General features: G+C 64.9%; 197 protein-coding genes, 1 tRNA gene and 2 pseudogenes (2 of these 200 only partly in view). 95 read left to right on the top strand and 105 right to left on the bottom strand.

Annotated features, from left to right (window positions below; genetic code table 11):
• From ACVWYP_RS17810 to ACVWYP_RS17795, 4 genes are all read right to left on the bottom strand, one after another.
• Positions 1-662: the 5' portion of a zinc-binding dehydrogenase gene (locus ACVWYP_RS17810; protein WP_028338850.1), read on the bottom strand. The gene continues 421 nt to the left of window position 1, outside the view; 662 of the gene's 1,083 nt are visible here — the first part of the coding sequence; it begins with the start codon at positions 660-662; the stop codon falls past the left edge of the window.
• 117 nt (positions 663-779) lie between these two features.
• Entirely contained in the window at positions 780-4,667 is a 3,888-nt protein-coding gene (locus ACVWYP_RS17805; RefSeq protein ID WP_439711193.1) for an autotransporter domain-containing protein, read from the bottom strand.
• A 243-nt stretch (positions 4,668-4,910) separates the two neighbouring features.
• On the bottom strand, positions 4,911-5,888 hold the full coding sequence (locus tag ACVWYP_RS17800; RefSeq protein WP_439711192.1) for an EamA family transporter: 978 nt from the start codon (positions 5,886-5,888) through the stop codon (positions 4,911-4,913).
• A 209-nt stretch (positions 5,889-6,097) separates the two neighbouring features.
• Entirely contained in the window at positions 6,098-6,937 is an 840-nt protein-coding gene (locus ACVWYP_RS17795; RefSeq protein WP_304499230.1) for an aldo/keto reductase, read from the bottom strand.
• Positions 6,938-7,303: 366 nt separating this feature from the next.
• Here ACVWYP_RS17795 and ACVWYP_RS17790 point away from each other — a divergent pair, with 366 nt between their 5' ends.
• Positions 7,304-8,245 (top strand): transposase, encoded by a 942-nt coding sequence (locus tag ACVWYP_RS17790; protein WP_259245052.1) that lies wholly within the window; start codon positions 7,304-7,306, stop codon positions 8,243-8,245.
• Between the two features lie 67 nt (positions 8,246-8,312).
• On the opposite strand, the gene ACVWYP_RS17785 is transcribed toward ACVWYP_RS17790, so the two are convergent.
• Complete coding sequence (locus tag ACVWYP_RS17785; protein ID WP_304500243.1) at positions 8,313-9,797, bottom strand: aldehyde dehydrogenase family protein; 1,485 nt, start codon at positions 9,795-9,797, stop codon at positions 8,313-8,315.
• Between the two features lie 117 nt (positions 9,798-9,914).
• On the opposite strand from ACVWYP_RS17785, the gene ACVWYP_RS17780 reads away from it, so the two are divergent.
• The gene (locus ACVWYP_RS17780) at positions 9,915-11,096 is read left to right on the top strand and encodes a substrate-binding domain-containing protein (RefSeq protein WP_304499229.1); all 1,182 of its coding nucleotides are present in this window, start codon (positions 9,915-9,917) and stop codon (positions 11,094-11,096) included.
• On the opposite strand, the gene ACVWYP_RS17775 is transcribed toward ACVWYP_RS17780, so the two are convergent.
• The 6 genes from ACVWYP_RS17775 to ACVWYP_RS17750 all read right to left on the bottom strand — a co-directional run bounded on the left by ACVWYP_RS17775 (position 11,093) and on the right by ACVWYP_RS17750 (position 17,101).
• Complete coding sequence (locus ACVWYP_RS17775; RefSeq protein ID WP_304499228.1) at positions 11,093-11,992, bottom strand: SMP-30/gluconolactonase/LRE family protein; 900 nt, start codon at positions 11,990-11,992, stop codon at positions 11,093-11,095. The genes ACVWYP_RS17780 and ACVWYP_RS17775 overlap by 4 nt on opposite strands.
• Positions 11,993-12,221: 229 nt before the next feature.
• Positions 12,222-12,647, bottom strand: a complete 426-nt coding sequence (locus tag ACVWYP_RS17770; RefSeq protein WP_304499227.1) for a globin family protein — start codon at positions 12,645-12,647, stop codon at positions 12,222-12,224.
• 117 nt (positions 12,648-12,764) lie between these two features.
• Entirely contained in the window at positions 12,765-13,559 is a 795-nt protein-coding gene (locus ACVWYP_RS17765) for an ABC transporter ATP-binding protein (protein ID WP_304499226.1), read from the bottom strand.
• A gap of 10 nt (positions 13,560-13,569) precedes the next feature.
• Entirely contained in the window at positions 13,570-14,472 is a 903-nt protein-coding gene (ntrB, locus tag ACVWYP_RS17760) for a nitrate ABC transporter permease (protein WP_304499225.1), read from the bottom strand.
• Between the two features lie 58 nt (positions 14,473-14,530).
• Positions 14,531-15,841 carry a CmpA/NrtA family ABC transporter substrate-binding protein gene (locus tag ACVWYP_RS17755; RefSeq protein WP_304499224.1) on the bottom strand — a complete coding sequence of 437 codons (1,311 nt, stop codon included), beginning with the start codon at positions 15,839-15,841 and terminating at the stop codon, positions 14,531-14,533.
• Between the two features lie 345 nt (positions 15,842-16,186).
• Positions 16,187-17,101, bottom strand: a complete 915-nt coding sequence (locus ACVWYP_RS17750) for an intradiol ring-cleavage dioxygenase (protein ID WP_304499223.1) — start codon at positions 17,099-17,101, stop codon at positions 16,187-16,189.
• A 168-nt stretch (positions 17,102-17,269) separates the two neighbouring features.
• Here ACVWYP_RS17750 and ACVWYP_RS17745 point away from each other — a divergent pair, with 168 nt between their 5' ends.
• The 5 genes from ACVWYP_RS17745 to ACVWYP_RS17725 all read left to right on the top strand — a co-directional run bounded on the left by ACVWYP_RS17745 (position 17,270) and on the right by ACVWYP_RS17725 (position 23,555).
• On the top strand, positions 17,270-18,544 hold the full coding sequence (locus ACVWYP_RS17745) for a serine hydrolase domain-containing protein (RefSeq protein WP_304499222.1): 1,275 nt from the start codon (positions 17,270-17,272) through the stop codon (positions 18,542-18,544).
• Positions 18,545-18,727: 183 nt separating this feature from the next.
• Complete coding sequence (locus tag ACVWYP_RS17740; RefSeq protein ID WP_304499221.1) at positions 18,728-20,236, top strand: sensor histidine kinase; 1,509 nt, start codon at positions 18,728-18,730, stop codon at positions 20,234-20,236.
• Positions 20,237-20,323: 87 nt separating this feature from the next.
• On the top strand, positions 20,324-21,643 hold the full coding sequence (locus ACVWYP_RS17735) for a dicarboxylate/amino acid:cation symporter (RefSeq protein WP_304499220.1): 1,320 nt from the start codon (positions 20,324-20,326) through the stop codon (positions 21,641-21,643).
• 675 nt (positions 21,644-22,318) lie between these two features.
• Positions 22,319-22,714 carry a helix-turn-helix domain-containing protein gene (locus tag ACVWYP_RS17730; protein WP_016844123.1) on the top strand — a complete coding sequence of 132 codons (396 nt, stop codon included), beginning with the start codon at positions 22,319-22,321 and terminating at the stop codon, positions 22,712-22,714.
• A 520-nt stretch (positions 22,715-23,234) separates the two neighbouring features.
• Positions 23,235-23,555 (top strand): hypothetical protein, encoded by a 321-nt coding sequence (locus ACVWYP_RS17725; protein WP_304499219.1) that lies wholly within the window; start codon positions 23,235-23,237, stop codon positions 23,553-23,555.
• A 113-nt stretch (positions 23,556-23,668) separates the two neighbouring features.
• On the opposite strand, the gene ACVWYP_RS17720 is transcribed toward ACVWYP_RS17725, so the two are convergent.
• On the bottom strand, positions 23,669-25,435 hold the full coding sequence (locus ACVWYP_RS17720) for a carbamoyltransferase family protein (RefSeq protein ID WP_304499218.1): 1,767 nt from the start codon (positions 25,433-25,435) through the stop codon (positions 23,669-23,671).
• A 249-nt stretch (positions 25,436-25,684) separates the two neighbouring features.
• On the opposite strand from ACVWYP_RS17720, the gene ACVWYP_RS17715 reads away from it, so the two are divergent.
• The 4 genes from ACVWYP_RS17715 to ACVWYP_RS17700 are packed head-to-tail and all read left to right on the top strand — an operon-like array spanning position 25,685 to position 29,960.
• Positions 25,685-26,761, top strand: a complete 1,077-nt coding sequence (locus ACVWYP_RS17715; protein ID WP_304499217.1) for an LLM class flavin-dependent oxidoreductase — start codon at positions 25,685-25,687, stop codon at positions 26,759-26,761.
• 19 nt (positions 26,762-26,780) lie between these two features.
• Positions 26,781-28,388 carry an amino acid adenylation domain-containing protein gene (locus tag ACVWYP_RS17710; RefSeq protein WP_453946110.1) on the top strand — a complete coding sequence of 536 codons (1,608 nt, stop codon included), beginning with the start codon at positions 26,781-26,783 and terminating at the stop codon, positions 28,386-28,388.
• A complete protein-coding gene (locus tag ACVWYP_RS17705; protein ID WP_304499215.1) occupies positions 28,385-28,702 on the top strand; it encodes an acyl carrier protein in 318 nt (105 codons plus the stop codon). Before ACVWYP_RS17710 ends, ACVWYP_RS17705 begins: the two co-directional genes overlap by 4 nt.
• 10 nt (positions 28,703-28,712) lie before the next feature.
• Complete coding sequence (locus ACVWYP_RS17700; RefSeq protein ID WP_304499214.1) at positions 28,713-29,960, top strand: hypothetical protein; 1,248 nt, start codon at positions 28,713-28,715, stop codon at positions 29,958-29,960.
• Positions 29,961-30,012: 52 nt separating this feature from the next.
• On the opposite strand, the gene ACVWYP_RS17695 is transcribed toward ACVWYP_RS17700, so the two are convergent.
• The 8 genes from ACVWYP_RS17695 to ACVWYP_RS17660 all read right to left on the bottom strand — a co-directional run bounded on the left by ACVWYP_RS17695 (position 30,013) and on the right by ACVWYP_RS17660 (position 39,139).
• Positions 30,013-31,095 carry an isocitrate/isopropylmalate dehydrogenase family protein gene (locus ACVWYP_RS17695; RefSeq protein ID WP_304499213.1) on the bottom strand — a complete coding sequence of 361 codons (1,083 nt, stop codon included), beginning with the start codon at positions 31,093-31,095 and terminating at the stop codon, positions 30,013-30,015.
• A gap of 113 nt (positions 31,096-31,208) precedes the next feature.
• Entirely contained in the window at positions 31,209-32,279 is a 1,071-nt protein-coding gene (locus ACVWYP_RS17690; protein WP_028334327.1) for an alcohol dehydrogenase, read from the bottom strand.
• 84 nt (positions 32,280-32,363) lie between these two features.
• Positions 32,364-33,332: an ABC transporter ATP-binding protein gene (locus ACVWYP_RS17685; protein WP_304499212.1), complete on the bottom strand. Its 969-nt coding sequence runs from the start codon at positions 33,330-33,332 to the stop codon at positions 32,364-32,366.
• Positions 33,329-34,315, bottom strand: coding sequence for an ABC transporter ATP-binding protein (locus ACVWYP_RS17680; RefSeq protein ID WP_304499211.1), 987 nt, complete (start codon positions 34,313-34,315; stop codon positions 33,329-33,331). The genes ACVWYP_RS17685 and ACVWYP_RS17680 overlap by 4 nt, the downstream gene beginning before the upstream one ends.
• Positions 34,312-35,184 (bottom strand): ABC transporter permease, encoded by an 873-nt coding sequence (locus tag ACVWYP_RS17675; RefSeq protein WP_283063028.1) that lies wholly within the window; start codon positions 35,182-35,184, stop codon positions 34,312-34,314. Before ACVWYP_RS17675 ends, ACVWYP_RS17680 begins: the two co-directional genes overlap by 4 nt.
• On the bottom strand, positions 35,171-36,121 hold the full coding sequence (locus ACVWYP_RS17670) for an ABC transporter permease (RefSeq protein WP_016846520.1): 951 nt from the start codon (positions 36,119-36,121) through the stop codon (positions 35,171-35,173). The genes ACVWYP_RS17675 and ACVWYP_RS17670 overlap by 14 nt, the downstream gene beginning before the upstream one ends.
• 6 nt (positions 36,122-36,127) lie before the next feature.
• Positions 36,128-37,603: an ABC transporter substrate-binding protein gene (locus tag ACVWYP_RS17665; RefSeq protein WP_304499210.1), complete on the bottom strand. Its 1,476-nt coding sequence runs from the start codon at positions 37,601-37,603 to the stop codon at positions 36,128-36,130.
• Between the two features lie 306 nt (positions 37,604-37,909).
• Positions 37,910-39,139: a CaiB/BaiF CoA transferase family protein gene (locus ACVWYP_RS17660; protein WP_304499209.1), complete on the bottom strand. Its 1,230-nt coding sequence runs from the start codon at positions 39,137-39,139 to the stop codon at positions 37,910-37,912.
• 152 nt (positions 39,140-39,291) lie between these two features.
• On the opposite strand from ACVWYP_RS17660, the gene glgA reads away from it, so the two are divergent.
• Both glgA and ACVWYP_RS17650 read left to right on the top strand, forming a co-directional pair.
• Positions 39,292-40,719 (top strand): glycogen synthase GlgA, encoded by a 1,428-nt coding sequence (gene glgA, locus ACVWYP_RS17655; protein WP_304499208.1) that lies wholly within the window; start codon positions 39,292-39,294, stop codon positions 40,717-40,719.
• A 178-nt stretch (positions 40,720-40,897) separates the two neighbouring features.
• Positions 40,898-41,956, top strand: a complete 1,059-nt coding sequence (locus ACVWYP_RS17650; protein ID WP_304499207.1) for a class I SAM-dependent methyltransferase — start codon at positions 40,898-40,900, stop codon at positions 41,954-41,956.
• 85 nt (positions 41,957-42,041) lie between these two features.
• Here the strand turns inward: ACVWYP_RS17650 and ACVWYP_RS17645 are convergent, their stop codons facing one another.
• The 5 genes from ACVWYP_RS17645 to ACVWYP_RS17625 all read right to left on the bottom strand — a co-directional run bounded on the left by ACVWYP_RS17645 (position 42,042) and on the right by ACVWYP_RS17625 (position 49,926).
• Positions 42,042-43,658: a L,D-transpeptidase gene (locus ACVWYP_RS17645; protein WP_304499206.1), complete on the bottom strand. Its 1,617-nt coding sequence runs from the start codon at positions 43,656-43,658 to the stop codon at positions 42,042-42,044.
• 263 nt (positions 43,659-43,921) lie between these two features.
• On the bottom strand, positions 43,922-45,160 hold the full coding sequence (locus ACVWYP_RS17640) for an MFS transporter (protein ID WP_304499205.1): 1,239 nt from the start codon (positions 45,158-45,160) through the stop codon (positions 43,922-43,924).
• 87 nt (positions 45,161-45,247) lie between these two features.
• Entirely contained in the window at positions 45,248-45,817 is a 570-nt protein-coding gene (locus ACVWYP_RS17635) for a PRC-barrel domain-containing protein (RefSeq protein WP_439711191.1), read from the bottom strand.
• Positions 45,818-45,877: 60 nt separating this feature from the next.
• Positions 45,878-48,079: an amylo-alpha-1,6-glucosidase gene (locus ACVWYP_RS17630; protein ID WP_304499203.1), complete on the bottom strand. Its 2,202-nt coding sequence runs from the start codon at positions 48,077-48,079 to the stop codon at positions 45,878-45,880.
• A gap of 83 nt (positions 48,080-48,162) precedes the next feature.
• Positions 48,163-49,926, bottom strand: coding sequence for an ABC transporter ATP-binding protein (locus tag ACVWYP_RS17625; RefSeq protein ID WP_028338884.1), 1,764 nt, complete (start codon positions 49,924-49,926; stop codon positions 48,163-48,165).
• A gap of 312 nt (positions 49,927-50,238) precedes the next feature.
• Here ACVWYP_RS17625 and ACVWYP_RS17620 point away from each other — a divergent pair, with 312 nt between their 5' ends.
• The 6 genes from ACVWYP_RS17620 to ACVWYP_RS17595 all read left to right on the top strand — a co-directional run bounded on the left by ACVWYP_RS17620 (position 50,239) and on the right by ACVWYP_RS17595 (position 56,191).
• Positions 50,239-51,306 carry a glycosyltransferase family 4 protein gene (locus ACVWYP_RS17620; protein WP_028338885.1) on the top strand — a complete coding sequence of 356 codons (1,068 nt, stop codon included), beginning with the start codon at positions 50,239-50,241 and terminating at the stop codon, positions 51,304-51,306.
• Positions 51,307-51,608: 302 nt separating this feature from the next.
• The gene (locus tag ACVWYP_RS17615; protein WP_028338886.1) at positions 51,609-52,862 is read left to right on the top strand and encodes an ABC transporter substrate-binding protein; all 1,254 of its coding nucleotides are present in this window, start codon (positions 51,609-51,611) and stop codon (positions 52,860-52,862) included.
• Between the two features lie 16 nt (positions 52,863-52,878).
• The gene (locus ACVWYP_RS17610) at positions 52,879-53,748 is read left to right on the top strand and encodes a branched-chain amino acid ABC transporter permease (RefSeq protein ID WP_028334343.1); all 870 of its coding nucleotides are present in this window, start codon (positions 52,879-52,881) and stop codon (positions 53,746-53,748) included.
• A complete protein-coding gene (locus ACVWYP_RS17605; RefSeq protein WP_304499202.1) occupies positions 53,748-54,734 on the top strand; it encodes a branched-chain amino acid ABC transporter permease in 987 nt (328 codons plus the stop codon). Before ACVWYP_RS17610 ends, ACVWYP_RS17605 begins: the two co-directional genes overlap by 1 nt.
• A 10-nt stretch (positions 54,735-54,744) precedes the next feature.
• Positions 54,745-55,494, top strand: coding sequence for an ABC transporter ATP-binding protein (locus tag ACVWYP_RS17600; RefSeq protein ID WP_028338888.1), 750 nt, complete (start codon positions 54,745-54,747; stop codon positions 55,492-55,494).
• Entirely contained in the window at positions 55,487-56,191 is a 705-nt protein-coding gene (locus ACVWYP_RS17595) for an ABC transporter ATP-binding protein (protein WP_028338889.1), read from the top strand. The genes ACVWYP_RS17600 and ACVWYP_RS17595 overlap by 8 nt, the downstream gene beginning before the upstream one ends.
• Before the next feature lie 172 nt (positions 56,192-56,363).
• Here the strand turns inward: ACVWYP_RS17595 and ACVWYP_RS17590 are convergent, their stop codons facing one another.
• Together ACVWYP_RS17590 and ACVWYP_RS17585 are read right to left on the bottom strand one after the other, a co-directional pair.
• Positions 56,364-58,307 carry an alkyl/aryl-sulfatase gene (locus tag ACVWYP_RS17590; protein ID WP_304499201.1) on the bottom strand — a complete coding sequence of 648 codons (1,944 nt, stop codon included), beginning with the start codon at positions 58,305-58,307 and terminating at the stop codon, positions 56,364-56,366.
• Positions 58,308-58,356: 49 nt separating this feature from the next.
• Positions 58,357-60,177, bottom strand: coding sequence for a flavin-containing monooxygenase (locus ACVWYP_RS17585; protein WP_304499200.1), 1,821 nt, complete (start codon positions 60,175-60,177; stop codon positions 58,357-58,359).
• A gap of 125 nt (positions 60,178-60,302) precedes the next feature.
• Between ACVWYP_RS17585 and ACVWYP_RS17580 the strand changes: the two genes are divergently transcribed.
• Positions 60,303-61,091 carry an IclR family transcriptional regulator gene (locus ACVWYP_RS17580; protein WP_304499199.1) on the top strand — a complete coding sequence of 263 codons (789 nt, stop codon included), beginning with the start codon at positions 60,303-60,305 and terminating at the stop codon, positions 61,089-61,091.
• 236 nt (positions 61,092-61,327) lie between these two features.
• On the opposite strand, the gene ACVWYP_RS17575 is transcribed toward ACVWYP_RS17580, so the two are convergent.
• The 4 genes from ACVWYP_RS17575 to ACVWYP_RS17560 all read right to left on the bottom strand — a co-directional run bounded on the left by ACVWYP_RS17575 (position 61,328) and on the right by ACVWYP_RS17560 (position 66,162).
• Positions 61,328-62,431 carry an ABC transporter ATP-binding protein gene (locus ACVWYP_RS17575; protein ID WP_304499198.1) on the bottom strand — a complete coding sequence of 368 codons (1,104 nt, stop codon included), beginning with the start codon at positions 62,429-62,431 and terminating at the stop codon, positions 61,328-61,330.
• Between the two features lie 15 nt (positions 62,432-62,446).
• Positions 62,447-63,478, bottom strand: a complete 1,032-nt coding sequence (locus tag ACVWYP_RS17570; protein WP_304499197.1) for an ABC transporter substrate-binding protein — start codon at positions 63,476-63,478, stop codon at positions 62,447-62,449.
• A 23-nt stretch (positions 63,479-63,501) separates the two neighbouring features.
• Entirely contained in the window at positions 63,502-65,244 is a 1,743-nt protein-coding gene (locus ACVWYP_RS17565) for an ABC transporter permease (RefSeq protein WP_209911591.1), read from the bottom strand.
• A 555-nt stretch (positions 65,245-65,799) separates the two neighbouring features.
• On the bottom strand, positions 65,800-66,162 hold the full coding sequence (locus ACVWYP_RS17560; RefSeq protein ID WP_304499196.1) for a darcynin family protein: 363 nt from the start codon (positions 66,160-66,162) through the stop codon (positions 65,800-65,802).
• A gap of 140 nt (positions 66,163-66,302) precedes the next feature.
• Between ACVWYP_RS17560 and ACVWYP_RS17555 the strand changes: the two genes are divergently transcribed.
• The 9 genes from ACVWYP_RS17555 to soxA all read left to right on the top strand — a co-directional run bounded on the left by ACVWYP_RS17555 (position 66,303) and on the right by soxA (position 74,496).
• Positions 66,303-66,863: a TetR/AcrR family transcriptional regulator gene (locus ACVWYP_RS17555; protein WP_304499195.1), complete on the top strand. Its 561-nt coding sequence runs from the start codon at positions 66,303-66,305 to the stop codon at positions 66,861-66,863.
• A gap of 100 nt (positions 66,864-66,963) precedes the next feature.
• Positions 66,964-68,361, top strand: a complete 1,398-nt coding sequence (locus ACVWYP_RS17550; protein ID WP_028338898.1) for an MFS transporter — start codon at positions 66,964-66,966, stop codon at positions 68,359-68,361.
• 153 nt (positions 68,362-68,514) lie between these two features.
• On the top strand, positions 68,515-68,964 hold the full coding sequence (locus tag ACVWYP_RS17545) for a (2Fe-2S)-binding protein (RefSeq protein ID WP_304499194.1): 450 nt from the start codon (positions 68,515-68,517) through the stop codon (positions 68,962-68,964).
• A gap of 10 nt (positions 68,965-68,974) precedes the next feature.
• Positions 68,975-71,161, top strand: coding sequence for a xanthine dehydrogenase family protein molybdopterin-binding subunit (locus ACVWYP_RS17540; RefSeq protein ID WP_304499193.1), 2,187 nt, complete (start codon positions 68,975-68,977; stop codon positions 71,159-71,161).
• Positions 71,162-71,218: 57 nt separating this feature from the next.
• Positions 71,219-72,490, top strand: coding sequence for an NAD(P)/FAD-dependent oxidoreductase (locus ACVWYP_RS17535; RefSeq protein ID WP_304499192.1), 1,272 nt, complete (start codon positions 71,219-71,221; stop codon positions 72,488-72,490).
• 10 nt (positions 72,491-72,500) lie between these two features.
• Positions 72,501-72,932: a sulfur oxidation c-type cytochrome SoxX gene (gene soxX, locus ACVWYP_RS17530; protein ID WP_304500242.1), complete on the top strand. Its 432-nt coding sequence runs from the start codon at positions 72,501-72,503 to the stop codon at positions 72,930-72,932.
• 9 nt (positions 72,933-72,941) lie between these two features.
• The gene (locus ACVWYP_RS17525) at positions 72,942-73,406 is read left to right on the top strand and encodes a SoxY-related AACIE arm protein (protein ID WP_304499191.1); all 465 of its coding nucleotides are present in this window, start codon (positions 72,942-72,944) and stop codon (positions 73,404-73,406) included.
• Positions 73,406-73,726, top strand: coding sequence for a thiosulfate oxidation carrier complex protein SoxZ (gene soxZ / locus ACVWYP_RS17520; protein WP_304499190.1), 321 nt, complete (start codon positions 73,406-73,408; stop codon positions 73,724-73,726). The genes ACVWYP_RS17525 and soxZ overlap by 1 nt, the downstream gene beginning before the upstream one ends.
• Positions 73,723-74,496 carry a sulfur oxidation c-type cytochrome SoxA gene (gene soxA / locus ACVWYP_RS17515; RefSeq protein ID WP_439711164.1) on the top strand — a complete coding sequence of 258 codons (774 nt, stop codon included), beginning with the start codon at positions 73,723-73,725 and terminating at the stop codon, positions 74,494-74,496. The genes soxZ and soxA overlap by 4 nt, the downstream gene beginning before the upstream one ends.
• 132 nt (positions 74,497-74,628) lie before the next feature.
• Here soxA and ACVWYP_RS17510 read toward each other — a convergent pair whose 3' ends face one another.
• Positions 74,629-75,402, bottom strand: a complete 774-nt coding sequence (locus ACVWYP_RS17510; protein ID WP_304499189.1) for a ferredoxin--NADP reductase — start codon at positions 75,400-75,402, stop codon at positions 74,629-74,631.
• 146 nt (positions 75,403-75,548) lie between these two features.
• On the opposite strand from ACVWYP_RS17510, the gene ACVWYP_RS17505 reads away from it, so the two are divergent.
• From ACVWYP_RS17505 to ACVWYP_RS17495, 3 genes are all read left to right on the top strand, one after another.
• The gene (locus ACVWYP_RS17505; protein ID WP_304499188.1) at positions 75,549-76,745 is read left to right on the top strand and encodes an amidohydrolase family protein; all 1,197 of its coding nucleotides are present in this window, start codon (positions 75,549-75,551) and stop codon (positions 76,743-76,745) included.
• 464 nt (positions 76,746-77,209) lie between these two features.
• Complete coding sequence (locus ACVWYP_RS17500; RefSeq protein ID WP_168857886.1) at positions 77,210-78,610, top strand: selenium-binding protein SBP56-related protein; 1,401 nt, start codon at positions 77,210-77,212, stop codon at positions 78,608-78,610.
• A 102-nt stretch (positions 78,611-78,712) separates the two neighbouring features.
• Positions 78,713-79,381, top strand: coding sequence for a hypothetical protein (locus ACVWYP_RS17495; protein ID WP_304499187.1), 669 nt, complete (start codon positions 78,713-78,715; stop codon positions 79,379-79,381).
• A 225-nt stretch (positions 79,382-79,606) separates the two neighbouring features.
• Here the strand turns inward: ACVWYP_RS17495 and ACVWYP_RS17490 are convergent, their stop codons facing one another.
• The 8 genes from ACVWYP_RS17490 to ACVWYP_RS17455 all read right to left on the bottom strand — a co-directional run bounded on the left by ACVWYP_RS17490 (position 79,607) and on the right by ACVWYP_RS17455 (position 87,808).
• Positions 79,607-80,062: a MarR family winged helix-turn-helix transcriptional regulator gene (locus ACVWYP_RS17490; RefSeq protein WP_304499186.1), complete on the bottom strand. Its 456-nt coding sequence runs from the start codon at positions 80,060-80,062 to the stop codon at positions 79,607-79,609.
• A 15-nt stretch (positions 80,063-80,077) separates the two neighbouring features.
• Positions 80,078-80,782: an ABC transporter ATP-binding protein gene (locus tag ACVWYP_RS17485; RefSeq protein ID WP_038383941.1), complete on the bottom strand. Its 705-nt coding sequence runs from the start codon at positions 80,780-80,782 to the stop codon at positions 80,078-80,080.
• Positions 80,779-81,570 carry an ABC transporter ATP-binding protein gene (locus tag ACVWYP_RS17480; protein WP_304499185.1) on the bottom strand — a complete coding sequence of 264 codons (792 nt, stop codon included), beginning with the start codon at positions 81,568-81,570 and terminating at the stop codon, positions 80,779-80,781. The genes ACVWYP_RS17485 and ACVWYP_RS17480 overlap by 4 nt, the downstream gene beginning before the upstream one ends.
• Positions 81,567-83,459, bottom strand: coding sequence for an ABC transporter permease (locus ACVWYP_RS17475; RefSeq protein ID WP_456684122.1), 1,893 nt, complete (start codon positions 83,457-83,459; stop codon positions 81,567-81,569). The genes ACVWYP_RS17480 and ACVWYP_RS17475 overlap by 4 nt, the downstream gene beginning before the upstream one ends.
• A gap of 151 nt (positions 83,460-83,610) precedes the next feature.
• Positions 83,611-84,825 carry an ABC transporter substrate-binding protein gene (locus ACVWYP_RS17470; protein ID WP_304499183.1) on the bottom strand — a complete coding sequence of 405 codons (1,215 nt, stop codon included), beginning with the start codon at positions 84,823-84,825 and terminating at the stop codon, positions 83,611-83,613.
• 28 nt (positions 84,826-84,853) lie between these two features.
• Positions 84,854-85,438 carry an amino acid synthesis family protein gene (locus ACVWYP_RS17465; protein ID WP_016842455.1) on the bottom strand — a complete coding sequence of 195 codons (585 nt, stop codon included), beginning with the start codon at positions 85,436-85,438 and terminating at the stop codon, positions 84,854-84,856.
• A gap of 16 nt (positions 85,439-85,454) precedes the next feature.
• Entirely contained in the window at positions 85,455-86,363 is a 909-nt protein-coding gene (locus ACVWYP_RS17460; protein WP_304499182.1) for a UPF0280 family protein, read from the bottom strand.
• A complete protein-coding gene (locus ACVWYP_RS17455) occupies positions 86,360-87,808 on the bottom strand; it encodes a 6-hydroxynicotinate reductase (protein WP_304499181.1) in 1,449 nt (482 codons plus the stop codon). Before ACVWYP_RS17455 ends, ACVWYP_RS17460 begins: the two co-directional genes overlap by 4 nt.
• 275 nt (positions 87,809-88,083) lie before the next feature.
• Between ACVWYP_RS17455 and ACVWYP_RS17450 the strand changes: the two genes are divergently transcribed.
• The 5 genes from ACVWYP_RS17450 to ACVWYP_RS17430 all read left to right on the top strand — a co-directional run bounded on the left by ACVWYP_RS17450 (position 88,084) and on the right by ACVWYP_RS17430 (position 95,645).
• Positions 88,084-88,551: a (2Fe-2S)-binding protein gene (locus ACVWYP_RS17450; protein WP_212059428.1), complete on the top strand. Its 468-nt coding sequence runs from the start codon at positions 88,084-88,086 to the stop codon at positions 88,549-88,551.
• Positions 88,551-92,093 (top strand): molybdopterin cofactor-binding domain-containing protein, encoded by a 3,543-nt coding sequence (locus ACVWYP_RS17445; RefSeq protein ID WP_304499180.1) that lies wholly within the window; start codon positions 88,551-88,553, stop codon positions 92,091-92,093. The genes ACVWYP_RS17450 and ACVWYP_RS17445 overlap by 1 nt, the downstream gene beginning before the upstream one ends.
• A gap of 61 nt (positions 92,094-92,154) precedes the next feature.
• Positions 92,155-93,459 carry a nicotinate phosphoribosyltransferase gene (gene pncB, locus ACVWYP_RS17440; protein WP_304499179.1) on the top strand — a complete coding sequence of 435 codons (1,305 nt, stop codon included), beginning with the start codon at positions 92,155-92,157 and terminating at the stop codon, positions 93,457-93,459.
• A 108-nt stretch (positions 93,460-93,567) separates the two neighbouring features.
• On the top strand, positions 93,568-94,863 hold the full coding sequence (locus tag ACVWYP_RS17435; protein WP_304499178.1) for an O-acetylhomoserine aminocarboxypropyltransferase: 1,296 nt from the start codon (positions 93,568-93,570) through the stop codon (positions 94,861-94,863).
• 2 nt (positions 94,864-94,865) lie between these two features.
• Complete coding sequence (locus ACVWYP_RS17430; RefSeq protein ID WP_028343680.1) at positions 94,866-95,645, top strand: alpha/beta fold hydrolase; 780 nt, start codon at positions 94,866-94,868, stop codon at positions 95,643-95,645.
• 261 nt (positions 95,646-95,906) lie between these two features.
• Here ACVWYP_RS17430 and ACVWYP_RS17425 read toward each other — a convergent pair whose 3' ends face one another.
• The 7 genes from ACVWYP_RS17425 to ACVWYP_RS17395 form a co-directional block, all read right to left on the bottom strand.
• Positions 95,907-96,224 carry a DoxX family protein gene (locus tag ACVWYP_RS17425; RefSeq protein WP_304499177.1) on the bottom strand — a complete coding sequence of 106 codons (318 nt, stop codon included), beginning with the start codon at positions 96,222-96,224 and terminating at the stop codon, positions 95,907-95,909.
• Between the two features lie 3 nt (positions 96,225-96,227).
• Positions 96,228-97,118, bottom strand: coding sequence for an NAD-dependent epimerase/dehydratase family protein (locus ACVWYP_RS17420; protein ID WP_453946223.1), 891 nt, complete (start codon positions 97,116-97,118; stop codon positions 96,228-96,230).
• Between the two features lie 100 nt (positions 97,119-97,218).
• Positions 97,219-98,127: a LysR family transcriptional regulator gene (locus tag ACVWYP_RS17415; protein ID WP_028343677.1), complete on the bottom strand. Its 909-nt coding sequence runs from the start codon at positions 98,125-98,127 to the stop codon at positions 97,219-97,221.
• Between the two features lie 380 nt (positions 98,128-98,507).
• Positions 98,508-99,530, bottom strand: coding sequence for a S1C family serine protease (locus ACVWYP_RS17410; protein WP_304499175.1), 1,023 nt, complete (start codon positions 99,528-99,530; stop codon positions 98,508-98,510).
• A gap of 251 nt (positions 99,531-99,781) precedes the next feature.
• On the bottom strand, positions 99,782-100,231 hold the full coding sequence (locus ACVWYP_RS17405; RefSeq protein WP_304499174.1) for a gluconate 2-dehydrogenase subunit 3 family protein: 450 nt from the start codon (positions 100,229-100,231) through the stop codon (positions 99,782-99,784).
• A 17-nt stretch (positions 100,232-100,248) separates the two neighbouring features.
• The gene (locus ACVWYP_RS17400) at positions 100,249-101,847 is read right to left on the bottom strand and encodes a GMC family oxidoreductase (RefSeq protein WP_456684121.1); all 1,599 of its coding nucleotides are present in this window, start codon (positions 101,845-101,847) and stop codon (positions 100,249-100,251) included.
• A gap of 117 nt (positions 101,848-101,964) precedes the next feature.
• Positions 101,965-103,188, bottom strand: a complete 1,224-nt coding sequence (locus tag ACVWYP_RS17395; RefSeq protein WP_304499172.1) for a cytochrome P450 — start codon at positions 103,186-103,188, stop codon at positions 101,965-101,967.
• Between the two features lie 234 nt (positions 103,189-103,422).
• Here ACVWYP_RS17395 and ACVWYP_RS17390 point away from each other — a divergent pair, with 234 nt between their 5' ends.
• Complete coding sequence (locus ACVWYP_RS17390) at positions 103,423-105,057, top strand: flavin-containing monooxygenase (RefSeq protein WP_456684120.1); 1,635 nt, start codon at positions 103,423-103,425, stop codon at positions 105,055-105,057.
• A 199-nt stretch (positions 105,058-105,256) separates the two neighbouring features.
• On the opposite strand, the gene ACVWYP_RS17385 is transcribed toward ACVWYP_RS17390, so the two are convergent.
• From ACVWYP_RS17385 to ACVWYP_RS17335, 11 genes are all read right to left on the bottom strand, one after another.
• Complete coding sequence (locus ACVWYP_RS17385) at positions 105,257-108,559, bottom strand: carboxyl transferase domain-containing protein (protein ID WP_304499170.1); 3,303 nt, start codon at positions 108,557-108,559, stop codon at positions 105,257-105,259.
• An 82-nt stretch (positions 108,560-108,641) separates the two neighbouring features.
• The gene (locus tag ACVWYP_RS17380; RefSeq protein ID WP_304499169.1) at positions 108,642-109,526 is read right to left on the bottom strand and encodes an ABC transporter permease; all 885 of its coding nucleotides are present in this window, start codon (positions 109,524-109,526) and stop codon (positions 108,642-108,644) included.
• Positions 109,523-110,479 carry an ABC transporter permease gene (locus ACVWYP_RS17375; RefSeq protein WP_304499168.1) on the bottom strand — a complete coding sequence of 319 codons (957 nt, stop codon included), beginning with the start codon at positions 110,477-110,479 and terminating at the stop codon, positions 109,523-109,525. The genes ACVWYP_RS17380 and ACVWYP_RS17375 overlap by 4 nt, the downstream gene beginning before the upstream one ends.
• Before the next feature lie 3 nt (positions 110,480-110,482).
• Positions 110,483-112,030, bottom strand: coding sequence for an ABC transporter substrate-binding protein (locus ACVWYP_RS17370; RefSeq protein WP_304499167.1), 1,548 nt, complete (start codon positions 112,028-112,030; stop codon positions 110,483-110,485).
• A 130-nt stretch (positions 112,031-112,160) separates the two neighbouring features.
• On the bottom strand, positions 112,161-113,165 hold the full coding sequence (locus ACVWYP_RS17365) for an ABC transporter ATP-binding protein (RefSeq protein WP_304499166.1): 1,005 nt from the start codon (positions 113,163-113,165) through the stop codon (positions 112,161-112,163).
• The gene (locus tag ACVWYP_RS17360) at positions 113,162-114,238 is read right to left on the bottom strand and encodes an ABC transporter ATP-binding protein (protein WP_304499165.1); all 1,077 of its coding nucleotides are present in this window, start codon (positions 114,236-114,238) and stop codon (positions 113,162-113,164) included. The genes ACVWYP_RS17365 and ACVWYP_RS17360 overlap by 4 nt, the downstream gene beginning before the upstream one ends.
• Positions 114,238-116,670 carry a CaiB/BaiF CoA transferase family protein gene (locus tag ACVWYP_RS17355; RefSeq protein WP_304499164.1) on the bottom strand — a complete coding sequence of 811 codons (2,433 nt, stop codon included), beginning with the start codon at positions 116,668-116,670 and terminating at the stop codon, positions 114,238-114,240. The genes ACVWYP_RS17360 and ACVWYP_RS17355 overlap by 1 nt, the downstream gene beginning before the upstream one ends.
• 174 nt (positions 116,671-116,844) lie before the next feature.
• Complete coding sequence (locus ACVWYP_RS17350) at positions 116,845-118,287, bottom strand: amidohydrolase family protein (protein WP_304499163.1); 1,443 nt, start codon at positions 118,285-118,287, stop codon at positions 116,845-116,847.
• Between the two features lie 397 nt (positions 118,288-118,684).
• Complete coding sequence (locus tag ACVWYP_RS17345) at positions 118,685-119,710, bottom strand: ABC transporter substrate-binding protein (RefSeq protein ID WP_304499162.1); 1,026 nt, start codon at positions 119,708-119,710, stop codon at positions 118,685-118,687.
• 44 nt (positions 119,711-119,754) lie between these two features.
• Complete coding sequence (locus ACVWYP_RS17340) at positions 119,755-120,531, bottom strand: ABC transporter permease (RefSeq protein ID WP_304499161.1); 777 nt, start codon at positions 120,529-120,531, stop codon at positions 119,755-119,757.
• A gap of 2 nt (positions 120,532-120,533) precedes the next feature.
• Positions 120,534-121,388 carry an ABC transporter ATP-binding protein gene (locus ACVWYP_RS17335; RefSeq protein ID WP_304499160.1) on the bottom strand — a complete coding sequence of 285 codons (855 nt, stop codon included), beginning with the start codon at positions 121,386-121,388 and terminating at the stop codon, positions 120,534-120,536.
• 201 nt (positions 121,389-121,589) lie between these two features.
• Here ACVWYP_RS17335 and ACVWYP_RS17330 point away from each other — a divergent pair, with 201 nt between their 5' ends.
• Positions 121,590-122,348, top strand: coding sequence for a GntR family transcriptional regulator (locus tag ACVWYP_RS17330; RefSeq protein ID WP_028343660.1), 759 nt, complete (start codon positions 121,590-121,592; stop codon positions 122,346-122,348).
• A gap of 133 nt (positions 122,349-122,481) precedes the next feature.
• On the opposite strand, the gene ACVWYP_RS17325 is transcribed toward ACVWYP_RS17330, so the two are convergent.
• Positions 122,482-122,901 carry a nuclear transport factor 2-like protein gene (locus ACVWYP_RS17325; RefSeq protein ID WP_304499159.1) on the bottom strand — a complete coding sequence of 140 codons (420 nt, stop codon included), beginning with the start codon at positions 122,899-122,901 and terminating at the stop codon, positions 122,482-122,484.
• A gap of 154 nt (positions 122,902-123,055) precedes the next feature.
• On the opposite strand from ACVWYP_RS17325, the gene ACVWYP_RS17320 reads away from it, so the two are divergent.
• Both ACVWYP_RS17320 and ACVWYP_RS17315 read left to right on the top strand, forming a co-directional pair.
• The gene (locus ACVWYP_RS17320) at positions 123,056-124,291 is read left to right on the top strand and encodes an amidohydrolase family protein (RefSeq protein ID WP_304499158.1); all 1,236 of its coding nucleotides are present in this window, start codon (positions 123,056-123,058) and stop codon (positions 124,289-124,291) included.
• A gap of 283 nt (positions 124,292-124,574) precedes the next feature.
• A complete protein-coding gene (locus ACVWYP_RS17315; protein WP_304499157.1) occupies positions 124,575-125,789 on the top strand; it encodes a mandelate racemase/muconate lactonizing enzyme family protein in 1,215 nt (404 codons plus the stop codon).
• Between the two features lie 156 nt (positions 125,790-125,945).
• Here the strand turns inward: ACVWYP_RS17315 and ACVWYP_RS17310 are convergent, their stop codons facing one another.
• The 3 genes from ACVWYP_RS17310 to ACVWYP_RS17300 all read right to left on the bottom strand — a co-directional run bounded on the left by ACVWYP_RS17310 (position 125,946) and on the right by ACVWYP_RS17300 (position 131,368).
• Complete coding sequence (locus ACVWYP_RS17310) at positions 125,946-127,184, bottom strand: ABC transporter substrate-binding protein (protein WP_304499156.1); 1,239 nt, start codon at positions 127,182-127,184, stop codon at positions 125,946-125,948.
• A 485-nt stretch (positions 127,185-127,669) separates the two neighbouring features.
• A complete protein-coding gene (locus ACVWYP_RS17305; RefSeq protein WP_304499155.1) occupies positions 127,670-129,709 on the bottom strand; it encodes a hydantoinase/oxoprolinase family protein in 2,040 nt (679 codons plus the stop codon).
• A 6-nt stretch (positions 129,710-129,715) separates the two neighbouring features.
• Positions 129,716-131,368: a hydantoinase B/oxoprolinase family protein gene (locus ACVWYP_RS17300; RefSeq protein WP_304499154.1), complete on the bottom strand. Its 1,653-nt coding sequence runs from the start codon at positions 131,366-131,368 to the stop codon at positions 129,716-129,718.
• A gap of 269 nt (positions 131,369-131,637) precedes the next feature.
• Between ACVWYP_RS17300 and ACVWYP_RS17295 the strand changes: the two genes are divergently transcribed.
• Genes ACVWYP_RS17295 through ACVWYP_RS17280 form a run of 4 tightly spaced genes read left to right on the top strand, consistent with a single transcriptional unit; the run spans position 131,638 to position 134,875 of the window.
• Positions 131,638-132,117, top strand: a complete 480-nt coding sequence (locus ACVWYP_RS17295; protein WP_304499153.1) for a DUF305 domain-containing protein — start codon at positions 131,638-131,640, stop codon at positions 132,115-132,117.
• A 12-nt stretch (positions 132,118-132,129) separates the two neighbouring features.
• Positions 132,130-133,587 carry a YncE family protein gene (locus ACVWYP_RS17290; RefSeq protein WP_304499152.1) on the top strand — a complete coding sequence of 486 codons (1,458 nt, stop codon included), beginning with the start codon at positions 132,130-132,132 and terminating at the stop codon, positions 133,585-133,587.
• Positions 133,584-134,114, top strand: a complete 531-nt coding sequence (locus tag ACVWYP_RS17285) for an RNA polymerase sigma factor (RefSeq protein ID WP_304499151.1) — start codon at positions 133,584-133,586, stop codon at positions 134,112-134,114. Before ACVWYP_RS17290 ends, ACVWYP_RS17285 begins: the two co-directional genes overlap by 4 nt.
• The gene (locus ACVWYP_RS17280) at positions 134,111-134,875 is read left to right on the top strand and encodes an anti-sigma factor family protein (protein WP_304499150.1); all 765 of its coding nucleotides are present in this window, start codon (positions 134,111-134,113) and stop codon (positions 134,873-134,875) included. Before ACVWYP_RS17285 ends, ACVWYP_RS17280 begins: the two co-directional genes overlap by 4 nt.
• A gap of 13 nt (positions 134,876-134,888) precedes the next feature.
• On the opposite strand, the gene ACVWYP_RS17275 is transcribed toward ACVWYP_RS17280, so the two are convergent.
• From ACVWYP_RS17275 to ACVWYP_RS17240, 8 genes are all read right to left on the bottom strand, one after another.
• Complete coding sequence (locus tag ACVWYP_RS17275; RefSeq protein ID WP_253609751.1) at positions 134,889-136,124, bottom strand: MFS transporter; 1,236 nt, start codon at positions 136,122-136,124, stop codon at positions 134,889-134,891.
• A 216-nt stretch (positions 136,125-136,340) separates the two neighbouring features.
• Positions 136,341-137,186 carry a CmcJ/NvfI family oxidoreductase gene (locus ACVWYP_RS17270; protein WP_304499149.1) on the bottom strand — a complete coding sequence of 282 codons (846 nt, stop codon included), beginning with the start codon at positions 137,184-137,186 and terminating at the stop codon, positions 136,341-136,343.
• A gap of 511 nt (positions 137,187-137,697) precedes the next feature.
• Positions 137,698-138,639 (bottom strand): ABC transporter substrate-binding protein, encoded by a 942-nt coding sequence (locus ACVWYP_RS17265; protein ID WP_304499148.1) that lies wholly within the window; start codon positions 138,637-138,639, stop codon positions 137,698-137,700.
• Positions 138,636-139,730, bottom strand: coding sequence for an LLM class flavin-dependent oxidoreductase (locus tag ACVWYP_RS17260; protein ID WP_304499147.1), 1,095 nt, complete (start codon positions 139,728-139,730; stop codon positions 138,636-138,638). Before ACVWYP_RS17260 ends, ACVWYP_RS17265 begins: the two co-directional genes overlap by 4 nt.
• A 32-nt stretch (positions 139,731-139,762) precedes the next feature.
• Positions 139,763-140,935, bottom strand: a complete 1,173-nt coding sequence (locus ACVWYP_RS17255; protein ID WP_304499146.1) for an acyl-CoA dehydrogenase family protein — start codon at positions 140,933-140,935, stop codon at positions 139,763-139,765.
• A complete protein-coding gene (locus tag ACVWYP_RS17250; protein WP_304500240.1) occupies positions 140,929-141,720 on the bottom strand; it encodes an ABC transporter ATP-binding protein in 792 nt (263 codons plus the stop codon). Before ACVWYP_RS17250 ends, ACVWYP_RS17255 begins: the two co-directional genes overlap by 7 nt.
• Positions 141,720-142,736: an ABC transporter permease gene (locus ACVWYP_RS17245; RefSeq protein ID WP_304499145.1), complete on the bottom strand. Its 1,017-nt coding sequence runs from the start codon at positions 142,734-142,736 to the stop codon at positions 141,720-141,722. Before ACVWYP_RS17245 ends, ACVWYP_RS17250 begins: the two co-directional genes overlap by 1 nt.
• Positions 142,714-143,808, bottom strand: coding sequence for an ABC transporter substrate-binding protein (locus ACVWYP_RS17240; RefSeq protein WP_304500239.1), 1,095 nt, complete (start codon positions 143,806-143,808; stop codon positions 142,714-142,716). Before ACVWYP_RS17240 ends, ACVWYP_RS17245 begins: the two co-directional genes overlap by 23 nt.
• 129 nt (positions 143,809-143,937) lie before the next feature.
• Here ACVWYP_RS17240 and ACVWYP_RS17235 point away from each other — a divergent pair, with 129 nt between their 5' ends.
• The 3 genes from ACVWYP_RS17235 to ACVWYP_RS17225 all read left to right on the top strand — a co-directional run bounded on the left by ACVWYP_RS17235 (position 143,938) and on the right by ACVWYP_RS17225 (position 145,868).
• Positions 143,938-144,261 (top strand): hypothetical protein, encoded by a 324-nt coding sequence (locus ACVWYP_RS17235; protein ID WP_304499144.1) that lies wholly within the window; start codon positions 143,938-143,940, stop codon positions 144,259-144,261.
• Positions 144,262-144,279: 18 nt separating this feature from the next.
• On the top strand, positions 144,280-145,266 hold the full coding sequence (locus tag ACVWYP_RS17230) for an ABC transporter substrate-binding protein (RefSeq protein WP_304499143.1): 987 nt from the start codon (positions 144,280-144,282) through the stop codon (positions 145,264-145,266).
• A gap of 332 nt (positions 145,267-145,598) precedes the next feature.
• Positions 145,599-145,868: a hypothetical protein gene (locus ACVWYP_RS17225; protein WP_304499142.1), complete on the top strand. Its 270-nt coding sequence runs from the start codon at positions 145,599-145,601 to the stop codon at positions 145,866-145,868.
• Positions 145,869-145,924: 56 nt separating this feature from the next.
• Here the strand turns inward: ACVWYP_RS17225 and ACVWYP_RS17220 are convergent, their stop codons facing one another.
• Positions 145,925-146,878 (bottom strand): sulfonate ABC transporter substrate-binding protein, encoded by a 954-nt coding sequence (locus ACVWYP_RS17220; protein WP_304499141.1) that lies wholly within the window; start codon positions 146,876-146,878, stop codon positions 145,925-145,927.
• Between the two features lie 165 nt (positions 146,879-147,043).
• Between ACVWYP_RS17220 and ACVWYP_RS17215 the strand changes: the two genes are divergently transcribed.
• Positions 147,044-147,823 (top strand): SDR family oxidoreductase, encoded by a 780-nt coding sequence (locus ACVWYP_RS17215; protein WP_304499140.1) that lies wholly within the window; start codon positions 147,044-147,046, stop codon positions 147,821-147,823.
• Positions 147,824-148,160: 337 nt separating this feature from the next.
• On the opposite strand, the gene ACVWYP_RS17210 is transcribed toward ACVWYP_RS17215, so the two are convergent.
• The gene (locus ACVWYP_RS17210; protein ID WP_456684119.1) at positions 148,161-148,511 is read right to left on the bottom strand and encodes an HU family DNA-binding protein; all 351 of its coding nucleotides are present in this window, start codon (positions 148,509-148,511) and stop codon (positions 148,161-148,163) included.
• Between the two features lie 434 nt (positions 148,512-148,945).
• Between ACVWYP_RS17210 and ACVWYP_RS17205 the strand changes: the two genes are divergently transcribed.
• The 4 genes from ACVWYP_RS17205 (at position 148,946) to ACVWYP_RS17190 (ending at position 154,210) form a co-directional block, all read left to right on the top strand.
• Positions 148,946-150,559 (top strand): ABC transporter substrate-binding protein, encoded by a 1,614-nt coding sequence (locus tag ACVWYP_RS17205; RefSeq protein ID WP_304499139.1) that lies wholly within the window; start codon positions 148,946-148,948, stop codon positions 150,557-150,559.
• Between the two features lie 218 nt (positions 150,560-150,777).
• On the top strand, positions 150,778-151,755 hold the full coding sequence (locus ACVWYP_RS17200) for an ABC transporter permease (RefSeq protein ID WP_304499138.1): 978 nt from the start codon (positions 150,778-150,780) through the stop codon (positions 151,753-151,755).
• Between the two features lie 2 nt (positions 151,756-151,757).
• Positions 151,758-152,588, top strand: a complete 831-nt coding sequence (locus tag ACVWYP_RS17195) for an ABC transporter permease (RefSeq protein WP_016843116.1) — start codon at positions 151,758-151,760, stop codon at positions 152,586-152,588.
• Positions 152,585-154,210: an ABC transporter ATP-binding protein gene (locus ACVWYP_RS17190; RefSeq protein WP_304499137.1), complete on the top strand. Its 1,626-nt coding sequence runs from the start codon at positions 152,585-152,587 to the stop codon at positions 154,208-154,210. The genes ACVWYP_RS17195 and ACVWYP_RS17190 overlap by 4 nt, the downstream gene beginning before the upstream one ends.
• Before the next feature lie 16 nt (positions 154,211-154,226).
• Here ACVWYP_RS17190 and ACVWYP_RS17185 read toward each other — a convergent pair whose 3' ends face one another.
• The 3 genes from ACVWYP_RS17185 to ACVWYP_RS17175 form a co-directional block, all read right to left on the bottom strand.
• Positions 154,227-155,444, bottom strand: a complete 1,218-nt coding sequence (locus tag ACVWYP_RS17185; RefSeq protein WP_304499136.1) for a fructose-1,6-bisphosphatase — start codon at positions 155,442-155,444, stop codon at positions 154,227-154,229.
• 143 nt (positions 155,445-155,587) lie between these two features.
• Positions 155,588-156,775: a 6-phosphofructokinase gene (locus tag ACVWYP_RS17180; protein ID WP_304499135.1), complete on the bottom strand. Its 1,188-nt coding sequence runs from the start codon at positions 156,773-156,775 to the stop codon at positions 155,588-155,590.
• 230 nt (positions 156,776-157,005) lie between these two features.
• Positions 157,006-158,373, bottom strand: a complete 1,368-nt coding sequence (locus tag ACVWYP_RS17175; RefSeq protein WP_304500238.1) for an NAD(P)/FAD-dependent oxidoreductase — start codon at positions 158,371-158,373, stop codon at positions 157,006-157,008.
• Positions 158,374-158,450: 77 nt separating this feature from the next.
• On the opposite strand from ACVWYP_RS17175, the gene ACVWYP_RS17170 reads away from it, so the two are divergent.
• The 4 genes from ACVWYP_RS17170 to ACVWYP_RS17155 all read left to right on the top strand — a co-directional run bounded on the left by ACVWYP_RS17170 (position 158,451) and on the right by ACVWYP_RS17155 (position 162,499).
• The gene (locus ACVWYP_RS17170) at positions 158,451-159,305 is read left to right on the top strand and encodes a VOC family protein (RefSeq protein ID WP_304499134.1); all 855 of its coding nucleotides are present in this window, start codon (positions 158,451-158,453) and stop codon (positions 159,303-159,305) included.
• 115 nt (positions 159,306-159,420) lie between these two features.
• A complete protein-coding gene (locus tag ACVWYP_RS17165) occupies positions 159,421-160,743 on the top strand; it encodes an ABC transporter substrate-binding protein (protein ID WP_304499133.1) in 1,323 nt (440 codons plus the stop codon).
• The gene (locus tag ACVWYP_RS17160) at positions 160,740-161,678 is read left to right on the top strand and encodes an ABC transporter permease subunit (RefSeq protein ID WP_439711163.1); all 939 of its coding nucleotides are present in this window, start codon (positions 160,740-160,742) and stop codon (positions 161,676-161,678) included. Before ACVWYP_RS17165 ends, ACVWYP_RS17160 begins: the two co-directional genes overlap by 4 nt.
• Positions 161,675-162,499: a carbohydrate ABC transporter permease gene (locus ACVWYP_RS17155; protein ID WP_304499132.1), complete on the top strand. Its 825-nt coding sequence runs from the start codon at positions 161,675-161,677 to the stop codon at positions 162,497-162,499. Before ACVWYP_RS17160 ends, ACVWYP_RS17155 begins: the two co-directional genes overlap by 4 nt.
• A gap of 144 nt (positions 162,500-162,643) precedes the next feature.
• Here ACVWYP_RS17155 and ACVWYP_RS17150 read toward each other — a convergent pair whose 3' ends face one another.
• Together ACVWYP_RS17150 and ACVWYP_RS17145 are read right to left on the bottom strand one after the other, a co-directional pair.
• Complete coding sequence (locus tag ACVWYP_RS17150) at positions 162,644-163,255, bottom strand: LOG family protein (protein WP_304499131.1); 612 nt, start codon at positions 163,253-163,255, stop codon at positions 162,644-162,646.
• Positions 163,256-163,360: 105 nt separating this feature from the next.
• Positions 163,361-164,038 carry a cysteine hydrolase family protein gene (locus ACVWYP_RS17145; RefSeq protein ID WP_304499130.1) on the bottom strand — a complete coding sequence of 226 codons (678 nt, stop codon included), beginning with the start codon at positions 164,036-164,038 and terminating at the stop codon, positions 163,361-163,363.
• A gap of 226 nt (positions 164,039-164,264) precedes the next feature.
• Here ACVWYP_RS17145 and ACVWYP_RS17140 point away from each other — a divergent pair, with 226 nt between their 5' ends.
• Positions 164,265-165,278, top strand: coding sequence for a formamidase (locus ACVWYP_RS17140; protein ID WP_304499129.1), 1,014 nt, complete (start codon positions 164,265-164,267; stop codon positions 165,276-165,278).
• Positions 165,279-165,341: 63 nt separating this feature from the next.
• Here the strand turns inward: ACVWYP_RS17140 and ACVWYP_RS17135 are convergent, their stop codons facing one another.
• Complete coding sequence (locus tag ACVWYP_RS17135; protein ID WP_304499128.1) at positions 165,342-166,412, bottom strand: YeiH family protein; 1,071 nt, start codon at positions 166,410-166,412, stop codon at positions 165,342-165,344.
• Between the two features lie 86 nt (positions 166,413-166,498).
• Between ACVWYP_RS17135 and ACVWYP_RS17130 the strand changes: the two genes are divergently transcribed.
• Positions 166,499-167,470 carry a LysR family transcriptional regulator gene (locus tag ACVWYP_RS17130; protein ID WP_304499127.1) on the top strand — a complete coding sequence of 324 codons (972 nt, stop codon included), beginning with the start codon at positions 166,499-166,501 and terminating at the stop codon, positions 167,468-167,470.
• On the opposite strand, the gene ACVWYP_RS17125 is transcribed toward ACVWYP_RS17130, so the two are convergent.
• The 3 genes from ACVWYP_RS17125 to ACVWYP_RS17115 form a co-directional block, all read right to left on the bottom strand.
• A complete protein-coding gene (locus tag ACVWYP_RS17125; protein ID WP_038377517.1) occupies positions 167,418-167,639 on the bottom strand; it encodes a hypothetical protein in 222 nt (73 codons plus the stop codon). The genes ACVWYP_RS17130 and ACVWYP_RS17125 overlap by 53 nt on opposite strands.
• 148 nt (positions 167,640-167,787) lie before the next feature.
• Complete coding sequence (locus ACVWYP_RS17120; protein WP_304499126.1) at positions 167,788-169,026, bottom strand: ATP-binding protein; 1,239 nt, start codon at positions 169,024-169,026, stop codon at positions 167,788-167,790.
• 390 nt (positions 169,027-169,416) lie between these two features.
• Positions 169,417-170,688 carry an allantoate amidohydrolase gene (locus tag ACVWYP_RS17115; protein WP_304499125.1) on the bottom strand — a complete coding sequence of 424 codons (1,272 nt, stop codon included), beginning with the start codon at positions 170,686-170,688 and terminating at the stop codon, positions 169,417-169,419.
• Between the two features lie 373 nt (positions 170,689-171,061).
• Here ACVWYP_RS17115 and ACVWYP_RS17110 point away from each other — a divergent pair, with 373 nt between their 5' ends.
• The 5 genes from ACVWYP_RS17110 to ACVWYP_RS17090 are packed head-to-tail and all read left to right on the top strand — an operon-like array spanning position 171,062 to position 176,437.
• Positions 171,062-172,171, top strand: a complete 1,110-nt coding sequence (locus ACVWYP_RS17110; RefSeq protein WP_304499124.1) for a BMP family ABC transporter substrate-binding protein — start codon at positions 171,062-171,064, stop codon at positions 172,169-172,171.
• Entirely contained in the window at positions 172,168-173,277 is a 1,110-nt protein-coding gene (locus tag ACVWYP_RS17105) for an ABC transporter permease (RefSeq protein ID WP_456684118.1), read from the top strand. The genes ACVWYP_RS17110 and ACVWYP_RS17105 overlap by 4 nt, the downstream gene beginning before the upstream one ends.
• A gap of 1 nt (position 173,278) precedes the next feature.
• The gene (locus ACVWYP_RS17100) at positions 173,279-174,205 is read left to right on the top strand and encodes an ABC transporter permease (protein ID WP_018270387.1); all 927 of its coding nucleotides are present in this window, start codon (positions 173,279-173,281) and stop codon (positions 174,203-174,205) included.
• 19 nt (positions 174,206-174,224) lie between these two features.
• Positions 174,225-174,908, top strand: a complete 684-nt coding sequence (biuH, locus tag ACVWYP_RS17095) for a biuret amidohydrolase (RefSeq protein WP_028334439.1) — start codon at positions 174,225-174,227, stop codon at positions 174,906-174,908.
• A complete protein-coding gene (locus ACVWYP_RS17090) occupies positions 174,905-176,437 on the top strand; it encodes an ABC transporter ATP-binding protein (protein WP_304499122.1) in 1,533 nt (510 codons plus the stop codon). The genes biuH and ACVWYP_RS17090 overlap by 4 nt, the downstream gene beginning before the upstream one ends.
• Before the next feature lie 308 nt (positions 176,438-176,745).
• On the opposite strand, the gene puuE is transcribed toward ACVWYP_RS17090, so the two are convergent.
• Positions 176,746-177,684, bottom strand: coding sequence for an allantoinase PuuE (puuE, locus tag ACVWYP_RS17085; protein ID WP_304499121.1), 939 nt, complete (start codon positions 177,682-177,684; stop codon positions 176,746-176,748).
• Between the two features lies 1 nt (position 177,685).
• Complete coding sequence (locus ACVWYP_RS17080; protein WP_016843084.1) at positions 177,686-178,099, bottom strand: DUF3830 family protein; 414 nt, start codon at positions 178,097-178,099, stop codon at positions 177,686-177,688.
• A 195-nt stretch (positions 178,100-178,294) separates the two neighbouring features.
• Here ACVWYP_RS17080 and ACVWYP_RS17075 point away from each other — a divergent pair, with 195 nt between their 5' ends.
• Positions 178,295-179,029, top strand: coding sequence for an SDR family NAD(P)-dependent oxidoreductase (locus tag ACVWYP_RS17075; protein WP_304499120.1), 735 nt, complete (start codon positions 178,295-178,297; stop codon positions 179,027-179,029).
• On the opposite strand, the pseudogene ACVWYP_RS17070 reads toward ACVWYP_RS17075, so the two are convergent.
• Positions 179,026-179,118, bottom strand: a pseudogene (locus ACVWYP_RS17070) (IS5/IS1182 family transposase); the annotation flags it as partial. The gene ACVWYP_RS17075 and the pseudogene ACVWYP_RS17070 overlap by 4 nt on opposite strands.
• Positions 179,119-179,533: 415 nt before the next feature.
• Between ACVWYP_RS17070 and ACVWYP_RS17065 the strand changes: the two are divergent.
• Positions 179,534-180,139 (top strand): CarD family transcriptional regulator, encoded by a 606-nt coding sequence (locus ACVWYP_RS17065; protein ID WP_369525568.1) that lies wholly within the window; start codon positions 179,534-179,536, stop codon positions 180,137-180,139.
• Positions 180,140-180,217: 78 nt separating this feature from the next.
• Here ACVWYP_RS17065 and ACVWYP_RS17060 read toward each other — a convergent pair whose 3' ends face one another.
• From ACVWYP_RS17060 to ACVWYP_RS17050, 3 genes are all read right to left on the bottom strand, one after another.
• Complete coding sequence (locus ACVWYP_RS17060) at positions 180,218-180,904, bottom strand: hypothetical protein (RefSeq protein ID WP_304499119.1); 687 nt, start codon at positions 180,902-180,904, stop codon at positions 180,218-180,220.
• A gap of 543 nt (positions 180,905-181,447) precedes the next feature.
• On the bottom strand, positions 181,448-182,359 hold the full coding sequence (locus ACVWYP_RS17055; protein WP_304499118.1) for a complex I NDUFA9 subunit family protein: 912 nt from the start codon (positions 182,357-182,359) through the stop codon (positions 181,448-181,450).
• Between the two features lie 123 nt (positions 182,360-182,482).
• A complete protein-coding gene (locus ACVWYP_RS17050; RefSeq protein ID WP_304499117.1) occupies positions 182,483-182,851 on the bottom strand; it encodes a VOC family protein in 369 nt (122 codons plus the stop codon).
• Positions 182,852-183,115: 264 nt separating this feature from the next.
• Between ACVWYP_RS17050 and bfr the strand changes: the two genes are divergently transcribed.
• The 4 genes from bfr to ACVWYP_RS17030 all read left to right on the top strand — a co-directional run bounded on the left by bfr (position 183,116) and on the right by ACVWYP_RS17030 (position 186,697).
• A complete protein-coding gene (gene bfr, locus ACVWYP_RS17045; protein WP_028339454.1) occupies positions 183,116-183,598 on the top strand; it encodes a bacterioferritin in 483 nt (160 codons plus the stop codon).
• A 328-nt stretch (positions 183,599-183,926) separates the two neighbouring features.
• A complete protein-coding gene (gene ftsZ / locus ACVWYP_RS17040; protein WP_304499116.1) occupies positions 183,927-184,982 on the top strand; it encodes a cell division protein FtsZ in 1,056 nt (351 codons plus the stop codon).
• A gap of 429 nt (positions 184,983-185,411) precedes the next feature.
• Complete coding sequence (gene trpS, locus ACVWYP_RS17035; protein ID WP_304499115.1) at positions 185,412-186,413, top strand: tryptophan--tRNA ligase; 1,002 nt, start codon at positions 185,412-185,414, stop codon at positions 186,411-186,413.
• An 83-nt stretch (positions 186,414-186,496) separates the two neighbouring features.
• A complete protein-coding gene (locus ACVWYP_RS17030) occupies positions 186,497-186,697 on the top strand; it encodes a hypothetical protein (protein ID WP_016843073.1) in 201 nt (66 codons plus the stop codon).
• An 11-nt stretch (positions 186,698-186,708) separates the two neighbouring features.
• Here ACVWYP_RS17030 and ACVWYP_RS17025 read toward each other — a convergent pair whose 3' ends face one another.
• From ACVWYP_RS17025 to ACVWYP_RS17015, 3 genes are all read right to left on the bottom strand, one after another.
• Entirely contained in the window at positions 186,709-187,593 is an 885-nt protein-coding gene (locus tag ACVWYP_RS17025) for an aldose 1-epimerase family protein (RefSeq protein WP_304499114.1), read from the bottom strand.
• Positions 187,594-187,708: 115 nt separating this feature from the next.
• Complete coding sequence (locus ACVWYP_RS17020) at positions 187,709-188,476, bottom strand: enoyl-CoA hydratase-related protein (protein WP_028339458.1); 768 nt, start codon at positions 188,474-188,476, stop codon at positions 187,709-187,711.
• Positions 188,477-188,553: 77 nt separating this feature from the next.
• Positions 188,554-188,988, bottom strand: a complete 435-nt coding sequence (locus tag ACVWYP_RS17015; protein ID WP_304499113.1) for a MarR family winged helix-turn-helix transcriptional regulator — start codon at positions 188,986-188,988, stop codon at positions 188,554-188,556.
• 292 nt (positions 188,989-189,280) lie between these two features.
• Here ACVWYP_RS17015 and ACVWYP_RS17010 point away from each other — a divergent pair, with 292 nt between their 5' ends.
• The 8 genes and pseudogenes from ACVWYP_RS17010 (at position 189,281) to ACVWYP_RS16975 (ending at position 197,761) form a co-directional block, all read left to right on the top strand.
• A complete protein-coding gene (locus ACVWYP_RS17010) occupies positions 189,281-190,180 on the top strand; it encodes a CHAD domain-containing protein (RefSeq protein WP_304499112.1) in 900 nt (299 codons plus the stop codon).
• Between the two features lie 165 nt (positions 190,181-190,345).
• The gene (locus tag ACVWYP_RS17005) at positions 190,346-190,618 is read left to right on the top strand and encodes a helix-turn-helix domain-containing protein (protein ID WP_304499111.1); all 273 of its coding nucleotides are present in this window, start codon (positions 190,346-190,348) and stop codon (positions 190,616-190,618) included.
• A pseudogene (gene hyfB, locus ACVWYP_RS17000) lies at positions 190,615-192,631 on the top strand (hydrogenase 4 subunit B). Before ACVWYP_RS17005 ends, hyfB begins: the two are co-directional and overlap by 4 nt.
• Positions 192,622-193,578: a respiratory chain complex I subunit 1 family protein gene (locus ACVWYP_RS16995; protein ID WP_304499109.1), complete on the top strand. Its 957-nt coding sequence runs from the start codon at positions 192,622-192,624 to the stop codon at positions 193,576-193,578. The pseudogene hyfB and the gene ACVWYP_RS16995 overlap by 10 nt, the downstream one beginning before the upstream one ends.
• On the top strand, positions 193,578-194,240 hold the full coding sequence (locus tag ACVWYP_RS16990; RefSeq protein ID WP_016843065.1) for a hydrogenase-4 component E: 663 nt from the start codon (positions 193,578-193,580) through the stop codon (positions 194,238-194,240). Before ACVWYP_RS16995 ends, ACVWYP_RS16990 begins: the two co-directional genes overlap by 1 nt.
• Positions 194,237-195,685 carry a hydrogenase 4 subunit F gene (locus ACVWYP_RS16985; protein WP_304499108.1) on the top strand — a complete coding sequence of 483 codons (1,449 nt, stop codon included), beginning with the start codon at positions 194,237-194,239 and terminating at the stop codon, positions 195,683-195,685. Before ACVWYP_RS16990 ends, ACVWYP_RS16985 begins: the two co-directional genes overlap by 4 nt.
• Before the next feature lie 18 nt (positions 195,686-195,703).
• A complete protein-coding gene (locus tag ACVWYP_RS16980) occupies positions 195,704-197,215 on the top strand; it encodes a hydrogenase large subunit (RefSeq protein ID WP_304499107.1) in 1,512 nt (503 codons plus the stop codon).
• A 12-nt stretch (positions 197,216-197,227) separates the two neighbouring features.
• Positions 197,228-197,761, top strand: coding sequence for an NADH-quinone oxidoreductase subunit B family protein (locus ACVWYP_RS16975; RefSeq protein ID WP_304499106.1), 534 nt, complete (start codon positions 197,228-197,230; stop codon positions 197,759-197,761).
• Between the two features lie 210 nt (positions 197,762-197,971).
• On the opposite strand, the gene ACVWYP_RS16970 is transcribed toward ACVWYP_RS16975, so the two are convergent.
• A complete protein-coding gene (locus ACVWYP_RS16970) occupies positions 197,972-198,982 on the bottom strand; it encodes a LacI family DNA-binding transcriptional regulator (RefSeq protein ID WP_028339466.1) in 1,011 nt (336 codons plus the stop codon).
• A 98-nt stretch (positions 198,983-199,080) separates the two neighbouring features.
• Here ACVWYP_RS16970 and ACVWYP_RS16965 point away from each other — a divergent pair, with 98 nt between their 5' ends.
• The 4 genes from ACVWYP_RS16965 to ACVWYP_RS16950 all read left to right on the top strand — a co-directional run bounded on the left by ACVWYP_RS16965 (position 199,081) and on the right by ACVWYP_RS16950 (position 203,851).
• Entirely contained in the window at positions 199,081-199,953 is an 873-nt protein-coding gene (locus ACVWYP_RS16965; RefSeq protein ID WP_304499105.1) for a phytanoyl-CoA dioxygenase family protein, read from the top strand.
• 124 nt (positions 199,954-200,077) lie between these two features.
• Positions 200,078-201,424, top strand: coding sequence for an MFS transporter (locus tag ACVWYP_RS16960; protein WP_304499104.1), 1,347 nt, complete (start codon positions 200,078-200,080; stop codon positions 201,422-201,424).
• 3 nt (positions 201,425-201,427) lie between these two features.
• Positions 201,428-202,288 carry a sugar phosphate isomerase/epimerase family protein gene (locus ACVWYP_RS16955; protein ID WP_304499103.1) on the top strand — a complete coding sequence of 287 codons (861 nt, stop codon included), beginning with the start codon at positions 201,428-201,430 and terminating at the stop codon, positions 202,286-202,288.
• 57 nt (positions 202,289-202,345) lie between these two features.
• Complete coding sequence (locus ACVWYP_RS16950) at positions 202,346-203,851, top strand: glycosyl hydrolase family 79 N-terminal domain-containing protein (RefSeq protein WP_304499102.1); 1,506 nt, start codon at positions 202,346-202,348, stop codon at positions 203,849-203,851.
• A 15-nt stretch (positions 203,852-203,866) separates the two neighbouring features.
• Here ACVWYP_RS16950 and ACVWYP_RS16945 read toward each other — a convergent pair whose 3' ends face one another.
• On the bottom strand, positions 203,867-204,652 hold the full coding sequence (locus ACVWYP_RS16945) for a division plane positioning ATPase MipZ (RefSeq protein WP_304499101.1): 786 nt from the start codon (positions 204,650-204,652) through the stop codon (positions 203,867-203,869).
• On the opposite strand from ACVWYP_RS16945, the gene ACVWYP_RS16940 reads away from it, so the two are divergent.
• The gene (locus tag ACVWYP_RS16940) at positions 204,651-204,890 is read left to right on the top strand and encodes a hypothetical protein (RefSeq protein ID WP_304499100.1); all 240 of its coding nucleotides are present in this window, start codon (positions 204,651-204,653) and stop codon (positions 204,888-204,890) included. The genes ACVWYP_RS16945 and ACVWYP_RS16940 overlap by 2 nt on opposite strands.
• A 52-nt stretch (positions 204,891-204,942) precedes the next feature.
• Here the strand turns inward: ACVWYP_RS16940 and ACVWYP_RS16935 are convergent, their stop codons facing one another.
• Positions 204,943-205,731, bottom strand: coding sequence for a crotonase/enoyl-CoA hydratase family protein (locus ACVWYP_RS16935; RefSeq protein ID WP_076824401.1), 789 nt, complete (start codon positions 205,729-205,731; stop codon positions 204,943-204,945).
• A gap of 104 nt (positions 205,732-205,835) precedes the next feature.
• Between ACVWYP_RS16935 and ACVWYP_RS16930 the strand changes: the two genes are divergently transcribed.
• The 4 genes from ACVWYP_RS16930 to ACVWYP_RS16915 all read left to right on the top strand — a co-directional run bounded on the left by ACVWYP_RS16930 (position 205,836) and on the right by ACVWYP_RS16915 (position 209,483).
• The gene (locus ACVWYP_RS16930; RefSeq protein WP_304499099.1) at positions 205,836-206,405 is read left to right on the top strand and encodes a TetR/AcrR family transcriptional regulator; all 570 of its coding nucleotides are present in this window, start codon (positions 205,836-205,838) and stop codon (positions 206,403-206,405) included.
• Positions 206,406-206,442: 37 nt separating this feature from the next.
• Positions 206,443-207,201, top strand: a complete 759-nt coding sequence (locus ACVWYP_RS16925) for an SDR family NAD(P)-dependent oxidoreductase (RefSeq protein WP_304499098.1) — start codon at positions 206,443-206,445, stop codon at positions 207,199-207,201.
• A 110-nt stretch (positions 207,202-207,311) separates the two neighbouring features.
• Positions 207,312-208,235 (top strand): glutathione S-transferase family protein, encoded by a 924-nt coding sequence (locus ACVWYP_RS16920; RefSeq protein WP_304499097.1) that lies wholly within the window; start codon positions 207,312-207,314, stop codon positions 208,233-208,235.
• Between the two features lie 213 nt (positions 208,236-208,448).
• Positions 208,449-209,483: an LLM class flavin-dependent oxidoreductase gene (locus tag ACVWYP_RS16915; RefSeq protein WP_304499096.1), complete on the top strand. Its 1,035-nt coding sequence runs from the start codon at positions 208,449-208,451 to the stop codon at positions 209,481-209,483.
• Positions 209,484-209,567: 84 nt separating this feature from the next.
• On the opposite strand, the gene ACVWYP_RS16910 is transcribed toward ACVWYP_RS16915, so the two are convergent.
• The 3 genes from ACVWYP_RS16910 to ACVWYP_RS16900 form a co-directional block, all read right to left on the bottom strand.
• The gene (locus ACVWYP_RS16910) at positions 209,568-211,139 is read right to left on the bottom strand and encodes a porin (RefSeq protein WP_304499095.1); all 1,572 of its coding nucleotides are present in this window, start codon (positions 211,137-211,139) and stop codon (positions 209,568-209,570) included.
• Positions 211,140-211,877: 738 nt separating this feature from the next.
• The gene (locus tag ACVWYP_RS16905) at positions 211,878-214,982 is read right to left on the bottom strand and encodes a helicase-related protein (protein ID WP_304500236.1); all 3,105 of its coding nucleotides are present in this window, start codon (positions 214,980-214,982) and stop codon (positions 211,878-211,880) included.
• A 421-nt stretch (positions 214,983-215,403) separates the two neighbouring features.
• Positions 215,404-216,582: an NnrS family protein gene (locus tag ACVWYP_RS16900; RefSeq protein ID WP_304499094.1), complete on the bottom strand. Its 1,179-nt coding sequence runs from the start codon at positions 216,580-216,582 to the stop codon at positions 215,404-215,406.
• A gap of 482 nt (positions 216,583-217,064) precedes the next feature.
• Between ACVWYP_RS16900 and ACVWYP_RS16895 the strand changes: the two genes are divergently transcribed.
• A complete protein-coding gene (locus tag ACVWYP_RS16895; protein ID WP_035631113.1) occupies positions 217,065-217,910 on the top strand; it encodes a LysR family transcriptional regulator in 846 nt (281 codons plus the stop codon).
• Between the two features lie 251 nt (positions 217,911-218,161).
• Here ACVWYP_RS16895 and ACVWYP_RS16890 read toward each other — a convergent pair whose 3' ends face one another.
• Positions 218,162-218,710, bottom strand: coding sequence for a hypothetical protein (locus tag ACVWYP_RS16890; RefSeq protein ID WP_028339481.1), 549 nt, complete (start codon positions 218,708-218,710; stop codon positions 218,162-218,164).
• A gap of 325 nt (positions 218,711-219,035) precedes the next feature.
• Here ACVWYP_RS16890 and ACVWYP_RS16885 point away from each other — a divergent pair, with 325 nt between their 5' ends.
• The 4 genes from ACVWYP_RS16885 to ctaD all read left to right on the top strand — a co-directional run bounded on the left by ACVWYP_RS16885 (position 219,036) and on the right by ctaD (position 223,028).
• Positions 219,036-219,530: a universal stress protein gene (locus ACVWYP_RS16885; RefSeq protein ID WP_063607062.1), complete on the top strand. Its 495-nt coding sequence runs from the start codon at positions 219,036-219,038 to the stop codon at positions 219,528-219,530.
• Positions 219,531-219,787: 257 nt separating this feature from the next.
• On the top strand, positions 219,788-220,264 hold the full coding sequence (locus ACVWYP_RS16880; RefSeq protein ID WP_304499093.1) for a hypothetical protein: 477 nt from the start codon (positions 219,788-219,790) through the stop codon (positions 220,262-220,264).
• A 246-nt stretch (positions 220,265-220,510) separates the two neighbouring features.
• Positions 220,511-221,122, top strand: coding sequence for a TIM44-like domain-containing protein (locus ACVWYP_RS16875; protein ID WP_080686664.1), 612 nt, complete (start codon positions 220,511-220,513; stop codon positions 221,120-221,122).
• Positions 221,123-221,420: 298 nt separating this feature from the next.
• Positions 221,421-223,028, top strand: coding sequence for a cytochrome c oxidase subunit I (gene ctaD, locus ACVWYP_RS16870; RefSeq protein ID WP_028339484.1), 1,608 nt, complete (start codon positions 221,421-221,423; stop codon positions 223,026-223,028).
• Positions 223,029-223,491: 463 nt separating this feature from the next.
• On the opposite strand, the gene ACVWYP_RS16865 is transcribed toward ctaD, so the two are convergent.
• Positions 223,492-223,566, bottom strand: a tRNA-Gln gene (locus ACVWYP_RS16865).
• 219 nt (positions 223,567-223,785) lie between these two features.
• Here ACVWYP_RS16865 and ACVWYP_RS16860 point away from each other — a divergent pair.
• On the top strand, positions 223,786-225,564 hold the full coding sequence (locus ACVWYP_RS16860; RefSeq protein WP_028339485.1) for an acyl-CoA dehydrogenase: 1,779 nt from the start codon (positions 223,786-223,788) through the stop codon (positions 225,562-225,564).
• Positions 225,565-225,758: 194 nt separating this feature from the next.
• On the opposite strand, the gene ACVWYP_RS16855 is transcribed toward ACVWYP_RS16860, so the two are convergent.
• Together ACVWYP_RS16855 and rpsU are read right to left on the bottom strand one after the other, a co-directional pair.
• The gene (locus tag ACVWYP_RS16855; protein ID WP_155258380.1) at positions 225,759-226,034 is read right to left on the bottom strand and encodes a hypothetical protein; all 276 of its coding nucleotides are present in this window, start codon (positions 226,032-226,034) and stop codon (positions 225,759-225,761) included.
• Positions 226,035-226,119: 85 nt separating this feature from the next.
• Complete coding sequence (gene rpsU / locus ACVWYP_RS16850) at positions 226,120-226,425, bottom strand: 30S ribosomal protein S21 (protein ID WP_304499092.1); 306 nt, start codon at positions 226,423-226,425, stop codon at positions 226,120-226,122.
• Between the two features lie 489 nt (positions 226,426-226,914).
• Between rpsU and ACVWYP_RS16845 the strand changes: the two genes are divergently transcribed.
• A complete protein-coding gene (locus tag ACVWYP_RS16845) occupies positions 226,915-227,148 on the top strand; it encodes a DUF6894 family protein (RefSeq protein WP_028339486.1) in 234 nt (77 codons plus the stop codon).
• Between the two features lie 21 nt (positions 227,149-227,169).
• Here ACVWYP_RS16845 and ACVWYP_RS16840 read toward each other — a convergent pair whose 3' ends face one another.
• From ACVWYP_RS16840 to ACVWYP_RS16825, 4 genes are all read right to left on the bottom strand, one after another.
• Positions 227,170-227,409: a DUF6894 family protein gene (locus ACVWYP_RS16840; protein WP_028339487.1), complete on the bottom strand. Its 240-nt coding sequence runs from the start codon at positions 227,407-227,409 to the stop codon at positions 227,170-227,172.
• A gap of 190 nt (positions 227,410-227,599) precedes the next feature.
• Positions 227,600-227,848, bottom strand: a complete 249-nt coding sequence (locus ACVWYP_RS16835) for a hypothetical protein (RefSeq protein ID WP_028339488.1) — start codon at positions 227,846-227,848, stop codon at positions 227,600-227,602.
• Between the two features lie 104 nt (positions 227,849-227,952).
• Positions 227,953-228,162, bottom strand: a complete 210-nt coding sequence (locus tag ACVWYP_RS16830) for a cold-shock protein (RefSeq protein ID WP_028339489.1) — start codon at positions 228,160-228,162, stop codon at positions 227,953-227,955.
• Between the two features lie 289 nt (positions 228,163-228,451).
• Positions 228,452-229,444, bottom strand: a complete 993-nt coding sequence (locus ACVWYP_RS16825; protein WP_304499091.1) for a LysR family transcriptional regulator — start codon at positions 229,442-229,444, stop codon at positions 228,452-228,454.
• Positions 229,445-229,564: 120 nt separating this feature from the next.
• Here ACVWYP_RS16825 and ACVWYP_RS16820 point away from each other — a divergent pair, with 120 nt between their 5' ends.
• On the top strand, positions 229,565-229,969 hold the full coding sequence (locus ACVWYP_RS16820; RefSeq protein WP_304499090.1) for a DUF1330 domain-containing protein: 405 nt from the start codon (positions 229,565-229,567) through the stop codon (positions 229,967-229,969).
• A gap of 43 nt (positions 229,970-230,012) precedes the next feature.
• Here the strand turns inward: ACVWYP_RS16820 and ACVWYP_RS16815 are convergent, their stop codons facing one another.
• A protein-coding gene (locus ACVWYP_RS16815; RefSeq protein ID WP_304499089.1) for a lytic transglycosylase domain-containing protein crosses the window boundary here: on the bottom strand, positions 230,013-230,686 show its 3' portion. The gene runs 394 nt beyond the window's last position; only the last 674 of its 1,068 coding nucleotides appear in the window; the start codon falls outside the window, past its right edge; it ends in the stop codon at positions 230,013-230,015.

Here is a 230,686-nt window from a genome sequence, read left to right as displayed (position 1 = left end):
TAGGGCTGCGTCTTGGCGGGATCGACCACCACATCGGCGCCCATCTTCTCGGCGAGCAGGCGCCGCGCCGGCGAATAATCGGCGGCAACGATCGGTCCGAGCCCCCTGATCTTCAGCGCCGCAATCACCGCCAGCCCGACCGGTCCGCAGCCGATCACCAGCGGCACCTCGCCGCCCCTGATGTTGGCCATCGCCACCGCATGCACGCCGACCGCAAGCGGCTCGGTGAGCGCGGCGTGCTCGGCCGCAAGCCCGTTCGGCACTTCGAGCAGCAGCGGCTCGCTGAGCAGCATCTGCTCGGCATAGCCGCCGAGATAGTCGTTGGAATAGCCGATGCCCTTCGGCCCCTCCGGCGTCAGCAGCGCCGGCAGCGAGCACACTTTCGTCCCGGGCTTCAGCTTGCGCGTGGTGCCCGGGCCGTAGTCGAGAACCTCGCAGCAGAATTCGTGACCGAACACGACGTCGCGCGACAGATCCATCGGCGTGCGGCCGGGCAGGAACTTGCTCAGCTCGACCATGCGGTGGGCATGCTTGCGTGCGTGCAGATCGGAACCGCAGATGCCGCAGGCGAGCGATTTGACCAGCACCTGGCCGGCGCCGGGCTTCGGCTCGGGCATCCGGTCGACGACAATCTCGCCGTTCCTGAAGATCGCTGCGCGCATATTCCCTCCCGCGTGGGTTTTGTCCCACTCATTTTGATGCGTATTTCGTCCCGCGAAATGCTGTCGCGGATCACGTCCGGGACAAGCTTTCGCCGCAGGAGGCTATAGCACGGAGGGTCACCACGTATAGCGCATAACGCCCTTGCCGGCGTAAGACTGTGTCACGTTGGAGAATTCACCTTCGAAGGTCGCGGCGGCCGACCAGCCGTTGCGCCACCTCAGCTCGGCGGAGGCTGTGGTCAGCGCCGAGTCGCTGGCCTGCGCCGCGCCGTTGACCACGAAGGCCGCGCCGGGCAGCGTCTGGAACACCGCACCAACGGCGCGGTCCGGATTGAAGTCATGCGCCCAGGCGACGCGGCCGCGCAGCGTCACGATGCCGCCGTCAATCGCGAACGACTTGTCGGAGCGCAGGCCGAGTTCGCTCCTGACGTCGGTGACGCTCTTCGCTGCATAGTTCAGCGCGAAGGCGCCGCCGCCGGAGACCACACTCTCCGCATAGGCCGGCAGCTCGAAGCTCGTGAACTGGGCCGCCGCGTAAGGCGTCAGCCCGATCCACGGCGTGGCATAGCGATAGCCGCCCTCGAGCCGGCCCGACCAGGCATTGGCATTGAAGTTGGCGCGCAGATGATCGGCGCCGGCCGCAGTGACGATGCGGTCGGTGGTGACATCCTGCCAGCCATAGGCGAGCGCACCACTTAAGTACGCGGCGCCCACGCTTTGACGAACGAACGCGCCGGCCTGGAACAGATCGGAGCGGCCCCAACCAAGACCGTTGACGCTGAAGCTGGTGGCGCCGCCGGCGAGCGCAAAGCCGGCAATGGTGTTCGGCGAGAAGCGGTAGTCGGCGCCGACCGCGCTGCCATAGAGGCTGCTGCTGGTGTTGTTCGAGCCGAGCACCGCATTGCCGCTGGTGCTCTGCGAGCCGCCATAGCCCGCCGCCCAAATGCTCCAGCGCTGCTCGAAGCTCGGCTGCGGTGGCGGCGCCTTGGTGTAGATCGCGGCCAGCGCATCGCGTGGTTCGGTCTTGCGCGCCGCATAGGCGAGCGGCGTGCTCTCCTCGGCGAACGGCGACGCCCCCGCGCCGGCACCAAAGCCACCATCGCGCCCGGCGACGAACGGATCGGTCAACAATCCCAGAAACAGGCCCATCGCGTTGAACGTCGCCTGCTGCGAGCCGGTCGCGCCTTCGCCCGAGGCCTGCGTCAGGCCGTTCGGCGACAGCCCGGCGAACACCGCATTGATACCGCCATTGGCGTTGAAGAAGTTCTGCAGCGTGGTGGCGACGCTCTGCTGATTGACGTTCAGCTTCGACTTCGCGCCGTAATCGAGCGCGAAGTTGAGATAGGCGTTGCTCGCGTCATAGCCGAGCGTCGCGACGAGGTTCGACGGCAGCCCGGTTGAATCGACACCCGCAAACGCGCCACTGCGGCCGCCGGCCGCCGACAGAATGGTGTATTGCTTGGCGATCCTACTGCCGGCGGCGACGCTGACGCCGACCGAACCGGCCAGCGTCGCGCTGCCGCTCACCTTGGCCAGGGTGGACGCCGTCGAATTGAGCCCGACGAGATAAAGTGCACCCGACTGGAAAGCGAGGTTGCCCGCCACGTTCAGGAATGTACCTGGCGTCGCATTGCCGGGCATCAGGATGCCGCCGCTTGCAATCATCGTGTTGCCGACGGTGCCGACGCCGGACAGCGCGCCGCCGGCATTCACCGTGGTGAGGCTCGACGAGGCGATCGAGCCGTCGACCTGAAGAATGCCGCCGTTCACCGTCGTGGTGCCGGTATAGCTGTTGACGCCGGACAGCGTCAGGGTGCCGCTGCCGGTCTTCTCGAAATTGGCAGGACCGGTGCGGCCACCGCCGAAGCAGCCACAGATATGGAATGGGTTCAACGGATCGAAGTCGGCAAGCACGCCGCTGAGCGCCGTCGAGAGATTATTGCTGCCAACGACGAGGGTGTTGCCTGAGCCGATATAGTAAAAGCCGGAGCCTGCGATCGAACCCGCGGTGATGCGCCCGTCGCCGTTCAGCCCCGTGCTGAGCGAGAAATCGACCAGTCCGGTGCCGTTGGTGATGAACTGTGCGTTGCCGCCGGTCGCGTTGTTGAAGAACTTGATGGTGCTGCCGGCTTCGGTGGTAATGGTGGCATCGCCCGCCGTAGCGAACGCCGTGAAGATGTGTTGGCTGCCGGCCTGGTTGTCGATGGTCGCATTGCCCGCGGTCGCATAGGCATCGAACTGGAGAACGCTGCCGTCCCGATTGACGATTGTCGCGTTGGCCGCGGTCGGCGCCTCCACTGGGTTGAAACCGCCAGATCCGAAATAGAGCACGCCGCTGTTGTCGAAGCTGGCGTTTGCCGCCGTGCTGTTCTGGAAAAAGGCGACCTGACCGCCCGCGAGCGTGACGATGGTTGCGGAAGCCGCAGATGAGGACTCGAAAAACTGTGTCGAGCCGCCATTGGTGCCGTTGGTGATGGTAGCCTGCCCCGCATTGGTGTGGCCCAGAAACACCGCGGCACCGCCGTTGGAATTGTCGATCACGGCCTTGGCGGCCGTGCTGGTGTCGGAGCCGCCGGGAGGACCAAACGCGTCGCCGAACACCACAGTGCCGCCGTTGGTGTTGGTGAATCTGGCGTTGCCGGCAGAACTGGTGTCGCGGAAGATCGTGAGCGCACCATTGGTGTTGCTCACGGTGGCATTGCCCGCGGTGCTGCTGTCGCGAAACTCCGTGATGCCGAAATTCTGGTTGACGATCGTCGCCGTCGACGCCGTGGTGGAATTGTAGAACGTCGTGGTGGCGATCCCGTTGAAGCCGTCGTTGACGATCTTGGTGATTCCGGCCGTGTTGGCATTGACGATGTCGAACTTGCCGTCGACCGCGACCTCGCCGACGATCGAGGCGGCGTGGCTGGCGTCGCCGAGTTGCAAGGTCGCGCAATCGCAGATCGTGGTGCCGCCGGTGTAGGTGTTGGTGCCTGTTAGCACCACGCGGCCGAGGCCGCCCGAATTGTCCAGCACCGTCAGCTTGCCGGGGCCGTTGCCGTCGGCGATGTTGCCGGCGATCGTGAGCGTGACGCCATTGGCGTCGATCGCGCTGCCGATGGCGGACGTATTGATCTTGAAGTTGTTGGCGAACGTCAGGTTGCCGAGGCCGTCGGCCTGAAACGAGGCATTGTCGAGCGTGACGGTGCCCGACCCGACCGAGCCGTTGTTGCCTACGACAACGGTCGTATCGACCACCAGCGTTCCGCCGGAATAGGTGTTGGCGCCGGAGAGCTGCACGTTGGAGAAACCGGACGCCGACGAATCGATCAGGCGCAGAACGCCGGCGCCGGCACCGTCGGCGATCACGCCCTGGAGATTGACCTGGGCGCCGTTCGCATCGACCGTTCCGCCGGCCGCATTGACCGCGATGTTGTTGGCGAAGGCGACGCTCGAGACCGTCGGCGACTGCATCTGGAACGTGCCGCCATTGAGCGTGATAGTGCCGGTGCCGACCGAATCCGCATTCGTCACTTGCACGGTGCCGGCGGAGATCAGCGTGCCGCCGGAATAGGCATTGGTGCCCGCGAGCACCAGCGTGCTGTTGCCGAGCTGCTGCACCATCACGCCGGGCGCAAGCCCGTCGTTGATGTTCGCACTGATGGTGATGGTCTGGCCGCTGTTGGCCCGGTTGATCAGGCCGCCGCTCGGCCCCGTCAAGGCGAAGTTAACCGGGTTGCCGCTGATCGTGTACGACTGCGAATTGGCGGTGAAGGTCCACGAGTCCAGCAGCATCGGGCCAGCGCCGATCGTGACCGTCGCCGATCCCGTCGAATCGAAAATGGCGGATTGGGTCGGGAGGATCGGCGGCGCGCCGGGCGACGTCGTCGACCAGTTGGTCGGGAGCTGGTAGTCGGCACTGCTCGTTGTGCTACCGCTGCCGCCCCAGGTGAAGCTCTGGGCTTGTGCCGAACTGGACGGCAACAGGCTTGCAGCCGCCGAGACGCAGACTGCCGAAGCCAGCACACCGCGAAACTGCCGAGCAAACGAAAAAAAGACCGAACCAAAATGCACGTGAACTGCCCCCAAACGCTCTACGGCGCTCTTGGGGCGAGATTAGCATGTTGCCAAACGCGCGATTGTTGATTGTGTCCGAAATCCTTCGATTCAGCTTCCGGAGGTCGAAGTTTTCGGCCCCACTGTTGTACACCCGCAACGCTAGCGGAGGCTGGCCTCGCAACCAGCGCACGATTCTTGGTACTCTGGTCAGGCGTTCGGCGACGGCTCGCTGGCCACGGTCAGCAGCTGCGACCGTCGGACGCGCTCGCGATGCGCGGTGTAGAGGCCCGAGGCGACGATGAAGCCGGCGCCGAGGATGGTCCAGCTGTCGGGCACTTCGCCGAAGATCAGGAAGCCGAGGATGCTGACCCACAGCAGCTGCGTGTAGGAGAACGGCGCCAGCACCGAGGCATCGCCATAGCGGAATGCCAGCACCACGATCCACTGTCCGACGGTGGACGCAACACCGATCAGGATGCCGAACATGATGTCGTGCCAGCTCGGCGTGACCCAGACGAACGGCACCAGCGCGCTGACGATGGCGACGCCGACAATGGACGAATAGGTCATCACCGTGATCGGGCGCTCGCTGCCGCTCATCATGCGCGTCAGGATCAGCGTGCCGGCCCAGGCCAGCGCCGAGACGAGCGGGAAAATCGCGGCGGGATGGAACGCGCTGGTGCCCGGCCGCAGGATGATGAACACGCCGGCGAGGCCGACCGCGGTCGCGATCCAGCGTCGCATGCCGACCCTCTCACCGAGGAACGCGATCGACAGCGCGGTGACGAACAGCGGCGAGACGAAGCTGGTGGCCGAGGCTTCGGCGATCGGCAGGAAGCCGAGCCCCGTGATGAAGATCAGCGAGGAACCGAGCAGCGCGGCGCCGCGCAGCACATGCAGCCCGGGACGGCTGCTGCGCAGCGCGAACAGCGGCGAGCCCGGCAGCATCGCCGGCGTCATGATCATCGCGAACACCAGGAAGCGGATCCAGGCGATCTCGATCGAGGGCAGCGTGGAGGAGAGATATTTTGCCGTGACGTCGGAGGTGCCCAGGAACACGGTCGACAGCAGGATCAGCGCGATACCCTTGAACGGCCGGTCGGTGCGGGCGGGCGCCTTGCTTGTCGCTGCGGGCGCGGTCTTGGCAGGCAATGAAAGGAGAACGCTGTCCAGCCTGGCGGCCACGGCTGCGGGGGGCGGTGTCACGGCAATCTCGAAGGCAAAATAAAGGGAATCTGCTGATCGTACAAAACGCCAATTCCGCCGCGAGAACAATGCCCGAAAACGGGACTCCGATATGCACCAGCGCGCGCGACCGCCCGCCGCAGGCTGTGTGCCGCCGCAACTGCAACAGTTTGTTAAGAACTGTCTGGAGCGAAGTGAACCGCTCTCGCTCAGAGCATCGGCAGCGAGCGTGGTTTCGGCCCGCGCGGGAACGCGGCATCGAGCGCGGCGAGTTCCTCGGCGCTGAGCTTGAGCGTGCCGGCGGCAGCGTTCTCCGCCGCGTGTTCCGCGTTCGACGCCTTCGGAATCGCGAGCACCGACGGCAGCCGCGTGAGGAAGCTCAGCGTGACCTGGCGCGGTGTCGCCTTGTGCGCCTGCGCGATCGATTGCAGCACCGCGCCGGCCCTGCTCGACGGCGAGGGAAAATCATTGTGACCGAACGGCGAGTAGGCGACGACGGCGACGCCGTGCTGCTCGCACCACGGAATCACGGCGTGCTCGATGGCGCGCTCCTGCAGATGGTAGAGCACCTGGTTGCAGGCGATCGTACCCTCACCCGCGACATCGAGCACTTCGTCGAGATCCTCGGTGTCGAAATTGCTGACGCCCCAGGCGCGGATCTTGCCCGCCGCGATCAATTCGTCGAACGCCGCGACCGTCTCGGCGAGCGGAGTGGTTCCGCGCCAGTGCAGCAGATAGCAATCGAGGCGATCGGTCTTCAGCCGCTTCAGCGAGCGCTCGCAGGCCGTGATGGTGCCGCGCCGCGAGGCGTTGCTCGGCAGGACTTTCGAGACCAGGAACGTTTCGTCGCGCCGGCCTGATATCGCATCCGCGATCACAAGCTCGGCGTCGCCATACATCTCGGCGGTGTCGATATGCGTCATGCCGGCATCGATGCCGCGCTTCAGCGCAGCGACGGCCGCCTTGCGGTCACCGCGATCGAGATACCAGGTGCCCTGCCCGATCACCGAGACCTGCGGGCCGTTGTCGCCGAATTTTCTTGTCTGCACGATCGCCTCGTTCCGCGTATTCGCTTGTGGCCCCCGCGCAGGACGATAAAGCAAACGGACGACCATGTCTCCACATCGTCGTCCCGGCAATATCTCCACATCGTCGTCCCGGCGAAGGCCGGGACCCATACTCCGCAGCAGTCGTTGTTGGCGGGACTCGTCATTCCACCCGTGTGCAACAACAGATATTCGTGGTTATGGGTCCCTGTGTCTTGGAAGTCTGTCAGGATGAGGGTGGGCGGGAAGCCGTTGGGTCCTTGGCGCTTGACGCCGTGAGCCGGCTCGGTCTCCCGCCCGTTCCATCTATCAACCTGAACAGTTGCACGAGGCTGCGCCAACAGACCTCGCATCACAGGGACAGGCACCGTGATCATAGCTCTTCGTTACGTCGGAATCGACATCTCCAAAAACCACCTCGATATCTTTGATGAGGCTGACGGCGTGCCGCGGCGCATTGCCAACGCGACACAGGCCATCACACAGCAGGTGGCGCGTTGGCAATGCGATGCGCTGGTCGTCTTCGAGGCGACGGGTATCTATGACCTCGCGCTTCGCGAGGCGCTGCGTCAGGCCGGGATCCAGTTCGCACGGATCAACCCGGCCCGTGCCCGCGACTTTGCACGGGCCAGCGGCCTACTCGCCAAGACCGATCCGATCGATGCGCGGATGCTGGCGGCCTTTGCGCGGGCCATGCAACCCGCCCCCGAGCAGGTCGCCGATCCTGCACGGGGCGCCTTGGCGAGGCTTGCAAAACGGCGGGATCAGCTGGTCCTCATGCGCGCCCAGGAGAAGAACCGGCGCAGCGAGGCCGACGATCGCGCCATGGCCGAACGCATCGGCCGCCTCATCGAGGTCCTCGACAGCGAGATCGCCGAGATCGAGGCCGACATCAGCGCATTGATTAAAGCCGAAGCGGAGATCGCGGACGATGCGAAGTTAATGCGTTCGCTGCCCGGCGTGGGTCCCGTGGCCTGCATGCAGCTCATCGCGCAGATGCCGGAACTCGGGCGGGTCGGACCGAAACAACTCGCAGCGCTCGCTGGCCTTGCTCCCTTCAACGTCGACAGCGGCGCCTTCCGCGGCAAGCGCAAGATTGCGGGCGGCCGAAAGCGCGTTCGTGACGCCCTCTATATGGCGGCCCTCAACGCAGTTCGCAGAGCAGATCCGTTCAAGGCCTTCTATGCACGACTGCGACAGGCGGGAAAACCAGCCAAACTCGCCCTCATCGCCGTCGCCAGGAAGCTGCTCACGGTCCTCAATGCCATGATGCGAGACCGAAAGCCGTACCTGCAGACCAAACCAACATAACAGTTGCCGGCCTTCGCCGGGACGACAGCTGTTTTGTGACGCGCGCTCTCGCGTCTCTCGACGCGCGTCAGACGTTGAGATTCATCCACACCGCCTTCGGCTCGGTAAAGTTATCGAGCGCGGCGGTGCCGTGCTCGCGGCCGAGACCGGAGTCACGCTCGCCGCCCCACGGCAATCGCACATCGGTGTAGCCATAGGTATTGATCCACACCGTGCCGGCGCGGGCCTTCTTGGCGAAGCGCTGCACGCGGCCCATATCGGCGCTCCAGACGCCGGCGGCGAGGCTGTACGCCGTGCCGTTGGCGATGCGCAGCGCATCGGCCTCGTCCTTGAACTTGATCACGCTGACGACGGGGCCAAAAATCTCCTCCTGCGAGATGCGCATCTCGTGCGCGACATTGGCGAACACCGCGGGGCTGATGAAATAGCCGCGGTCACCGACCCGCGCGCCGCCGGTGGCCAGCAGCGCGCCCTCATGCTTGCCGATCTCGACATAATCGAGGATCGAGCGCATCTGCTTCTCGGAGATGACCGGCCCGAGCGCGGTGGCGCGATCGGCGGGATCGCCGATCCGCAACGCCTCGGCGCGGGCGACCAGACGCTCGAGCACCTCGTCATAGGCGTTCTCCTGCACGAGCACGCGCGAGCCGGCCGAGCAGACCTGCCCGGCGTTGAAGAAGATGCCGGCAGCCGCGGCCTTGGCAGCGGCTTCGAGATTGGCATCGTCGAAGATCACATTGGCGGACTTGCCGCCGAGCTCGAGCGAGACCCGTTTGAAGTTGCCGGCGGCGCCCTTCATGATGCCGCGGCCGACGCCGGGCGAGCCGGTGAACGTCACCTTGTCGACGTCGGGATGATTGACCAGCGCATCGCCAACGATGCGGCCGGGACCGGTCACGATGTTGAGCACGCCCTTCGGCAACGCGGCCTCGAGCGCGAGCTCGCCGATCCTGAGCGCCGACAACGAGGTCAGCTCGGCCGGCTTCATCACCACCGTGCAGCCGCAGGCGAGCGCCGGCGCGAGCTTCCACATGCCGATCATCAGCGGGAAATTCCACGGCACGATCGCGGCGACCACGCCGACCGGCTCGCGCACCGTATAGGTCAGCGCGTCGTCGCGCGCCGAGACCACATCGCCGCTGATCTTGTCGGCCCAGCCGGCGTAATAGGTCAGCGTGTCGATGGCGGCCGGAAAATCCTGGCGCAGCACCGCCGAGATCGGCTTGCCGGCATCGAGGCTCTCCAGCGCTGCGATTTCATCGGCGTGCTGCTTCAGCAGCTCAGCCCATCGGAGCAGAATGTGGCCACGTTCGGCCGCGCGCATGGTGCGCCACGGCCCCTCGAAGGCGCGGCGGGCGGCCGCCACGGCGCGGTCGACATCCGCCTCGTTGCCTTCGGCAATCGTCGCGATCACCTGCTCGGTGGCGGGATTGAGCGACTTGAAGGTGTTTCCGGACAGCGAGCGAACGCGGGCGCCGTCGATCAGCAGCAATTCGTCCCTGATGGTCGGGGCGCGGCGGGCGTCACGCTCATAGTCATATGCAACTAACATCATATTTCCTCCTGGTGTTGTCACTCAACGTAGGAGGCTTTTATCAGCAGTAAATATGATATCTTGTGCCTATTGGCATGCCAGGATATGAATTCAATTTCATAATTGGTGGCCACCATGCTGCAGATCGAGATCGAGACCGTCTGGCGATTCCGGAAAGAGGACAGCCCGCAGACCGCGGTCGTGATGCTCGGCATCCTCAACGAGATCAGGAAGACCGGAAAGATCACCAGCGCCGCCAACGACGCGCAGCTGTCCTATCGCCATGTCTGGAACCTGATCGAGCAATGGACCGCCTTCTTCGGCGTGCCGCTGGTGGAGACCCAGCGCGGCAAGGGCTCGAAGCTGACGCCATTCGGCGAGAAGCTGGTGTGGGCCGGTGAGCGCATGCAGGCGCGGCTCGGGCTGCAGCTCGAGAACCTCGCGCAGGAACTGGTCACCGAGATCAAGCCGTTTCTCGAGCAGCGCCCGTCAGTGATCCGGGTCCACGCCAGCCACGGCTTTGCGGTCTCCAAGCTGCGCGAGTTCCTCGACCGCGCGGGCGGCGTCGGTGTCGATCTGCGCTATGTCAGCAACCAGAACTCGCTGGTCTCGCTGGCGCAGGGCGCCTGCGATCTCTCCGGCGTGCACCTGCCGCGCGGCGAATTGCGCGCGCAGGGCATCAAGGCCTGCCGCGAATGGCTCGATCCGCGCGAGGACCGCGTCATCAATTTCGTGACGCGCGAGATGGGCCTGATGGTCAAGCGCGGCAACCCGCTCAAGATCACGTCGCTGAAGGACCTGGTCGAGCGCAAGGCCCGTTTCGTCAACCGCGACCATGATTCCGGCACGCGGCTGCTGTTCGATCAATTGCTGGCGCTGCACAAGATCCCGGAAGGGCGGATCAACGGCGCCCAGCACATGGAGTTCACCCATGCCGCGGTCGCCGCCTATGTCGCCAGCGGCATGGCGGATGCGAGCTTTGGCGTCGAGGCCGCGGCGCGGCAGTTCGGGCTCGATTTCATCCGCCTGCTCACGGAAGATTATTTCTTCGTCTGCAAGCGCGCCTTCCTCGAGACCGAGCCGATGCAGCGCGTGCTCGACATCATGAAGAGCAGCGAGTTTCACAAGGCGGTGGGGGCCCTTCCCGGCTATGTCGCCTCCAACACCGGCGCCGTCAGCGGCGTGAAGGAGTTTCTCGAGAAACTGCATTCGACCGCTGATCAGCCGCACCCGGCGGCGGCCGACCTGGTGGCCGTCGATCCTTCGGGACTCGCGCCAGGTGCGATGACGCGGATCGACAGACAGGAAGATATCTAGCCGAGGCCGCCGATGTCGGCGACCAGCACCGAGCCCGTCACCGATTCCGTAATGTAAAGACGGTCGCGGTTGGCGCCGCCGATCGCGACGTTGGTGCAGCTCGGCCCGGCGCAGGACTTGATCCGCGCGATGCACTCGCCGTTCGGCGCAAACGCGAAGACATGACCGAGCGAGGCGTGCGCGACGAACAGCCGACCGGCGGCGTCCATCGTCATGCCGTCGGGTCCGCTCGGGCCGAACAGCGAGCAGAAGCGGCCAACCTTGGAGACGCTGCCGTCCTTCATGAACGGCGCGCGCCAGACCGCATTGTCGCGCGTCATGGCGACGAACAGCACCGCCTCGTGCGGATCGAGCACCAGGCCGTTCGGGCTGATGCCGGTGTCGATCAGGCAGTCGAGCGCGCCGCTCACCCGCAGCCGATAGACGCGGCCGGTCGGATCGTGCAGTCCAGTCTGGCCCTGATCGGTGAAATAGATGTCGCCGTTCGAGGCGATGTGCAGGTCGTTGCAGCCGCGGAACGATTCCGAATTGCGCGAGCGCAGCAGGGGCGTGACCTCGCCGGACCTGGCATCGAGCTCCATCAGGCCGTGCCGATAGTCGGCGATCAGGATGCGGCCCATCGCATCGATCTTCAGCCCGTTCGGCCAGCCGTCATATTCGGCAACCTGCGACCATGACTTGTCAGGCGCGATCCTGAAGATGCGGCCGAACGGGATGTCGACGATGTAGAGATTGCCATCGGCATCGAACGACGGTCCCTCGATGAAGCAATCGGTCACCGCGCCCGGGCGGTTGGCGTCGGCCCATTCGCTCGCCATGCTGCGGCGGAATTCGGCCGGCACGGCGGAGAAGATTTCGGTCGGGATCAGTTTCGGCGGCGTTTCCAGGAACATCATTGTTGGTTCACCCGTTGGCGGAGCGGGGCGGACCATAGAGAAGATTGCTGGCGCCGTCGAATACCCCAAAGCCCACCACGTCATTGCGAGCCAACGGGGCGCGCGAACGCGCGCCCGATGACAGGCTCCGCGAAGCAATCCATACCTCCACGCGTGGCAAGATGGATTGCTTCGTCACTTCGTTTCTCGCAATGACGGTTGGACAGCCGTCCCGTGCTTACGACGTTTCCTATTCGGCCGGCTGCGCCGAGCCATAGGCTTCCGAGATCATGTAGCCGGACAGCGTGCCGTAGGCCGCGGTCCATGCGGCGGCGACGTCAGGCGTCCAGGCTTCGCCGAGCCCCTTCTCCAGCGTCCACAACAACGCGCCGCCGACCACCGGATAATGCTCGGGCTTGGCGCCATAGCCGACATGCCGCTTGGCCAGCGCACTCGCGGCCGGCAGGATCGTATCGAGATTGCTCAGCCCGTTCACGACGACGGCAAGCGTCGTCATCAATTTCTTGCGCTGCTCCTTCATGTCGGCCGGAAACATCGCCTGCACGGCGGGCGCGACTTCGAACAAGCGATCGTAGAAAATCACCGCGGCCTGCTCCGAGATCGGCGCGACCTTGCCGAAGCTGTCCTGAACCAGCTTGATTTGGGCCGGATTCATCTCAATTCTCCTCGGTCATGAAATGAGTTCTGAAACGATTTTTCAGAATGCGAGCATTGGTAGCCGCATCCGGCGTTTCCGTTCAGAGCGGAAACGCGCTTGCCGTCGACGTGATCATCACGCCGCCTCGACGAAGCTGTGGCGCTCATAGAGGAATTCGAGCACGCGCTGCCGGCACTTCAGGTAGCCTTGGTTGGTCGCGAGCTCGAGCCGCTTGCGCGGGCGCGCCAACGGCACCTCGAGCACCTCGCCGATCCGCGCGCTCGGACCGTTGGTCATCATGACGATGCGGTCCGACAGCAGCACGGCCTCGTCGACGTCGTGAGTGATCATCAGGATGGTGTTGCCGAGCTTCTGGTGCAGCGCCATCACCGAATCCTGCAGATGCGCCCTCGTCAGCGCGTCGAGTGCCCCGAACGGCTCGTCGAGCAGCAGCACCTTCGGCTCCATCGCGAGCGCACGCGCGATGCCGACGCGCTGCTTCATGCCGCCGGAGATCTCGCTCGGCCGCTTGTCCTTGGCATGCGCCATCTGCACCAGGCTGAGATTGTGCATCACCCAGGCGTCGCGCTCGGCCCTGCTCTTGGTCCTTGCAAATACCTTGTCGACGCCGAGCTTGACGTTCTCGTAGACGGTGAGCCACGGCAGCAGACTGTGGTTCTGGAACACCACGGCCCGATCCGGTCCGGGCGAATTGACCTCGCGGTTCTCCAGCAGCACGCCGCCATTGGTGGCGCCGGTGAGGCCGGCGACGATGTTGAGCAGGGTCGACTTGCCGCAACCGGAGTGACCGATGATCGAGACGTATTCGCCCTTCTCGATCGTCAGGTTGATGTCCTTCAGCACCTCCGTGGTGGCGTTGCCGCGGGTGAAGGTCTTGTCGATGTGATCGAGCTTCAGATAGGCCTGCATGACTTTCTCCTCAGTTCGCCGCAGTGCCGCGGGTCACGATCTTGCCCAGCCCCGCGATCAGGCGGTCGAGCACGAAGCCGATGATGCCGACATAGAACAGCGCCAGGATGATTTCGCTGATGTGCGAGGAATTCCACGCATCCCAGATGAAGAAGCCGATGCCGACGCCGCCGATCAGCATTTCCGCGGCGACGATCGCGAGCCAGGACAGGCCGATGCCGATGCGCAGGCCGGTGAACATGTAGGGCGCGGCCGCCGGGATCATGATCTTGGTGAAGAACTCCAGCGGATTGAGCTGCACGACGGCCGCGACGTTGCGGTAGTCCTGCGGGATGTTGCGGATGCCGACCGCGGTGTTGATGATGATCGGCCACACCGAGGTGATGAAGATCACGAAGATCGCCGAGGGCTGGCCGTCGCGGAATGCGGCCAGCGACAGCGGCAGCCACGCCAGCGGCGGGATGGTGCGCAGCACCTGGAACAGCGGATCGAGCCCGCGCATCGCCCAGACCGACTGTCCGACCAGCGTGCCGAGCGCGATGCCCGCGATCGCCGCGAGCGAATAGCCGTAGGCGACGCGCTGCAGGCTGGCGGAGAGATGCCAGAACAGGCCCTTGTCGATGCCGCCATTGTCGAAGAACGGATCGAGGATCAACTCCTTGGTGTCCTTGAACACTTTCGACGGCGGCGGCAGGCTGGAGCCGGCGCGCCGGCAGATCAGCTCCCACACCACCAGCAGCAGCGCGACCACGATCAGCGGCGGCACCACACGCGCCGCGGTCTCCTTCGCCATCCTGGCGTAGGCCTCGGCGCGCGGCGCGCGCTTCGGCGTCATGGTCACGACCGGCGCCGCGGCAGCGGCCGGCGGGATCGCGACCGCCGACACTTCGGTCTTCATGGCAGGCATCGACATTGAACGAAAATCTCCGTGGTCAAAGGGAGAGCCGCGCTGCACGCGCGGCTCGCTCAAATCAGACGTCAACACGCTTGATGGACAACGACTTCAAATACGCGGCGGGGTCGGCAGGATCGAACACCTTGCCGTCGAAGAAGGTTTCCTTGCCGCGCGAGGTCGAAGCCGGAATGTCCGAGACGCCAAGCTCCTTGGCGGCCTCCTTCCAGAGATCCTCGCGGTTCACCTTGGCGATCAGCGCCTTGGTGTCGAAGCCCGCCTCGTACTTGCCCCAGCGGATGTCCTCGGTCAGGAACCAGAGGTCGTGGCTCTGATACGGATAGGAGGCTTTGTCGCTCCAGAACCGCATCTGCTGCGGCGAATTCTCGACCACGCGGCCGGTGCCGTAGTCGAACTTGCCCTTCATGCGGTCGGTGATGTCCTCGACCGGGCAGTTGATCCACTGCCGCTTGGCGCAGATCGCCGCGGTCTCCTCGCGGTTCTCCGCCTTCTCGCACCACTGCTGGGCTTCCATCACGGCCATCAGCAGCGCCTTCGCGGCCTTCGGATTCTTGTCGACCCAGGCAGCGCGCAGGCCGAACGATTTCTCCGGATGCTTGTCCCAGAGCTCGCCGGTGGTGATCGCGGTATAGCCGATGTCCTGATGGATCAACTGCAGATTCCACGGCTCGCAGACGCAGAAGCAGTCCATCGTGCCGACCTTCATGTTGGCCACCATCTGCGGCGGCGGCACCACGATGGTCTCGATGTCCTTGTCGGGATCAATGCCGCCGGCGGCGAGCCAGTAGCGGATCCAGAGGTCGTGCGTGCCGCCGGGGAAGGTCATCGCGGCCTTCACCGCCTTGCCGGAAGCCTTCTTCTTCTCCAGCGCCGCCTTGAACGGCGCGGTGTCGATGCCGATCTTGAGATCGGCATATTCCTTGGCGACCGAGATGCACTGGCCGTTCAGGTTGAGCCGCGCCATGATGTACATCGGCGTCGGCTGATTGTTCTGCGTCACCTTGCCGGCCGAGATCAGATACGGCATCGGGGTCAGGATATGCGCGCCGTCGATGCCGCTGCCCTCGGAGCCGAGCACGAGATTGTCGCGCGTGGTGCCCCACGAGGCCTGCTTCTGCACCTCGACATCGGGCATGCCATATTTGGCGAAGATGCCCTTCTCCTTGGCGACGAACAGCGGCGAGGCATCGGTCAGCGCGATGAAGCCGAGCTTGGCGCCCTTCACTTCCGGACCCGCGCCCTGCGCGAATGCACCAGCGGGAAAGTTCAGCTTGGCCGCGGCAAGCAGCGCGGCGGCGCCGCTGGTTGCCTTCAGAAGCTGACGGCGGCTGAGGCCGCGGCCTGAAGGCTGGTTGGTGGGCTTGGTCATCGGTCGTCCTTTGCTGCGTCGTTGCGTTGCGGTGTTGCGTCAGTGCGTCGAGCGCCGTCCTTCGAATGGCGACGCGCGCAGGGCGCAAAAAGGCGTGCACCGGGAAGCCCCGGTCTGGCGGCGTCAGAAATCCGATGGGGTAGCCTCGAGGGACGGCTTCAATGGCGTCGGCTAATGATTATTCAAGCCTTGTGCCAATCTACCGCAGTGCAAAATTGGATTTCGTTGCAAAGCCTTGCGCAACATGTCGCAGCGCGCGCGAATTTTCCGCGCGCTGCCAAAGTTTGCGATTCGCTCAATCTTTGGGCGGCGCACAAGAATTGGGCAGAAGCGTTCAGAAACCGATCAGGCGTCTTCGGAGACCTTGGTGCCGAGCGGCGCGGGCGCCATTCCGCCACCGGGCTTCACGTGGAATTCGTAGGTCATCAGGCTCCACGGCCCATCGGAGCGCTGGCCATCGGGCATCACAGGATCGGTGCGGCGCTCGACCTTGGCGATCAATTCATCCTTCACGCCGAACACGACGTCGGAGTCGATGTATTTGTCGCCCTCGACGAAGACATGCGTGATCAGCGGCTCGTAGCCCTTGGCGTTGACCAGGAAGTGGACATGCGCCGGCCGCATCGGGTGACGGTTGGTCTGCGTGATCATCTGCCCGACCGGGCCGTCGGTCGGGATCGGATAGCTGCACGGCACGATGGTGCGGAAGAAGAAGCGGCCGTCGGCATCGGTGATGAAGCGCGCCCGCGACGACGGACCTTCGGTGGCGTAGCTCGGCTTCTGCGAGTCGTAGAATCCGTCATCGTCCGCGTGCCAGATATCGACCGGCACATTGGCCAGCGGCTTGCCGTCGAGGTCGGTGACGCGGCTCTGCACGAACATGCGCTCGCCGGGCAGGCTTGCCGAGATGTCGGTGCCGTGCGGCGTCACCTTGTGCTCGCCGACATAGAACGGGCCGAGCACCGTGGTCTCAGTCGCGCCGTCGCGATCGCGATGGTTGACCGCATCGACCAGCATCGACACGCCGAGCACGTCGGACAGCAGGATGAACTCCTGGCGGATGTCGGTGCACTTCTGCCCGGTGCGGGTCAGGAAGCCGATCGCGTGGTCCCATTCCTCGAAGGTGAGATCGGTCCTGCGCACATAATCGTGCAGCGACTTCACCAATTCCTGCAGCAGGAACTTGGCCCGCGGATCGGGTGTCTGGTCGAAGCTGCGGATGACGGCGGCGGCGAGCTCGGTTTCGTTGAACTGGGTCATCTCAGCGTGTTCCTTGACGTGTTCCTTGGCGTCTACCTTGGCCCCTTCGGGGGCGCGATTGCAGGGGCGACCGTACACCACCAGCTCAATGCCGGTAAGCGGCAGCGGATTGGTGCAGCAGACACTTTTCGGCTATCAAGGCTGCCTTGCAAGCCGGAGAAACGCCTGATGCTAGCCCCCACGCCTGCCTCGCCCGAATCCGCGGGAATGTCGACCGCTGCCCTCAACCGCCTCGAAGCGCATCTGAAGAGCCGCTACATCGATGCCGGCCGTTTTCCCGGCACGCAGGTCCTGATCTATCGCCGCGGCAAGATCGTGCATTCCACGGTGCAGGGCTTTGCCGATCTCGAGCGCAAGGTGCCGGTCAAGGACGACACCATCTTCCGCATCTATTCGATGACCAAGCCGATCACGTCGGTCGCCTTCATGATGCTGGTCGAGGAAGGCAAGGTCGCGCTCGACGAGCCGGTCGCAAAGTACATTCCGGAATGGAAGAACCTCGGCGTGTTCGTCGCCGGCACCGCGCCCGCCTTCCTGACCCGCCCACCGACGCGGCCGATGCAGATCGTCGACCTCTTGCGCCACACCTCGGGTCTCACTTACGGCTTCCAGCAGCGCTCCAATGTCGACGCGGCCTATCGCGAGAAGAAGATCGGCGAGGTCATCAAGGCCGGCACGCTCGACGGCATGATCGAGGACCTGGCGAAGATCCCGCTGGAGTTCTCGCCGGGCGAAGCCTGGAACTACTCGGTCTCGACCGACGTGCTCGGCTATCTCGTCGGCAAGATCTCGGGGGTGCCGTTCGAGCAATTCCTGAAGGAGCGCATCTTCAAGCCGCTCGGCATGAACGACTCGGATTTCTTCGTGCCGGCCGACAAGGCGCATCGGTTTGCCGCCTGCTATTCCGCCGATCCGCAGGGCGGCTTCAACCCGCTCGCCGCCGAGCGCAAGGGCACGCTGACGCTGCAGGACGATCCGACCACCAGCTCGTTCCTGGCGCCGCCTTCGCTGATCTCGGGCGGCGGCGGACTGTGCTCGACCGCGGCCGACTACCTGACCTTCTGCCGGGCGCTGCTCAATGGCGGCGAGCTCGGCGGCGTCAGGCTGCTCGGCCCGAAGACGCTGAAGCTGATGACCTCGAACCATCTGCCTGGAGGCGTCGACCTGCCGGCGATGTCGCGCTCGATGTTCGCCGAAGCCGCCTATAACGGCATCGGCTTCGGCCTCGGCTTCGCCGTCACCATGCACCCGGCGCAGACGCTGATCGCCGGCAGCCCGGGCGAATTCAACTGGGGCGGCGCCGCGACGACGTCGTTCTTCATCGACCCGGCCGAGGAATTGATCACGATCTTCATGACCCAGGTGCTGCCGTCGAGCGCCTATCCGCTGCGGCGCGAGCTGCGCACCATGGTCTACGCCGCGATCACCGAGAGCAATCTCTGACATGACGTCATTCCGCGGCGCATACTCCTCGTTCGAGCATGATCCTTTCGGAAAACCGCTTCACACTTTTCCGGATCATGATTTGGGCGCCGCGGAACTTTTCCGATAACCAACTGTTTCCTTTGGCGGACTTTTCCCGCTTCCCCTAAGCTCACAGCCAATGGGCACCGACCTGGGGACATCGTGCCGAAACTGACATTGCCAGTCCGTCTCGCGCTTCTGGTCGCGGGAACGATGTTGCCGCTGATCATTTTCGCGGTCGGGATCGTCTTCCACAATTATCAGCGGGATCGCCAGGCGGCCACGCAGCGCGTGCTGGAGACGGCGCGCAGCATCCGCCTGCTGCTCGATGCGGAAATGCAGCGCATGACCGGCGGGCTGCAGGTGCTGGCGCTGACCAACTCGCTGCGCAACAGCGACTTCGACAACTTCCGCCGCGTCGCGGTCGGCTTCATCGACCAGTACGGCAAGGATGGCGTGGTGCTGGTGGCGGACCGCGCCGGACGCCAGGTGTTCTCCTCGCTGACGCCGGACACCGCGAGCCTGCCGCCACGCAACAATCTCGAGATCCTCGAGAAGGTGTTCATGACGCGGCAGCCGCAATACTCCAACCTGTTCTTCGGCGCGGTGAAGCAGCGGCTGATCATCACGGTCGAGGTGCCGGTGATGCGCGACGGCGAGGTACTTTACGACATCTCCTTCAGCCCGCCGATCGAGGTGTTCCAGGCCATCATCGAGAAGCAGCGCCTCAACCAGGACTGGACCATCTCGATCTTCGACAGCGACGGCGTCAACCTGGCGCGCGTGCCGAACCCGCAGGCGACCATCGGCCAGCGCGCCTCGCCGTCGCTGTTTGCCGAGATGTTCCGCCAGAGCGAGGCGACGCTGCCGACGGTCTCGCTGGAAGGCGTGGCGCTGATCACGGGTTTCACCCGGTCGCGCCTCACCGGCTGGACCGTTGCCGCCGGGATCGCCGAGAACTCGCTGGTGGCGCCGCTGTGGCGCTCGCTGGCGATCACCAGCGTGATCGGCGGCGTCCTGCTGCTGGTCGGGCTCGGCTTTGCGGTGCGGATGGCGACCACGATCGCGCGCGGCGAGATGCTGCACGACCTTCTGATCGAAGAGCTCAACCACCGCGTCAAGAACACGCTGGCGATCCTGCAATCGATCGCCACGCAGACCTTCCGCAGCGCAAGCCGCACCGAGCGCGACAAGTTCGAGGGGCGGCTCGGCGCGCTGGCCGAGGCGCATAATCTGCTCTCGACCGACAAATGGCAGGGCTCCGACTTCCAGGACGTGGTCAGCCGCGTGCTGCGGCCCTATCTCTTGAACACGTCCGAGCGGGTCAGGATGTTCGGACCCCGCGTGCCGCTGTCGCCCCGGCTTGCCTTGGTGCTGTCGATGATCCTGCACGAGATGGCGACCAACGCCGCCAAATATGGCGCGCTGTCCAACGACACTGGCACGGTGACGCTGGACTGGGAGATCCTCAACGAGAGCCCCGGACCGAAGCTGCGGATGATCTGGACCGAGACCGGCGGCCCACAGGTCACCGCGCCGGTCCAGCGCGGCTTCGGCTCCCGCCTGATCGAGCGCAGCGCCCGCGACCAGCTCGGCGGCGAGGCCACCGTGGATTTCCTGCCCCACGGCGTCGTCTACACCGTGACCAGCGCCCTCGAAATCGACGGCTGACTGGGCAGGAGTGGCCGATCCTGCGACATCTTGGCACGCAAGTTGCTACGATGGGCGGGTTCGGCCGGCCAGAACCAGGGGGAAGTCATGTCGACCATCGCAGCGGAAGCGACAGTTGCACGCAAGCCGCTTTACACATCACTGTTCGTGCAGGTGCTTGTCGCGCTGCTGCTCGGCATCGTCATCGGCATGGCCGCGCCCGATTTCGCGATCGGGTTGAAGATCTTCAGCGATGCCTTCCTGAAGCTGATCTCGATGATCGTGGCGCCGATCGTGTTCTGCGTCGTCGTGCACGGCATTGCGGGTGCCGGCGACCTCAAGAAGGTCGGCCGGGTCGGCGTCAAGGCGCTGGTCTATTTCGAGGCGATGACGACGGTCGCGCTCGTGGTCGGCCTGCTGCTCGCCTATCTGTTCGGCCCCGGCCACGGCATGAACATCGACACCTCGACGCTGGATGCCAAGGCGCTCGGCAACTATGCCAGCAACGCACAGAAGCTGAAGGGCGAAGGCATCGGCAGCTTCCTGCTCAACATCATCCCGACCACCTCGTTCGACGCGCTGTCGCGCAACGACGTGCTGCAGGTGTTGTTCTTCGCGATCATCTTCGGCGTCAGCCTGGCGCTGGTCGGCGGCGAGAAGGGCGAGAAGATCTCCTCCTTCATCGACGCGGTCTCGACCGTGCTGTTCCGCGCCATGGGCCTGATCGTGCGCTTCGCGCCGATCGGCGTGCTCGGCGCCGTCGCCTATACGGTCGGCAAATACGGCGTCGGTTCGCTGAAGCAGCTGCTATCGCTGGTCGCGCTGTTCTACGTGTCGGTCGCGATCTTCGTGCTCGGCGTGCTCGGCGCCGTGATGGCGCTCGCCGGCATCAACATCCTCAAGTTCCTCGGCTACCTGCGCGAGGAGCTGATGATCGTGGTCGCCACGGCATCGTCCGACGCGGTGCTGCCGCAGGTGATGCGCAAGCTGGAGCGTTTCGGCGTCAAGGATTCGGTGGTCGGCCTCGTGATTCCGACCGGCTATTCCTTCAACCTCGATGCCTTCTCGATCTACCTGACGCTTGCGGTCGTCTTCATCGCGCAGGCGACCAACACGCCGCTGTCGTTCGGCGACCTGATGCTGGTGCTCGGCGTGTCGCTGATCACCTCGAAGGGTGCGCATGGCGTGCCCGGCTCGGCGATCGTCATCCTGGCGGCGACGCTCAACGCCGTGCCGAGCATCCCGGCGATCGGCCTCGTGCTGGTGCTTTCGGTCGACTGGTTCATCGGCATGGCGCGCGCCGTCGGCAATCTGATCGGTAACTGCGTCGCTACCGTCGTGGTCGCGGCATGGGAAGGTGACCTCGACCGCGACAAGGCCCGTCGCGTGCTCGAAGGCGCCGAGGCGGTTGACGTGACTGCGGGCTGAGCCGCGCGTCCCAAAGCGAGCAGCGTCCCGCGCGTGGCGCGGGGCGCTGACTTACTTTCAACTCCCGAAGCCGCGAGGTAGAGTCGAGGCCTTCCCCTCTTTCGCTTCATTGGCCCCTCCCGCCAGAGTTCGCCGGCTTGTCGTAGGCACACATTTGTTCCAGATGATTGAGAACTTTTGGGCAATTGTCCAGCAACATTCCGAAAGCCTGACTTGGACTTACGTCAAACTCTTGCAAATCGGATGATTCAGTCAAGCACTCGCCGGCCACTTCTCGACCTCAGGCTGCACTAGCTGGGGTTGCATCCACCCAACGACGCCCGTACAATATGGTGGCCCGTAGAACTACGGGCGCTGTGCGTTGACGCCTATTATGCATGTGCGCAAAATCTGTGTCGATCAAACTCGCGCTAGTTGTGGTTTGGTCAATATTTTGCCAAATGTAGAGGGCGGGGTGTCGACAGACACCTTGGCGCGGTCGACTTCAGGTAGTCGACCGAGTTGGTACTAGGGTGTTTCCAATGCGCTTTTGCGGTTGGATACCATCCCGCGATCTTCCTGGATTTCGTGGTTCCGACGAACTGGCGATCCACTCGAGCTTAACGCGGTACATCATGAACGTGTCCCTGACCCAGCCGGGCCAGGGATTCTCGATTTGAAGGACGGGTCACAAGAATGAACAGATCAGCAGCAAAGAAGATGAAGCAGCGCAGTGCCGGCAAGCCGGACATTGAGTTGGGCAAGCGGATTCGCCTGCGCCGTGTCGAGCAAAAGATCTCGCAGGCCGAACTCGGCGACAAGCTTGGCGTCAGCTTCCAGCAGGTTCAAAAGTACGAGAAGGGCGTCAACCGTGTCGGCGCTGCCCGCCTTCAGCAGATCGCGACGGCGCTGGATGTGCCGGTCACCTTCTTCTACGACGGCGACAACAAGGCCCGCGAAGTCGAGAGCCTGCTGTTCCTCGACAGCGCGTTCAGCCTCCGGTTGCTGCGCGCCTACAGCAAGATCAAGGATCAGACGGTGCAGCGTCAGCTGGTGTCGCTGATGGAATCGATCGCCGCCAACGAAGACTGAGCGCGGATCGGGTCGCGGCGCCGCGAACGCGATCCCACCACACCGCAACGGCCGGTCCGCCGGCCGCTGCGGCCGCACATGCCGGTCGGGCCGAGAAGATGTCGAAGCGCTGCCATCGCCGATGGCAGCGCTTTTTCTTGAGGCGCTTCTGTCTTTCAAGATTTTGTGATCCAGGCGGATAGCTTCAGTCCCCGCGCCGGATGCGCGGTCATGAAGCAGCGACGAGTATCGCGTCATGATCTCATCGCTCCACGTGAGCATGCGCGCAGATCGCCGCACATGCGCGCCGCGCTTTTCCAACTCGCGCTCCGACTCCCATCTCGCGCAGCGCATGCGCGCGCAATGCGTCGCTATTCTGTCGCGCGGCCAATTGTCGCCCGCACATCGGGCGACCTCATAACTCCCGCATTTCCTCAGTTGAACCGGCGCCGCCAGAACCGAATGCAAGAGCCTGTCTTTTTTGTCGCAGCAACGAAGTGGCCCGCATGAACGTTTTCAGGCTTCAACCAAGGAGATCTCGATGAATATCAAGCTTGCCGTTATTGGACTCGCCGCGCTTGGAAGCGCAGCGTTGATGTCCGGCGCGGCATCCGCGATGCCCAACGGGCTTCCGCAAGCCAGTCACATCGCGGGCGAAACGTCCAATGTCGACAAGGTGCGCCAGGTCTGCGATCGCTGGGGCCGCTGCTATTGGCGGCCGGGCGCATACGGCTACTACGGACCGCGCCATCACGGATGGCATCATCGTCCGCACTTCCACCATCGCCCGCATCATTACGGGCACCGCCCTCATCACGGTGGCCATCACGGCGGTGGACATCACGGCGGACACCATCGCTAATCATCAGCGAGGGGGCTTCGGCCCCCTCACCTTTTTTGCGCTCAAAGTGCGAAGCGGCTTTCCCGCGCGACAAGCGCAAGGCGCCTTCGCCGTCGACGTGCGGTCAGCGCCGGCTACCCCTGTCCTGCCCGGCGGACGAGCGCGTTCTCGAGGAAGAGATACTCGATGCCGGTGCCGAGGAAGGTGTCAATGGCTTCGCGCGGGGTATTGACGATCGGCTGCCCCTTCACGTTGAAGCTCGTGTTCAGCACCATTTCGCGGCCGGTCGCCCGGCCGACGGCCCGCAGCAGCGCATGGAATTCCGGATTGTCCCTGACGTCGACCGTCTGCACGCGGGCCGAGCCGTTGACATGGGTGATCGCGGGCAGCACAGCGCGATGCTCGGGGCGCACGTCGGCGGTCATGATCATGTAGGGAAGCTCGAAACCCTTCGGCACTTCGAACCAGTGGTGGACCTGCTCGAGGCTGACCGCCGGCGCGAACGGGCGGAAGGCTTCGCGCATCTTGACCATCGCGTTGATGCGGTGACGCATCTCCGGATGACCGGGATCGGCCAGGATGCTGCGGTGTCCCAGTGCGCGGGGGCCGAATTCCATGCGTCCGCGGTACCAGCCGAGCACGCGTCCGGCCGCAATCAGCCTGGCCGCCACCGCGCAGGTCTCCTCCAGATCCGGAAAGCGCGTGATCTCTATGCGGCCGGCGGTGTCCGCGAGTGCCCTGTCGATCTCACTCTGCGAATGTGCGGGGCCGAGGAAGGGAACCGGCATCCGGACGTTCTCCACGCCGCGGTCGCGCGATGCCGACCAGAGCGCGGCGCCGAGCGCTGAGCCGTCGTCGCCGGCGGCCGGCTGAACGTAGATCTCGTCGAACAGGCCGGACTGCAGCAGGCGGCCGTTGGCGGTGCAGTTGAGCGCGACGCCGCCCGCCATCGCAAGCCTCCGCAGGCCGGTGCTGCGGCCGAAATGGCCGCAGATGTGGAGCATGACCCTGTCGAGGCATTCCTGCAGCGCCGCGGCGACGTCGCGATGGGCATCGGTGACGTCGCCGTCGGGCGCGCGGGCCGGGATCAGGTGTTCGCCGAGATGGCGTCGCGTCGCGCCGTAGGTTTCGCGATCGTGGCGCTCGGTATTGAGACGGAGCAGAGGAATCCTGATCAGGCCGTCGTCGCGCAGTTCCACGGTCCGCTCGAAGAAAGCACCGTGGCGGGCGGGATCGCCGTAGGGAGCGAGGCCCATGATCTTGTATTCGTCGGAATTGAAATCGAAGCCGAGATGCAGCGTCAGGGTGGAATAGAGAATGCCGATCGAATCCTGTGCGGTGATTTCCGCGAGCTTGTCGATCTCGTTGTCGTGCGCGTGATAAACGGTGACGGCGTGGACCTCGCCCATGCCGTCGAGGATCACCACCAGGCATTCGTCCCAGCCGGAGGTGTAGTATGCGCTGGCGGCGTGGGACAGATGATGGTTGACGTGGTGGACCTTGCTGGCGGGAAATCCGCTCAGGTGCTCGTCCACTTGCGAGAGCAGTTTTTCACGCGAGAAGACCTCCCTGTATTGCTGGGCGGAGATCGGATCCAGCATGAAAGCGGCTTTGTAGGGCGCATAGTCGAAGCCGTGGGAGATCGCGTCGATATCGGCTGGCTTCAGGCCGGCGGTCTCAAGGCAATAGCTGACAGCGCCGATCGGAAAGTCGCCGGTATGTTTCTTGCGGCTGAAGCGCTCTTCGGCGGCACCGGCGACGATCCTGCCGTCGACCACCAGCACTGCTGCCGAATCGTGACCTTGGGAAATCCGGTATTCGCGTTCCTCGAGGCCCGGCCAGTGCTTCTTCTTGAAGGGGATCGAGTTCTCGAATCCGCTGATGCCGATTACTTTCGCCATCTTCAACACCCCCTGGACGTATCACGCGCAGGGAAATTTCGAGCATGTTCCGCGGCATCGTTGCAGAGGGACCGGGGAAATCAAGTTCCGCAAAAGTGCCGCCCCGGAATAGTCGGCCGGCCATCCGTTCCGATCGTTTGACGGAGTACCTCCTTTGCGTCGGGGGACTTCGCGAACGCATCTGCTACAATATGACGCAGCTCTCTCCACCAAGCCACGGCGTTCCGACGCCTTTTTGGATGGAGGTCGATGATGGACGCGTTTTCCGATATTCGATTCGAAGTCTTCAGTACGTGCCCGCAATCCAGCGCGGTCGCGGCGGCGGACTATGTCGAACAGGTGCAGGCCGTCGCCCGCTGGAGCGAAGAGGCAGGCTGCAAGGGGATCCTCGTCTACACGGAGAATTCCTTGGTCGATCCCTGGCTCGTCTCGCAGATCATTCTGCAGAGCACCAAGGAGCTCTGTCCGCTGGTGGCGGTACAGCCGGTCTACATGCATCCCTACAGCGTCGCCAAGATGGTGAGTTCGCTCGCGCATATGTACGGACGGCGGCTCTATCTGAACATGGTCGCAGGTGGCTACACGACAGAGCTGACGGCGCTCGGCGACACGACGGCGCACGACAAGCGCTACGCCAGGCTCATCGAGTACACCGGCATCATCAAGCGGCTGCTGGAGAACGCCGAGCCGGTGACCCTCGAAGGGCAATTCAATGCCGTCCGGAATCTCAGGATGACGCCGCCACTGCCGCCGGAGCTGCTGCCCGGCGTGTTCGTGTCGGGCTCCTCGGAAGCGGGGCTCGCGGCCGCCAAGGCGCTGGGGGCGACGCCGGTGAGATATCCCAAGCCGGCCGCAGAGTACGGACCGGCTGATACCGCCGACTGCACGGGTTCGGGCGTGCGCGTCGGCGTCATCGCCCGCCCGAGCGCCGAGGAGGCCTGGCGGGTCGCGCACGAGCGCTTCCCGACCGACAAGAAGGGGCAACTGGCGCACAAGCTCGCCATGAAGGTCTCGGATTCGGCGTGGCACAAGCAGATGTCCGACCTTGCGGCCCAGACGGCCGTCACCCAGGACACGCCCTATTGGCTTGTGCCGTTCGAAAACTACAAGACCTTCTGCCCGTACCTTGTTGGCAATTATAGAGTCGTCTCCGACGAACTCGCGCGCTACGCCGCGGCCGGCTACGGGACGTTCATCCTCGACATCCCGCCCACCCGCGAGGAACTGATCCATACGGGCGAGGTCTTCGGACTGGCGCTGACGAAGGCCCGGCGTCTGAAGTCATCAGCGCTTCGCGATCCGGCGCGTCAGGGCCTGGGAGGCTAGGCCAGACGAGGATCGTGCGATGGAGCTGCGCACAGACGGATCGCGACGGGGGTTGTGGACGGGCTTCCTGCGCGCGGCGCAGCTGTTTCCCGACCGTCCTGCCGTGGTCGCGCAGGGCACGTCGCTGTCGTATCGGCAGCTTCGCGAGGCCGCCGTCCGCATCGCGGCCTGCATCCAGGCCCATCGCACGGAGTCGCGCACGTCCCTGACCGCCGTGTTCGCGCATCGCAGCACGGTGGCCTTCGCCGGCGTGCTCGGAGCGCTCCTCGCCGGGAACGGCTACGTGCCGCTGAACCGCACCTTCCCAGTCGAGCGGACCAGATCGATGTTCGTCCGTTCGGAGTGCCGCTCGATCATCGTCGACGCGGACTCCCTGCCGCAGATTGACGCGCTCCTAGAGGGTTCCGGCGAACCGCTGCTCGTGATCGCGCCCGGCCTCGAGGATCCGCGCCCCTATCGCAAACGATGGCCGCGCCACGCCGTCGTCGGGGCCGCCGACCTCGAAGCATACGCCGGTTGGCGCGAGCCGGACGCGCGCGAGGACGCGATCGCCTATCTGCTGTTCACGTCGGGCAGCACCGGGGTCCCGAAAGGGGTGATGGTCGCGCACCGCAACGTCGTCTCCTATATCGATCATGTCGCGAAGCGCTTCGCCATCACGGAGCAGGACGTCGTCTCGCAGACGTTCGACATGACGTTCGACCTGTCGGCTTCGGACATGTTCGTGGCGTGGGAACGCGGCGCCTGCGTGTGCTGCCCCTCGCAGAAGACGCTGATCAATCCGGGGCGGTTCATCCGCGAGCAGGGGCTGACGGTCTGGTTCTCAGTGCCCTCGATGGTCGCGCTGATGAAGCAGTCCGGCCTCCTGAAGCCGGGAGGGTTTCCCTCGCTCAGGCTGAGCCTGTTCTGCGGCGAGCCGCTGCCCGTCAGCTGCGTCGAGGCCTGGGCGATGGCCGCGCCGAACAGCGTCGTGGAGAACGCCTACGGACCCACGGAGCTGACCATCGCGTGCACCGGCTACCGGTGGGATCCGAAGCGGGCGCCGACTGAATCGGAGATGGGGATCGTGCCGATCGGCGCTCCGTTCCCGGGAATGGACGTGCTCGTCGTCGACGAGTGGCTGAACGAGGTCGCGCCGGGCGCGGACGGCGAACTGCTGATGAGCGGTCCGCAGATGTCGCTCGGCTACTGGAAGGATCCCGAGAAGACCGCTGCGGCCTTCGTCGTCCCGCCCGGACGGAAGGACGTGTTCTACCGGACCGGCGACCGCGTGCGCCGGCCCGCCGGCGACGGTCCCCTGACCCATCTTGGCCGCATGGATTCCCAGGTGAAGATCCTCGGGCACAGGGTCGAGCTCGGCGAGGTCGAGGCGGTGGTGCGCGAGGCCTCGGGCGTCGACGGCGTCGTGGCGATCGGCTGGCCCATCACTTCGAGCGGCTACGGCGGCATCGAGGTGCTCATCGAAGGAGAGCCGGTGGATCTCGACCGGCTGCGCGAGGCGGTCGCCGCCCGACTGCCGGACTACATGGTCCCGAGACGATGGCACATCCGCAGCCGGTTGCCCCGCAACGCCAACGGCAAATACGACCGCAAGGCCATGCCGGCGGTTTTGGGAGACGGTCAATGAACGGTCCGACCCCGAACGACGTCCGCTCGTTCTTTGGAGCCTTCCTCAACCGGAAGCTGGAGGACCGCGGACAGCGTCCGCTGCGCGATCTTCCCGACGACTACGACCTGCTGCTGTCGGGAGCGCTCGATTCACTGGCCTTCGTCGAGATGATGATGGCGGCGGGCGAGCACTTCAACAGGGAACTCGATTTCGAGAATCTCGATCCCGAACGGATGACGCTGATCGGCCCCCTGTGCCTGTTCGTGTCCGAGCAATTGACGCAGCCTCGGTGGCGAAACGAGTCGACCGGGTCGTCGCCGCCATTCGGCTAGGGAGGGATTGATGGCGGGGACCCGCGCGCCGGCGCAAATTCAGACGCGCTCCAAATATCACGCCGCCGACATCCTGCTCCGGCTCCTGAAAAGCCGGCGGCGTCCCGCGTCCGCTCAAGCCGAACCGGCGCCGCTCTCCGGAATCGCGTTGGCGCCGGCTAAGCAGCGGGAGGTCAAGTTCGCAGATTTCGAAAGCGTTGCGAGGCTGAAGGAACGCTGGGGACTTGCGAAGGACAGCCTGGAGAACTGGGATCGGCTCTGGCGGCAAAATCCCGCGATGGCGGCCGCCAAATCGCAGCCCAGCATGGGGTGGGTGCTGGAGACCGCGCACGGGATTGTCGGGTACCAGGGAAACGTTCCCATGCTCTACCAGTTCGAAGGCCGAGCGATGATCGCCGCGACAGCCGCTGGCCTGGTGATCGAGCCGGCGTACCGCACGCGCTGCATCACGCTGCTGGCTTCGTTCTTCCGGCAGCGAGATGTTGATCTCTTCGTGATCACGCACTCGACCGCATCGGTGGTCAATCAATCAAAAGCCCTTCATGCGAGGCCGTTGCCTCGCGCAGACTACGACAAGGTGCTGTTCTGGATCCTGGATGTGCATCAGTTCGCGCGGGTGCTCGCGGCGAAGTTCGGCCTCGGGCGCGGAATGGAGGCCGTTGGAGCCTTCCTTGCCTCGTCGGCCCTGCGGCTGGATACGCTGTATCGCGGGCCACGGGGCCTCCCGATCAGCAAAATAACCGAAATCGAGGTGAACGACATCGGGGATGAATTCGAAGCGCTGTGGCGGCGCAAATTGGGCGAGGTCCCTCGGTTGCTGGCGGATCGAAGTCCCGCCTCTCTCAGGTGGCACTTCACGCTGCCGGGGAGCTGTTCGACGGTTGCCGTGCTCTGCTGCCATCGATTCCAGCGCTTGGCGGGGTATGCCGTCGTGCTGCATGCGATCGACCGCGAAACCGGTTTGCGACGGTCGATGCTCGCCGACATCCTGGTGGAGCAGGACGACCCTGATGTGACCGAGGCGCTGCTCGATGCGGCCTATGCGAACGCGGTCGCTTCGGGCGGTCATCTCTTCGAGGTGGTTGGCCTGCCCGGACATATCAGGCAGATCCTGATGAGATGGAAACCTTACGTCAGGACGTACCCGACCGATCCGCTCATCTACAAGACAACGGATGAGGCCTTGGCCCGCGCCCTCGAAGACGAGAACGCCTGGTACGCCGGCCCGTTCGACGGCGACGCAACGCTGCTGCCGTGACGACTCCGGTCGGCCGGCGTGGCGGAACGAGGCGGGCTCGGTCTCGTCACCGTCAAAGCGCCGCCAGCACCGCCTTCGCGACATCGGTCGTGCCGTTGCTGCCGCCGAACTCAAACGGCTTGATGCCGTCGGCGTAGACCTTGTCGACCGCGCGCTCGATCCGCTCTCCGGCTTCGGCGGCGCTTTCGAGTCCATGCTTGTCGGCGAGCCAGTCCAGCATCATCGCGGCCGACAAGATCATCGCAGTCGGATTGGCCTTGCCCTGCCCCATGATGTCGGGCGCCGTGCCATGACACGGCTGAAACACCGCGTAGCGGTCGCCGATGTCGGCCGACGGCGCCATGCCCATGCCGCCGATCAGACCGGCGGTGAGATCGGACAGGATGTCGCCGAACATGTTCTCGGTCACCATGACGTCGAAGTCCCACGGACGCTTCACCAGCGCAGCCGCGGTCGCATCGATGTAGAGGTGGTCGGCCCTGACGTCGGGATGACGCTTCGCAGTCTCGTCGAAGATGTTCCGGAAGAATGCGAACGCCTTGAACACGTTCGCCTTGTCGACGCAGGTCAGCCCGCCATTGACCTTGCCGCGCGCCTTGCGGCGTTCGGCGAGTCGGAACGAAAACTCGAACAGCCGCTCGGAGGTGTGGCGCGTGATCACCATCGTCTCGCGCGCCTCGCTGTCGGTGACGACGCCCTTGCCCATCGAGGCGAACAGGCCCTCGGTCGATTCCCGGATCACGACGAGGTCGATGCCCCTCCGGTCGGCGCCGACGATCGTGCTCGATACGCCGGGGATCAATCGCGCGGGCCGCACGCCGGCATAGAGATCGAAGATCATGCGCAATTCGATCTGCGGCGCGATCTCGGTGTTGTCGGGGTAGCGCACCGACGGCAGGCCGCAGGCTCCGAGCAGGATCGCATCGGCCTCCTCGCACAGCCGGATCGTGCTCTCCGGCATCGACTTGCCGGTTTCCCTGTAATGGCCCGCGCCGGCCGGCGCCTCGGTGAAGCGGAATCTGAGACCGGCCGACGCCTCGATCTTGCGCAGCACGTCGAGCGCCGGCGCCATCACCTCGGGGCCGATGCCGTCGCCACCGAGGACGGCGATGTGGAGTGCGTCGTTGGCGGACATGGGATTCTCCGGAACACAACAGTCATTCCGGGGCGATGCGGAGCATCGAACCCGGAATCTCGAGATTCCGGGTCTGGTGCTGACGCACCATCCCGGAATGACGGCGACTCGATCTACGGCGTCAGCACCGCGCGGCCGACCAGCTGACCCTTCTGCAGATTGGTCAGCGCCTCGTTCGCCTTTGCCAGCGGCATCGGCGTGACCGGGATCGCCGGAATCTTCTTGGTCCGCACCAGGTCGAGCAGTTCCTGGGTCTCGCGCAGATTGCCGACATAGCTGCCCTGGATGGTGACCGCCTTGATCGGGATCAGCGGCAACGCCCAGGGCGCGCCGCCGCCGAACAGGCCGACGATCACGAGCTTGCCGCCCTTGGTCAGGCAGTCGAAGCCGAGCTGCGAGGTCTGGGCGTTGCCGACCAGGTCGATCGCGGCACGGATCGGCTGGCCGGCCTTCTTGACGAGCTGTTCCAGCGCGTCGGGCGCCTTGCCGTCGACGGTCGCGAGCGCGCCGGCGGCTTCGGCCGCCTCGCGCTTCCTGGCGTCGATATCGACCACGATCGCACCCTTGCCGCCCATCGCCTTCAACAGCGAGAGCGCCATCAGGCCAAGACCGCCGGCGCCGAAGATCACGATCGGCGTGTCGAGATCCTTCTCGACCTTCTTCAGCGCGCTGTAGGTCGTGACGCCGGAGCAGGCATAGGGCGCGGCCGTGACGGGATCGAGCCCCTTGAGGTTCAGCAGATACTTCGGATGCGGCACCGTCATGTGATCGGCGTAGCCGCCGTCGCAATAGACGCCGAGCGCATTCGGCTTGATCGCGCACATGTTCTCGTCGCCGCCGAGGCAGGTCGGGCATTTGCCGCAGCCGAGCCAGGGATAGGCCAGCGCGACATCGCCGACCTTGAGGCCGCCCTTGTCGGCGTCCTTGACGTCGGGCCCGAAGGCAACGATCTCGCCGACCGTCTCATGGCCCATCGTGCGCGGCAGCGAGACGCCGCGATCCTTCAGCGACAGCGGCTTGCGGCCGTGGCCGAGATCATAGCCGCCCTCCCAGATATGCAGATCGCTGTGGCAGACGCCGGCGGCCTTGACCTTGATCAGCACCTGCGTGCCCGACGGCTGCGGCGTCGGCTGATCGACCTCCTTCAAGGGGGCGTTGAAATCGACGACCTGGAAACTCTTCATCGCTGTTCTCCCGTAGCTTGTTCTTGCGGCGGACCTTGCCACGCCTGCCCGTCCGGGACAAACGCGGTGTCGGCCTCCGGATATTTAGATCAGGGGATGATGGCAAGCCGCGAACTGGCCCGGGGCAACCACGCGCAGTTCCGGCACCTCGCTGGCGCAGCGCGCATCGGCCCGCGGGCAGCGGGTGCGGAAGCGGCAGCCGGAGGGAGGCGCGATCGGCGACGGCGGCTCGCCGACCGGCACGCTTTGGGTCGGGCGGACATCCGGATCCGGCACCGGGATCGCCTCGATCAGCAGCGCGGTATAGGGATGCGCCGGCCGTGCAAACAACTGCTCCGACGGACCGACCTCGCAGAGCCGGCCGAGATACATCACCGCGACGCGATCTGAGACCGCCTTCACCACGGCGAGGTCGTGGGCGATGAACAGCAGGGTCAGGCCGTAGCGCGCCTTCATCTCCTCCAGCAGATTGAGGATCTGGGCACGAATTGAAACGTCGAGCGCGGACACCGGCTCGTCGCAGATCACGAATTCCGGATTGAGCACCAGCGAGCGGGCGATGCAGATGCGCTGGCATTGTCCGCCGGAGAATTCATGCGGCAGGCGCCCGCCCACCAGCGCCGGATCGAGGCCGACCGCCGACAACACGTCGCTGACGCGCCGCCGGCGTTCCTCGGGATCCTTGACGCCCGCGATCACCAGCGGCTCGGCGACGATGTCGCCGATCCGCCGCCGCGGATTGAGCGAAGCGATCGGGTCCTGGAAGATCAGCTGGACGCGCCGGCGCATCTTGCGCAGCGCCTCGCCCTTCAGGGCGGTGAGATCGTGCCCGTCGAACAGCACCTTGCCGGAGACGGCCTGGCGCAGTTGCAGCACGGCGCGGCCGAGCGTGGACTTGCCGCAGCCGGATTCGCCGACCAGCCCCAGCGTCTCGCCGCGCGCGATCTCGAGACTGACATCGGAGACGGCATGGATGGTCTTGCCTCCCACCGAATATTCGACGACGAGGTTTTCCACCTTCATCAGCGGATCGGGTGCGGCCTGCAGCATCATGCGCCGACCCCCGCGGTGATCGGATGGAAGCAGGCGTAGAGATGCTCCGGCGTCTCCGCCCGGCTGAGCTGCGGCTTCTCCGTGCCGCAGCGCTCCGCGGAGTAGCGGCAGCGCGGCGAGAACGAGCAACCCTTGAGCGGCCGGGTCGGATCGGGCGGCCGTCCCGAAATCGCCGGCAGCGGCGTATGCGGCGCGACGTCGAGCTTCGGCAGCGCCGCAAGCAGCGCCTCGGTGTAGGGCATCCGCATCTGCTTGAACAATGCCGATGTCGGCGCGCGTTCGACGACGCGCCCGGCATACATCACCGCGACCTCGTCGGTGCGGCCGGCGACCACGCCGAGGTCATGTGTGATGATGATCATCGCCATGTGACGGCGCTGCTGCTCGCGCGCCAAGAGATCGAGGATCTGCGCCTGGATCGTGACGTCGAGCGCGGTGGTCGGCTCGTCCGCGATCAGGAGCTGCGGCTCGCACGACAGCGCCACCGCGATCGCGACGCGCTGGCGCATGCCGCCGGAGAGCTGGTGCGGATATTGCGCCAGGCGCTGCTCGGGCGCGGGAATGCCGACCGCCGCCAACAGTTCGATGCTGCGCTGCCGGGCCTGGCCCAGATCGAGTTCGAGATGTTCCACAATGGTCTCGATCAGCTGGGTGCCGATGGTCAGCACCGGATTGAGCGAGGTCATCGGGTCCTGGAACACGACCGCGAGCGAGCGACCGCGCAGCTTGCGCAATTTCTCCGCCGGCAGTTTCGTCAGATCCTGCCCGTCGAACATCACGCGGCCGGACAGTTTCGCCTTCTTGGGCAGCAGCTGCAGGATCGCGCGCGACAGCATGGTCTTGCCGCATCCGGACTCGCCGACGATGCCGAGCGTCCTGCCGGCGCCGACGGCGAGATCGACATGATCGACCGCCCGCAGATTGCCGCGCGGCGTCGGCAGGTCGACCACCGCATTCTCGACCGAGAGCAACGTGCGGCTCATAGCGCCCCCTGCCTGGGATCGGTCAGCGCGCGCATCGTATCGCCGATCAGGTTGAACGAAAGCACGGTCAGGAACATCGCGATCGCCGGAATGAAGGCGAGCCGCGGCGCCACCTCGAGGCTTTCACGGCCCTCCCCGATCATGCTGCCCCAGCTCGAGATCGGCGGCGGCACGCCGAGGCCGAGGAACGACAGCGACCCCTCGACCACGATGGTGACGGCGACGCCAAGCAGAAAGAAGGCAAGCAGCGGCAGCATCACATTGGGCAGCAGCTCGCGCAGCAGGATGCGCGCATGCGTGGCGCCGAGCGCCTGCGCCGCGATGACGAATTCGCGCCGCGCCAGCGACAGGGTCGCCGCCCGCGCCACCCGCATGAAGGCGGGAATGCCGAGCACGCCGAGGATGCAGGTCAGATTGAAGATCGACTGGCCGAGATAGGCGGTGACCGCAAGCGCCAGGATCAGCGGCGGGAACGCCAGCAGCACGTCCATGCTGCCGACCACGAAGGATTCGAACCGGCCGCGGAAATAGCCCGCGAGCATGCCGAGCGCGCCGCCGATGGTGACACCGATCATCGGTGCGCAGAGGCCGACGATCAGCGAGATGCGCGCGCCATAGATCAGCCGCGACAGCTCGTCACGGCCGAGACCGTCGGTGCCGAGCCAATGCTCGGCCGAGATCGGCGCCCGCCGCTCCAGCATGTCCATGTCGGTCGGGCTCGGCAGCGGCAGCAGGTCGGCAAAGATCGCGACCGCGAACACCAGCGCCATCCAGCCGATCGCGATCCAGAACAGCATGCCGAGCCCTCGGCGGCGCCGGGCCGGCGTCGCGCCGGCCTCTTCTTCGAGGCTGAGCTCAAGCGTGGCCATGGCGGATCCTCGGGTCGAGAAGGGCGTAGAGCATGTCGACGACGAAGTTCATGATCACGAAGCCCGCGGCAACCAGCAGCACCACGCCCTGCAGAATGATCAGATCGCGGGTATAGATCGCGCCGACCAGGAGGCGGCCGATCCCCGGCAAGGCGAAGATCGACTCGACGATGACGGCGCCGCCGATCAGGCGGCCGATATTGATGCCGGTGATGGTGACGAGCGTCAGCGACGACGGCTTCAGCGCGTGCACGAACAGGATGCGCGACGGCTTGAGGCCCTTCGCCTTGGCGAGCGCGATATAGTCCTCCTGCAGCGCTGCGATCATGTCGGAGCGCAGCACGCGCATGATGCCCGGCCATTCCGCAAGCCCGAGGGTCAACGCCGGAAGCACCATGAAGCGCAGATTGGCGACCGGGTCCTCGGTGAACGGCACATAGCCGGTCGCCGGCAGCAGGCGCAGCTCGACCGCAAACAGATAGATCAAGAGGATCGCGGACAGGAAGGTCGGCACCGACAGCATGCCGAACGCCGAGCCGGTCATGAAGCGGTCGAACGCGCTGCCCGCCTTGGCCGCGCAGGCGATCGCGAGCGGCACGCCGATCGCAAGCCCGATCAGCTCGGCCAGGATCATCAACTCGAACGAGATCGGGACGCGTTCGCTGACCGCCTGCAATACGGTCTGCCCGGTGCGGAAGGACCGTCCGAAATCACCCTGCAGGATGTGCCACAGCCAGCCGAGATAGCGCAGCCAGATCGGCTGATCGAGCCCCATGTCGTGACGCAGCGCCGCGACGTTCTCGGGCGTCGCCTGGTCGCCGAGGATCACGTAGGCCAGATCGCCAGGCAACAGCGAGGCGATCACGAAGGTCAGCACCGAGACCGCGATCAGCACCGGTACAAGGTACAGGAGCCTGCGCGCGACGAAGAACAGCATGAAAGGCTATTCCTTCCAGGCGTAGGAGACGTCGAGCACCCCGTTGAACATCTTCGGCACGCCCTTCACCTTCGCGCTCGAGATCGCGTAGTAGGTGTTCTGGAAGGTCCAGAACCAGATCGCCTCCTTGTTGATCAGTCGGCTGATCGCGCAGTAATCCTCGGTACGCTGGGCAACGTCGGCGGTGGTCCGCGCATGCTCCAGCAGCCGGTCCAGCTCCGGATTGGAGTAGTTCGCCAGCGCCACCGGGCTGCCGGTGTGGAAATTGGCGTACATCTGCGGATCCGGATCGGCGAGATCGACGATGCGCCACGGCGTCAGCTGGAACTGGCGCATGAAGGCGCGCGGCGGAATGGTCGCCTGATCGACCTGCTCGATCTCCATATTGGCTCCGATGCGCTTCCAGAATTGCTGCAACACCTGACCACCGGTGCGGCCGCGCGGCGTCGCCGTGACCAACATCTTGAACTCGACCGGCTTGCCGTAATCCTTGATCAACGCCTTGGCCTTTTCGACATCGTAGGGCAACGCGCCGTCATCCTTGCACTTCACCCAGGAGCCGTCGCCATAGGGATTGCTGGCCGGTCGCGCCAGGCCATTGGTGATCGCTTGCGACATCTTCGTGCGGTCGAGCGCCATCACCAGTGCCTGGCGCACGCGCACGTCGTCGAACGGCGGGACCTTGGTGTTGAAGGCCGCGACTGCAGCCCCCGAGCCTTGATAGGTATGCACGGTGAGACTGGTGTCCTTGCGCGCCTTGATAATGTTGTCGGCGTCGGCCTCGTCGTCCCAGATGATGTCGGCCTCGCCCGATTGCAGCGAGGCAAAGCGCGACTGCGCATCCGGCAGCGGCTTCAAGATGATGCGATCGAGATAGGGCTTGCCCTTGTCCCAGTAGTCCGGATTCCTCTCCAGCAGCATGCGGTCGCCGGCGGTCCAGGATTTCAGGATGTAGGGTCCGGTGCCGACCGGGTTGCGGTTGTAGTCGTCGCCCTTGGTCTTCCATGCGGTCGGCGACTGCATGACGTTGTTGGAGCTCTGGATCGACTGGGTCGCCGGAAAGTTCACCGACGGGTCGCTGAAATTGTAGACCACCGTGAGGTCATCGACCGCCTGCACACTGATGATGCTCGTGATGTAGAAGGCGCAGCGGCACTTGTTGGCCGGGTCCTTCTGGCGGTCGAAGTTCTCCTTCACCGCCTGCGCATTGAACGGCGTGCCGTCGTGGAATTTCACGCCGGGCCGCAGCTTGATGGTCCAGGTCTTGAAGTCGTCGGAATGCGTCCACGACAGCGCGAGCTTCGGCTTCGGCTCGCCCTTGTCGTCGAGCGTCGTCAGCGTGTCGAAGATCGCGGCCGCGGCGGTGTTGGCCGACGTGTCGTAGACGCCGACCTTGAGCGGGTCGAAGCCCGGAATGTCCAGTTCCTGGCCGACGGTGAGCGTGCCGCCCTGCTTCTGCGCATGGGCCGGTGCAGCTGACATCGCTGCACCTAATCCCGCCACAAGAAATATGCGCGCAACTGCGCGCGCGCGCCCGACCAGCTTCATCAATGCTCCCTCCCAGGTGGGCGACGTCCGGTGTTCCGGATCGTCGTCTGTTGGGCGGCAGATTGTCCGGAATCGCCGCGCGCGACAAGACCGTAATACGGATGAAAAGCCGCAGGGCGATCACGATGCGATCTCGTGAGCTCGCATCGTGATCTGATCTACTTGTTTGAGCATGATCTTTCGGAAAACCGGCACCCACTTTACGCGAACACGGCCCTCCGGGTCCGGATCATGCTCTAACTACGCACCCGTCTTCGCCGGTTGCGCTGCGAAGCCTGCGATCTGATCCTCGGAGAGGCCGATCTCCTTCAGATAGGACAGTGTGTGCTCGCCGAGCGTCGACATCCGCTTGCGCGCACCGACCGTCGCGCCGGACATGCGGAACGGCAGATTGAGCACCTTGAAGCTGCCGCCGCCGTCAGCAACCTCGGCCAGCGCGCCGCGATGGGCGATTTGCGGATCGGCAAGCGCCTCGCGCACGGTGCGATAGGCCGATGACGGCACGCCATATTCATTGAGCGCGGCAAGGCAGGCCTGCGTGCTGACCGAGCGCGACCACGCCTCGACGCCCTCCATCAGGCCCGCCCAGTTGTCCCGCCGATCGGCATATTTGGCGAAGCGCGGATCGGACACCCAATCGGGACGGCCGATCACCTGCATCAGGTTCTGGAACGTCTTCTCGCTGGCGATCGCCACCATCACGTAGCCGTCGGTGGTTTCGATCGGGCCGAACATCGGGCGCTGGGTTTGCTTCACCTCGAATTGCGACCATTGCAACTCGTTCAGGGTCAGGCTCAGCATCGATTCCAGCATCGAGACATCGATGTGCTGGCCCTTTCCGCCGGCGGCGCGCTGGTAGAGCGCCGCCGAGATCGCACCGAAGGCGTAAACGCCGGTCAGCACATCGGCGTGATAGATGCCGCAATAGTCCGGCCGGCTGCGTCCCGGCTGATAGGCGAGATGCGCCATCTCGTAACCCGAGGCGGCATGAATCACCGGCGCATAGGCCGGCAATTCCGCCGACGGGCCGGTCTGGCCGTAGCCGGAGATCGAGCAAAAGATCAGCTTCGGATTGATGTCGCGGACCGAGGCGTAATCGAGCTTCAGCCGCCGCATCACGCCGGGACGGAAATTCTCCACCAGCACGTCGGCGGTGGCGATCAGCCGGCGCACGGCTTCGACGCCGGCCGCCGACTTCAGGTCGAGCACCAGACTGTTCTTGCCGATATTGAGCTGGCCGAACGCAGTCGAGCAATTGTTGCGCACCGGCGGCCGCGTCCGCATCGTCTCGCCCTCAGTGGGCTCGATCTTGATCACCTCCGCGCCCATGTCGGCGAGCATCCGCGTGCAATGAGGTCCGGCGATCGTGGTTGAAAAATCGAGCACGCGAAGGCCGTCGAAGCTCCGTGTCAAATTCCCCTCATCGTCAGCGGCTATGGTCGTCGGCAAGGCTTCCTCCACCTTCGTCATTGGTTGTTCGGCGTCGCGTGACCCTAAAGTGAGCCGCCCTGGCAGGAAAGCGTCTCGTCCAGACCGGGAGCGCGGGCCGTCTTGCATTTTACTCAAAGGCAGATTGGACCCGATCTTGCATAGCCTGTCACGGGCTGGAACGAGGGCGCTTGTTGAAGGTCTTATTCGTCACGACGGAGATGGACGATTTCGTCCGCGTGGGCGGGCTCGCCGCCGTTTCCGCTGCCCTTCCGCGGGCGCTCCGCCCGTGGAGCGACGTCAGGATCATGCTTCCCGGCTACCGGGATGTGGTCGAACAGTTCACGCATATTGAAATCGTTGGGCAATGCCGAGCGCTCGCCGAAATGCCGGCCTGCACGCTCGGGCGTGCGTCGACCAGGGACGGACTTCCGATCTACGTGCTGCTGTGCCCGCAACTCTACGAGAGGCCGGGCAATCCCTATGGCGATGAGTCCGGCCGTGACTGGCCCGACAACGACATCCGCTTCGGCCGCTTTGCCTCCGCCGCTGCCGAACTTGCAGCCGGGATACTGGACAAGGATTGGGCAGCGGACCTCGTACACGCCAACGATTGGCAGGCCGCGCTCACACCGGCCTACCTCGCCTGGCGCGGCGCGCGGATTCCATCGATCCTGACCATCCACAATCTCGCCTATCAGGGCCTGTTTCCGAAGGACTCGCTGCGGCGGATCGGCGCACCGGAAAGCTCATTCCACATCGACGGGCTGGAGTTCTACGACAAGCTCTCCTTCCTCAAGGGCGGCCTCGTCTACGCCTCGCATCTGACCACGGTCAGCGCGACCTATGCCAGGGAGATCACGACCGCGGAGCTCGGCTGCGGTCTGGAAGGCCTGCTCCGCGTGCGCTCCGATGCCGACCAGCTGACCGGCATCCTGAACGGCATCGACGAGAGCTGGGACCCGCGCCACTGCGCGCAGCTCGCACAGCCGTTCGGCTCCGGCGACTGGAAGGGCAAGCAGGCCAACGCCGACTATGTCCGCCGCCAGTTCGGGCTTGCGGTCTCGCGCGGGCCGATCTTTGGCCTCGTCGCACGCCTCGTGCATCAGAAGGGCGTCGACCTCGTGCTGTCCGCCGCCGACGAGATCGTCAGGGACGGCGGACAGATCGTCGTCACCGGCAGCGGCGAGCCCGCCATCGAGGATGCGCTGGTGGCCGCGCATCGCCGCCGGCCCGATGCGATCGGCGTGATCATCGGCTTCAACGACGCGCAGGCGCGCCGGATCTTCGCCGGCAGCGATTTCACTTTGATGCCGTCGCGCTTCGAGCCCTGCGGCCTCAGCCAGATGTATGCGCAGCGCTTCGGCTCGCTGCCGATCGGCCACCAGACCGGCGGGCTTGCGGAAACCATCGCCGACGGCGAGACCGGCTTCCTGTTTGCGCAGCCGTCGGCGGAATCCTTCCTCGGCGGCGTCAGGCGCGCCTTCGACGCCTACCGCGCCAAGGACCGGCTCAACGCCATGCGCTCCAGCGCGATGGCCAAGTCCTACAGCTGGGACCTGTCGGCCGCCTGCTATGGTGCGCTGTACAAAAGGCTGATCATGCCGCGCGTGATGGCGTAGGCGGCCCGCCGCGGGCTTGTGAAGCCCGACGGCTGTGGGATCCCACCGGCCCGGTAACAATCGGGTCATTGCACCGAACCTTTCAGGCGATCACGTCGCCATACGGCTGGACGACGACGCATGCGTGAAATTGCGAATGATGACTTTTGGCCAAACGCGATTGCGATGGAGGAACATCATGGACGTCAACGAAGAGCGCCTCAATTCATTCATGGGAAAGATGATCGGCGATGTCGGCGCGGCGATGAATGCCTCGCTGATGCTGCTGGGCGACAAGCTGGGGCTGTACAGGGCTCTCGCGCAGGGCGGGCCGATGAATGCCGCGACCCTGGCCAAGGCGACGGGAACGGCCGAGCGCTATATCCAGGAGTGGCTGTCGGCGCAGGCGGCCTCCGGCTACATCGAGTACGACAAGGCAACCGGAAAATTCTCGATGCTGCCCGAGCAGGCGCTCGCGCTGGCCGACGAGGACAGCCCGGTCTTCCTCGGCGCCGTCGGAAGCCTTGTCGGCGCGACCTTTCTCGATGAGCCAAAGATTACCGACGCCTTCAAGACCGGCAAGGGCGTCGGCTGGAACAGGCGCAGCGAGTGCCTGTTCTGCGGCACCGCCCGCTTCTTCCGCACCAGCTACAAGCACTATCTGGTCCAGGAATGGCTGCCGGCGCTCGAGGGCGTCGTCGACAAGCTGAAGAAAGGCGCTGTCGTCGCGGACGTCGGCTGCGGGCACGGCGTCTCGACGCGATTGATGGCGGAAGCGTTCCCGAAATCAACGTTCTACGGCTTCGACTATCACGAGGGCTCGATCGAGGCGGCGCGGAAGTCCGCGCGGGAGGCTGGACTGTCGGACCGCGTTCATTTCGAAACGCATTCCGCCAAGACATTCCCGGCCAAGGGCTATGACCTGGTGTGCTTCTTCGACTGCCTGCACGACATGGGCGATCCGGTCGGCGCCCTCAAGCACACCCGCTCCACCCTTGCCGACGACGGCACCTGCATGCTGATCGAGCCGTTCGCCAACGACCGGCTGGAGGACAACCTCAATCCGATCGGGCGCGTCTACTACGCCGCGTCGACGATGATCTGCACGCCGGCGTCGCTGGACCAGGAGGTCGGGCTCGCGCTCGGCGCGCAGGCCGGAGAGGCAAGACTGCGCGAGGTGGCGCGCCAGGGCGGCTTCTCGCGGTTCCGCCGCGCCGCGGAAACGCCGTTCAACCTGATCCTGGAAGCTCGCCCGTAAGGCAGTCCATCGCACAGTGCGTTTCGACGGCGGCATCACGCCGCCGTCGGAGGCTCACCGTGATGGGCGGCCTGCCCCCGCCCCACTACCACTGTTGCGATTGCCAGTAATACTGGCCGCCGCGCCGGCGCGGATTGGCGGCTTGAGGATTGCCATAGATCTGGGGGCTACCGAACTGGGGAGCGCCGTATTGGGGGCTACCATAATTGGTCGGCGCCTGGGGATTCCAGCTGCGCTGATAGAAGAAGCCGAAACCGTCCTCGTCCCTGCTCGCGATCATGTCGTCGGTCATCATGGGCCGGGTCGGCTTGCGCGTGATGAAACCGCCCTGGGGCTGGTTGCTCAGCACGGCGACGAACTCCGTGCGATAGTTGGTCTCGGCGCTCAGCGGCTCGTCCGAGATGATGATCGAGGAGCGCGCAACGGCGGTCGGCGCGATGCGGTCCAGCACATCCTGCGGGATGGTAATGCGGTCGAGCGCGTCCTTGGCGTTGTCTCCGTCGTCGATCGACACCTGGGTCCAGCGCAGGCCGCCCGCGTCGTTGCGCGCCATCGCCGTGTAGATATGCGTGCCGATCGGTTTGTCCGGATCGCGAATGGTGACGGGAACCTCGATGCTCGAGTCGAACACCTCGCCGCCATCAGCCCATGGCTTGTGGGTGTTGCGCCGGACGTAGAGCTTCTGCGTCGCGCGGCTGATGTAGACGGACACCGGCTCCAGCGCGAGCTTGGCCTCGGTCGACGCCTTCTGGGTATCGGCCTTCTTGGTCTCGGCCGCCTTGGCGGCGTCCTTAGCGGCGGCTGCGGCGTCGAGCTTCGGCTTGGCGTCGCCCTGAGCGGCCTCGAACTGCGTGGTCGCTTCCGCGGCCTTGGCCACTGCCTTCTGCTTCAGATCCTCGGCGCGCGCCTTGGCAAGATCGGTCTTGGCCGCGGCGAGCGTCTTGTCGGCCAACGCAACCGCCGCGTCGGCACGGGTCTTGATCTGTTGCAATTTGCGCAGCGACGCCGGCGTGAACAGTGCAGCTTCCTTGGACGCGGCTACCGAAGCCTTCTTAGCCTCGTCGGCTGCCTTGGCGGCATCCGCGGCCTCGCGACTGAGCTTCTCGGCGCGCGCCGGAGCCGCCGCAATGGCTTGCGCGTTCGGCACGAACAGCGCCGGATGCCTGAAATCGACCGGGGCCGGGTCGTTCGGCGCGATGATCACCCGCATCCCGATCCGCGTCTTGTCGAACAGCTTCTCGGCAAAATCGTACGGCATCCGCACGCAGCCATGCGAGGCCGCATATCCCGGCAGCGGCCCGCCATGCAGCGCGATGCCGTTCCAGGTGATGCGCTGCATGTTGGGCATCCAGGCATCGTCATAGAGGGTCGAGTGGTGATCCTTGTCCTTCTCGATCAGCGCAAAGACGCCGGCCGGCGTCTCGCGTCCCTTGACGCCGCTCGACACCGGCGCGCGGTAGATCCACCCCTCGGCGTCGTAGAGCGTGACCTTCTGGGCCTTGATCGACACGATCGCCATGATCGGCTCGCCAGCGGTGCGCTGCGCGGTCGCCTCGACGGCCGCCGCGGGACGCTGCTCTTTCGCCGCGACGCCGCCGGTCAGTGACGCAACTGTGACCATCGCCGCGAATGTCACAAAGGCGGGTTGGCCCCAACGCCGCATCGCTCCGGTGGTTTGCGCCGTCGTCGTTCGATGTACCATGCCGCTCCTCGGTCGAAATGCCTGCCCGCGCTGCGTCAATCCGTACCAGACCGCGATTTTGGATTGATTAATCGCCGCCACGGTTCAACGCGCGAACTCGCTCCTGGGGACCATCGGGCTCGTTCCAGCAGCAAATCACTTATGTATTCACTCATATATGACGGCACATGCAGGAGGAAGGGTGCCGCGCAGCAAAACGGGCCCGTAGCCGCATCCCTGGTCCGATCGGTGGCGGCCAATGATGCCGCGGTTGCGCCCTGCCATCATGCCGTCCGCCGCGTCTCCGGCATCACCAGCCAGATCACGAACAGTCCGAACGCGGCGATCCCGGCGAGGCCCATGAAGGCGGTGCTGCTGCCGAGCTTGTCGCTAACATAGCCGGCCAGCACCGTGCTGAGCGACGCGCCAATGCCGACCGCGGTTCCGACAATGCCCTGCGCCAGGTTGAAATGGCCGCTGCCGAAGGCGACGTCGGCCACGATCAGCGGCACCATCACGCTGAAGATCGCCGCGGTGATGCCGTCGAAAATCTGCACCATGACCAGCACATAGGGGTCGCGCACCGTCGCGAACAACAGGCCGCGGATCGCCAGCGCGGCGAATGCGATCAACAGCAGCGGCCGCCGCCCCCAGGCCTGCGCCTTGCGGCCGACCGACGGCGAGGACAGCGCGACGATCGCCTGCGGCACAATGATGCAGGCCGCGATCAGGACCGGCGCCCATTGGCTCGACCGTGTCGTCACCACGCCCGCCATCAAGGGCAGCATCGCGGCATTGGCGAGCTGGAACAGCATCATCGCGCCGGCAAAGATCAAGAGCGGCCGCTGCCGCACCAGGCCGACGACGCTGGTGGCGCGCTTGTCGGGGACCTCGCGTTTCACCTCGCCATGGGCCTGGGCGATGTCGATCTCGCGCTCGCGGATCCGCGCCAGCGACAACAGCGTCGGGATCGCCAGGATGAAGGTGACGAGGAACACCGATCGGCTCGACAGCAGATAGCCGCAGGCGCCCATCAGTGCCGCGGCCGAGCCGCTGCCGAGCGAGGCGAAGCGCGCGTTGCGGCCGAGCCGCTCGCCGATCGCAAGCGGCCCGACCAGGCCGAGGCTGATCGCGGCGATCGCCGGACCGAGCACGCAGCTCGCGAGCGCGTGCAGCGTCGCGGCGAGCGTCACCACGGGAAAGATCGGCCAGAGCGCGTAGGCCAGCGCACTGGCGCCGATCGCGGCCACCGCACAGCCCGCAACGACCCGCTCCGAGCGCGCCGCATCGACGATCGCTCCACCGGGCATCTGGCCCAAGAGGCCGATGATGCCGCCGATCGAGAGCACGAAGCCGATCTCGACCTGGGTCCATTTCTGCGTCGTCAGATAGACCGCGACGAACGGGCCGAAGCCGGTCTGCACGTCGGCCAGGAAGAAGATGAACCAGTCGAGGCCGCGCTGGCTTTCGCGCGACGGCGCACGCGGTTCCTCGGGACTGCCTTGATCGGGGGCGAGCGGCACAACATTAGTACCGCCGGCTGATCGCTTGCCACGACCGTCGCCAACCGTCTCTAAAGAAGAGTTCGGACGCGCGACCAGCTTTACCCCCTAATGTTCGTAGTCCCATGGATGCAGGCTTCCCGCCGCGCCCAGCACGATCAGCGGCGTATCTTCCTTGTACTCGGGTGCAGCGCTGACCTGCTGCTTGTTGAGGTCCAGCGTGATGCTGTCGCTCTTGCTGGAAACACCGGCGAAACGCAGCGCGTTCCAATCGACCACGATCTTGCGGCTGCCGACGCCGAGGAACCCACCGAAATCGATCACTGCGGCGCGGACCTTGCCGTCGCGGTCGACAATGACGTCGACGATGCGGCCCATGTTCTCATTGGCGGAACTGCGAACGTCGCGCCCGAGAATGCCGTGCGCATCGCGCGCGCCGATCACGGTCACCGACGGCGGCGGCGACGGCTCCTTGGACGATTCCTTTGAGGGCTCCTTGGCCTGCTCCTTTGGTGCTGCCTGGGTTGCCGGCGGCGCGGGAGTTGCGGGCGGCGCCTGAGCTGCCGGCGGCGCCTGGGCCGCCGGCGGCGGCGATGGTGTCGGCGACGGCGCTTCGTCGTCGGCGGCACGGACACCCGCGCATGTCAGCAGCGCCGCTGCGACCAGCATCATCATCATCCTCGGACGCATGTTACTCTCCCCGCGATTTCCCGGCGCACGCATGCCGCGCCACGACGCTCAATGCGTCAGCACGATCGACACCTGGATCTGGCCGCGCGTGCGCAACACTTCCAGCGACACCTCGTCGCCATGGCGGCGCAGCCTCAGATCGACGCTGGAGGCGCCGAGCCTGAGGTCGCGCAGCACCACGTCGTTGAGGAACTCCGGCAGCCGCGGATCGCGCAAGCGAATCTCGCCGCGCGCGGTGTCGAACTCGAGGCCGAGCGCCGCCTCCAGCAGCGTGAACGGCGTCGCGCTCGCCCAGGCCTGCGGTGCACAGGCCACGGGATAGAGCACCGGGCCGCGCCGGCGCTCGCGGCGGAAGCCGCAGAACAGCTCCGGCAGCCGTCGCAGTTCCATATAGCTTGCGGCATCGAACAGGCCCTTGAACAGATGCGCGACCGAATGCTTGAGGCCGTAGCGGGCAAATCCGAGCGCGATCAGCGCATTGTCATGCGGCCAGATCGAGCCATCGTGATAGGACATCGGGTTGTAGCGCGCTTCGCCTGCGGCGACGGTGCGGATGCCCCAGCCCGAGAAGAACTTCTGGCTCATCAGGTCGGCGGCGACCCGTCGCGCGCGGTCTTCCCGCACCATGCCGGAAAACAATGTCTGGCCGGCATTCGACGTGCGCACCTTGCACGGCTGCTTGGCGCCGTCGAGCGCGACCGCATAGGTGCCGAGCTCCTCGCACCAGAATGCTTCCTCGAACCGCTCGCGCAGCCGCTCGGCCTCGGCTTCCAGCTTCGCAGCCTTGTCGGCAAAGCCGAGTTTGCGCGCCGCGCGCGCGGCAAGCTGCTTGCCGGCAAACACATAGCCCTGCACTTCCGCCAGCGCGATGTTGCCCTCGGCAAGCGTTCCGTCGGCGTGGAAGATGGCGTCGAACGAATCCTTCCAGCCTTGATTGCGAAGCCCCTGCTCGGTGGCGCGCTGGTATTCGACGAAGCCGTCGCGATCCGGATCACCCGGGCCGTCGATCCATTGCAAACCGGCCTCGACCGCAGGCCACAGCTCGCGCAGCGTCTCCAGATCGCCGGTGCGCTCCAGATAGAGCCCGGCGAGCAGCACGAATAGCGGAGTGGAATCGACGCTGCCGTAATAATGCGCGAACGGCACCTCGCGAAGCGCGGCCATCTCGCCGCCGCGCATCTCATGCAGGATCTTGCCCGGCGCGGCATCGGCCAGCGGATCGACCGCCTTGGCCTGGAACAACGCGAGCCGCTTCAGCACGCCCTTGGCGATCCGCGGATCGACCCACAGCATCTGCAGCGCGGTGATCAGCCCGTCGCGGCCGAACGTCGTCGAATACCAGGGAATGCCGGCATAGGGGTAACGGCCCTGCGGCGTCTCGGTCATCAGCATGTTGAGGTCGGCCATCGCCTGGCACAGCACCTCGTTGAAGATGTTGTTCGAGGTCTCGATGCTGGCCGCGCCGGCCGACGAGGTCCGCATCTCGCGGCGATGCGCCAGCAGGCCGCGGAAGAACGGCACCGGCTTCTGCATGATCGGCTTGTTGCAGGAGACCGCGATGAACAGCGACGTGACCTGCCCCGGCTCGAGATCGAAATGATAGGTCGCCGCGTTGACCGACAGCCGCGTCGGCCGCGGATCGAAATGCAGCGCGGTGATCCGCGTCTGCTCGTCGAGGCCGCAATATTCCAGCACGACGTCGGTCGGTCCGAGCAGCTTGCTCGAGCCGATGCCACGCCGCGGCCGGCGCTCGCCGCGCACCTCGAACAGATCGGCAAAGTCGTTGTCGAACAGCAGTGTGAGATCGAAGCTCGCGGCATGATCGCCGTGATTCTGCAGGCCGATGCGCTGATAGGCCGTGCCGCGCCACAGGAAGATCGAGCGCACGATGTGCAGTGTGTCCTTCGGCAGGGTCAGACGGTCGTCGCGATAGACGTCGGAATTGGTGAGGTCGACCGTCAGCGCCGAATTGTCGTCGCGCATGTTGGAGCCGAGCAGGAGCGGCTGCACGTCCTCCAGCACCATTTCCAGCCGCGCCAGGTAGCGGGTGTCGGCGTTGAACAGGCCGTCCGGCCCACCGGCCGAGGCGCCGATGTCGCCATGGCTGTCGAGCACGATGAAAGTGTCGTCATGCTTGAGCGAGCGCCGCGGCCGTGCCGCGGGCCCGGTCATCGGAATGTAGAACGGCGATTCGGCGACGTGCTCAGTGATGCGAGCGGTGATGATCTGCGTAACGACGTCAGCTGCCATCTGAACCTCTGGCGACTTTGCTTGGCTCCACTTCGGCTCGAACGAACGCACCGGAACGCACAAACACGCTTGAGAACGCGGGGTCAGGCCGCGCTGGTGGAGAGGCGGCCCATCTCGCGCGCGACCAGGTCGCGGTAGGGGCCCCTTCCCTTCACGAGGATATCGGGCGGACCATCCTCGACGATGCGGCCGCCCTGCAGCACGATCACGCGGTCGAAGCTGCGCAGCGTCGCGAGTCGGTGCGCGATTGCGACCACGGTACGCCCGCGCATCAGCCGCGACAACGCCTCGCGGATCGCCTCCTCGGAGTCCGCATCGAGCGCCGCGGTGGCCTCGTCGAGCAGCAGGATCGGCGCGTCCTTCAGGAAGGCGCGCGCGATCGCGATCCGCTGGCGCTGGCCGCCGGAGACCTTGACGCCGCGATCGCCGACGATGGTGTTCATGCCCTCGGGCAAGCTCTCGATGAAGTCGCAGCGCGCCGCGATCGCCGCCCGCAGCACCTCGTCGTCGGTGGCGTCCGGCCGGCCGTAGCGGATGTTCTCCAGGATCGAACGATGGAACAGGGAGATATCCTGCGGCACCACCGAGATTGCCGCGCGCAGGCTCTGCTGGGTGACGCGCGAGATGTCCTGGCCGTCGACGGTGATGTTGCCCTGCTCGACGTCGTAGAAGCGCTGCAGAAGGGTAAATAATGTTGACTTGCCACCACCCGACTGGCCAACCAGGCCGACCCGCTGGCCGGGCTGGATGCGCAGGCTGAAGCGCTCGAACACCTGCAGGCCGCCGGGATAGCGGAACGCGACATTGTTGAAGGCGATCGCGGCGCCGCTCTTCACCAGCGCCTCGGCCTCCGGATGGTCCTTCAGCTCGTGCGGCTGCAGCAGCGTCGCCAGCGCCTCGGTCAGCCGGGCGACATGCTGGGTGACGTCGACCAGCGCGACCGCGAGATCGCGGGTGGCGCTGAGGATCGAGATGCCGAGCGTGCACACCAGCACCACGTCGCCGGTGGTCGCCGCGCCCTGCTGCCAGAGGCTGAGGGCCCAGGCCAGCATCGCGATCGTCAGAATGACGGTCACGCCGGCGTGAACGAGACGGAGCTTTTCGAGATAGCGCAGGGAACGCCCCCGCGCGACGAGTTCCCGATTGACCGTCGCATCGAAGCGGTCGTGCTCATAGCCGAGGCCGCAGAACGCGCGCACCAGCGGCAGGTTGTTGATGACGTCGACCATTTCGCCGTCCACAGCAGCCGCCCTGTTGGCGAAATCGTCGTGCAGCGGCCGGCCGGCCGCGGCCATCCGGAACATGGCCACCACCATGGTTCCCGCGATCAGGATCAGCACCGCCGACATCGTCACGCTGACGGTTCCAACCAGGGCAATCGCCGCGAAGGTTGCGATGCAGGGCGGCAACACGTTCCACACAAACATGTTCTCGACGGTGAACACGGCGTTCGACGTCGCCGTGATCCGGCTGGTCAGCATGCCCGGCAGCCGGTCCGTGAAATAACTCGGCGCGTGACCGGTGAGATGGCGGAACATATCGCGGCGAAGGTCGCCGGTGACGCTGACAAAGGTGTAGCTCGCGGTCCAGCTCGCGATCCGCCACAGGAAGTTGTCGGCTGCGATCAGCGACATGAGCAGAGCGAATGCCAGCCATACGCCGTTTGCGGCCGACGGCCCTGCCGACAACGCATCGACCAGATTCTTCACGCCGTATTGCGTGCCTACCGAACAGGCAACCGCCGCAACCACGGCTGACAAAATCACAACATGCGACGGCAGGCGCCGGCGCAGATAGCGCAGCACAAAGGGAAATGGGCGATGCGCGTATCCTGACAGATGGTCCATGACGTCCTGCAAAGCTGTTGAAGGTGAACGAGAAAATTTAGTCGAAGCTCTCGCGCACGATGACGTGAAGGGCGGCGGTGGGATTCCTTGATGCGGCCATCACTGCGCAACAATTTTGCAACGCTGGCGTAGGCAAAAACGTGTTGGAGCGAGATGGCATCAGCAAGACCACAGTGTGATGGAAGAAAGAAGCGACAGATCTCCCACATCTAAGGAACCTCGCACGTGCGAGAACGTTCCCGTCTTTGGCATGTCGGTGCCATCTGAGGGCTGAGGGTAGTTCATTCCACATTACAAACAGGAGACGGAGAGATGCGCATCGCGCAGGTTGCCCCGCTGACGGAGGCTGTTCCCCCCAAGCTCTACGGCGGCACCGAACGGGTCGTGCACTGGCTGACCGAAGAACTTGTAACACTTGGACATGACGTGACGTTGTTCGCCAGTGGCGATTCTCAAACCTCCGCGAAGCTCGATGCGACCTGGCCGAAGGCACTGCGGCTCGACGGCTCGGTCCGCGATCCCAATGCGCTCCACATGGTGATGCTGGAACGCGTGCGGCAGAAGGCCGACGACGAGGAGTTCGACTTCCTGCACTGCCATCTTGACTATTATCCGTGGTCGCTGTTCTCGCGGCAGCCGACGCCGTTCGTCACCACATTGCACGGACGGCTCGACCTGCCGGAGCATCAGCCGGTCTTCAACACCTTCTCCAAGATTCCGGTGATCTCGATCTCCAACGCGCAGCGGCGGCCGGTGCCGCAGGCGCATTGGGTGCGCACGATCCATCACGGCCTGCCGGAGAATCTGCTGACGCCGCAACCGGCGAAGCCGTCCTACCTCGCGGTGCTCGGGCGGATCGCACCGGAGAAAGGCGTCGATCGCGCGATCAAGATCGCAACCCGCTGCGGCATTCCACTGAAGATCGCGGCCAAGGTCGATCGTGCCGACCAGGAATATTACGATGAGTTGATCAAGCCACTCATCACCAGCAACCCGTTGGTCGAGTTCATCGGCGAGATCAGCGACCGCGAGAAGCCGGATTTTCTCAGCGGCGCGATCGGGCTGCTGGTTCCGATCGACTGGCCGGAGCCGTTCGGCCTCGTGATGATCGAAGCGATGGCCTGCGGCACGCCCGTCATCGCCTATAACCGCGGCTCGGTGCCGGAGATCATCGAGGATGGTCTGACCGGCTTCATCGTCGAGGACGAGATCAGTGCGATCTCCTCCGTCGGCCGCCTCGGAACGCTCAATCGCGACGCGATCCGTAAGCAGTTCGAGACCCGCTTTACCGCGCGGCGCATGGCGCTCGACTATCTCGCCGCCTTCCGCAGCCTGATGGAAGCCGAACCACGCTTCAAGCTGGTGGCCAGCGCGGAGTAGCAGTTGCAGCGGCCGATCGAATGATCCGGCGAGCCGGCCGGCACCATCCGTGCCGGTCCGTCGGGTCATTCGATTGTCAATAATACCGTCGCGTGCGTCGGCAACTCTCACGCAGCAAAACAATCCGCATGCGTGCGTCGCGCGATTGCTGCGACGCACCAGCGATGACAGGTTTCCCCATGAGTTCGGCCGATATCGCCTTTGCGAATGCCGAATTACGTGCTCTTATGCGCCCCGCTTGAGCAAAAATAATAAGCGAGCGGACGGAGCAACCGTGCCGTGATCGCGCAGGGGGGAACGCCATGACAGGGGACCGCAAGCCGTCGGCCATTAATAATGCCGCACCGATCAAAGCCTCACAAAAGAAGCTGAACCGCCGCAAATTCCTCGCCAAAACCGGCGGCGTGTTGGCGGCAGGCGCGTTCGGCGCCGTTCCGCTGCGCGGCTGGGCGGCCGACCCGATCAACATTGGCGCGCTCTATCCGACCACCGGCAGCATGGCGCAGATCGGCGTCGGCTGCGTAGCTGCGGCCAAGCTCGCGGTCGACATGGTCAACGAGGCCGGCGGCATCAAGTCGCTCGGCGGCGCCAAGCTCAACCTCATCGTCTCGGACGTGCAGAGCGACACCACGGTGACGCGCACCGAGACCGACCGCCTGATCACGGGCAACAAGCTGTCGGCGATCCATGGCTGCTATGCGAGCGCGCTGACCTTGATCGCGAGCGAAGTCTGCGAACGGGCGAAGGTCCCGATCATCACCGGATCGAGCTCCGATCAGCTCAACAAGGGACGCACCTACACCTTCACGCCGTTCGCGCGCGCCTCGCAGTTTGCCAAGGCGCAGCTGCAGATGGCCAAGCTGGTCAGCGAGCAGGCCAAGGTCGCCGTGATTTTCGAGAACACTGCGTTCGGCACCTCGACCTCGAACGGGCTGAAGGAGCTGGCGCCGGGCGAAGGCGTCGAGATCGTGATGTTCGAGCCCTATTCGGCCGGGTTCACCGACGCGAGCCCGCTGATCAACAAGGTCAAGGCCTCCGGCGCCAACACGCTGTTCTCGCTGTCCTATCTCAACGACCTCATCCTGATCGTGCGCACCGTGAAGCAGGTCGGGCTCAACATCGCGATCAACGGCGGCTCCGGCGGCTTCGTGATGCCGGACTTCTACAAGAATGTCGGCAATGCCGCCGAGGGCCTGCAGGGCGTCGCGCACTGGAACCACGATGTCAGCGACGACGCGCAGAAGGTGAATGTCGAATTCAAGAAGCGCACCGGCGAATTCGCGTTCGAATATGCCGGCGGCCTGGTCGCGCAGACCTTCATGCTGGCCGACGCGCTGGAGCGCGCCGCCTCCGCCGATCCCAAGAAGGTGCGCGAGGCGCTCTCGACGCTCGATGTCTCCTCGGGCTTTGCTGCGATGGCGCCGGGCGGCAAGGTGAAGTTCGGGCCGGACGGCAAGAACGTCTACGGCCGCCCGGTCGGCGTGCAGTGGCAGAACACCGATCTCGTTAGCGTCTTCCCGAAGGAAGACGCCCGCGCCCCGCTGATGAAGACCTGAGCCGCGGTCGCATCGCATGTGGGAGACACTGGCCCAGGCCGTGATCAACGGCCTGCTCATCGGCGGCATCTACGCGCTTGTCAGTATCGGCGTCACGCTGATCTTCGGCGTGGTCAAGATCGTCAACTTCGCCCAGGGCGAGTTCGTGATGATCGGGATGTATATCTCGTTCTTCCTCGCCACCCAGTTCGGCATCGATCCGCTGGTCTCGCTCGTGGTCTCGATGCCGGTGCTGTTCCTCGCCGGCGTCCTGATCCAGCATTTCCTGATCCGCAGGGTGCTGGGGCCGAACGACATGCCGCAGATCTTCCTGACCTTCGCGCTGTCGCTGTTGCTGCTCAATCTCTCGCTGATGTTGTTCAGCGCCAACTACCGCACCGTCCACACGTCCTATTCGGATGCGGCGTGGCACATCGGCGGGCTGTACATACCGGTGGCGAAACTGATCGCCTTCGCGGTCGCAATGGCGCTGAGCGGGCTGCTGTGGGTGTTCCTGCACACCACGGATCTCGGCCGCGCCATGCGCGCGGCGTCGCAGAACCGCGACGTCGCGATGCTGATGGGGATCAATCCGAACCGCGTGTTCGCGGTCGCGTTCGGCACCGCGCTGGCGCTCGCGGGCGCCGCCGGCTCGCTGCTGATGCCGTTCTATTCGGCCTATCCATTCGTCGGCCAGGTGTTCGTGCTGATGGCGTTCGTCGCCGTCGTGATGGGCACGCTCGGCAATGTGATGGGCGCGCTGATCGCAAGCCTGATGATGGGCGTCGCGGAATCGCTCGGCATCCAGTTCGTCGGCGCCGATTCCGGCCTTATCGTGGTGTTCGCGCTGCTGCTGCTGACGCTTGCCTTCAGGCCGAGCGGGCTCGGCGCCAGGAGGGGCCGGTGATGCGGACGTCCAGCAACTTCAAATGGCTGTGGCTCGCGATCGGGGCCGCCGTCATGCTCGCCTTGCCCCAGCTCGTCACCTCATCGTTCGCGATCGACATCTTCATCCGCATCCTGCTGTTCTCCTTCATCGGCGTCGCCTGGAACCTGATGGGCGGCTACGCCAAGCAGCTGTCGCTCGGGCACGCCGCCTATTTCGGGCTCGGCGCCTACACCTCGACCATCATGCAGGTGAATTACGGCATCTCGCCCTGGATCGGGATGATCGCGGGCGGCGTGGTCGCGATGCTCGCGAGCCTGCCGATCGGCTGGCTCTGCTTCCGCCTGCGCGGCCCCTACTTCACCATCGCCACCATCGCGACCGCCCAGGTGCTGATGCTGATCTTCCTCAAGTTCCGCGACTTTGCCTGGGGCGCCGAAGGCACCACGATCCCGAACCTCGGCAGTGCGCCGTTGATGATGCAGTTCGAGGAGAAGTCGTCTTACTATTACGTCGTGCTCGGCCTGCTCGTGGTCGGGCTATGGATCACCCACAGAATCGAGAAATCCTGGATCGGCTACTATCTCGTCGCGATCGGCGAGGATGAGGACGCCGCCGAAGCGGTCGGCGTCAACGCGCCGAAGGTCAAGCGCGACATCTACATGATCAGCGCGTTCCTGACCGCGCTCGCTGGGACGTTCTACACGCAGTACATCTACTTCATCGATCCTGCGACCGCGTTCAGCTTCAACGTCTCGATCGAGGCGGCGCTGGTGTCGATCGTCGGCGGCATCGGCACGCTGTGGGGGCCGGTGATCGGCACCGTGCTGTTGGAGACCACGTCGGCGCTGCTGCAGAGCTGGCTCGGCAGCTCGGTGGGCGGCATCCAGCTCACGGTCTACAGCCTGATCCTGATGGCTGTGATCCTGTGGCGGCCGACCGGGCTGATCGGGTTCGCGATCGATATCTACCATCGCACCGCCCGGCGCAAGCCGGCGCGCGCCTGAGGTCGTCGCGATGGCAGAAGCACTGGTCATCAAGGGTCTCAGCAAGCGCTTCGGCGGCCTGCGTGCCGTCCAGGATGTCAGCTTCACCGTTCAGGAGAACGAGACGGTCGCGCTAATCGGGCCGAACGGCGCCGGCAAGACCACGAGCTTTCATTTGATCACGGGATTTCACCGGCCGGATTCCGGCTCGGTGCTCGCCTTCGGCCACGAGGTCGTGGGGCTCAAGCCGCATGACGTCTGCGCGCTCGGCCTTGCCCGCACCTTCCAGGTGGCAAAGCCGTTCGGCGCGATGACGGTGCTCGCCAATGTGATGACCGGCGCGTTCCTGCGCGACCGCCATATCGCGGCCGCGCGCAACAAGGCGCGCGAGGCGATCGAGTTCGTCGGCCTCGGCGCCAAGGAGCAGACGCCGGCCAAGGACCTCACCACCATCGACCAGCGCCGGCTGGAAATGGCCCGCGCGCTGGCAACGCAGCCCAGGATCCTGCTGCTCGATGAGGTGATGGCCGGGCTCAACCCGGCCGAGATCGACCAGGCGGTGGCGCTGGTGAAGAAGCTCTCCGCCAGCGGGCTGACCATCGTGATCGTCGAGCATGTGATGCGCGCGATCATGGCGGTGGCGCGCCACATCGTGGTGCTCGACCACGGCCAGAAGATCGCCGAGGGCGCGCCGAAGGAGATCGTGGAGAATCCGGAAGTGATCCGCGCCTATCTCGGCTCCTACGTGCATCCGCCGGCGCAGGGAGACGCCCATGCTTGAGCTCTCCCGCGTCAGCGCCAGCTACGGCTCGGTCCCCGCCATCACCGACGTCAGCATCTCCATTGGCGAGGGCGAAGCCGTCGGCCTGCTCGGTGCCAACGGTGCCGGCAAGAGCACGACGCTGCGCGCCGTCTCCGGCCTCGTCAAGCTGTTCAGCGGCAAGGTCACGTTCGATGGCGTCGACCTCGCCACGCTGCCGCCTTACCGGATTCCCGAGCTCGGCATCGCGCACGTCCCTGAAGGCCGCCAGGTGTTCCCGGAAATGACGGTGCAAGAGAATCTCGAGATCGGCGCCTACACGCCGAAGGCCAAGGCGGATCGCGCACGCACGATGGAGCTCGTCTACAGCATCTTCCCGCGGCTCGCCGACCGCAGGAAACAGCTCGCCGGCACCATGAGCGGCGGCGAGCAGCAGATGGTCGCGGTCGGCCGCGGGCTGATGTTGAAGCCCCGCCTGTTGATGCTGGACGAGCCCTCGCTCGGCCTCGCGCCTGTCATGACCGACGTGACCTTCGAGAAGATCGGCGAGATCCACAAAATGGGCACCGCGATCCTCTTGGTCGAGCAGAATGTCAGCCGCGCGCTGTCACTGGTGCAGCGCGCCTATGTGTTGGAAAGCGGCAACGTGATCATGCAGGGCACCAGCGCCGAGCTCGCAGGCAACAAGCAGGTACAGGCAGCGTATCTCGGGATTTGAGGCATCGTCTGCTAACCCGTCATCCCCGCGCAAAGGCTTCGCCTTTGTCGCTGGAGGAGCCGCGTAGCGGCGTCTCGAAGGATGAATCGGCCACCAGCCGGGCCGTCGACCCTTCGAGACGCGCGTTCCGCGCTCCTCAGGGTGACGGTTTGTAAATTCCGCGTGCGCGGCTCTACGTCACCGCCGTCCGCTTCGGCTCGACAATCTCGAACATCCGCGGGAATTCGTCCATCAGCGCCATCAATTCACCGAGCCGCTGCGGCTCGCCTGATGCCTTGATCCTGCCGGCATCGACGGCGTCCGGGAACGTGGTCAGCTTGGCGATGACCTCGTCGAGCACGCTGCGCGCCAGCGTGAAGCTCGCCTGCGCATCGACCGCCTGCGCACCCCCGACGTAGGTCAGGGCGGAATTCTCGAGATTGAGCACGAAGGTCTCGCCGGTGTCGGTGAAGCTCCAGTTCAGCACGAAGCGCTTGCCTTCGGCCTTGGGGCCGTTGAGGCGGATGCCGAGCACGTCCCAGAGCTGCTCGGTGCGCAGCGCAGCCAGCGTCTCGCGCGGCATCGGCGAGCGCGGCGGCGTCTTCGGCATGCCCTGCCGCAGTTCCTGCGCACCGAACAGATAGGCGTTGCGCCAGGTCGAGCTTTCCGCGGCGTAGCCGAGCTGCTCGAACGTATCGGCGAGGAGCGAACGCGCGGCCTGATTATCAGGCTCCGCGAACACGAGATGGCTGACGGCCTGCGCCACGAAACGGAATTCGCCCTTGGCAAAATCCGCCGCGGCGCGTTTCAGGATCGCATCGGCGCCGCCCATATACTCGACATATTTCTTGCCGGCCTCGACTGGCGGCAGCGGATCGAGATGGACCGGGTTGGCGTCGTACCAGCCGAGGTACTTCTGGTAGATCGCCTTCACGTTGTGCCTGATATGGCCGTAGTAGCCGCGGCCGTGCCAGGCGCCCTCCAGGCTCTGCGGCAGGCGGATCGTCTCGGCGATCTCGGCCGCGTTGAGGCCGTGGTTCATCAGACGGATGGTCTGGTCATGCGCGTATTTGTAGAGGTCGCGCTGCTCGCGGATCATGGTGTCGATCCGCGCCTGCCCCCACACCGGCCAGTGGTGCTGGCCGCACATCGCTTCCGCCTTGCCGCCCCACATCTGCAGCGCCTCGCCGAGATATTTCGACCAGGCCAGCGCATCGCGCACATCGGCGCCGCGGAACGGCAGCAGATTGTGGAAGTTGTGGGTGCAATTTTCGGCGAGGTTCAACAGCTTGTAGCGCGGGATGAAGAAATGCATCTCCGCCGGCGCTTCGCTGTTGGGCGCCATCTGGAATTCGAACTCGACGCCGTCGATCACGCGCTTGTCGCCGGTGGCGATGATCAGGTCGGTCGGCCGCAGCAGCGCCACGCCACCCGCCGCCATGGTCTTGCCGAGGCCACAATCGACATGGCCCCGCACGCCCTTGGCGAGGAACGGCCCGAACTGGTATTGCGCGCGGCGCAGCATCGCCGGCCCCGCGATGATGTTCTCGGAGACCGCGTGCTCCATGAAGAAGTTCGGCGCGATGATCGGTACGCCCGCCGCCAGCATGGCGTCGTTGAGCACGCCGCGCGCGCCGCCCCAATGGTCGGTGTGGGTATGCGTAAAGATCACGGCGGCGACCGGTCGCTTGCCGCGGTGCCGGAAGTACAATTCCATCGCGGCGCGCGCGCCCTCGATCGAGGTCAGCGTGTCGACCACGATGACGCCCTTGTCGCCCTCGATCAGCGTCATGTTGGCGATGTCGAGGCCGCGCACCTGATAGACGCCCGGCACCACCTCGAACAGGCCGTGATGCATGTTGAGCCGCGACTGCCGCCACAGGCTCGGATCGACGGTCGCGGGCGCCTTCTCCTCCGACAGGAATCGGTAAGGCTCGAGACTCCAGACCACCCTGCCCTGCGCCGAGGTGACGCGCGCGTTCTCGATGGTGCCGAGAAAGCCGCGCGCGGCGTCGTCGAAGTCCCTGATGTCGGCGAACGGCAGCGCCTTGAGCGTCGCCGCGTGCTGCGCGATGACCGGTGCGGACGCCGCCTTCGGACCTTCGTGCGACGTTTCGCCTGCGGTTGTCTGGGCCATACTCAAGCACTCCCTCGATTGGCGGAAATCGGTTCCGATCGCGCTTCCCTCAGCGGAATTGCACGCCCTCGAACTGGCCGCTGCGGCGCCAGCCGTCGATATATTTGAAGTAGGCCAGCGCGCCCGAGGGATGGCCGACATTGAGCTTGGCGGCGGGACCGGGCTCACGGCCCTCATTGTTGTAGTAGCCGGGCGTGCAATCCGGCCCGCCGATCATCCGGCCGACGCCGGTCAGCAGCAGTTCGACCCAGCGATCCTCGGCTTCCTTGCTGACCTCGATTTCCTTGAAGCCGTTGTCCTGCGCGTGACCGACCATCAGCGCGATGGTGCGCGCCGCTTCGGTCAGATTGTGCGGCACGTTGGAGATCAGATTGGCGCCCTGGGTCGGCTGCACGAAGAACACGTTGGGGAAACCGTGCACGTGGATGCCGTGCTTGGTGCGCATGCCCTCGGCCCAATGCCCCGACAGCTTGACGCCATCGCGGCCCTTCAGATCGAAGCCCGCGCGCCGCTTGTACTCGGTACCGACCTCGAAGCCGGACGCGTAGATGATGCAGTCGAGCGCGTATTCCTTGCCGGCGACGACGATCCCATTCTCGGTGATCTCCTCGACGCCCCTGCCGTCGGTATCGACCAGATGGGTGCTAGGGGTGTTGAACGCCTGAAGATAGGCGTCGTGGAAGCACGGCCGCTTGCAGAGCTGGCCGTACCAGGCCTTGAGATTCCTGGCGGTGTCGGCATCGCGGACGATGGTGTCGATCCGGTTGCGGATTTCCTCCATCTTCTCGAAGTCGGAATCCTCGAACGCCGCCCGCATGTTTTCCACGCTTCGCTGCTCGCGCGGCAGCAGCATGATCTTGGCGCGGATCCGCTTCGACAGGTCGGTCCAGCCGTCCTGCACCAGATCTTCCTCGGCCGATCCGCCGGCCTGGTTGGCGGTGAAATTCTCCAGCCAGCGCTGTTGCCAGCCCGGCGTCGCGATCTCGGCAAACCAGTCGGGATCGATCGGCCCGTTGCCGCGCACATCGACCGACGATGGCGTGCGCTGGAATACGTAGAGCTCCCTGCAGGCGCGCGCGAGGTGCGGAATGCATTGCACCGAGGTCGCGCCGGTGCCGATGATGCCGACGCGCTTGTCGGCAAGCCTCTCCATCAGCGCGCCCTTGGGATCGCCGCCGGTGTAGTCGTAATCCCAGCGGCTGGTGTGGAACGAGTGGCCCTTGTAGCGCTCGATGCCGGGAATGCCGGGCAGCTTCGGCACATGCAGCGGGCCGGTGCCGATGCCGACATATTGCGCGGTGAAGGCGTCGCCCCGCGTGGTGCGGATGATCCAGCGCGATTGCGCCGCGTCCCAATCGAGGCTCGTCACCTCGGTGTGGAACAGCGCGTTGTCATAGAGATTGAATTGCCGGCCGATCCGCTGGCAGTGCGCGAGGATCTCGGGCGCATGCGCGTATTTCTCCGACGGCATGTGGCCGGTCTCTTCGAGCAGCGGCATGTAGACCATCGACGCCGTGTCGCACTGCGCGCCGGGATACCTGTTCCAGTACCAGGTGCCGCCGAAATCGCCGCCCTTCTCGACGATGCGGACATCCTTGATCCCGGCCTCGGTCAGCCGCGCCGCAGTGGCGAGCCCGGCGAAGCCGCCGCCGATGAAGGCGAAGGTGACGTGGTCGGTCTTCGGCGCGCGCTCAACGATCGGCGTGTAGGGATCGTCGAGATAATGCGCGAGCTGGCCCTTGATCTGGAGATACTGGTCGTTGCCGTCGGGACGCAGCCGCTTGTTGCGTTCCTCCTGATACTTCAGGCGCAGCCGCGCCTTGTCGATCGCGGCGGGCTTTGCGTCTCGGGCTTGCTCGGTCATCGTCATCGGAGGGCGCCTCGCTCCAGCGGTTCCTAGTCCCTATTTTCCGGCCAGATAAACCGATATCGACACGATTTGCAAATTCATTTCGATATATTGACAAGTATGACCAACTGAGACCAATATTCCGTATGACAGCATCTTCCCCTGCCGAGGTTCAGGCGGATCCGTCCTTTGCGACCACCTTGGCGCATGGGCTCGACGTGCTGGCGGCGTTTCGCCGTCATCCGGGCTCGCTGTCGAACGCCGAACTCGCCTTGCATACCGGCCTGTCGCGGCCGACGGTGTCGCGGCTGACCTACACGCTCGAGCAGCTCGGCTATCTCAGGCGCGACGCCAAGGGCCGCTTCGTGCTCGGGCTGGGCGCGCTCGCCGCCGCCTATCCTGTGCTGTCCGCGCTGAAGGTGCGCCAACTGGCGCGTCCGCTGATGCGCGACTTCGCGACCTATGCCGGCGGCACGGTGTCGATCGCAATGCCGTTCGGGATCGACTTCATCTATGTCGAGACGTTGCGCACCACGGATACGGCGCCGCACGTGCCCGACGTCGGCTTTGTCAGCACGCTGGCGCCGACCGCGGTCGGGCGCGCACTGCTGTCGCTGTTCACCGACGAAGAGCTCGGCGCCTATGTCGCGCGCGTCAAGGCCGAGCGCCCCGACGAGTTCGACTACGTGCAGCAACGCACCTTGCCCGACATCGAATTGTGCCGCGAGCGCGGCTTTGCCGTCTCGCTCGGCGAATGGCGGCGCGAGATCTTCGGCGTCGCCGCCCCGCTCTATCGCACGCCGACCGGCGAATGCCTGTCGGTCAATTGCGGCGTCCCCTCCTTCCGCTTCAGCGCCGAGCAGATCGAGCGCGAATGCGGCCCGCGCATCCTCGGACTCGCCCGCAGCATCCGCGCGCTGGTGGAGGAAGGTTAGCCCGCGAACCTGCGGCATGGGCTACCTGCCATCGCGCCACGCGACGGCCGCCGCTTCACCTCGCCCCGCGTGCGGGGAGAGGTCGGAACGCATCGCTAGATGGGTTCCGGGTGAGGGGGAGCCTCCGCAAACGCAACTATCACTGTATTCGCGGAAGCAGCCCCTCACCCCACCCTCTCCCCGCGAAGAGCGGGGCGAGGGAGCCCAGCCCCGTCGCCACTCGACGCGACCACGCTCTACTCATGCGATGCCGGCCCGCTGTCGCGGTAGGCCCACAGGCATTCGCGCGGCAACGCGACCTGTGCCTCGACGCCGACCTGATAGCGTGCGGCGGTGCCGAGTTCGATCGCCTCCAGCCGTTTGCCGAACAGCTCGATGCCGTAGGCGGTCTGGGTGCCCTGATATCTGCGGTCGAGCACCTTTGCCGAGAACGTGTTGACGCCGTCGGGGCGGCCGATCGCGATGTTCTCGGGCCGCAGCGCGATCCGCACTTTCTCGTCGGGCTTGAGCGCCTGGCACAGCGCGACCTCGCCTTGCCGGCCGTCACCGAAATCGACCACGCCATAGCGGCCATTGCATGTGACGAGCGTGCCTGCGAGCTCGTTGGTGGCGCCGGTGAAATTGGCGACGAACAGATCGGCCGGGCGGTTGTAGATCACGTCGGGCGTGTCCATCTGCAACAGCTTGCCGTCGCGCATCACCCCGATCCGATCGCCGAGCACGACCGCCTCGGCCTGGTCATGGGTGACGTAGAGCGCGGTCATCCCGGTCTGCTTGAGAATGACGCGAAGATCGTCGCGCAGCCGCAGGCGCAGTTTGGCATCGAGGTTCGATAGCGGCTCGTCGAGCAGCAACAGTTGCGGCCGGTACACCATGCTGCGCGCCAGCGCGACGCGCTGCATCTGGCCGCCCGACAACGCCACCACCGGCCGGTCGGCATAGTCGGACAGTCCGACCAGCGCCAGCGCCTCCTCAACCATGCGGGCAGCATCGGTGCGCCCGATCCTGCGGTGCTTCAGCGGATAGATCACGTTCTGCCGCACCGTCATATGCGGCCACACCGCATAGGACTGGAACACCATGCCGAGATCGCGCGAACGCGGCGGCACGAGGATGCCGCTTGCCGGCGACGAGACCACGCGCCCGGAAATGCTGATCTCGCCGCCGGTCGGATGCTCGAGCCCGGCGACGCAGCGCAGCGTCGTGGTCTTGCCGCAGCCGGACGGCCCCAGCAGCACCACGATCTCGCCGGCCGGCACGCCAAAGCTGACGCCGTCGATGGCCGGGCGGCCGATCGAAAACTGCTTCCTGAGATCGGTGACTTCCAGCGTCGCCGTCATCGCTGCACCATCAGCCTATTGCCGGTAGCCAAACGTCTTGTCCCAGTCCGCGACCCACGCCGCATGCAGCTTCACATACTCGTCGAACTTCGGATACCAGAGCTTGACCACCTTTGGATCGAACCCCTCCGGATATGCCGGCGGCGCCTTCAGGGATGTGAGATTGCCGAGCTCCTTGATCATGAAGGTCTGTCCTTCCTTGGACAGGCACCAGTTCAGGAACAGCTTTGCTGCATTGGGATGAGCCGCCGTCTTCGGAATGCCGGTCGCGTAGGGATTGACCGGAGCACCTTCAGGCGGAAAGAAGATCTCGATCGGCGCGCCGTCCTTCTTCTTCTGGTAGATCACGTTGTAGAGCAGCGGCGCGATCGCGATCTCGCCGCGCACCAGCGCATCGGCCGTCGGCGCGCCGGAGGGATACAGCACCGGATGGGTCGCGGCCTGCTTGGCCCAGTAGTCTTCGCCGAGCACCTTGCGCTCGAACATGATCCGCGTCCAGGTGGTGCCGCCGGACTGCGCGAACACCTGCCCGATCAACTTGTCATATTGCGGCTTGGTCAGATCCATCCAGGATTTCGGCGGGTCCTTCACCAACTCGGTGTTGTAGGCGATCGACCAGGCGATCGTCGCGCGCGGCCAGTATTTCGGCGAGATCAGCGCGTGCGGATCGTAATCGGCCGCGTTCGGCGGCGCGTAATCCTGGAACAGGTCCTCCAGCGGCTGCATCAGCGCGCGGTCGGAATGGTCGACGACATCGGCGATCAGCTTGCCGGCCGCGGCCTCCGTCTTGACGCGGGTGATCAGCTGGCCGCCGGGCGCGCGGACCATCTCGACCTTGATCTCGGGAAAGCGCTTGTTGAAGGCCTTGATGACCTGCTGCTCGATCTCGGCGAAGTTCGCGGTGTAGTAGACGAGCTTGCCTTCGGACTTGGCCGCCGCGACCAGCTCCGCCGAGCCGAACTCCTGCGCCTGCGCCTGCGCCGCAGGCGCCAATGCAAGCGCCGCCACGCTTGCCAAGGCCAGTGTGGTGAAGGTTCGTCTATCCATCGCAATCCTCCCCTTATTCGTTGTTATCCGGTCCGCGCCACGTTGCCCTGCGCCGATCCGCGCGACAGCCAGTTAGCGCCGCCGATCAGGACACCGAGCAGCACCGTCTGCACCAGGCTGAAGGCCGCGGTCTTGCCGATATTGCCGCCCTCGTAATAGTCGAGCAGCAGCACCGACATCACCATGGTGTTGCTGGTGTAGAGGAACAGCGACGAGCCGAGCTCGCGGATCGCCAGCACGAACAGCAGCGTCATCGACGCCAGCACGCCCGGCCTCGCCAGCGGCAACACGATCGTCCTGATGGTGCCGAGCACGCCCTTGCCGCAGACCCAGGCGGCCTCCTCGAGCTCGCGGTGGATTTGCAGGAACGAGGTCGACAGCGCCTTCACGGTGTCCGGCATGAAGCGCGCAATGAAGGCCAGCGCGAGAATCCAGATCGTGCCGTAGAGCCCGCCCGGCACGCCGATCCAGGCCCAGAGATAGGCGACGCCGACCACCAGCCCGGGGATCGCGACCGGCAGGGTCGAGATCAGGTCGATGGCGCCGCGCCCGCTGACGCGGGTGCGATGGATGGTGTAGCCGATCGCAAAGGCGAGCGCGCCGCCGACAACAGCCGTGATGACGCCCACCTCGACCGCATTGTAGATCGACCGCATCGTCAACGGATTGTCGAAGATGCTCTCGAAATGCGTCAGCGAATATTGCCGCATGTCGAACAGGCTCGCGACGTCGCGGATGAACATGAACTTGCGGAACGCCGCGACGATCAGTGCCAGCGACGGCAGCACCACGACGATGAGGAGGTAGACGATCCCGATCGCGAAGGTGAGCCAGCGCCACGGCCCGAGATCGAGGCTGCGCGGCCGGAACGCCTTGCCCGCGACGGTGGTATAGCTGCGTCCGCTCAGCAGCTTCTGCTGCAGATAGACCAGCAGCCCCGTGACCACCATCAGGATGATGGCGACCGCCGCCGCGGTGTTGTAGAGCGGCGGCGACCAGTTGGTGAGCTTGAAGATGTAGGTGGTGAGCACGTTCAGGTTGGTCGGCGCGCCGAGCACGGCCGGGATGCCGTAGATGCCGAGCATCACGATGAACGACAGCAGCATGCCCGAGACGATAGCCGGCATGATCAGCGGGAACGTCACCGTGAACAGGGTCGCGACCGGGCTCGCGCCGGAGATTTCCGCGGCCTCCTCCAGGCTCGGGTCCATGTTGCGCAGCGCCGACGAGGTGAACATGTAGACATAGGGCGCGTAGTAGATGCCGAACACGAACACCAGGCCCCACATCGAATAGAGATCGACGCGCAGGTCGGAGCCCATCCACTTGAACATCGTGTTGATCAAGCCGGTCTTCGGCGAACCGAGAATGGCCCAGGCCACGCCCGCGACCAGCGGCGGCGCGAACAGCGGCAGGATGCTGGCCGCGGCGATGAAGCCCTTGAACGGCGTGTTGGTGCGTACCACGATCCAGGAGAACAGGAGCCCGATCGCGACCGCGATCACCGTGCCGCCGCCGCAGGCGATCAGGGTGTTGAGCAGCGCTTCGGCGACATTCGGATTGGCCAGCACGGCGAGGAAATTGGCGATCGACAAATGGCTCAGGCTGAGACGGATGCCGTCGACCACCGGATTGGTGTCGGTGAGCGCGCCGAGCAGCAGCATGAAGACGGGATAGATGACCAGGAAGGTCAGGATCGCCAGCAATGCCGCAACCCAGAGGCCGGTGAACGCGCGGCGGCGAGTTCCCTCGCTGGCGCTTCGCATGGCTTCGCTGCGCCGGTCGGCCTGTCCGTGCAATGCGCGTTCCCTCTTGCGGCCCGATCTGACGCCGGGCCTGCTGTATACCAAGGGTAGTCGATCGCGACTGTGACGCAAGCTATCCGAAAGTCGCTTGGGCGCGTTTCTGTGACGCAGCGCGGGAACACGAATTCGATTGATCGCGTTCGCACGCTGCATCCACCGCCGTCGTCCCGGCGAAGGCCGGGACCCATACTCCGCGGCGGATGTCTTGAACGGGACTCGTCGTTCCAGCATTGCCCGACAAGCAGCATCGGTGGTTATGGGTCCCGGCCTGCGCCGGGACGAGGATGTGGGTGGGGCGCAATTCGAGATGTCAAAACAGCCACTCGGTGTCATCACCCGCGAAAGCGAAAGCGGGTGATCCAGTATTCCAGAGACGCCAGTGCTTGAGCCGATGGGCCGCGGCGTACTGGATCGCCCGGTCGAGCCGGGCGACGACAGATGTGGATGGGGACGCAGTTGCGTCGCCACAGGCTGCCGGGACGTCGGCCCGGAACAGTCCGGGCCGACCTCGGCGTTCTAGGCAAGGTAATTGCCTTCGAGCGCCGGCATGATGTCGAGCACTTCGAAGTAATGGTCCCAGAACCTCGTCTCGCGCAGGTGGTCGCAGAACCACGCCCAAGCCGAGAGGTCATCGGTCTCGCAGATCATGACGTCGGTCGCCCTGGTCGAGAAGGCCTCCGGCTCGAACCAGCGCACCTTCAGCTCCGGACGGCGCCGGAGCAAAGGAATGACCTCCTCATGCAGGAATGCGCGGCGCTGCTCGGTCTTCAGATCAAGCCAGTGCCGCGTGGTCTTGACCATGACGAAGATATGAAACCTGTGCGGATCGTCCTCGTGTTCGGGAAGCACGGGGGACGAGGTCGTTTGCAGTGTCACCATTGATTGGTTCTCCTTTCACGCCCATAATGTGAGTAATTGCTCATATTCGACAACTCGCGTTTTGGGAGATGTTCGTCATGCCGGCGAGGCGGCGCGTAAAGGCCCGGAAACAGCCGCTTCAGCAGCGTTCGCGGGAAACCGTGGCCGTGATTCTGGAAGCGGCGGCTCGCGTTCTGGAGGCGCGCGGGCTCGAGGGCTACAACACCAATGCGGTGGCCGAACGCGGCGGGATCAGCGTCGGATCGGTGTACCAGTACTTCCCCAACAAGGACGCGCTGACGCTGGCATTGATCACGAGGTTCGAGGACGCGCTGCTGGCAAAAGTGCGGGATGCGGTCGCTGCATCCGAGAGCAAGAGCCTGACGGCGTCGCTCAACCTGATCGTTCAGGCCCAGCTCGAGGCGCATGCCGAGCGAGCCGGGCTCAATCGCATTCTGGAGACCGAGGAGGATCGCCTGCGCCCGGCGTCGTCGGGCACGTCAGCGGCCGGCGAATTGAAGGAACTGGTCGCCGCCCTGCTGGCCCGGCATCGTCGTGAGTTCGCAAGGCCAGTCGACGATGACGCCATCGAGGATCTGATCGTGATCAGCCGCGCCATGGTCGACCATGCGCTTCAAAAGGACCTCTCGCAGGCCGCGGCCAGCCGTCGGGTGCTGCGCGCCATCGAAGGATATCTGTTCGGTCCGCGGCCGGACCTTTGACACTTCCGGCTAGGCCGCTTCGCATACGCATCATGCAATGCCGCGGCTGGGGAACGGGATGCCGGCGTAGTACATGGCGGTCCCGGAGACATTTTCAGGTATGCTCGAGAAGACCCCGACCACCGCGGCAGCGGCGCCGATCACCGATGGACTGCCTTGGGAGACCCGGCGCTGGGCGGTAGCGGCGATCTTCACGGCGCTGGCGATGGCTTCGCTCGATACCGCGATCGCCAATATCGCGCTGCCGGCGATCGCGAGCGATCTGCATGTCAGCCCTGCGGAAGTGGTCTGGGTCGTCAACGTCTATCAGATCGCGCTGGTCGCGACGCTGCTGCCGCTCGGCGCGCTCGGCGAGATCGTCGGCCATCAGCGAATCTATCTCGGCGGCCTGCTGCTGTTCACATTGGCGTCACTCGGCTGTGCGCTGGCGTGGTCGCTGCCGAGCTTGCTGGTTGCGCGCACCCTGCAGGGGCTCGGCGCCAGCGGCCTGATGAGCGTCAACACCGCGCTGGTGCGCTTCGTCTATCCGAGCCGGATGCACGGCCGCGGCTTCGGCCACAATGCGCTCGTGGTCGCGACCGCCTTTACGCTGGGGCCGACCATCGCCTCCGGAATCCTCGCGCTCGGACCATGGCCCTGGCTGTTCGCCGTCAACATTCCCTTCGGCGTCGTCGCGTTGCTGATCGGCATGAAGACGCTGCCGACGACGCCGCGCGCCACCCACGCTTTCGATTTCACCGGCGCGGCGCTGGCCTGCGCCTGTCTCGGCCTCTTCATCATCGGTATCGGCAGCGCCGCGCACAAGGCTGCGCCGGCGCTTGTCATTGCCGAGCTTGTCGGCGCCGTCCTGTTCGGATGGATCCTGACCCGGCGGCATGCCGATCATCCGGCCCCGATGCTGCCGATCGACCTGTTCCGGCGGCCGATCTTCGCGCTGTCCGCCGCGACCGCCGTCTGCTCATTCGCTGTGCAGGGCCTCGCCTTCGTATCGCTGCCCTTCTACTTCGAGGACATCTTGCACCGCTCGCAGGTCGAGACCGGCTTCTTCATGACGCCCTGGCCGCTGGTGGTCGCCTTCATGGCGCCGATCGGCGGCCGGCTGTCGGACCGCTATCCGGCCGGCATCCTCGGCGGCATCGGCATGCTGCTGCTCGGACTTGGCATGGTGCTGCTCGCGACCCTGCCGGCCGAGCCCAGCGTCGCCAACATCGTCTGGCGCACGATGATCTGCGGCATCGGCTTCGGCTTCTTCCAGACCCCGAACATGAAGGCGATCATGTCGAGCGCGCCGTCGCATCGGAGCGGCAGCGCCAGCGGCATCGTCGCGACCGCGCGGCTGACCGGGCAGACCACCGGCGCCGCCCTCGCCGCGCTCTGCTTCGCGCTGGCCGACCGCGAGGGTGCCACCGTGGCGCTGGCGCTGGGTGCCGGATTTGCCGCGCTCGGCAGCGTCATGAGCTTCCTGCGGCTTGCGGTCGCTTCGCCGCAAAAGTCATGACAGGTATGCGGCGCGCACAGTGCGCGGCCAAACACCACAGCATCAACTTTCTTTCGCGCTGCGAGCGCATTTTCTTGATTTGAACCGTTCCAGTTTCAAGGCCAACATCGCCCCGCAGTCCGGTCGGAGGATCGGACCATTCAGGGGATCGCGATGGCAAACCTCAAAATCAACGGCAAGACAATAAATGTAGACGTCGAGGACGACACGCCACTGTTGTGGGCGATTCGCGAGAACGTCGGACTGACAGGGACCAAATACGGCTGCGGCATCGCCCAATGCGGCGCCTGCACCGTGCATGTCGACGGCGTCGCGATGCGCTCCTGCGGCGTCACGGTGAGCGAGGCGGCCGGCAAGGAGATCACCACGATCGAGGGTCTCGCAGCGGGCGGCGTGATGCACAAGGTGCAGCTCGCCTGGATCGCCAGCGACGTGCCGCAATGCGGCTATTGCCAGAGCGGCATGATCATGGCCGTCGCGGCGCTCTTGAAGGACAATCCGAAGCCGACCGACGACGACATCAACGACGCCATCACCAATATCTGCCGCTGCGGCACCTTCCAGCAGGTGCGCGAGGCGATCCATGCTGCCGCGAACGCATAAGGACGCAGCGATGAACCAGCACGTCATGCCAAAACTGAATCGCCGCGCCTTTGTGATCGGCACCGCAACCGCCGGCGCCGGCCTCGCGCTCGGCCTCGACCTGCCGTTCGGCGGCCCCGCCGTGGTGCGCGCAGCCGACGGCGCACCTGAGGTCAACGCCTGGGTCGTGATCCGGCCCGACGACACCGTGGTGATCCGCATCGCCCGCTCCGAAATGGGCCAGGGCACGCTCACCGGCCTCGCCCAGCTCGTCGCCGAAGAACTGGAATGCGACTGGTCGAAGGTCACGACAGAATATCCGACGCCCGGCCAGAGCGTCGCCCGCAAGCGCGCCTGGGGCGATTTCTCGACCGGTGGCAGCCGCGGCATCCGCACCTCGCAGGACTATGTCCGCAAGGGCGGCGCCACCGCGCGCGTGATGCTGATCCAGGCGGCAGCCAACGAGTGGAAAGTGCCGGCCTCGGAGTGTAAGGTCTCCAACGGTGTCATCACCCACACGGCCTCGGGCAAGACGACGACCTACGGCAAGGTCGCGGAAGCCGCGGCCAAGCTCGAGCCGCCGGCCGACGTCAAGCTGAAGGACCCGAAGGACTGGACCATCGCCGGCAAGGGCCTGAAGCGGCTCGACACATCAGACAAGACCACCGGCAAGATGGTCTACGGCATCGACGTCAAGCTGCCGGGCATGCTGAACGCCGCGATCAAGGATTGCCCGGTGTTCGGCGGCAAGGTGAAGAGCTTTGACGAGGCCAAGATCGCCGGCATGAAAGGCGTCAAGAAGGTGGTGCAGGTCGGCGACAGCGCCGTTGCCGTCGTCGCCGACACCTGGTGGCACGCCAAGACCGCGCTGGATGCGCTGCCGATCGTCTGGGACGAAGGCCCCAACGCCAAGGTCTCCAGCGAGACGATCGCGACATGGCTCGCCGAAGGTCTCGACAATGCGCAGCCGGCCTACATCGGCAACCAGAACGGCGACGCCAAGGCGGCCATCGCAGGCGCTGCCAAGAAGGTCGAGGCGGTCTACAGCTATCCCTACCAGAACCACGCCACGATGGAGCCGATGAACGCCACGGTGCTCTACACGCCTGACAAATGCGAGGTGTGGTGCGGCACGCAGAATGGCGAGGCGGCCTTCGCCGCGGCGCTCGAGGCCTCCGGCCTGCCGGCGGAGAAGGTCGACGTGCACAAGCTGATGCTTGGCGGCGGCTTCGGCCGGCGCGGCACGACCGACTATGTGCGGCAGGCGGTGGCGATCGCCAAGCAGATGCCGGGCACGCCGATCAAGCTGCTGTGGTCGCGTGAAGAAGACATGCAGCACGGCAAGTATCACCCGATCACGCAGTGCAAGCTGACCGGTGCGTTCGATGCCGACAACAATCTGGTCGCGCTGCACTACCGGCTATCGGGTCAATCCATCCTGTTCTCGGTGCGCCCGGAAGCATTGCAGAACGGCATGGACCCCGCCGCATTCCAGGGCGTCGCGCAAGCCGGCGAGGCCGCGATCGGCTATTCGGTGCCGAACCTGCTGGTCGAGCATTCGATGCGCAACCCGCACGTTCCGCCGGGCTTCTGGCGCGGCGTCAACGTCAATCACAACGCGATCTACATGGAATGCTTCATGGACGAGTTGGCGCTGTCTGTCGGCCAGGACCCGCTCGAATTCCGCCGCAAGCTGATGGGCAAGCACCCCAAGCATCTCGCCGTGCTCAATGCCGTGGCCGAGAAGATCGGCTGGGGCACGCCGGCGCCGCAGGGCGTCTATCGCGGCATCGCGCAGGTGATGGGCTATGGCAGCTATGTTGCCGGCGCCGCCGAGATCTCGGTGACCGACGGCAGCAAGATCAAGGTGCATCGCATCGTCGCCTCCACCGACCCCGGCTATGTCGTCAATCCGGCGCAGGTGGAACGGCAGATCGCGGGCTCCTTCGTCTACGGCCTCAGCGCGCTGTTCTACGGCGGCTGCACCGTGAAGGACGGCCACATCGAGCAGACCAATTTCGACACCTACAACTCGATGCGCATCAACGAAATGCCGAAGGTGGAAGCGGTGATGGTGCCGAGCGGCGGGTTCTGGGGCGGCGTCGGCGAGCCGACCATCGGCGTTGCGGCGCCGGCGGTGCTGAACGCCTATTTCGCCGCGACCGGGAAGCGCATCCGCAGCTTCCCGCTGCGCAACCAGAACATCAGCTTCGCCTGATCAAACCGGAAGCGGCGGCCCGACTGGCCGCCGCTTCCCTTTTTCGGATTCTCGTGCATGGCCGTCACGCGTCATCAGACGCGCAGGGATGTGATCCGTGGCGCCGCTGCCGTCGCAGCGGCCGTACTGGCGCGTCCGGCGCTGGCACAGGCTGTGCCGCGCATCGCGGTGATCGGCGGCGGCTTCGGCGGCGCGGCCTGCGCGCGGGCGCTGCGGCGGCTCGACACCAAGCTTCAGGTCACGCTGATCGAGCCGAACAGGACTTTCACCGCCTGCCCGTTCAGCAACGAGGTGATCGCGGGTCTGCGCGAGCTTGCCGCACAGCAATTCACCTATGACAAGGTTGCTGCCGACGGCATCACAGTCGCCGCGCAGGCGGCCACCAAGGTCGATGCGCAGGCGCGCATGATCGTCCTCTCCGATGGCACGACGCTGTCCTATGACCGGCTTGTGCTGGCCCCCGGCATCGACATGCGCTTCGACGCCCTCTCCGGCTATGACGAGGCAGCGGCCGAGAAGATGCCGCATGCCTGGAAGGCCGGCGAGCAAACCATGCTGCTGCGCAAGCAGCTTGAAGCCATGGACGATGGCGGCCTTGTGGTGATCGCAGTGCCGGCTGCGCCGCTGCGCTGTCCGCCCGCGCCTTACGAGCGCGCCAGCCTGATCGCGCATTATCTGAAGGCAAACAAGCCGAAGTCGAAGATCCTGGTGCTCGACGCCAAGGACAATTACTCGCAGCAGAAGCTGTTCGAGAAGGCCTGGGCGGAGCTCTATCCCGGCATGATCGAACGGATCGCGCTGTCGCAGGGCGGACGGGTGACATCGGTCGATCCGGCGACCAACGAGATCGTCACCGACTTCGGCAACTACACCGCCGCCGTCGCCAATGTGATCCCGCCGCAAAGGGCCGGCCGCATCGCCGCGATCGCGGGCGCCGCGGACCACACAGGCTGGTGCCCGATCGATCCCGTCAGCTTTGCCTCGAAGCTCGTTCCCAACATCCACGTCATCGGCGATGCCGCGATCGCCGGCGGCATTCCGAAATCCGCCTCCGCCGCAGCAGCGCAAGGCCGGGCCTGCGCGGCCGCGATCGTCAACTCACTTGCGGGCAAGGCGCCGGAGACGCCGCGGCTCGATGGTGCCTGCTACAACACGGTCGCTCCCGGCTACGCTTTCTCGCTGAAGGGCATCTATCAGCCCAAGGAAGATCAGTACGCCGAAGCCGAGGTCACCACGAGCCCGGTCGACGCGCCGCGCGAGGTGCGCCAGCAAGAAGCTCACCAAGCGCTCGACTGGTTCAAGAGGATCACGGGAGAGGCCTTTGGCTAGGCTCTCGCTCATGGCATTGCTCGCCGCAACCTCGTTCACAGCCGGCGCGCCCGCTCGCGCTGAAGAGCTACGGCCCTACACCGTCGTGGGCGATGCGATTCCAGCCTCGCTGACGGGAACCAAGGGCGACGCCGCACGCGGCCGCGCGCTGATCGTCGAGCGTTCCTCCACTTGCATCCTCTGTCACAGCGGCCCATTTCCCGAGCAGGCGTTCCAGGGCGACCTCGCGCCGAACCTCGCCGGCAGCGGCAGCCGCTGGTCGGAAGGACAATTGCGGCTGCGCCTGGTCGATGCGTCGCATCTCAATGCAGCGACGATCATGCCGTCCTACTACCGCGTCGACGGGCTCGCGCGAGTCGGCACCTCGTGGCGCGGCAAGCCGATCCTGTCGGCGGAGCAGATCGAGGATCTCGTGGCTTACTTGATGATACTGCGGAACTAGGACCAAGCGATGGCGATTTCCGACTACACCACACGCCGAACGTTTCTGAACCTCACCGGCGGTGCCGCCGCGCTGGTGATCGTGCGCCCCGTGGACGCGTCGCCGGCGATGCTCTCGGCCGCGATCCGCAATGTCGTCGGCGAGGCCAATGTGCACACCGGCAAGGTCAAGCTCGACATTCCGCCGCTGGTCGAGAACGGCAACACGGTGCCGATGACGGTCAGCGTCACGAGCCCGATGACGGCGGACGAGTATGTGAAGAGCATCCATGTCTTCAACGAGAAGAATCCGCAGCCGAACATCGGCAATTTCTATCTCGGTCCCCGCGCCGGACGCGCCCAGGTGTCGACCCGCATCCGCCTCGCCGACAGCCAAAAGGTTACCGCCATCGCGCGGCTGTCCGACGACACGTTCTGGTCGGCGACATCAGATGTCGTGGTGACGCTCGCCGCCTGCACCGAGGAGGCAATCTGATGCCGTCGGCCCTGATCAATGTCCCGGCCAAGGCCAAGCGCGGCAGCGTCGTCGAGATCAAGACGCTGATGTCGCACATCATGGAGACCGGCTACCGCCACACGGCCTCGGGCAGCGTGGTGCCGCGCGACATCATCACGAGCTTCACTTGCCGCTTCAACGGCGAGGAAGTGTTCCGCGCCGATCTGTTTCCCGCGATCGCGGCTAATCCGTTCATCACCTTCTTCACGACGGTGACCGAGAGCGGCAAGTTCGAATTCGAGTGGATCGGCGACAAGGGATTCTCGGAGACCGCACAGGCTTCGATCACGGTCGAATGAAGATTGCGGTGTGCATCGCGCTGCTGACGGCGATGGCGGGCGCGGCGCTCGCCGACGGGATCCGGCAAGGCGAACGCCGCTCCGGCTACAGCTTCATGAGCGCCGACAGCAAGGCGATGCAGGACGAGGACACCGCCAATCCCGGTATGCTGTCTGTACTCGACGGCGAGGCGCTGTGGACGCGCAAGGCCGGCAGTGCAAACAAAGCCTGCGCCGACTGCCACAACGACGCCAGCGCCAGCATGAAGGGCGTCGCGGCGCACTATCCGGCCTTCGACAAGGCGCTAGGCAAGCCGGTCGACCTCGAGGGACGGATCAACCTCTGCCGCACCAATCACCAGCAGGCCTCGGCCTTCGCCTATGAAAGCCGCGAGCTGCTGGCGCTGACCGCCTATGTCGCACGGCAATCGCGCGGCATGCCGATTACGGCCGGCGACGATCCGGAACTCGCGCCGTTCGTCGAACAGGGCCACGCGCTGTTCATGCAACGGCAGGGCCAGCTCAATCTCGGCTGCACCAACTGCCACGATGATAACTGGGACAAGAAGCTCGCGGGCAGCGCGATCACGCAAGGCCAGCCGACCGGCTATCCGCTGTACCGGCTGGAATGGCAGGCGCTCGGATCGTTGCAGCGGCGGCTGCGCGCCTGCATTACCGGCATCCGGGCGCAGGCCTATGATTATGGCTCGCCCGAGCTGGTCGAGCTCGAGCTCTATCTGATGACGCGGGCGCGCGGCATGCCGGTCGAGACGCCGGCGGTCAGGCCCTAGACTAGCGCCAACCCTCATGGTGAGGAGCGCGAAAGCGCGTCTCGAACCATGAGGCCCCAGTCGGGCCTCGCCCTTCGAGACGCTTGCTGCGCAAGCTCCTCAGGGTGAGGAGACGGAGTTGCTGCGTAGCGGTCAGCGCTCAGCGAACGCCTTCTCGACCACGAACTGCGCGGGCTCGCCGTGATTGCCCTCGACGAAGCCGCGGCCGTTCAGCAGCGTGCGGGTGTCGGCGACCAGCGCGGGCGAGCCGCAGATCATGACGCGGTCATGCGCAGCATCGAGCGCCGGCAGGCCGATGTCGGTGAACAGCTTGCCCGAGGTGATGAGGTCGGTGATGCGGCCACGGTTGCGGAACGGATCGCGCGTCACGGTGGGATAGTAGATCAGCTGGTCCCGCACCAATTCGCCGATCAGTTCGTCCTGCGGCAGCTTCTCGGTGATCATCTCGCCATAGGCGAGCTCCTTGACGCGGCGGCAGCCGTGCAGCAGCACGACCTTCTCGAAGCGGTCGTAGGTCTCGGGATCCTTGATCACGCTGAGGAACGGCGCAAGCCCCGTGCCGGTGCCGATCAGATAGAGGTTGCGGCCGTCCTCGAGGTTGTCGATGACGAGCGTGCCGGTCGCCTTGCGGCTGACGATGATCTCGTCGCCTTCCTTGAGGTGCTGGAGGCGCGAGGTCAACGGGCCGTCCGGAACCTTGATCGAGAAGAACTCCAGCGTGTCCTCGTAGTTCGCGCTGGCGACGCTGTAGGCCCGCAGCAGCGGCTTCTCGCCGACCTTGAGCCCGATCATGGTGAACTCGCCGTTGCGGAAGCGGAACGACAGATTGCGCGTGGTTTTGAAGGAGAACAGCGTGTCGGTCCAGTGGTGAACGCTGAGGACGCTTTCCTGGTTGAAATTGCTCATCGTCAGTTTCCTTGACGCGCGGGTCGGATTGGCGGCAAAATCATTTGTACACGATCGTTCGTATACAAATGAATAATCCAGCTTGATCCGGCCGTCAAGCCACGGGCACAATGGCCGGCGAAGGCGTTGAACCAAAAGGAAAAACCATGGCGCACGATGCACCCCAGGCCACCGGCCCCAGCAAGCTGGTGATCCGCAATATCGGGCTGTTGCTGTCGGGAGCCCTGGAGAAGCCGATCCTGGATGCCGATACCATCGTCGCCGAGAACGGCAAGATCACCGCGATCGGCCGCCTCAAGGACGTCGACACCGAAGGCGCCACCACCATCGTCGATGCCAACGGCACGACGGTCGCGCCCGGCCTGATCGACAGCCATGTCCACCCGGTCGCCGGCGACTGGACGCCGCGGCAGAACCAGATCAACTGGATCGACAGCTATCTGCATGGCGGCGTCACCACCATGATCTCCGCCGGCGAGGTGCACATGCCCGGGCGGCCGCGCGACGTCGTCGGGCTGAAGGCGATGGCGATCTTCGCGCAGCGCGCGTTCTGGACGCTGCGTCCGGGCGGCGTGAAGGTGCATGCCGGCGCGCCCGTGATCGAATGCGAGATGGTGGAGGACGACTTCAAGGAGATGGCCGCCGCCGGGGTCAAGCTGCTCGGCGAGGTCGGGCTCGGCGGCGTCAAGGATGGACCGACCGCGCGCAAGATGGTCGGCTGGGCACGCAAATACGGCATTCAAAGCACGATCCACACCGGCGGCCCATCGATCCCGGGCTCCGGCCTGATCGACAAGGATGTGGTGCTGGAGGCCGATACCGATGTGGTCGGTCATATCAATGGCGGCCACACCGCCCTGCCCGACGACCAGATCCGCTGCATCTGCGAGGGCTGCAAGCGCGGGCTCGAGCTGGTGCACAACGGCAATGAGCGCTCGGCGCTGTTCACGCTGCGCACGGCGCGCGAGATGGGCGATTTGCACCGCGTCATCCTCGGCACCGACGCGCCCGCCGGCTCCGGCGTGCAGCCGCTCGGCATCTTGCGGATGGTCTCGCTCTTGTCCTCGCTCGGCGAGCTCCCGGCCGAGCTGGCGTTCTGCCTTGCGACCGGCAACACCGCACGGATGCGCGAGCTCGATTGCGGCCTGATCGAGGTCGGCCGCTCGGCCGATTTCGTGCTGATGGACAAGGCACAGCATTCGCCGGGCAAGAACATCCTGGAGAGCGTTCAGCTCGGCGATCTTCCGGGCATCGGCATGACCATCATCGACGGCATCGTCCGCACCCAGCGCAGCCGCAACACGCCGCCCGCGGGCAAGGTGCCGGAGATCGTGGCGAAGTGACGTGCACCAAAGCCGTTGCGCGGAGGTGAAACATATTCGGTGTCGTCCCGGCGAAGGCCGGGACCCATAACCACAGGGTTGGATTGTTGAGAACGGCTGTGGCTCCAGCGCTGCGTAACAATGCCCTTCGGTGGTGATGGGTCCCGGCCTTCGCCGGGACGACACCGAGCGTTTGGTGCCGCTCGTGAGTCACACATTCACTTGCTCCCAGGGTGATAGTGCCGGATCGGTTTGCTCAACCCCTTGAGCGGGCTGCCAGATAGCGCGCCCGGCGGCGCGCGGCTTTGCCGCGCCGCCTGCGTAACCGAACCTTGTTTTCACCTGTCACCATTGCGGTGTATCCTGACCGCAAGCGAACCTTGGCCGGCGGCACTCGCAAGAGGCATTTTTCGATCCGGAATAGTTCTTGCTGCTGCGTGCCGCCATGCCGTGTTGATTTACACCAGGCAATCAGGAGGCAGCCGATGACGATGAGGCCAGATCCTACGTTTCACGCGTCGCCGAAGCTCGCGATGGAAGCGCCGGCCGAGAGCTTTGCCTACACCGTGCTGCTCAGTCCGGATTTTTCAAAGCCGGACGCGCTCGCGGTGATCGACGTCAAGCCCGGCTCGCCGACCTACAGCAAGATCGTCCATACGGTGACGATGCCCAACAAGGGCGACGAGTTCCACCATTTCGGCTGGAACGCCTGCTCATCGGCGCTGTCCCCGCTGGCCGGACACGCCTTCCTCGAGCGTCGCTATCTCATCATCCCCGGCATGCGATCGTCCCGGATCTATATCGTCGACACCAAGCCGGATCCGACGCAAGCGAAGATCCACAAGATCATCGAGCCCGAGGAAATCTTCAAGAAGACCGGCTACTCGCGACCGCACACCATCCACTGCGGGCCCGAAGGCATCTATGTCAGCACGCTCGGCGGGAGCGGCAAGGACGGCACCGACGGGCCGCCCGGCATCTTCATCATGGACTGCGAGACATTCGAGGTGCTCGGCCGGTGGGAGATCGATCGTGGACCGCAGACCAAGCACTATGACTTCTGGTGGAACCTGCCGCGCGACTACATGGTGAGCAGCGAGTGGGCCTTGCCGCCGCAGTTCGAGAACGGCATCGTGCCGGAAGACCTGCTGTCGAACAAATACGGCCATCGGCTGCATTTCTGGGACCTGCGCGCCCGACGCAACGTCCAGACCATCGACCTCGGCGCCAACCATCAAATGGCGCTGGAGGTGCGTCCGGCACACGATCCGGTTCGCGAACACGGCTTCGTTGGCGTCGTGGTCGACACCACGAACCTCGAGGGTTCGATCTGGACCTGGTGGCGCGAGGGCGGCAAGTTTCACATCGAGAAGACGGTGACGATCCCACCCGAGCCTGCATCGAAAGACCAGCTGCCGCCGCTGTTGCAGGGTTTCGGCGCCGTACCTCCGCTGGTGACCGACATCGACTTGTCGATGGATGACAAGTTTCTCTACGTCGCCTGCTGGGGCACCGGCGAGATGCGCCAATACGATGTCAGCGATCCGCGCAAGCCGAAGCTCGCCGGATCGGTCCGCATCGGCGGCATCGTTCATCGCGCGCCACACCCGAACGGACAGGCTTTTGCCGGCGGGCCGCAGATGGTCGAGATCAGCCGCGACGGCAAGCGGGTGTACTGGACCAATTCGCTCTATTCGACCTGGGACAACCAGTTCTATCCGCAAGGCATTCCCGGCGCCGAGGTGATGGCGAATGCAAGCCCGGGCGGAGGCCTCGAACTGGCGAAGGACTACTGGGTCAGCTTCCCCGACGGCTACCGGGCGCACCAGATCCGGCTCGATGGCGGCGACTGCTCCACCGACTCCTTCTGCTATCCGTCGGTCTAGAGCGTTTTCGAGCGAAGTGGGTACCGGCTCGCGTGAAGAAAACGCGTCAAAACAAGAACCCAGAGCCCGTTCCGATTCGATCGGAACGGAAAAGGCCCTGACGTGAGCCCGGCCGACTGGACTCCGGCCTGGCTGTGGCTGGCGGTCATCGCGAGCGGCCTCTACCACGGGATCAACCCGGGCATGGGCTGGCCACTCGCCGTTTCTGCGGGATTGATGCAGAGGAGTTCGCGCGCGCTGGTGACCGCGCTTGGCCCGCTCGCGATCGGTCATTTGCTGGCGATGCTGCTGGTGATCCTTCCGTTCGCACTGCTGATCACCGTCGTCGAATGGCAGCGCACGATCCGGATCGGCGCCAGCCTTCTCGTCATCCTGTTCGGTGTCTATCGACTGATCGACCGGCGCCATCCGCGGGCCCTGGCGCGGATACCGCCGACGCAACTCGCTTTGTGGTCGTTCGCGGTGGCGATCGCCCATGGCGCGGCGCTGATGCTGGTGCCGATTTATCTGGGGCTGTGCCGCGAGGCTGAAGCGGACCAAGGCCATGCGGCCGCCAACAGCCTGATCGACACCAGTCTCACGATGGCCGTGCTGGTCTCGATCGTTCATGCCGCCGCGATGATCGCCGCCGGCGGATGCCTGGCGTGGCTGGTCTACCGCTATCTCGGCCTCAAATTCGTGGCCCGGAGCTGGTTCAACCTGGACACGGTTTGGGCCCTCAGCCTGGTGCTGGTGGGGGTCGTTGCGCTGGTGCTTGCTCTTGCAACGTAGTCCGGACGCGGCACGCCGCCCAATCGGCAAGGTTGCGGAGGTCGTGACGACGTGAGCCACGATAGATGACCCGTCATCCCCGCGCAACGGCTTTGCCGTTGTCGCTGGAGGTGCACGCGCAAGCGTGCCTCGAAGGGTGAACGGCCCGCGGCAGACAGCCGGGCCGTCGACCCTTCGAGACGCCACGCTCCGCGCGGCTCCTCAGGGTGACGGTGATAGATTGTGTCAGCGAAGCTTGCCGAGCAGCGCGATCAGCGTCTCGCGCTCCTTGGCGTCCAGCGGTGCCAGCGTCTCCCTGGAGATCACCAGCGCATTGGGCGCGGCCTTGTCGGCCATCTGCTGGCCGGCGCGCGTGAGACTCACCAGCAGGCGGCGGCCGTCGTCGGGATCGGGCGCGGTCTCGGTCAGGCCGCGCGCGGTTAGGCGATCGATCACGCCCTTGATGGTCGCAACATCCATCGAGGTCAGCCGCCCAAGCTGGTTCTGCGAGCAGGCGCCGACCTCGGACAGCTTCGACAGCGCCGCCCACTGCGTCGGCGTCAGATTGATGCCGATCTCCCGGGCGAAGATCACGGCGTGGCGCTGCGACACCTGGCGCAGGATGAAGCCGATCTGCTCATCCAGCACGTATCCCGGCTTGGTCGCCTTCCCGTTTCGCTTCTGCGCAGCACTCCTCGCCATCGTCCACCCCGCCCTTTACAGCGACAGATGCGCGTCGCGGATATCCGGACGCGCATCGAGTTCCGCCATGGTGCCGCCAAAACAGATCCGGCCGCGCTCGATGATGTAGGCGCGATCCGAGATCAGCCGCGCGAAATGCAGATTCTGCTCGGAGACGACGATGCTGACGCCCTCTTTCTTCATCGCCAGGATCGCATCCACCATCTGCTCGACGATTTTCGGCGACAGCCCCTCCGAGGGCTCATCGAGCAGCACCAGCGACGGATTGCCCATCAGCGTGCGCGCGATCGTCAGCATCTGCTGCTCGCCGCCGCTCATGCGCCCGCCGGGCCTGCCGCGCATCTCGCCGAGGTTCGGGAACAGCTTGAACAGCTTTTCGCGATCCCATTGCGGCGCGCCTGCGCGCTTCGGCTGGCGGCCGACCTCGAGATTCTCCTCGACCGTCAAATCCGTGAAGATGCGCCGCTCCTCCGGCACGTAGCCGAGCCCGCCGCGCACGATCGCATGCGTCGGCAGATCAGAGACGTCCCGGCCTTCGAACATGACGCGGCCGGAGCGGTTCTCGACCAGGCCGACGATGGAGCGGAACGTGGTCGATTTGCCGGCGCCGTTGCGCCCGAGCAAGGCGACCACTTCGCCCTCGCCGACCTCGAGCGCGATGTCGAACAGGATGTGCGCCGGGCCGTAGAAGCTGTTGAGATCCTTCACCGTCAGCTTCATGCCGATGCTCCCTCGCGGTGCCGCGCATCGTAGACGAGGCCTTCGCCGAGATAGATCGCGCGCACCTGGGCATTGCCGCGGACTTCCTCGGGCGAGCCTTCGGCGATCAGGCTGCCGCGGTTCAGCACCAGGATGCGGTCGGCATGCTCGAACACCACGTCCATGTCGTGCTCGGTGAACAGCACGCCGATCGACTGCTCGCGCGCGATCCGCGCCGTCAGCCGCATCAGCTCGACACGCTCGCGCGGCGCCATGCCGGCGGTCGGCTCGTCCATCAAGAGGAGCTTCGGCTGGTTGGCGAGCGCGATCGCAAGCTCGAGCCGCTTGACGTCGCCATAGGCGAGCTCGCCGCACGGTCGCTCCGCGTAGGCGCCCATGCCGACCAGGTCGAGCAGCCGTCCGGCCTCGTCGCGGGCGTGACGCGCGGTCGAGGTCCACAGGTTGAACAATTGCCCGCCATGCGACACCAGCGCGACCTGCACGTTCTCGCGCACCGTCATGGTGGGGAATGTCGCCGCGATCTGGAAGGTGCGGCCGACGCCCATGCGCCAGATCACGCGCGGCTTCTTGCCGGTGGTCTCCGCACCCAGCACGCGGATGCGGCCGCTGTCGGGAATGTTCTGGCCGTTGAGCATGTCGAAGCAGGTGCTCTTGCCCGCGCCGTTCGGCCCGATCAGCGCCAAAATCTCGCCGGCGCGCAGTTCGAAGGAGACGCCGCGCACGGCATGCACGCCGCCGTAGGATTTGGTCAGCCCCTCGACCGACAGCAATGTGGGAACCATGCTCATTCGGCGCTCTCGATGCGGGAGGTCAGCAAGGGCGATACCGACGACGAGGACTTGCGCCGGCGATGCATGAAGGCTTCGAGCGTGCCGACGATGCCCTTCGGGAACGCGACAACGATCAGCACGACGAAGCCGCCGAGCACGAGTTTTGACCAATCGGTCTGGCTGACCAGCCAGATGTTGAGCGCCTTGTAGACGATGGCGCCGACCACCGCGCCCGACACCGTCTCGACGCCGCCGAGCAGCACCATGACCAGCGCATCGACCGACAGCGAGATGCCCATATTGTCGGGGAACACGCTGCCCTTGAGGTAGGCGAACAGCGCGCCGGCAAGGCCGGCGACCGTGCCCGCGATCACGAAGGCGGTCCACTGGATGCGCTTGCCGTCGATGCCGATGGTTTCGCTGCGCAGCGGCGAATCGCGCGTCGCGCGCAGCGCAAAGCCGAACGGCGAGAACACGATGATGCGCAGGATCACGACCGCGAGCGCGGCGATGCCGAGCGACAGCCAGTAGAAATGCGACGGGCTCGCCGCCCATTTTTCCGGCCAGACGCCGAGGATGCCGTTGTCGCCGCCGGTGACCGACACCCACTGGAACGCGATCGACCAGACGATCTGGGCAAAGGCCAGGGTCAGCATCGCGAAATAGACCCCGGAGAGCTGCACCGCGAAGAAGCCGAATACGGCGGCGCCAAGTAGCCCGAGCAGCGGCCCGAGCAGCAGGCAGGCAATCATCGGCAAGCCCGCCATCTTGGCGAGCAGCGCCACGCCATAGGCGCCGAGGCCGAAATAGGCGGCGTGGCCGAACGAGGCGAGCCCGCCGACCGACATCAGGAAGTGCAGGCTGACCGCAAAGATCACGAAGATCGCGATCTCCGAGCCGACCGTGAGCACGTAGTTGCCGGCGACGAACGGCAGCGCGGCGGCGAGGACGAGCACGGCGATCGCGGCGAACCGCTCGTTCATCGTCAGCGGCCGCCACGGATTGACGGTGAGACCCGGCGTGCGCCGTGCCGGCGCCTCGGGCTTGCCGAACAGCCCCCACGGCCGGACGATCAGCACCACCGCCATCACCAGGAACACCAGGATGATGGAGATCTTCGGGAAGATCAGGATGCCGAAGGCGTTGAGCTCCGACACCAGCACCGCCGCGACGAAGGCGCCGATGATGCTGCCGAGGCCGCCGATCACGACCACGACGAAGACCTCGACAATGATGCGCAAGTCCATCGCGTGGTTGACCGCATCGCGCGGAATCTGCAGCGCCCCGCCGAGCGCGGCGAGGAAGACGCCGAGCGCGAACACGCTGGTGAACAGCCATTTCTGATTGACGCCGAGCGCCGCGACCATGTCGCGGTCCTGCGTCGCGGCGCGCACCAGCACGCCCCAACGGGTGCGCTGGAACAACAGCCAGAGCAGCACACCGAGCACGACCGGCCCGAGCACGATCAGGAACAGATCATAGCTCGGTATATTCTGGCCGAAGAAATCGATCGCGCCCTTGAAGCCGGGCGCGCGGCGGCCGACCAGATCGTCCGGGCCCCAGATCAGCACCACGAGGTCCTCGACCATCAGCGTCAGGCCGAAGGTCGCGAGCAACTGGAACAGCTCCGGCGAATGATAGATTCGGCGCAGCAGCACCATCTCGACCAGCACGCCGATCGCAGCAACCGCCAGCGCGGCGACGACGATGCTGCCCCAGAAGCCGAGCGCGCCCGAGAAGCGCTCGGTCAGCGTGAAGGCGACATAGGCGCCCAGCATGTAGAACGCGCCATGCGCGAAATTCACGATCCGCGTCACGCCGAAGATGATCGACAGACCCGAGGCGACCAGGAACAGCGACGCCGCGCTGGCAAGACCGGTCAGGAACTGGACGACATAGAAGGCCATGGGCGGTCCGCTTCAACGTGAACTTGCATCAGGGCCTCATCCTTCGAGACGGCGCTCCGCGCCTCCTCAGGATGAGGAACGAGACCCTCATGGTGAGGAGCGCGGCAACGCCGCGCGTCTCGAACCACGAGGCCCCGCTATATTCGCAACCTCAATCCTTCGGCCGCAGCTTCTCGATCTCGGCATCGCTGGGCAGATAGTCCGCCCCCTTGCGATAGGCGGTGTCGACCATGATGCCCTTGCCGTCCTTCAGCGCGGTCTTGCCGGTGAAGGCGCCGAGCGTCGACTGGTGATCGATCTTGCGGAAGGTGATCTCGCCGAACGGCGACGGCATCGAGATGCCCTCCGCCGCCGCGATCAGCTTCTCCGGATCGCTCGAGCCGGCCTTGGCAAGGATCGCCGCCGCCGCCTTGATGGTCTGGTAGCCGACGATCGAGCCGAGCCGCGGATAGTCGTTGTACTTGCCCTGGTAGGCCTTCAGGAATGCGTCATGCTCAGCCGTCTTGATCGCGTACCAGGGATAGCCTGTGACGATCCAGCCTTCCGGGGTCTCGTCCTTGAGCGGATCGAGATATTCCGGCTCGCCAGTCAGGAAGCTCACCACCGTGCGGCCCTTGAACAGGCCGCGGGTGTTGCCTTCGCGCACGAGCTTGACGAGGTCGGCGCCGAAAGTGACGTTGAGGATCGCTTCCGGGTTCGCCGCGGCAACCGCCTGCACCACCGGACCGGCGTCGATCTTGCCCTGCGGCGGCCACTGCTCGTCGACCCACTGGATGTCGGGCCGCTTCGCCGACATCAGCTTCTTGAACACCGCGACCGCCGACTGGCCGTATTCATAGTTCGGCGCGATCGTCGCCCAGCGTTTTGCGGGCAGCTTCGCCGCCTCCTCCACCAGCATCGCGGCCTGCATGTAGTTGGACGGACGCAGGCGGAACGTATAGCGGTTGCCCTTCGACCACGTGATCGCGTCGGTCAAAGGTTCGGCCGCAAGGAAGAACACCTTCTTCTGGTTGGCGAAGTCGGAGACGGCAAGGCCGATATTGGAGAGGAACGTGCCGGTGAGCATCGCGACGTTCTCGCTCGACACCAGTTCGTTCGCCGCGGTCTGCGCATCCGCCGGCTTGCCGCCGTCGTCCTTGGAAATGACCACGAGCTTCTTGCCGTTGATGCCGCCGGCCGCGTTGATCTCTTCCACCGCCAGCTGCCAGCCCTTGCGATAGGGCTCGGTGAACGCCGGCAGCAAGGAATAAGAGTTGATCTCGCCGATCTTGATTTCGCTCTGCGCCATGGCCTGCGTTGTCATGGCACTCGTTGCCATGGTCGCGACCGCGATCGCCAATCCTGCCCCTACGAAATAACCACGCATCCCGTCCTCCAGTTTTTCTTCAAAGAGATTATCGCAATCCGTCTTCGCCCTTGATCTCGCCGACCGTCAGCCCGCCGACGCGCGGCAGCGGCCGCCCGCTGTCGGTTACCGCGACCGCGACCATGATCTCGTTGGCCCGCGGCGCGTCGTTGATCTGCACCTCCATGCCGTCGAAATGGCTGCGTACGAAAGCAGCGTCCTTGTGCCCGAGCGGAATATCCAGCGTGGTGCCGGGGCCCGAGCGCTTCTTCGACGACGGGATCAACGCCGCGCCCTTCGACAGCACCTTGCGCACCGGCGCGCCCATCTTCGGATGCAGGATCGCCGCCGCATGCTCGAGCTCGCCATTTTCGCCGACCGCGGCGGCCTTGCCGTAGCTGTGCGCCTTGGCGCCGTCGATGCCGAGCGCGGCGACGGCCCGTTTCGAGAGCAATTCGCCGAGTTCCTCGCCGATCGCGATCAGCGGCGACAGATCCTCGACATAGCGGCCGGCAAAGGGGTTCTCGATCACGGCGATCGCAGCGGCCCGCCTTGTCGGCGGTGCGATGGTCTTGCCCATCTCCAGATGGGTCTCCTCGACCACGGTGACGATCTTGCGAATGACGGCGCTCATCTTGCCTCGCTCCCGGTCATGCCCGCAGCATGTGTTCTATCGTTTGTCCCTGAAACGCGTGCGACGCCGGCGCCCCAATCTCAGTTGCACCGACAATTCGCGTTTCGCCCAGTAGACGCAATGCCGCGCCCTCGATCAATCCCGACATCAGGAGGTCGCACGCCCGCGCCGCCCCCGCCTCGAGCGCCTGATCGATCTCGTGTTCCGAGAGCCGCCCGACATCGCGGGTCACCAGCCGCGCGCCGAGGTCGCTGTCGGGCTGCAATTCGCTCGCCGGACAGCGCAGGATCGCGGGATGATCCGGCAGATCGACCACATTGGCGATCACCGTCGCCGCGGCATCGGCCTGCGACGCCGTCCGCGCCAGCACGGTGACGGCATCGGCAATGCCGAGCGAGAAACTGCGGCCGTGGCGGCCGCTGGTCGCGATGCCGCGGACCGGCATGTCGGCATCGACCGTCATGGTGCGCATCACGCCGAGACGGTCCGGCCGGTCCATCAGGCCGACGGTGAATTGTTCGCCGTCGCCAAGATGCAGGGCGATGTCGCCGCCATTGTTGACATAGGCGCGGTCGAGCGGCCCGGCCTCAAGCATCGCGCCGAGGATTTCCTCGGCGACCGAGCCCGCGACCGCTGCCATCGGCGTGATGAAGCAATCGGCGGCAAACGGCGCGACCGCCGCATGCATACGCCGCGCGACCACACCTTTCAGCGTGCAACCGCCCGGAGCGGCGGCGCTGCGCAGTGCGGCCAGCTCCGCGCAGAGTTCGTCAAGCAACCCGGTGAAGCGCGTCGCCGCGGCCTGATAGGCGGCGTTGACATCGGCATCCCTGCCCTTGGCTTCAATGACCAGATCGATCGGGCCATCCTGCAAATGCAGCCGCTTGCCGTCAGGAAGAAGCGCGATTTGCGGCAGCCGGCTCATGCGCGCCGCCCTGGAAGATACGGCATTGACCGAACTTCGGCGCTGTCCCGCAGCGACGACAGCGGCCGGACGTAGTCCATATGGCCGCCGAGTGCCGCATAGTCCGACAGCTGCATCGTGAACTCGATCGGCGCCACCAGTGCAGGCGTCGGCACATAGCCAAACGCGCCGGCGGGCATCTGCGTGACATCGACCATGAAGGTGATGCCGCCGCCCGGCCAGACATAAACCGGCGCGCCGCCACTGGTGACCCTTGTGAGCGCGTCCTTCACCGAGCGGGTCAGCCGCACCGGATTGTCGGTGACGCCGGCGCGCAGCGATCCGCCGGCGCCACCCATGAACAGCACGGTGCACAGCGCCGGCTCGCAATTCTCCTGGATGCGCTCGACCGAAAACCGGAGATCAGCCGGCATCTCGGTCTCGACCGGCTTCAACGCCTCGTCGAGCACGTAATAGGACGCATGTTCGCCGGTGGTCGAGACCATCAGCATGGTGAGCCCGGGCCGCGCCTCCTTCGCATTGAAGGGACCGAGGATCGACAGCGGATCGGAGATGTTGGTGCCGCCCCATCCGGTGCCGGGATCGGCGACCTGGAAATAGCGGCCGGGCGTCGAGCGCCGCCCCTTCATCTTGATGCCGGTGTCGGCGATATCGAGCAGCTTGCCGGCCTGGTGCTCGCTGAGCACGCCGGTGATGTGGTCGTCGACCACCACGACCTCATCGACCTTGCCGTGCCATTGCTTGGCGAACATGCCGATGGTCGCCGAGCCGCATCCGACCCGCATGCGCTCTTCTGCCACACCGTTGACGATCGGCGGCCTGCCGGCCTGCACCACGACGGTGGCGCCGCCGTCGATCGTCAGCTCGACCGCCTTGCAGTTGGAGAGATCCATCAGCGTGTCGCAGGTGACGCGGCCCTCCTTCTTGGAGCCGCCGGTCAGATGATGCACCCCGCCGAGCGAGAGCATCTGCGAGCCATATTCGCTGGTCGTGACATGGCCGACCGCCTCGCCGTCCGCGCGCACGATCGCGGTCTCCGGCCCGAGATAGCGGTCGGTGTCGATCTTCACCTTGACGCCGCAATACGAGAAAATGCCTTCGGTCACCACGGTGACCATGTCGACGCCGTCGACCTCCGACGACACGATGAAGGGCGCCGGCTTGTAGTCCGGATAGGTGGTTCCGGCGCCGATCGCGGTGACGAACAGTTCGGGCTGGCGGACGATCTTGCCGTCCCAGTCGCCGCTCACCTGGAACGGAACCAGCTTGCCGCCATGCGACACGGTGCGCTCCAGCACGACATGCGGATCGACGCGCACCAGCGTGCCGTCATGATTGGCATAGCGGTCGCAGGCGCCGGCCGCGCCCGGCTTGATGTAACACATCACCGGACAGGCATCGCAGCGGATCTTGTCGCCGGCGGCGACGGTCATTGTGTCAGCCATCGTGACCAAGCCTGGACATGTGGCGGCGGTCGATCATACTGCGCTTCCGCCTCCCATGCATATCGTTCGTATACGAATGATCCTGCGCGCGAGCCCGTGACCTGTCAAGCGGCCTTTGCAATCAAACCCTGCCCTTCGCGTGCGCACCCTGTTCATAAAGCGGGCACGCGCTGCAGCGCGGCATGCCGCCGCTTGCACGTTTGTATACAAACGTTATCCTCGTCGGCGATCTGACGCTGACGTTGCAGCGCAAACATCAAGGGAGAACCGGGGCAATGCGCCTGACCGTGAACGGCAGGAATCACGATGTCGACGCCGCTCCCGACACCGCATTGCTTTACGTGCTGCGCAACGACCTCGAATTGAACGGACCGAAATATGGCTGCGGGCTCGGCGAGTGTGGCGCCTGCGCGGTGCTGATCGACGGCGTCGCCGCCCGCGCCTGCCTGATTCCGATCGAGGGCTGCGCCGGACGCAACATCGTCACGCTCGAAGGCCTCGGCAGCCGCGAGCACCCCGATCCGGTGCAGGATGCCTTCATTCACGAACAGGCCGCGCAGTGCGGCTATTGCCTCAACGGCATGATCATCACCACCAAGGCCTTGCTGACGCGCAATCCCAATCCGTCCGAGCATGAGGTGCTGGAGGCGCTGCGCTACAATCTCTGCCGTTGCGGCGCGCATATCGAGATTATCCGCGCGGCGATGCGCGCGGCCGGCCACGCGCTCGAGGCGCGCGATTGATGGTCGACGCACGGCCTCCCGAGCAACGCCAGCGCGGCTCGCTGTCGGTCGTCCGCCCTGCGGTGCTGGGCGCGGAAGGCGCGTTGGAGACCTTCATCACCATCACCGCCGACGGCTCGGTCAATGCCTATAACGGCCATGTCGATCTCGGCACCGGCATCCGCACCGCGCTCGGACAGATCGTTGCCGAAGAGCTCGACGTCTCCCTTGCCCGCGTCGTCGTGATCCTCGGCGATACTGCCGTGGTGCCGAACCAGGGCCCGACCATCGCGAGCGAGACCATCCAGATCACCGCCGTTCCCCTGCGCAAGGCCGCCGCGCAAGCGCGGCATTTTTTGCTCGCGCGGGCCTCCGAGCGATTGGAGCTAGCTGTCGACGAGCTCACGATCGAGGACGGCCTGATCCGCGGCCACGACAACCGCAGCATCACCTATGGTGAGCTGATCGCGGACGAGACCATCCGGCTCGATCTTGCCGATGAGGTTCCGGTCAAGGCCGTGAGCGCCTATTCGGTGGTCGGCAAGTCCGTGCCGCGCGTCGATCTGCCGGCGAAGGCCACCGGCGAGCTCGTCTATGTCCACGATGTGCGCGTGCCCGGCATGCTGCACGGCCGGGTGGTCCGCCCGCCTTACGCCGGCGTCGATGCCGGCCCGTTCGTCGGCACCAGCCTGATCGCAGTCGACGAAGCCTCGGTGCGCGATATTCCAGGCCTCGTCGCGGTGGTGCGGATCGGCGATTTCGTCGGCGTCGTCGCCGAGCGCGAGGAGAATGCGATCAAGGCTGCCGCGCAGCTCACGGTGAGCTGGAAGTCGGGGCCGGCACTGACCGATCTTGCCGACGTGGAGAAGGCGCTGCGCGCCAATCCCTCGACGCCGCGCCGGCTGATCGACAAGGGCGACGTCGACGCCGCGCTCAAGGCGGCCGCCAAGCCGATACAGCGGACCTATCTCTGGCCCTACCAGATGCACGGCTCGATCGGCCCGTCATGCGCGGTCGCCGATTACAGCGAGGGCGCGATCCGGGTCTGGTCCGGCACGCAGAACCCGCACATCCTGCGCGGCGACCTCGCGCTGCTGATCCAGCGGCCCGAGTCCGAGATCGACGTGATCCGGATGGAGGCGGCCGGCTGCTACGGCCGTAACTGCGCCGACGACGTCTCCGCCGACGCGCTGCTGCTGTCGCGCGCGGTCGGTCGCCCGGTGCGCGTGCAGCTGACCCGCGAGCAGGAACATGCCTGGGAGCCGAAGGGCACCGCGCAGCTGATGGACGTCAATGGCGGGCTCAACGCCGACGGCAGCGTCGCCGGTTACGATTTCGCGACACGCTATCCCTCGAACGGCGCGCCGACGTTGGCGCTGCTGCTCACCGGGCGGATCGCGCCTGAAGCCGCGGTGTTCGAGATGGGCGACCGTACCGCGATCCCGCCCTACGACTACGAGAACATGCGCGTGGTCGCCAACGACATGCCGCCGATCGTGCGCGCGTCCTGGTTTCGCGGCGTGTCGGCACTGCCGAACGCCTTTGCGCATGAATCCTACATCGACGAGCTTGCGGCGGAGGCCGGGGTTGACCCGATCGAATACCGGCTGCGCTATCTGAAGGACCAGCGCGCGATCGATCTCGTCAATGCCGTTGCCGAGCGCGCCGGCTGGACGCCGCGCCCGGTGTGGAAAGAGCCCGAGGCGGACGGCGACATCGTGCGCGGCCGCGGCTTTGCCTATGCGCTCTACGTGCACAGCAAGTTTCCCGGTTACGGCGCAGCATGGTCGGCGTGGATCGCCGATGTCGCCGTCAACAAGGCGACCGGCGATGTCAGCGTGACGCGTGTCGTCGCCGGCCAGGATTCCGGATTGATGATCAATCCGGAAGGCGTGCGGCACCAGATCGAAGGCAATGTGATCCAGTCGACCAGCCGCGCGCTGATGGAGGAGGTCTCCTTCGAGCGCGGCGCGGTGACGGCGCGGGAATGGGGTGCCTACCCCATCATCAAGTTTCCTGAGCTGCCGAAGATCGATGTGCTGATGCTGCCGCGGCAGGACCAGCCGCCGCTCGGGGTCGGCGAGTCCGCTTCGGTGCCGAGCGCCGCTGCGATCGCCAACGCGATCTATGACGCGACCGGCGTCCGCTTCCGCGAATTGCCGTTCACGCCGGAGCGCATTTTGAAGGGACTGCGCGGCGAGCAACCCACAGCGCCCGCCCCGATCCCGCCGCCCGCGCAGACCGCTGACCGCGGCCGATGGCAGAATCCCTTTGCAAAGCGCGGCGGGATCCTTGCCGGCATTGCAGCGATGTGTGCAGCCGCGATCGGCATCGGCGCGGCCGTGCTGCCGTGGCGCGCGATCGCGCCGATCGCCCGGCCCGATGCCTCGGTCTATTCCACTGTGACGATCGCCCGCGGCAAGGAGCTCGCGGCGCTCGGCGCCTGCGCCGTCTGCCACACCTCGGAGCATGGCGTCCTGAACGCCGGCGGCCGGCCGCTCGAAACGCCGTTCGGCACGATCCATACGACCAACATCACGCCCGATGTCGACACCGGCATCGGCGCCTGGTCCTATCCGACGTTCGAACGTGCGATGCGCGAGGGCATCCATCGCGACGGACGCCATCTCTATCCGGCGTTCCCGTACACGCACTTCGCCAGGACCAGTGATGCCGACCTGCAGGCGCTCTATGCCTATCTGATGGCGCAGGCGGCGGTGCGCGCCGAAACGCCGGCCAACGCGCTCGCCTTTCCGTTCAACCTGCGGCCGCTGCTCGCCGGATGGAATGCGCTGTTCCATCAGGCGCAGGCATTCCAGCCCGATCCATCGAAGTCAGCGATATGGAATCGCGGCGCCTATCTGATCGAAGGGCTCGGCCATTGCAGCGCCTGTCACTCGCCGCGCAATGCGCTCGGCGCCGAGCGGCAAGCGGCCTATCTCGCCGGCGGCTTCGCCGAAGGCTGGGAGGCGCCGGCGCTGACGTCGCTGTCGAAGGCGCCGATCCCCTGGAGCGAGGACGAGCTCTACGCCTATTTGCGCACCGGCAAGTCCCGCCTGCACGGAGTCGCCGCAGGGCCGATGGCGCCGGTCGTGCAGGAGCTCGCCGCGCTGCCCGACCAGGACATCCGCGCGATGGCCATCTACCTCGCCTCATTCAACGTGACCGCTGATCGGCCGGCCCACGACGCCATGGCAGCGAAGCTCGAAGCCGGCACCGTTGTGACCACGGCAGCCTCGACCGGCGCGCGGATCTATCAAGGCGCCTGCGCGGTCTGCCATGAGGTCGGCGGCCCGCCGCTGTTCGGCAGCCGGCCGTCGCTGGCGCTCAACAGCAATTTGCACAGCGACGCGCCCGACAATCTGATCCAGGTGATCCTGCACGGCATCGCCAAGCCGGCCGTGACCGATCTGGGCTACATGCCGGCCTTCAAGGACAGCATGAGCGACGGCCAGGTCGCCGAGCTCGTCACCTTCCTCCGGCGGCAATTTGCCCCTGACAAGCCGGCATGGACCGATGTCACCGCCACCGTCGGCCGTATACGGCAGACCATAGCGCGCTGACCTGCCATGTTCCGCCCGATACCCACTGGGCGGGCGGCGCCCGGCAGGCTAAGGTTCCCGCATGACCGTGACAGACATCGCGACCCGGACCTACAACCACGGCTGGCGGCTCGACCCGATCGTGCGCAGCCTGCTGGACACCGATTTCTACAAGCTGTTGATGCAGCAGATGATCCGGGAATGCTATCCGGACACCCGCACGACCTTTTCGGTCATCAACCGCTCGACCCATATCCGGCTCGCCGAGGTCATCGACGAGGCCGAGCTGCGCGCCCAGCTCGACCACGCCCGCACCATCCGCTTCACCAAGAAGGAGCTGATCTGGCTCGCCGGCAACACGTTCTACGGCAAGACCCAGATGTTCTCGCCCGACTTCATCAACTGGCTCGCGAACTTCCGGCTGCCCGAATACGAGCTGCACAAGGTCGACGGCCAGTACGAGCTGCATTTCCACGGACCGTGGACCCACACCACGATGTGGGAGATCCCGGCGCTCGCGATCCTCAACGAGCTGCGCTCGCGCGCGGCGACCAAGACCTACGGCCGCTTCGCGCTCGACGTGCTCTACGCCCGCGCCAAGGCCAAGCTGTGGGCCAAGGTCGAGCGGCTGCGCAAGCTGGACGGCTTGCGGCTGTCCGATTTCGGCACACGCCGCCGCCACGGCTTCCTCTGGCAGCGCTGGTGCGTCGAGGCGGTGAAGGAAGGCCTCGGCCCCTCCTTCACCGGCACGTCGAACGTGCTGCTCGCGATGGACAACGACCTTGAGGCGATCGGCACCAACGCGCATGAGCTGCCGATGGTCGCCGCCGCGCTCGCCAATGACGACGAGGCGCTGCGCTGGGCCCCCTATCGCATCCTCGACCAGTGGCGCCACACCTATGGCGGCAACCTGCTGATCGCGCTGCCCGACGCCTTCGGCACCAAACCGTTCCTGCGCGACGCGCCGGATTGGGTCGCCGACTGGACCGGCTTTCGGCCCGACAGCGCGCCGCCGATCACAGCCGGCGAAGAGATCATCAAGTGGTGGAAGCAGAAGGGCCGCGATCCCAAGGAGAAGCTGCTGGTGTTCTCCGACGCGATGGATGTCGGCTCGATCGAGGAGACGTTTCACCATTTCAAGGGACGCGTGCGCGTCAGCTTCGGCTGGGGCACCAACCTCACCAACGATTTCGTCGGCTGCGCGCCCGACGGCACCGCCGAGCTCGACCCGATCTCGATCGTCTGCAAGGTGACGTCGGTCGACGGACGGCCGGCCGTCAAACTCTCCGATAATCCGGAGAAGGCGACCGGCATCCCGTCCGAGGTCGAGCGCTATTTGCGTGTGTTCGGCAATGTCGGCCGTGTTCGCACCGCAGTTCACGTGTAACAAAGCGTTTTCAAGCGAAGTGGACACCGGTTCGCGTGAAGAAAACGCGTCAAATAAATGACCTCTCGCCAACCCACCATTCCCATCGACTGACCTGACGAGTTTCGCATGCCCGCACCCAAACCGCCTGCCTTCGAAACCCTGAGCCTGCACGCCGGCCAGCGCCCCGATCCCGCAACCGGCGCGCGCGCGGTTCCGATCTATCAGACCACGTCCTATGTGTTCCAGGATGCCGATCATGCCGCGGCGCTGTTCAACCTCGAGCGCGCCGGCCACATCTACACCCGCATCTCGAACCCGACGACATCAGTGCTGGAAGAACGCATCGCCGCGCTTGAATGCGGCGTCGGCGCGATCTGCACCGCCAGCGGCATGGCCGCGATGCATCTGGCGATCGCAACCCTGCTCAATGCCGGCGACCACATCGTCGCCTCCGCCTCGCTCTATGGCGGCACCATCAATTTGCTGGCGCATACGTTGCCGCGGTTCGGCATCACCACGACCTTCGTGAAGCCGCGTGCGCTCGACGAATTCCGTGCCGCGATCAAGCCGAACACCCGCCTCGTGATCGGCGAGACCATCGGCAATCCCGGCCTCGAAGTACTCGATATCCCCGCGGTCGCGCAGATCGCCCATGATGCAAAGATTCCGCTGCTGATCGACAACACCTTTGCGACGCCCTATCTCAGCCAGCCGATCGAGCTCGGCGCCGACATCACGATGAACTCGGCGACCAAGTGGATGGGCGGCCACGGCATCGCGATCGGCGGCGTCATCGTCGACGGCGGGCGGTTCGACTGGCGCGCCTCCGGCAAATTCCCGCAGCTCACCGAGCCGTATGCCGGCTATCACGGCATCGTCTTCGACGAGCAGTTCGGCAAGGCCGCCTTCATCATGCGCGCCCGCACCGAGGGGCTGCGCGATTTCGGCGCCTGCCTGTCGCCGACCAATGCCTTCCAGCTGCTGCAGGGCATCGAGACGCTCGGCGTCCGCATGGACCGCCACGTCAGCAACACCCACGCGGTGCTGGACGCCCTCGCCGCAAACAAGGCGGTCGACTGGGTGCTGCATCCCTCGCTGGAGACGCATCCGGATTACGCGCTGGCCAAGAAGCTGCTGCCGCGCGGCGCCGGCTCGATCGTCAGCTTCGGCATCAAGGGCGGCCGCGCCGCCGGCAAGAAGTTCATCGAGTCGTTGAAGCTGATCAGCCATCTCGCCAATGTCGGCGATGCCAAGACGCTGGTGATCCATCCCGCCAGCACCACGCATCAGCAGATGGATGCCGAGCAGCTCAAGGCCGCCGGCATCGGCGAGGAACTGGTGCGGCTCTCGGTCGGCATCGAAACCGCGCAGGATATCATCGACGATCTCGGCCAGGCGCTGCGCGCCTCGCAAAGGACCTGACCATGCAGCTTTCCGTGAACGGATCAGACACCTTCATCGCGACCGGCGGCAGGCCGTTCGACCCGTCGCTGCCGGCGGTGGTGATGATCCACGGCGCCGGCTTCGACTCTTCGACCTGGTCGCTGCACAGCCGCTGGTTCGCCCATCACGGATTCTCCGTGCTGGCGCCGGACCTGCCGGGCCATGGCCGCTCCGCCGGCAAGCCGCTCCCGACCATCTCCGAGATGGCCGACTGGGCCGCGGCGCTGATCACGGCGGCCGGCGCATCAAAGGCCCGATTGATCGGCCATTCGATGGGCTCGCTGATCGCGATCGAGACCTCGGCGCGGCATCCCGACAAGGTCTCCGGCCTCGCGCTGATCGGCACCGCGGCGACCATGACGGTCGGCCCCGATCTCTTGAAGGCCGCCGAAGCCAATGATGTCGCGGCGATCGACATGGTCTCGATCTGGGGCCTCGGCTTCAAGGCCGAACTCGGCGGCAGCCTCGCGCCCGGCCTGTGGATGCACCAGGGCGCGCAACGGGTGCTGCAGGAGGCGAAGCCCGGCGTGCTGTACAACGACCTCAACGCCTGCAACGCCTATCAGAACGCCCTGACCGCAGCCGCCGCGGTCAAGGTGCCCGCGACCTTCATCCTCGGCGAGCGCGACATGATGACCCCCGCCAAGGCCGGCAAGGCGCTCGCCGCCGCGACACCGAATGCCCGCACCGTGGTGCTGCCCGGCGCCGGCCACATGATGATGGTCGAGCAGCCCGACGAGCTGCTCGCAGCGCTGCGGTAGCGGAGCCGCGGGCTCCTCTCCCTTTCCTCGTCGGAGAAGGTCGCGCGGACACAAGTCCGCGCCGGATGACCGCCGCCAAAATATCGAAAACAACCCCATGCAAAGTAGCAGGGCAGCCGCTGGCCCTCGGACAAGCGACTTGACACGTCGGGCAACTCAGCGATATCTTCTATTATTCCGAAACTGCGCAACGCTCCCAGTGCCCCTTGGGCATTTCAAGCCGATCGGCAGCCTCCTCAAGTGCCCAGAGCCACCGATCTTTCAGGAAATCCGACTCGCCGTCAGGAGCAAGGCAGCGAAGCAACCGATCGGTACGAGATGGGAAAACTCCCGATGTCGCAGGACGGTCAAAGCTGCCGCGGCGAGAATGACGGCGCAGAGGATCAAGCCTGCTGCACGGGTTGCCGGTAGTGTGACCAGGATTGCGGCCGATATCTCCAATCCGCCGGTGACCCGGCACCACCACGCGGGATACCCCCATCGAACAAAGTTGCTCCGCGTCGTCGACGTCGCGATCGCATTGAACAGACCTGCACTGGCGAAAGCAGCGGCAAGCAGCCTGATGAATATCGTGTGCATGACCTAAGCGACCGCCAACGCATAAGCGCGCAACTCGTCGATGATCGATCGCCGCGAAGGATTCCAGCCGAGTTCGCGCTTGGCCTTCTCGCCCGAGATGATCTGATCGGAGGCGATCGCATCGGCGAAACCCGAGAGGACCTTGCGCGCCTCTTCGAGCGGCCATGCCGCTACTCGGCCCCCGGCACCGCCCAACTCGCTCGCTGCGCGTGCGATCTCGATGAGCCGCGGCGCCGAACCGTGCGCGCCATTGAAAACGGATCCCGCCGGTGCCCGCTCGAGCGCGAGCGCATAGAGATCGGCCAGATCGTCGGCATGCACGGTCGACCAGCGATTTTGACCGTCACCGACATGAAGCGCCGCACCATGTTCCTTGGCTGCTGCGACCATCATCATCGCGGCGCCACCCCAGTTGCCATATACCCAGGCAGGCCGGATAACGACCGGATGGACGCCCCCGGCTTCGGCCGCGAGGATCTCGCGTTCCAGGGCCTGGCGCCAGCGGACCATCTCGACCGGGTTCAGTGGAGTGCGCTCGGTGACTGACGTGTCACCCGTGGAGCCGTAGACCAAGCTGCCACTGGTATAGATGAAGCGCTTACCCGTTCCGCGCTGGGCTTCGAGGATCGCGCGCGTCGCAATCTCATCGAGCGACGCAGCGTTCTGATCGTTGGGCGAAGCGGCATGGACGACGGCGTCCACGCCCCGCACCGCCGAGGCCAAGCTCACCGGGTCGGCAAGCTCACCTATCTTCGCCACGAAACCTCGGTCGAGCAGCTTGGTCGCGCTCGCTTCCGACCGGGCGAGTCCCACGACTTCATGGCCTCCCTCTTTCAATCGGTGCGCTACCGCACCGCCGATCAAGCCAGTCGCGCCTGTTACCAAAACTCGCATGTCGATCACCCTTCAATTTCGGTGAATCCAACAAAGCGGAACGGCGATGCGGATGGAAATCGCGAGTTCTGATGTGGCGCTATCGATGGCGCCGATGGCGTCAAGCCGAGGCGGCGATTTTGGTGATAATGCCGCGCAGCCAGGCAATAGCCCCATGCGTATCCGCCCGCCGGTGCCACATCAGGTGGAGTGGCCAGGTGGGCAGTTCGAGCGGCGGATCATAAATCGCTATGCCTGCTCCGGTACCAGCGAACCTTCGTGCGACCCGGGAGGCCAGCGTCGCGACGAGGTCGGTCCCGGCGATCACGAAAGGGGCGGCCAGGAATTGTGGCAGGCTCAGCACGACGCGCCGTTCGAGGCCGAGATCGGCAAGCCTCAGATCGACGATCCCGGAGCGGTCGCCTTCCGGAGAGACCAGAAGATGCGGCGCCGCTGCGAAAGCCTTGAGGCTTGGACCATCCGCGAACGCCGGGTGTCCCTCCCGCACGACGCAGGCGAAACTCTCAAAAAAGAGCGGGCTGCTGATGATGCGCGCCGACGTCTCGACGGGGAAACCGATCGCGAGATTCGCCTCGCCGCTGTCGAGCAGCGTGATAGCTTCTTCTCGTCCGAACATCCCGCAGACCCGCACGTTGATGTGCGGGGCGTCGATGCTGAGGCGGGCCATGAGCGGCGGCAACAAGACGAACGCCGCATAGTCGCTCATCGCGAGCGTGACGGTATTGTCGGCCGTCGCGGGGTCGAAGCTATCGGCCTGTAGCGCGCTCCGGAGAAGCCGGAGCGCATCCGAGACGGGACCAGCAAGGTCATGGGCGCGGGGCGTTGGCTGCATGCCTGAAGGCGTTCGCACGAAGAGCTCGTCCCCAAGAAGCTCTCGCAAGCGCGTGAGCGCTCCGCTCATCGCCGACTGGCTGAGGCCGATCCGCGATCCGGCGCGCGTCACGTGGCGCTCCGCGTACAGCGCATCAAAGGCCTTCATCAAGTTGAGGTCGAAGCCGGCTATATCCATGTGGCCGACCATAAGGGAATGCGCCGAACGGGGATAGCGGCCGTACGTCAAGCGCACGCCGCTCGAGGGCCCCCCGGTTGGGCTGGACCCGATCCGTCGAGGATGGCGTTACGGCAAGTCATCCACCGCTTGGCAATCCGCGCTCACCCACAAGCGGACGCCGCTTAGGAGGCGGGTCTTTTCAAAAGGCATTCCACTCAGATTAGAGACGACACGGCTACCCTTCTCCCCTTGTGGGAGAAGGTGGCGCGAAGCGCCGGATGAGGGGTTCTGTCGACATATGAGATCGTGGAGAGAAACCCCTCACCCCGCTTCGCTGCGCGAAGCGACCCTCTCCCACAAGGGGAGAGGGTGCAGCTCGCACGCGGAAAGGATAATCCTCACTGCTTCGCGGGCTTCCGCCCGATCGGATGAATGTCGATCGCGCGCAGGCGGCCGAGGCGCAGCACGTCCATCGACAGCGTTCGATCGATCCGGCTGTGATCGAGCGCGCGGATCAGGTCGTCGACACCGTTGATCTCGATGCCGTCGAGCCGGATCACGACGTCGCCCGGCAACAGGCTGGCGCGGGCGGCCGGGCTGTCCGGTTCGATCTGCATCAGGAGCGCGCCCATCTTGTTCTCGACCCCGGCCAGCACCGCGTGCCGCCGCGGCACCGGCGCGGTCTGCCCGGCGACGCCGATATAGGCGCGGCGGACATAGCCGTGGCGGATGATCTCCGACAGCACGAACTGCGCGGTGTTGCTGGCGACCGCAAAGCAGATGCCCTGCGCGCCGTTGATGATCGCGGTGTTGATGCCGATCACCTCGCCCTTCGACGACACCAACGGCCCGCCGGAATTGCCGGGATTGAGCGCGGCGTCGGTCTGGATCACGTCCTCGATGGTCCGCCCGCTCACCGAGCGGATCGAGCGGCCGAGCGCGGAGACCACGCCGGCGGTGACCGTCGATTCGAAGCCGAGCGGATTGCCGATCGCGACCACGAGTTGGCCGCGCCGCAGCGTCTTGGAGTTGCCGAGCGACGCGTAAGGCAGATCGCGCGCGCCATCGGCCCGCAGCAGCGCGAGATCGGTGTCGGGATCGACGCCGAGCACATGCGCATCGGTGACGAAGCCCTCGGTGTCGCGCAGGCGGATCTCCTTCGACGATCCGACCACATGGCTGTTGGTCAGCACGAAGCCGTCGGGCGAGATCACGATGCCCGAGCCGAGCCCGCCGCGCTCGCGCGCATTGCGCACTCTCGGCCCGGTTTCGACCCTGACCACGGCGGGGCCGACGCGGTCGGTGACGTCGATCACGGCATTGGAATAGGCATCCAGCAGAGCCCGGTCGTTATCCCGGGCAGCATCGGCCGTTCGCGGTGACGGCGTGTCACCGGCGGTATCTGAGGTAATATCCAGCATGGCGAGAGTCCTTTGGTCTCTTCAAATGGTGACCGGCTCCCCGCGCCGCAAGTGGTTACGCCAGCGGCCTGCCCGATCGGCTAGTGCTGTGCCTGACAGTCCATTCCGTCATTCCGGGGCGCGACGAAGTCGCAAACCTCAGATGCGCAATCGCGCATCGGGGAATCCAGAGGTCGTGATCGAGATTCCGGGTTCTCGCTTCGCGAGCCCCGGAATGACATTGAGCGAATCACGCGTCAGAGACACAACACTTACGGCGCCCGCCGCAGCGTACCGCCCCGCGCCCTGACCGGATCGAGCAGCGACCAGTCGCCCTCCGGCAGCACATGGCCTTTCGGGAACGGCGCGCGCAGCTCGAGGCCGAGCGAGCGCAGCACGCGGTCGTCGCGGTAGTAGCATTGCAGCACCCCGCGGACGAGCGTTGCCGCGGCCGCGCCGCCGCCGGCGCGAAACTCCTTCGCCACCGCATCGCGCCTGGCGTCGTCGAGCTCGGCGAGCGGCTTGCCGGCAAGATCAGCCAGATGATCCAGCGCTTGCGCGACCAGCGCGGTGTCGCGGCCAAGCGTCGCCAGCATGTCGGCCTGGATCGCGGCATCGTCCGCCCCCGGCACCTTGTACTCGTCACTGGCGGGAACGATCATCGCGGCGACGGTGCGCAGATCGGCGCGCTGGGCTGCAGTCAGTTCTTTTGCATCGGACATGTCGGTCTCTGGCGGTCTCAGTCGAACAGATTGGCGAGGCGCTGCTTCATCTGGTCGGCGATGTAGAGCGCAAGAGCCTGGATGGTGGAGGTCGGGTTCACCCCGCCCGAGGTGACGAAGATGCTGCCGTCGACGATGAAGAGGTTCTTCACGTCGTGCGAGCGGCCCCATTCGTTGACCACGGAGCGCGCCGGATCGGTGCCCATCCGCGCGGTGCCGAACAGATGCCAGCCGCCCCACGGGATCGGATCGTTGATGCAGATGTCGCTGGCGCCGGCGGCCTCGAGGATCTCCCGGCCGCGCGCCAGCCCGTGATCCATCATCTTCCGGCTGTTCGCGCTGATCGTGTAGTCGATCTTCGGCGCGGGAATGCCGTGGCTGTCCTTCAGCACGGGATCGAGCGTGACGCGGTTGTGCTCCTCCGGCAAATCCTCGCAGATCGCCGATACCGCGAGACGATGGCCGTTGAGCTTGCGGAACACGCGGTGATGATCCTTGCCCCAGGGCAGGATGCCCTTCTGCTCGCTCGCGACCGCCTCGAACACCGGCCCGGCGCCGCGGCCGAACTGGATGCCGTAGCCGCGGACGAAACCGCGCGACAGATCGGTGTCGTAGAACTCCTTGCTCCACAGGCAGGTCGGCGGTGCGCGGTTGCTGTCGGTCGGCTCCTTCACGAAGCCGTAGATCTGCGCGTAGGGGTGGAACATCAGGTTCTTGCCGACCAGGCCCGACGAATTGGCGAGGCCATTCGGGAATTTGCCCGACACCGAATTGAGCAGCAGCCGCGGCGTGCCGACACCGTTGCAGGCGATGATGACGACTTCGGCCGGCTGAAACTGCTCGACGCCGTCCTTGTCGTAATAGACGACGCCGGAGGCCATGCCGTGTTCGTTGGTCAGGATCTCGCGCACCCGGCAATGGGTCTTGAGCTCGACCCCGGCGCGGACCGCGTGCGGCCAGTAGGTGATGTCGGTCGAGGCCTTGGCACCCTGCGCGCAGGCCGGCGTGCAGTGGCCGAGATTGATGCAGCGCGCCCTGCCCTCGTAATCCATCGTCGCCACCGTCGTGTCCGACGGCCACCAGTGCCAGCCAAGCTTGTTCATGGCTTTGCCGATCAGCGGGCCCGATAGTCCGAGCGGCTGCTGCGGCATCGGCGGGTGGCTCAGCGGCGACAGCGGATCGCCCGACAGGCCTGAGACGCCCATCATCCGATCGTTCTCCTCGAAGAACGGGGTGAGCGCGTCGTAATCGATCGGCCAGTCGTCGGCGACGCCGTCGAGCGTCTTCACCTTGAAGTCGGACGGATGCAGCCGCGGCCAGTGCGCGGTGTACATCACCGTCGAACCGCCGACGGCGTTGAAGTTGACGACCTTGATCGGCGAATTGTCGTCGTTGATCGGGTAGTCCTCGGGCCGGCGGCGGACGTTCGGGCTGGACGACCACTCGCCGTAGAACTTCGCCTCCCAGTCGCGCCCGGTGCTCGGATATTCGGCCGGATTCATCCAGCCGCCCTGATCGAGGCAGAGGATATGCATCTTGGTATCGGCAAGGCTCCAGGCCACCGCGGCACCGGACGCGCCGGCGCCGATGATCAGGACGTCAACGGGATCGTTCATTCCGATTCCTTGTTCTTGATGATCCCGTCATTCCGGGATGGTCCGAAGGACCAGACCCGGAATCTCGAGATTCCGGGTTCGATGCTTCGCATCGCCCCGGAATGACAAATCACACCTTCAATTCACGATTCTCACCGGCAAGCTTCGTATACCGCGGATGAAATTGGAATAGAGCCTTTGCGGCGGGCCCATCATCTCAAAACGCAGATCGCGCGCCAGGGCCTCCTCCCAGAGGATGCGCAGCTGCTGCTCGGCGAGGCGGTCGCCGACGCAGCGGTGGACGCCGGCGCCGAAGGCGAGATGCTGACGCGGCTTGGCGCGGTCGATGATGAATTCGTCGGCACGCTCGATCTTGTCCTCGTCGCGGTTGCCGGAGATGTACCACATCACGACCTTGTCGCCCTTGCTGATCCGGCGGCCGGCAAGCTCGACATCGTTGCGTGCGGTGCGACGCATGTGCAGCACCGGCGTGTGGTAGCGGATGGTCTCGGAGACCAGGTTCGGGATCAGCTCCGGCCTCGCGCGGACCAGCTCGAACTGCTCCGGGTTCTCGCACAGCGCCATCAGGCCGGCCGACATCGAATTGCGCGTGGTGTCGTTGCCGCCGACGATCAACAGCCCGATCGTGCCGATGAACTCGCGCGGCTCCAGATTCCGCGTCGCCGGCGAATGCGCCAGCATCGAGATGAGGTCGAAAGTTGGCGGCGCATCGATCCGCGCGTCCCATAGCTTGCGGAAATATTCTCCCATCTTGACCAGTTCGGCGGTGCGTTCAGCCTCCGAATGCACCACCGCGTCGGGGGATTCGACGTTGGCGATCGCGACATCCGACCACCAGGTCAGCTTGGCGCGGTCTTCGGATGGGAAATCGAACAGCGTCGCCAGCATCATGTTGGTGAGGTCGACCGAGACCCGCTCGGCCCAGTCGAAGGTCTCGTTGCGCGGCAACGCGTCGAGCACGGCTGAGGTGCGCTTGCGGATCAGGGTATCGAAATTGGCAAGGTTCGACGGCGCCACAATCGGCGCCACGGTGCGACGCTGCGCGGTGTGACCGGGCGGGTCCATGCGGATGAAGCTCGGCCGCTCCTGCCCCTTCGGCTGGTCCGCGACCTGGATACCGCCGAGCTCGGAGGCCGACGAATAGTTCTGGTGATCCAGCTCAACCGCGAAGATGTCGTCGTAGCGCGTCACCGACCAGTACGGGCCGTAGGCCGACGTCTCGCAATAATGCACGGGATCGTCGCGGCGGAGCTGCGCGAACAGCGGCCGCCAGGTGTCGTCCTGATAAAGCCGGGGATTGCTGACGTCTGTCGACATCGGCCTGCGCAGCGCCTCTCCCATCGCTTCACTCCCGCTGGTTCCGTCGCCGCTTGGCGGGCGATCGTCGTGTCGTGCCGACGATAGAGGGAATCCCGCAGCCGAGTAAAGCCGCCGGGCGGACAGTCCGCCGCACGGAATGCGCGCAACCCGACGCACCCGGCAAATCCCGATAGCTGCCCCGCTGTTCGATGTTTGTCGGCAGCAGGAAGACCGGTTAGCCTTGCCGGTAATCAATCCATCAGGGAGCAACGACAGGTGGCCGAATTGCGCCAGGACAACACCGCCCAGACGGCTGCGCTGGACTACGACGTCATCATCATCGGCGCCGGCCTGTCCGGCATGTACCAGCTCTACCGGCTGCGCGAGCTTGGCCTTAACGCGCGCGTGTTCGAGGCCGGCACCGGCGTCGGCGGTACCTGGTACTGGAACCGCTATCCCGGCGCACGTTTCGATTCCGAGAGCTATTCCTACGGCTATTCGTTCTCGAAGGAGCTGCTCGAGGAATGGGAATGGTCGGAGCATTTCGCCGGCCAGCCCGAGACCTTGCGCTACTGCAACTATGTCGCCGACAAGTTCGACCTGCGCCGCGACATCCAGTTCGAGAGTCGCGTCACCTCAGCGACCTACCAGGACGACACGCGAAGCTGGCGGATCACGCTGGAGAGCGGCGCGCAGCACGCCTGCCGCTTCCTGATCACCGCGATCGGTCCGTTGTCGACGCCGACCCTGCCGCGCATCGAGGGCCGCGACGATTTCAGGGGCCAATCGTTTCACACCGCGCGCTGGCCGAAGCAGAAGGTGGATTTCACCGGCAAGCGCGTCGCCGTGATCGGCACCGGCGCGACCGGCATCCAGACCATCCAGACCATCGCCGGCGAGGTCGGGCATCTCACCGTGTTCCAGCGGACTGCCAACTGGGCGGCGCCGCTGCACAACGGCAAGATCGACGCCGGGACGCAAGCCGGGATCAAGGCCGGCTATCCCGAGATCTTCGCGCGCTGCAAGGAGACCTTCGCCTGCTTCGTGCATACGCCCGATCCGCGCGGCGCGTTCGAGGTGAGCGAGGAGGAGCGCGAGGCGTTCTACGAGAAGCTCTATGGCGAACGCGGGTTCGGCATCTGGCAGGGCAACTTCAAGGACATCCTGATCGACCGCGCGGCGAATGCGACGATCAGCGATTTCGTCGCGCGCAAGATCCGCGAGCGCGTGAAGAACCAGGCGGTCGCCGAGATGCTGATCCCGAAGAACCACGGCTTCGGCACGCGGCGGTTGCCGCTCGAGACCTTCTACTACGAGGTCTACAATCGCGACAATGTCGAGCTCGTCGATATCAAGGAGACGCCGATCGAGCGGATCACGCCCGAGGGCATCCGGACGACCGACAAGGATTACGCCTTCGACATCATCATCTACGCCACCGGCTTCGATGCCATCACCGGCAGCTTCGACAAGATCGATTTCCGCGGCACGCACGGTGCGCGGCTGAAGGAGAAGTGGACGCACGGCCCGGAGACCTATCTCGGGCTGATGGTCGACGGCTTCCCCAACATGATGATGCTGATGGGCCCGCACACCGCGCTCGGCAACATCCCGCGCAGCATCGAATACAGCGTCGACTGGGTCACCGGGCTGATCCGCTTCGCTCAGGAGAGAGGCCTGACCTTCCTCGACGCCACGCCTGAAGGCACCGCCGACTGGACCGAGCATGTCAAAGCGCTCGGCACAGGCCTGCTCTCCAACGAGGTCGATTCCTGGATGACCGGCATCAACCGCAACGTCGAGGGCAAGCAGACCCGCATCGTCGCCCGCTACAGCGGCAGCGCGCCGGCGTACCGCGCGCGATGCGACGAGGTGGCGGCGGGGGGATATACGGAGTTGAGGTTGGGGTAACTCTCTCAATGACGCGAGACGCCCGCCCACCCGCCGCCGTCGTCCCGGCGAAAGCCGGGACCCATAACCACAGGGTTGGGTTGTTGAAGGAGGCTATGGCCCCAGCACCGTGCAACAATGACCATCGGTGGTTATGGGTCCCGGCCTTCGCCGGGACGACACCGAGTTTGATGCACGATCTAACTCACCCTACGCCACCCTACCACGCATCGATACACGGCCGCTTGCGGTGGGTCCGCGGCTCGGGCTTCGGCACCGAGCGGAGGCCGGCCATGATCCAGTGCCGGGTGTCGGCGGGATCGATCACCTCGTCGATCTCGAGCACCGAGGCGATCGAGACCGCCTTGCCGTTGGCGTAGAGCTCGGCGACCTTGGTCTGGAAATACTTCTCGCGCTCGACCGGATCCCCGATCGCCTCCATCTCCTTGCGGAAGCCGAGGCGGACATAGCCTTCGAGACCCATGCCGCCGAACTCGCCGGTCGGCCACGCCACCGTGAAGAACGAGGCGTGGAAGCCGCCGCCGATCATCGATTGCGCGCCAAGGCCATAGCCCTTGCGCAGCACGACGCCGAACAGCGGCACCGTGATGCTCGCGCCGGTGACGAACATTCGCGCGACGTGGCGCACGATCGCGGTCTTCTCGGCCTCGGGCCCGACCATGAAGCCCGGCGTGTCGCAGAGCGAGACGATCGGGATGTCGAAGGCGTCGCACAGCTGCATGAAGCGCGCAGCCTTGTCGCCGGCAGGTGCGTCGATCGCGCCGCCGAGATGCTTTGGATTGTTGGCGATCAGGCCGAACGGCTTGCCCTCGATGCGGATGAAGGCCGTGATCATGCCGACGCCGAAATCCCTGCGGATCTCCAGCACCGAGCCCTGGTCGGCGATCAGGTCGATCACGTTGCGGATATCGTAGACCCGCAGGCGATTCTCCGGAATCGCACGGCGCAGCAGCCGCTGGTCCGGCGCCTTCCAGTCCTGCACCGCGCCCTGGAAGTAGGACAGATATTTCTGCGCGACCGTGGTCGCCTCGGCCTCATCCTCGACCAGGATGTCGATCACGCCGTTCGGCGACTGGAACGAGACCGGGCCGACCTCGGCCGGATGGTAGACGCCGAGCCCGCCGCCCTCGATCATCGCGGGGCCGCCCATGCCGATCGAGGCGTTTCTGGTCGCGATGATGACATCGCAGACGCCGAGCATCGCGGCATTGCCGGCGAAGCAATAGCCGGAGACCACGCCGACCACCGGCACCAGGCCGGAGAGTTTTGCGAACTGCACGAAGGACGGGCCGTCGAGGCCGGTCATGCCGAGCCGGTCGGTATCGCCGGGACGGCCGCCGCCGCCCTCGGCGTAGAACACCAGCGGCATGCGCCACTGCTCGGCGAGGCCGAGCATGCGGTCGATCTTCTTGTGGTTCATATGGCCCTGGGTGCCGGCGAGCACGGTATAGTCGTAGGAGATCACCATGCAGCGCGCGCCGTCGGCGCCGAAATCCCTGGCGTTGACGGTGGCGACGCCTGATATCAGGCCGTCGGCCGGCGTGTTCTTGATGAGATCCTCGACCTTGCGGCGGCGGCGCTGTGCCGCGATCGCCAGCGAGCCATATTCGACGAACGAGCCCTCATCGACCAGCTGCGCGATATTCTCGCGCGCGGTGCGCTGATTGGTCTTGCGGCGGCGCTCGACCGAGGCCGGACGATTCTCGTCCAGCGTGATCGCCTTGCGCGCGATCAGCTCGGCGAGATCAGGGCGGATGTGATCGAGGTCGATCGCGGCTTCTTCCGCCGCGTGATGGCCGTCGACCTCGGCAGGCTCAAAGAACAGGATCGGCTCGCCATGCATCAGGGTGATGCCGATGCCGCCCGCGATCCTGGTCACCCGGCCGCCATGCGGCGCCGTGACCAGATGCTCCATCTTCATCGATTCCAGCACCGCGATCTGCTGGCCGGGCCGAACCAGATCGCCCTCCGCGACCTCGATCGCCACGATGGTGCCCTGCAGCGGCGCGGGCACCGGGAGCGATCCCTCGGGCGGCGCCTCAGTGACGACGGCCTTGGTCGCAGCCGCCTCGCTCACTTCGATCAATGGTGCGGCGAGATCCTGCGCCGCGCCGACCAGCGCCGCGACATGGGTATCGATGAAGTTGGTGCTGATCTTGTTCCGCCCAAAACTCTGATGCGCCAGGATCGCGCCGAGGAACGGGATGTTGGTGGCGACGCCGCCGATGCGGAATTCGCGCAAGGCGCGCGATGCCTTGTGCACCACGTCGGTCCATTTTGGGCTCGGCGAATGCACGATGACTTTTGCCAGCAGCGAGTCGAACGCGGCAGAGGTCCGGTAGCCGGAATAGCCGAAGGTATCGACGCGAACGCCGGGGCCGGACGGCAGGTCGAACACGCTGAGCGTGCCGCCGGTCGGTTTCGTGATGCCCTTCTCGTCCATCACCTCCATGTTGACGCGAAGCTGCATCGCATAGCCGCGCGGCAGCGGCACCGCTGATTGCGCGAGGCCGAGCGAGGCCAGCGTGGCGCCGGCCGCGACTGCGAGCTGCGAACGCACGAGGTCGACGCCAAGCACTTCTTCGGTAACGGTGTGCTCGACCTGGAGCCGCGGGTTGGCCTCGATGAAGGCAAACGCACCCTCGCTCTCCCCGGCTTCGTCATCGACCAGGAACTCGAAAGTGCCGAGATTGTCATAGCGCGCGGCGGTCGCGAGCTGCTTCGCCGCCTCGATGATGCGCGCGCGCATTCCCTCGCTCAGTGACGGGCTCGGCGCCACCTCGATCAGCTTCTGGTTGCGGCGCTGGATGGTGCATTCGCGCTCCCAGAGATGGCTGATGGCGCCGTGGCGGTCGCCGATGATCTGCACCTCGATATGGCGCGCCTTGCGGATCAGCCGCTCGACATAGACGGCATCGCTGCCGAACGCCGCCTTGGCCTCCGACTGGCAGCGCGCATAGGCCTCGTCGAGCTTGGCGGCATCCTCGACCACCCGCATGCCGCGCCCGCCGCCGCCGGCGATCGCCTTGATCATCACGGCGGCGCCGGCGCCGAGCGAGGCGAAGAACGCCTTGGCCTCGTCGAGACTGGTCGCACCCGAAGTGCCGGCAATGATCGGGACGCCGCATTTCTTCGCCAGCGCCTTCGCCTTGGCCTTGTCGCCGAACAGATCGAGCGCCTCCGGCGACGGGCCGACGAAGGTGATCCTTTCGTCGGCACAGCGCCGCGCGAGCTGCGCGTTCTCGCTGAGAAAGCCGTAGCCCGGATGCAGCGCATCGCAACCCGTGGTCTTGGCCGCCGCGATGACGGCCTCGATGTCGAGATAGGCCCGCGCCCCGCGGCCTGGAATCTCGTGGCTCGCGTCGGCGGATCGGACATGCAGCGAGGCGGCATCGTCGGCGGGATAGATCGCGACCGTGGCAAGGCCGCTTTCGCCGGCGGCACGGGCAATCCGGATCGCGATCTCACCGCGGTTGGCAATCAGCAATTTCTTGAACGACATGATCAATTCCGTGAGTTTGCTACCTCTCCCCGCAAGCGGGGCGAGGTGAAGAAATCGTGCGCGACCGGCCGACGTCTCACAGTCAACGATCCTTCATGGTCGGATCGAGCACGACACGCAAGGATTCCCCGAGCGCATTGAACGCCAGCGAGACGACGAGAATGGCAAGGCCCGGCGCATACATCTGCTCCGGGGCGATTTCCATGTATTGATAGGCGCGCGCCAGCATCGCGCCCCAGCTCGGGTCCGGCGGCTGAATGCCGAGGCCGAGGAACGACAGGCTGGCCTCGGCCAGCAGCGCGGCGGCGAGCAAGAGCGTCACCTGCACGATGACCGGCTGCAGCGTATTCGGCAGCACGTGGCGCCACAGCACATGCCAGGTCGGCGCGCCAAATCCCCTGGAGGCGTCGACATAAAGCTCCTGCCGCACGATCAGCGTGCGGGCGCGGACGATGCGCGCCAGCGCCGGGAACATCGTGATGCCGACCGCGATCATGCCGTTGGTCAGCCCGATGCCGAGCGCGCCGGTGACCGCGATCGCCAGCACGATGGCGGGGAACGACAGGAAGGTGTCGATGATGCGGCTGATGATGTCGTCGATCCAGCCGCCGAAATAGCCGGCGATCAGGCCGACCGGCAGCCCGATCAGAACCGCGACGCCGACCGCAAGCAGGCTGGCATAGACGGTCGCCGGCGCGCCGTAGATCAGGCGGGAGAAGATGTCGCGGCCGAGGTCGTCGGTGCCGAGCAGATGGGCCGGCCCCGGCGGCGCCAGCATGTTGTTGACGTCCTGCGCGGTCGGCGCATGGGGCGCGATCCAGGGCGCGCCGATCGCGACGATCACGAGCACCGAGAGCACAAGGATCGACAGCGCGGCGCGCAAATCGCCGGCGAGCCAGCGCGCAAATCGCCGCAGCCGCGTCGGCCTCGCCGGTGCCTTCAGGGGAGCGAGCGCCACCTCGGTCATTGCTCGATCCTCGGATCGACCGCGGCGCACAGCAAATCGGCGATCAAATTCACCGCGATCACAACCACCACCATGGTGAAGACGACGCCCTGCACGATCGGGAAATCGCGCTGGATCGCACCCCGCACGATCAGGCTGCCGAGGCCGGGAATGGCGAACACCGCCTCGATCACCACGGTCGCCGCCAGCATGCGGTTGACCAACAGGCTGATGATGGTGAGCAGATTGACGCCGACATTCTTCAGGCCGTGCTGCCAGAGGATGCGCGACATCGACAGCCCCTTGGCATGCAGCGTGCGGACATATTGCGACGACAGCACCTCCAGCAGCGCGCCGCGCAGCTGGCGCGCGACCTCGGCCATGCCGTAAGCCGCGATCGCGATGCCGGGCAGCAGCGCATGCCTGATCGCATCGACCGGCGAGGCGCTGAAGGATTTTGCGCCGGTCGCCGGCAGCCAGTTCAGCTTCAATGAGAATTCCGCCACCAGGATCATCGCGAGCCAGAAGCCGGGCACCGCGACGCCCAACGACGCCAACATGCTGATCAGCTTGTCGATCCAGCCGTTCGGCTTGACCGCGGCCATCACGCCCATCGGGATGCCCGTGACCAGCGCCAGCGCCAGCGCGATCACGACGATCAGGAGCGTGTTCGGAAACGCGCGGCCGATCGAGTCCGCGACCTTCTCGCCGGTCAACAGCGATTGCGAGAGATCGCCCTGCGCGACATGGCCGAGCCAGGCGCCATATTGCACCAGGAACGGGCGGTCGAGGCCGTAGATCTTCCTGATCTCGGTGATCCGCGCGTCGGTCGCGTTGTCGCCCGCCAGTGTCACGGCGATGTCGCCGGGCACCAGCTTGAGCAGCGCGAACACCATGAAGGTCGCGAGCAGGATCACGGGCAGCGCCTGCACGAGGCGGCTGCCGACGACCTTGACCGGTGACCGTCGCGCCATGGTTCAACCTTCCAACCAAACGTCGTCGTATTTCGGCTTGCCGAGCAGGTTCGGCCGATAGCCCTGCACCTTCTTGTTCATGGCGACCAGCTCGAACTGGAAGGCCAGCGGCGCGACGAAGGCGTTCTCCATCACCAGTCGCTGCACGGTGGAGAAGGCCTTGCGCCTGGTGTCGATGTCCTCCGACGCACGCGATTCCTTGATCGCGGCCTCGAGCTCGGCCGGCACTGGCGCGCGCCCGCCATTGTAGTAGGCGTCCTTGGTGAACATCAGCGAGTAAGTCAGGCTCGGGTCGGGCCGTCCGGTCCAGGCCGAGAGCAGGCCGGCGCCCTTCTTCTCCGCGCCGAAGAAGGCCGCGGAAGCTTCCGCGATCGGGGCGTTGACGAACCGCACGCCGATGCCGGCCTTGCGCAGCTGCTCGATCAGGATCTCCTGACGCTGCACCGAATCCTGGTCCGGATAGCCGCCGAGCTCGATCTGGGTACCCTCCTTGAAGCCGGCCTCGGCGAGCAGCTTGCGCGCTCGGTCGGGATCATAGGGATAGAGCTTCGCGACCTCGGCATCATAGGCCCAATGCGCCTTCGGCAGATTCATGTAGGCGGGCTCCGCAAGACCTGCGAGCGCGGCCTTGACGAAGGACTCGCGATCGATCGCGAAGTTGAGCGCCTGGCGGACCTTGAGATTGTCGAACGGCGGCTTGGCCCAGTTGAGGAAGATCTGAAGCACGTAGAGCGTCGGGCCATGCACCACCTTGACGCTCGAGGAGCGCTCGATGATCACCTTCTGCCGCGGCGGCAGCTGGTAGATCAGATCGTTCTGCCCGGCGGTGACCGAGCGGGCGCCGGTGGTGAGCTCGGGAATGATCGAGATCTCAATGGCGTCGGGAAGCGGCCGCTCCGGCTTCCAGTATTTCTCGTTGCGCTTGATCACGATTTTCTCGCCGTCGGCCCAGCTGACGAACGAATAGGCGCCGGCGCCGACCGGCTTGCGCGTCACGACGCCGCCCTCGGCCGCCTTCAGCGCCGTCGGCGACACCATCATGCCGGCGCGGTCGGAGAGGATGCCGGGCAGCGCGGTATCCGGCGTCTTCAGCTTCAACGTCACCTGCTGCGGGCCAGTGACCTCGACCGCGGCGACCGAGAGCAGATCGGCCTTGATGTTGGACTTCGCATCGCTGCGGTTGCGCTCGAGATTGAACTCGACGGCTTCCGCATCGAGCGGCGTGCCGTCATGGAAGGTGACGCCGGCGCGAATGTTGAGCACCAGCGTGGTAGGATCGGTGAACTTCCAGCTTTCGGCAAGGCCGGGCCTCGGCTTCAGCGTGTCGAATTCCCATTCGGTCAGCGTGTCGTACATCGTGAACAGGAAGGCGTGGTCGGAGCCGGCGCCGCCGGTCGCCGGATCGAGGCTCGACGGATTGGCCGGCGCTGAGATGCGCAGGGTGCCGCCCTTCTTCGGCGCGCCTTCCGCGAAGGCTCGGCCGCCGAGCGTGGTGCTGGCGAGTGCGCCCGAGATCAGCGCCATAACCTCGCGTCGTGTCGTCATTGTCATGGCAGGTCCTCCATTATCCCAGGGCGTCAATTTGAATCGGCTTAGCGGCAGACTGGCTGCACCTCTCCCGCTTGCGGGGGAGGGAGTGCAGTTCCTTCGGGGTCGCTATTCGAACTGATCTCATCGCGCGCTAACTCGGCGAAAAATTGGGGCGGTCGGCGAAATGGCAGGCCACCCAGTGATCGGGCTTCAGCTCGCGCCACTCCGGCACGCGGTCGGTGCAGAGCGGCTGCGCATGCGGGCAGCGGGTGCGGAAGCGGCAACCCGAAGGCGGATCGATCGGGCTCGGCACCTCGCCCTGCAAGACGATGCGGTTCTCCTGCCGCATCGTGGACGGCAGCGGCCGCGGCTCGGCCGACAGCAGCGCGATCGTGTAGGGATGCAGCGGCCGCTCGGCGACCTCCTCGGTCGGCCCGAGCTCGACGAACTGGCCGAGATACATCACCGCAACGCGCTCGCTGATATGCGAGACAACGGCGAGATCATGGGTGATGAAGACATAGGTCAGCCCAAGGTCGCGCTGCAGATCGGCAAACAAATTGAGCACGTCGCCGCGGATCGACATGTCGAGCGCGGCCACCACCTCGTCGCAGACGATCAGTTTGGGTTTCAGCGTCAGCGCGCGGGCGATCACGACGCGCTGCTTCTGGCCGCCGGAGAGCTGATGCGGGTAGCGCGCACCGAACTCCTGCGGCAGGCCGACGCGCTCCAGTGCCTCCCGCGCCTGCCGCTCGCGCTCGGCACGGCTGCCGGCACGTGCGAGCTCAAGCGGCTCCAGCACCGAAGCCAGAATGGTCATGCGCGGATTCAGCGCGGCGTTCGGGTCCTGGAAGATGATCTGGTAGTCGCGGCGATGGTTTTGAAACTCGCGGCGTGGCAGTGCCGTTGGGTCGATGCCGTCATGCAAGATGGCGCCGGCGCTGGGATTGAGCAGGAACACCAGCGCGCGGCCGATCGTGGTCTTGCCCGATCCGGACTCCCCGATGATGCCGAAGGTCTCGCCGCGGCGGACGTCGAAATTGACGCCGTCGACCGCCTTCACGGTGGCGCGGCGGTCCGAGGTCTGGAAGCGGACCTGAAGGTCGCGCACCGAAACGATGGCGTCGCGGCGGGGCTCGGCACCGGCTGTGGTCATTGCGTCGCGACCTTCGCAGGAGCCGGCGCGCCGGGCGGATGCAGCGCGCCTGGCAGATTGAGCTCGGCAAAGCGCCAGCAGCGCACTCTTCTGCCGCCGCCGGCGTCCTGCAGCTTCTGCTCGGCCTCGCAACCCTTGGCCGCATGCGCGCAGCGGGCCCGGAAGCGGCAGCCGTTCGGCATCTCCGCGATCGACGGCACCCGGCCCGGGATCGACGGCAAGCGGCCGTGGCGCGGGCTCAAATGCGGCAGCGAGCGTAACAGTCCCGACGTATAGGGATGCAGCGGCCGCACCAGCGCCTCGTCGACGCTCGCGTCCTCGATCACCTCGCCGGCGTACATCGTGATCATCCGCGTGCAGGTCTCGGCGACGACGCCGAGATCGTGGGTGATCAGCATCAGCGCGGTCTTCGAGGTCTCGCTGATGTCGCGCAGCAGCTCGAGGATCTGCGCCTGCACGGTGACGTCGAGCGCGGTGGTCGGCTCGTCCGCGATCAGAAGCTGCGGCCCGCAGATCAAACTCGCGGCGATCATCACGCGCTGGCGCATGCCGCCGGAGAGCTGGTGCGGATAGTCGTCGATCCGCCGCTCGGGCGAGGCGATGCCGACGCGGCGAAGCATCTCCAGCGTTTTGGCGCGCGCCTCCTCATGGGAAACGTCGGTATGGACGCGCAGCGTCTCGGCAATCTGGTGGCCGACGGTGAACACCGGGTCGAGCGCGCTCATCGGCTCCTGGAAGATCATCGCAATGCGCTTGCCCCGGATCGCGCGCATCTGCCGCGCGCTGCAGGAGGCGAGATCGACGCCGTCGAACAGGATCTTGCCGTCGAGGCCGGCAAAATTGCCCGGCAACAGCCGCAGGATCGACAGGCCGGTGATGGTCTTGCCGCAGCCGCTCTCGCCGACAATGCCGACGCGCTCGCCGGGCGCGATGTCGAAGTCGATGCGGCGCGTCGCCTGCCAGACGCCCTGCGCGGTCTTGAAGCGGATGCCGAGCCCGCGCACGGACAGCAGCGGCCGCGCGGCCTCGCGCGCACCCTCCGCCCTGCGCTGTGCCGGCTGACCTGCCTCCATCAGCCCGCCGCCCGCTTCTTCTCTTTCACCAGCTGCTCCTCCATCAGCATCTCGGTGCCGATGATGCCCTCGCGGGTGAGCTCATCGAGCTCGGCGTCGGAAAGCCCGAGCATGCCGCCAAGAATCTCGCGGTTATGCTCGCCGAGCGTCGGCGGCACTGAACGAATGGCAAATGGCGCATCGCTCTCGCGAAACGGCATCGACGGCTGCGGATGTCGTCCGATGAACGCGCGGTCGACCTGCTGGATGAAGCCGCGGGCGTGAAGCTGCGGATCCTCCAGGAGATCGATCGGCAGCCGCGCCACGCCGGAGGCAACGCCGGCGGATTGCAGCGCGGCCATCGCCGCATCGGCATCGCGCGCCGCGGTCCAGGCCATGATCGCAGCCTCGATCTCGGCCTCGATGGCGCGGCGGCCCGTGGCCGTCTTGAGCGTCTCGTCCGCTGCCCAGTCCTCGCGGCCGAGCAGCCGCGCGAGCTTTGGCCACATCGCGTCGTTGGACACCGCGACGACGATCCAGTTGTCTTCTCCGGCGCAGCGAAAGCAGCCGTGCGGCACGAAATCGGGGTGGCGGTTGCCGTATTTGGTCGGCGGCTTACCACTGGTCGAATGCGCGACGATCCAGGGCGCGGCGAACGGCATCATGCATTCGATCTGCGCCAGATCGATGAACTGCCCCTGCCCCGTCAGTTTGGCGTGGATCAGCGCGGTCAGCACCGCGGCGGCGCCGTTGAGCCCGCCGACGGCGTCGCCGAACGCGGTATGGCTCATGACGGGCGGACCATCGGGATCGCCGACAACACTCGGCAGACCGGAGCCCTGCTCCAGGGTCGAGCCATAGGCGCGGCAGTCGCGATGCACGCTGCCGGCGCCGAACGCCGACATCGACATCATCACCAGCTTGGGATTGATCTTGCTCAGCACGTCGTAGCCGAGGCCGAGCTTGGGCAGCACCTCGACCGAATAATTGTCGACCACGAGGTCGGCATCGGCGAGCAGGCGCTTCGCCAATTCAAGCCCCCTCGGCCGGGTCAGATCGAGCGTGATGCCGCGCTTGTTGCGGTTCATGATGCAGTAGCGCACCGACTTCTCGTACATCTGCTCCAGCACATAGGCCGGACGGCGGTCGACGCCGCGCCACCAGTCCGGATACTGGGTCGCCTCGATCTTGATGACGTGGGCGCCGAGATCGGCGAGCGTGCGGGTGCAGATCGGCCCGGCCCAGCCCATCGAAAAGTCGACGACACGGATGCCCTCGAGCGGCAAGCGATCGGTTGTATCGGCCCTGGGCACCGGCACGCGCGGCGCAGCGTCGCGCCGCGCCTGCTGCTCGCCGAGATCAGGCACCCGGCCGCCGCGCAGTGGCGGCGTTGCGGTCAGCCGCTGCATCGTGCCGGCGGAAAAGCCGGTCTCGTCACCGATGGTGATCGGGACGATGGCGCCACGCGCACGCTTCTCCTCATCGGCGATGAGATCCGCTACCTCCGGCACCGGCACGATCGGAATCCTGCGCTTGAGCCCTTCGGCGAACCACTCCTGCGCGGTGCGCTGCTTCAGCTTCGGCAAGATCCTGCCTTCGATCTCGGCGACATGGCGCAGCCGGTCGACACCCATGACCAGCGTCGGATCGTCGCGCAACTCGTTGAGCCCGAGCATCTCGCAGAACGCGCGCCATTGCGCCGGGGTCACCGTGGTGACGCCGAGCCAGCCCTGCTTCGTCTCGTAGATTCCAACCGGAAAGGTCGGCCAGAACCGGTTGACGCCGATCCGCCGCATGATGTCGCCGCGCTGGAACGCCTCGAACATGATGTATTCGGTGACGGCGATAGAGGCCTCGAACAGGCTGAGATGGTTTGCGCGGCCGCGCCCGTCCTGCATGCGCCCGAGCACCGACGAGGCCGCGGCGATGAAACCCCACAGCCCGCCCAGGATGCCGATCTGGAAATCCGGCGCATGCATCGGCGGCCCCTGCTCCGGACCGACCAGCTTCACCAGCCCGGTCAGCGCGCGGATCGTGGAGTCCGTCGCCGCGAAATTGGCGTAGGGACCGCGATCGCCGAACCAGGCGAGGTCGAGATGAATGAGGCCAGGATTATCCCGCTTGATCGCGTCGAGATCGATCTCGGGACAATCCGCCGCAGCGATGCCGCGCCCGTCGAGCAGGATGTCGCAGCCGACAATCAGCTCCCGCAAGCGGGATGCCGCGCCCGCGTCGCTCGCGTCGAGCACGACACTCGACTTGTTGAAGTTGAGAAACGCAAACCACGCACTCTGGCCCTTGGGCGTCAGCGGCGCGGTGCGGCGAAGCGGATCGCCGTACGGCGGCTCGATCTTCTGTACATCGGCGCCGAAATCGGCAAACAGCCGCGCGCAATAGCTCGTCGCCGCAGCACTTCCGATCTCGACAATCCGCAGATGCGACAACGCGCCCATCACGCTTCCTCGCGACAAAATGACCAGCCGGTGACAGCGGCTGATTCAGTTTTCTTGTTGGGTGAACTTGAAGCCGCGCGACGAGTGTGATGCAAGTGGAATTTTCTTCCGCTTGACGGAATTAGCGAGCGTATGACCGAAGCTGCTGCTCAGCGCGAAGCGAAGATTGTGCAGCTAATTGCAGGTGAGCTGCGCTTCGAACCAGTGTTGCACTGAGTTCGACAATCGCGGCCATGCGCGCAAGACATGCGCGTATGTGGCCGCGCTCGCACGGGTGATGCCGCGCAGTTCCTGCTCAATGGCGGGAAGATCAACACCGAGGCACCGGCCGCCCCTGGCGACGGTGCGACCATCGACCACAAGCTCTGAGATCAGCGACGCATTGCCGCGCGCGAACAACAGGTCGAGCGGATCGGCATCGAGAATCTGATCGCGCTCGAGGCGGTCGAGATCGATGCCGACGAAATCAGCCGGCGCACCGACCGCGAGCTCGCCGGTGCCCGGCGCGCCGGTGGCGCGGCGGCCGTTGCGGATCGCGAGCGTGAAGAATTCCTGAGCAGTCCATGTACGCTTGAAGCCGAGGCCGCCGTGCATCATCTGCACCAGCCGCATCTCGCGCAGCACATCGTCATCCTCGTCGAGCGCCAGGCCATCGACGCCGACGGCAATCGCACAACCGCAAGCGTGCGCCGCCGCGATCGGTGCCAACCCGGACCGCAGGTGCAGGTTGGAGGAGAAATTGGTGACGATGCGCGCGCCCGAGGCCGCGATCATCTCGAGCTCGTCGGGCCGCGCGTGGATGCAATGCGCGAGCGTCAGCCGCTCCGAGAGGAAGCCGATGTCGCGGAGATAGCGCACGATGCCATCGGGAAAATGCCGGTCGGCCCAGGCGCGCTGGTGGATCGTCTCGAGCAGGTGCATATGGATACGACGGCCGGTCTGCGCCGAGTTCTCCGCGACCGCCTCCAGCAGCGGCTTCGAGCACCACTGCACCCCGGCCGGCCCAAGCTGCACGTCGACCTTCGGCCCGCCAATCGCCGCCGCGATGGCGTCGGTCAGCTCGATATAGGCCTGCGGCGACATCGGAGCACGAACGAACAGCTGTTCGATCGCGCTGCGATCGTCGGCCGGAAGGTCTGACAGCACCGCTTCGCTGTCGCCATAGACGATCGGGTTCTGGTCGCGCACCGCGATGGCAAAGGCGATGCGGATGCCGACATCGGCGGCGGCGCGCGCGATCGCCCTGGCCTCCTCGACCAGCGGCATGGTCCCGCTCGGACGGGTGTAGTGCACCATCATCGCCGCGCAGCCGGCCTGCGCTGCGCGGGCAAACGCCGAGGCCGCGGTGAGATACGGATCGACCGGCGTGCCCACCACTGTGCGCAGGATCCAGCTCTCCAGCGGCATGCCGACCGCGCCGAAGCTCGAGGCCCGCGGGCGCGCGTGGTCGTGGGCGTTGATAAAGGCGGGGAGGATGAGGGAGCGCGGGGCTGTCGCCGGGCCCGCGGCTTCGGAGATATCGGTGATGATGCCGTCGACGTGATGGAGCAGGACGTCGTTCCGGATGCCGCGGTCAGGACAGCAGAACAGACGGGTTGCCGTGACGTTGGTCATCATCGCCTGTCATCTCCGCTTGCGTAACTTCACCTCTCCCGCTCGCGGGGGAGGTCGGATCGCATCGGAGATGCGATCCGGGTGGGGACTCTCTCCACAACATGACTCGCGGAGAGAGCCCCCACCCCGGCCCTCCCCCGCAAGCGCAGGGCTATCGCATATGCTACTTGGCGACCGCGCAAGTGCTTGGCCTCGTGGTTCGAGACGCGCCGCAAGCGGCGCTCCTCACCATGAGGGTCTACTATTGTGCCGCAAAAACAAGACCTCATCCTGAGGAGCCCGCCGGAGGCGGGCGTCTCGAAGGATGGCCGCGAGGGCACCGCCACGAAATGCGATAGCCCTCCCCGCAAGCGGGAGAGGGAGAGCACTGCTGATGCGGCCCGAGCTTGGCCTCGCTCAATCAATTCGCCGTATACACCAATTCCCGCTCCGCACGCGGCGGCAGGAATTCCCGCGAAAACACTTCGGCCGGGGCCGGCGTGCGGGCGAGCTGGTAGCCTTCGACGATGAAGCCGATGGCGCGCGCCATGCGGTCGTCCCTGACGTCGCCGATGCCGATGTCCTTCATCTCCGGCGAGACGATCAGCTTCTCGAACGAATATTGCAGCCGGCGCTTCTCGACATCGACATTGATCAGATTGTCATAGTTCAGCGCCGCCTTCATGGCCGCGTTCTGATCCTTGGCGACCGCGATCGCGCCCTTGTTGATGGCGCGGACGAGCCCGGCCACCGCCTTCGGATTCGACGCGATCAGCTTGCGCGAGACCATCACGCCGTTGGAATAGAGGTCGAGCCCGTAATCGCCGAACGAGAACCATTTGAAGTCCTTGTCGGGGTCCTGGCGGTTCAGCACCAGGTTGAAATAGCTCGTGATGTTGAACACCAGCGCGGCGTCGATGTCGCCCTTGATCAGCATCGGCTCCTGTAGGTTCGGCGCCATGTTGGAGACCTGGATCTTCTCGCCATCGAGCCCGTTCTTGTGCACGAACACCGGCAATAGCCGCGTGGTCGGCGTCCCCTGCGCGCCGCCGAGCGTATGGCCCTCGAAATCCTTGATCGTCTTGATGCCGCTCGAGTTCTTGGCGACGATCGCGAATGGCGGCTGGTTCCACATCATGTAGACCATGACGGGTGCATCCTGCGGCTTGGTCGCGGCGTTCTGGATGATCGCGTTGACGTCGCCGAAGCCGGCGTCATAGGCGCCCGACATGATGCGCGTCACGGTCGCGCCGGAGCCCTCGCCCTGGTCGATCACGACGTTGAGGCCTTCCTCTTTGAAATAGCCGTTGTCCTTGGCGTAGAAGAACGCGGCGTCCGAGCCCTGCGTCTTCCAGCCCAACGTGAACTTGATGGTGGTGTCCTCGGCGCGCGCGGGACCGGCGATCAGGGCCAATCCCAACAGCGCGGCGCTTACTTTTCTCAGCATCGAGATCTCCTTAAGCTTCATTGCTTGACGGTCGACGAAGTGTCTCAAGTGGCGATGACATTGTCCTTGCGCGTCGCCCAGCCGGTGACCTGGCCCTCGATCAGCGAGAACAGGATGTAGAGCGCGACGCCGAGACCGGCGAGCACGAACAGCCCGGCGAACACCAGCGGCACGTTGAAATTGGAGGACGCCGTCATCATGACGTTGCCGATGCCGCGGTTCGAGGCCACGGTTTCCGACAACACGGCGCCGACAAAGGCGTAGGAGACCGCGACCTTCAGCGAGGCAAAGAAGAACGGCATCGTGCGCGGCAGCCCGACATTCCACAGGATGTCGAACTTGCTGGCGCCGAGCGCCTTAAGCACGTCCTCGAGCTCGGGCTCGGTGGTGGCAAGACCGGTGGCGATGTTGACGACGATCGGGAAGAAGCAGATCGACAGCGAGGTCAACACCGCCGGCACGGTGCCGGAGCCGAACCACAGCACGAAGATCGGCACCACGGCGACTTTCGGGATCGACGAGAAGCCGACCAGCAGCGGATAACAGGTGTCGTAGGCGGTTTTTGACACCCCGATCACGGCACCGAGCGCGACGCCGAGCGCCACGCCGAGCACGAAGCCGATCATGGTGGTGACCAGGGTCTGCACGATGTGCGGCCACAGGATCGGGAATTTCTCGAACAGCGTGACGAAGATCTGCGACGGCCGCGGCAACACGAGGTCCGACATCCCCGTCATCAGGCAGAACAGCTCCCAGGCGACGAAGAACAGCACGATCAGGGCGGCGGACCAGGCCTTCTGCCTGATATCTGACACGGACATGGTCAGGCTCCTTCCCGCGCAGCAGTGCGCGCATCGACAATGAAGGCGCGGAGCTTCTGGTTGAGTGCGACGAAGTCAGGCTCGAAGGTCATCGCCACGGTACGCGGACGGGCGAAATCGACCCTGGAGTCGTCGAGGATGCGGCCGGGCCGCGCGCTCATCACGCAGATGCGGCTGGCGAGGAAGCCGGCCTCGCGCAGATCATGGGTGACCAGCAGCACGGTCGGCCTGTGGGTGATCCAGAGCTGCTGAAGGATTCCCCACAGCTCCTCGCGGGTGAACTGGTCGAGCGCGCCGAACGGCTCGTCGAGCAGCAGCATGCGCGGCTCGTGGATCAGCGCGCGGCACAGATTGGCGCGCTGCAGCATGCCGCCGGAGAGCTGCCAGGGATAGCGGCCGCCAAAGCCCTTCAGCCCGACCTGCTCGAGCAGCGTGTTGGCCTTGTCGCGGAATTCGGTCTTGCGCAGCTTGCGGAACTGCGAGCGGAACGGCTCGACGATCTTCAGCGGCAGCATGATGTTCTTCTCGATCGTCATCCACGGCAGCATGGTCGGGTTCTGGAACGCCATGCCGACCCGCATCGCGCGCGCCGCGACCTCGCGGCCGCCGACGATGACGACGCCGGTGGTCGGCTGCGCCAAGCCGGAAACCAGCCGCAGGATGGTGGACTTGCCGCAGCCGGACGGGCCGACCAGCGCGACGAACTCGCCGTCGGCGATCCGCAGCGTGGTTGTCGACAGTGCCGACACGGCGCGGGCGCCGCGGCCGAAGGTGACGGAGGCGTCCGACAGCTCGATAGCGGTCGGCGCGGATCCGGCGGCCATCGGCTCGCCGGCGAACTCGGAGTTTGGTTGCATGCGCATCACGAGCAAAGTGCATGCAAGCCGGATGCCAGCGGCAGCCGCGTTGAAAATCAAGGAGATCGCGCGTCCCGCGCCCCAAAGGCCGGATTCCTTTTGGGCAATCCGCGGCTCAAACTGCATGCAATTCGAGCGCCCGATTGCTTTGGCGGTATGATAAAGAGGCGTTCGAAGCACCTTCGAGAGGGATTCGCGGCAATGGCGGGGCGCGCCGACAGCAGCAAGACGGCTGAATCGTCAGACAAGGTCAGCGTGATCTGCCGCGCGCTGCGGCGCGCGATCATCGAGCAGGCGCTGGAGCCCGGCGCCAAGCTGCCCGAGGATTCGCTCGGCGAGCGCTTCGGCGTCAGCCGCACCATCGCACGGCATGCGCTTGGGCAATTGGCGGCGGAAGGCCTGGTCGAGCTACGCCGCAACCGCATTGCCGTGGTGGCGACGCCGAGCTGGCAGGAGGCGCGCGATGCCTTCGATATTCGCATCGAGCTCGAGCGGCTGGTGGTGCGGCAGCTGGCGGGCAAGCTGACCAAGGCGCAGATCGCCGAGCTCACAGCGCATGTCGACGCCGAGGATCGGGCCCGCGACGGCACCGATGCGGTGTCGATCCGGCTCGCCACCGAATTCCACATCCTGCTTGCTCACATGACGAACAGCCCGATCCTCGTGCGCTATGTCAGCGAGGTCGCCTATCGCTGCTGCCTGACGCTGTCGCTGTATAGCCGGCCGCATTCGTCGGAATGCGCGATCAACGAGCACCGCGCGATCATCGCCGCGCTGGCGAAAGGCGACGTCGACAAGGTGATGGGGCTGATGCACAGCCATCTGGATTCCGTGGCGACCCGCGCGCTGGTCGCGCCAAGCCCGCAGCGCGGGCGCGATCTGCTGGATATTCTGGCCCCCTATGCCGACGAGGCGAGCGGCGAAAAGGTGGTGAAGCTGCCGAAGGCGGCGCGGCGCTGACGCTCCATCACCGTCATCCTGAGGAGGCCGCAACGCGGCCGTCTCGAAGGATCGACGGCCACCGGTCGGGCCGTGCATCCTTCGAGACGCGCTACGCGCTCCTCAGGATGACGGGGATAGAAGGTTGCTTCCCCTACGCCTCGATTCCCCGCTGCACCAGGATCCGCTCGGCGCTGTCGTTCCAGACGTCCATCTTGACGATCTGCCCGCCCCGCACCACGAAGCGGTCGACATAACGGTTGCCTTCGAACGGCGTGCCGTCGCTCCATTCGCCGTAGAGCGTGCCGACGCTGTAGACGACGGTCTCGTCCGTGCCCGGGCAGACATCGAAGCGGTCCATTCTCTTCTTCACCCAGCGGTAGCGCTTCGCGTTGAAGGCGGTCGGCCCGCGCGGATGCTCGAATTCGCGCCCGCCGGTGAAGGTGATCAGCGTGCCCGGCTTCATATAGGCCGCGGCCGCATCCGGATCGGGGATCATCGACGCCGTCAAATAGGCCTCGACGATCTCGGCATCGGACATCGGGCGGGCATCGGCTTTGGCGGGTGCGGACATGGGGGTCTCCGGGGATAATCAGGACTCTACAATTCGGCGACAAAAGTGTATGCATATTTTTTGGACAATATGGCTAGCAAATTGCACACCAATCTGATGCTGCTGGTTCCCTGCCCTTCCGCTAGGCTTAGACCATCCTGATGTCTTCTTCCCGATGATCGCGAAACCTGCCTTCGACCTGGTCTTCCGCAATGCCGTGACGCGCAAATCCGCGTCGGCGATCGATATCGGCATCGCCGACGGCAGGATCGCCGCGATCGCGCCGCGCCTCGTGTGCGAGGCGGTCGAAGTCGACCTCAACGGCCGGCTGGCGTTGCCCGGCTTCGTCGACACCCATATCCATCTCGACAAGGCCTGCCTGCTTGGCCGCTGCGGCCACGATCACGCCAGCCTCGGCGAGGCGATCCGCGCGGTGTCGGCGATGAAGCGCGACTTCACGGTCGAGGATGTCTATGCGCGCGGCTCAAAAGTGATCGAGCGCGCGATCACGGCCGGCACCACGCGGATGCGAACGCATGTCGAGATCGATCCGCGGATCGGGCTGCGCGGCTTCGAGGCGGTCAAGGCCTTGAAACGCGACTATGCCTGGGCGCTCGACCTCTCGCTCTGCGCCTTCCCGCAGGAGGGCTTGACCAACGACCCCGGCGCCGACGAGTTGCTGGTCGCGGCGCTCAACGACGGTGCCGAGGCGGTCGGCGGCTGCCCCTATGTCGACAGCGATCCGAACGCACATATCGCGCGCATCTTCGACCTCGCGCAGGAGTTCGACGTCGATGTCGACCTCCATCTCGATTTCGACCTCGATCCCTCCTGGTGGCACATGGAGGAGGTCTGCCGGCAGACCGAACGGCGCAACTATCACGGGCGCGTCGCGATCGGGCATGCCACCAAACTCTCCGCGCTGCCGCCTGATCGGTTGAAGGCGGCGAGCACGCGCCTCGCCGAGGCCGGTGTCGCGGTCACCGTGCTGCCCGCGACCGATCTTTATCTGATGGGCCGCGATGCCACCCACAACGCGCCGCGTGGGCTGACCGCCGCGCACCGGCTCGTCGCCGACGGCGTGCTGTGCTCGGTCGCGACCAACAATGTGCAAAATTCCTTCACGCCGTTCGGCGATGCATCGCTGCTGCGGATGGCCAATCTCTACGCCAATGCGGCGCATGCCGGAATCGGCGAGTTCGACACCTGCCTCGATCTCGTCACCGACCTGCCGGCGCGGCTGATGAACCTCGGCGACTACGGCATTGCGGCCGGCAACCCCGCCGACATCGTCGTGCTCGACACCGACAGCGGAACCAACGCGATCGCCGAACTGCCCGACGTGCTGATGGGTTTCAAGCGCGGCCGCAAGACCTTTGAGCGTCAGCGGCCGACGCTGTTCCGGCCATAGACCCGAACACTGCCTCCCCGTCATCCTGAGGTGCGAGCTCTTGCGAACCTCGAAGGACGCACGGCCCCGTGAGATCCACGCGGAAGGAGCCGGGCCGTCGCCCTTCGAGGCTCGCTCCGCTCGCACCTCAGGGTGACGGTTCGGTAGCATCGAGCCGCCACCAACGACTGCGTGCCGCAGCACCCACCTGCGCGCATTGTCGCCTTGCCCTGGCGCGAATTGACGCGTCCGCCGATCCGTTGTTGGTACTTCCCAACACCAACAAACAGCCGGGCAGGAAACCATGAGCAAATCCACCACAATCAAAAGCGTCGAGACGCTCGCCTGCGATGCCGGCTGGCGGAATTATCACTTCGTCAAGGTGACGACCGCGGACGGGCTGGTCGGCTGGAGCGAATATGACGAGGGCTTTGGCGCGCCCGGCGTGACCGCGGCGATCGAGCGGCTGTCGGCGCGGGTGGTCGGCAAGAATGCGTTCGAGCACGAGCGGATCTATGTCGAGCTGTTCGCCGCGACGCGCCCTGCCGCCGGCGGCGTGGTGGCGCTGGCGCTCGGGGCGATCGAGAACGCGCTGCTCGACGTCAAGGCCAAGGCGCTCGGCGTGCCCTGCTACGACCTGCTCGGCGGCAAGATCCGCGACCGCGTGCGGGTCTACTGGTCGCATTGCGCGACCTGGCGCATCAATCATCCCGACTGGTACAAGCCGGCGATCACCGATCTCGACGGCGTCAAGGCGATCGGGGCCGAGGTGCGCGAGAAGAAATTCACGGCGATGAAGACCAACATCTTCGTCTACACCGACGGCAAGCCGCAAGGATGGCGCCCGGGCTTCGGCTCGCCGTTCCAGCCCGAGATCAATATCGACCGCACTGTGCTGCGCAATCTCTGCATGCACCTGGAGGCGATCCGCGACGGCGCGGGGCCGGATGTCGATCTCCTGCTCGACCTCAACTTCAACGCCAAGACCGAGGGCTATCTGAAAATCCTGCGCGCCATCGAGAAGATGGACATGTTCTGGGTCGAGATCGACACCTTCAATCCGCAGGCGCTCGGCTATATCCGCCGCCAGAGCCCGCACCCGATCTCGTCCTGCGAGACGCTGCTCGGCCTGCGCGAATTCCTGCCCTATTTCACCGAGCAGGCGATGGATGTCGCGATCATCGACACGCCGTGGAACGGGGTCTGGCAGTCGATGAAGATCGCCGCCACCGCCGAGCATTTCGAGGTCAACGTCGCGCCGCATAATTTCTACGGCCACCTCTGCACCATGATGAACGCGCATTTCTGCGCCGCGGTGCCGAACCTGCGGATCATGGAGACCGACATCGATCGGCTGGCCTGGGACCACGAGCTGTTCACCCATGTGCCCGAGTTCGTCGACGGTCATCTCGTGATCCCGGATCGTCCGGGCTGGGGCACCGAGCCGAACGAGGAAGGCCTGCGCGCGCATCCGCCGAAGAACAAGGGCGGGTTGTTGAATTACGGGTTGAAGAAGTAGGCGGTTGTTGCGCCGGCCCCTCACCCCATCGTCGTCCCGGCGAAGGCCGGGACCCATAACCACCGCTGGGTGGTGTGTAAGGGATTATCGCCCCAGCAGAGCAAAACAATGCGCAGTTGGGGTAATGGGTCCCGGCCTTCGCCGGGACGACAAAGACTAATTATCCTCGCGCACTGCCGTGAACGCGCTGTCGATCACGTCGCCGATCGGCTGCCAGGCATTGCCGTCGAACTGCACCAGCCGCATCTGCTTGATCGGGCGGAAGTCCTTCGGTCCGGTGTTGATCACGATCCCGGGCAGCGCGATCGGGCTCTGATAGTCCTTCAGCGACGCGGCCTGCCGCATGATGTTCTCGCGCGACAGATCGTCGCCGCACTGGCGCAGCACCTGCATCAGCGTATCGGCTGCGGCGTAGCCGAACACGGCGTAGATGTCGTCCTTGTCGCCATCAGGATAATATTTGTCCATGAAGGCGAGCCACGCCTTGATCTGCGGATCGTCCTTCCAGGAGGCATCGCCGGCATCCTTGAGGAACGAGGTCGAGATCACGCCGAGCGAATTCTGCAGGCCTGCCGGCCGCAGCGCGCTGGCGATCGAGGCCGACGCATTGTCGAGGATGAACACCGGATGCCAGTCGAGGTCGGCGGCGACGCGGATCGCGCGCGCCGCGATTGCCGGCGCACCGTCGAACACAAGGATATCGGCGCCGGAGTTCTTCAGGATTCCGATCTGGTTCTGGATCGCGGTCTCCGACGCGTCGAAGGCGAGATCGGCGACGATCATGCCGGCGGTGTCGCCGAGCCCCTCCTGCAATCCCTTGAACAGGTCGCGGCCGAACTGGTCGTTTTGCCAGAGCACCGCGATCTTGCGCGAGGGATAGGCGGCCTGGATGTAATTGGCGTAGATCCGCCCCTCGGCGCGGAAGGTCGGCTGCCAGCCCATGGTCCAGGGAAAGGCCACAGGATGCGCCCACGCCTCGTCGCCGGAGGCAACGAACAGCTGCGGCACCTTGTTCTCGTTGAGGTACTTCCGCACCGCGAGATTGCTCGGCGTGCCGAACGAGCCGAACATCAACAGCACGTCCTGCTTCTCGACGAGATCGCGGGTCTGCTCCATCGCAATCTTCGGATTGGAGCTGTCATCGACCGAGACGAACCTGACCTTACGGCCGTTGATGCCGCCATGCTCGTTGACCATGTCGAAATAGGCCGCCTCCGCCCGCCCGATGGTCGCGAACGCCGCGAGCGGCCCGGTGTAGGGCATGACATTGCCGATGCGGATCTCGTTGCCGGCCGCCGGCTGCGCCTGCTGCGCGCGCAACGGCGCCGCCGCGAGGACAGCTACGAGGACGAGGGATATCGAAAGCGCCGTTTGTCTTTTTGTTTGCATCAACATCGCCACAAACGCCGGCGGCTGGCCGGCGCTCCTCCCGAGCGAGCGGAGTTTATCGCCCAAGCCAATGCCGGAAAAATGAAATGTTGATGGCGGACCGATACTCTTCTTACCTCCCCGCTTGCGGGGTCGAGACGAGCGGAGCTCGCTCTTAGGTCGGATTGCATCGAAGGTGCAATCCGGGTGGGGGCTGCTTCCACATAGAGAGGGTCGTTTTGCGGCGAGACCCCACCCCAACCCTCCCCCGCAAGCGCAGGGCTATCGCATTTCGTGGCGGTGTCCTCATGGCCATCCTTCGAGACGCCCGCCTTCGGCGGGCTCCTCAGGATGAGGTCTTGTTTTGCGGCACAATAGTAGACCCTCATGGTGAGGAGCGCCGCTTGCGGCGCGTCTCGAACCACGAGGCCAAGCACTTGCGCGGTCGCCAAGGGGCATATGCGATAGCCCTGCCCGCAAGCGGGAGAGGGAGCGCAGTTCCCGCATGGCGATCAACGCAATGTTATATCGAGCCAGCCGAGCGGGTTGACCGCGACGCGGTCACCGCTGTCGACCAGGACGGTCGTGGTTTCGGCCTCAATGATCGCGGGACCGGCCAGCGCTTGGCCCGGCCTGAGATCGTCGAGCGCGTAGACCGGCACCTCGCGCCAGGCACCGAACCAGGCCTGCCGCTTGCCGCGCGGCGCGCAGGGCGCAGCCGAGCTCGCCTTTCCGGCATCACTCCCGCCGCGCGCCACCTTGCCGACCGCGGCGACGCGGGCGTTGACGAACACCACCTCCTGCCCGCGCGAGGCATAGGTGTAGAGCTCCTCGTGGCGGCGATGGAAGCGTTCCTCGATCTGCGCCACCAGGTCCGCGGCACCGAGATCGAGCTCGCCGAGCGGCACGTCGATCTCGAACACCTGCTCGCCGTAGCGCATCTCGGCCGAGCGCTCGATGGCGATATCGCCCTTGAACCAGTCGCGCAGGCGGCCCGCCGCCTGCTCGTCCAGCGCGGCGAACAAGGCGCGAACCTCGTCGGCGGAAATCCGGCCCGTGCCGTAATGGGTGCGGCTGACCTCGTAGCGCAGATCGCTGGTCAGCATGCCCCAGGCCGAAAGGACAGAAGCGACCGTCGGCACGATGATGCGCTTGATCTCGAGCTCGCGCGCGACCTCGGCGGCGTGCATGCCGGCGGCGCCGCCGAAGCTGAGCAACGCGAATTTGCGGGGATCGACGCCGCGGCGCAAGGTCATCAGGCGGATGCCGTCGGCCATCTTCAGATTGATCATCTTGTAGATGCCGGCGGCGGCCTCGATCCGCGACAGCTCGAGCGCTGCGGCGATCCGGTCCACCGCCGCTTCCGAGGCTGCGCGATCGAGCGGCCGCGCGCCGCCCATGAAGGCCGCGGCATCGAGATAGCCGAGCACGACATTGGCATCGGTGACGGTGGCGGCGGTGCCGCCATTGCCGTAGCAGGCCGGCCCCGGCACCGAGCCCGCGCTCTCCGGCCCGACCCGCAACGTGCGGCCGCCGTCGACGTTCGCAATCGAGCCGCCGCCGGCGGCGATGCTGGCGATGTCGAGGCTGCGCAGCGCGATGCGCTGGCCGGCGAGCATGCCGTCGGCCGACAGCGAGGCCTGGCCATCTGCGATCAGTGAGATGTCGGTCGAGGTGCCGCCCATGTCGAACGGCACGAGATCGGGAATTCCGAGAAGATCCGCGCAGCGGCGGCTGCCGGAAATGCCGCCGGCCGGCCCCGACAGCACCGTGCCCGCGGCGAGCCGCGAGGCTTCCTCGACCGGCGCCATGCCGCCATGCGACAGCACGACGAACAGCGAGCCCGCAAAGCCGGCTTCCGCGAGGCTGCGCTCCAGATTGGTGAGATAGCGCCGCACCGTCGGCGCGACATAGGCGTTCACGATCGTGGTCGAGACGCGCTCATATTCCTTGATCTGCGGCAGCACGTCGCTCGAGCGCGACACGCTGACGTCGGGCAGCTCCTTCGCCAGTTGCTCGACGGCGGTGAGCTCATGCGCCGGGTTGAGATAAGCGTGCAGAAAGCAGACCGCGACCGAATTCGCACCGGAACGTTTCATCTCGGCGATGACATCGCCGAGCGCGGCGGCGTCGAGCGCAACCGCGGCGCTGCCGTCGGCCTTCAGCCGCTCGCGCACGCCAAAGCGGCGCTCGCGCGGCACCAGCGGCTCCGGCGGCGGCGTGCGCAGATCGTAGCGGTCCGGCTTCAGCCCTTCGCGCATCTCGACGACATCGCGGTGTCCCTCGGTGGTCAGGAGCGCAACTCTCGCACCCTTGCGCTCGAGCAGCGCATTGGTCGCAACTGTCGTGCCGTGCACCAGGCGATCGGTCGCGGCGAGCATCGCCGCGCGTGTCACGCCGAGGCGGCGCGCCAGCTCTTCCAGTCCCGCCATGACGCCGATCGACTGATCGGCCGGCGTGGAGGGCGATTTTGCAAAAACCGTGCGCCCGGTTTTGTCAGTTGCAACCAGGTCGGTGTAAGTGCCGCCGACGTCGACCCCAATCGTGTACATCGCTGCCTACACCGCTTTCGAAACCAAACCTTGCGCAAGATCGCGCGCCCGCGCTTCCGCCGAGCGCTTCTCCGGCGGCCCCCAGCCGCCGCCGCCAGAGGACCGGATCTCGAGGCAGTCGCCGGGGCGCAGCTCGATGCCGACCTCCTTGGTCTTCAGCACGCGCGGCTCGCGTCCTTCCGAGAGCAGCCGGTAGTGATGCGGCTCGCCGTCCTTGCCGCCGAGCATGCCGCAGGGACCATGGCGCGCGCCGTCGCCGGCGGTGTTGCCCTTGGCCGGCTTTTGCGTCTCCAGCACCATGTCGAGCGCGACGCCAAGCCCGCCGCGATGCTGGCCGTCGCCGCCGGAGTCCGGCCGGAATTCGTGCTGGCGGAAATGCAGGGGAAAGCGCACCTCTGCCACCTCGATGCTGCCGAATTTGAGTCCGCCGACCGAGTGCCATTCGCCGATCGACGAATAACCGTCGCCGCCGGGCGAGGCGCCGCCGCCGGGCCGGGCCTGGAACATGTGCCAGATGAAATTGCGTCCGTTGCGCGGATCCTCGCCCTGGATCGCGATGCGGAAGCGGCGTCCCCACCCGCCCATCACGCGATCCGGACAGGACGCCGACATCGCCTTGATGATGGCTTCGACGATCTCATTGGATGGATGGCTGGTGCACAAGGTGACGGGACGGCCGGGATCGGCCCAGACAATCGTGCCCTGCTTCGCCACCACCTTCAGCGGCCGCAGCGCGCCGGTGTTCTTGGGAATGTCGGCGTCGATCAGATAGGCAAAGGCCATCGCGACCGCCGCCTGCATGTTGGCGTGCGACGAATTGACGAAGCTGGTCGACTGCGGATCGGAGCCGGCGAGATCGACCTCGATGTCGCTGCCCTTCTTCGTCACCTTGGCGGCGATCTTGATGTCGGTGCGGCCGTGGCCGTCATCGTCGAGCAGGGCCTCGCCGTAGAACACGCCGTCCTTCCAGGTCGACACCACGGCGCGGGTCTGCTGCTCGGTCGCGTCGAGAATAGCCTCGATCGCGGCTTCGACGGTCTCGGCACCGAACTCGCTGAACAGCTTTGCGACGCGCCGCTCGCCGAGATGCGCGGCACCCAGCATCGCCGCGAGGTCGCCGCGGAATTCGCGGGGGTTGCGGATGTTCAAAGCCAGCAGATCGAGCAGATCCTCGCGCGGCTTGCCGGCCTCGTAGAGCTTGACCGGCGGAATGCGAATGCCTTCCTGATAGATCTCGGTGGCGGCTGGATTGTAGGCGCCGTGGGTGGCGCCGCCGATGTCGCTCTGATGCGCGCGCACGATGGTCCAGAGCAGCCTTTTTCCCCCATCGAAGACCGGCACGAATGCGGTCAGATCAGGCAGATGACTGCCGCCCTGATAGGGATCGTTGAGCAGGATGACGTCGCCGGGCGCGACATCCTTGAAACGCTCCTCGACCGCCAGCGTCGCCCAGGGCAAGGCGCCGACATGAACCGGAATGTGGTCGGCCTGCGCGATCAGCCGCCCGTTGGTGTCGCAGATCGCCAGCGAGAAATCGCGGCTGGAATTGAGGATCTGCGAATAGGAAGTGCGAAGCATGGCTTCGCCCATCTCCTTCACGATCGACGACAGGCGGTGCTGGACGACGGAGCGGGTGATCGGATCGATCTTGGCGGACATCTTGGCCTTCTTGGCGCGAGCGACTTGCGCAGGGAGGATGGTGGAACCGGTCGATCGAAACCGGAATTCCTTCTTATAGCCAGTGGCTTGCCGATCGCAAATCGGCTGGCCCGGCCGAAACGGATCATTCCATCGATCAGCAAGTCGTGATCGGCAAGAATCTTCGCCGCCGCGACGGAATAGAACTCACGCTGCTGCGTCCCACCCATGCAAGCCGGCCCAAGCCGTAACCGCTCGGGCCTTCCCGACAACTCCCAGGGTGAACGCAAATGCTTCCTCGATTCCTTAAGTCCGGCCTCGCGCCGCTCGCCGCGGCCGCCCTGCTCGCTTTTGCAGCTGCGGCGGCTGCTTTCGCGCATGACGACCATCATCCGGACCAGACCGCGCAGTCGGCGGAAGAGCGCGCCTTCCTTGCGGAAAACGATGCCGCGATGACCAAGATGATGAACGACATGGCCGCCAAACCGAGCGGCGATATCGATCGCGACTTCGTCGCGATGATGGCGCCGCACCACCAGGGCGCGATCGACATGGCCGTGATCGAGCTCCGCTACGGCAAGAACGAGCAGCTGCGCCGGATCGCGCAGGAAATCATCATCGAGCAGCGGCAGGAGATCGACGCCATGAAGCTCGCGATCGGAGATCCGGTGACATCTGCGCCCGCCCCGACGCAGCAGAGCCCGGCGCCCGCCGCTCACGATCACGCGGCTCACGATCACATGAACATGTCCCACGAAATGAAGAACTAGGAGCCTCAAACGATGAACCGCAAAATCCTGAAGTGCCTGCTGGCGACGACCGTGCTGGCGATGTCGAGCTCCGCCTTCGCCGGACAGGCGCCGGGCGCGGCGTCCGCGCCCGACATTGCGGTCAGCCATCACGATCGCGTCTACGCCGCCGAGCAATTCTCCAACACCGTGTCGGTCACCGACCCGGCCGACAACAAGCTGCTCGGCGTGATCCGGCTCGGCGATCCGCAGCCGGGCAATTTCAGCCCGCTCTACAAGGGGCAGGTGCTGGTGCACGGCATGGGTTATTCGCCCGACCACCAGACGCTCGCGGTGGTCTCGATCGGGTCGAACTCGGTGACCTTCATCGACACGGCGACGAACTCGGTCAAGCACGTCACCTATGTCGGACGCTCGCCGCACGAGGCGTTCTTCACGCCCGACGGCAAAGAAATCTGGGTCACCGTGCGCGGCGAGAATTACATCTCGGTCATCGACGCGCAGAGCTTCAAGGAAACGACGCGCATCGAGGTGCCGGCCGGACCGGGCATGCAGATATTCTCGCCGGACGGCAAGTACGGCTACATCTGCTCGTCGTTTAATCCGGAGACCGACGTGGTCTCGGTCGCAGACCATCAGATCGTCGCGAAGGTAAAGCAGGAAAGCCCGTTCTGCCCGAACATCGCGGCCTCGCCCGATGGCGACCAGGTCTGGTTCACGCTTAAGGATGTCGGCCGGACGCAGGTGTTCAACGCCAAGCCGCCGTTCAACCTGATCAAGACCATCGACACCGGCCCGATCACCAACCACGTCAATTTCGCCAGGACCTCAAAGGGGACCTTCGCCTATGTGACCATCGGCGGCACCAACGAGGTCAAGGCGTTTCGAATCGATGATTTCTCGCAAGTCGCGACCATCCCCGTCGGCAATCTGCCGCACGGCGTCTGGCCGTCCGGCGACGGCACGCGGGTCTATGTCGGTCTCGAAAATGCCGACGCGCTGGCCGCGATCGACACCGCGACCAACAAGGTGATCGCCAACATCCCGATCGGCCAGGCGCCGCAGGCCATAGCTTACGTACCGAACGCCGCGCCGAATCCGGATGACCGCCAGAACCTGCAGGCGCTCGGTGTTGCCGGCCAGGCCGCTCACCTTGCGCTCGCGCCGAAGAAGCAGGCCAAGGACGACAAGCCGCCGACCAGCGTCTCGCTGTTCGATCAGGGGCTGATCCAGGTGCTGCAGGCATCGGTCACCGGCCTCGAACCCAAGCAGCACTACGTGCTAGGATTGGCCGAACGTGCCGATGGCACGGGATCGGTGGAGCCTCTGGCAGCCTTCACGACCAATCCCGCCGGCTCCGCCATTGTCAACGTCACCGGACCGATCCGCCAGATCGTGCGGAGCGCAGCCAGGACGGAGCGGCGCTACCTCGTCATCGCATCCGGCGAACCGGCGAAGCTCGGAGCAGTCGTCCAGGTGCAAGCGCCATGAGCGACATGCTGCACCAGATCGAGCCGGTCATCCCGGCGCTGCGCCGCTACGCGCGTGCGCTGGTCCGCAACCACGCGGCCGCCGACGATCTGGTGCAGGACTGCCTGGAGCGCGCCGTTAGTCACTGGCACCAGCGGCGCGAAACCGGCAGTCCACGGTCATGGCTGTTCGCCATCCTGCACAACCTTGCCGTCAACCAGTTCCGCAGCGCATCCGCGCGCGCCCGGCACGTCGCCATCGACGAGGCGGGTGAGCACGAGCTCGGACAGGATGCGGTGCAGGAGCAGAAACTGATGTATCAGGACGTGCTCGGGAAGCTCGGGAAGCTTCCCGACGAGCAGCGCGCCGTGCTGCTGCTGATCGCCGTCGAAGACCTGACCTACGCGGAGGCCGCCAAGGTGCTCAACATTCCCGTCGGCACCGTGATGTCGCGCCTGTCGCGAGCACGCGAGAAGCTGCAGCAGGAGCTGGAAGGGCCCGCGAATAACCAGCACAGGAACGTCGTACAGTTGCGGAGCATCCCATGAGCAATCGTCCCATCTCGGAAGACGATCTGCACGCCTATGTCGATCACGCGCTCGAGCCCGAGCGCCAGGCCGAAGTCGCCGCCTATCTGGAGAGCCATCCGGATGTGGCAAAGCGCGTCGCTTCCTTTTCCGATCAGCGCTGCTGGTTGCGCTCGGCCCTCGCACCGATTGCAGAGGAGCCGCTGCCGCCACAACTCAATTTATCAAGGATCATCGAGAGCAAGCGCCGCCGCCCCGCCCCGTTTCGCTGGGCGATCGCGGCGACGCTGATGCTTGCAATCGGCGGCGTCGGCGGATGGGCGCTCCGTGGCGCGACCGAAGGGCCCGCCGTCGGCCTTGCCGCGCTCGCCCAGGAAGCGAGCGATTCCTACAAGGTGTACGCCTCCGATCGCACCCGGCCGGTCGAACTGCGCGACAGCGCCGAGCTTGTGCAGTGGGTCTCCAACAGGCTGCGTCAACCGGTCAAGCTGCCGGATCTGACGAAGTCGGGATATCGCTTGATGGGCGGACGGGTGGTGCCGACCGCACATGGTCCTGCGGCCATGTTCATGTACGACGACGATCGCGGCGAGCGGCTCGTGGTTCTCACCCGTCCGATGACGTCGGACCAGAACGCGCCGATGGCCGCGCATTCGGGTGGCGACGTCGCGGGCTTCTCGTGGGCCGACGGCGGTACGGGCTACTCCCTGGTGGGGCCGCGCGGGGCCGATTCCCTGCGGCCGCTTGCCAACGAGATTCGCAAGCAGGCGCAGACGATCTGATCGGAACGGAGCGCTAGGGCCTGGTGTAAATCAGGAACAGCACGATCCCGATCACCAGCGCGCCGGCGATGAACAGCAGCACCGCGGGCAGCCCGAACAGCGCCGCAACGCCGGCGGTGCTGGATTGCAGCAGCGCTGCGCCGAGGAAGAACGCGAGATTGACCGAGGACAGCGCCTTGCCGGTGTTCTGTGCGGCGACAAGCTGGCGCGTCATGCCGTAGATCAGCGGCTGCGCCGACGTCGCGAGCCCGATCAGGATCAATAGCACCAGGTCATATTGCGTCGGCATCACGGCAACGCCGAACAGGTTCGAGACCGGGAAATGCGGTGCCCCGGCCGCCATCAAGACGAGCAGCAGCGCAGCAATGGCATGCGTCACCGCCACCATGGCGCGGCGGTGCCCGAACTTGCGATCGAAGGCGCCGATGCAGGCCGGGCCGACGATCATCGCCAGCGTGAACAGGCCGAGCACATTGCCGGCTTCGATCCGGCTCAGCCCTTTCTCATCCATCAGCCACGGCCCGCCCCACAAACCGCGCAAGGTCAGCGACGCGCCGAGCGACACCAGCGACAGCGCGATCAGGCCGCGCAGGCCGCGCGACATGCCGAGCCGCAGCACCTCGGCCATCTGGTGCAGCGGCGAGGAATCGTCCGCATGCGCCGCCGGCTGCCGCGGCACCAGCGCGAACACCGCGATCAGCACGACAATGCCGAAGCCGGCCGAAACCCAGAAACCGGCGCGCCAGCCGAACTGATCGACCACGAAGGCCAACGGGCTTGCCGACAGCAGCATCCCGATATTGCCGATCGAGAGGATCAGGCCGGACCACAGGCCGAACTTCGCCGCCGACATCTGCTTGGCCGCGAGCGTCATCGGGCACATCAGCATGCCTGAAGTGGCGACGCCGAGCATCAGCTGGCCAAGCACGAAGCTCGCGGGCCCCGTCGCCAGCGCCGAGACCAGCGTGCCGATCACAGTTCCGGCGAGCAGGCTCAGCGACACCGGCCGCACGCCGAAACGATCCATCGCGGCGCCGACCGGGATTTGCGAGGCGGCAAAGGAGAAATGATAGATCGAGGTGAGGCTCGCCAGGGCCTGCGGCGAGGTGCCGAAATCCGACGCCATCAGATCGAGGCTGATCGCCGGAATGGTCCGCAGCAGCGTCGACAGCATGTGGCCGGAGGCCAATGCCAGAAGTGCAAGCACCAGGGCGCGGAACCCGATCCCCGCCTCTTCCTTCGTCACCACGCCGTCCACGAATCGCCTCTTCCCCGAGCGGTTTGGCGACGGGCGTAACATTATTGGGACGGGGGTGCCAAGTTTGAGGGCAGAGTGACCTTCTGCGCTCCACGCACCGTCATGGCCGGGCTTGTCCCGGCCATCCACGTCTTTCTTCGCGCGGAGCCCAAGACGTGGATGCCCGGGACAAGCCCGGGCATGACGAATTTATGGGAAGCGCGTCCCTTACTGCTTATGGAACACCAGCGTGCGCAGCTCGATGCTCTCGCGCGGCGCGGCGTCCGCGGGCGTGGTGGGATCGACAAACGCCGTATGCGGCCCGAACCGCGTGCGGCCGTCGGTCGCCGAGTCGTAGCATTTCAGCAGGATCGCCTCGTCCGGCGTCATCTCCGGAATGTAGAACCAGCGATGGTTCGGGTTGTACTTCACCGAGTAGGTCTCGCCGCTGCGGTTCGGATAGATCAGGTCGGAGGCGATCAGATCCTCCGGCGCCACTGTCGTACCGTCGGCCATCGCAAGCGGTGAATCGCGCAGAGGCCCGCGGATCGGGCGCCACAGATTGATCACCTGGACGCGGCCCTTGACCAGTTGCTCGGCCTCGTCGGGCAGGTGCTCGAACACCCGGTTGTGGCCGGAGACGGCGGTCTGGTCGACATGGACGCGGGTCGCCGGCTGGCGCGGTCCGCCGCCGCGGATATCGGCTGCACCCTCGACGCGTTTGCGCACGGTGTGATCGAAGATGAAAACACGATCCGCCTTCAGCGTTGCCTTCAGGAAAGCTTCGACGGCGGGATAGTAGACGTTGCAGACTTCGTTGTCGTCGTAATAGTCCTTCACGCTGGTCGGATGCTTGACCAGCGCAAAGCCCTCGCGATCGAGCGAGAAGCCGTCGGCGATCAAGCGTCCGTCAAAGATCGGAACATTGTGGGCTTCGGGCAGCGCGGTGGATTTGGGTTCGCCGGGCGGCGGATCGAAGGCGTAGGTCCGGGGCTTGCCCGGCGTCGGCGCAAGATAATTCAGTTCAGCGGTCACAAACGGCAGCGACTCGATGCGAGTTTGTTGAAGGCCCATGGTGATCTCCCGGACTCGATTGTTCGTCTGTTTGATCTTGGCGGCGCCGGCCGGGGTGGCAAGGTCGCGGCGAAAATAGCAACGTTGCGGTTTTGGAATGTGCCAAACGGGGAAAATCCTTGCCGCGCGGCAGTCCGCGGACGAATGGATGTTTTGAATCACGGGTTCGTTAGCGGTGCAATAGTGTGGCGTTGAATCGCTTCCGCGCAGACGGTCCACGTCTCCCACTTGCAGGGCCGCCGCAGGTGCGCCGGCAAAATATCGAAAACAACCCCATGCAAAGGAGCTGCCGGCCTTCGACAGGGCAGCTTGACACGTCGGGCAAATCAGGGATACATTTCCAATATTCCGAAATCGTGTAACCACCCGTCGTCCTGGCGAAAGCCAGGACCCATTACCACCGAATTTGATAGTGAGCGGGATCGCGGCCCCAGCGTCGTACAACAACTGCCATCCGGGGTAATGGGTCCTGGCTTTCGCCAGGACGACGCTGGTGTCGCTTGCAAATTGCCTACAATCCGGCGCCCTTCTCTACGGCTCCAGCAAACGACCGGTCGACAATGTCGGCAGCATTGATCTTCTGCCTGATCAGGCCCCAGCGGTCGTAGAGGTCGATGGTCTTCTGCTCGTCGGCCACCACGCTGTCGTCGATCGGCGCGATGCGGATCTTGGCCCGCGTCAGCCAGTTCAGCGGCACCGCGGGCGGGATGTTCATCAGCCTGCCCCAGGTCGCGGCGTAGCCCTCGACATTGTTCTGCGACCAGGCGCGCGCGGCGGCGAGGCGACGCACGAAATCCTCGAGCTCGGCGCGCTTGCCCTTGATCGCATCGGGCGTTGCGACCTGGAAGCCGAGGCCGGGCGTGATGCCGTCGGCCGTGATGACGCGGCGCGACTTGAACAGCACCTCTTCCTGGCTCACATAAGGCTCCCAAGTCGACCAGGCGTCGACCGCACCCTGCGTGTAGGCGACTTTCGCATCCGACGGTGCGAGAAACACGATCTGCACGTCGCTCGCCTGCCAGCCCTTCGATTCCAGCGCCGCCAGGATCAGCTGATGGCCGATCGAACCGCGGCCGGTCGCGATCTTCTTGCCGCGCAAATCGTCAAAGCTCTTGATCGCGGAGTTTTCCGGCACCACGACCGCGAGCCCGTCGCGCGACTGCCGCACGGCCGCGATCGCCTTGACCGGAATTTTGGCGGCGGCCGCGAAGGTGAACGGCGCGTCGCCGACCAGGCCGGTGTCGATCGCGCCCGCCCCAAGCGCCTCCAGCAGCGGCGCGGCAGCGGCGAACTCCTTCCACTCGATCTTGTAGGGAACGTCCTTGAGCACGCCGGCCGCTTCCATCACGGCCTGCGAATTGCCCTTCTGGTCGCCGACGCGCAGCGTGGTCTGCGCGCAGGCCGCGTCGATGGCGGCAAGCGTTAGCGCGGCCGCAACAATGAGACGAATCATTCGGCGGCAATCCCCCGCTGCTGGTCGCGCGCTTCGATCAGCTTGCGGGTCAGCGGGATCAGCGCGCGGCCATAGTCGATCGCGTCGACCAGCGGATCGAAGCCGCGGATCAGGAAGTGACTGACGCCGAGATCGTAGTAGTCGGCGAACACCTCGGCGACCTGCTCGGGCGTGCCGACCAGCGCGGTGGTGTTGCTGTTGGCGCCGGTCAGCTTGGCGATCTCGGTCCACAGCCGCTTGTCGATGCGCGTGCCTTGATCGGCGAGCGCCAAGAGCCGCTTGGCGCCGTCGGTCGCGTGGTTGGGACGGCGATAGCCGGTCTGGTCCTGCAACGCGGTGGCGCGCTCGAGGATATGTTCCGCCTTCTTCCAGGCCTTCTCCTCTGTGTCGGCGAGGATCGGCCGCACCGACAGGCTGAAGCGCGGCGTCGGCCGGCCGTGCCTGGCAGCTGCCGCGCGCACCCGCGCGGTGACGTCGCGCACCTGCGCGTAGGACTCGCCCCACAGCGCGAAGGTGTCAGCGTGCTTGCCCGCGACCTCGACCGCGGCGTCCGAGCCGCCGCCGACGAAGGTGTAGATGCCGCCCTTCTGCAACGGCTTCACCTGCGAGAAGCCGTTCTCGATGTTGTAATACTTGCCGCTGTAGTTGAACGGCTTCTCGCTGGTCCATTCCAGCCGCACCACGTCGAGGAATTCGCTGGTGCGGGCGTAGCGCTCGTCCTTGTCGTCGAGCGTGTTGCCGTCCTGGCGCAGCTCGATGGCGTTGCCGCCGGTGATGACGTGCAGCGAGACGCGGCCGCCATAGAATTGATCCAGCGTCGCGAGCTGGCGCGCCAGCAGCGTCGGCGCGGTGAAGCCCGGGCGCTGCGCGATCATCACCTTGAGCTGCTTGGTGATCGTGAGGACATGCTGCGCGACCTGCAACGCATCCGGCGTGGTGGAGTGGAACGCCAGCAGCGCGCGATCGAAACCGGCGAGCTCATGCGCCTTGGCCACCGTCTCGATATAGGGCGGATCGAGCACCGGCCCGGCGCGGACGATGGTCTCGGAGGCATTGTTGTTGGTGATGAAGCCGATGAACTCGACCGGCATGACGGGAACTCCGTTGTTGTTGGCTATTGTTTTCAGACGCCCAGCGCGGAGCGTCCGGCGGAGACACGGGTGGCATCGTCTTGCGGGGTATGGACGCGGCCGCACAGCACGTCACGGTAATGCCGCTCCAGCGGATTGGTTCGCGACAGGCCGTGATTGCTGGTCAGCGACAAGGCATCCTCCACCACTGCCGCGGCGTTGTTGGTCACCGTCAGCTTGATGATGTTAGACTCGATCGCGGACAGCGGGAAGCCGTTATCGAAATCGGCGGCGAAGCTGTCGATCAGGCGGGCATTGACCGCGAGCCGCGCCTCGATCGCGCCGACGACCTCCTGCATCCGCGGCAAGGTCGCGAGCGGCGCGCCGAGATTGGCGGGCACCCGCTCCTTCAGGAATTTGACCAGCCAGTCGCGGGCAGCGCGGGCGATGCCGTCATAGATCGCGGCGACGAAGATCGCGTGCACGGTCGCCTGGGTGACGTCAGGAACCTTCCAGTCGTCGGGCCTGCGGACGTCGATCTCGTAATCCAGCGGAAACACCACGTCGTCGAAGATCACGGTGTGGCTGCCGCTGGCGCGCAGGCCGAGATGATCCCAGGTCTCCTCGATCCGCGTTCCCGGCAGACCGGCGGGAACCAGAAGCAAGCCGACACGGGTCTCCGGCTCATCGGTCTTTGCCCAGACCGAATACCATTTCAGGATCGGCGCGCCGGTCGAATAGATCTTCCTGCCGGTCAGCCGCCAGCCAGTCTCGGTGCGACGCGCTGTGGTCGCCGGCAGGCCGCCACGCGCGGGCGACCCGAGCTCGGGCTCGACGCGCAGCGCGTTGATCAGCGCCACGCCTTCGACCGTTTCCTTGGCGAGCTTGCGCGACAGCCGGCCCGGCCAACGCGTGCTGCGCGCCATCACCAGATGCTGGATGTAATGCATCGACAGCACCAGCGCGGTCGACGGATCGGCCTTGCCGATGATGCCAAGCACGCGCGTGGCGTCGCGGGCGCCCGCTCCGCCACCGCCGAGCGCGGCGGGCACCGTCAGCGCCAGCAGACCTTCGCGCGACAGATCGGCGAAATTCTCGAACGGAAAGCTGGCGTCGCGGTCGTGCGCCGGCGCACGCGCGGCAAACACCTCGGCGAGCCGCAACGCGCGCGCGATGTGCTCCGACTCGTTCGCCGGCGGCAGCTCCCTCGCCGCTGATGTCACCATGTCGCCTCCAGCCCGAGCAGGCCGAGAATCTGCTTGCGCAGCTCAGCCAGATAAGGATCGCCGCGATGCCGCGGGTACGGCCGGGCGACAGCGATGTCCGCCTCGATCCGCGCCGGCCGATCGGAGAGCACGATGACGCGGTTGGCGAGCACCAGCGCCTCCTCGACGTCATGGGTGACCAATAGCGTGGTAAAGCCCTTGCGCTGCCACAGCGCGACGAGTTCCGACTGCATCGCGATCCGCGTCAGCGAGTCGAGCTTGCCGAGCGGCTCATCGAGCACGAGGATCTTCGGATCGTTGACCAGCGCGCGCGCCAGCGCCACGCGCTGCGCCATGCCACCGGACAGCTGGTGCGGATAGGCGTTGCGGAACGAGGACAGGCCGACCAGCTCGATGACATCATCGACACGGTGGCGCTGCGCCTTCAAAATGCCCTGCGCTTCGAGGCCAAGCGCGACATTGTCCCACACCGTGCGCCACGGAAACAGCGTCGGATCCTGGAACACGACGACGCGCGACGGATGCGGGCCGGCGATGCGAACCTCATCCTCGCGCAGCGAGCCGGACCGCGGCTTCTCCAGCCCCGCGACCAGCCGCAGCAGGGTCGACTTGCCGCAGCCGGACGGGCCGAGCAGCGCCACGAACTCGCCCGGCGCGATCGAGAGACTGACATTGTCGAGCACCGGCAACGTGGCGCCATCGATATCGAAGGCGTGGCTGACGCCTTCGATATCGAGCTCGGCGCCGACCGCAGGATAGGTGATTGCTTCGGCTGCGGACTGCACTACCACTTGACGACGCCCTTCTGCCAGACCAGCAGGCGGTCGCGGGTGCGGAACAAGAGCGTGATCGCGCCGGAGCAGAGCAGCGACATCACGATCAGCGCCGCATACATGTTGGCATAGGCCGCCCAGCCCTGCGCCCATTGCAGGTACCAGCCGAGCCCGGCCTTGACGCCGATCATCTCGGCGACGACGAGCACCGCAAAGGACGAGCCGAGCCCCATGAACAGGCCGACGAACACATGCGGCAGCGCGGCTGGGATCGCGACCTTCAGCACCAGGAACGATGGTTTTGCGCCGAGCGTGCGCGCGACGTCGTAATAGGCGCTGCTGACGCTCGCCACGCCCGACCAGGTCAGCACCGTCACCGGGAAGCCGGTTGCGAGCGCGATCAGGAAGGTCGAGGCGCTCCAGCTCGACGGAAAGGTGAAGAAGGCGATCGGCAGCCAGGCGGTGGCCGGCAGCGGGCCGATGAAGCGCAGCACCGGATGCACCCAGTAACCGATCTTCTGCGACCAGCCGATCGAGACGCCCGTGATGAAGCCAATGGTCGCGCCGATGATGTAGCCGCCGAGCTGCAGCTTGATCGAGGCGAACACGCTATCGAGCAGTTTTGGCAGATCGTCGGTGTAGACTTCGAGGATCGACTGCGGCGGCGGGAAGAACGGCAGCGGCAGCCAGGCGAATTTCGCGGTGGCGACCTCCCACAACGTCACGAAGGCGCCGAACGCCACCAGCCACGGCGCGCGTTTGCGCAACGCCTGACCGGCGCCGCCGAGATAATCCGCGCTGACCGTGCCGAACAGGATGAAGGCGGCGATGACGATCGCACCGATGCCGAGCGATCCGGTCCGCGACCAGTCGCCGACATCGGGCCAATGAAGGCATGAGAGGCCGAATGCGAGCCAGACGAGGCTCGCCGCAAGGCCGACACCGTAACTGCCGGAGAGGTTCGAGAACGTGACCGCTGCGCGCGGCGCGGGCGCGGCCGCCGTGTCAGACACTGAATACGTCGACATAGATCCGCTCCGCGAATTTGGCCGTGTCGGTGCTCTGCTTGAACACCTGCACCGTCTTGAGGTCGTCGGCGTAGCCCTTCAGCTCGCGCTTGAGCACCTCGCCGGTCGGATGATGGTGATGGGTGTGGTAGCGCGCCATCGCCTCGAGATCGGCGAGGCTCGCCGCCTTCGGCGCATAGGGCTGGAACGATTTCGCCGCCTTGTCCGGGTTCTGCGAGGTGAACATCGCGGCGTCGAGCAGCGCCTGGGTGATGGCGCGCGCGACCTGAGGCTCCTCGCGCACCAAGCTGCCACGCAGGCCGACGATGCAGCAGCTCTTGTCGCGATATTCGCCGTCGAGGTTGGAGGCGACCTCCTTGTATTGCGCATCCTTCAGCCAGAGATAGGCCAGCGGGTCCGACGACAGGAAGGCCTGCACCTCGCCCTTCTCGACCGCGACGTTGAGCAGATTGCCGGGATAGGCGCGCCAGTCGACCTCCTTGATCGGGTCGATGCCGAGCTTGGCGAGCTGGATCGAGAAGAAATTCTTGTCGGGACCGGCGAGATCGCCGACCGCGACGATCTTGCCCTTGAGATCGGCGAGCTCGCCTATGCCGGAATTGGCGCGGGTCAAGACGCGCATGCAGCCGCCATGGGTGCCGGCGGCGATCTTGACGTCAAAGCCCTGCTCCAGCGGCTTCAGCCAGCGCAGCGCCATGCCGAGACCGGCGTCGCTCTTGCCGGTGGCGATCGCCTCCAGCAGCTGGTCGGTCGAGCCCGAATAGTTGACCAGCTCGACGTCGAGGTTCTGCTTCTGGAAGAAGCCGTGGTCGATCGCGACCGGCAGCGGCGCAAGGCAGACCGCGCCGGCGTTCCAGGACAGCTTCAGCTTGCGCGGCGCGCCGGTCAAAGCCGGCGCATCGGACGCGGTCTTGCAGATCGGGAATTCGGAGAAATCGATCGCCGGCGTGATCGCCCGCGGCGCGAAGGCCTGCGCACTATACGCCCCGATCGGCGCGGCAAAGGCCGCGGCGGCACCGGCACGCAGCAATGTGCGGCGATCCATCACCGTCTTCTTGTTATCTCTCGACATCATCACTCCTGCATTTCGGCAAGGCTCCGCCCCGCGCGCAAAGCGTGTCTGCGCGCCCCGTCGTTCGAAGCTCATGGTTTTAGAAAAAGCGGATTTCTCCGGCGCGATTGCACTCAAAGCAACGTGCAAATGATGCGGCGCGACAAGTTCATCGTCAATGAAATGGAATTTCGAATGTTGTCGACGCCACAGCCGAACTCTCCACGATCGCATCGCGCGGCGATGAAAGGATTTTCACGATCGTCCCACACGGAGATGCGGCGCGATCACCGCGACTGCATCAAATTTGAGCGTTTTGCGGTCGCATGCGCGATGTCTTCTACGCACGGCATACTTGACGAGATCATCCTTGCCGCGCAGCCGGCGAATTCAGATTTCCGTTTCGTTGACGGCGAACGGCTTGCTCATAGACTTGATCGAACGCTGCCGCGCGTTCCGCCGCGCAGCGAATGAATCAGAAAGAAAATGCATATGCGCAAACTGACCCGTTCGGGTTCTCCCTATACTTTCACCCGCCGCACGGCGGCCGCGCTGATCACAGCCGTGATCACGCTGTCGACGTCAGCTGCGGCACTCGCGGCTGACGCGATCGTGCTGCGCGTCGGCGACCAGAAGGGCGGCAACCGCTCGCTGCTGGAGATTTCCGGCCTCGCCAAGGATCTGCCCTACAAGATCGAGTGGTCGGAATTCCCGGCCGCAGCACCGATCCTGGAGGCGATCAATGCCGGCGCGCTCGACGTCGGCTACACCGGCGATCTGTCCTTCCTCACGGTCTATGCGTCGGGCGCGCCGATCAGGGCGATCGGCGGCACGCGCTCCGATGCGCGGACCCAGGCGATCCTGGTGCGCGGGGATTCGCCGATCAGGACGGCGGCCGATCTGAAGGGCAAGCGCCTTGCCGGCACGCGGGGCGGTTGGGGCCAGTTCCTGATCAATGCGACGCTGGAAAAGGCCGGCAGCAGGATCGAGGATGCGACCTTCGCCCCGCTCGGCCCGGTCGACGCCAAGATCGCGCTGCTGGCCGGCTCGATCGACGCCTGGGCAGTGTGGGAGCCTTACATTTCCTACGCCACGTTGAAGGACAACGCGCGCGTCGTCGCCGACGGCGAAGGGCTGACGCCGACCATCACCTTCATCGTCGCCTCCGACAACGCCATCGCAACCAAGCGCGCGGCGGTGCAGGACCTGGTGCAGCGGCTCAACAAGGCGCGGCTGTGGTCGCTCGACCATCTCGCCGAGTATGCCAGGAACACGGCTGAGCTGACCAAGCTGCCGGAGGACGTGCTGCTCGCCGCCTACACCGCGCAGAAGACGAGCCCGATCGCGATCGACGAGGCCGTGGTGAAGGAAGTGCAGGCCGCCTCCGATCGCGCCACGCGCTACGGCATCCTCGGCAAGACGCTCGACGTCGGCAAGGCCGTCGACCGCAGTTTCACGGCAAGCGCAAGCTTGAACTAGCGGCGCGCGTGAACCGGGCATTCCTCACCTCCCCTTGCAAAGGGCAGGTCGGTTTGCGCAGCAAACCGGGCGGGGATCCTGCCTCCGCAGACTCCAGCGTCCGTGGAGGGCAACCCCCACCCCGCCCTCCCCCTTTCAGGGGGAGGGAGACAGAGGGCGGTACCCACCTAACGAGCATCAAGCCGCTCACCACAATGGAGACATCCGATGTCCGGTCCGCTCCATCTTGCACTGATCGTCGCAGCGCATCTTGCCTGCATGACGCTGCTGGTGATGCTTTCGCTCTAGAGCTCCCGATACGCATAATGGCAATCAGGCAACGAACGGTTTTTGTGATCGAGACCCGCCAGCATGCGGCGTTCGCGTTTGAGGCTGCGAGCCTTGCGCAGGCCCGGCAATTGCTGCGGACGCCATGGCTCGCCGCGGCCTTCGAGGCGTTTCATCGTCGACACCGCGAGCCATCGCAGGCGTGCGAGCCCACCGGTATCCGTGCGGCCACCCCCGAGGAAGCCATGCTGTATCGCAACGTCGCCGACGAATTTGCCGACGGCTCTGATCGCTTCCTGGTCGCCGAGTTGCCCGATGAGACCGGCGCTTCCTAGCAAACGCCCTTGCTGGGGAGCGCGCTCGGGCTTGACTTATTGGGAGTGCCGCCGGCTCACTCCGTCTTCCATTCGGCATCGAATACGTTGATCGCCTTCGGGATCAGCTTGAGGCGGGTGAAGACATCGGCAATCTTCTGCTGCTCCGCAAGCACCGAAGCGTCCACGCGCCGGGCGCCGAGCTCGGCGCGATTGACAGAGCGCTCGATGATGTCGGCGGGCAGACCGATCTTCGGACTGAGTTCGGCCGCGTATTGCTTGCGGTTGTCCCTGATCCATAGATCGATCTCGTCGATCGCCGTCAGCACGGTCGTCAGCACCTTCGGATTCTCTTCGGCGATCGGCCGCGATGCGATGTAGAAGGATACATTGGCTGCAAGGCCGCTCGCGTCCGCAATGCTGCGCGCGCCGAGGCCGATTTCCGCCGCGGCATAGTAGGGATCCCAGATCACCCAGGCGTCCACCGCGCCGCGTTCGAACGCCGCGCGCGCATCCGCCGGCGCAAGGTAGACCGGCTCGATATCCTGATAGGTCAAACCGCTGGCTTCCAGCGCGCGCACCAGGAAATAATTGACGTTCGATCCCTTGTTCAACGCGACGCGCTTCTTCCGCAGATCGGGAATCGTCTTGATCGGGCTGTCCTTCGGCACGATGATCGCCTCGTTTCGCGGCGACGCGGGCTCGTAGCCGGCATAGACGATGTTGGCGCCGGCGGCCTGCGCGAAGATCGGCGGCGCCTCGCCCACCGGACCGAAGTCGGCCGCGCCGATATTGAGGGATTCGAGCAGCTGCGGGCCGGCCTGAAATTCGTTCCAGCTCACCGTCCAGCCGAGCGGCGCCAGCTTCTGCTCAAGGATACCGCGCTCCTTGAGGAAGATCAGATTGCCGCCGCCCTTCTGGAACGCGATGCGAAAGACCTTGTCTCTTGCCTGCGCGGACGGAAGCGCGCTCCAGCCCAGAAGCAAGCCGGCCATCGCCAGCGCAAGGCTTCGACCCAGCCAGTTTCGCATGCTCGCTTTCCCCTTCGAAAGACAGTATTGGAGAGGGCAAGCGTGTTTGATTTTGCTGATCGCAGCAATTTCAAAGATAGGCGATTTCCGGTTCAAGCCTTTCACGCAGCATCGGTGCGGCAGAATTTCTTTGACGCCGTCCGCAACGACAACAGGGAGAGCAGCATGCAACTATCGATGAAGGACCGCGTCGCGGTGGTCACCGGCGGCAGCAAGGGCATCGGGATCGCGGTGGCGCGGCGGTTTGCCGAATCCGGCGCCAAGGTCGCGATCCTCGCCCGCGGCGCCGCCGACCTCACAGCGGCGCGCGAAGCGCTCGCCAAGGACGGCCTTGTGGTGCGCGACTACGTCTGCGACGTCGCGAAGGCCGCCGATATCAGCAAGGCCCACGACCAGATCGTCGCGGATCTCGGCAAGATCGACGTGCTCGTCAACAACGCCGGCACCGCGCGCACGCTGGCGTTCGAGAGCATCAGCGACGAGGCCTGGCAGGAGGACCTCGACCTGAAACTGTTCGCCGCGATCCGCTTCAGCCGGCTGGTGTGGCCGGGCATGAAGCAGCGCAGATGGGGCCGCATCATCAACGTGCTCAACACCTTTGCCAAGGCGCCGGCCGGCAATTCAGCACCGACCTCAGTGTCGCGCGCGGCCGGCATGGCGCTGACCAAGGTCATGGCCAATGAAGGCGGCGAGCACAACATCCTGGTGAATGCGCTCCTGGTCGGCCTGATCATGAGCGATCAATGGGTCACGCGGCATGCTGCCCAGGCGCCGAGCACGGATTTCGGGGAATTCGCCAAGGGTCTTGCCAAGGGCACGCCGCTCGGCCGCATCGGCACGGCGGAGGAGTTCGCCAACCTCGCCTGCTTCCTGGCCTCGGAGCAAGGCTCCTACATCACCGGCACCGCGATCAATGTCGATGGCGGCCGGTCGCCGGTAGTCTAGAGCCATTTCCGTTCCGATGGAATCGGAACGGGGCTCTAGATTCTAGTTTTGACGCGTTTTCCTGACGCGAACCGGTATCCACTTCGCTCGAAAACGCTCTAGAGCCCCGGTCCTGGTTCAACCAGAACCAGGGCTCCAGATTCTGCTTTGGCGCGTTTTCTTCACGCGAACCGGTGTCCACTCGCTGGAAAACGCGGGCTGGCAACCAACGGCAGGAAGCGACGGCTCAAAAGCAAAAGGCCTCCGTCACCGGAGGCCTTCTCGTCTTAAACCGCGTCCTTGGCGGCCTTGACCGGCCGTGCGCGGACGATCTTCCGGGCCGGCTTGGCCTTGAACATCATCTCTTCGCCGGTGAAGGGGTTGGCCTTGCGCGCCTTGGTCGCCGGCTTCTTGAACAACGAACTTCATTCTTCAGCTCCTTGTGGCCGACATCGACGAGCGAGTCCAAAACGTTCTTGACGTCGCGCTTGGAGAGTTCGGTGGTGGTGCCCTTGCGCGCCTTGGTCGCCGGCTTCTTGACCACAACGAACTTCGCGAAGCCGGGGACGAGGAACACCCCGGCCTTCTTCAGCTCCTTGTGGCCGACATCGACGAGCGAGTCCAAAACGTTCTTGACGTCGCGCTTGGAGAGTTCGGTGGTGGTCGCGATCTTCTCGATCACTTGCGACTTCGACAGTTGGGTAGCCATGGTTGCTCCATTGATTCTGGAGTGGGCACGATATGGCGGAAAACGCCGAGAAAAACAGTGTTTTCTGCACTCCCCACCACAATATCGTTGTGGACAGCCCCCGAATCAGGGGTTTTTCCAGTGTTTTTTCCAGTCAAGGCGCTTCCGACCCCTAAATTTACAGGGTTTGCGCGGCTTCGGCGCTCCCGAAAACGCCCCCTCGAGAGAATCACCGGGCGCATCCCGCGCGGCCCAAGTGCGACAATGCTGCGCGCAATCCGGGTTGCGAGACGCTGCGGCACGCCACTTCAGGTTTTGGAAACGATCCTCCAAAAGGCCGAGGCATTAGAAAATGACTCGGGTTCCCAATCCAAGGTAACATCGGCGAAGCGTGGCCACGACCGATCGGCTGGCCGCCGGATGCAAGCCTTTATGTATGTGCTGGAGACCCGCGTATGGATTTGAGCCGCCTTAAGATCAACCGCCGCACGGCCCTTCTGACCTCGGCCGCGATTGCGGCCAATGTCATCAATCCGATGCGGGCCTTCGCGCAGGAAACCCCGCGCAAGGGCGGCGTGTTCAACGTCCATTACGGCGCCGAGCAGCGCCAGCTCAACCCCAGCATCCAGGCCTCGACCGGCGTCTACATCATCGGCGGCAAGATCCAGGAGAACCTGGTCGACCTCGACGCCAACGGCCAGCCGGTCGGCGTGCTCGCCGAGAGTTGGGAGGCGACGCCGGACGGCAAGACCGTCACCTTCAAGCTGCGCAAGGGCATCACCTGGCACGACGGCAAGCCGTTCACCTCGGAGGACGTCGCCTTCACCGCGATGAACATGTGGAAGAAGATCCTCAACTACGGATCGACGCTGCAGCTGTTCCTCACATCGGTCGATACGCCCGATCCGCAGACCGCGATCTTCCGCTACGAGCGGCCGATGCCGCTGAACCTATTGCTCCGGGCCCTGCCCGACCTCGGCTATGTCTCGGCCAAGCATCTCTATGAGAGCGGCGACATCAGGCAGAACCCGACCAATCTGGCGCCGGTCGGCACCGGCCCGTTCAAATTCGTCAAATATGAGCGCGGGCAATACATCATCGCCGACCGCAACCCGGACTACTGGCGGCCGAACGCGCCTTATCTCGACCGCATCGTCTGGAAGGTGATCACCGACCGCGCCGCCGCAGCCGCCCAGATGGAGGCCGGCGAGCTGCACTACAGCCCGTTCTCGGGCCTGACGATTTCGGACATGGCGCGGCTCGGCAAGGACAAGCGCTTCATCGTCCAGACCAAGGGCAATGAGGGCAACGCGCGCACCAACACCATCGAGTTCAATTTCCGCCGCAAGGAACTGTCCGATATCCGGGTCCGCCGCGCCATCGCGCACGCGATCAACGTGCCGTTCTTCATCGAGAATTTCCTGGGCGATTTCGCCAAGCTCGGCACCGGCCCGATCCCGTCGACCTCGACCGACTTCTACCCCGGGCCGAACACGCCGCAATATCCTTATGACAAGGCCAAGGCGATCGCGCTGCTCGACGAGGCCGGCTTCAAGGCCTCCGGCGGCAACCGCTTCTCGCTGAGGCTCCTGCCGGCGCCGTGGGGCGAGGACATCTCGCTGTGGTCGACCTTCATCCAGCAGTCTCTGGGCGAAGTCGGCATCCAGGTCGACATCGTGCGCAACGACGGCGGCGGCTTCCTCAAGCAGGTCTATGACGAGCACGCCTTCGATCTCGCGACCGGCTGGCACCAGTATCGCAACGACCCCGCGGTCTCGACCACGGTATGGTACCGCTCCGGCCAGCCCAAGGGCGCGCCGTGGACCAACCAATGGGGCTGGGAGGACAAGACCGTCGACAAGACCATCGACGATGCCGCCACCGAAGTCGATCCGGTCAAGCGCAAGGCGCTCTATGCCGATTTCGTCAAGGAGGTGAACACCGAGCTGCCGGTCTGGATGCCGATCGAGCAGATCTTCGTCACCGTGATCACGGCCAAGGCGCGCAACCACTCCAACACGCCGCGCTGGGGCTCGACGAGCTGGCACGATCTTTGGCTGAGTGCCTGACGCGTGGCTCACCCCTCATGGTGAGGAGCGCGAAGCGCGTCTCGAACCATGAGGCCCCGGTGGTGGCCTCATCCTTCGAGACGCTTGCTCCGCAAGCTCCTCAGGATGAGGAATTGGCCGGCGCGGACTGGCCCGTTGAAATCAGTGGCTTGACGAATAGATCGAAATGGCGCGACGAAAGTCGTCGCGCTCCAACTCCTTATCAGCCACAATAAGGCATGCGTATCCTGAGCCTTGCGGGGCGGCGGCTCGCCGCCTCGATCCCGACCCTGTTCCTGATCCTGATCGGCGTGTTCCTGCTGCTGCAGCTCGCGCCGGGCGACACCGTCGATGCGCTGATGGCGCAGATGGGTGGCGGCGATGCCGCGACCGCCGAGGCGCTGCGCAAATTCTACGGGCTGAACCTCTCGGTTCCGGCGCAGCTCGGCAACTATCTGTGGCATCTGGTCCGGCTCGACCTCGGCTTCTCCTCGATCTACGGCAAGCCGGTGGCGACCGTGATCCTGGAACGGCTGCCGCCGACCATCCTGCTGATGACGGCGTCGCTGTCATTCGCGTTCTTCTTTGGTCTCGTGTTCGGCGTGATCGCCGCGCGTGGCGTCAACCGCTGGCCGGACACGATGATCTCCACGCTCGGCCTGATCTTCTACGCCACGCCCTCGTTCTGGTTCGGGCTGATGGCGATCGTGCTGTTCTCGGTCTATCTGCAGTGGCTGCCGCCGGGCGGCTTCGAGGATATCGGCAACGTCCAGACCGGGATCTGGCGCGTGCTCGATATCGCCGCGCACCTGGTGCTGCCGACGCTGACGCTCGGGCTGATCTTCCTCGCGATCTATTTGCGCATCATGCGCGCCTCGATGCTGGAGGTCTTGAACCTCGATTTCGTCCGCACCGCCCGCGCCAAGGGGCTGGACGAGACCCATGTCATCACCCGCCATGTGCTGCGCAACGCGCTGCTGCCGATGGTGACGCTGATCGGATTGCAGGCCGGCACCATGCTCGGCGGCTCGGTCGTGGTGGAGAGCGTGTTCTCGCTGCCCGGCCTCGGCCGCCTCGCCTATGAATCCGTGGTGCAGCGCGACCTCAACACCCTGCTCGGCATCGTCTTCGTATCCGCCCTGCTCGTCATATCCGTGAACTTCGTCGTCGACCTGCTCTACGCGCGGCTCGATCCGCGCATCGCGGCGGAGGGCTGACGATGGATGCCGTGAAACGCTACTTCCGCAGCCCGGCCGCGGTGATCGGCCTGATCCTGCTGCTGCTTGTCATCGCGATGGCAATCAGCGCGGGTCTCCTCTATCCGCGCGATCCGCTCGCTTTGGCGGGCCGGCCGCTGATCTGGCCGTTCTCCAATCCGCGCTTCCTGCTCGGCACCGACAATTCCGGCCGCGACATCGCCGCCCAGATCTTCTACGGCGCGCGGATATCGCTCCTGATCGGCGGCGTCGCCACCGTGATCGCGATCCTGATCGGCATCCTGGTCGGCGCCTTCGCGGGCTATTACGGCGGCTGGGTCGACAATGTGCTGATGCGGATCACCGAGGCGTTCCAGACGCTGCCGAACTTCGTGCTGCTGCTGGTGCTGGTCGCGGTGTTCGGCTCGACCCTGACCACGGTGACCATCGCGGTCGGCGTGGTGTCATGGCCGGCGCCGGCGCGGCTGACCCGCGCCGAGTTCCTGTCGCTGCGCAACCGCGAATTCGTGCAGGCCGGCAAGACGCTCGGCATGAAGGACGTCCAGCTGATCCTCGGCGAGATCCTGCCCAACGCGCTGCCGCCCGTGATCGTCTATGCCAGCGTGGTGATGGCGGTTGCGATCCTGCTGGAAAGCGCGCTCGCCTTCCTGAGGCTGTCCGATCCCAACGTCGCCTCCTGGGGCAATCTGATCGGGCTCGGCCGCGACGTGCTGCGGGTGCAGTGGTACGTCTCGGCGATCCCCGGCATTGCGATCCTCGTGACGGTGTTGGCGGTGTCACTGGTCGGCCAGGGCCTCAACGACGCGCTCAATCCGAGGCTGAAGAGCCGATGAGCGAGAGCGTCCTTTCCCTCGACGCCCTGACGGTGCGCCTGCCCAAGGGCGCCGACCGCCCGCATGCGCTGTCCGACGTCTCGTTATCGATCGCGTCGGACGAAATTCTTTGCGTGGTCGGCGAGTCCGGCTCCGGCAAGTCGATGATGGCGAACGCCATCATGCGGCTGCTGCCGAACGAGGTGACGATCGAACGGGGCCGGATGATGTTTGACGGCCGCGACCTCTGCGCCGTCGACAGCGCCGAAATGCGCGATGTGCGTGGCGCCGGGATTGCGATGATCTTCCAGGAGCCGATGACCGCGCTCAATCCGCTGCGCACCATCGGCGATCAGATCGGCGAGATGTTTGCGATCCACACCGCGCTCTCGAAGGCCGAGATCAATGCGCGGGTGCTGGCGCTGCTCGACGACGTCCGCATCCCCGACCCCAGGGCTGCCGCAAAAGCTTACCCGCACGAGCTGTCCGGCGGCCAGCGCCAGCGCGCGATGATCGCGATGGCGCTGGCGCTCGACCCGAAGCTTCTAATCGCGGACGAGCCGACCACCGCGCTCGATGTCACGACACAAGCCCAGATCCTGAAGCTGATCCGCGATTTGCAGCAGCGCAAGAAGACGGCCGTGCTGTTCATCACGCATGATTTCGGCGTCGTCGCCGAGATCGCCGACCGCGTCGTGGTGATGCAGCACGGCGCGATCGTCGAGCAAGGCCCTGCCGACACGGTGCTGAACGATCCGCAGCATGCCTACACGAAACAACTGATTGCGGCCGTTCCGCCGCTGACGGCGCCACCGCCGCGCATTCTCTCCGGCAAGGACATCCTGACCATCGACGGCGTCTCCAAGACCTACCGCACCGGCGGCTTCCTCGGCCGCGGCGCGCGGATCACGGAAGCCGTCAAGAACGTCTCGCTGCACCTGCCGCGCGGCGCGACGCTCGGCATCGTCGGCGAATCCGGCTCGGGCAAATCGACGCTCGCGCGCTGCATCGTGCGGCTGATCGATCCCGACACCGGGTCGATCGTGCTCAACGGCAAGGACTGGGCAAAGCTCGGCCGCGACGACATCAGGCGCGAGACCCGCCACATCCAGATGGTGTTCCAGGATCCGTTTGCTTCGCTCAATCCGCGCCGCAAGGCGGCCGAACTGGTGGCGCAGGGACCGATCGTGCACGGCACCGACCGCGCCACCGCGATTGCGGAGGCGCGAAAGCTGTTCGAGCTGGTCGGTCTCGATCCGTCCGCCGGCGATCGCTACCCGCACGAATTCTCCGGCGGCCAGCGGCAGCGCATCGGGCTCGCGCGGGCGCTGGCGCTGAAACCCGATGTGCTGGTGGCGGACGAGCCGGTCTCGGCGCTCGACGTCTCGGTGCAGGCGCAGGTCTTGAAGCTGCTCGCCGGGCTGCGCCAGCAGCTTGGCCTCTCCATCATCTTCATCACCCACGATCTGCGCGTCGCCGCCCAGATCTGCGATCTCGTCGCCGTGATGAAGGATGGCGCCGTGGTCGAGCAAGGGCTGACCGCCGAGGTGTTCGGCAAGCCGCAGCATCCCTATACGCAGGCGCTGCTGTCAGCGATCCCCGGCAGCGCGTTCGCGCGCGAGCACGGCACCGCAACCGTGTAGCCGGGCACGCGCGGCCCTACTCCGCCGCTTGTGGCTTGGGCTCCTCGCGCAGCCGGAAGCGCTTCAGCAATCCGGATACCGTGTCGCGGAAGCCGCCATATTCCAGCTCTGAATAGGGCAGCATCGCAGCACCGGACCAGCCCTGGCTGCGCATCTCGATCGCCTTGCGCTGCGCGCGCTGGCGGACCTCGTCCCACGCAAGGTTGTCAAAGAAATCGGTATAGGACTCCGCGAACTTCCCGTCCCGGTCGATCGAGAAGCCGACGCAGGACACGATCGGCAGGCAGTACATCCCCGTCACCGGGGTGTTGAGCGGCACCGGCATGAGCGGCATCACATGCGAGCCGCGCGCATCGCCGCCCACGAAGTGCGCCTTGGCGAAGGGCGAGATGATTTCCTCGGGCGCCGCGAAAATGCCCTGGTTCCTGACGACCGCGACCGGATCATCCTTGCCGGTGTACTTGCCTGCGATGGAGTGAAGGCGCTGCGCCGAAACGGCGACCGCGACCTCGCCATAGGTTTTCGAGACGATGCGATCAATGCCGAAGCGCTCGTTGTCGCGAAGCAGCGCCGCAATGTGGTAGCCGTCCGCGGGCGCATCGAGTTCGATCACGCTGTCGCCGGCCGTGTTGTCCATATCGATGATATGGAAACGGAAGCCCTTGATCATCGGGGGCAGCATCAGCCCGGCGCAATACATGGGATCGGCAAAAGCCAGATAGAGCGGCAGGTTGTAGGCGCCGGGGCCGCATTTGTCTGCGGCGAACACCATGAAGGACTCCGCGGGTCTCGCGCCCGCGAGGCTGTGGTCGAAGCTGAGTTCGGCGACGGCCGGGCCCGCGCCGCGAACGTTTCCGGAAGGGGCGTCGACGAGAAGATCCTGGCCGGCGCCGTAGAGCCCCGAGGTCTTCGCAACCGCAGTGGCCGCGAGAAACGTCTTCCAGGCGAATTGGTGGACTTCGGAGCTCCCTTCGCCCCGCGTGTGCGTCATGATGATCGCAATATCGTCGCCGGTATGGCGCACGAAACCGTCGATCAGGAGACCGTTGTCGATCGCTTTCGCGACCTCCCCTTCGACAGCCGCCATCATGCGCGCAGATGGTTTCGTGTGGCCCCCAACGGAGCCAATGTCAGCCTTGATGACCGAAATGGTGAGTTTCATGAGCATCCCTCCGACCGCAGCGCAGCGCCTTCGCCTCGGCGCTCGCTGCGCCGGGGGCGACGGCGCGCTCATTTGCGAAAAAGAACGTCGTGTGGTGCGACAGGTTCCCTGCGCAAATTGCTTGCGGAACTATGGCCCCTCCGTCACCGCCTGTCGATACGGGCTATCGACGCATCTGGAATAGCTCGTCATGCTCGATGGGGTTACCACCCGCCCTATGAAGCGCGGTTGAGAAAGATCGGCAGGCCCCGCTTGTTGGAATAGAGAGGACGGTAGCGCTCGGTGTTGTACGCGCTTGCGACGTCCAATTTGCGTGGCCCGAGCTTGGCGTCGGGGATCGCCACGAGGTCGTAGCGGCCCTCGACCAGCGCCGACATGAGGCCGGTTTTGCCTTCCAGGATCGCATCGTAAGCCATGTTGCCGAACGTCAGCGCCACAAGCTTGTCGATGAAGTCCGGATCGCCTGACCGCAGGTCGTAGGTGAGGTCAGAGACGATGGTCTCCTCGCCGGTGCGCCGCTTGATCTCGTCCGCGAACGCTTCGGCCACGCTCGCCTTCCTGCGGTGACCGTAGGCGTCAGGCTCGCCGAATTCCTGCACCTTGTAGCCCTCCCACTCGGCGCCCTCGCTGAGCACGATCAGCGCGTAGTTGCTCGGGTTGCCGTGCTTGTCATCGAGGAGAAGCCGGATCAGCTTGTCAAGATCGACCTTGTACTCCGGTATGGCGCATCGGATCGAGGTTGCGTATGCGGTATAGAGTGCCGTAAAGCCGGCATCGCGACCAAAGACGCGGAAAATGCCGATACGCTCGTGCGAGCCGACGGTGGTGCGCTGGCGCTGGATGGCATCGCTGGCACGGGTGATCGCGGTCGAGAAGCCGATGCAGTATTCGGTGTTGCGAACGTCGTTGTCCATCGTCTTCGGGATGGCAATGATCTTGACGCCTCGCCTGTTGAGCTTGTCCGCGTAGCTGAGTGTATCGTCGCCGCCGATGGCGATCAGATGTTCGATACCGAGCCCCGCGAGGTTAGCGAGCACCTCGTTGGTTAGGTCCCACGTCGTGGTTGCGATGCCACCCTTGGTGCTCTGGGAAACCGGAAAGTCGCGGCCCGCGAGATGATCGGGCAACTTCTTCATTTTGGAGGGATTGGTGCGGCTCGAGTGCAGCACGGTGCCGCCGCGCCGGTCGATGACGCGCGTGTTTTCGCGGTTCAGCGGGATGATGTAATGGGACTTGCTCGACGGGTCGTCGAGGTTCAGGTGCGTGAGGGCCTCCCAGCCACGGCGGAGACCGACAACCTCGATGTCGTCCTCGCTGCCGCGATAAGTCACGCTCTTGATCACCGCGTTAAGGCCGGGGACGTCACCGCCTCCCGTGAGAATACCAATGCGCTTCCTCGCCATGCCCACCTCCCAGGGTTGCTATCTGGCAATAACGCCTGCGTCGCGTCGGGGTTTCCACAACGCTATCCGCCAACGGCGGAATCCTCGTGATCGCGGCACCCGGCCGAACCTGCTTGGGCCCCCCTTGGGCCCCACTCTTCCAGCGACGTTCTCCGACCAGTCCCCACCCTGGGGCGGCTTGCCCCTCCATGCCTTTTATCTCGCGTGCGTGGCGCGACGTTGCTCCGCGCTTACCGTGAACGGCGCGAGGCGAGGAAATACTCCGCCCATCGCAGCAACTCGAAACGATCGCCCTTGACCAGCTCCTGTGCATCGCGGCGCCGGTACAGCACCAGCATCCAGGGCGCGAGCTTGCGCAACAAGCCATGCGCCATGTACTGCACCGGCTCGGAGAGCGGCAGCGCCAGCTCGCTTTCCGGGACGCCCTGGACCGCGCGTGCCAATTCGCGGCCGAGCGGGATCGTCAATGCGACCGCGCGACCGTTGCAGCCGGTCCAGCCATAGGCGTTCGGCCCCAGCCGGTGCATGCGCGGCAGGAAATCCGCCGTCATCCCGACATAGCCGTTCCAGACATAGTCGAAGGAGACCTCGCCGATCTGCGGCCACAGGCGCTGCAACCGCTCGGTCACCCGTGCCTTCAGCCGCCCGGTCTTGTCGCCCGGACCGAGCACAGCACCGCCGGTGACGAGGCGGTTGCGGGCGTCGTAACGCGCGAAATACAGTTCGCCATGGGTGTCCGACATCGCCTGCCGGCCGGGAATGATGGTCTTGCGGACATTGTCCGACAGCGGCTGCGTCGCCATCTGCCATGACAGCACCGGCATCACCTCGGTTGCGATCTCCGGCACCAGCGATTTCGCGAACTCGCCGCTATAGGCATTGGTCGCGACCACCAGCGCGCGACCGGAGATTTCACCCTTTTCCGTCTTCACCACCCAGCGATCGCCGCGGCGCTCGAAACTGAGTGCCGGCGAGCGGGCATAGATCCGCGCACCGAGGCCGAGCACGGTGCGCGCAAGGCCGCGCGCCAGCGCCAGCGGATTGACGTGACCGCCGGTCCTGTTCCAGAAGCCGCCGTACCAGGCATCCGAGCCGAGCATGTCGCTGGTCTGATCGCGCGACAGCAATTCGACCGGCGCACCGAATTTCGACCATTGCTGCACCCGCCGCTCCGCAATCTTGATGCGGCCCGGCGAGTGCACCGGCTGCACCCAGCCGGCCTGCTCCTGCTCGGCCTCGATGTTGTAGCGTTTGACGACGTCGAACAGATCAGCGGCACTGTCGCGCAGCATCGCGACAAAGCGCTCGCCGGCCGCGCCGTGTCTCGCGATGATGTCATCGGGATCGGGGCGCGACAGCGTCGGGATCACCTGGCCGTTGTTGCGCCCCGAGGCGCCCCAACCCGGTTCGGCGGCCTCGACGATCGCGACGTCGACATTGGCCTCGCGCAGATGCAGTGCGGTCGACAAGCCGGTGAAGCCGCCGCCGATGATCACGACATCGGCCTGCTGCGCGCCGGTCAGCTCGGGGCAATCAGGGCCGGAGGGCGTCACTGCCGCCCAGAGCGAATTGGGCCAGCGCACGGCATTGCTGTTCATCATGATCCTTTCTTGCGGGCGCCCGGTCATTCTGGTTAGCTAACTCTACTCTCCTATTCCAGCCGGGAAGACAACAAGTGGCACTCAAGAACGTCATCGGAATCGATCACGCCGTGGTCATGGTGAAGGACCTCGACAAGGCCGCCGAGAACTACAAGCGGCTCGGCTTCACCGTGTCGCCGCGCGGCACCCATAGCGCGCATATGGGATCGGGCAATTACACCATCATGTTCGACCCCGATTACATGGAATTGCTCGGCGTGCTGACCCCGACCGAACACAACGCTCCGGCGCGCGCCTTCCTCGAGAAGCGCGGCGAAGGCATCGAACGCATTGCGTTCACCGCGGTGGATTCCGCTGCTGGTGCCGAGGAGATTCGCGCGCGCGGCTATGCGCCGATCGGGCCGACCGATTTCGAACGCCCGGTGACCCTGCCTGATGGCACGGTCTCCGCGGCGAAATTCCGCACCTTCCAGTGGCCGACCGCTGAGGCGCCCGGCGGCGTCCGCATCTTCGCCTGCCAGCACAAGACCCGCGAGACGGTGTGGATTCCCGAATTGATGACGCACGCCAATGGGGCAAAACGCCTCAAGCAGGTGCTGATCGTCTCGCTCGATCCCGGGGCCGATGCCGCGCATCTCTCCAAGATGATCGATATCGCCGCGAGGCACGATCCCGACGGTGCCGTTGCAGTACCGTCCGGCGGCGACCGCGCCGACTTCGTGTTCCTGACCAGGGATCAGCTCGGCAAACGTTATCCCGGCGTGTCGCTGGACGGCCTGTCCGACCGCGGCGGCGCCGGCCTCGTGATCGCGGCCGACCTTGCCGCGACCGAGAAGGCGCTGGGCTCAGCCGGCGTGAAGAGCGGCAACAGCATCACCGTGCCGCCGGCTTCCGGCAACGGCACCCTGCTCGCTTTCGTCAAGGCATAGCTGCCATACCATGCGCGGCGCAGCGTTATGCAACGGCGCCGCGCATGTGGGACTAGGCACAGAAAGTTGAGGCGCTAGTATCTCTCCCAAACAAGAACCGTCCAGGGAGAGAAACATGTCGCATCACCTGATCTCGCGCCGGCAGATGCTGGCCGGCACCGCGGCCGCCGGCGCGGTTGGACTGACCGGATTTCCGGCCCGCGCCGACATCAACTGGAAGAAATATTCCGGCACCACGCTCGAGGTGATCCTCGCCAAGGGGCCGCGCGGCGACAATCTGCAAAAATACATCAAGGAATTTACCGAGCTCTCAGGGATCAAGGTCGAGTCGGAGCAGATCCCCGAGCAGCAGCAGCGCCAGAAATGCGTGATCGAGCTGTCCTCGGGCAAGCCGAGCTTCGACGTTGTGCATCTCAGCTACCACGTCCAGAAGCGGCAATTCGAGAAGGCCGGCTGGCTCGCCGACATGTCGGGCTTTCTGAAGGATCCGAGCATGACGCCGCCGGACCTCGTCGAGAGCGACTTCTCGGCAGCCGGCCTGCAATATGCCCGCAACGACAAGGGCCAGATGCTGTCGCTGCCATGGTCGGTCGACTATTTCATCCTCTACTACAACAAGGAGCTGTTCCAAAAAAAGGGCGTCGAGGTCCCGAAGACGCTCGAGGAGATGGCAATCGCGGCCGAGAAGCTGACCGATCCGAAGGAAGGCATCTACGGCTTTGTCGGCCGCGGCCTGCGCAACGCCAACATGGCGATGTGGACCAACTTCTATCTGAACTATGGCGGCGAATTCCTCGATGCCAAGGGCAACATCCTGACCGACGGCCCCGAGGCGATCGAGGCCACCAAGCTCTATCAGCGGCTGCTGACGAAATGCGCGCCTCCCGGCGTTGCCGGCTTCAACTGGATGGAGTCGATGGCCTCCTTCACGCAAGGCAGGTCCGCGATGTGGATCGACGCCGACGGCTGGGCGCCGCCGCTGGAAGATCCCGCCGCCTCGCGCGTCGTCGGCAAGGTCGGCTACACGCTGGTGCCCGCCGGTCCCAAGGGCAAGTTCTCCTCGACCTATGGCGACGGCGTTGGCATCGCCGCGGCGAGCAAGAACAAGGAAGCCGCCTATTTGCTCTGCCAATGGGTGGTCTCGCGGGGACAGGGCGCGCGCCTGCTGCAGGCCGGCGGCGGCGTGCCGTTCCGCAACTCCATCGTCGACGATGCCGAGGTCGCCAAGGGCGTGAAGACCAAGGAATGGCTGCAGTCGGTGGTTGATTCCGCCAAGATCTCGAAGCTCGGCCTGCCCGTCATCATCCCGGTCGCTGAATTCCGCGACATCGTCGGCGCGGCGCTGACCGCGACGCTGTCGGGCGCCGATCCCGCCACCGAGCTGAAGAAGGCGCACGAGCAATTCCGCCCCATCCTGGAGCGTAGCGAAAAAGCGTGAGCGTGGTGACACAAGCTTCGCCGGCGGTGGCCGAAAACCAGCCGCCGGCGCGTGAATGGCGTCCGCCGTCCTATTGGCCGTTCGTGATCCCGGCGCTGGTCGTGGTGCTGGCGGTGATCATCTTTCCGTGGGTGTTCACGATCTGGATGAGCCTGCAGGAATGGAAGGTCGGCTCGCCGACCGTCTTCGTCGGCCTCGCCAACTATTTGCGGCTGCCGACCGATCCGCGCTTCGTCGAGGCGGTCGGGCACACGCTGTCCTACACGGCGCTGTCGGTCGTGCTGCCGCTGGTGTTCGGCACGCTGGCGGCGGTGGTGTTTCACCAGAAATTCGCCGCGCGCGGCTTCCTGCGCGGCATCTTCATCATGCCGATGATGGCGACCCCGGTGGCGATCGCGCTGGTATGGACCATGATGTTCCACCCGCAGCTTGGCGTCTTGAACTATCTGCTGTCGCTGGTCGGCCTGCCGCCGCAGCTCTGGGTGTTCAACCCCGCGACGGTGATCCCCTCGCTGGTGCTGGTCGAGACCTGGCAATGGACGCCGCTGGTGATGCTGATCGTGCTCGGCGGCCTCGCTGCGATCCCGACCGAACCCTATGAAAGCGCGCAGATCGACGGCGCCAATTTCTGGCAGGTGTTCCGCTTCATCACGTTGCCCTTGATCATGCCGTTTCTGTTCATCGCCGGCATGATCCGCATGATCGACGCGGTGAAAAGCTTCGACATCATCTTCGCGATCACCCAAGGCGGACCGGGCTCGGCGTCGGAGACCATCAACGTCTATCTCTACAGCGTCGCCTTCGTCTATTACGACCTCGGCTACGGCTCGGCGATCGCGGTGGTGTTCTTCCTCCTGATCGTGGCGCTGGCGGCACTGCTGCTTTACTTGCGCAAGCGCCTGCTGTGGACATCTGAACTCGGGGGCGAGGCATGAACCCGTGCCAGATTCTCGGGCGGATCGGGCTTTGGCTGTCGGTGTTCGTCATCGTCTCGCCGGCGATCTTGTTCTTCCTCTGGATGGCCTCGCTGTCGCTCAAATTCGAGATCGACAACGCCTCCTATCCGCCGGTGTTCTTTCCGGAGCACATCGCCTGGAAGAACTATGCCGACGTGTTCGCCTCCAACCGCTTCCTGACCTATTTCAGCAACAGCCTTGTGGTCACCGGCTGCGCCACGGGCCTTGCGATGCTGGTCGGCGTGCCCGCCGGCTACGGCATCGCGCGGATGGCGGCACACAAATCGGCGATCGTGATCCTGATCGCGCGCATCACGCCCGGCCTGTCGTATCTGATCCCGCTATTCCTGCTGTTCCAGTGGCTCGGCCTGCTCGGCACGCTGGTGCCGCAGATCATCATCCACCTCGTCGTCACGGTGCCGATCGTGATCTGGATCATGATCGGCTATTTCGAGACCACGCCGCTGGAGCTGGAGGAAGCCGCGCTGATCGACGGCGCGACGCGCTGGCAGGTGTTCCGTCATGTCGCGCTGCCGATCGCCAAGCCGGGGCTTGCGGTCGCCTTCATTCTCGCGGTGATCTTCTCCTGGAACAACTTCGTGTTCGGCATCGTGCTGGCCGGGCGCGAGACGCGCACGCTGCCGGTCGCGGTCTACAACATGATCTCGTTCGACCAGCTGAGCTGGGGCCCGCTCGCCGCCGCCGCATTGATCGTGACGGCGCCGGTGCTGCTGCTGACCGTGATGGCGCAGCGGCAGATCGTCGCCGGGCTCACCGCGGGCGCGGTGAAAGGCGGCTAGAGCGCGTACTTGTAAATCCGCCCGCCGAATGACGCCTGCATTACCGTCAGAAGCGGACAAACGACACGCGCTCGGTCATGTCGGCTGAGGCCAATAGCAGAAGCCGACGGCACCCGGCCCCATTACGTCTGAGGACACTGAAATCTACATCTTGTCGATGATCGACGAACCACCGACTTCGGACCCGCTATCTTTAGCAGCGGCCGCGACAATCGCGGGGATTACGTCCTCGGCACGATCAACGACAATGGGTTGAAGCAGGTGGTCCCTATGAAGGAAACCTGCGCTGCGTATGTGGTCCAGCATTGCCATCATCGGCGCCCAAAAACCTTTGATGTTCACCAGGACCATCGGCTTACGGTGCTGCCCAAGCTGGGCCCAAGTCATGATTTCCACGATTTCTTCGACGGTGCCGATGCCACCCGGAAGTGCCACGAAGGCATCAGAACGCTCGAACATTCTGTGTTTGCGCTCGTGCATGGTGTCTGTGATCGTCAAGTCTTCGAACATCTTGAGCGCATCAGTCGTCGTTTCCCAGTTTGTGAGAAATCTCGGGATGATCGCGCCGACCTTGCCGCCGTTATTCAGTGTGCCGCGAGCGACCGCGCCCATCACACCATGGGTTCCGCCGCCGTAGATCAGCGTCAATCCCGATGCGGCAAGAGCGTGTCCCAATCGTTCGCCTGCCTCGACGTAGGCAACGTCGTGACCGGGCGAGGAACCGCAATAGACGCAGACTGCTTTGATCGTGCTCATGTGGAGGATAAACGCAATGCACGGCCATAGCGTCAAGCTTGTTGTGCTCGCCAGAGTCCGCTTTGGGTCACAAAGGCGATATCCCTGACGCGTCCCCTCGCCCCTCTAGCCAGCGAGCGCCTCCAGCACCGCGGCTGAATCGGTGACCCAACCAAAAATGCCGCCCTGGGCCTTGATCATCTTCAGGCCCATCTCGTGGAATTCCGGGAAGTAGGACGCGCAGCCGTCTGATATCACGACGCAGCGGTAGCCGCGGTCGTTGGCCTCGCGCACCGTGGTGTTGACGCAGACCTCGGTGGTGACGCCGCAGACCAGGAGATTCTCGATGCCGTATTTCTGCAGAATGTCGCCGAATTCGGTGGCGTAGAACGCGCCCTTGCCGGGCTTGTCGATCACGATCTCGCTGCCCTGCGGATAGAGCTCGGGAATGATGTCGTGCCCCGCCTCGCCGCGGATCAGGATCCGCCCCATCGGTCCGGGATCGCCGATCCGCAAGCGAGGCGCGCCGCGTTCGACCTTCGCGGGCGGCGCGTCGGAGAGATCGGGCAGATGGCCCTCCCGGGTATGGACCACGAGCAGCCCGGCGTCGCGCACGGCCGCGAGCACCGCGGCGATCGGCTTCACCGCGCGGGCGAGCCGGCTGACGTCATTGCCGAGCGTCTCGCCGAAGCCCCCTCGCTCCATGAAGTCGCGCTGCATGTCGATGATGACGAGCGCGGTCCTGCTCCAGTCGAGCGTGATCGGCGCCGGCTCCGCCGCGATCATCCCGCTTGAATTCGCCATGACGCACGCCCCGAATGCGAGAAAACCCGCACTTGATTAAGCAAACCGCGTGCCATTGCGCAATGATGCGGCGCATCGCGGCGATCCCGATCAGCATGTGACCGTACGCCTGCATTTGCGCATTCTGCGATCTTGCTGGCATGATCGTTGCTAGCTGGGAGCCCGATCGAACGAAGATCATCGTTCGCGAAATGACAGCCCATTTCAAACAGGCGGGAGGACAGGCATGAATGGACTTGGCGGTCTCAACAAATCACCGAACGGCGTCGTGATCGGACTGGTGCAGCTGCAACTGCCCGTGGTTGCGACAAGGTCCGATCTGGCACGGCAGACGGAGCGCATCGTCTGGATGGTCGGCAAGGCGCGGCGCAACCTCGCCACGATGGATCTTGTCGTGTTCCCCGAATACTCGCTGCACGGCCTCTCGATGGATACCAATCCGGAGATCATGTGCCGGCTCGACGGGCCTGAAGTCGCGGCTTTCAAGCGGGCCTGCATCGAGAACAAGATCTGGGGCTGCTTCTCCATCATGGAGTTCAACCCGCACGGCAACCCCTACAATTCAGGGCTGATCATCGACGATCACGGCGATATCAAGCTGTACTACCGCAAATTCCATCCCTGGATTCCGGTCGAGCCGTGGGAGCCGGGCAATATCGGCATTCCCGTGATCGACGGACCGAAGGGCGCCAAGATTGCGCTGATCATCTGCCATGACGGCATGTTCCCGGAAATGGCGCGGGAATGCGCCTACAAGGGCGCGGAGATCATGATCCGCACCGCAGGCTACACCGCGCCGATCCGCGACAGCTGGCGCTTCACCAACCAGGCCAACGCGTTCCAGAACCTGATGGTGACGGCCAATGTCTGCATGTGCGGCTCGGATGGGTCGTTCGACTCGATGGGCGAAGGCATGATCGTCAATTTCGACGGCAGCATCATCGCGCACGGGACCACGGGACGGGCCGACGAGATCATCACCGCCGAGGTGCGGCCCGACCTCGTGCGCGAGGCGCGGATCAATTGGGGCGTCGAGAACAACATCTATCAGCTCTGGCACCGCGGCTATGTCGCGGTGAAGGGCGGCGCGATGGATTGCCCCTACACGTTCATGCAGGACATGGTGTCCGGCCGCTTCCGCCTGCCCTGGGAAGATCAAGTCAAGATCACCGACGGCACGTCCTGCGGCTTCCCTGCGCCGACACGGATGTTCGGCAAGACCGCGAAGGCCGCCGAGTAGCCGGCCCTTTGATGTGAGCATGATCTCTTCGGAAAACCGCTCCACACTTTTCCGGATCATGCTCTACTTGAAGAAGTGCACGAGGCCGATGCTCAAGCCCAGCAGCAGCATCAGCGACAGCGTGACGGCGGCCGTCACCCGGCCGCCGACGGTCGAGAGCACCCGCACATCGACGCCGAGCCCGAGCGCTGCCATCGAGACGACGGTGAGGATCGCCGCCGTCTTGGTCACCGGCGCGATCGCGATGTCAGGCACGAGCTGGAACGAGCGCAGCGCGGCCAGCACCAGGAAGCCGATGATGAACCAGGGCACCAGCTTGAACGGGCTGATCGAGGCGGCCTTCGAAGTGCCCTCCTTCGCAGCGCCGGCCTTGCGCCGCCGCGCCACCAGCAGCGAGAGGCCGATCACGATCGGGCCCAGCATCAATACCCGCACCAGCTTGACCAGCGTGCCGATCTGGGTCGAGACGATGCCGGCCGGCACGGTCGCCGCCAGCACCTGCGGCACGGCATAGACGGTGAGGCCGGCGAGGATGCCGTATTGCGTCGCCGTCAGCTTGAGCAGCGGAATCAAGAGCGGTAGGCCGAGCACCATCAGCACGCCGAGAATGGCGGTGAACGAGATCGACGAGGCGATGTCGTCGCCATCGGCCTCGATCACCGGCGCCACCGCCGCGATCGCCGAGTTGCCGCAGATCGAGTTGCCGCAGGCGATCAGGATCGCGAGCTTGGTCTTGAGGCCGAGCATCCGGCTGAGGCCATAGCTCACCGCCAGCATGATCACGACGGTCACCGCGATGGCGCCGATCAGGAGCCCGCCCGACGCCACGATCGCGGCGAAGCTGATGGAGGCGCCGAGCAGCATCACCGCGACCTCGAGCAGCTGCTTGGCGCTGAAGGCAATGCCCGAGCGCCAGCGCGCCGACGGCTCCCAGGCGGTGCGCACCGCCATGCCGAGCAGGATCGCGACGACGAGGGCCTCGATATAGGGATGGTCGAAAACGCGCTCCTCGGCGGCCTGGATGCCGAGCGAGATGACCGTGACGACCCCGCAGAGCAGAATCCCCGGAATGAGCTGGAATATGCGCCTCAGCGCCCCCTGCTTCTGCCCCTGGTCTTGTTCTTGTTCCGGCACAAAATCCTCTTTTCGGAGAAGATTTTATGCGCCATGGCACCCCTCTTGGCTAATATATTTTCGGACTGCCCCGATAGAGAGAAGTTATGTCCCTCAACCTGCATCTGCTCCGCCTGTTCGCGGCCGTGGCGAGAACTGGAAGTTTCTCCCGCGCCGCCGACCTCCTGCACATCAGCCAGCCGGCGATCTCCAAGGGCGTGCGGGATTTCGAGCTGCAGGTCGGCTGCCGGCTGCTCGACCGCACGCCGAAGGGGGTGCGGCCGACCCGGGAGGGCGCGGCGCTGGCGCGGCATGCCGAGACGCTGTTCGCGGCCGAACGCGCCGCCGAGGACGAACTGCAGGCGCTGCGCAACCTCGACAGCGGCTCGCTGCGGATCGGCGCCAGTACCACGATCGCGACCTACATGATCCCGGAATATCTCGGCGTGTTCCACCGCGCCTTTCCCGGCATCGATCTGCACGTCGTCAGCGCCAACACCAGCGATATCGCCGCCCTGATGCTGGGACACGAGATCGAGATCGCGCTGGTCGAGGGCCCGGTCGAGGACGAGAATTTGATCAGCGAAGCCTGGCGTACCGACGTGATGGCGCTGATCGCCGGTCCGGATCATCGCTTCGCGGCGGTCCAGGGGCCGATCGACATCCGGTCGTTGAATGACGAGATCCTGATCGTGCGGGAACCCGGCTCAGGCACGCGCGAGGTGGTCGCGCAGGCGCTGGCCGCCCACCGCGTCGAGCCGCAGCGGACGCTCGAGATCGGCAGCACCGAGGCGATCAAGCAGGCGGTGGCATCAGGTGTCGGCGTCGCCATCGTGTCGATCGCGACGATCGACGATCAGGTGAAGCTCGGAAAACTAAAGGTGATCCCGATCAAGGGCGTCCATATCGAGCGCACGCTCTGGCAACTGAAATCACCCGGCCGGCTGGACGTGCCGGCGGCGGTGGCGTTCGAGGGGATCATTCGGGAGGCGCAAACGGCGAAGACGGCGCCGCGCGGGCCTGCGGCTAGAGCGCGGCGAACAGACCCTGCGCCCAGGCAACGGCATGCTCGAAGCTGAACACGCCGGGCTCGAAATAGACGGCCCGTGCCAGCACGATGCCGACCACCAGCACCCAGAACACGCTGGTGCCGGCGGTCTTCAGCCATTTCGACACGCCCTCGCTCGCGATCGAAGGATCGACCGCGGGGACCGGCTCGCCGAAGGGATCGAATGCGGATTGGCTCATCGTCGTGACCATCAGGAATGTCAGGAGAATGTCGCGACGACGGGGGCGGAAGCAAGGGTAGTGGAATGCCTTTTGCGGCGGTTACTTGGAAGGACGTTTTCCGGTCTGAAAGCCGGGGAGCATTTCCTTCTCGGCGTCCCTTCAGCCATCAACTATCGGTCACGCGCTGCGGCGCCACGCGTGGCAGCGTGATCCGCATGCGTGTCCCCATGCCCGGGGCACTGTCGAGATGGAGCTCTCCGCCCAGCCGGTTCGTGACGATGTTATGAACGATGTGGAGACCGAGCCCGATGCGGCCGATGTCGCGGCGCGTGGTGAAGAAGGGATCGAAGGCCTGCCGCAGCACGTCGTCGTCCATCCCGCAACCGTTGTCGGCGAACAGGATCTCGACCTGGTCCGCGCCTGACGCGCGCAGCCGGATCGTGATCACGCCGCCCTTGCCATCCGGAAACGCGTGCGCCACCGAATTGACGAACAGGTTGGTCAACACCTGGCCGTAGGGGCCGGGATAACTGTTCATGGCAAGACCGGGCGGGCAATCGACCTCGAGCGCCAGGTTGTTCTTCGGCAAGGCCGGACGCAGGTTCGAGAGAACCTGCTCGGTCGCCGCACCGAGATCGAACTGGCTGCGGTCGAAATAGCTGCGATCGACGGCGACCTGCTTGAACGATTGCACCAGATCCGCCGCGCGCTTGAGGTTGCCGACAAGCAGCGACGAGGCGCTTTCGACGACCTCGATGAAATCGCTCAGGCTGGAGCGCTTCAGCTTGCCGCGCGCGGCCTCGGCGGCGAAGTCGGCGCATTTCTGCTCCAGCACTGACGCGACGGTGAGACTGGTGCCGACCGGACTGTTGATCTCGTGCGCGACGCCGGCCACCAGCCGGCCCAGCGCCGCAAGCTTTTCCGCCTCGATCAGCGACGCCTGGGTCTCCTGCAGATGGTGCAAGGCCTTCTCGGCTGCATCGCGCGCGGCGCGGATCTCGCGTTCGCTCCGCTTGCGATCGGTGATCTCTTCGGCCGCAACGTTGACGCCGACGATGCTCCCGTTCGGTTCGCGCTGCGGATGCCAATGCGTGATCCAGCACCGCTCGTCATTGTGGCCCGGGCGCTGGCCGTAAACCTCCACGTCGGTGACGGGCTCTCCGGTCTCCATGATCGACCGGACGATACCTTCGACCGCCGAAGCCAGTGCGGGCACGCAATCGTGCACCGTACGCCCGAGGTGGCCTTCGACCGAGATGCCGCAGATCTCGGTGAGACGCTGGTTGATCTGAAGGTAACGGCAATCGGGAGAGAGGTAGGCAAGACCGATCGGCGCAGTGTCGTAGATCAGCTGCAGCGCCGGTTGCTTTGGGAACTGAACGTCCTGGACGACGGACGACCTCATGTCCACTACCCCCCGTTGCACCAAGTCTAGCGCTTCACGCCCGGCCCGCAAATAGGCCAGCTGGGCGGGAAACGGTGGTCTGATCTGTGCGGATTCGGCACGGGGCGGGGCCGGCAGCGGCCCCCGGACCGGTGCCTGCGGCGTGCTGACGCAACGTGGACAGCAAGAGGTCCTCGATATTTCGAGCCCATTTCCGCCAAGAGACTCTCGCCCCTGCGAACGCCATTTGGACCGTCGTCCTGAGGTGCGAGCGGAGCGAGCCTCGAAGGACGCACGGCCACAGTTGGGCCGTCGCCCTTCGAGACGCCGCTTCGCGGCTCCTCAGGGTGACGGTGTTGGAGTTGCGAAGGACTCTCGATCTACTCGCTGCGCAACGCGGGCGCGGCAGCTTCAGCTATTCACGACACCGTGCGGACGAAAATTCTCGACGAAGCGCAGCAGCACCCGCGCGCCGGTGTCGGCATCGGCGAGCTCGACATGCTCGGCCGGATTGTGGCTGATCCCGCCGCGGCAGCGCACGAAGATCATGCCGATATCGGCGACATCGACCATCGCCATGCCGTCATGCCCTGCCCCGCTCGGCAGCTCGAACGCGGCATGGCCCTCGGCCGCGACGGCCTCGGCGATCTGCGTCTTGAGCCACGGCGCGCAGGGCACGCTGCGGTTCTCGTGGGTGACGTCGATCTGCAAGGCGAGTTCGCGGCGCTTTGCGATCGCCTCGATCTGCCGCACGATGTCGGCGACGGCGCGCTTGCGATGCATGTCGTTCTGCGAGCGGATGTCCATGGTGAAGGACACCTTGCCCGGGATCACATTGGTGGCGCCCGGCATCGCGTTGACATAGCCGACGGTGCCGACGAGGCCTTGTTCGTCGGACTTGCAAAACTGTTCGATCGCAACGATGCATTCGGCAGCGCCCGCCAGCGCATCGCGCCGCAGCTTCATCGGCACCGTGCCGGCATGGCCGGCGACGCCGGTGAGGCTGGCGGCCAGCCGGGTCGCGCCCGAAATCGCGGTGACGACGCCGACCGGCAGCGCCTTCTCCTCAAGCACGGGGCCCTGCTCGATGTGCAGCTCGACATAGCCGAGCAGTTCGCGGCGGGCGCGCGCTGCCTTGCCGATATGATCGGGCTCGAGCCCGAACGCGACCAGCGCATCGCGCATCGAGATGCCGGCACGATCGCGCGTGTTGAGCACGCTCTCGTCGAAGGTGCCGGCGACCGCGCGGCTGCCGAGCAGGGTCGAGGCGAAGCGCACGCCCTCCTCATCCGCAAAGCCCACGATCTCGATCGCAAACGGCAGCCGCCTGCCGCGCCGGTTCAGATCGGCGACGCAGGCGATTGCGGTGATGACGCCAAGCGGGCCGTCCCATCTGCCGGCGTCGCGCACGGTGTCGTAATGCGAGCCGAGCATCAGCGCCGGCAGGCCCGGCCGCTCGCCCTCGTAGCGGCCGCAGACATTGCCGATGGCATCGAGATGCGCGCTCATGCCGGCCTCGCGCATCCAGGTCAGGATGAGATCGGCCGCCTTGCGGTGCTCGTCGGTGAGGAAGATTCGCGCCAGATGCTCCGGCGTCTCGGAGATCGTCGCGAGCTGATTGATCCGCGCCACGATCTCGTCGCCAAGGGAGGACGGTTTCGAGGACGGTTTTGTCTCGCTCATGCTGTTTCCCATCAGTCCAACGCGGCCGCCGGAGCCCGCTTCACTCGTAGCAGGCCCGATCCGATTCACCAGCCGGCAAATGGCGCGTCGTGCGCAGGTCCCGACCGGGCTCGCACCAGCTGTCCAGCGGTTAGCGACTGCTTAACGGCATTGCATACAACAGCGATCGATCGCTCATAAAATAGGCAAATCGATCTCAATCAGCTTCCGAGCGTTCCGAGGCCGATCATCATTCCAACGTACATTCAATCGCTTACGGAGGAATGACCGCCAAACATGCTCTGGCATGAAGCTTGCGACACTTCCCTCAAGCTCCGCCGTCGGGCGGCTGCGACAAGGACAGGCGGGCCGGACCCGCCGGAGGGAGCAGGCGATGGATTTTGGCGGGATTTCAAGAAGGCATTTATTGCAAGGGAGCGCCGCACTGGCGCTCGGCAGCACACTTGGCATTCGTGGCGCGGCGGCAGCCGAAACCACGATCGGCTTCATCTATGTCGGGTCGCGCGACGACTACGGCTACAACCAGGCGCACGCGCAAGGAGCCGCGGCGGTGAAGAAGCTTCCCGGCATCAAGGTCGTCGAGGAAGAAAAGGTGCCGGAGACCGATGCAGTCGAGAAGACCATCGAGTCCATGATCAATCTCGACGGCGCCACGCTCATGTTCCCGACCTCGTTCGGTTACTACAACCCGCACGTCCTCAAGATGGCGGGCAAGTTTCCAAAACTGCATTTCGAGCATTGCGGCGGGCTGTGGTCCGACAAGGACCCGAAGAACGCCGGCAGCTATTTCGGCTATATCGACGAGGCGCAGTACATCTCCGGCATCGTCGCCGGCTATTCGACCAAGAGCGGCAAGCTCGGCTTCGTGGCCGCCAAGCCGATCCCGCAGGTGCTGCGCAACATCAACGCGTTCACGCTCGGCGCCCGGCTCGCCAACCCGAAGGCGACCACGCAGGTGATCTTCACCGGCGACTGGTCGATGCCGGTCAAGGAAGCCGAGGCGACCAACAGCCTGATCGACCAGGGCGTCGACGTGCTGACCTGCCATGTCGACGGACCGAAGACGATGGTCGAGAACGCCGCGCGCCGCGGCGCTTTCGTCTGCGGCTATCACGTCAACCAGTCGCCGCTGGCGCCGAAGGCCTATCTCACCGGCGCCGAGTGGAACTGGGAGGCGCTCTACCCGAAATTCGTCAAGATGATCACCGCGGGCGAAGCGATCCCGAACTTCTATCGCGGCGGCCTCAAGGAAGAAATCGTCAAGGTGTCGCCCTATGGCGAAATGGTCTCCGCCGAGGCGCGCAAGCATGCCGACGACGTCAAGGCCAAGTTCATGGCCGGCGAGTACGCGATCTTCAAGGGCCCGCTCGTCGACAACAAGGGCAAGACGGTGATCGCTTCCGGTACCGATCGCGGCCAGCAGGATCCCGAGCTCGAGAAGATGGACTATCTCGTCGAGGGCGTGATCGGAGCCACCGCGTGACGACCGAAACGGCGGAATCGGTGGAGGCGGCCAGCATCGCTCCGGCCGCCGATCCCGGATTCCTCCAGCGCCACGGCGCGAGCATCGAATACATCCTGATCCCGGCCGCGGCGCTGGTCGGCGCGCTCGCGGTGTTCGGCGGCTTTGTCGCGCTGTACGGTAAGAACCCGCTCGATCTGTATTTCTACATGTATTACGGCGCGTTCGGCACCGCCTTCTCCTGGCAGAACACGCTGACCCGCGCCGCGCCGCTAATCCTGACCGCGCTGTGCACCGCGCTGCCGGCGCAGCTCGGCATGGTGATCATCGGCGGCGAAGGCGCGCTGCTGATCGGCGCGCTGTCGGCAACCGCGGCCGCGCTGGCGCTGCAGGGCGCGGCGCCGATCGTGGTGCAGATCGCGATGGTGATCGCCGGCATGATCGGCGGCGGCATCTGGATCACGCTGTCGGGCGGCCTGCGGCAGTATCGCGGGGTCAATGAGACGATCTCGAGCCTGCTGCTGGTCTATATCGCGCTTGCGATTCTGAACCATCTGGTCGAGGGGCCGATGCGCGATCCGGCGAGCCTCAACAAGCCGTCGACGCGCGAGATCGGCGCCGCCAACATGATCGGCACCATTCCCGGCACCGACGTGCATTGGGGCCTGGTGTTCGGCCTCGTCGCCGCCATCGCCGCCTACATCCTGATCTATCACACCACCTTCGGCTTCGCCGCGCGCGTCGCCGGCGGCAACATCCGCGCCGCCAAGATCGTCGGCCTCAGTGTCGGCAAGCTGATCCTGACCGTGTGCTTCCTCGCCGGCAGCTGCGCCGGGCTTGCCGGCATGATCGAGGTCGCGGCCGTGCAGGGCCGCACCAACGCCAACCTCGCGGCGGGCTACGGCTTCACCGGCATCCTGGTCGCGTTCCTGGCGCGGCAGAATCCGCTGGCGATCATTCCCGTGGCGATCCTGCTCGGCGGCATCTCGGCTTCCGGCGGCCTGTTGCAGCGGCGGCTCGGCCTGCCCGATGCCTCCGTGCTGGTGCTGCAAGGCATCATCTTCGTGTTCGTGCTGGCCAGTGACGCGCTCTACGGGCGGATCGGCTTCCTGAAGGGAAAGTCCTGACATGGCGGACGCATCGCTCGGGCTCTGGACCGTCCCGCTCGCCGTGTTCGGCGGCGCCATCCGCGTCTCGACGCCCTTCCTGTTCGTCAGCCTCGGCGAGTGCATCACCGAGCGAAGTGGCCGCATCAATCTCGGCCTCGAGGGCACGCTGGTGATGGGCGCGATGAGCGCCTACGGCATCTCCTATCTGTCGGGCTCGCCGTGGCTCGGGGTGCTCGCGGCCGGAATCACCGGCGCGCTGTTCGGGGCGCTGCATGCCGGGATCTGCTCGCTGCCGCGCGTCAACGACATCGCCGTCGGCATCGCGCTGATGCTGCTCGGCACCGGGCTCGCGTTCTTCCTCGGCAAACCGCTGATCGAGCCGACCGCGGCACGGCTGCCGGCGATCGATTTCGGCTGGTGGAGCGACATCCCGCAGGTGCGCGCAGCGCTGCGCATCAACGTGCTGTTCCTGATCGGCGTCGCGATCGCGCCGCTGCTCTACTGGGCCTTCAGGACCACACGCTGGGGCCTCTTGATCCGCACCGCCGGCGAGAGCGCCGACGCGGCACGCGCGATGGGCCATTCGGTGCTGCTGATCCGGCTGCGCGCCACCATGGTCGGCGGCTTCCTCGCCGGCATCGGCGGCTCGTTCCTGTCGCTGTTCTATCCCGGCAGCTGGAACGAAGGCCTCTCCTCGGGACAGGGCATCACCGCGGTAGCGCTGGTGATCTTCGCGCGCTGGGACCCGATGCTGTGCCTGTGGGCGTCGCTCGCCTTCGGCGGCGCGGCCGCGCTCGGGCCCGCGCTGCAATCGGTCGGCATCACCTCCGGCTATCATTTGTTCAACGCCGCGCCGTACATCCTGACGCTCGCGATCATGATCATCACCTGCTCGCCGAAACGCACGCTGACCGGCGCGCCCGCCGAATTGTCCATCACCCGATAGCATCTCGAAAGATCATTTCATGCCCGAGCGCTTCATCAAGTCCGAGCCTTACGCCTGGCCCTATAATGGCGATCTGCGGCCAGAGAATACCGCGCTCATCATCATCGACATGCAGACGGATTTCTGCGGCGTCGGCGGTTATGTCGACAAGATGGGCTACGACCTTTCGCTGACCCGGGCGCCGATCGAGCCGATCAGGAAGCTGCTCGCGGTGATGCGCGCGCAGGGTTTTCACATCATCCATACCCGCGAAGGGCACCGGCCCGATCTGGCCGACCTGCCCGCCAACAAACGCTGGCGCTCGCGCCAGATCGGCGCAGGCATCGGCGACCCCGGCCCCTGCGGCCGCATCCTGGTGCGCGGCGAGCCCGGCTGGGAGATCATTCCCGACCTCGCGCCGCTGCCGGGCGAGCCTGTTATCGACAAGCCCGGAAAAGGCTCGTTCTGTGCAACCGACCTCGAGCTGATGCTGCGGCTGCGCGGCATCGAGAACATCGTGCTGACCGGCATCACCACCGATGTCTGCGTCCACACCACCATGCGCGAGGCCAACGACCGCGGCTTCGAATGCGTGCTGGTCGAGGACTGCTGCGGCGCGACCGACCGGAGCAACCACGACCACGCGTTGAAGATGATCAAGATGCAGGGCGGCGTGTTCGGCGCGGTGACCAGATCAGCCGACCTGATCGGGGCGCTGTCGTGATTATCGGCGAGCCGCCCGCACCATCAGGCGCGTTCGGCGTCGATGCCATCGCCATGACGATGCGGTTCGGCGATTTCGCAGCGCTCGACAATGTCGAGCTCAAGGTACGTCCCGGCTCGTTCCACGCGCTGCTCGGCGAGAACGGCGCGGGCAAGAGCACGCTCGTGAAATGCATCATGGGCTATTACCACGCCACCGAAGGCGACATCCTCGTCGGCGGCCGCCAGCAGGCTATCGCCAATCCGAAGGACGCGCATGCGCTCGGGCTCGGCATGGTCTACCAGCACTTTACCCTCGTGCCGGCGATGACGGTTGCCGAGAATTTGGTGCTGGCGCGCGACGACGTGCCTGCGATGGTCGACTGGCGCAAGGAGAAGAAGGAGCTCGAGGCCTTCCTGGCGCGGATGCCGTTCAAGGTGCCGCTCGACGCAAAAGTCTCCGACATCTCCGCCGGCGAGCGGCAGAAATGCGAGATCCTCAAGCAGCTCTATCTGAAGCGGCGCTTCCTGATCCTGGACGAGCCGACCTCGGTGCTGACACCGGGCGAAGCCGACGAGGTGCTCGGCATGCTGCGCACGATGGTGGTCGCGGGCGAACTCACCATCCTGATGATCACGCACAAGTTCCGCGAGGTGATGGCCTTTGCCGACGAGGTGACCATCCTGCGCCGCGGCAAGCTTGCCGGCACCGGCCGGGTTGCCGAGCTGACGCCGGACGAGATGGCCCGCACCATGATCGGCGCCGAGCAGCTGACGGTGCAACCGCCGCGCACCGGCGAGACCGGCGCGCCGCGGCTCGAGCTCGACAAGCTTACCGCGCTCGACGATGCCGGCGCGATCGCCGTGCACGGCGTCTCGCTGACCGTGAAGAGCGGCGAGATCGTCGGCATCGCCGGCGTCTCCGGCAACGGCCAGCGCCAGCTCGTGGAGGTTTTGGCCGGCCAGCGCGAGGCCGAGAGCGGCGTGATCCGCGTCCAGGGCGAGAGCTATGCGGCGAGCCGCGCGGAGATGCGGCGCCACAGGATGTCGCTGTTGCCGGAAGAGCCGCTGAAGAACGCCTGCGTCGGCGGCATGAGCGTCGCCGACAACATCGCATTCCGCGAGTTCGATCGCGCCCCGTTCGCGCGCGGCGGCTGGTGGCTGAACCGTGCTGCCTTCCGCAACGACGCCGAGCGCAAGATCAACCGCTACAAGATCAAGACCCGCACGCCGGAGACGCCGATCGCGGCGCTGTCGGGCGGCAATGTCCAGCGCGCGGTGCTGGCGCGCGAGCTCTCGGGCGACGTCGAGGTGCTGATCGCCGCCAATCCCTGCTTCGGACTCGACTTCGCGGCGGTGGCGCAAATCCACGCCGAGATCATGGCCGCACGCAACCGCGGCGCGGCGGTGCTGCTGGTCAGCGAAGACCTCGATGAGCTGCTGGAATTGTCGGACCGGCTGGTCGTGATGTTCCACGGCGCGTTCGTCCATGAGGCCCGTGCCAGCGAGGCCGACCTCACCGAGATCGGCCGGCACATGGCCGGCCATTGACCATCCGCGTCAAGCGAAGCAATCCATTGTTCCGCGTACGCGGGATCTCGCAATGACGAACAGCTCTGGCCTCACAAAGATGTCGTCCCTGCGAAAGCAGGGACCCATAACCACGAATGTTGATTGTTGGGCAGCGCTGGAACGACGAATCCCGTTCACAACATCCGCCGCGGCGTATGGGTCCCTGCTCCCGTGCGCAATTGCGCACTAGGCAGGGACGACACCGGAGTTTGTGGCGCGCGATCCCGGCAAGATCCCGCCATTGCAATGACGAAGCTGGCTGCGCTCCGCGTCACATCGGGGCAAACCTAGCCGATCTCGAACGCGTGTTCCGCTAGATGCTTCAAATTGGCATGCCAATGCTCGGCGATCGCAAGCCGGGTCGGCACCCAGACATGCTCGTGCTTCTGGATGTAGTCGAGAAAGCGCATCAGCGCGGCGGCGCGGCCGGGACGGCCGACGACACGGCAATGCAGGCCGATCGACATCATCTTCGGCGAGGTCGCGCCCTCGGCATAGAGCACGTCGAAACTGTCTTTCAGGTAAGTGTAGAACTCCTCGCCGCCGCCGAAGCCCTGCGCGTTGATGAAGCGCATGTCGTTGGCATCGAGCGTGTAGGGGATCACGAGATGCGGCTCGGTGCCATCAGCCTTGATCCAGTACGGCAGATCGTCGGCATAGGAGTCGCAGAGATAGCGCAGGCCGCCTGCCTCCATCAAAAGCCGCATCGTGTTGATCGAGGAGCGGCCGGTGTACCAGCCGAGCGGCCGCGCGCCTGTCGCCTCGGTATGCACGGCAATGGCGCGGGCGATCTCCTCGCGCTCCTCGTCCTCCGACATGTCCTTGTGCTCGACCCAGCGCAGGCTGTGGCTTGCGATGTCCCAGCCTGCCTCCTGCATCGCGGCGACAACGTCCGGATTGCGCTTCAGCGCCATCGCGACGCCAAACACCGTGGCCGGCAGCTTCCGCTCGGTGAATATCCGCCACAGCCGCCAGAAGCCGGCACGCGAGCCATATTCGAACATCGTCTCGATATTGGCGTGCCGCTGGCCGACCCAGGGCTGCGCGCCGAGCACGTCGGACAGAAACGCTTCCGAGGCGCGATCACCGTGCAGGATGTTGTTCTCCCCGCCCTCCTCGAAATTGACCACGAATTGCACGGCGATGCGCGCCGCGTCGGGCCATTTCGGATCGGGCGGATTGCGGCCGTAGCCGCGGAGATCGCGCGGATAGCGGGCCTCGGTCACATCAGATTTCCTCGAAGCGAATGTTCTGCGCGCCCTTCCACAACACGGTCTTGCCGAAGGCGGTGAGGTTCTCCAGCCCCGAGGTCAGCGTGATGAAATGATTGCCGGCGAGCTGGCCCATCTTGCTGGCGAAATGCACGCCGCCATAGGCGAGCAGGATCTCGGTCTCGCTGATGCCGCCGGGATAGAGGATGATCTGGCCCGGCGCCGGATAGCTGGTGTGGTTCTCGTAGGACACGCCGAAGTCGAGATCGCCGAGCGGCATCCAGACGCCCTCGCCGCTCCAGCGCACATGGATCGCCTGGCTCTCGAACGGCATCGCCTTGCGGAACGCGGCGACCGTCTTCGGCGCGAGCTGCTCCTCGAAACGGGCGTCAAAGGTGAACTCGCCGGCGCGGACAATCAGTTTGCTCATCGATCTCTCGTGGGTGGGCCAAGAAGTGATGTCCCAACCATTGCCGCCGGCCCGGGCCGGACGCAAGGCCGATTCCGGCCCCGGAAGCCGGTTTTTCGCCGCTCGGCGGCCTTCAACGCAGATTTGAGCAGAGTTGCGTTGCGCCTCGCCTCCCCGTTTGCGAGCCTGCGAGCATACGTCGAACAGGGTGACCAGATGACAACAAGCAGTCTGCACGGACATGTGGCGCTGGTGACCGGCGGATCGCGCGGCATCGGTGCGGCGATCGTCAAGATGCTGGCGGATGCCGGCGCCGCCGTCGCCATCAATTATCGCGAGCGCTCGGCCGAGGCGGAGACGCTGGCGAAAGGCATCATTGCCGCCGGTGGCCGCGCCGTCGCGATCGCCGCCGACGTCTCGGAAGCCGCCGCCGTGGCCGCGCTGGTCGAGGGCGCCAAATCCGAGCTCGGCCCGGTCGACATCCTCGTCAACAATGCCGGCATCGCGATCGTCAGGGGTGTCGACGACCTCACCGAAGAGGATTTCGACCGCACCATCACGGTCAATCTCAAATCGGCGTTCCTGTGCACGCAGGCTGTGCTGCCGATGATGCGCACCCGGAAATGGGGCCGCATCGTCAACATCTCCTCCGGCGCGGCGCGCGGCGCGGGCTCGATCGGGCCGCACTACAACGCATCCAAGGCGGCCATGGAGGGGATGACCCGCGGCTATGCCGCACGCCTCGTCAAGGAGGGCATCACCGTCAATGCCGTCGCGCCCTCGCTGATCGAGACCGAGATGATGAAGGGACAGAGCGAGCTGGTCAGCCGCATTCCGATGGGCCGTTTCGGCACCGCCGAGGAGGTCGCGCAGGCCGTGATGCTGCTGGTCAATAATCCCTACATGACCGGACAGACCATCGCGATGAGCGGCGGCATGGCGTTCAACTAGGACGCGGCCTCATCAGCGCGCAGCCACAGCCCGATCGATGCGAGTTGAACGAAGGCAAGGTAGTTGGCGGCGAGCTTGTCACAGCGCGTTGGTCGCAGGATCATCGCGCCTGCGGTACGAATGAGTGAACTGATCGAAGCATGAGAGATCATCGCCTGCAGGTGAGTGCATCTGGACCAGCAGCGGTAGAGACGTGTGCATCCCTGCCGGTTCCACCGATTGCTCCGGTGTCCCGTCGCTTGGGTTTGGCAAATGTTCGTTTCATCGGCACGAAACGATTGATTTCGCCGAGTGGGAACACGTTGCCAAGAAGCCACAGCGATTGAAGGGAATGGAAATTGGAGGCGTCATTCTCGTGGCGGCGCGCGCGCTTGCGGCTTATTGGTTAGGGACAGATCGGGCAACATGAATCATTTCCAGCCCGGCAGTTTGTTTCAGACGCTTGATTGATCAGAGCTGGAATTGGCATGAGCCAATTTCAGAGGCCATGGAGCTTGTCGCGAAATGAATTTCGATAATCAGACCAGATCTTCTTATTCGAACCACACACATTCAGCATCAGTGACCTCCGCCGATAAAGCGGATGAGGGCCAGGACGGCGAGACACGCTTTGGATTTAGGGCAACGGACTTGATCGTATACCCTGCGCACGGCGTCGGCCAAATTGTAGCGATTGAGGAACAGACGGTGGCGGGGGCTTGCCTCGAGTTCTTTGTCGTCTATTTCGCGAAGAGCAAGATGACGCTCCGCGTTCCGACGAGGAAGGCGGCAAACGCCGGAATGCGTCAACTGTCCGATCCCGTTTCCATCGAGCACATGCGACGAATCCTGGGGCAGGCGCCGCACAAAGCGCGGGGTAATTGGTCCCGACTTGCTCAAGAATACGAAAGCAAGATCAATTCGGGCAATATTGTCGCTATCGCGGAGGTCATGCGCGATCTGTATCGGCCCACGGTCAATTCCGAGCAGAGCTACAGCGAACGACAGCTGTACGCTGCGGCAGTCGAGCGCCTGTCCACAGAAGTGGCGCTCGTTAGCGGCATTACTGAAGAGGAAGCCGTCAAGGAGCTTGAAAGCCTCATCATTGCTGAGGTCAGGCGGAGCGCATAGAGACTGGTCGCACCTCCCCGGAGCGTCCGCGTTCGGGTCCTGGCCGACGTTCCGGCGCCGCCGGCCAGATATGATTTCCTAGGATGGCCGTTCGACGAAGGCGACGGCCTTATTGCTGTAGGTCCATATCGCGCCGTCGCGTTTGCTGATCCCGAGAAAGGCGGTCTTTGTACCGGCGTATTTCATGTCTCGATTGCCCCCGTCGATGCCATAGGCCCATGGGTCGAGGCACAGAAACTCGATGATCTTGCCGTCGGCTCCCGATGTACGGTGGCCGACGATGCCCACATAATGGGCGCCGCCGAGGGAGGCCCGCACCGGCACCTTGTTTTCGAGATTCTTGATTGTCCAATCCACTGCTTTGCCGGGATCGCGGCCCGCGCTCACCTGGTCGCGCGCCGTCGGTTCGGCCATTTTCCAGCCCATATAGCGGACAAACACGATCTTGATGATCGAACCGCACCAATATTCATTGTTCACTGCCTTGAGGAAACCGCCATTGTTCTGGTTCCACGGCAGCTTGCTCTTCTTGTAGTTTTCCATCGACGCGTCAGCGGTCGCCGCCAGGGTGGGAAGGGTGTGCAGCTGTTCATCCACCAGCATTTCATAGACGCGATGGCGGCTGTCCAATTCGTCGCTGGCGTCCTGATTGCTGTAGAACTTGCGATAGGCGGCGGGTGCCTTGGCGGCCGTCGTGACGGTGTGGAAATAGTGCCAGATCAAATCGGTTTTCCACGAGGGATCGCGGACATGGGTGTCGGACATGGAGAGGGTCCATATAAGGCATTCGGCTGCGGCGGCTTCGCGGTCTTGTCCCGCTTGTGGTTGGACCAGCCGCGCTGAATGGTTAGTCCCCGCTAGATTGATGACGGTTCAACGCGGACTTGGTAACGCCCAATCGCGTCTTGGCGGGAAACGATCAAACAGACCGCCTCGGAAGCACCCGCCGCATGAACGAATCTCGGTCTCCTGTTGTGCATCGCATGAACCGGGGCTTGGCTCGCAGCCGAAGATCGCTTTAACCATCACAATGTCGGCTCAATGGTACGGAGCGGACTTTGCCTGTTCTGGCGCAGGCGGCTCAAAAAGCCCCGCCGAGGAGCGCTTTGGCCGCGATGCGCCCGAAAGCGGACGCGTTACTTTGAGTTTTGTTGTTCGTGACCCCAAGGTCAGTTGCCCCCGAACTACCTGCAGCTGCCGACGGCGCACAGCCATATTGCCGCAGTCGAACGGCGGATAAGCCATCGCGTCTCGTAGTGGTAGCGCGCGAACCAGCCATCTGAAGCGGATCTAACCGATGAGTCCCTGTCATCCGCACTTTGACAGCATCTTTTGGAGTATTGCCTCAACCGGCTGCGGCGAAATTCCAAGTTCGAAAAGGCCAGGCGACGACACGGTATCGATCTGCATCAGCTCCACCTGATTGCGCGTGAGAATCGGGTCCGGGAGTATTTCGGAAGCCCATGCCAGGGCGTGCCAAACGGCGAACGGGATCGGGACCAGGATGGGCGCAAGACCGGCCTGATGCGCGACGATTCCGACCAATTCTTCGTAGGAATAAACGCGAGGGCCGCCGCACTCGAAGATCGTCGGTTGCGTCTCGGCTCGCTGGATGATCCGGACAGTCGCCTCCGCCACATCTTCCACATAGGCCGGCTGCAGTTTCATCGAGCCGCGGCCGAACATCGGATAGATCGGCAGCCGGCGGAGAAGGTTGAGGATGGTCGTAAGAAACGCATCGTCCGGTCCGAACATGACGGCGGGTCGGATGATATTCGCGCCGGCAAACGTAGCCCTGACCACCAGTTCACCTTCGCCGCGCGCCCGGATGTACCGCGATCGAGACGCGGCATCGGCGCCGATGCCTGACAAGTGAACGAGTCGTTTGACTCCGGCCCGGCGCGCTTGGGCCGCTACGCGTTGGGCGGACTCGACATGAACGGAATGAAACGTCTCACGCCCGTGCTCGACGTAAAGGCTGACGGTGTTGACCGCGGCGTAAGCGCCGGCAAGCGCATTTGCGACAGACCGTTCGTCATGAATATCGGCCTGGACGAACAGAAGCTGGGAATCATGCGGTCCAAACTGACTGCGCCCGCGATCTGTATGCCTTGACGCGATCCGGACGGGAAATTCGTGATCGCGCAGATGCTGAACGATGCGGCGGCCGAGAAAACCGGTTCCGCCGAATACAGTGACGGTGCGACCGTTCGTTGCCATCCTTTGATCTTTGCTCGAGAGAACGCGCCATAGCCCGAGCCGAAGCTGACGTCAGGGCGATGGCCGTCTGTCGGAACAATACCCTTTCGCAGCGACGGTTGGAATGCAGGCCGCTTCGAACCGCTATTGGACGGAAGCCGGATGCAAAGGCCGAGCGAAACTGAGTTCGTGGCCGTCGGGGTCAGCTAGGTGGAAGAAACGCTCACCCCATTCGGCATCGCGGGGCGCTGTCGCCGGCTGGTAACCCCCCGCGAGCGCGCGTTCGTAAAGTGCGTCAACATCGGTGACGTAGAAGATGACCCGACCCCACCAGGACCAGCGTCGTTCGGCAGGTTGGTCGATGAGGTTGAGGTAGCTCGGACCTGCTCGAAAGCTAGTGAACGACGACCATTCGCCGCCATGCAGGACCTCAAAGCCCAGGGCTCGGTAGAATCGGACAGCTCGTGGCATGTCATGGGTGCCCAGCGTGAGCGCGCTTATCCTCTCGATCATGGCCAAAACTCCCTTGTTCTACCTCCCTACGCTTTTTTGAAGTCGCGGCGCAGAGATTAACCTCTCATGTGCGTCGAACGGTGAGCAAGTCAGCGCCGCCCGCCCCTTTCCTTGCGTCGCCGCTCACGGCGAGCTGTGGATGCCCCAAACTGCTCGAATCGAAAGCGCTGACGCTCTAAGCTCTCCATCGCGTCGGCCAAACATCAAGTCCAGGCGCCCACGCAACCAATCGATCCCGGTGGCACCCGCGAAAAGGAGGGGAGCATGAAGGGCGACAAAGACGTTATCGAACACCTCAACAAAGCGCTGCGCCACGAGCTCACCGCAGTGAACCAGTACTGGCTGCACTACCGCCTCCTCGACAATTGGGGCTACAAGATGCTGGCCAAGGCGTGGCGCAAGGAATCGATTGAAGAAATGCAACACGCAGACAAGCTCATCGAACGCATCATCTTCCTCGATGGATCTCCCAATATGCAGACGCTGGAATCCCTCCATATCGGGAAGACCGTGAAGGCCGTGCTCGATAGCGACTTGCAAGCCGAATTGTCGGCGTACTCCCTCTACGCTGAAGCTGCGACCCAGTGCCATCAGGTCAAGGACTACGTGACACGGGATCTGTTTGAGCAACTCATGCACGATGAGGAAGAGCATATCGATTTTTTGGAAACCCAGATCGAACTCGTCGCGAGGATCGGCCTCGAGCTATATGCCCAGCGTCATATCGGAGAGCTCGACAAGGACTAAAGTGCAAACGACTGCTTTCGGCCCAAATCGGACACCGCGGCGGCGCGGAATTATGTCCGCTGCTCGCCCGTTAGGAATTCGTTAACCATCGCGGCCTAGCCTAACCTCATAGCCTGGTCATCATCAGCCGATTGCCGCTCGGTTCGGTCCAGGAACAGCCGGTGTCCGCCAAGACGCTGACATATGCCGCGCCAGGTGTGCGCCTGAAAATCTCGCCAGTGGCCGCTCGTCGCTTGCTAAGCGACTGCGCTTGCCGCGCTCACTTAGGAGCAAAATCCTGGTGTATAGCTCCCATTCCCCAGCTCGGTAGAGCAATTGTGAGGCAAGAATGACCGATATTTGCGAGATGAAGGCGCGCATTACCGTGTTTGGGGTCGGCGGTGCCGGTGGCAATGCAGTCAACAACATGATCTCGGCCGGGCTGCAAGGCGTCGACTTCATCGTCGCCAATACCGATGCACAGGCGCTTACCATGTCGAAGGCCGAGCGCCTCATCCAGATGGGCACGCGGGTGACGGAAGGTCTCGGCGCTGGCTCGCATCCTGAAGTGGGGCGCGCCGCAGCCGAAGAGACGATCGACGCGATCCGCGATTCTTTGACCGGCGCACACATGGTGTTCGTTACTGCCGGCATGGGCGGCGGTACCGGCACCGGCGCAGCGCCCATTATCGCCAAGACCGCGCGCGAGCTTGGCATTCTCACCATCGGTGTAGTCACCAAGCCATTCCACTTCGAGGGCCAGCGCCGCATGCGCCTTGCCGAGGCCGGCATCGCGGAACTACTGAAGGTGGTAGATACTCTGCTGATCATCCCAAACCAGAACCTATTCCGGGTGGCCAACGAAAAGACCACGTTCTCCAATGCTTTCGTGTTGGCCGATCAGGTGCTTTATTCGGGTGTGGCCTGCATCAGCGACCTCATAGTCAAGGAAGGTCTGATCAACCTCGATTTTGCCGACGTTCTCGCCGTCATGCGGGAGAAGGGCAAGGCCATGATGGGCAGGGGCGAGGCTTCCGGCGCGAACCGCGTGGTCACCGCCGCCGTAGCCGCGATTTCAAATCCATTGATCGAGGACCCCTCGATCAAGCGTGCCAGCGGCCTCATCATTTCCATCACTGGCGGCAAGGACCTGATGTTATTCGAGGTCGACGAAGCTGCTACCCGCATTCGCGACGAGGCCGACCAGGACGCCAACATCATCATTGGCGCATCGTTTGATGAAAGCCTGGAGGGTATCGTCCGCGTCTCGGTAGTGGCGACCGGCATCGATAATCTTGACCCGGCACCCCACGCGCAACCAGCGGAAAGCTCACTTACAGAGCTCGCCGGCAGGCTGCGCAACGACAGCCGTCAAATCGCCGAATCGAGCGCGGTACACCGCTGACCGACGCGCACCGCATCGGCGCGTCGGCCAAGTGCGCGCAACAAGGAGCGTTCCGGTATCGACTTTGGCTGTTCCGCGTCCATGAACGCCGAACACTCGGCTACTTCCGCAACTGGCCCGAAGGCGAAGTGCCGCGATGTCCGCTCCCGCGCCGCTGTTGGGGGGAGAAGCAGACATCAGGTGGCCGGCTCGCAGCAACCGACTTTATGAGTACGCACCTGGCTATGCCGGCTTGACCGACTCGCTGGATTGCCTTACGCCTCACGCCATGAACCGCTCGATCCTGATCGCCAATTTCTGGTGGCTCGCCGACTGACAGGCGGGCCGAACGCGTTCATGCATTTCGGGGCCGCCGCATCGGGCGGCCTTTTTGTTTCACCTCATCCAGCCCACATGCGGTGTCCCCATTCAACCGAATGGAGACAAGCCGTGACCAAACCGATCATCCTCACCGGCGACCGCACCACCGGGCCGCTGCATCTCGGCCATTACGTCGGCTCGCTCAGAAGCCGCCTCGCGTTTCAGGACAGCCATGAGCAGTTCCTGCTGCTCGCCGACATGCAGGCGCTGACCGACAACGCGCACGACATCGGCAAGGTCCGCGGCAACGTCATCGAGGTCGCGCTGGATTATCTCGCCGTCGGCATCGATCCCGAACGAACCTCGATCTGCCTGCAGTCGCAGCTGCCGGCGCTCGCGGAGTTGTCGATGCTCTATCTCAACCTCGTCACCGTCGCGCGGCTGGAGCGCAATCCCACCATCAAGGACGAGATCCGCGCCCGCGGATTCGGACGCGACATCCCGGCGGGCTTCCTGTGCTACCCGGTGGCGCAGGCCGCCGATATCACCGCGTTTCGGGCCACCGTCGTGCCGGTCGGCGAGGACCAGGCTCCCCTGATCGAGCAGACCAACGAGATCATCAGGCGCGTCAACGCGCTGGCCGGGCGTGCGCTCCTGCAGGAGGCGGTGGCCGTCATACCGCGCGCGGGACGGCTGCCGGGCGTCGACGGGCGCGCCAAGATGAGCAAGTCCGCGGGCAATGCGATTGCTCTCTCGGCCTCGCCCGGTGACATCTCGGCCGCGGTGCGTGCGATGTTCACCGATCCCGATCATCTGCGCGTCGGCGACCCCGGCAAGACCGAGGGCAATGTCGTCTTCAGCTATCTCGACGCGTTCGATGACGATCAGCACGCCGTCGAGGAATTGAAGGCGCGCTATCGGCGCGGCGGTCTCGGCGACGCAGCCGTCAAGCGGCGGCTGGAGGACATCCTGCAAGCCCTGATCGCGCCGATCCGGGCCCGACGCGCCGAGCTGGCAGGCAATCGCGACTATGTCGCTGACGTGATCAGGCGCGGAACCCTGAAAGCCCGCGAGATCACCGAGCGCACCAAGCGCGATGTGATGGCGGGGCTCGGCGTGTTCCAGCTCTGAATGCGCTGTCATCAAACCATGGCAGGAACTGTGCTTGCCTGTAACAGTTGTCCGCTTGGCGAAAACCGGATTTGGAGCTTGTCGTGATCGATCCGAAAACGCTTCTCGAACGCGCCGCACAATTGACCGATCAGGCCAAGGGCGAGGAAGATGCCGGCATCCGCGAGCGGCTGCTGCGCATGGCCGAGCATTACCGCGACCTGGCCGCGCATGAGGCCTGGGCGAACGAGAACCCGCCATCGGTCGGCGCGATCACCAGTGCGCTCAGCCCCCGCGCCCATTGACCCGTTCTTGGTCAGCTCACGCGAATGCGATAGCCCAGTGACTGCCGCGCGCCCGGCGCGATGTGCATGAGGCCGGGCTTGCCTGCGAACTCGCCGTCGAATTCGACCGGGCTGGCAAAGCCGTGCCACGGCTCGATGCAGAGGAACGCCGCGCCGCCGACCTTCGACCAGATGCCAAGTTCGCGAAAGCCGCGCCACGACATCTCGATCGCGGGCCCCCGCGCAGCAGCAAAGCGAACCGACGCGCTCGCAACCTGATCGAGGATCATGGCGTCGTCGTCGAACAATTGCTCCGACAATGCGAGCACCCTGCCCTTGATCGGACTTGTCTTGATCGGAGTTGGCTCGGCCTGCGGCCGCATCAGTCCTTCCGTCAGCCGCCGGATCGGCGCCGGCTCATCCTTCTCGAAGGTCAGCGCGTACGCCTCCTTCCGCAACCCCGGAAGCAGCGGCCAGTTGAAGGCGGGATGACCGCCGAGCGAGGCCGGCAGCGTCTCGGCGCCGGTGTTGACGATGTCGAAGGCGACATCGAGATCGGCGCCATCAACGGTATAGGTGACCTCGAGCCTGAATGCGAACGGATAGCGCGCACGCGTCTCTGCGTCGTCGATGAGCGCGAGCTTGCAGGATCGGGGCTCCTGCTCCACCCAGGCAAAGCGGCGATCCCGCGCGAACCCGTGCTGCGTCATCGGATAGGTCTTGCCGTTGTGGCGCAGCGTATCGTTCTTCAATCGGCCGACGATCGGGAACAGGATGGGCGCATGGCGCGGCCATTGCGGGCCGGCCTGCCACAACAGTTCGGTCCCGTCGGCATTGCTGAGCGACGACAATTCGGCGCCCTGCGCCAAAATGGTCGCGGCGATTCCGTCGCCGCGCAGCGTGTGACTGTCGCTCATGCCTCGCCTCGCCGGGTTGCGCCATGAACCGACAGGAGATGTTCGAAGCCGGCGAGGCCGTCAACCCCAAAGCAATGGGGCCGCCGCCCTTGCGTGGCGGCACCACGGTCCGGGCCTACCCGGCAATCTTGGAGAAATCGGGCTGGCGGCGCTCGGCAAAGGCGGCAAAGGCCTCGCGTGCTTCCGCACTCATCAGCCGCTCCTGGAAGATCTCACCCTCGCGCGCCATTTGCGCGCTGATCCTGGCGGGGTCGCGCATCAGCGCCTTGGTGTGCTGAAGCGAGCCGAACGGCCGCTTCGCCAGCGCGTCCGCCGCCGCACGGGCCTTGGCGCGCAGCTCCGCGAGCGGCACAACCGCGTTGGCGAGGCCGATCGAGACCGCCGTCTCCGCCTCGACCGGTTCGCCGAGCGCGAACATCGCATAAGCCCGCGCATAGCCGATGCGCTGCGGCAGCAGATAGGTCGACGCCGCCTCCGGCACCAGCGCCAGATTGACGAACGGCGTGATCAGCCGCGCGGTCGGCGCGAGGTAGACGAGGTCGCAATGCAGCAGCATGGTGGTGCCGATGCCGACCGCATTGCCCTGCACCGCGGCAATCAGCGGCCGCGTCGCCTTGGCCAGGGCGGCGAGGAAGCGCGTCACGTGACGCTCGCCCTGCACGCCGCGCGACACCGCCGCGAAATCGGCGAGATCGTTGCCCGCGGTAAAGCTGTCGCCGTCGCCCTGCAGCAGCACGGCGCGGATCGCGGAATCGCCTTCCGCGCGCTCGAGCGCGTCGGCCATCGCGCCGTACATCGCGTTGGTGATCGCGTTCTTCTTGTCCGGGCGCGCCATCGTCACGGTGAGGACACCGCCGTCCAGCGCTACGACCACTTCACTCATGCTGCACTCCTGTTGCTTGCTTGTTGTTTGACGCGCCTTCTTCACGCGAACCGGTAATCACTTCGCTCGAAGACGCTCTAGCTGTCCTTGTCTTTCGGAAACTTGTCTTGCAGGCTGGTCAGCCAACGCGACACCACGTCGATTTCAGCGTCCGAGAACCCCTCCATCAGACGGTTGTTGATCACCCTGGTCCGCGTTGCGGCGCGTTTGCCGAGCTCCTGCCCCGCCGCGGTCAGATAGAGCCGCTGGCTGCGCCCATCCTCGCCATCGCGCCGGCGCTTCACGAGGCCTGCACGTTCCATCCGGTCGGCAAGCCCGCTCATCGCCGACGGCACGATGTCGAGCGCCTGCGAGACGTCGCCGATCAGCGCGCCGTCATTGCGCCCGAGAGAGAACAGCACGCCGGCCTGAGCCGACGTCAGATCGTGGGCGGCCGTCTCCTGATCGATGGCGCGCTGCAACCGGCGATAGGCCACGGTCAGAAGAAAGATCAGCCGGTGTTCCGCTTTCATCACGCCGTTATATATTTCGCACGCGAAATATCAAGATATTTCGTGCACGAAATATCCGGCTATTGGCGGAGATCCGTCATTGCGTCCGACGGTCTCAGAACCCAGCACTCACCCAAACCGCACGCGCTCGGCCGGAACAAGCCGTTCCCATCGGCGCAACTGCGACATTTTGATCCCGCCGCCCGATCGTTGCGCTGCGGCCCGGCAGAAAACCCTTGATCGACGTCGATCAAACGGGAAATCTTTGCATCCGGGAGCCGCGTTGCGGCTCTGGCGGGGTCACGAGAGTGTCATGACGTTAGCGGCAAGTCCGGACAGGGAGCGCGTTGTCCGCCCGAAGCGGGCACGCCATCTCAGCGAAGCCATGCGTTGCGAGACCGCCTTTCGCCTGATCCTGTCCGAATGCCTCGAAGAAGTCGCGACCAATCACGAGGCCTTGAGTTCCGGCGATCCCGCCGCGCTCCATCAGACCCGCATTGCACTGACACGGCTGAAAGCCGCGATCGCGTTCTACGGCCCGATGGTGGCGGATAGCGAGTGGACGCGACTGAAATCCGAACTGAAATGGCTGAGCGCACATCTCGGCGCAACGCGCGACCTCGACGTCGCGATCGAGAACAGCAAGGGCTTGCCCGAAGAACGCATGCTCCAGACGGCGCGAACCGATGCGTTCGAAGCCCTCAGGGAGGCGTTGCAAAGCGACCGCTACTGGCAGTGGTTCGACGGCATGTGGGACTGGGTCGGCAGCGGCCCCTGGACCACGCGGCAGGATCCCCGTGCCGCGCAACGGCGCGCCGTGCCGGTGTCGGTCTTTCACGCACGGCGGCTGGCGCGGTGGCATGGCAAGCTGTGCCAGAAGAGCCGCGGGCTGCAAGGCATGGGCAAGAACAAGCGGCACCGCGTCCGTCTCGCCAGCAAGCGGCTGCGCTACGCCATCGAGTTCTCGGAGGGCGGCTTGCCCGCTGACGAATACGCGTCATGGCGGATCATCCTGAAGCATCTGCGCAAGGGGCAACAACTGCTCGGCGAATTGAACGACGACGAGGTGCGTCGCGGATTGCTCGAGCGTGTCGATGCACCCGCGCAGCGCGCCCACGAGCGCAAGGCCAAGCACCAGCGCGTCCACGAGCGGAAGCGCAAGAGCCGGCTGCTGCGCCACGCCGCGGCGGTCTATCGAAAAATCTCCGGCTGAGCGCGCGTCAGCGCAACGTCGACGGCGCGCGGATGCGGCTCGCGTCGATGACCACGCGCATGAATGATGTATAAAACATCATTTATTGCTCTTGTGCCATCATTACTTGATGTGCATAAATGACATTCAAACAGACGCGACTCCTCAATCGACGGCCATCACTCGATGATCACCGCGGCGCAGCTGCGAGCTGCCAGAGCCTTGCTTGGCATCGACCAACGGCAGCTCGCCGAGCTGTCCGGACTTTCGGTGCCAACCATCCAGCGGATGGAGGCGAGCGAAGGCACCATTCGCGGCAACGTCGACTCGCTCGTGAAACTGATCGACGCGCTCGGCACGGCCGGCGTCGAGGTCATCAATGAGGGCGCCGTCAGCAGCGGCGGCGGCCGCGGGGTGCGATTGAAGGCCGGATCAGGCTCACCGAAGGCGCAGACATGATCCCGGCGGTCACTCAGCAGATCTGGTGTGTAGCCGCCCTGCTGGGAACGACCGCTCTCGCGATTGCAACGCGCCGATCGCGCCAATCGACGGCCATCGTCTACGGCACGACCTTTGCGATTTCGCTGGTCGCATTGGCCGGAGCCCTGTTCGCGCTGATCGCCCGCACCGGCGCGACGGAACTGATACTGCCGGTCGGCTTGCCATGGCTGGGATCGCATTTCCGCCTCGATGCGCTCGCCGCATTCTTTCTCGTCGTGGTCAATCTCGGCGGTGCGGCCGCAAGTCTTTATGGCATCGGTTACGGCAGCCACGAATCCGCGCCGCAGCGCATCCTTCCCTTTTTCCCCGGCGTTCCTGGCCGGGATGAATCTCGTCGTGCTCGCCGACGATGCGTTCACCTACCTGCTGTGCTGGGAATTCATGTCGCTCGCCTCATGGGCGCTCGTCATGGCGCATCACCGTGACGCCGACAATGCCCGCGCAGGCTACGTCTATCTCGTGATGGCAAGCTTCGGGACGCTGGCTCTGTTGCTTGCCTTCGGCCTGCTGGCGGGAGCCGGCGGCAGCTACAGCTTTGCGGCCATCCGCGCCGCCCGGCATGCCCCGTCCGAGGCCGCATTGGTGCTCGCGCTGATGCTGCTCGGCGCCGGGTCGAAAGCCGGCCTGATCCCGTTGCACGTGTGGCTGTCGCTGGCCCATCCCGCCGCGCCGAGCCATGTCTCGGCGCTGATGAGCGGCGTGATGACGAAGGTCGCGATCTACGGATTCATCCGGGTCGTGTTCGATCTGCTCGGGCCGCCAGGCTGGTCGGCGGGTGTCGTGGTTCTCATCCTTGGCGGCGCGACCGCAGTCATGGGGATCCTCTATGCGCTGATGGAGAAGGATCTCAAGCGCCTGCTCGCCTACAGCACGATCGAGAACATCGGCGTCATCTTCGCGAGCCTCGGCCTTGCGCTGGCATTTCAGGCGAACGGCCTTGGCGTCGCGGCGGCCCTCGCCTTCACGGCCGCATTGTTCCACGTGCTGAACCATTCGTTCTTCAAGAGCCTGCTGTTCTTCGGGGCCGGCGCGGTGCTGACGTCGACCGGCGAACGCGACATGGAGAAGCTGGGCGGCCTGATCCACCGCATGCCACTCACGAGCTTCGTCTTTCTGGTCGGCTGCGTCGCGATCTCGGCGCTGCCGCCGTTCAACGGGTTCGTGTCGGAATGGCTGATGTTTCAGGCCGTTCTGCAGAGCCCCGACCTGCCGCAATGGCTGCTGAAGATCATGGTGCCCGCGGTCGGCGCCTTGCTGGCGCTGGCGGCGGCGCTCGCCGCCGCATGCTTCGTCAAGGCCTTCGGAATCACATTTCTCGGCCGCGCGCGGAGCCCGGCCGCGGAAGCCGCCGGCGAAGTCGATCGCTGTTCGCTCGCCGCGATGTTCAGCCTCGCCGTGCTCTGCTTCCTCGCCGGCATTCTGCCGGGCCTCGTGATCGACGCGCTCTCGCCCGTTGCGCAGGCTGTGATCGGCCACCGGATGCCGGTTCAGATGAACGATCCCTGGCTGTCGATCGTTCCGATCGAGGAGAGCCGCAGTTCCTACAACGGATTGCTCGTCTTTGCGTTCATCACCGCCGCAGCGTCGCTCGCGGTGTATTTCATCCATCGCTTTGCGTCGCGCGCGATCCGGCGCGGACCGGCATGGGGTTGCGGCTTCGCCGACCCGACACCGGCGGCGCAGTATTCCGGCGTGAGCTTTGTGCAGCCGATCCGCCGCGTGTTCGGCACGCTGGTTTTCCAGGCCCGCGAGCATGTCGATATGCCCGCGCCGGGCGAACTGCGGCCGGCCCGCCTCAGGGTGGATATGCACGACCTGGTCTGGGAGCGGCTCTACACACCCGTGACTGAACTCGTGTGGTTTTTCGCCGATCGGCTGAACCAGCTCCAGTTCCTGACCATCCGCCGCTACCTCAGCCTGGTGTTCGCAACCCTCATCACATTGCTGCTGGCGCTCGCGATATGGTCGTGATCTCGGACATCCTCGTTCAGCTCGGCCAGATGGCGCTTGTGCTGCTGCTCGCGCCGCTGCTGACCGGCGTCGTGCGCAAGATCAAGGCCCGGCTGTTGCGGCGGAACGGACCGTCGATCTTCCAGCCCTACCGCGACCTTCTGCGGCTGCTGCGCAAGGAGGTCGTGCTCGCCGAAAACGCGTCCTGGCTGTTTCGCGTCACGCCCTATGTGACGTTTGCGGCCATCTGGGTCGCGGCGGCGCTGGTCCCGACATTTGCGACCGGCCTGCAATTCAACTGGAGCGCCGACCTGATCGCGATCGTCGCCCTGCTCGGCAGCGCGCGCTTCTTCCTCGCGCTTGCCGGCATGGACGTCGGCACCAGCTTCGGCGGCATCGGCTCCAGCCGCGAGGTGATGATCGCCGCACTCGCCGAGCCGGCCATGCTGCTGATGGTGTTCTGCGTCGCGCTGATTGCCGGCTCGACGCAGCTGTCGACGGTCGCGACCTTCATGGCGTCGTCGGAAGTCGGACTGCGCGTCTCGCTCGGCATGGCGATGATCGCCCTCATCATGGTGGCGCTCGCCGAAAACGCGCGCATCCCGGTCGACAACCCGGCGACGCATCTGGAGCTGACCATGGTGCACGAGGCGATGATCCTCGAATATTCCGGGCGTCACCTCGCCATGATCGAGTTCGGCGCCTTCCTCAAGCTGCTGCTCTACATCTCCCTGATCATCTGCGTGTTCTTCCCGTGGCAGATCACCACGGAAGGCGCGGGCCCGCTGTCCTATCTGGTGAGCGTTGCCGCCTACATCCTCAAGCTTGCGGTCGCGAGCTTCCTGCTTGCCGTGTTCGAGACCGCGACGGCGAAGATGCGGGTGTTCCGCGTCCCCGAATTCCTCGGCGCAGCGCTGATGCTCGGCCTGCTCGGCACGCTGCTTCGGTTCGTGTCACGGGGCTTCTGATGCACAACCTCGCCTTCGACATTGCCCATCTGCTCGCCGGCGGGCTCGTGCTGATCAGTTTCATGATGCTGTACCAGGACCGCCTGTATGCGCTGCTGAACATTTTCGCGCTTCATGCCGTGGTGCTCGCAGCTTCCGTCGCCTGGCAGGCCTTCATCCAGAATGCGCCGCATCTCTACGTGACCGCAGCCATCGCACTGGTCTTCAAGGCGATCGTCATCCCGGTGGCGTTGCATCGCATCATCAAGCAGCTCGGCATTCATCGCGATATCGAGACCGCGGTGAGCATCGGTCCGACCATGCTTGCGGGCATGGGGCTCGTCGCCCTGTCCATGGTGCTGATGCTGCGCGTCACGGGCGCGGCCGATCCGCTGGCGCGGGAAGACCTCGCCTTCGCGCTGTCGGTGGTGCTGCTGGGATTGCTCGTCATGGTGACACGGCGCAACGCCGTCAGCCAGGTCGTCGGCTTCATGTCGCTGGAAAACGGCCTGGTGCTGGCCGCGACCGGCGCCAAGGGCATGCCGCTCGTCGTGGAGATCAGCGTCGCGTTCTCGATCCTGATCGCGTTCATCGTGATCGGCGTGTTCCTGTTCCGCATTCGCGAGCGGTTCGACACCGTCGACGTCGGCGCGCTCGATGAATTCAGGGGGGAGCGCCGATGACTGCCGCGTCGGATGCCGTCACCTGGGTTCTGTTGATACCGATCACCGCCGCGGCGGTGCTGGCCGCGCTGCCCGGCTACCGCTTGACCGCGGGTCTCAATATCGTGGCCAGTCTCGGCACCTTGCTGGCCGCGCTTTCGCTGCTCGTGGTCGAGCGCCCGCAACCCGGCCAGTACCTGCTGATCGACGATCTCAACATCGTCTTCATCGTGCTCAACACCTTCGTGGGATTCACCACGAGCGTGTTCAGCGCAAGCTATATCGCCCACGAACTCGAGACCGGGCGGCTGACGCCGGGTTATCTGCGATTCTACCATGCCATGTATCAGGTGATGATGTTCGGCATGAACCTCGCATTCGTGTCGAACAATATCGGCCTGATCTGGGTCGCGGTCGAGGTTGCCACGCTCACCACCGTCCTGATGGTCGGCATCTACCGGACCCATGCGGCGCTGGAAGCGGCCTGGAAGTATTTCATCCTCGGCAGCGTCGGCATCGCGCTGGCGCTGTTCGGCACGATCCTGGTGTACATGGCGGCGCTGCCGGTGGTCGGCGAGGGTCAGGACGCCATGGTGTGGACGGTGTTGATCAGCCGTGCGGCGACGTTCGACCCGGCATTGCTCAACGTCGCCTTCATCTTCCTGCTGCTCGGATACGGCACCAAGGTCGGCCTGGCGCCGCTGCACGCCTGGCTTCCGGATGCGCATGCCGAGGGCCCGACCCCGATTTCCGCCGTGCTTTCCGGCCTGCTGCTCAACGTCGCGCTCTACGCGGTGCTCCGCTTCAAGATCCTGCTCGCCGCCAATCCGGATGCGATATCGCCCGGGCCGCTGATGGTGACGATGGGGCTGACCTCGCTGCTGTTCGCGGCCTTCATGCTTTACCGCCGCCGCGACATCAAGCGGCTGTTCGCCTACTCGTCGATCGAGCATATGGGCATCATCGTGTTTGCGTTCGGCATGGGTGGCCCGCTCGCCAACTTTGCCGGCCTGCTGCACATGGTGATGCACAGCCTCACCAAGTCGGGGATATTCTACGCGGTCGGCCACATTGCACAGGTGAAGGGCACGCAGCGGATCGCCAACATTCGCGGCCTGACCGAGTCGCATCCGGCACTCGGCTGGAGTCTCGTGATCGGCGTGGTCGCGATCGCCGGCCTGCCGCCGCTCGGTATCTTCATGAGCGAATTTCTCATCGTCAGCTCCACCTTCGCGCGCCAGCCGCTGCTCGCCATCCCGCTGGTGTTCGGCCTGCTGCTCGCCTTCGCCGCGCTGATCCTGCGCCTGACCAGCCTTGCGTTCGGCGAGCCGCGCGGCAATGCCGCGCCGGCGGATGCGTCCTATTTGCCGATGTTCGCGCATTTCGCGCTGGTGCTGACTGCGGGCATCTACCTTCCGGGACCGCTGGTCGTCTGGTTCCAGCACGTCGCCAACCTGCTGGGTTAGCGCGAGGGAGAACGGGATATGCCGAGGTTGATCGATCTGATCCGGGCCGGCCACAGGATCGAGCGGCATCATCCATGGCCGCGCGCCGTGGTGGACGGCGAAACCTGGCGCACCGCCGCTCACGCATTTGCGGATGGCGGCCTGAGCCTGCTCGGACTGTGGGGTGAGCCGTCGCGCGTGCACATGGCCATCCTCGACGACCGCACGTCCGATATCGGCGTGATCAGCCTGGATTGTCCCGATCGCCAATTTCCTTCGGTCGCGGCCCATCATCCGCCGGCGCTTCGATTGGAGCGCACCCTCCACGACCTGTTCGGATTGCAGCCCATGGGCACACCGGATCCCCGCCCCTGGCTCGATCATGGCCGTTGGCAAACGCGCTTCCCGCTGGGTGAACGTCACGATGCATCAGCGGACGCAGCGCCTTATCAATTCCTCCCGGCCGAGGGGGACAGCCTGCATCAGATCGCGGTCGGTCCGGTGCATGCCGGCATCATCGAGCCCGGGCATTTCCGCTTTACCGCGAGCGGAGAGACGGTGGTCCGCCTCGAGCAGCGGCTCGGCTACACCCACAAGGGCGTCGAAGGGCTGATGGCCGGAAGCACCGTCGAGCAGGCCGCGCGGCTCGCCGGCCGGGTCTCCGGCGACAGCACGGTCGCCTATGGGCTGGCGTTCGCGCAGGCGGTCGAGGCCGCGCAACGGATTGCCGTGCCGCCGCGCGCGCTGTTGCTGCGCGCGCTGATGGCCGAGCTCGAGCGACTGGCCAATCATCTCGGCGATATCGGCGCGATCTGCAACGATGCGTCATTTGCGCTGATGCAGGCGCATTGCGCCGTGCTGCGCGAATCCGTGCTGCGCGCCGCCGACGCTGCATTCGGCCACCGCCTGATGCGCGACCTCGTCGTTCCCGGCGGCGTCGCGCGAGATATCGCCAGCGATGGAGCCGACGCAATCCGGGCCGTACTCGACCAGATCCGCCGGCATTTCCCTGCGCTGGTCGAGCTCTATGACAACACCGCCTCGTTGCAGGACCGCACCGTCAGCACCGGCATCGTGACCCCGGCACTCGCACAGCAATTCGCTGCCGGTGGTTATGTCGGGCGTGCGAGCGGCCGCGACCATGACGCCCGACGCAGGCCCGGCTATCTCCCCTATGATGGCCTGCGTTTCGAAGTCCCCGTTCTCAGCGACGGCGACGTCAACGCCCGGGTCTGGATCCGGATTCGCGAGGTTGAGCAGAGTCTGGCGCTGGCGTACCAGATCCTCATTGGCCTCGAGGCCGGTCCGGTGAAAGTGCCACTGCACGGTGCGGCCGAGCCTTGCGAAGGCATGGCCCTCGTCGAGGGTTTCCGCGGCGACATCCTGGCCTGGCTGCGCCTGAACGGCGATCGGATCGAGCGATGCCATCTGCGCGATCCGTCGTGGTTTCAGTGGCCGCTGCTCGAGGCGGCCATCGAAGGCAACATTGTGGCGGACTTCCCGCTCTGCAATAAGTCGTTCAACTGCTCCTATTCCGGGCAGGATCTCTGAGGGCTTGAGGCGATGCGCAAACTTCTGTTCCAGAGCCTGTTTCGCCAGCCATTGACCGAGCAAGCGCCGCGCCCGGATGACGCTGCGCTCGCGGAGCTGGCGGCCATGGTCGGCCGCACCGCGCGACGACGCCTTGGCCGCAGCCTCTCGATCCGCGAGGTCGATGCAGGCTCCTGCAACGGATGCGAGCTGGAAATTCACGCATTAAGCAATGCGTATTACGACGTCGAACGGTTTGGAATCCGGTTCGTTGCCTCTCCCCGTCACGCCGACGTGCTGCTGGTCACGGGTCCGGTCACCAAGAACATGCGCGAGGCGCTGGAGCGCACATACCGTGCGACGCCAGATCCCAAATGGGTTGTCGCTGCGGGCGATTGCGCAAGGGATGGCGGATGCTTCGCCGGCAGCTACGCCGTGGTTGGAGGGGTCTCCGCGGTTGTTCCGGTCGATCTCCATATTCCGGGTTGCCCGCCTTCGCCGACGGCCATCCTGCGGGGCCTCGTGACCTTGCTCGAGGCGGTCGACTCCGGGGTCGCGGCAAGGTGAAGGCACGGAAAGAAGCGAGCATCTCCGCCCGCACCGTGGGCGAGGCACGCTAGTGTCCCGAATCCGAAGTTCGCATCATTTGCCGCACCTTCGGACCGAACTTCGGATTCGATAAGGACACTAGCAAACTTATGATTCTAGTGTGCTTTATGAATGCGAAGTTCGTGAAAGTGGCTGCCGCGAAATCGCACGAACTTCGCATTCAGCACACTAGCCGCTGTCGCGCAGCACCAGTTCGAAGCCGAGATCGACGCGGCGCTCGCCGCCGCGCTCCAGCGTCAGCGTCGCCGCGGTGCGGCCAATCGCGTCGCCATGCACGCTGATCGTGCTCAGGGTCGGCGAGATCAACTGGCCCATTTCGAGATCGCCAAGCCCGATCACGGCGACCGGTTGCGCCGATGCAGGCCCGTCGCGCAGCAGCCCGGCCTTGCGCAGCCCGGACATGAAGCCGATCGCATGCGCATCGTTGGCGGCGAACACCGCGTCGACATCGGGCAGGCGTGCATGCGCCGCCACGCTGCCGGAATCCTTGCGGTCCAGGATCAACCGGCGCGGCTCGGCGAGGCCGCTGGCCAGTGCTTCGTCCCTGAAGCCGAACCAGCGGCGCGTCCCGCGCGGATCGTCGCCGCCGATGAAGGCGAGCTGCTTGCGGCCCTGCGCGACCAGATGCTTCGCGACGGCGACACCGGCCTTGTAATTGTCGAAGCCCGCGACCGCGTCGATCGGGTTTGCCGGCAGATCCCAGGTCTCGACGATCGGAATGCGCGCATTGCGCAGCAGGCGGCTGCCCTCCTCGGTCGCCGGCGAGCCGACCATGATGATCGCCTCGGGCCGCCGCGACAGCAGCGCCGCCAGCATGCGGTCCTCGCGCGCCGCATCATAGCGCGACTGCGCCAGGATCACGGAGAAGCCGAGCGGCTCGAGCTTGTCGGACAGGCCCTGCACCGTGTCGGCGAAGATCGCGTTGGCGATGGTCGGCACCAGCACGCCGACTGAATTGGTCCGCGCGCTCGCCAGCGCGCCCGCCACCAGGTTCGGGACATAGCCGAGGTCGCGCATCGCCCGCTCGACCCGCGCCCGGGTCTCCGGGGCGACCAGGTCGGGCATCCGCACCACCCGGCTCACCGTGATCGAGGAAACGCCGGCGCGCTTGGCCACCTCTGAAAGGGTGGGCGCGGCACCGGCCGGGCCGGTCCCGGGGGCGGTCAGTTCGGAGCTCATGGGGCGGAGCCTGCCCGATTCCGGGTTGCCAAGCTATGATGTTAGCGCTAGCATCGATCAATGTTAGCGCTAACATGGAACAAAAAGGGAGAAATGGCATGATTTCGGACGAGCAGGCCCAGGCTTACAAGCGCGACGGGGTGATCGTGGTTCCCGAGGTGCTCAACCAGGAGACCTTAGCCAAGGTGCGCACGGTGCTCGCCGAACTGGTGGCCGGCGCCGCCAGTGTGAGCGAGCACACCGACGTCTACGATCTCGAGCCGGGGCATACGCCGGAGACCCCGCGCGTCCGCCGCATCAAGGCGCCGCAGAAGGTGCACCCGATCTTCGACGAGATCGTCCGCAGCCCGGCCGTGATCTCGATCCTCACCAAGCTGATCGGCCCCGGCCTTCGCCTGCACGGCTCCAAGCTCAACATGAAGTCGGCGCAATACGGCTCGCCGGTCGAGTGGCATCAGGACTGGGCATTCTATCCGCACACCAATGACGATATCCTCGCGATCGGCGTGCTGCTCGACGATTGCGATATCGAGAACGGTCCGATGCTGGTGACGCCCGGGTCGCACACCGGCGCCACGATGTGGGACCATCACGGCGAAGACGGCCACTTCGCAGGCCTGATCGATCCGGACCAGATCGCGGACGACATCAAGCGCGCGGTGCCCTGCATGGGCAAGGCCGGCAGCATGTCGTTCCATCACGTGCGCGCGTTGCACGGCTCGGCGACCAACACGTCGAACCGGCCGCGCAACCTGCTGCTCTATGAAGTCGCCGCCAGCGACGCCTGGCCGCTGATGGGCGTGAAGGACTTCGACGAGTTCAACAGCCGCCTGCTGGCGGGTCCGCCGGTGGTCGCACCGCGGCTCACCGATGTGCCGGTGCGCATGCCACTGCCGCCGGCCAAACGGCAGGGATCGATCTACGAGACACAGTCGGCGTCGAAGAAATCCTACTTCACGCGCGCCGCCTGAGACCTGAGACAATGCCCGCGGCCAGGCCGCGGGCATTGCTGCTTTCACGAGCACGATCCCCCGCGACAAACGTGGAGATCATGCCCGATCAAACGACCATAAAAATCAAAATACGGGGAAACGAATGACCGAGATGGCAAGAGATGGCGCTCGCACATCGCGCCTGCGTGTGATTCTGGCCGCAAGCATCGGCTCCGCGCTCGAATGGTACGACTTCTTCCTCTACGGCACCGCAGCGGCGCTGGTGTTCGGCGAATTGTTCTTTCCGAAGAGCGATCCGGTGGTCGGCACGCTGTTGTCGTTCCTGACCTTCGGCGTCGGCTTCGTGGTGCGGCCGTTCGGCGGCCTGTTGTTCGGCATCCTCGGCGATCGCTATGGCCGCAAGCCGGTGCTGGTCGCCACCCTCCTGATGATCGGCATCGGCACCACCGCAATCGGCTTCCTGCCGACTTATGGGCAGATCGGGATCTGGGCGCCGATCCTCCTGGTCGCGATGCGTGTCATCCAGGGCCTTGGCGCCGGCGCCGAATATGGCGGCGCGGTGATCTATCTGGTCGAGAACGCGCCGCCGAAGCATCGCGGCTTCTGGGGCGGCTTCGCGCCGCTCGGCGTCTCCGTCGGCAACCTGCTTGCGGCCGGCGCCTTCGCGCTGGTGACCATGCTGCCGCGCGAGGATTTGATGAGCTGGGGCTGGCGCCTGCCCTTCCTGGCGAGCTTCCTCCTGATCGTGGTCGGCATCTTCGTCCGCATGCGCATCACCGAGACGCCGGTCTACACCGAGGCGGTGGTCGCACGCGGCAAGGTCGAGAGCAATCCGGCGATGGAGGCGTTGCGCCGGCACCCGCGCAACTTCTTCGTCGTGCTCGGCGCCCGCATGGCCGAGAACGGGCTCGGCTATTTCTTCCCGGTGTTTGGTCTCAGCTACGTGATCACCACGCTCGGCGTGCCCAAGGCGGAGGCGCTCAGCGCGCTGATGCTGGCGTTCACGGTCGAGCTGTTTGCAATCCTCGGCTTTGCGGCATTGTCCGACCGGATCGGGCGGCGGCCGGTCTACATGTTCGGCGCCCTCGCCGGCGTGGCGCTCGCCTTCCCGTTCTTCTGGATGGTCGGCACCAAGGAATGGATCATGATCGCGCTCGCCTTCATCCTGGCGCGCGCCGTGGTGACGGCGGCGATGTTCGGGCCGCAGGCGGCGTATTTCGCCGAGCTGTTCCCGCCGCAGCGCCGCTTCGCCGGCTTCGCCTTCGCCCGCGAGCTCGGCTCGCTGCTGTCGGGCGGCCCGGCGCCGTTCGTCGCCACCGCATTGGTGGCAGCCTATGGCACCTGGTGGCCGGTCGCCTGCTACGCGATGTTCCTCTCGGCCTGCACCGTCGTCGCGATCTGGATCGGGCCCGAGACCTACCAGGAGAACATCGACGCCGACGCGAGCGAACAGGCCGAGCTGCCCGCGGCGATCCCGGCGCGGGCCTGATCGGTGGCGCAGCAACTGCGTGTCCTGCAGTCGCTCTGGGCGATGGAGCGGCGGCTTGCGGATGAGGGCGAATGGCCGCTGCACACCCAGCTCGCAATGATCCGCGATGCCGGATTTGACGGCGCCGGCGTTCGCTTCATCGATCCTGCCTTCGCGCGCGAGGTGACGAGCTTCCTTCGCGCGCATGGCATGATCTGGCAGGCGCAATGCTACCCGAAGAGCGTCGACGACCTGAAGCCGGTGCTCGAGCTGGTCGCCAAGCTCGGCGCCGATCATGTCAATTTGCAGCCGGACGTTCGGCCGCGCCGGCTCGCAGATTGCATTCCCCTGCTCGAAGGCTGGCGGCGGCTTGCCGCGGAGGCCGGCGTTGCCGTGCATGTCGAGACCCATCGCGACCGCATGACGACCGACCTGTTCTTCATGCTCGATTTGCTCGACTGCTTTCCCGATCTGCGGCTCACCGCCGATCTCTCGCATTATCTGGTCGGCCGCGAATTCGCCTGGCCGGTCGACGACGTCAACCACGCGATGATCCATCGCATCCTCGACAATGCCTGGGGCATCCACGGCCGCATCGCGAGCCGCGAGCAGGTGCAGGTCTCGCTCGGCTTTCCGCAGCACCAGGGCTGGGTGTCCCTATTCATGGGCTGGTGGGACTACGCTATCCGTTCCTGGCGGAAGCGCGCCGGGCCCGACGCGACCCTGACCTTCCTGTGCGAGCTCGGTCCCCCGCCCTATGCCATCACCGGGCCCGACGGCAGGGAATTGTCCGACCGCTGGCAGGACGCGTTGGTCATGAAGGACATGATCCGCGCGCTGTGGGATCGTATCGCGAACGAGCCGCAAGGCCCGCTCCCGCATTGATTCAAACACGCCGCGGCGGCATCCTGAACGCCACAATCCGGAACGCCGCGAGGACCCGTGCGCGACCGCTGGGCTTATCCGCTCCGATGTCTCGCCGCCGTCTCGGCGATGGCAGCCTTCGCGCATACGAAGGCGGCCGCGGCAGAGCTGCTCCTGAATGTCGCGACCCTGCCGCGCGTTGCGACCATCGACCCACGCTTTCAATCCTACAACATCGAGATGGTCGAGGTGACCGGCGGACGGTTCTGGAAGCCCTATGCAACCGCCGCCACGCGTCGGCGTGCAGAAACGGAGCGGTTCGCGGCTCGCGCTCCGATCGACCTGCGCGATGGCCGACTGCGCAAACTGGCCGCCGCGCTCTCCCCCGCCTATCTACGCGTCAGCGGGACATGGGCCAACAGCACGTTCTTTGCAGATTCCGAAACGTCACCGACCGCGCCGCCGGCCGGCTTCAACGGCGTGCTGACGCGACGGCAATGGCGGGACGTGATCGAGTTCTCGCACGCCGTCGACGCTCCGATCGTCACGTCCCTTGCGATCAGCGCGGGCGCGCGCGACGCTGCAGGGCAATGGAGCCCCGAACAGGCCCGACAACTTCTCGCGTTCACGCGATCCGCAGGCGGGCGTATCGCCGCAGCCGAGTTCATGAATGAGCCCGATCTGCCGACCATCGGCGGCGCCCCTGAGGGCTATGATTCAGCGGCCTACGGCAGGGATTTTGGAGCGTTCCGCGCCTTCATGAAGGACACCGCGCCCGACGTGACGATCCTCGGCCCCGGCACGATCGGCGCCGGCGCTGAGGCTCAAGCGCTCTTCGCCGCATCAGCAGCCGGCATCGACACGGTCTCCTACCATCATTATGGCGCGCTGTCGGCCCGATGCGCCGGCGATCGCAAGGCAAGGCATGCATTGTCGGACGAATGGTTGGCGCGAACTGGCAAGACGTTTGCCTTCACCCAAGTGCTGCGCGACCAGCTTGCACCGGGCAAGCCGATCTGGCTGACCGAAACCGCAGAGACCGCGTGCGGCGGCAATCGCTGGGCTAAAACCTTCACCGACACGTTCCGTTACCTCGATCAACTCGGACGGCTGGCCAAGGCTGGCGTTCAGGTGGTGATGCATAACACGCTGGCCGCGAGCGACTACGGGCTGCTCGACGAACGAACCCATCTGCCGCGGCCGAATTATTGGGCGGCGCTGCTATGGCGACGGTTGATGGGGACCATTGTGCTCGATGCCGGTGTCGCCGAGCAATCCGGCTTCCATGTTTATGCGCATTGCGCGCGCGACATGCCTGATGGAATAGCTCTGCTCGTCATCAACAATGATCGGCGAAAACAGCGCAAGCTCATGCTGCCAGCCGCCTCGCAACGCTACACGCTCACGAGCGCTAAGCCTGCCGACGGCAATGTTCAGCTCAATGGCGCGACGCTTTTGCTTGGAGCCGCTGACAGGATCCCAGCCCTGGACGGCGACGCAGCCGCTGCCGGAACGATCGTCTTCGCACCTGCAACGATCACGTTCCTGACCGTCGCCGACGCCGGCAACGCCCATTGCCGTTAGCGGCCTGACGTCGCCTTACGCCGCGTCGCGGCTGGCGTCGGAGGATTCCGGCGGGCGCGCCACCAGATGGCCGAGCATGATGGCGGTCATCAGCCGCTCCATCTCGAGCCGTGCAGTGACATGCGACATGGTCGGCCGGCCACCGAGCGCGAGCTGGCTGACATCGTCGATCGCGGTCAGTCCGCGCGGATAGAATTCGCGGAAGATCACGCGTTCGGCCAGGCCATCGACCAGGCGGAAATTCAGCGTCTTGGCCAATTCGCTCAGGGCTTCGCCGACCAGGCGCTTGTTGCGTGACCCGAGCGTGGAGAGACGGTTGCGCAGCACCACCCACTCGAATGCCGGCTGATCGTGTGCGCTGCGCTCGCGCCGCGCCTCCTCCACCATCTTCGAATAGTGGCTGATGCCGGTCACCTTGAAGTCGTTCGGATCGACGGTACCGAGCACGTCGAAATCGAGGAAGCTGTCATTGAGCGGCGTGATCAGCGTGTTCGCCAGCGAATGCGTGAACGTCGTCAGATAGGTGTCGTGGCCGGGACAGTCGATCACGACGAAATCGTGCGACCGGCCCAGCCGCTCGACGATCTCGGCGAGCGCGCTGCGCCCGAGCGTCTCGACCTCGCTGCTCCTGCCGCTCACCGTCTCGAAGCACATATGCGCGGGAATGCCGAGATCCAGCGAGGTTTCCCGCGCCCAGTCCCGCCGGTTCTCGACGTAGTGCGTCAGCGACTTCTGCTTGTTGTCGAGATCGATGGTGGCGACACGCTGACCCGCCTTGATCAGCGCGATGGCGACGTGCATGGCAATTGTCGACTTGCCGGAGCCGCCCTTGTTATTTCCGACAACTACTACTCGTGCGCTTGTCATGGGAATCCATACCGGACGCTTGAGTGAAAGCAGGACGAAACAGAATTTAATGAATGGCTCGAATCTCCCTGATTCGACGAATCTCGACAAGAGTCGTCGCACGATCGGCGTGATCGAAATTGATGCGGCTGCGACAACATTGTCACAACCGCAATCCGGGCACGTATCGTGAACGCAGCGAGCGCCGCTGCGGCGAGCGCCTCTGCTACTAGCGCGCCCCGGGACTAGCGTCCCTGAAACACAGCCGCGCGGCGCTCCACGAAGGACTTGATGCCCTCGGCCGCATCTGATGTGTTGAGCACGCGTTCGCGGATCTGCGGGATGATCGCGATCGCCGCCTGCTCGCCGGCTTCGATGAACTTGCGGCCCGCTTCCTTGGTCACCTGGATTCCAAGCGGCGCATTGCGCGCGATGATCTCCGCGAGCGCCATTGCACGCTCGACCTGCTGGCCCGCTGGCACGACTTCCTGCACGAGACCGATCCGATGCGCCTCGGCGGCGGTGAACTCGTCGCACAGCAACAGGTGATACATCGCATCGCCCCACCCGGCGCGGCTGATATAGCGGAAATGCGCGCCCGCCAGCGGCGCGATGCCGCGCTTGGCTTCCATCTGGCAGAAACGGCTGTCGTCCGCAGCGATCACGATATCGCCTGCCAGCATCATCTCGATGCCAACGGTGAAAACGATACCCTGCACCGCCGTGACGATCGGCTTCCGGCAGCGCTTCGATAGTCCGAACGGATCGACGTTGCCCTCCGGCAGCGGCTTGCGCGTCGCCGTCGGACCGAAGAACTTCGGCATGTCGAGACCCGCGGTGAAACTGCCGCCGGCGGCGCAGAGCACGCCGACCCAGAGGCCGTCGTCATTGTCGAGCAGCGTCAGCGCGTCGGACAGCTCAGCCATCATCTCCGGACTGAAGGCATTCTTCTTCGCGGGATTGTCGATGATGATCTTGAGGATGTGGTCGTGCCGCTCGTGGCGGACCCGCCCTTCGCTCGCGCTGCCGGACATCTGTTCCTCCCTGCTTTGTGACCGGATAATTTCTGGATGATAGTTGTCATCCAGACGCATGATGGTCATAATCCAGAAAGAGAGTCAAACAGGGACTAGGCGAGATGGGCCATTCCCAGGCCGACAAGGCCAGGAGCCGTGAGCGTATTCTGAACGAGGCTGCAACGCAGATCCGCGGCAAGGGCCTCGACGCGCTCAGCATCGGCGGCCTGATGCAGCAGGTGAAGCTGACCCATGGCGGCTTCTATGGGCACTTCGCCTCGCGTTCCGACCTGATCGCCGCGGCGCTGGAACAGGCGCTGAATGCAGGAGAAGCATCGGCTCACGCGGCGCGCGGTCCCGACAAGCCGGTCAACATCAACACACTGGTGCGTAGCTATCTCAGCCGCGCCCATCGCGACGCGCCCAAGTCGGGCTGCGCGATCGGCGCGCTGATCTCGGATGTCGGCCGCGCCGATGCGCAATGCCGCGCGGTGATGGAGCCGCACATCGAATCCTTCATCGCCAAGGTCGCCGAGACGTTCGGCGACGATGACGACAGCAGCGCAATCGTCGCCGTGAGTGCGATGGTCGGGGCGCTGGCGATCTCGCGTGTCCTCACCGACCAGAAGCGGTCCGACGCCGTTCTGCGCACGGTGCGTGATGCCATCGTCGCGATGGCGTCCGACGAATGATTTCGCCCGCGCCACGGGCACCTTGATGGAGTGAGCCATGAACGACCGATCCGCCCTCGAGCCGACCCCTGTACAAGGAAGCGTGCTGATTGCCGGCGTCGGCGCGTCGAACGGCCTCGGCGCCGCGATTGCGCGTCGCTTTGCCGCCGGCGGCTATCCCGTCGCGATCGCCGGCCGCAACGCCGACAAGCTCGCCGCGACGGCGGCCGAGCTGGCGGCAAGCGGCGCGACGGTCGCGCACGTGGTCGGCGACGCCTCCAGGGCGGCCGATGTTGCGCGCTTCGTCGAGGCGGCCGAGAGGCTCGCACCGCTCGCGATGGCCGTGCACAATGCAGGCTCCAACCGGCCGGCACCGTTTCTGAAGGTCAGTGAGCAGCGCTTCGAGGAACACTGGCGTGAACATGCGCTCGGCGGTTTCCAGCTCGCACAGGCCACGATCCCCGCTCTGCTTGCGCGCGGCGGCGGCACGCTGGTGTTCACCGGCGCCAGCGGTTCGCTGCGCGGCAAGGCCAACTACTCACCGTTCGCCGCCGCCAAGGCCGCGCTGCGCGCGCTGGCGCAGAGCGTGGCGCGGGAATTCGGGCCGCAGGGCATCCATGTCGGCCATGTCGTGGTCGATGGCGGAATCGAGGGCGACCGCCTGCTGGGCATGCGTCCGCAATTGAAGGATGAGCGCGGACCGGATGGCATGCTCAACATCGCGGCCATCGCGGACGCCTATTGGGTGCTGCACCACCAGCACCGCAGCGCCTGGACGCTGGAGCTCGACCTGCGGCCGTGGGCGGAGCAGTTCTGAACGCGCTGCGCCGCCCTTCTCGCCCACGGATATAGGTTGCGATCGGCTGGATTCTTGTCAGCTTATGCGACAAGGTCCGTCGAGATCGCACCCTGTCCCGGGAGAAGGCCATGTCGCAGCCCACGCCGATCCTGCATCATTTCGATCAGTCGCCGTTCTCCGAGAAGATCCGCATCATCTTCGGATTCAAGAAGCTCGCCTGGAACTCGGTGCGGATCTCCCGGATCATGCCGCGGCCGGACCTGATGCCGATGACCGGCGGCTATCGCCGCACGCCGACGATGCAGATCGGCGCGGACATCTATTGTGACACCCAGATCATCATCCGCGAGTTGGAGCGGCGCTACCCGACGCCGACGCTGTTTCCGGCGGGCAATGCCGGCATGCCCTGGGCGCTCGGCATGTGGACCGACCGGCCGTTCTTTCAGAACACGGTCAACCTCGTGTTCGGCTTCGTCGGCGACAAGGTCCCGCGGGATTTCATCGAGGATCGCGAGAAGTTGCGCGGCGGCAAGTTCGACGTCGCCGCCATGACCGCGGCGCTGCCGCAGATGCGCGACCAGTTCCGCACCAATGTCGACTGGATCGAAGCGCAACTCGGCGACGGCCGGCCGTGGCTGTTCGGCGAGTTCAGCCTCGCGGACGTCAGCGCCTACATGAACGTGTGGTACGCGCGGCAGAGCCTCGCCACGATGGACGAGATCATGAAGTCCGTGCCGCGTGTTGCGGCGTGGGAGGAGCGCATCCGCGCCATCGGCCACGGCACGCGCACCGAGATGTCGTCGGCCGACGCGCTCGAGATCGCCGCGAGGGCGCAACCGCAGTCGCCTGTATTCGGCGACCCCATGGATCCAAACGGTCGCAAGCCCGGCGACGTCGTTGCCGTGATGCCGGATGACTACGGCAAGATCCCGGTGCACGGCGAGATCGTCTCGCTGTCGGCGCAACACATCGCGATCCGCCGGTCGGATGAACGCGCCGGCGAGGTGGTGGTGCATTTCCCGCGCGCCGGCTTCCTGGTGGTCCCGGGCTGATTGCCACAGGCTGCTCCCAAGCGGGCCTGGAAACGCTGCGTTTCGCGGCGTGACCTTGCCGGCCCCCTGAATCGGCAATAGCTCCAGCATATCTCCAACCCAAGGCTCCACAGCGCAGGCTTGCGGATAGATCCGCAGCAACCCGACCTTTCGGCCTGCGTGCGATGGGTGGCCCGTGGCGGATGCTCCGCCACGCCGACAACCGGACTGACTATGACGACCTCCGTCGAATTTGGGCTTGATACGTTTGGCGACGTCACCAACGACGACGCCGGAGCGCCGCTGCCCCATGCCCAGGTGATCCGCAACGTCGTTGACGAAGCGGTGCTGGCCGATCAGCTCGGGATCGATTTCATCGGGCTCGGCGAGCACCACCGCGCCGATTTTGCGATCTCCTCGCCCGAGACCGTGCTGGCGGCAATCGCCGCGCGCACCGAAAACATCCGCCTCGGCTCGGCGGTGACCGTGCTGAGCTCGGACGACCCGATCCGCGTCTTCCAGCGCTTCGCCACGGTCGACGCGGTCTCGAACGGCCGCGCCGAGGTGATCCTCGGCCGCGGCTCCTTCACCGAGTCGTTCCCGCTGTTCGGCTTCGACCTCAGGCAATACAACGAGCTGTTCGAGGAGAAGCTCGACCTGTTCACCGAACTGCTCAAGCAGGAGCCGGTGACCTGGCAGGGCAAGCTGCGGCCACCGCTCAAGAGCCAGTCGGTCTATCCGCCGGTCGAGCATGGCCGGCTGAAGACCTGGATCGGCGTCGGCGGCAGTCCCGAATCGGTGGTTCGCGCGGCGCATTACGACCTGCCGCTGATGCTTGCCATCATCGGCGGCGATCCCAAGCGCTTTGCACCCTATGTCGACCTGCACCAGCGCGCCTACCAGCAGTTCGGCCGCGAACCGAAGCCGATCGGCGTGCATTCGCCGGGCTATGTCGCCGAGACCGACGCGCAGGCACGCGAGGAGCTGTGGCCGGACTACAAGGTCATGCGCGATCGAATCGGCAAGGAGCGCGGCTGGCCGCCGATGGGCCGCGACGAGTTCGTGTCTGAGGCCGAGCACGGCTCGCTCTATGTCGGCGCGCCGGAAACCGTTGCCCGCAAGATCGCGGCGACCGTCAAGGCGCTCGGCGCGGCGCGCTTCCAGCTGAAATACTCGGCCGGCCCGCTGCCGCACGACAAGCTGATGAAGAGCATCGAGCTCTATGGCAGCAAGGTGGTGCCGATGGTGCGCGACATGCTCGCCGCGTGACGCGCCAGAACCGGCATCACAAAGCAAAACCCCCGGCGTTTTGGCGCCGGGGGCCCTGTTAGATCGCAATCAGATCAACCGGTATTACCAGTTGCGCTGAGCGCGGAGCAGCAACATGTAGGTGTTCTGGTCCTTCAGCTCGTACACAGCGCCCGGCTTGCCGATCCCTGCAGCGCCGGGGAAAGTGAGCGTACCGGCAAAGCTCTGGTCCAGACGGGTGTAGGTGAAGTCGGCCGAGAAGGTCAGGTTCTTAACCGGGGTCCACTGGGTCTGCGTACCGAGCTGCGCGATGCTGTAGTCGGGGTTGCAGGACGTTAGGTTGGAAGCGGCACTAAAGAAGTTGCTGAGCGAACCACCCACGCCAGTGCCGGTCGGGCCGCAGAGGTAGCCCTTGGCCGTACCGTTGTAGTTAACCTGGGCCCAGGCACCGTAGATGCTGGTGTTCCAGTTCGGGTTCCAGTTGTGCACGTAGGCACCGCGGAAGCCGTAGGTCGTGATCAGCTGCTGCTGACCGCCGGTCACGAAAATCGAGTCCGGCGCGAGGCCGAAGCCGATGCTCTGGTAGGCACCCGGAATGTTGGTGCCGCCGAAGATGGTGTTCGCACCCGCCGAGCCGGCGAGGTCCTGGATGTTGTAGCGCGTCGCACCGTTGGTGTAGACGCCCTGCAAGTTGATGGTGTCGCCAGGTCCGGTCGGGATGTTCTTGATCGACAGAGCCAACTGACCAGCCCAGCCCCACTTGTCGTCCGGATGACCGGTCAACTCGGTGCCGCCATAGTAGGCCACGTGGTTGTTATGCGCGGCGAACGATGCCTGGAACAGACCCCAGGCCTGGTCGACGCGCAGCATCGCGACGAGATCCGGAGCGATCGTGCCAGCGTAGTCGCTGAGGCCGAACGTGTTGGTGTTACCGACAACGCCGAAGGTTGTGGGAGCACCGAGGTTGGCCACACCAGCCTGATAGTAGGCCGACTGATCCTGAGCCGACAGAGACAGCGACACGCCGTTGCCGAACTGCGCGGTGTAGGTGAACTGGTTCACGCCAGTGATCGTGCCGCCGCCGCCGACGAGACCGTCGTAGCTGTTGCCCGGGTAGTTGGCCCACGGAGCCGAGAACTGCGAGACCGCCTTACCGATGGTGAAGCCGGCGAACTGGATGAAGGCGTAGTAAACGCCGACAGTACCAGCGGCAACGTTACCGGAGCCGGCATTGTTCGGAGCCGCAGCCGTGCCGATCGCCGAATAGACGGTCGAGCCGTTGCCCTGACCAACGTAGTTGTCCGACGTCCAGGAGAACGTCGCATCGAAGAACGTGCGGACCACGCCGTATTCGGTCGCGGTGCGCGTATCGATGTTCAGATCTTCACGAGAGCGCCAGGTGTAGCCGTTCGTGAAACGGTTGTTCGCACCGCCAGCACCCGAGGTGTTGCCGGTATGGTCCGAGTTGGTGTTCGCCAGAACGTCGACGCGCAGGTAGCCGCCCAGCTTGATGCAGGTATCGGTGCCCGGGATGTAGTAGAATCCGGGACCATACAGGGAGCAAACCTTCACGTACTCGACCGCTTTGGCCTTGACGGGAAGATCGGCCGCCTGAGCTCCGCCGACCGCGACGAGAGCCGCCGCCGAGCCGAGGATAAGGCTCTTAACCATCTTCATGTTAAACCTCCAAGTTGCTCTATCTCAGGGAAGGTTCCGGATCCGCCGGGTAGAACACCCTCAGGTTGGTTCCCTTGTCCCTTAAATCCCCGCTTAGTCGCTTCGCGCCTTCGGACACACCCGCATGAACGCGAGGGACTTAAGCGAACCACCTAGAACGGGACGACCTCGGGATGCCCCCCTCCGTCGTAGTTCCATATGAGACAGAAGGCCCCCGATCACGCAACAAAAGACCGCTCGATTTGGGGCGAGTTGCGGCTGTTTTCGGGCAAATGTTGCACAAATATCACGGGCATTTGACCTGCGACACTTCGACAAGCCATTGAAATAAAAGACGAATATTTCAGTTACCGTTATCGGGCACAAGATCGGGCAACACCGCGCGGAACGGTGTGCAAAACGGGTGTCCTACGGAGAAAGCGAAAAGCGGAGCCGGCTTCGGCAGCGCTGATTCCGGTATCCCGGCACGGCATTTTGGCCCAAAACGCCGCGATTTGAACAACATAACCCGCCCCGAATACCGTCGACTCGCGCCTGGAAGGGGGCTTTCCGATGGCTCGGAGCAGGCCGAATGACGGCGGGCGGTTTGCCACGGATGTGCAGTAACGATGCTACATGTCACTGGGATGTCAGCGCGCAGAATCGGTCGATTTGTTCTCCGCAGCCCCGGCGCGCTGAAATATCTCTGCTGTGCGCGGCGCACCCGTACGGCTCGCCTGCGACGGAGCCGCGTCGCGCTCACTCGTCCAAAATGTCCAGGAGATCCTCGATCCGCTCGAAAGGCGGCTCGTGTATGTTGTCCGAATAGAACACGCGATCGCCGTCGCGCTCGAGCGATCGTGCCCTGGATTTCGGCAGCCTCCCCGGAAGGAACGTCGCCGCGACGGCCTCCGGGCCGACATCGAGCCTCACGATGCCTCGCCGCTTGCAATCGATCCTGAGCCTCGCCGCGGCGAAGAAATCGCTGGCCGCCGAGGGCAGCCTGCCGAAGCGGCGCGAGGTCTCTTCCTCGAGATCTTCCAGATCGTCTTCGTTCCGGCACCTCGCGGTACGGCCATAGATTTCAAGCCGCACGGATTCCGATTGCACATAGCTCCTGGGCAGCAAATCCGCGAGCGGAAGGTTGAGATCGGGCACCCACAGATCGGCGGACCGGTCGTTGGTCTTCTCCGAGGCTTGCTTGAGAAGATGGCTGTAGAGCACCGGACCGAACACCTGCACGTGGCCGGATTGCCGCTCCGAAAGCAGATCCCCGGCGCCTCTGAGGTCGAGATCCCGCTCGCTGATCGCGAACCCGGCGCCCGGTCTGCTGAACTCCTCCAGAACGGCCAGACGCCTGCCGGATTGTTCCGAACTGGATTCGGTCAGCATGTATGCGAAGGCGCGTGTCCCGCCGCGTCCCACACGGCCTCTCAATTGATGGAGCTGTGCCAGACCGAACTTTTCCGGCCAGCAGACCACGATGGTGTTCGCCCTGGGGATGTCGAGACCGCTTTCGACGATGTTGGTCGCCAGCAGAACGTCCGCCTCACCTTCGACGAAACTCATCATTCGATCGTCCAGTTCGTCGGCGGGCAGCTTGCCGTGCAAGCAGACGATGCGGAGCTCCGGGGCCATCGACTGCACGCGCGCCAGCATCGGATCCAGATCCTGGATGCGCGGACAGATCAGGAAGCTTTGCCCGTGACGTCGCTGCTCGCGCAGCAATGCGGCGGCAATGGCGGCGTCCGAGAGCGGAGCGATCCTGGTCGCGACCGGAAGCCGATGAACGGGCGGGGATGCGATCACGCTCAGCTCCCTGAATCCCGCAAGGCCCGCCGCAAGTGTGCGCGGGATCGGTGTGGCACTCATCCACAGCGTATGGGCGCCCTTCGCCAGGCCTGAAAGCTTCGCCTTCTCGGCCGCGCCGAAGTGCTGCTCTTCGTCGACAATGACCAGGCTCAGTTTGGCGAACTTCACGTCCTTCGATGCGATCGCCTGCGTGCCGACCACGACCTTCATCTTGCCGCTTCGCAGGCCCTCCTTCGTCTCCTTCATCTCCGGAGCCGACGTCGCCCGCGACAGGCTTCCCACTTCGATGCCAAGCGGAGCAAACCGTTTGCGGAAGGTTGCGACGTGCTGCCTTGCCAGAACAGTCGTCGGCACAACGACGGCAACCTGCTTGCCCGACAGGGCTACGGCCGCCGCCGCGCGCAACGCCACCTCGGTCTTGCCAAATCCGACGTCGCCGCAGACGACCCGATCCATCGGATGACCGGACGCCAAATCATCCAGGACGTCGCGAATTGCCTTCGCCTGGTCGACGGTCGTGAAATAGGGAAAGCGCGCGACGAACCGCTCATATGCGGGACCGGGAGCGACCAGCTTGGGAGCGCGCCGGCGGCGCCGTTGCGCGATGTGTTTGGCAAGCGCCCTGGCGGCAGTTTGAATTTCCTGCTCCGCCTTGGTACGGCGCGTCCACCACGTACTGCCATCGGCCCTGTCCAATGCCAGCTTGCCAAGCTCCGCGGCATACGGCCAGATCAGCGCAAGATCGGCCGGCGGAACGAGGACGGCATCATCCCCGGCAAAGGCCAGCCTGATCATCTCGCGCGATGATCCCTTCCCCATATCGAGGGTCTGCAAGCCATCGAGCACGGCCAGCCCGCGCTGCAGATGCACGACGACCGCGTCGCGCTCCGGCACGTCGGGATGATCGAAAGCCGAACTCCAGGCTCTCGCCATCGGCTGCGGATGATGTGCCCTGCTGCCGAGCACGTCGGTCGCCGTCACGACGACGAGCGGCTTGCGCCCTGAGCCGATGAAGCCGGTGTCGAAGTCGGCCAACAGCGCGCCTTCGCCGCCCCGCCCTTTCGCCGCCTCGTTCCAGTCGGCGAAACGCTCCGCCTTGATCCCGCTCATTCGCTCGATCGCGCGCAGATCGTCCTCGACCGCCGCGACAAAGAGCAGCCGCGATCCGCTGCGCTGCGTGTCGGCGACAAATGCGCGAAGAGCTTTCCGCGACGAGGCGACCTTCGAGAAATCGGGCGTGGCGATGAAGGCCGCCTTTCGAGGCAGCGAGCTCATCCGCTTGGTCAGCCGTTTCCAGTCAGCGGGCCCCAGATATTCGCGCTCCGCCTCCCTGCGGCCGGCCGCCTCCTTGATCGTACTCAGCCAGCTATCGGCGTGGCCCGAAACGCCGGCGTCCGCGATCCAGTGCGCGCGCTGGCAATAATCCGGCAGCGCCGCCCGCTGGACCCGCTTGCCTCCCAACGCGATCCGTTCGGACATCGGGTCGATATGCAGTTCCTCCGCGTCGAACACGACGTCGTGCTCGTCCGGATCGACACTTGCGATTCTGCGGATCACGCCACCGGAATGCTCAATTCTGAACGGCCCCAGCGCGCCCGCGGGAAATACCTCGAACGTCATTCCGTGGAACAGAGCGCTGCCGGGATAATCCGCCTCTTCGTCGAGATCGTATCCCAAAGCTTCCAGACGATCCTTGAGTTCCTGCTCGGAATAGCCCGCCCCCACCTTCAGGCTGATACTGAGGCGCGCCGAGCTGTCAGGCAACGGCAACCGCTCCATGATCGCCTCCGCCGTCGATACCAGGAACACCGGCTTCTTGCTCCTGGCGAGACGCCTCAACACCGAACTGCGCCTGCCGGCGATCTCTCGTGACGGCTCCAGCCCGTCAAAGGGCAAGGTATTCAGCCGCGGGAACACCAGCACCTCGAGCGAGGGATCGAGCGAATGCAGCACGCTGCCGAGGCGCTCGGCCCTGTTCTCGCTTTCCGCAAGGAAAACGATGCCGTCCCGCCCGGACTTCTTCCATTGCTCGAGAAGATGGAGCGCCAGCATGCCGAGCGGTGAGGAAGACGAGATCCCGGAACGCGCCGATCCCTTGCTTTTCTTCTTCGCGCCAGCAGCAGCGCGGGCCTTCTTGGTATTCGCCACGTCAGATCCGTCGTTATGTCGAGAGCATGATCGCCCGTTGACCTGCATCCCGGGCCGACTCGGGGTTTGCCGCCCAACGGCATGGAAACGAAAGCGGCACGGATTTCCAGCAAAATTCCGTTGCTGCGGGCGAATTGATACCGAATTCTCGAGTCGACTTAGCAGGGAAACGACTGTCTGCGACCAGGAACTTCTCTGCAAATAACAGCGATAGGCGTTAGCCGCTTTCCGCGCAGTCAGGCGCGAAGTTTCCTGCTCCCTGATTGAATGTCGCCGGCAGCAGCAGAACGGCTCCGGGGGCGCTCCGCCGATCGTCGCGGCCTTGTCACCCGTTCCGTACGAGGCAGAGCAGCCGTGCATAGGTCAGCGCAAAGCCGAGAAACGCGAGCGTCCAGGCTGCCCCCGCCAGCGGGAGCAAGACGTCTGCATGCGAGGGCTCGAGTGAGGCACAGACGCGCGCGAGTGCCGCCGTCACGACGGCGAGATAGAGCGCTTGGGTGGTGCGCGAGGCCTCTAGCGGCTGACCTGTATGTCCAAGTGACGCACGCGTCATTACCGCAACCGTCATCGTCCCGATCGCGCCTCCGGTCCAAGCGTGCACGCCGGCTCCGGAGGCTACGATGCCGAGCGCGGTGAGCGCCGCGAGGAAGAATCCGGCTGGTATAAAGGCGTATGCGAGATGCAGAATCAGCACCAAGCGATCCGAAAGTGTCCGTTCGCCGGCCCATCGCGCGAGACGGATCAGATGCAGCGCGCCGGCCCAACCAAGCACGGACGCAACAATGCGGCCCGACGGCGCCACAACCCAAATGGCAAGCGCCGCGGCACCGGTCATGATGGCGACGGCATCGAAGCGACTGAATGTGGCCGGCATGCGCCCGTTCCCACGGCTGGCGAGCCAGTTGCCCGTGAAACTCGGGACGATGCGGCCGCCGATGACGCTGATCAGCGTTACGACGACGGCAATTCCTGCGCGGGCCGAGTACGCCGCGATCCCTTCCAAGTGCGCCTCCACATGAAAAGCAATGTTGGCGGCCGCGAGCACAATGACGATGGCCACGACCATCAGATTGCTCCACTTGCGGCCGGCCACGATCTCGCGCGTTGCGGCGAAGGCGAGCAGCAACAAGAACAGCCCATCCACCGCCATCGCCGCGCGCCATCCGATAGTTGCAGAAAAGCTCACGGTAAGGCGACCCGCCAGCCATGTTGAGAACAGGACCGCCAGTCTGGGCCCCCGGATAGGCGGTCGTCCCGTCCAGTTTGGCACCGCGGTCAGCAGAAAACCGGCGATCACCGCAGCGACGTAGCCGAACAGCATTTCATGCACGTGCCAGTCGAGCGGCGCGAAGACCGTCGGCGGCGAGACGTCGCCGGCAAACACCGCAAGCCACAGCGGGATCATGACACCGGCTTGGATCGCGCCAAACAGGAAGAACGGCCTGAAGCCGTAGGAGAACAGTGTCAGGCCTCGATACGCAGTCACTGTTGTTATCGTTCCCATCAGGTGTCCTGCCGTCCTGCAAGGGAGCCCCGACGCCCTTCCCTGTCGCGGCGCAATGACGGGCGCAATTGAGATCGAGCTCCTGACCGAGCGCCTCTGCCAGAATAGTCGATAGTTCGCTTAGCGCGATTGGCGTAGACTGTCGCATCGGTCCGCGCCTTCGTCAGATAGGTCACATTGATCTCGCCCGGCAGGAGAAGTGCGGCTCTATCGCCTCGTTTCCAGGCCGCGCGTGCGAGCTGATCGAGGCGGGGATAATCTGACGCAGTCAACGCAACCTTCGGAAGAGCCAGCACGGCAACGTCCTTGCGCGAGATCGTCGACTTCGAAAGTGAAGCCGCCATCCGAATTGCGACGAAAGCGCACACACTGACTTAAAGCGATAGATCGCTTCATGCTCTGTTCGCATTACGCCAAAGGTGGTGCGGTCAACGCAAGCGAATTGAATTGACATTTTCCTGCAAAGATCTTGCTATCATTGCATGGATATCGAGCTCGCCAGAACATTTGTCGAGATCGTCTCGACCGGAAGCTTCATCAAGGCAGCCGAACGCCTGAATGTCGCACAGACCACGGTCAGCGCACGCATCCGCCTCCTCGAACAGCATCTCGGGCGGCCTCTGTTCGTTCGAAACAAGACCGGTGCGAGTCTCACACCCGCTGGTGAGCAATTCTTGCGTTTCGCTCCTAATTTCGTGCAATTGTGGCAGCGTGCAAAACAGCAAGTGGCGGTACCCGACGGCCACAGCGCCGTGTTGACGGTCGGGAGCGAAGTCAGCTTGTGGCAACCGCTTTTGGTCGATTGGGTCCGGATGATGCGGCGCTCCCATCCCGACATCGCGCTTCGCGTTCATGTCGACGTTCCCCAGGATTTGGCCTCGCACGTCGCGGAAGGACTGGTGGATATCGCCATCATGTACGCTCCGCATCATCGACCTGGAGTCGGCGTCGATCTGCTGATGGAGGAAGAACTCGTACTCGTGACGACCGATCCTGAGAAACATCGCAACGGCGATCTCCGGTATGTCCATGTTGAATGGGGGTCGGAGTTCTCCCTTCATCATGCAATGAGCTTTCCGGACACGGTCCCGAGCCTGCTGACCAATCTCGGCCCGTTTGCCCTGTCCTACACCCTGTTGGAAGGAGGTTCCGGATATTTTCGAATGCACGCCATCCAACCCTATTTGCTGACCGGAGACCTTCATCTGGTGCCGGGAGCACCGCGGTTCTCCTTCCCGGTCTATGCAACGTACTCCACGAACGTTGATGCCGCCGCGCTGAAGGTGGCGCTTGCCGCTCTGCGTGCCGCGACGGTCGCGAAGAAATAGGAGCCGCGAAAGATGCGGTCGCGTTTTGCGATCGCGCCGACACCGTTCCGGATAGCGTCGTGCTGAATTCGGTCGTCAGACTCGGATCCGAAGTGACGTTCGTCGACCATGCAAATCCACTTGCTTGGCGCGGCCGTCTCGAATGCAGCAGCAAGCCCGACGGCAACGGCGATGAGAACGGATGTCAAGGTTGGAGCGGCAAGCATCCAGCTGTCGCCCTTAGAGCTTGCCGCCGGCAGGCCGCGTCACCATCAATGACCGCGCGCATGGGGATCGGGGCTGCCGTTCGCGGCCGCGGGATCGATCGTATCGAGAAATTCGACTTGTTTGCGGTGAAGCAGCAGCAAATACATCAGCTTCGCGTTCAGCCTTGAATCGAAAATGTTCACGACGGCATCCTCGATCATGTCCGCCAACCCGGCCTGATGGGCGCGGGCGAATGCGACAGCATTCCGGACGATACCCCCCCGATCGGAAGCAGCGGCTGCCCTGCGCCGGCGAACCATGTGCGCGCCACCTTTCCTGATCATTTCCTTCTTGAGCAGAACGCAAATCGCGGCTTGCGCAAGTTCGGACTCGAACATCAGGTCAGCGAGATGCTGCTTGATGGAGCGGCCCACGCACGCAAAGGCTCCAATGCCGGCACGCTCGCCTTCGAGCAGGCTTTCAAGAAAGCGCAGCACTTCTCCCCTGGACCAATAACCGATGTAGGCGGGGTCGCCATCGCTCAATCCATAAGTCGATGATGCGAGTTTGCCGCCGCCATTGCTTACGCCATCCTGCAACGAGGTTTTGTTCATGATGTCGTTCCCTCAAACGCGGATTTGGCCGTCAAGACTGCGCGATCGACCGCGCGTCTCGGCCACCCTGACTTGGCGACCTTTGCGCGCTGTTTGCAAACGAGAAGATTTGTCGGTTTTCAGCAATGACGTTGATACGTGAGACGCCCGACGGAGTGCTCTCGCTGTCAGGTGGCTCAGCTATCAATAATGTTGCCGTCAAATGACGAGACTTTTCATTTGTCGCCGTCAGCCCCGGGAATATGTTGATGCCGACCTACGGTTTTCGCCGCTCATCATATTCGGCATGACGGCAGGAGGCCGCTCGCTAAGAGGGAGATCGTACGTGTACCAGAGAATTCTATTGGCTTTTGACGGCTCGGCAGATGGCCGCGAAGCGCTCGCTCAGGCCCAAGGCCTGGCGTTGTCATGCGGCGCCACCGTTCATCTCCTCGCGATCGTCGACCGAACCGAAAGCATGCCGGTCGGCGAGGCGATGTCGTTCGTCGTTTCCGATGCCCAGCGGCTTGCCGTCCAAGCAGTGATCGATGAAGGCGTGCGACGCCTGCATCACGCCGGCTGCTCAACGATGGGGGCCATGAAGTACGGCAGGCCATCCGAACAGATCGTTCTGGCCGCCAGGGACATGAACGCCGATTTGATCGTGATCGGTCATCGCGATCAGGGAACGCTTGCGCGCTGGTTGAACGGCTCCGTTGGCGAAACCATCTTGCATAAGCCGCCCTGCAGCGTGCTCGTCGCCGTGAAGCCCGAGAACCGCGCGGACAACGTCAGCCCTCTTGAGAGACTGAAGACGAAAGAGACGCAGAAGACTTCGTGATCAAATCGTTTTCTGGTGCCTCGCAAACGAAGAACGGTTTTGCTGCTGTGATATCCGCTGGCAACCGGCAACGCACCAATCGATAGACGCGCCCTCGGACAACCCACCGGTTCTCGCAGAAGATTTGAAGCGGCCGCGGACCGCCACCGAAAGCCGGATCGTCCATCGCGGACCGTGGCGCTGCATGGCCGAAGGAGGTGAAGGCCGTTCGCAACGTGTACCTCTCCGGCTTCGATTTGAACACAAGGGAGGATCAGATGGAGATCGCCAAAGCCTCCGTGTTGTCGCCCAAATATGACGCGTTTCTGTTTGCAGTGATCTGCGAAGACGACAACGGAACGCAGATCAGCGTCCTTTCCGCGTTGACGCGAATGGATGTCGATCCCTGGGAGGAAGCGGCCTGTCTTGACAGAATGGCCGGGACTCGTGCACGGAAGCGCTTCGTCGCGGTGCTCGACAAAATCTCCGGACAGAACTGGAACGGCCCCCAAAAGGAGGAGCTGGCGTCGAGGTTGATCGGACTGCTGCCGTCCTTCAAGGGAAACACGAATTCCGTGCCGGCTTCGGAGATCAGCCTTCGTCTGCTCTTTTGCCTCGTTATTTGGTGGGGTTTCCTGCTCGCAACCGCCGCCTCGACCTATTACAACCACAGGGCGGATGGCGTCTCCGCGAGCTACGCCATCAGAACAGATCCCGTGCGGAACAGCAGTGACGCGAGGATCGCCAAGGACTGACGTTTGCGAGCCACATCGATCGAACCCGGCAGTGGGCAGCCGTATCCTTCTTAGAGTGTTGGCTGAGGCTTCCCCCTACCCCGGCGCAGCGACTGGCGACCCTCGACTCTCGGCTCATTCACCCAGTCTACCGGATCGCGGCAATCACGCGGCCTTCATAGCAATTTTTGTGGTCCGTATGGGCGATTAAATTCGTTTGTTTGTCCGGACGAGGGGAGCGAGGCTTCTGCCAACCAGGAGGTCGCTATGCCAGAGGATGGCAACGGTTCGGAAGTTATCGCGCTATTGTGGGGACTTTGGGTCTACGGACTATTCACCTTCTGGTTTGAGCATTTTTCATCGCTTGCGAAGGCTAGAGCCGCACAAAGATCGGGCCAAACGAATTCGCCTTCCTGTGCGTTGGCCCCGAGCGCTCCAGCACGTTGCACAGATATCGAAGCGCTGGCATGCCGTATCCTCGAGCGTTGCGGCGGACTCGCCCTGAAGGAGTTCCTCGACGAAAGGGTTGCAGCCTACGAGGCCATCGTTGCGGCATTCGACGCCGGCGACCAGGTGGCGCTTCTCAGACACGTTTCCCCTGAGGTCTATGCCGCATTTTCGGACGCGATCGCGGTAAGAGAGGATCGGCTCGAGAAGACGGACACCGTGTTTGCTCTGGTCACGCCTCCTGAGATCGTTGCCGCGCGCATCGACGACGCCCATGCCGAGGTCTCCATCCGCTTCATCGCCGACTCCTACAAGCTTTCGGAAGGCGACCAAAGGAGGCGCGAAGGGCGGCACCGGGTCGACGTCTGGACGTTCGGTTGCGTCCTGCCAAACAGCAGATGGAGCCTGATCGCGACGGAGGCCGGAAAATGACCCGGAACCGCGGATGTTTCGACCGACACGATGACGAGCACAACACTCCTCACGAATATGCATCACCCCCCTGTTACATGCACGAGGTCGATTCCGCCTACTTCGGATCGTTGCCCGCTTTCTCTCCGACGCCGGACATCCGCCCGGAAGGCAGCGTTCCGACGGACGCAAGGGCCTCATGGACGACATTGCTAGGCAACGCGCTTTCTCGGGCGATGAGCCGGATCACCAGTCTAACTGGCTCGAAAGACCGGGATTAGACCCGCTCGTCTGATCTTGAAACTCAAGGAAGATCGAAATGTCAGTTTCCCCGGATGTCTCTTCCCACGGGCATGTGCATGACCTGCCAACGGGCTGGCGTAGGTACGTCTATTCGACCAATCACAAGGACATCGGCACGATGTATTTCGTGTTCGCGATCGGCGCGGGATTGATCGGCGGAATTTTCTCGGTGGTGATCCGGGCTGAACTGCAGGAGCCTGCCCTGCAGGTCTTCAGCAACCCCCACGCCTACAACGTCTTCGTAACTGGCCACGGCCTGATCATGATCTTCTTCACCCTGATGCCCGCCATGATGGGTGGTTTTGGCAATTGGATCGTGCCGTTGATGATCGGCGCGCCCGATATGGCCTTCCCGCGCATGAACAACGTGTCCTTTTGGCTTCTGCCGGCGTCGTTCGCGTTGCTCGTCATTTCGATGTTCGTCGGAGGAGAGCCCGGCTCGGCGGGAGCCGGCACGGGTTGGACGCTTTACGCGCCGCTGTCGACCGCAGGCCACCCAGGTCCGGCCGTCGATTTCGTTATCCTATCGCTGCATTTGGCTGGTGCGTCCTCGATCCTCGGTGCCATCAACTTCATCACCACCATCTTCAACATGCGCGCTCCGGGAATGACCTTGCACAAGATGCCACTGTTCGTGTGGTCCGTACTCGTGACGGCATTTCTGTTGTTGCTGTCGCTGCCCGTGCTCGCCGGCGGAATCACGATGCTGCTGACGGATCGGAACTTCGGGACGACGTTCTTCGCGCCGGAGGGCGGCGGCGATCCCGTACTGTATCAACATCTCTTCTGGTTCTTCGGCCATCCGGAAGTCTACATCATGATCCTGCCCGGCTTCGGCATGATCAGCCAGATCGTCTCGACCTTCAGCCGAAAGCCCGTGTTCGGCTATCTCGGAATGGCTTATGCGATCGTGGCCATCGGCTTCATCGGCTTCGTCGTCTGGGCGCATCATATGTACACCGTAGGCATGTCCAGCAGCGCTCAAGCCTACTTTGCACTCGCCAGCATGGTGATCGCTGTACCCACCGGCATAAAAATCTTCTCGTGGATCGCCACGATGTGGGGTGGCTCGATCGAGTTCAAGTCGCCGATGCTGTGGGCGATCGGCTTCATCTTCGTCTTCACGATCGGCGGCGTGACCGGCGTGGTCCTGGCCAATCCGGGCATCGACCGATCGCTCCAGGACACCTATTACGTCGTGGCGCACTTCCATTACGTGCTGTCGCTCGGCGCGGTGTTCTCGATTTTCGCGGGCTGGTACTACTGGTTTCCAAAATTCACCGGCTACATGTATTCTGAAACTTTCGCAAAGTTGCACTTCTGGCTGACGTTCATCGGCGTCAATCTCGCCTTCTTCCCGATGCATTTTCTCGGGCTGTCGGGAATGCCGCGACGGATCGTCGACTATCCCGACGCTTTCGCGGGCATGAACCTGATTTCCTCGATCGGAGCATACATCTCTGCGGCTGGGCTCGTCGTTTTCCTTGTGGGCACCGTTCACGCCTTCGTCCGCAAGTCACGGGCGGCCGGCAACCCATGGGGTCGTGGAGCGACCACGCTGGAATGGACGCTGTCGTCACCCCCACGATTCCATGAGTTCGAGGTGCTGCCTCGAATTCAGTGAGCTACGGCAGCGATCGTGGCGATCGAAAGGGTCGGTCCCCTCGTTGCACTCGTACTCCAGCTCTTATCGCAGCGAGGGTCGCCTTCGCCCCGCAAAACCCCACTTCCGCCGCGTTCGATCCCACACGAGGAAGGGCGACGTCTTAGGGGCTCGCACAGTAGTCCCGTGCATGGGCCTGCCAAAGGAGTTTCGCCTTGGACGCCTGCCGGCGTGGCGGCATGGCTAAGCTCGAGGCGGCGGAACTGATGGAGGGTCAGAGGGCCGCACCTTATCGGCCCGCCGGACCCGGGAGAGCAATGCCGGGTCATTCAAGCGGACCGAGGCCCAGCGATTGTCCGAGGCTCGGAAGCGCCAGACGCAGCTGGCGAACCAAACAGCAACAGACCTTCAGAATGCGGCGGCGACGGCGTTCAGAATAAAGAACAGACCATCAAAACCTCCTGATAAATCAATGCGATAGAAATGGCTGGGGCGGGAGGGATCGAACCTCCGAATGGCGGAATCAAAATCCGCTGCCTTACCGCTTGGCTACGCCCCAACGCGCCGATCGAAGGCCACGTCGGTCTATAGGGTGAGTCCCGCCATTTCAACAGGGCGGCGATCGAAAAGGCACGAAAGCCGCAGGATGATGACGGTACTCTTCTTATAAGACGACGCCGCGGTGGCCGAAACAGACCGTGCGATGTCCGTTCGGACTGTTGAGAGGCCGCCGGTTTCATGGGATGACAATTTCAAACGCCTCGTCGGGAGTAACGCCATGACCTACCGTGCGCCGATCAACGATATCCTGCTGTCCCTCAATCACGGTGCGGGGCTCGCTGCCGCCGTGGAGGCCGGCCACTACGGCGATTTCGACGGCGACATCACCGCTGCGGTGCTGGAAGAAGCCGGCAAGTTCGCCTCCGATGTGCTGGCGCCGTTGAATCGTGTCGGCGACGAGCACGGCATCAAGCTCGACAACGGCAAGGTGACGACCGCGCCGGGCTGGCCCGACGCCTATCAGCGCTGGACCGCAGCGGGATGGAACGCGGTCTCGGGGCCGGAAGCGTTCGGCGGCCAGGGCCTGCCGCTCGCGGTCAACGCCGCATGCACCGAGATCTGGAGCGCGTCGAACGTCGCCTTCGGCCTCTGCCCGTTGCTGACGCTGTCGGCGATCGAGGCGCTCGATGCCCATGGCAGCGCCGAGCTGAAGAAGATCTATCTCGAGAAGCTCGTCACCGGCGAGTGGACCGGCACGATGCAGCTCACCGAGCCCAATGCCGGCTCCGACGTCGGCGCGCTGCGCACCCGCGCCGAACGCGCTGATGCCGGCACCTATCGCATCAAGGGCACCAAGATCTTCATCACCTACGGCGAGCACGACATGACCGACAACATCGTGCATTTCGTGCTTGCGCGATTGCCCGATGCCCCCTCGGGCACCAAGGGAATCTCGCTGTTCCTGGTTCCGAAATTCCTGGTCAATGCCGACGGCTCGCTCGGCGAGCGCAACGACATCCATGCCAGCGGCGTCGAGCACAAGCTCGGCATGCACGCCTCGCCGACCTGCACCATGACGATGGGCGATAAGGGTGGCGCGATCGGTTATCTGATCGGCGAGGAAAACCAGGGCATGCGCTGCATGTTCACGATGATGAATCAGGCCCGCCTCGGCGTCGGCCTCGAAGGCGTCGGCATTGCCGACCGCGCCTATCAGCAGGCGCTGGCCTATGCGCAGGAGCGCCGGCAAGGCAAGGCTATCGGCCACAAGGGCGACGGGATGGATCCGATCATCGTGCATCCCGACGTCAAGCGCATGCTGATGCAGATGCGCAGCATGACGGCCGCGGCGCGCACGATCTGCTACGCCACCGCGGTCGCGCTCGACGTTTCGGTGCGCGCCAAGGACGCCAAGGTGCGCGCCGAGGCATCGGCCCGCGGCGCGCTGCTGACCCCGATCGCCAAGGCCTTCTCCACCGACATCGGCAACGAGGTCGCCTATCTCGGCGTGCAGATCCATGGCGGCATGGGCTTCATCGAGGAGACCGGCGCCGCGCAGCATTATCGCGACGCCCGCATCACCTCGATCTACGAGGGGACCAACGGCATCCAGTCGATCGACCTCGTCACCCGCAAGCTCGGCGCCAATGGCGGCGCCTCGGTCTGGGCGCTGCTCGACGAGCTCGCTGCCGTCATCAAGCAGGTCGAGACCTCCAACGATCCGGCGTTCGGCACCACGGGCGCCAAGCTGCGCGACGCGCACGCCGCGCTGGAGCGCACCAGCAAATGGCTGCTCGAGCGCCTCGCCTCGGCGCCGAACGAGGCACTCGCCGGCGCAACGCCCTATCTGCGGCTGTTCGCCGCAACGCTCGGCGGCTGCATGCTCGCCGGCGAGGCGCTGGCCGCCAAGGCGAACGGCGAAGCCGAGCCGCAGCGCTACGTGGCGCTGGCGCGCTTCTTCGCCGAGAACATCGCCGTGCAGGCGCCGTCGCTGGAAAAGACCGTGACCGAGAGCGCCGAGGCGGTGACCGGCGCAGATGCGGTGCTGGCGGGGTAAGATACTTTCCACCGTCATTGCGAGGTGAGAGGGCCCAAAGCGCTGTGCTCGCCAAGGGTCCTCCTCGCTCGTTTGATGCACACGACGTGCCTCATCACAACTGTCGTCCCTGCGAAAGCAGGGACCCATAACCACAGCCTTCCGTTTTAAAACGAGCTCTGGCTCCAGCTTTGCAGACCAATCGGCATTTGTGGTTATGGGTCCCGGGTCGCGCTTCGCTTGCCCGGGATGACATCGAGTTTTGCGTCTACCGCCGAATCATACGTTTTGTCAGCGGTCCGCGCGAAGCGCGCGAAACTCCTCGGGGCCGTCGAGCAAGTCACGCTTGCGAGCGGCCTGATCGAACTGGCTGGCAGCATGATCCGCCATTGCGTTAATGGCCGTGCCGGCCAGGTTTTGCGCACGTCGCCGTCGATCGTCGTGCCGCGATCGAACATTCCGATCCACGGCTCGCCGACGACAGATCTCATCGGAGATGCGTTCCTGGAGGCATCCGTTGCCTCGATAAGATCGCCGCGTCATCTTGCACGATCCTTCCAGCAGGATCGGTACGGGCTAGGTCTCCCGTGTGCCGCCTGCTTGCTGTGGCGATTGTGGTGATTGCCCTGGCGCCGAAGGTCTGGACGCCGGGAACTTGGGCTTCCGCGGAGGAGCCGCGATCAATCCATCCCGTATCGCTTGCTTGCGGGCAAGCTTGCGGGCTCGCCGCACAGCCTCGGATTTCTCTCGAGCCCTTTTTTCCGATGGCTTTTCGAACGATCTGCGGCGCTTCATCTCTCTGAAGACGCCCTCGCGCTGCAACCTCTTCTTTAGAACTCGAAGCGCCTGGTCGATGTTGTTGTCCCTGACAAGAACTTGCAACGGATCACCTCTCTCGCGGTACAACGCACATTGAGTGAACAATACGTGAGCCCGCTCTCTCAGCGACAGAGCGGGCCGCACCGCCATTCCAGTACATCCGTGGAACGGCAGCCGACCAACAACGTCGCGGAAGCTTCAGCCGCGATGCCACAAGCACGCGTCCTCGCTTTCATCCGACGATGTCTTTGGAAAAGGGTCCCATCGGGACCGATCTACAAGGCTCAAGGCCAGTCGATCTATTAAAGCTATGCACTTATCTCGGCTATGCAAGACACAATCGCAAATCGTGAGAATTATGTCCGACGGTTCAAGCAACGCCGAGATCATGGCTGAACGGTGATGGCGAACACGAAAGACGGTTCCCCAAATCTGCATCGTTGCCGAGTAGCAAATTCGCTCCAACAGGCGCAGAGTGCGGCGCTGCCGGATGATCTTGGAGCGCCGGCACTCGAGAGCCTGGGCAGCTCCCGTCACAAAAGGGAGCCGCAAATGGCAACCCGCTTCTATTTCGATATCCGCAACGGCGAGGAACTCTATGCCGACAGACAGGGCATCGAGCTCCGCGACGAGGAAACTGCCGCGCACGAAGCGATGCAGTCACTGCTTAGCATAGCCAAAGACAACCCGTCTTTGGACAAGCAAAGGCTGCTGGCGTTCGAGGTCCGCACGGACGAAGGGCCATTGTTTCAGGTCAGTCTCAGTCTGGGCATAACGAGGTGCTAGGGCGTTGGCGCGCAACCAAACTCAGGAATTCGAGCGGCGAATGCGCCATGCAATCCGCACTTCAAGCACGGGCCCGTCGTCGTCCCGGACTTCGATCGCAATCTGATCGAAATTGTGTCCGCGAACGGAATCGCGAACCATGTCGGCCAAAGCACGCGCGGCTTCTTCTTGAACCGCCGCGAGATCGGGCAGCACCAGACCTTCCTCGTCGAGGGCCAAGCCGCAACCGTCACGGAGATCGAAATAGTACTTCATCGCCATGATAATATGGCCCGCCTCTCGATCGTTCCTGCAGACCTTGCGAAATGTGGCGACGAAGTCCGATGCAGACGGCGAGAGTCGCCCGGAGAGTCATGACCAGTCAACGCTGCTTCCCGTAGCGATCCCAGCGTGGCGGGCGAAAAACAGGGCAGCTTCAGCGACGTGATCGAGGATGCGGGGAGTGCGCAGCTCAGCGCACGATGCGCTTGATCCGTTTGGTCCTCTTGGCCGTGGGCGCTGATGGTGCAGGGCCGGCCTGCGCGGCGGCCTCGGCGTCACGCGCTTCACGGAGAGCCCGCAGACGCACCATGTTCTTGCGCACGGCGATCGCATCGCGCTCGACCTCGGCGATTGCCTGCGCACCGGCCTCGGCGGCAAGCCGCTGGCGCTGGGCCTTGGCCAGGCGCTCGGCGGAAAGTTCTTCCGGCTTCTTGGCCATGAGCGAATGAGCCCTTTGAAAAGCAGCGAGACCCGCTCAACCCATCAGGGGATCGAGCGGGCCGCGGCTGTCATCCCAGTACATCCGTGGAATGACAGGTCGATTCAAGCCAGTCGAAGATCTTCGGCGCTGGTCTTGCCACGCATCTTGTCGACCTTGAGTTCGAACGACAACTTCTGGCCCTCGGCGAGACCGCCAAGTCCGGCCCGCTCGACAGCGCTGATGTGAACGAACACGTCATTCGTGCCATCATCGGGCTGAATGAAACCGAAGCCCTTCTGGCCGTTGAACCACTTCACAGTACCTGTAGGCATTTGTCTTCTCCAAAGCGGACGCACGTGAATTCGCGCTTGGTCCGCATCATCCTTCAACCGACGATGTTCTTTGGAAAAGGGCCGCTTTGACCATTCAACAAGGCACAACGGCAAATCGAACGCTGCAAGCATACACACTTAATCCGCTAGGGCAAGCTCAGAAGCGCCGTCGATCGGGTGCGCGGAATTACACCGAGCTGTCGTTCCGATAAACCGAACCATGTTTCGCGTAAGGGCTTGCGCCGTCGGGGAACTCAGTGATTGATGACGCGGGCGCAAATCGCAATATTCAACCACCCGGACTTTTCGCCTTGCGTGGAACTCGCTTGGCGCGGGACTGAACGCTTGCTCTTGCTACAGCCGGCTCCGTGGGGCGCGTGATCGGAAACGTCTTCCGCATATGCGCTGCCAGCATCGTACAATAGTCAGTCGCGAAACGAGGCAACGGACGCCGCTTGTCCCATGAGATGGTCAGGGGCTCCTGCAACACACGGCGCCTGTGCGTGAGACCGACAATCCTTAGTTCGTAGCGCCAGCACTGAAGCTGGGAGGGAACGATCGCGACGCCGTGCCCCGCCTCGGCCAGTGCCAGCAAGGTGTGCGGACTGCGACTCTCGAACGTGATCTTCGGTTTCAGCCCCGCCATACGGCTTGCTGCATCGAAAGCACGCCGAAATCCGAACCCGCTGTCCAGCAGCAGCAACGGAAGTTCGGCGAGGTCAGCGATCTCGATCGTGCGACGGGGACCAAGTGGCATCGACGGATGGCAAGCAGCCAGCAACTGTACCGATCCAAGCGGAAGACTGCCGAAGTGCTGTTCATTCAGTCTGACGGCGTGCAGCAAATTTTGGCCGAGATGAACTTCCCCGCGCTCGAGCATCGCCAATATCTCGCTGCCCGTCCCCTCCCTGATCCTGATCTCGACCCTGGGATATCGCTCCGCGTAGCGGTGGAGAAATTCCGACAGCACGCTCTCGATGTGTTGCGGCGAGCCAGCGATCCTCAGGACCCCGGTATCTCCTTGACGGAGCAGCTGAGCCTGCTCTTTCAGTGAACTGACACTGTTGAGCAGCAGACGGCAGCCCGCAATTAACTGCTCGCCTTCGCCAGTCAATAGAAGCCGGCGCCCGACGCGATCGAAGAGCTGCAAGCCGAGCTCCCGTTCGAGACCGATGATTTGCCTGGACAAGGCCGGTTGGGCGACACGCAACCGCAATGCAGCCTTTGAAACGGTGCCGAGCTCGGCCACCGTCAAGAACGTGAGGGCCTGTTGGAGGTTCATGCCCGCTTATACCATTCGAGCATACGATTTGAGAAAATATATGTATTGGACGTATTTCGAAGCCTCGTGGAAAGTCCTGTCAGGCTGCGGCTTGCGGCACCGGCACCGGAGGAGGCTCCCATGAATTCTGGAGGCAAGATGGCTCTGGTCATGTTGGGTTGTACCGCGATCGGCGTTCTTGGCAGCGAAGCACTGCATGGCGAAGCCAGGCCGCCCGCCTATCTGATCGGCCAAATCGAGGTCACCGATCCCGATGGTTATGCCAGGGACTATCTCCCGAAGGCGAAGGAGATCATCAAGGCACATGGCGGCAAGCTGATTGCGGCTGCAGGCGCGGCGGCAACCGGTTCGCAGGTCGTTGCCGTTGATGGAAATCCACCGAAGCGCGTCGTCATCTATATGTATCCGAGTATGGAGGCGCTTTGGGCCTGGCGGCACGATCCAGCCTACGTGCAGGTTCGGGCCGTCGGCGAGAAATACGCCAAGTATCACATATTTGCGGTCGAGGGCTCTGTCGCCAATTAGCCTGATCACGCCGTCGATCGCAGCGACCTGCAAGGTGCGCCACCTAATTCCGAAACACCAGGCAGCGCCCGCCGACTGCCTCTAATCGGGCGCACAGCTGATTAGCTCGCTCACGGGTCGTCTCGGCGACCCGGAGCAGATACCAGGTGGCCGAGCCTGGCCCGGCCATGCGCGATCTCAGAACGAGCGGTGCGCGATCGCCGAGCACGGATGCAAATCGTTTCTGAAGTTGCTGGTAGTCGGCGAGGACCCTGGATTGCGACGGGCCGCCGGCCAATTGAAGTCCCCAGGGTCCCCACGCAGCTTGCTGTGCGATTGCCACGGACTCTCTTGGGCCCGCGGGAAGCGCCCGAACGAGCATGCCGCGCACGATGTCACCACAGACCATGGCCGCGTCGGTGTGGACTCGATCCTCGAGCGAACCCTGCGCCCATTCCTCGGCGGACTTGCCGGTGATGATTCTGACATAGGCGCGTGTTTCGCCCGGCAGGTTTCCACGTCCCGCCAACCAATCCTGAACGCGCCGCGGACCACCATTATAGGCAGCCGCCGCAAGACCGAGATTGCCGAACTGCTCGCGCAGTTCGCGGAGCCAGCGCGCGGATTCCTGCAAGGCAGGCAATGGCTCGAACGGGTCAGCCAGACCGCGCCATCGCGCGGTACCGGGCATGAACTGGGCGATCCCCTGGGCACCGGCCGAACTGACCGAGTTGGGAT

Source organism: Bradyrhizobium sp. USDA 3262 (genome assembly GCF_054060035.1).
This window is presented reverse-complemented; position numbering and strand designations above follow the sequence as displayed.

Bases quoted from the DNA above. Each gene is read 5' to 3' on its own strand.
- ACVWYP_RS17385 (WP_304499170.1), bottom strand. From the start codon at position 108,559: ATGTCGTTCAAGAAATTGCTGATTGCCAACCGCGGTGAGATCGCGATC.
- ACVWYP_RS17490 (WP_304499186.1), bottom strand. From the start codon at position 80,062: ATGGCGAGGAGTGCTGCGCAGAAGCGAAACGGGAAGGCGACCAAGCCG.
- ACVWYP_RS17210 (WP_456684119.1), bottom strand. From the start codon at position 148,511: ATGGCTACCCAACTGTCGAAGTCGCAAGTGATCGAGAAGATCGCGACC.
- ACVWYP_RS17620 (WP_028338885.1), top strand. From the start codon at position 50,239: ATGCGCATCGCGCAGGTTGCCCCGCTGACGGAGGCTGTTCCCCCCAAG.
- ACVWYP_RS17575 (WP_304499198.1), bottom strand. From the start codon at position 62,431: ATGACGGCGACGCTGGAAGTCACCGATCTCAGGAAGCAGTTTTCGATC.
- ACVWYP_RS16935 (WP_076824401.1), bottom strand. From the start codon at position 205,731: ATGTCCGGCAGCGCGAGCGAAGGGCGGGTCCGCCACGAGCGGCACGAC.
- ACVWYP_RS17205 (WP_304499139.1), top strand. From the start codon at position 148,946: ATGGATTTGAGCCGCCTTAAGATCAACCGCCGCACGGCCCTTCTGACC.
- soxX (WP_304500242.1), top strand. From the start codon at position 72,501: ATGGCATTGCTCGCCGCAACCTCGTTCACAGCCGGCGCGCCCGCTCGC.
- ACVWYP_RS17235 (WP_304499144.1), top strand. From the start codon at position 143,938: ATGATGCGGCGCGACAAGTTCATCGTCAATGAAATGGAATTTCGAATG.
- ACVWYP_RS16905 (WP_304500236.1), bottom strand. From the start codon at position 214,982: ATGCTGGCGCTCCATCTTCTCGAGCAATGGAAGAAGTCCGGGCGGGAC.
- ACVWYP_RS17005 (WP_304499111.1), top strand. From the start codon at position 190,346: ATGATCACCGCGGCGCAGCTGCGAGCTGCCAGAGCCTTGCTTGGCATC.
- ACVWYP_RS17625 (WP_028338884.1), bottom strand. From the start codon at position 49,926: ATGGACCATCTGTCAGGATACGCGCATCGCCCATTTCCCTTTGTGCTG.
- ACVWYP_RS17310 (WP_304499156.1), bottom strand. From the start codon at position 127,184: ATGTTGATGCAAACAAAAAGACAAACGGCGCTTTCGATATCCCTCGTC.
- ACVWYP_RS17345 (WP_304499162.1), bottom strand. From the start codon at position 119,710: ATGCTGAGAAAAGTAAGCGCCGCGCTGTTGGGATTGGCCCTGATCGCC.
- ACVWYP_RS17770 (WP_304499227.1), bottom strand. From the start codon at position 12,647: ATGAATCCGGCCCAAATCAAGCTGGTTCAGGACAGCTTCGGCAAGGTC.
- ACVWYP_RS17305 (WP_304499155.1), bottom strand. From the start codon at position 129,709: ATGTACACGATTGGGGTCGACGTCGGCGGCACTTACACCGACCTGGTT.
- ACVWYP_RS17735 (WP_304499220.1), top strand. From the start codon at position 20,324: ATGTCGACCATCGCAGCGGAAGCGACAGTTGCACGCAAGCCGCTTTAC.
- ACVWYP_RS17110 (WP_304499124.1), top strand. From the start codon at position 171,062: ATGGATTTTGGCGGGATTTCAAGAAGGCATTTATTGCAAGGGAGCGCC.
- ctaD (WP_028339484.1), top strand. From the start codon at position 221,421: ATGTCAGTTTCCCCGGATGTCTCTTCCCACGGGCATGTGCATGACCTG.
- ACVWYP_RS16820 (WP_304499090.1), top strand. From the start codon at position 229,565: ATGAATTCTGGAGGCAAGATGGCTCTGGTCATGTTGGGTTGTACCGCG.
- ACVWYP_RS17755 (WP_304499224.1), bottom strand. From the start codon at position 15,841: ATGACCAAGCCCACCAACCAGCCTTCAGGCCGCGGCCTCAGCCGCCGT.
- ACVWYP_RS17330 (WP_028343660.1), top strand. From the start codon at position 121,590: ATGGCGGGGCGCGCCGACAGCAGCAAGACGGCTGAATCGTCAGACAAG.
- ntrB (WP_304499225.1), bottom strand. From the start codon at position 14,472: ATGTCGATGCCTGCCATGAAGACCGAAGTGTCGGCGGTCGCGATCCCG.
- ACVWYP_RS17645 (WP_304499206.1), bottom strand. From the start codon at position 43,658: ATGGTACATCGAACGACGACGGCGCAAACCACCGGAGCGATGCGGCGT.
- ACVWYP_RS17420 (WP_453946223.1), bottom strand. From the start codon at position 97,118: ATGCGAGTTTTGGTAACAGGCGCGACTGGCTTGATCGGCGGTGCGGTA.
- ACVWYP_RS17140 (WP_304499129.1), top strand. From the start codon at position 164,265: ATGAATGGACTTGGCGGTCTCAACAAATCACCGAACGGCGTCGTGATC.
- ACVWYP_RS17705 (WP_304499215.1), top strand. From the start codon at position 28,385: ATGAACGGTCCGACCCCGAACGACGTCCGCTCGTTCTTTGGAGCCTTC.
- ACVWYP_RS17610 (WP_028334343.1), top strand. From the start codon at position 52,879: ATGTGGGAGACACTGGCCCAGGCCGTGATCAACGGCCTGCTCATCGGC.
- ACVWYP_RS17260 (WP_304499147.1), bottom strand. From the start codon at position 139,730: ATGCCGGTCGAGTTCATCGGCTTCATCACCAACAACAATGCCTCCGAG.
- ACVWYP_RS17590 (WP_304499201.1), bottom strand. From the start codon at position 58,307: ATGGCCCAGACAACCGCAGGCGAAACGTCGCACGAAGGTCCGAAGGCG.
- ACVWYP_RS17020 (WP_028339458.1), bottom strand. From the start codon at position 188,476: ATGAGTGAAGTGGTCGTAGCGCTGGACGGCGGTGTCCTCACCGTGACG.
- ACVWYP_RS17525 (WP_304499191.1), top strand. From the start codon at position 72,942: ATGGCGATTTCCGACTACACCACACGCCGAACGTTTCTGAACCTCACC.
- ACVWYP_RS17605 (WP_304499202.1), top strand. From the start codon at position 53,748: ATGCGGACGTCCAGCAACTTCAAATGGCTGTGGCTCGCGATCGGGGCC.
- ACVWYP_RS16830 (WP_028339489.1), bottom strand. From the start codon at position 228,162: ATGCCTACAGGTACTGTGAAGTGGTTCAACGGCCAGAAGGGCTTCGGT.
- ACVWYP_RS17315 (WP_304499157.1), top strand. From the start codon at position 124,575: ATGAGCAAATCCACCACAATCAAAAGCGTCGAGACGCTCGCCTGCGAT.
- ACVWYP_RS17130 (WP_304499127.1), top strand. From the start codon at position 166,499: ATGTCCCTCAACCTGCATCTGCTCCGCCTGTTCGCGGCCGTGGCGAGA.
- ACVWYP_RS17255 (WP_304499146.1), bottom strand. From the start codon at position 140,935: ATGGTGACATCAGCGGCGAGGGAGCTGCCGCCGGCGAACGAGTCGGAG.
- ACVWYP_RS17540 (WP_304499193.1), top strand. From the start codon at position 68,975: ATGAACCAGCACGTCATGCCAAAACTGAATCGCCGCGCCTTTGTGATC.
- ACVWYP_RS16825 (WP_304499091.1), bottom strand. From the start codon at position 229,444: ATGAACCTCCAACAGGCCCTCACGTTCTTGACGGTGGCCGAGCTCGGC.
- ACVWYP_RS17550 (WP_028338898.1), top strand. From the start codon at position 66,964: ATGCTCGAGAAGACCCCGACCACCGCGGCAGCGGCGCCGATCACCGAT.
- ACVWYP_RS17285 (WP_304499151.1), top strand. From the start codon at position 133,584: ATGAGCGACATGCTGCACCAGATCGAGCCGGTCATCCCGGCGCTGCGC.
- ACVWYP_RS17340 (WP_304499161.1), bottom strand. From the start codon at position 120,531: ATGTCCGTGTCAGATATCAGGCAGAAGGCCTGGTCCGCCGCCCTGATC.
- ACVWYP_RS16890 (WP_028339481.1), bottom strand. From the start codon at position 218,710: ATGAACAAAACCTCGTTGCAGGATGGCGTAAGCAATGGCGGCGGCAAA.
- biuH (WP_028334439.1), top strand. From the start codon at position 174,225: ATGCCCGAGCGCTTCATCAAGTCCGAGCCTTACGCCTGGCCCTATAAT.
- ACVWYP_RS17065 (WP_369525568.1), top strand. From the start codon at position 179,534: ATGAATTTCGATAATCAGACCAGATCTTCTTATTCGAACCACACACAT.
- ACVWYP_RS17500 (WP_168857886.1), top strand. From the start codon at position 77,210: ATGACGATGAGGCCAGATCCTACGTTTCACGCGTCGCCGAAGCTCGCG.
- ACVWYP_RS17350 (WP_304499163.1), bottom strand. From the start codon at position 118,287: ATGATGACCAACGTCACGGCAACCCGTCTGTTCTGCTGTCCTGACCGC.
- ACVWYP_RS17380 (WP_304499169.1), bottom strand. From the start codon at position 109,526: ATGACCGAGGTGGCGCTCGCTCCCCTGAAGGCACCGGCGAGGCCGACG.
- ACVWYP_RS17775 (WP_304499228.1), bottom strand. From the start codon at position 11,992: ATGATGTTCCTGGAAACGCCGCCGAAACTGATCCCGACCGAAATCTTC.
- ACVWYP_RS17750 (WP_304499223.1), bottom strand. From the start codon at position 17,101: ATGACCCAGTTCAACGAAACCGAGCTCGCCGCCGCCGTCATCCGCAGC.
- ACVWYP_RS17435 (WP_304499178.1), top strand. From the start codon at position 93,568: ATGCCCGCACCCAAACCGCCTGCCTTCGAAACCCTGAGCCTGCACGCC.
- ACVWYP_RS17280 (WP_304499150.1), top strand. From the start codon at position 134,111: ATGAGCAATCGTCCCATCTCGGAAGACGATCTGCACGCCTATGTCGAT.
- ACVWYP_RS17565 (WP_209911591.1), bottom strand. From the start codon at position 65,244: ATGCGAAGCGCCAGCGAGGGAACTCGCCGCCGCGCGTTCACCGGCCTC.
- ACVWYP_RS17595 (WP_028338889.1), top strand. From the start codon at position 55,487: ATGCTTGAGCTCTCCCGCGTCAGCGCCAGCTACGGCTCGGTCCCCGCC.
- ACVWYP_RS17320 (WP_304499158.1), top strand. From the start codon at position 123,056: ATGATCGCGAAACCTGCCTTCGACCTGGTCTTCCGCAATGCCGTGACG.
- ACVWYP_RS16895 (WP_035631113.1), top strand. From the start codon at position 217,065: ATGGATATCGAGCTCGCCAGAACATTTGTCGAGATCGTCTCGACCGGA.
- ACVWYP_RS17300 (WP_304499154.1), bottom strand. From the start codon at position 131,368: ATGTCCGCCAAGATCGATCCGATCACCCGCTCCGTCGTCCAGCACCGC.
- ACVWYP_RS17780 (WP_304499229.1), top strand. From the start codon at position 9,915: ATGCTGCAGATCGAGATCGAGACCGTCTGGCGATTCCGGAAAGAGGAC.
- ACVWYP_RS17430 (WP_028343680.1), top strand. From the start codon at position 94,866: ATGCAGCTTTCCGTGAACGGATCAGACACCTTCATCGCGACCGGCGGC.
- ACVWYP_RS17445 (WP_304499180.1), top strand. From the start codon at position 88,551: ATGGTCGACGCACGGCCTCCCGAGCAACGCCAGCGCGGCTCGCTGTCG.
- ACVWYP_RS17635 (WP_439711191.1), bottom strand. From the start codon at position 45,817: ATGATGATGATGCTGGTCGCAGCGGCGCTGCTGACATGCGCGGGTGTC.
- ACVWYP_RS17450 (WP_212059428.1), top strand. From the start codon at position 88,084: ATGCGCCTGACCGTGAACGGCAGGAATCACGATGTCGACGCCGCTCCC.
- ACVWYP_RS17100 (WP_018270387.1), top strand. From the start codon at position 173,279: ATGGCGGACGCATCGCTCGGGCTCTGGACCGTCCCGCTCGCCGTGTTC.
- ACVWYP_RS17400 (WP_456684121.1), bottom strand. From the start codon at position 101,847: ATGAACGATCCCGTTGACGTCCTGATCATCGGCGCCGGCGCGTCCGGT.
- ACVWYP_RS17060 (WP_304499119.1), bottom strand. From the start codon at position 180,904: ATGTCCGACACCCATGTCCGCGATCCCTCGTGGAAAACCGATTTGATC.
- ACVWYP_RS16880 (WP_304499093.1), top strand. From the start codon at position 219,788: ATGGAGATCGCCAAAGCCTCCGTGTTGTCGCCCAAATATGACGCGTTT.
- ACVWYP_RS17290 (WP_304499152.1), top strand. From the start codon at position 132,130: ATGAACCGCAAAATCCTGAAGTGCCTGCTGGCGACGACCGTGCTGGCG.
- ACVWYP_RS16915 (WP_304499096.1), top strand. From the start codon at position 208,449: ATGACGACCTCCGTCGAATTTGGGCTTGATACGTTTGGCGACGTCACC.
- ACVWYP_RS17690 (WP_028334327.1), bottom strand. From the start codon at position 32,279: ATGAAGAGTTTCCAGGTCGTCGATTTCAACGCCCCCTTGAAGGAGGTC.
- ACVWYP_RS17670 (WP_016846520.1), bottom strand. From the start codon at position 36,121: ATGCTGTTCTTCGTCGCGCGCAGGCTCCTGTACCTTGTACCGGTGCTG.
- ACVWYP_RS17220 (WP_304499141.1), bottom strand. From the start codon at position 146,878: ATGCGAAACTGGCTGGGTCGAAGCCTTGCGCTGGCGATGGCCGGCTTG.
- ftsZ (WP_304499116.1), top strand. From the start codon at position 183,927: ATGACCGATATTTGCGAGATGAAGGCGCGCATTACCGTGTTTGGGGTC.
- ACVWYP_RS17050 (WP_304499117.1), bottom strand. From the start codon at position 182,851: ATGATCGAGAGGATAAGCGCGCTCACGCTGGGCACCCATGACATGCCA.
- ACVWYP_RS17545 (WP_304499194.1), top strand. From the start codon at position 68,515: ATGGCAAACCTCAAAATCAACGGCAAGACAATAAATGTAGACGTCGAG.
- pncB (WP_304499179.1), top strand. From the start codon at position 92,155: ATGACCGTGACAGACATCGCGACCCGGACCTACAACCACGGCTGGCGG.
- ACVWYP_RS17215 (WP_304499140.1), top strand. From the start codon at position 147,044: ATGCAACTATCGATGAAGGACCGCGTCGCGGTGGTCACCGGCGGCAGC.
- ACVWYP_RS17675 (WP_283063028.1), bottom strand. From the start codon at position 35,184: ATGGCCACGCTTGAGCTCAGCCTCGAAGAAGAGGCCGGCGCGACGCCG.
- ACVWYP_RS17715 (WP_304499217.1), top strand. From the start codon at position 25,685: ATGATGGACGCGTTTTCCGATATTCGATTCGAAGTCTTCAGTACGTGC.
- ACVWYP_RS17175 (WP_304500238.1), bottom strand. From the start codon at position 158,373: ATGAACAGCAATGCCGTGCGCTGGCCCAATTCGCTCTGGGCGGCAGTG.
- ACVWYP_RS16925 (WP_304499098.1), top strand. From the start codon at position 206,443: ATGAACGACCGATCCGCCCTCGAGCCGACCCCTGTACAAGGAAGCGTG.
- ACVWYP_RS17180 (WP_304499135.1), bottom strand. From the start codon at position 156,775: ATGGCGAGGAAGCGCATTGGTATTCTCACGGGAGGCGGTGACGTCCCC.
- ACVWYP_RS16845 (WP_028339486.1), top strand. From the start codon at position 226,915: ATGGCAACCCGCTTCTATTTCGATATCCGCAACGGCGAGGAACTCTAT.
- ACVWYP_RS17535 (WP_304499192.1), top strand. From the start codon at position 71,219: ATGGCCGTCACGCGTCATCAGACGCGCAGGGATGTGATCCGTGGCGCC.
- ACVWYP_RS16980 (WP_304499107.1), top strand. From the start codon at position 195,704: ATGCCGAGGTTGATCGATCTGATCCGGGCCGGCCACAGGATCGAGCGG.
- ACVWYP_RS17745 (WP_304499222.1), top strand. From the start codon at position 17,270: ATGCTAGCCCCCACGCCTGCCTCGCCCGAATCCGCGGGAATGTCGACC.
- ACVWYP_RS17585 (WP_304499200.1), bottom strand. From the start codon at position 60,177: ATGACGATGACCGAGCAAGCCCGAGACGCAAAGCCCGCCGCGATCGAC.
- ACVWYP_RS17730 (WP_016844123.1), top strand. From the start codon at position 22,319: ATGAACAGATCAGCAGCAAAGAAGATGAAGCAGCGCAGTGCCGGCAAG.
- ACVWYP_RS17195 (WP_016843116.1), top strand. From the start codon at position 151,758: ATGGATGCCGTGAAACGCTACTTCCGCAGCCCGGCCGCGGTGATCGGC.
- ACVWYP_RS17120 (WP_304499126.1), bottom strand. From the start codon at position 169,026: ATGAGGTCGTCCGTCGTCCAGGACGTTCAGTTCCCAAAGCAACCGGCG.
- ACVWYP_RS16940 (WP_304499100.1), top strand. From the start codon at position 204,651: ATGGCAATTGTCGACTTGCCGGAGCCGCCCTTGTTATTTCCGACAACT.
- ACVWYP_RS16920 (WP_304499097.1), top strand. From the start codon at position 207,312: ATGTCGCAGCCCACGCCGATCCTGCATCATTTCGATCAGTCGCCGTTC.
- ACVWYP_RS17695 (WP_304499213.1), bottom strand. From the start codon at position 31,095: ATGTCCGCCAACGACGCACTCCACATCGCCGTCCTCGGTGGCGACGGC.
- ACVWYP_RS16975 (WP_304499106.1), top strand. From the start codon at position 197,228: ATGCGCAAACTTCTGTTCCAGAGCCTGTTTCGCCAGCCATTGACCGAG.
- ACVWYP_RS16965 (WP_304499105.1), top strand. From the start codon at position 199,081: ATGATTTCGGACGAGCAGGCCCAGGCTTACAAGCGCGACGGGGTGATC.
- ACVWYP_RS17295 (WP_304499153.1), top strand. From the start codon at position 131,638: ATGCTTCCTCGATTCCTTAAGTCCGGCCTCGCGCCGCTCGCCGCGGCC.
- ACVWYP_RS17570 (WP_304499197.1), bottom strand. From the start codon at position 63,478: ATGGATAGACGAACCTTCACCACACTGGCCTTGGCAAGCGTGGCGGCG.
- ACVWYP_RS17725 (WP_304499219.1), top strand. From the start codon at position 23,235: ATGAATATCAAGCTTGCCGTTATTGGACTCGCCGCGCTTGGAAGCGCA.
- ACVWYP_RS17415 (WP_028343677.1), bottom strand. From the start codon at position 98,127: ATGGATATAGCCGGCTTCGACCTCAACTTGATGAAGGCCTTTGATGCG.
- ACVWYP_RS17125 (WP_038377517.1), bottom strand. From the start codon at position 167,639: ATGAGCCAATCCGCATTCGATCCCTTCGGCGAGCCGGTCCCCGCGGTC.
- ACVWYP_RS16930 (WP_304499099.1), top strand. From the start codon at position 205,836: ATGGGCCATTCCCAGGCCGACAAGGCCAGGAGCCGTGAGCGTATTCTG.
- ACVWYP_RS17465 (WP_016842455.1), bottom strand. From the start codon at position 85,438: ATGAGCGCCGTCATTCGCAAGATCGTCACCGTGGTCGAGGAGACCCAT.
- ACVWYP_RS17015 (WP_304499113.1), bottom strand. From the start codon at position 188,988: ATGAAAGCGGAACACCGGCTGATCTTTCTTCTGACCGTGGCCTATCGC.
- ACVWYP_RS17395 (WP_304499172.1), bottom strand. From the start codon at position 103,188: ATGGGAGAGGCGCTGCGCAGGCCGATGTCGACAGACGTCAGCAATCCC.
- soxA (WP_439711164.1), top strand. From the start codon at position 73,723: ATGAAGATTGCGGTGTGCATCGCGCTGCTGACGGCGATGGCGGGCGCG.
- ACVWYP_RS17470 (WP_304499183.1), bottom strand. From the start codon at position 84,825: ATGCGTGGTTATTTCGTAGGGGCAGGATTGGCGATCGCGGTCGCGACC.
- ACVWYP_RS17240 (WP_304500239.1), bottom strand. From the start codon at position 143,808: ATGTCGAGAGATAACAAGAAGACGGTGATGGATCGCCGCACATTGCTG.
- ACVWYP_RS17405 (WP_304499174.1), bottom strand. From the start codon at position 100,231: ATGTCCGATGCAAAAGAACTGACTGCAGCCCAGCGCGCCGATCTGCGC.
- ACVWYP_RS17375 (WP_304499168.1), bottom strand. From the start codon at position 110,479: ATGGCGCGACGGTCACCGGTCAAGGTCGTCGGCAGCCGCCTCGTGCAG.
- ACVWYP_RS17025 (WP_304499114.1), bottom strand. From the start codon at position 187,593: ATGAGCGACAGTCACACGCTGCGCGGCGACGGAATCGCCGCGACCATT.
- ACVWYP_RS16835 (WP_028339488.1), bottom strand. From the start codon at position 227,848: ATGGCCAAGAAGCCGGAAGAACTTTCCGCCGAGCGCCTGGCCAAGGCC.
- ACVWYP_RS17510 (WP_304499189.1), bottom strand. From the start codon at position 75,402: ATGAGCAATTTCAACCAGGAAAGCGTCCTCAGCGTTCACCACTGGACC.
- ACVWYP_RS17455 (WP_304499181.1), bottom strand. From the start codon at position 87,808: ATGGCTGACACAATGACCGTCGCCGCCGGCGACAAGATCCGCTGCGAT.
- ACVWYP_RS17560 (WP_304499196.1), bottom strand. From the start codon at position 66,162: ATGGTGACACTGCAAACGACCTCGTCCCCCGTGCTTCCCGAACACGAG.
- ACVWYP_RS17685 (WP_304499212.1), bottom strand. From the start codon at position 33,332: ATGATGCTGCAGGCCGCACCCGATCCGCTGATGAAGGTGGAAAACCTC.
- ACVWYP_RS17365 (WP_304499166.1), bottom strand. From the start codon at position 113,165: ATGACCACAGCCGGTGCCGAGCCCCGCCGCGACGCCATCGTTTCGGTG.
- ACVWYP_RS17165 (WP_304499133.1), top strand. From the start codon at position 159,421: ATGTCGCATCACCTGATCTCGCGCCGGCAGATGCTGGCCGGCACCGCG.
- ACVWYP_RS17145 (WP_304499130.1), bottom strand. From the start codon at position 164,038: ATGGCGAATTCAAGCGGGATGATCGCGGCGGAGCCGGCGCCGATCACG.
- ACVWYP_RS17075 (WP_304499120.1), top strand. From the start codon at position 178,295: ATGACAACAAGCAGTCTGCACGGACATGTGGCGCTGGTGACCGGCGGA.
- ACVWYP_RS16985 (WP_304499108.1), top strand. From the start codon at position 194,237: ATGACTGCCGCGTCGGATGCCGTCACCTGGGTTCTGTTGATACCGATC.
- ACVWYP_RS17230 (WP_304499143.1), top strand. From the start codon at position 144,280: ATGCGCAAACTGACCCGTTCGGGTTCTCCCTATACTTTCACCCGCCGC.
- ACVWYP_RS17615 (WP_028338886.1), top strand. From the start codon at position 51,609: ATGACAGGGGACCGCAAGCCGTCGGCCATTAATAATGCCGCACCGATC.
- ACVWYP_RS17080 (WP_016843084.1), bottom strand. From the start codon at position 178,099: ATGAGCAAACTGATTGTCCGCGCCGGCGAGTTCACCTTTGACGCCCGT.
- ACVWYP_RS17475 (WP_456684122.1), bottom strand. From the start codon at position 83,459: ATGGCCTTCTATGTCGTCCAGTTCCTGACCGGTCTTGCCAGCGCGGCG.
- ACVWYP_RS17265 (WP_304499148.1), bottom strand. From the start codon at position 138,639: ATGATTCGTCTCATTGTTGCGGCCGCGCTAACGCTTGCCGCCATCGAC.
- ACVWYP_RS17150 (WP_304499131.1), bottom strand. From the start codon at position 163,255: ATGAGCACGATCAAAGCAGTCTGCGTCTATTGCGGTTCCTCGCCCGGT.
- ACVWYP_RS16995 (WP_304499109.1), top strand. From the start codon at position 192,622: ATGGTCGTGATCTCGGACATCCTCGTTCAGCTCGGCCAGATGGCGCTT.
- ACVWYP_RS16970 (WP_028339466.1), bottom strand. From the start codon at position 198,982: ATGAGCTCCGAACTGACCGCCCCCGGGACCGGCCCGGCCGGTGCCGCG.
- ACVWYP_RS17505 (WP_304499188.1), top strand. From the start codon at position 75,549: ATGGCGCACGATGCACCCCAGGCCACCGGCCCCAGCAAGCTGGTGATC.
- ACVWYP_RS16860 (WP_028339485.1), top strand. From the start codon at position 223,786: ATGACCTACCGTGCGCCGATCAACGATATCCTGCTGTCCCTCAATCAC.
- ACVWYP_RS17410 (WP_304499175.1), bottom strand. From the start codon at position 99,530: ATGCTGGATATTACCTCAGATACCGCCGGTGACACGCCGTCACCGCGA.
- ACVWYP_RS16840 (WP_028339487.1), bottom strand. From the start codon at position 227,409: ATGGCGATGAAGTACTATTTCGATCTCCGTGACGGTTGCGGCTTGGCC.
- ACVWYP_RS17185 (WP_304499136.1), bottom strand. From the start codon at position 155,444: ATGAGCGCGCCGTCGCCCCCGGCGCAGCGAGCGCCGAGGCGAAGGCGC.
- ACVWYP_RS17700 (WP_304499214.1), top strand. From the start codon at position 28,713: ATGGCGGGGACCCGCGCGCCGGCGCAAATTCAGACGCGCTCCAAATAT.
- ACVWYP_RS16855 (WP_155258380.1), bottom strand. From the start codon at position 226,034: ATGAGATCTGTCGTCGGCGAGCCGTGGATCGGAATGTTCGATCGCGGC.
- ACVWYP_RS17480 (WP_304499185.1), bottom strand. From the start codon at position 81,570: ATGAGCATGGTTCCCACATTGCTGTCGGTCGAGGGGCTGACCAAATCC.
- ACVWYP_RS16990 (WP_016843065.1), top strand. From the start codon at position 193,578: ATGCACAACCTCGCCTTCGACATTGCCCATCTGCTCGCCGGCGGGCTC.
- ACVWYP_RS17010 (WP_304499112.1), top strand. From the start codon at position 189,281: ATGACGTTAGCGGCAAGTCCGGACAGGGAGCGCGTTGTCCGCCCGAAG.
- soxZ (WP_304499190.1), top strand. From the start codon at position 73,406: ATGCCGTCGGCCCTGATCAATGTCCCGGCCAAGGCCAAGCGCGGCAGC.
- ACVWYP_RS17325 (WP_304499159.1), bottom strand. From the start codon at position 122,901: ATGTCCGCACCCGCCAAAGCCGATGCCCGCCCGATGTCCGATGCCGAG.
- ACVWYP_RS17460 (WP_304499182.1), bottom strand. From the start codon at position 86,363: ATGAGCCGGCTGCCGCAAATCGCGCTTCTTCCTGACGGCAAGCGGCTG.
- ACVWYP_RS16945 (WP_304499101.1), bottom strand. From the start codon at position 204,652: ATGCACGTCGCCATCGCGCTGATCAAGGCGGGTCAGCGTGTCGCCACC.
- ACVWYP_RS16910 (WP_304499095.1), bottom strand. From the start codon at position 211,139: ATGAAGATGGTTAAGAGCCTTATCCTCGGCTCGGCGGCGGCTCTCGTC.
- ACVWYP_RS16900 (WP_304499094.1), bottom strand. From the start codon at position 216,582: ATGGGAACGATAACAACAGTGACTGCGTATCGAGGCCTGACACTGTTC.
- ACVWYP_RS17765 (WP_304499226.1), bottom strand. From the start codon at position 13,559: ATGCAGGCCTATCTGAAGCTCGATCACATCGACAAGACCTTCACCCGC.
- ACVWYP_RS17355 (WP_304499164.1), bottom strand. From the start codon at position 116,670: ATGGGCGCGTTGTCGCATCTGCGGATTGTCGAGATCGGAAGTGCTGCG.
- ACVWYP_RS17115 (WP_304499125.1), bottom strand. From the start codon at position 170,688: ATGAGCGAGACAAAACCGTCCTCGAAACCGTCCTCCCTTGGCGACGAG.
- ACVWYP_RS16875 (WP_080686664.1), top strand. From the start codon at position 220,511: ATGCCAGAGGATGGCAACGGTTCGGAAGTTATCGCGCTATTGTGGGGA.
- ACVWYP_RS16960 (WP_304499104.1), top strand. From the start codon at position 200,078: ATGACCGAGATGGCAAGAGATGGCGCTCGCACATCGCGCCTGCGTGTG.
- ACVWYP_RS17155 (WP_304499132.1), top strand. From the start codon at position 161,675: ATGAACCCGTGCCAGATTCTCGGGCGGATCGGGCTTTGGCTGTCGGTG.
- ACVWYP_RS17200 (WP_304499138.1), top strand. From the start codon at position 150,778: ATGCGTATCCTGAGCCTTGCGGGGCGGCGGCTCGCCGCCTCGATCCCG.
- ACVWYP_RS17370 (WP_304499167.1), bottom strand. From the start codon at position 112,030: ATGACAATGACGACACGACGCGAGGTTATGGCGCTGATCTCGGGCGCA.
- ACVWYP_RS17600 (WP_028338888.1), top strand. From the start codon at position 54,745: ATGGCAGAAGCACTGGTCATCAAGGGTCTCAGCAAGCGCTTCGGCGGC.
- ACVWYP_RS17710 (WP_453946110.1), top strand. From the start codon at position 26,781: ATGGAGCTGCGCACAGACGGATCGCGACGGGGGTTGTGGACGGGCTTC.
- ACVWYP_RS17190 (WP_304499137.1), top strand. From the start codon at position 152,585: ATGAGCGAGAGCGTCCTTTCCCTCGACGCCCTGACGGTGCGCCTGCCC.
- ACVWYP_RS17270 (WP_304499149.1), bottom strand. From the start codon at position 137,186: ATGGGCCTTCAACAAACTCGCATCGAGTCGCTGCCGTTTGTGACCGCT.
- ACVWYP_RS17785 (WP_304500243.1), bottom strand. From the start codon at position 9,797: ATGTTAGTTGCATATGACTATGAGCGTGACGCCCGCCGCGCCCCGACC.
- ACVWYP_RS17680 (WP_304499211.1), bottom strand. From the start codon at position 34,315: ATGAGCCGCACGTTGCTCTCGGTCGAGAATGCGGTGGTCGACCTGCCG.
- ACVWYP_RS17485 (WP_038383941.1), bottom strand. From the start codon at position 80,782: ATGAAGCTGACGGTGAAGGATCTCAACAGCTTCTACGGCCCGGCGCAC.
- bfr (WP_028339454.1), top strand. From the start codon at position 183,116: ATGAAGGGCGACAAAGACGTTATCGAACACCTCAACAAAGCGCTGCGC.
- ACVWYP_RS17580 (WP_304499199.1), top strand. From the start codon at position 60,303: ATGACAGCATCTTCCCCTGCCGAGGTTCAGGCGGATCCGTCCTTTGCG.
- ACVWYP_RS17245 (WP_304499145.1), bottom strand. From the start codon at position 142,736: ATGTCGACGTATTCAGTGTCTGACACGGCGGCCGCGCCCGCGCCGCGC.
- ACVWYP_RS17335 (WP_304499160.1), bottom strand. From the start codon at position 121,388: ATGCAACCAAACTCCGAGTTCGCCGGCGAGCCGATGGCCGCCGGATCC.
- ACVWYP_RS17720 (WP_304499218.1), bottom strand. From the start codon at position 25,435: ATGGCGAAAGTAATCGGCATCAGCGGATTCGAGAACTCGATCCCCTTC.
- ACVWYP_RS17660 (WP_304499209.1), bottom strand. From the start codon at position 39,139: ATGACGAAGGTGGAGGAAGCCTTGCCGACGACCATAGCCGCTGACGAT.
- ACVWYP_RS17650 (WP_304499207.1), top strand. From the start codon at position 40,898: ATGGACGTCAACGAAGAGCGCCTCAATTCATTCATGGGAAAGATGATC.
- ACVWYP_RS17665 (WP_304499210.1), bottom strand. From the start codon at position 37,603: ATGTCAGCTGCACCGGCCCATGCGCAGAAGCAGGGCGGCACGCTCACC.
- ACVWYP_RS17425 (WP_304499177.1), bottom strand. From the start codon at position 96,224: ATGCACACGATATTCATCAGGCTGCTTGCCGCTGCTTTCGCCAGTGCA.
- ACVWYP_RS17055 (WP_304499118.1), bottom strand. From the start codon at position 182,359: ATGGCAACGAACGGTCGCACCGTCACTGTATTCGGCGGAACCGGTTTT.
- ACVWYP_RS17630 (WP_304499203.1), bottom strand. From the start codon at position 48,079: ATGGCAGCTGACGTCGTTACGCAGATCATCACCGCTCGCATCACTGAG.
- ACVWYP_RS17360 (WP_304499165.1), bottom strand. From the start codon at position 114,238: ATGGAGGCAGGTCAGCCGGCACAGCGCAGGGCGGAGGGTGCGCGCGAG.